This is a genomic window from Flavivirga spongiicola (assembly GCF_030540825.1).
Classification (GTDB): domain Bacteria; phylum Bacteroidota; class Bacteroidia; order Flavobacteriales; family Flavobacteriaceae; genus Flavivirga; species Flavivirga spongiicola.
In genome coordinates this window covers 4,789,799-5,020,484 of the sequence record NZ_JAUOEO010000001.1, presented here as the reverse complement: position 1 = coordinate 5,020,484, position 230,686 = coordinate 4,789,799, and the positions used below count along the sequence as shown (strand labels likewise).

The window sequence follows — 230,686 nt, the reverse complement described above, 5'->3', positions numbered from 1 at the left end:
TTATTAGAGTTCTTTCCGTAATCATATCCTAAATGTGATAAGCAAATTATTAAATCGCAATGTTCTTCTGTTCTCAAAATTCTGGACATATCTTGAGAAATCTCAATCGGGTCTAAATATTTGGTCTCTTTAAACATGGACGGATCAACCAAACCATTTAATTCTATTCCAAGTCCAAAAACGCCTATTTTGAGGCCATCCTTTTTAAATACTTTGTAAGGCTTGGTATGTGTATTCATTATGGTATTAGAGAAGTCGTAGTTGGCAGAAACAAATTGGAATTCAGCATGTTCTAGTTGTGCATACAAACCATCAATGCCATTATCAAAATCATGATTACCTATAGTGGCAGCATCGTATTTTAATTTGCTCATTAATTTAAATTCCAATTCACCTCCATAATAATTAAAATAGGGTGTGCCTTGAAAAATATCCCCAGCATCTAATAAAAGCGTATTCGGATTTTCATTTCTAATGGATTCAATGAGACTGGCTCTTCTGGCAACACCTCCTTTATTTGCATTCCTGCCATCTTCAGGCCCAAAAGCATCAATGTGACTATGTACATCGTTAGTATGTACAATCGTTATTTTTTTAGTCGTAGTATTAGTTGTAAAAGATTGTAAGCCTAAACTACCGAGTGCTGCTAATGCGGTTCCTGCTGATGCTTGTTGTATAAAATCTCTACGCTTCATTTACTTCTTATTTTATTTGAATAAATCTGTCATCAATTACAGGGTTGATGGTATCAACCTTTCTAAAATTATCAATTAAAGCATTTCTAATTTTATAATTTAAAACATAAAGACTGTCATTTGTTTTAAAAAATGTCATGCTGTCTCCTCCATTATATAAATAGTCATTAGTGGCAACATAATATATTTTGTTAGATTTAATGTCTTTATCTTTTATTTTAGCTTCAACTATTTCATCATTTTCATTTATTACTAATTTGAGTTTAGATATAGGATGGGCTCTTTTTTTTTTAATTAAATAATTCACTAAACGGTCTACCTGGTTGCTTTTTAAAGCGACTACTACAATGCTATTTTCAAAAGGCATCAACTGATAAGCGGTTCTTTTTGTTACATTTCCTTTAGATAAAACAGACCGGATGCCTCCATAGTTAAGGAGTACCATATCAATATTTTTACCCGTTCTTTTCTTAAAAATAGGATTGGCTTCACTATAAATTGCATCAGCCATAAAATTCCCAATAGCCGTATTAAGTTTTCCGTCAGATTTAGAAAAGGTGTTAGCGGAATAAGCTAAAATACTATCTAAATCTTTTTGAATATGATCTCTATAGGGTTTTATGTAGGATTCAATTTTAGAATCAACCGGCAGTGTGTCAGTAATTTGAATTTGCTTTCCTTCAATTTTTGTTAACTCTAATTTGGGGTGTTTGCAACCCAAAAGATTAAAAAAATATAACAAAAAAATTAAATGTGTTAACCTCATGTATAAACGAATATTTTGAATGTACTTTTGCTACCTTTGCGCAAAGCATAAAGATAAATGATTTTAAAAGGTTTTAAAGAAAAATCTAACAAAAAGCACTTGAACAAATTGTTATCAGAAAGAGAAGTAAACATTACTGATAAGAAGATTGAGAGCTTAGGGGTTATCTTAAATATTGATGAAATTGATGACTTTAAACTATTTAGAGTATTTGCCGATTTTTTAAAAATTCGCGATAATAAATTAAAGATCATTGCTTTTTCTGAAAATGATAAAGATACTTTAACAACATGGGATGTTTGTTTTAACCCTAAAGATTTTGGTTGGAAAGGCATCATTAAGAATGTAGAATTGCAGACATTTTTAGATACTAAATATGATGCTTTAGTTAGTTATTATACAAAAGATGTTTTAGAACTAAAGATGATGACTGCAAAATCTAAAGCACAATTTAAAATCGGTATCGTGCAAAGTGATGAGCGCTTAAACGATTTAATTATTAAAACTAAGATGAAAGAATTCGACGTATTTAAAGAAGAGACTATTAAATACCTAACCATATTAAATAAAATTTAGAATGAATAGTAAGTTTTTAGGAACTGGAGTTGCTTTGGTTACACCTTTTAAATCAGATTTAAGTGTAGACCATAATGCCCTGGCAAATATTGTTAACTTTAATATTGATAATGGCACCGATTACCTTGTGATTTGTGGTACAACAGGAGAGAGTGTAACACTTACCAAGCAAGAAAAAAAGGAAGTAATAAAAACCATTTCCGATACTAATAATGGTCGTGTGCCAATGGTTTTGGGAATAGGTGGAAGTAATACTGCAGCAGTTATTGAAGAAATAAAAACAACAGACTTAAGTCAGATGGATGCCGTTTTGTCTGTGTCTCCTTATTATAGTAAACCAACTCAAGAAGGTGTATATCAGCATTTTAAAGCCATTTCGGAAGCATCACCAGTAGATATCATTTTGTATAATGTTCCTGGCAGAACTTCAAAAAACATGGAGCCAGAGACGACTATAAGACTAGCTAACGATTTCGAAAATATTGTAGGTATTAAAGAAGCAGGAAACAATGTATCTCAATATTTAGAGTTATTAAAGAACAAGCCGGAAGATTTTTTAATTATTTCGGGTGATGATGATTTGGCCTTAGGAATTGTTTTGGCAGGTGGAGCAGGAGTGGTTTCCGTTATTGGGCAGGCATTTCCTAAAGAGTTTTCAGAGATGATACGCTTGGGGTTAAAAGACGAAGGAAAAGAAGCATATAAAATTCATTATAAATTAATGGATGTTGTTGGTTATATTTTTGAGGAGAATAATCCAGCTGGAATTAAAGCCGTTTTTGAAGCATTAAATTTATGTCAAGATAGCGTAAGATTACCTCTAGTTATGGCATCTAATGAGTTAAAAGAAAAGATAAAAGCTTTTGTAAATAAGTTTTAATATCAATGAGGAAAGGTATATGATTGTTAAATAATACTTAAACCTTATGATTACTGACTTTAAGCAGTTATTTTAGCTTTGAAATAATATTTTTTAAATCCATATTAATAACTTAATTTTGCATTCTGTTTAAAAATTTTTTTGAAAAAAGCATAACTAAAATTTTGATATTGTTCGAGATACAAACAATGCTAATAACATTCGATCTTTTTAAACAGAGAAAAATAACAAATGAAAAAGCTTTTTTACATATTAATAATAGTTACTGTTTTTAGCAGTTGTAGTGAATATCAAAAGACACTAAAATCTGAAAGTATTGCTGATAAATTTAAAGTAGGTGAAGCACTTTATAATGAAGGTAAGTTTTCAAAGGCCAATAGGCTTTTTGCACAAATAGTCCCAAGTTATAGAGGAAAACCGCAAGCTGAAAAACTAATGTATTTGTATTCTAATTCATTTTACAAAATGAAAGATTACTACGTTGCTGGTTATCAATTTGAGCGTTTTGCATCTAGCTACCCAAAAAGTGAGAAGTTAGAAGAGGCCTCTTTTTTAAGTGCAAAAAGTTATTATATGTTGTCCCCTGTTTATAGTAAAGACCAAACAGAAACAAAAGAAGCTATTGAGAAACTTCAAGAGTTTATAAATTTATTCACAGAGTCTGAATATCTTCCTGAAGCTAATAAATTAGTTAAAGAACTAGATTTTAAACTAGAAAAGAAAGCATACAGTATAGCAAAACAATATAATCGTATATCTGATTATCCGGCATCTATAAAATCCTTTGATAATTTTATTTTTGATTTCCCGGGATCTACACTTCGTGAGGAGGCATTATTTTATAGATTAGATTCTGCTTACAGGTTGGCTATTAATAGTAGAGAATACAAAAAGACCATTGAGGGAATAATAGTCCCTTTAAAAAAGAATCGTCTTAATACAGCAAAAGAATATTATATTTCATTTAAAAAACTATATGTTAACTCTAAACATATAGAAGAAGCTAATGTTATGGCAACGGCTTTAGATGAAGAATTAAAAAATTATAGCACTAAAAGTTAAATAACAATGACAATGGATTTAAAAAAAACCAATGCTCCAGTTAATACAGTAACGTACGACAGAAATCAAATTGACGAACCAACAGAGAATATCTATGAGTCGATTTCTATAATCTCTAGACGTGCAGAACAAATTAACACAGAGATTAAAAAAGAACTTATTGATAAGTTGGAAGAATTTGCAACTTATAATGATAGTCTTGAAGAAATCTTTGAAAATAAAGAGCAAATTGAGGTTTCTAAATTTTACGAAAAGCTACCAAAACCTCATGCATTAGCTGTTCAAGAATGGTTAACTGATAAAATTTATTTTAGAAATACTGAGGAAGATTCTCAGTAATAATTTTTAAAATGTAATGTCAATACTAAGCGGCAAAAATATACTATTAGGCATCAGTGCTGGTATTGCCGCTTATAAAACAGCTTCATTAGTAAGGTTATTTATAAAGGCAGGTGCTAACGTAAAAGTAGTTATGACACCAGCTTCTAAAGATTTTATAACACCTTTAACCTTATCAACACTTTCAAAACATCCTGTATACTCATCTTTTACAAATGAAGAAGATGATAATGCTGTGTGGAATAACCATGTAGACTTAGGATTATGGGCAGATGTTTTTGTAATTGCCCCGGCAACAGCTAATACACTTTCTAAAATGGTAAATGGCACAAGTGATAACTTGTTGCTAGCAACATATTTGTCGGCAAAATGCGCTGTGTATTTTGCACCGGCTATGGACTTAGATATGTATAAGCACCCAAGTACCGTTAGCTCTTTCAATACTTTAAAAGATTTTGGAAATATCATGATACCAGCTACAAGTGGGGAATTAGCGAGTGGTTTAGTAGGTGAAGGTAGAATGGCAGAACCTGAAGATATTGTTGCTTTTATTGAAAATGATATTTTAGATAAACTCCCTTTAAAAGGAAAAAAAATCCTGATAACTGCTGGACCAACTCACGAAGCTATTGACCCAGTTCGTTTCATAGGAAATCATTCAAGTGGAAAAATGGGGTTTGAAATAGCTAAAGCAGCAGCAAACCTCGGAGCTGAAGTTATTTTAGTTACAGGGCCAACGCATCAAGAGGTTATACATACTTTGATACAGACAATTCCTGTTACTAGCGCACAAGATATGTATGAATCGGTGCATATGTATTTTAAAGATGTAGATGTCGCTATACTTTCTGCGGCTGTAGCCGATTTTAAACCAAAAGAAGTTGCTTCTCAAAAAATAAAAAAGAAAGAACCGACGTTAACTTTAGAATTAGAGAAAACTAAAGATATTTTAGCATCTTTGGGTGCCATTAAAAATAATCAATATTTAGTTGGATTTGCATTGGAAACGAATAATGAACTTGAAAATGCAAAAGGAAAATTAAAAAGAAAGAATTTAAATTTAATTGTCTTAAATTCGTTAAAAGATAAAGGCGCTGGTTTTAAAAATGATACCAATAAAGTTACTTTTATTGATGATAAAGAAGCTGTTACTGAGTTTAAGTTAAAACCTAAAGCAGCCGTCGCTAAAGACTTATTAAGTAAAATTATAGAACAGATACATGCGTAATATTTTCGTTGTTTTAATATTTTGTCTGGGAATTAAAGGATTTTCGCAAGAACTAAATTGTAGTGTTGTTGTTAATGCACAACAAACGGGAAACGAAAATTTTCCAATTTTTAAAACTCTGGAAAAACAACTAAATGAGTTTATAAACAATACTAAATGGACTAAAAAAACATTTAAAGCTCAAGAGCGTATAGACTGTAGCTTGATTATTAATATTACTAATTATAGCGGTGAATCATTTCAAGCGACTATTCAGGCACAATCATCACGTCCAATTTTTGGTTCGTCGTTTAGCACACCAATCTATAATTTTAATGATAAAGATTTTAATTTTAGATATTTAGAATTTCAAAATCTAATTTTCAACCCCAATCAATTTGAATCTAATTTAGTATCCGTATTAGCATACCATGTTTATATGATTTTAGCTCTAGATGCAGATTCTTTTTCTAGAAAAGGGGGAGACCCTTATTATACCCAAGCACGGATGATCACAAATTATTCACAACAAGGTAATTTTAAAGGCTGGAAATTAGAAGATGGTTTACAAAGTAGATTTGCGCTTATAGATAATGTTCTGTCTCCGACTTTTAAAGAATACAGAGAGGTTTTATATACGTATCACAGAGATGGTCTAGATGTTATGAGTGAGAATGCGAAAGAAGGAAAAGAAAAGGTTGCTGCTTCTTTGAAACTATTTCAGGCTATGAATAGCCGTAGACCAAACTCTTTTGTACTACGTACTTTTTTCGATGCTAAAGCTGATGAGATTGGACAGATCTTTAGCGGTGGCCCCAATGTAAATATAGCCAGTATAAAGGAAGTGCTTCAAAAAGTAGCACCTATGCATAATAGTAAATGGCAAAATATTAAGTTTTAAGTGACTCTATATTTAAAACGCTTTCATTATATTTATTTTCAGAAATTAAACACAAAAATACGGCATTGTTAACATCACTTTCAATAAAAAATTACGCTTTAATAGATACGCTTCATGTTGATTTCAATGATGGTTTATCCATAATTACGGGAGAAACTGGAGCAGGTAAATCTATACTTCTTGGAGGGTTATCATTAATCCTGGGAAAACGCGCCGATTTAAATAGTTTAAAGCATACCAATCAGAAATGTGTTATTGAAGCCGTTTTTGATATTTCTGCTTATAATTTAAAATCACTTTTTAAGACTGAAGATTTTGATTACGAATCACAAACTATTATTCGTAGAGAGATACTGCCTTCAGGAAAATCAAGAGCATTTGTGAATGATTCTCCTGTTAACTTAAGCAGTTTGCAATTATTAGGAGAGCGTTTAATAGATATCCATTCACAGCATCAAACATTAGAACTTACGAGTAATGAATTTCAGTTTCAAGTCATCGATGCGATTGCAAATCATGATGGCGTATTACAGAATTATAAAGACCTATTAAAGACCTATAAAATGCTTCAAAAAGAACTAAAAGAACTTTTAGTTTTTCAAGCAGAAGCGATTAAAGAACATGATTATAATTCGTTTTTGTTAAATGAATTAGTTGAAGCTAAATTAGTAGATGGTGAATTAGAAACTTTAGAAGAAGAATACGAAACTCTTAATAACATTGAAGGGATAAAAGAAAAACTGGATGAAGCACATCATTTATTAAGCGAAGAAGAGGTAGGAGCCCTGTCTACGCTAACAGCATTAAAGAATACATTTCAAAAACTATCAGGGTTTTCATCTAAATATGAAGATTTATTTAATAGAATTAATAGTAGTTTAATAGAAATGGATGATGTGTTTAGCGAAGTTAATGCTTTACAAGATACTTTAGAAGTAGATCCCAGTAGGTTAGAAACGGTTGATTTAAAGTTGAAAATGCTTCATAATTTGATGCAAAAGCATGTAGCTGCTAATATTTCAGAATTAATTAATATAAAGAATGAGCTTGAAGAAAAAGTATCAATAACAGAAAATTTAGATGATACCATTCAGAGAAAACAACTAGAAATTGACTCTAAAACAACTGAATTAAATACTATTTCTAAAACACTCCATAAAAAACGAACAGAAGTAATCCCTCAATTAAAAAAACAATTGGAAAGTGTTTTAGTTAGTTTGGGGATGCCAAATGCTCAATTTAAAATAGAAGCTTTTTATAGTGATACTTTTTTTACTAACGGAAAAGATGAATTGTCATTTTTGTTTTCGGCAAATAAGGGAGGCGATTTTAACGCCCTTAAAAAAGCAGCTTCAGGTGGTGAATTGTCAAGAATTATGCTGGCAATAAAATCAGTTTTATCAAAATATATAAAGCTACCTACTATTATGTTTGATGAAATTGATACCGGAGTTTCTGGTGAAATATCAAACAAGATGGGGGATATCATGTTACAGATGAGTAAAACAATGCAAGTATTTTCTATTACTCATTTACCTCAAGTTGCAGCAAAAGGACATTCTCATTTTAAAGTCTATAAAGAAGATGTTAATGATACCACGCAAACGAATCTTGTAAAACTCAACCACGATGAGCGAATTGTAGAAATAGCTCAAATGTTAGGAGGATTAGAGATGTCTTCATCTGCTATTGCACATGCTAAAGAATTGCTGAATTAATTAGTATCTTTGACGCCATAAATTAAAGTAAAGTATGAGTTATAATAATGCCGAAGACTTATTCTTTGAAGCTGATAGATTAATTGATGAGCAAAAGATTGTAGAGGCAAAGCATTTATTAAATGAAATTCTAGAGGATCATCCTGATTATGCTAAAGCTCATAATCATTTAGGGTGGATTTATCATTATAAAATGTCTGATTATGCTAAAGCAGAAATGCATTATAAATTGGCATTAAAATACGCAAAAAACTACCATGCCCCTTATGGCAATTATTCTTATTTTTTAATAGATAAGTCAGATTTCCAAGGAATGATTGAGTTTGGATTTAAGGCGTTAAAAGTAGACATAGTAGATAAAGGGATCATTTATAACCAATTAGCTAAGGCTTATGAATTGACCTCAAGGTTGGAGTTAGCTTATACTTATTATAAAAAAGCAAAAATGAGTTCAACAGCTGCGAATTATATTCAAGAAATGAATGCATCATTGCATAGAGTAAAAGAAAAGATGAATATATTTCAGAAAATTAAATTTGTTTTTAAATAAAATATTAAATAATCAACAAAAATATAAACCAAAAACTATGTCATATAATTTATTAAAAGGAAAAAGAGGAATCATTTTTGGAGCACTGGATTCTAATTCAATTGCTTGGAAAACTGCTGAGCGTGTACATGAAGAAGGTGGAACATTTGTACTAACAAATGCACCAGTTGCTATGCGTATGGGACAAATAAATGAATTAGCAGAAAAAACGGGTTCTCAAATTATTCCTGCCGATGCGACTTCTGAAGAAGATTTACAAAACTTGGTTGAAAAATCAATGGAGATTCTAGGCGGTAAAATAGATTTTGTATTGCATTCAATTGGTATGTCTATTAATGTTAGAAAAGGAAAACATTATACAGATCAGAACTATGCATGGACGCAAAAAGGAACGGATGTTTCTGCGATGTCTTTTCATAAAGTCATGCAAACACTTTATAAAGCAGATGCTATGAACGAATGGGGAAGTATAGTGGCTTTAACTTATATGGCAGCACAACGTGTTTTTCCAGATTATAATGATATGGCTGATAATAAAGCCTATTTAGAAAGTATTGCTCGTAGTTTTGGGTATTTCTTTGGACGTGATAAAAATGTACGTGTCAATACAATTTCTCAATCACCTACACCAACCACAGCAGGAAGTGGCGTTAAAGGTTTTGATGGGTTTATAGCCTATGCCGATAAAATGTCTCCTTTGGGTAATGCGACAGCATTAGATTGTGCAAATTATACGGTTTCTTTATTCAGCGATTTAACGAAACGTGTTACGCTACAAAACCTATTCCATGATGGCGGTTTTAGTAATATGGGAGTTAGTGATGCAGTCATGGACACATTTATGAAAGAAGACTAAAAATATTTAAATATTGAAAACAAGCCACCCATAAAACGGTGGCTTTTTTGTTACATTTGTTTTATGCAATTACAGTTTTCTTTTATCATTCCCGTTTATAATCGTCCAGACGAAACTCAAGAGCTTTTACAGAGTTTTGAGGTTTTACAAGGAAATACGCCTTTCGAAATTGTTATAGTAGAAGATGGCTCAACAATATCGTCTAAAAAGGTCGTTGATGCTTTTAGGGATAAACTAGAGATATCTTATTTTTTTAAGGAAAATTCGGGTCCGGGAGACTCTAGAAATTTTGGAATGCAAAAGGCAAAAGGAAACTATTTTATCATTTTAGATTCCGATTGTATTTTACCAAAAAACTATTTATTAGAAGTTGAAAAAAGTTTAGAAAAGAACTATGTAGATTGTTTTGGGGGACCAGATGCTGCACATAACTCGTTTACAAATCTTCAAAAAGCCATTAATTTTTCAATGACATCGTTTATTACTACTGGTGGTATTAGAGGGCATAAAAATAGTGTTGATACATTTCAACCACGTAGCTTTAATATGGGGCTTTCAAAAGAAGCCTTTATAGCTTCAAAGGGATTTGGACGTATACACCCGGGAGAAGATCCTGATTTATCTATCAGACTTTGGAATTTAGGCTATAAAACCAAGCTGATTCCTGAAGCTTTTGTTTATCATAAGCGCCGTATTTCTTGGAGTAAGTTTTATAAACAAGTACATAAATTTGGACTGGTACGTCCCATTCTAAATAAGTGGCATCCATCTACAAAAAAAATCACTTATTGGTTTCCTACAATTTTTTGTATGGGGTTTATAATGTCACTAATACTTACTTTTTTTAATTTTAAGTGGGGCTTAGTAGGCTATATGTTGTATTTTGTAGTAGCATTTATATTTGCCTTACTAAACACAAAAAGCATAGGGGTCTCAATGCTTTCTTTAATGGCCATTATGATTCAGTTTTTTGGATATGGTTACGGGTTTTTAAAGTCAACGTTTGCTGTTTCAATACTTAATAAAAAACCAGAAATTTATTTTCCCAAATTATTTTTTAAATCGAAATGATAAAAAAGATAAAATCTGAAATACTAACTTCAATAAAAAACAAAAGAATAAATGTGTTTGTTTTATTTTTATTGTTTGCATTTATAATTTTAATATTTACTAAGCTGTCAAAAGAGTATACAAATACTATGGCTTTTGATATTGAAAAAATAAATATACCTGAAGAGAATGTGATTTTAAATGATTCTGTAATGCTAAATATTACTTTGAAAACGCATGGATTTAAATGGCTTAGGTATTATATTTCTAAACCAAAGATTAAGATAGATTTCAGGAATGATGTTGATAAAAAAGAAGGGGGCTTTTTGTGGAATAAATCTAAAGCGTATTTAAATAATACGCAGTTTGATGAGCAGGTAGAATTACTTAATATTTCTCCAGACAGATTAACTTTTAGATATGGTGTCAATTTGGTGAAAAAAGTACCAGTTAAATTAAATGCTACTATTAATTTTGAACCAGGTTATGATATCTCAGATAAATTAGTTTCAGACCCTGATTCTATTGTAGTTATTGGTCCAGATATTTTGGTATCTAAAATCAACCTTTTAGAAACTGAAGAAACTATTTTTAATGATGTAAAATCTAATCTAAAAGAAAGGACTAATCTAAAGTTCCCCGAAAATGTTTCTGATTTAAAGTTTTCTGATGATAACGTTGTTATAAAAGCTCATGTAGAAAAATTTACTGAGGGAACATTAAAAATACCAGTAAGCATTATTAATGTTCCTAAGGGCGTGAGGTTAAAATACTTTCCAAAAGAAGTGAATGTCTCTTATTATATTAGTTTGAGTAATTTTAATTCGGTCACCAACAAAGATTTTAAAGTCGTTTGTGATTATACTAAAGCTATAGAGAATCAATCTCTTTTAGTCCCGGAATTCATGAAATTTCCGAAGACGGCTAAAAACATTAAAATTAATCAACAGCGTATAGAATTTATAATTACAAAATGATTATTGTAGGACTTACAGGGGGTATAGGAAGCGGAAAAACAACAGTTGCTAAGGAGTTTGAGGCGTTGGGGATACCTGTTTATATAGCAGATGTCGAAGCTAAAAACCTTATGCATAAGTCCAAAATTATTAAAAGGAAACTTACTCAATTATTTGGAAATAAAGCTTATATTAATGGTGCATTAAACAAACGTTATATTGCAGATATTATCTTTACTAATAAAGCATATTTGCAAAAAATGAATGACATTATTCATCCTAGAGTAGCGAGGCACTTTGAAAAATGGGTGTTAAAACAAGATACCCCATATGTTATAAAAGAAGTTGCTATTTTATTTGAAAATAATGGGCATAAAGCCTGTGATTATGTTATTACAGTTATTGCACCTAAGGACTTACGAATAAAGCGCCTTCTAATCCGTGATAATACAACTAAAGACAAAATTCAGGCCATCATGAAAAATCAATGGACGGATGAAGAAAAAGTAAAACATTCAGATTATGTTATCGATAATATAGATCTTAAAATTACTAAAAATCTGGTTGCTGATATTCATAAAGACATTCTTAAAAGAGCTTAAAAAAGAAGCCATTTTAACATTTTTGTTAATGTAAGGTTAAAAGGGGAGTGTCATAAATGTTAAAATGTTAATTTTGAACAGTGAGCAAAAGAATATTCATCCTACTAACAATACTAATGAGTTTATCTCTTATTGGTATTATATCTATTCAAGCTTATTATATTAATAATTCTGTAGAAAACGAAAAAGAAAGATTTAAGTTTATTGTTAAAGGCGCGCTTAGTTACGTTTCTAATACTATAGAAGACAATGAATCGGAAAAATATTTTTCGAAATATTTAAGCTTAGATAAAGAGAAAAAAGTTGATGAAGATGCTGTTTCTCAGTTGTTAATTTATCAGAAAAATAACAGCACAAAAGAAATGCTCATTTATAGTAGTAATATTTTTGAAGAAAATTATAAATTATCTTCTTCGCTCCTTGACATTGGCTTAAATTTGGATAGTATTAGTGCTAAGAATATAATAAGCAGTTCGAGTACAGAAATTTATAGTAATATAGATTTATCTGAAAAAGACATTTTACAAAGTCCTATTTCTAAAATTGTTAGAAGCGGGAGTATGGATGAAGCACAAAGATTAAGTTTTGAAAAGAGCTTTAAGGAAATTTCAAAAAGAACTCCAGTGCATAAAAGGGTTTCTGAAGAAGAGATTCGAGAGTTATTATCTAATAAGCTTGGAAAAGAAGGTGTTGAAATAGACTTTGAATTTGCCATTTATGATAATGATTTAGCAACAAAAGTACGCAGTGATGGTTTTGAAAATGATATCATGTCTACTTATAAAGTGCCCATTTTTTATGATGAGAACAATCAAAGTCTCTATAAGCTTTTAGTCAATTTTCCTGATGATAAAAAGTATATTTTATCATCAATAATAGGAATGATATTGTTGTCAATAGTTTTTACATCTATTATAATAATAGCATATTCCAGTGCATTGTATCAACTTTTAAAACAGCGAAAGATATCTGAAATAAAGACGGATTTCATTAATAATATGACTCATGAGTTTAAAACACCAATAGCAACTATAAATCTAGCTTTAGATGCTATTAAAAACCCAAAGGTTATAGATGATAAAGACAGGGTAATACGTTATCTTTCAATGATCAAGGAAGAAAATAAACGTATGCATGCGCAAGTTGAAAATGTATTAAGAATATCTAAATTAGAAAAAAACGAACTCAATATTAGTAAAGATAGGGTCAATTTACATGAGTTGATTGATGATGCAATTACCCATGTAAAACTTTTAGTTGAAGATAGGCAAGGTTATATTAAAACATTTTTTGAAGCAGATAAATCTTCTATTTTAGCTAACGAAACTCATTTTACAAATGTTATTGTTAATATTCTGGATAATGCGATGAAATATTCTCCAGAAGCACCAAAGATTGAAGTATATACTGAAAATGTAGGTACAAATATTTTAGTAAAGATAAAAGATTATGGTAGTGGTATGAGTAAAGCTGCCGCTAAAAGAGTATTCGAAAAATTTTACAGAGAACACACAGGAAATATTCATAATGTTAAAGGTCACGGTTTAGGTTTAGCTTATGTTAAACGTATTGTAGAAGATCATCAAGGTTATGTATCTGTAGAAAGTGAAAAAGGAAAAGGAAGCACATTCACTATAAAGCTTCCACTAATATCATAAATTATGGAAGAGCAAAAAAAGAGAATTTTATTAGTAGAAGACGATCCTAATTTCGGAACCGTTCTTAAAGATTATTTAATGATGAATGATTACGAGGTAACTCATGCTAAAAACGGCATGGAAGGGTTTGAAAAATTCAAAAAAGATGATTTCGATTTATGCATTCTGGATGTTATGATGCCTTATAAAGATGGATTTACATTAGCTAAAGAAATAAGGGAGAAAAATACGGATGTTCCAATTATTTTCTTAACAGCAAAAACAATGAAGGAGGATGTCTTAAGAGGTTATAAAGTTGGAGCTGACGATTACTTAAACAAGCCTTTTGATAGTGAAGTGCTATTAATGAAAATTAAGGCTATAATACAACGTAAAGCAACCGAAACCATTTCTGATAGTAAACAATTTGAATTTAAAATTGGTAGTTTTGATTTGAATTCCAAGTTGCGTTTCTTACGTTTTAATGGTGGCGAACCTGTAAAATTATCACCTAAAGAAAATGAATTACTACGCTTATTAGCATTACATGAAAACGATTTAATGCCACGAGAATTGGCACTTACTAAAATCTGGCGTGACGACAATTATTTTACATCTCGTAGTATGGATGTTTATATAGCAAAGTTGCGTAAATATCTAAAACTAGATGAAAAAGTAGAAATATTAAACATACATGGAGAAGGTTTTAGGTTAGTAATTAATACTTAGTAAAATACGCTTTATCATGATATTAAATCCAGCTCAATGCTGGATTTTTTGTTTAATACTTATATAACTAACCTTAATCTGGTTACTGTTATATTATTTAAGTATGTGTCTTTGTTGAAAATAGTTTTTTATTATTGAAATAAATGTTCAACTATTATTTTCGCGGCAATTTGACTACCTTTTATAGAAGGATGAAATCCATCAGAACTGTAATATTCATTATCTCTAGAGGAATCAATATAATTTTTCCATACCTTACCTACAGGTAGCAATATTGAGCTGTAGATTGATGCTGCGTCTTTATGGTTTTTTATAACATCGTCAAACGTATGATAGTAATTTAAAGAAGGCCAAACCATAAAGTAGCATAATTTGGCTTCATTTAATTTACATAAACTGCTATATTTCCCCCCGTATTCAATCAGCATTTTTCTACCATCACTTTGAGATGAGGGTCCTTGTTGGAGAATTACAAAATCATATTTTTTACTTGAAATTAGTTTTTGTACTTGTCCATCATTCCAATGGTCTTGAATGGCATAGTTAGGAAATGCAATCATTTTAGTATTAATTTCTATTCCTTTTTGCTTGGCATATTTCTTAACAAGTAGGGGCAAATTATTAGTATAAGTAAGACTGTTACCAATAAATAAAATATTATTATTATGGGTTTCTTGTTGACTATATAAGCTAGAAAAAGTAATTATTAAAGCGAAAAACAAGAAAAATAATTTTTGCATATTTTTGGATTTAAATTTCAGATGACGTGTTCCTCTTATAACGTCAACAACTATATAAAAGAAAACAAACCAGAGAGGAATCCACAGCGTTTTCCGAATAGATAGATAGTAAATAAGTTATATATACATGCCTTAAGTTTGTAATCTACTGTTCCTATTTCAGAGAGTCATAAATCATAGTGAAAAATGGCCTTAATATTATAATTAAACTCATTTTAAGCCGGTTTTTTATTTAATATTTTTCAAAGTCGTCTAATGCAAACGCATTATTGTAGTGTGTTTCATTAATTGATTCATTTTCTGTAGAGTCATAATCAATCAATATTTTCCAAAGGTTTTCTTCCTTTTTTAGAATGACATGGAATTTTCCGTAATATGATTTTTCGTTTTCAGTATTCAGATCTCTAGTAAACTTATAAATACCTCGTTCTGAGGACATACCGTCTTTAGAAAATCGTTCTAAAAATCTAAAAGAGATGGTTTGTTTTAAGGAAGTATTTTCCCAACGATTTTTGTAACCGTTTAAATAAGCTTCTTTAGTTTTAATAGATTTAATGTCTTTATTAACCCGAATTAGATCGTTACTGTGTAAACTTTCAAATAATTGATAATCTAAGGATTCAAAAGATTTGGTAAAATTGCTCCAAACCTGGGAATTAATAGCTTCTAAATCATTAATATTTTGAGCAATAGTCTTGCTGCCTAAAAGCAAGAATAAGCTTATAATATAGGTTGTTAATAGTTTCATTTTTGCCTTTTTTGATAGTTAAAAGATACAAAAACTATTAAATATTGTCTATTAACCAGCTTTTAAATTCGTAAAAATTTTGAGGAGCTACCCCATGTCCAACAGGAAATTCGGAATATTGGTGTTTAATATTAAGGCTGTTTAAAAATGGTGCGGTTTGCCGTGCCCAATCAACAGGAATCACTTGATCTACACTTCCATGGGAACAATAAAAATTAAGGTGCGAGTAGTCCTTAATTTCATCTTTAGGCAAGATATCTTTATTAACATAACCACTTAAGGCAATGATATTTTTAACTTTCTCAGGATAGGTTAAAGCGACAGCATAGCTTAAAATACTCCCTTGGCTAAACCCTAAAAGAGATACATTGTTTTTATTTACAGGGTACGTTTTGATGACTTCATCAATAAACTTTGAAATTAAATCTCGCGATTCTATGGCTTGTTCATTATCATTCCATTTGCCTTTATCAGCATCGAAGTTAATGGTATACCAGGCATTTCCATAGGGTTGCATAGGATAAGGTGCTTTTACCGAAATAATAAAGAGTTCTTCTGGTAATTCGCTGGCAAATGAAAACAAATCGTTTTCATCACTACCATAACCATGCATCATGATTAATAATGGTGCATTTTCGGTTAATGTAGATTCACGAATTATGTGGTGTAATGAGAGTGTATTGTTAATCATTTATTTCCCAAGATTTGCAAATATTTTTTGGTATAAGTTCCCAAGAAGTGGAACCGCTTGTGCTTTTCGCCCTAAAGCATTTGTAAAACCATAAATAAAGAGTACTGCAAAAAACAGATAAAAACCTAAGGATATAGTCCAACTATCAAAGCTTCCAATAATATATCCAAGAGCGAAAAATGTAAGCCATAAACCTAAGGCTTGCCTTATGTGAAAACTAGCAAATTTATTTTTGTTTTCATTATTTAAATAAAAGGCAATTATGGTTCCAAATATAGTTAGGTAACTAATTATAGCATTATTTCTTCCTGCTTCAATATCTTTCTCTGTCATTATTTATTGATTTAATGAAATTTTGTTATTTGAGATAATACCATACACACTTCCTTTTAAAGTTTCACCTTCAAAAATGGTGTTTTTTGATTTTGAAATAATATCACTTTTAGAAAAGGAATATTTAGTGTCTGGATTAAAAAGTGTCATATTAACTCTATTACCAATATTAATTGGTGTTTGTTCTAAAGCAAAACGAGCTTTCCCTTTGGTTAAAATATCTATGGTTTTCTTAGTTGTGAAAATAGTTTGCAAAGCTCCAAAGGTACTTTCTAGCCCTATAGTTCCATATTCGGCATGATCAAATTCTACCTTTTTTTGTTCAATATCAATAGGATTATGATCGCTTGTTACCATATCTATGGTACCATCTTTAACCCCTTCAATTAAAGCCTCTACATCCTCTTGGGTACGCAGTGGCGGTAACACTTTAAAATGCGTATTAAAATCTGTTAATGCCGCATCCGTGAAATATAAATTATGTATGGTCACACTACAGGTAACATCTAACTTTTTTTTCTTTGCTTCTCTTATAAGTGCTACGGAAGTTGCTGTAGAAATAGTCGGGATATGCAATTTTCCGCCTGTATATTCTAATAAAAATAAGTCGCGCGCTACTTGTAGATCTTCTGCTAAAGCGGGGTTGCCCTTTAGACCAAGTGTGGTGCTCGTAATGTTTTCATTCATAACACCATGTCCGGAAATTTTATTTTCTTGTGGAAAAGAACATACTAATCCACCAAAATTACTCGCATATTGCAAAGCAATTTTCATAAGATTAGGGTTGGAAATAGGTTTTTTATAATCGTAAAAAGCTACAGCTCCTGCAGAGTTCATATCGTAAAGTTCTGCTAAATCTTCACCTTTGCTACCTATAGTGAGTGATCCAATAGGTAATAGTGTAACGGCATTATTGTGTGATTTCGCATTAACAAAAGTAATATCAGAATTAGAATCTAAAACAGGATTGGTATTTGCATTTAACGCTACCGCAGTAAAACCAGCAGCAGCAGCAGTTTTAAGCCCATTTTTTATGGTTTCACGTTCTTCAAATCCAGGCTCTCCAAAACATACACTACTATCAAACCAACCTTGAGAAATATACAGATTGTCTAACTTGATTTCTTGATAATTATTCTTGTTTTTAATGCTATTAGCAATCTTTGAAATCGTACCATTTTCTATTAATATATCTTGAGTTGTGTTATGAAACTCACTTTTAGGATCTATTATGGTGGCAGATTTTATAAGTATGTTCATTTAAAGTATTTTAAGATGCCCATTTCAATAATCAATAATGCTAGTGCAAAAATAACAAACCATTTCCATAAGGCATTAACTTTTGTATCACTTTTTAGGGTGTTGAAAATTTCGGTAATTGAATCGCTAATCGTTATGTTTTTTGATGGTGAAAGGTCTCTATAAGTTAAATTACTTTCATTTCTATTATAATTATAGCTTATATTTTTAATGCTTTCATTTTTATTCTTTATCGTATAAATGTTAGCTATTGACGGGTTTTTAGCAGTATTTATAACCACTTTATTGTTAAAGTATTGCTGCCTTGGGATGATATTAATATTGTCATTAACTAGCGATAAAATGTCATCTTGTTGCAATTGTGTATCAACATCAAAAGTATTTTCTTGTCCAATAGTATAATACAGATTAGGCGTTTTAAGACTCTGTTTTCCTATGTTATAAAGTGTAGGGACGATTAACGGTGAATTTATAAAATTTGAATTCTCGCCGTTCAAAGCAGCTGTAAATATAAAGGCATTATTTTTTTGATATAAAAATGGTTTGCTGTCTTCAAATTGTAAAACGGCAGTATTATTTAATGAAACACTGTAAAAGCTTTTCACTTTTGGATATTGAAAATTACTTACTTGTTTTTCAAATACGCCATTATTATACAAAGGATGTGCATAATTAATGGTCGTGATACGTTTTTCGGCTGAAAGTAAGTCGTTAAAATTAGAACCGTAATTGGCTAACAACTGATTATAAGATTGTTTATTTATTTTTTTTGAAGGAATTACAATTAATGTCCCTCCTTGTTTGGTGAATTGTTTTAACGTTGCTATTAAAGCATTAGGGATAACATCTAACTCATTTAAAATGATGAGATGCTGTTGATCTACAATATTATAATCTAATTGATTTTCTAAAGTGGCTGTATAATTGAATTCGTAATCAGTATAAATACGCTTTAAAAAAGAATCATTTACGGCATTTATGGAAAGTATATTGGCTTTTGATCCATTGTTAATATTGAAAAATAAACTATTATCAAACTGTAAATTACTGTCGTCAATCGATACTTTTCCATTAATGACTTCATTCACAGAAAGCGAAAATGTGGTTTCGGCATCATTTTCAATAGCTACCGAAGTTTTAGCAATTAGGTTGTCATCACTGAATAGTGAAACTGGTAGATTTTCAATAGTGTTTCCGCTATTTTTTATAAGTACTTTTAATTCTATAGCCGATGCTGTTCTTTTAGAAATATAAACACTATCAATAGTAATATTACTCGTATTTATAGGCTGTAGCTTTACTAAATGAAGGTTAGTAAGCGAGTCTATTTTTGGATTAAAAGGAGAGGTGTCTTGCTGAAAGTCTGAAATAAAAACCAGATTTTTTGAAGTACTATTTTGTTTACTGAACATGGTGTTGCTTTTTAATAAAGCAGCCTCGGATGTTAGTTTGTTAGATGAATAGCCTAATTGTAATAAATCGTTTTTAATAGCTTTTATAGAAGTATTTTTATAAGTATTATCATTAGTAATTAATGAAATGTTCTCACTTTCAGGTACGTTGCTAATAATATCCTGAACAGCACGCTTTAAAAGGACTCCTTGATTTCCTTTTGCTTGTAAACTAAACGAGTTATCTAAATAAATAACCGTTTCTTTTTTAGCTTTAAATACATCAGATTTGGACGTAAAAGGTTGCGAAAATGCAAAAACAATGGCAGCAAGAAGTAATAACCTTGTACAAAGAACCAACCATTTTTTTATTTGTGAACTTTTACGGGTTTGTAGCGTCGCTTCTTTTAAAAATGCCACATTAGTAAATGCCACTTTTTGGAATTTGCGTAATTGAAATAGGTGAACAATTATGGGGATAAGCAGTAAAAATAAAGCGTAAAGAAGTTCTGGGTGTTTAAACTGCATTCATTTTAGATTTGTCAAAGCTACATTTTTTTTTTCATTATTTATAAAAGATTAAAGTGAAATCCTTTTTTATGCTCTAGGTTTACCATTATTTTATTAGTCTAATTATATTAGGATAAAACTTTCCTGTTTTTCCTTTTTTTATTTTAATAGCAAATATTATAGGTAAAATAATATTTAAGGGGTAAAGAACAGCAAATATATATATAGAAAGTATAAAATTTCCTGGTCCAATTTCTAAATGTATGACTTTAAGAAATGCGGCAATAATTAATATTGTAAAAGCTATAAAAGTCCAAATAATTTGAAAGTTTAAGAGGTTAGCACCTGCATTTTTTAATCCAATTATTTTATCTTTTTTAGTCATCCATAAAATAAATGGGATGATTATATTTCCAGTAGGTATAATTAGAAATGATAAAACTGATAATTGAAAATACATCATATAATGTTTGTCACTTTTTTTTCCATAATCTAAAATACCTTCTGCATTTATGTCTAAGACTTCACAAATTAAGAGAAGTGTTTTTCCTCTTGGTTCATTGTCATTATTTTCAATACGCTGAATAGTTCTCAGATTTACTTTTGCGAGATCTGCTAACTCTTCTTGAGACAGCCCTTTTCTTTTTCTAACCTCTTTAATTTTTATTCCTATTTCGTTCATAATTAATTTAGTTTATTTGTTGCCAAAATTACTTATGAAACTTACCTTTTGATAACGGTTTATTTGCGACATTTTTACGACATTTTTGCCTATTAGTTGATTTTATTAATCTTAACAAAAGAAAACAAAATCGTAAATGTTTTTCATATTTAATGTATTCATATAATTTTTAATCTCTATTTGCGCTTCTTTATTAGCAACGGTAATAATACTTTGAGGGTTCTTAATGTCTTTTAAAAAATTAAAAGGCTTTAATATTTTGCCATAAATATCCCTTCCAATTTTTTTTGGGTTATCACAAATCCACTCAAAAGGAATATCTTTTTTAATAAGTGTTTTGGCAATTATTTTTCCTTTGTTTCCAGCACCCCAAATAACAAGTGATTTATTAGGATTACGATCCAATTCTAAAAAGTAGTGTAGTTTTATATCAATAAAATGATTCTCGGCATAGTGTTCATGTGTTCTTGACGTTCGTGAACTATAATCTCTCCAATCATGGATAATAGTGTCACAGGGAATACATTTGAAATGGTGCTTATAAAACCTAAATGCTAAATCGTAATCTTCAGGATATCTATTAGGATTAAAGGCATCGCATGTTATTAAATCGTTTCTGTGAATCATCCAACTAGGAGAAGGAATCACACATTCTTTATAAATCTCAGAATAATTATGTCCGGTTTTGGTTAAATTATTCAACCAAATTTCATAGTTTTTATAACCTTCTTTAATACCATCTTTAGAAAAATAATTAACTAACCCAATGGCTATATGTTGTTTTCCGTGTTTCAACAAATTATTTATTAATACTTCTAATTTGTTAGTATGCATAATATCATCACTATCCATTCTTGTAATAAATATACCTTTACTATGTTTAAAAGCTAATTGTAAAGCATCAATAATACCCACTCCTTGATTTTTTAGAAGAATGATTCTCTCATCATTTTTGGCGAATTTTTTAACGATATTGAAACTAGAATCCGATGACCTATCATCAACTATAATCAATTCCCAATTGGTATAAGTTTGATTTAATATAGATACCAGGCAAGCCTCTATATAGGCTTCGGTATTTTTAAAAGGTATGAGTATACTAACTAATGGGGTTTGCATGGAGCGAATATAATTTATCTTTTTAACATAACCTTAAGAAAAGAGACCGTAACATATTGGTATTTTGCGCGTCAATTTAAAAACTAAACGTTAATTAAATGAATACCAAAACATTTGCTGCATTATTTGCAGGCATTTTACTAGCAAGTTGTAGCGCTACAAAGAATACAAAAAATGATTTAGCAACCAGTTTGCCAATAGCAATATCGATAAACTTAGCAGGTATCGATAATGATAAAGCGCCAGTAACTATTAATCCGGGACGTTTTACAGTGGAAACTGTAACATATCGTTTACCAAAAGTAGTACAAGGTACCTATTCGGTAAGTGATTTTGGTAAGTATATTGATGATTTTAAGGCGATTGATTATGCAGGAAATGTGATGCAGATAAATAAGGTAGATACTAACACATGGTCTATTAGTAATGCAAAAAAATTGGATAAAATTACTTATTTAGTTAATGACACTTATGACATTGAAGCTAATGGAGGTATAGGGAAGGATACACCTTTTTCACCTTCTGGGACTAATATAGAGGCCAATAATTATGTGTTAAACTTACATGGCTTTATAGGGTATTTCGATTCCTTAAAAAACAATCAATATAAATTAGATGTTACTGCTTCGGCAGATTTTATACGTACTTCTGCATTACAAAATGTAGGCTCTAAAACTAGTGAAGATGGAAAAAATATAACGACTAGTTATTTTGCTTCAAGGTATTTTGATATTACAGATAACCCTATGATGTATGGTAATTTGGACGTTGAAGAATTTCAAGTAGGTGATATAAAAATTGTATTAAGTGTTTATTCACCTAATAAAGTGCACTCTGCTAAATCTTTAAAGGAGACTATATTTAAAATGATGCAGGCTCAAAAAGCGTATTTAGGAGATGTAAATACGACACCGCGCTATGACATTTATTTGTATTTATCTGAAGGTAAAGAAGATTCTCCAAAAGGTTTTGGTGCATTAGAGCACCATACATCAACAGTCGTTGTGATGCCTGAATCCATGCCAAAGGAAGCACTGGAAGAAAGTATGATAGATGTGGTGTCTCATGAGTTTTTTCATATTGTAACCCCTTTAAGTGTGCATTCTGAAGATGTGCATTATTTTGATTATAACAATCCAACGTTCTCTAAACACTTATGGATGTATGAAGGGGTCACCGAGTATTTTGCAACTTTATTCCAGGTAAATCAAGGGCTTGTTGATAAAACTGAGTTTTATAATAAAGTTATGAGTAAAATTCAACAATCGAAGCAATTGAATGATGCTATGAGTTTTACTATCATGAGTGAGAACGTTTTAAAGGCTCCTTACAAGGATCAATATTTAAACGTATATCAAAAAGGCGCGTTAATAGGTATGTGCGTTGATATTTTAATGCGTGAAGCAAGCAATGGAAATAGAGGTATTTTATCTTTAATGAAAGAGCTATCAAATAAATATGGAAAAAATAAACCATTTGAAGATGATAAACTTATAGATGAGATTGTAGCCATGACATATCCTTCATTACGAACGTTTTTTGATACTCACGTTATTGGAGATATACCAATAAATTATAATGAGTTTTTCAAAAAAGTTGGTTTAGAAGTTGGAGAAGGCAAGGTAGAAGTCGGTTACATATTAATGGATGGCGTGCCTATAGTGAGTGGAGACCCGCAAAAAGGCACTATATTTTTTACAGATAAGGCATTAAAAAATAGTTTTTGGAAGGAACAAGGTGTTCAGGTGAATGATGTTATTAAATCTGTTGATGGAGAAACTTTAACACTGCAAAATGCCAACCAAGTGTTACAGCAGGTTTTTATGTGGAAACCAGGAAAGGATATCGAAGTAAAATTAGATAGAAGTGGAGAAGAAGTCGTTATAAAAACAACAACTACACAAGGATATACTAGCGGTGAGGCTATTAGAGAAAAAGCAGATGCTACAGATGCTCAAAAGGCATTGCGAAAAGCTTGGTTAAAAGGGTAAATTGATTTAGGATTTACGATTTTAGATTAACGATTGATGAACTTGTAGTTTGTCAATCGTTTTTTATGTTGAAGGATTACAATCTTAAGACGCTTAATACTTTGCCGATTTCCCTTTAGATAGGGAGTTGTTTATAAACGTTCGCAGATCGTCATTGGCAGAAATTAAGTCGTCATGACGTAAGTACATCATATGTCCACTTCTGTAACCCTTAAAGGTAAAGCGGTCTTTCATTTTACCACTTGGGTCTATCTGCCACATGGTGTATTTAGCTCCAAAATAAGTTGTAGCACCATCATAATATCCAGATTGAATTAGTACTTTTAAATAAGGGTTTTGAGCCATAGCTTGTCTTAATCCATCACGTGTCTTATTATTTCTTCTATCCCAAGGGTGAACATCACCAAACATATTGTATTTAACATCAGTTTTAAAGTTAAGATGCTCTTTTATATAATAGTTTATTGCCGGTGTAAACGAATGTAACCACGATGCTATTTCAGGATTAAAATCGGGACTATCTCCTGCCTCAGTTTTATCAATTCCTAAATATCTGGAATCCAATCTTCCTATGGTTTGCCCAGTTTTCCCTCTCAATAGTTCTTTCCAGAAAAAAGGAGTTGGGATGTCTAAGTTATTTTGTAAAATGACAGTTTCACTCAACCCTGAATAGTATGCCATTTTTTTTGCAACTTTCAGTTTTTCATTTTCAGAAAGAAAACCACCTTTGGCCAATGCAGGCATTAAAGTTTGAATAGCATAGGTTTCAGATTCTGGTAAAATATCTAATAAGTCTTTTTGTTGCAAGGTTGGAGGCAATACTTTATGATACCATGCAGCAGCAGTAAAATATGGCAAGTTTAAAGCAGAATATATAGGTTGCGATGTATTATAAAGCTTATAATCTGCTGGCGATACTAAAATAACACCGTTTAAATACATCCATTGTTTGTTTTGTAACTCGTTTGCTAAGCCCATAACACGTGTACCTCCATAACTTTCGCCAATAATATATTTAGGCGATTTCCAACGGTTTTTTCTAGTAACAAATGTATTTACCCATTCTGCTAAATATTTTATATCGGCATTAATACCAAAAAAAATATCTTTTTCCGGTAGTACCCCTTCTTTATTCTCTATCATTCTTGAGTAACCTGTATTAACAGGATTTACGTATACAATATCTGCAATATCTAAAATGGAATTGGGATTATTTTTTATACCATAGGGTTGCACAGGGTGACCTTCGTCATCAATATTTAATACTTTAGGACCTGTATAAGCAATATGCATCCATACCGAGGCAGACCCTGGCCCTCCATTAAAAGATATAACTAATGGTCTATGGGCTCTGTTTTTAACGTTGTTACGCTCATAGTAAGTGTAATAAAGTGTCGCAATAGGTTCTTCCTTTTTATTCCAAACAGGCTGCGTACCTGTGGTTGCCGTATATGAAAAACTAAGTCCTTTAATGGTTGTGTTATGTGACGTTACAACCATAGTATCTACTGGAATCTTTCTGTTTTGAGAAAAAGCTATTAATGTAGAAATTGAAAATAAAAGAAGGACATGATTTTTCATTGAAATGGTATTAAATAGTGATTGGCGAATTCATCGTTTAAAGATACAGAAAACAAATGTTAAAACCCTTCAAAAACACCTAATCCAAATAATGCAAAATCATATTTAACGGGGTCATTTATATCTAATTTTCTTAAAGAGGTATCTAATTCTAATAAAGCTTTCGCGTCATTTTGTTTACGTAGTAATAGCCCTAATTTTCTAGCAACATTACCTGAATGTACATCTAAAGGGCAAGACAATTTAGAAGGGGAGAGGCTTTTCCAAATACCAAAATCAACTCCTGCATTGTCATTTCGAACCATCCAACGTAAAAACATGTTAATTCGTTTTGCTGCAGAATTCTTTAGAGGATCACTTATGTGTTTTTGTGTTCTTTGCAAATGATCAATTTCAAAGAATATTGATTTCAATTTAGAGATAGATACTTGGAGTGATTCAGTGTCGCTATACTTTGAAAAAATAGCCTCTAACCCGCCATGATTTTTATAAACATGTCTAAGTGATTTTATAAATTGTATACTATCATGGCCATTAAAAGTTCTATGAACAAAGGGAATTAGTTTTTCTAAATCGGTTTCTGAATGATTTACAACAAAGTCAAATGGTGAATTGTCTAACAAGCCCATCAAACGTTTTGCATTATTAATAATACTTTTTCTATTTCCCCAAGCAATAGTAGCCGTTAAAAATCCAGAAATTTCAATGTCTTCTTTTTTATTGAATTGATGCGGAATTTGAATGGGGTCACTTTCAATAAACTTAGGGTTATTATATTGGATGACTTTAGCATCAAGAAAGTCTTTGAGATCGGTTGTATTCAAGTTTACTTTTTAATGTAAAAGTAAGAATTCTTAAAAAATAGTTAGCAGTTTACAGTTTTTACTCAAACTTTTAAACATAGTTGGCAGTATTCTGGTAGTTTGCAGTTGTTTACTCGAATGCTGAGGACAAAATTGATTAATCGTTATTTTGAAGACTATCGAAAATAAAATATATTTTATTTGAAGGTATTAAATAAAGTTTACAAGGAATTTCATCAAAAAATTGCCACGTCATACTTCCTCGCAAGGACAAAAAAAGAATGAAGGTAATTAATCAACAATCTTTCCGTCTACCATAGTTAATTTTCTATCGGCTAGATTAGCTAATTCTTTATTATGAGTAACAATCACAAAGGTTTGGCCGAATTCATCGCGTAATTTAAAAAATAGACTGTGTAGCATTTCAGCAGATTCGCTATCTAAGTTACCTGAGGGTTCGTCAGCAAAAATTAGATCAGGATTATTTATTAATGCTCTCGCAACAGCAACACGTTGTTGTTCTCCACCAGATAATTCATTTGGTTTATGATCATGTCTATCTGATAAACCTAAAAAATCTAAAAGCTCGATGGCTCGCTTTTCAGCATCAGCTTTTTTAGTGCCTTTTATAAAAGCAGGTAAGCATACGTTTTCTACAGCTGTAAATTCCGGAAGTAATTGATGAAACTGAAAAATAAAACCGATATGTTCATTTCTAAACTTAGCCAATTTCTTGTCATTAAGACCACTAATACTGGTATTGTTGATGTTTAGCTCAAACTTACCATTTGAAGAGGCAGTGTCTAAAGTACCTAAAATTTGTAATAAAGTCGTTTTTCCAGCTCCAGATGCCCCAACAATAGAAACAACTTCTCCTTTTTTAATGTTAATGTCCACACCTTTTAATACGTGTAAATCATTGTAATATTTATGAATATTTTTTGCTTGAATCATTTTTAATAATTGGAACGCTGAAAATACTACTTTAAAGATTTATTAGCAACGATTTAGCTATTACTTTTATTATTAAAAATGTTTTTTAGGTTATTATAGTCTATAAAATAAATAAAACGAAGCGAAAAAGTATGTTCAATATGCTGATTAAATAACGTATTAAGGCTTTTAAGGTAAGAATCTTTTGAAGCTGTATCCTCATTAAATAATTGATTTCGATAAAGTGCAATAATCTGACTTCCAGGAGCAAACTGCCATGAGTAACGAAGGTCTAAATTCCAAGTGCTAAAGTTAATGTTTGGATTAAAACTAATATTATCTAGATTATAACCGGAATCTGTAGTGAGTTTTCCATTCTCTAACAAAGAAAATAAATCATAGTCATAAGTCACTGTTGTCCAATAATTTCTAAAAGTTAAAGTAAGTGCATTAAGCGGATTAAAATTGTAGCTGGCTGATATACTGTTTTCAACTTCTAATTGATTACGTTCGCCATAAATAATATCGAAGTCATTAGTTTCTACCCAGCCTCTTGAGCCTTTTCTGTTTGAATATTCATACTCATAATTTATTCTGAATTTGTTACTAAGACGCCAGATAGGTTCTAGTTCAAACCAATGACTAAAAAGATCACGCTCTTTATCAAACAAAGTGCCTGCTCCTAATTCAGCTTGTATAGAAAATGTTTTGTTCCTGTTGGTTTCAACCCATATTGTGCTGTCAAAAAAGTTTTTATAAGTGAAAAATCGATTGTTTTCAATATCTCTTGGTCCAAAGTAATCATGTTGTTTACCTATACGTGCATTAACATTGGCACCAAACCACATTAATTTTTTAGTTTGCGCATTTACCCTGAGACGTATTCTGTTCCCAGTATATTTTTCTGGATTAAAAAGCCTATTATATTCAGTTGATAGGAATACTTTAAAGTCGTTTAACTTTTCTGTTGGTTCAAAAATGCGATATGATACTTCAGTATAAAAGTTATTATAATTATTTCTTAATAGTAATCCTAAATCGTTAATGTCATATTTCCTATCTGCCAATTCGTGTCCAAAATTATAGCGATAATTGCCACTAACTTTTGCAAATTCAATTTTGGTACTATACCCAGTTTCAATACCGCTTCCTAAGTTTAGATTACTCATTTTAATTTCACCACTATAATTATATTTATTAGCCTTGTTAGTGATATCAAATAAAGCGCCTGTTACATTAGCATCCCTGAAATGACCATCTCTAGTTACATTGGTGTTAATTAAACTTACTGAAGAATTTGTTCCAAATTGTTGGTCTACGATTAAAATATTATAATTAGTTAAAGATTCAGTTATTCTATTTCTATATGTAATAATACTATCTGTTATCTCTTGAGAAGATTCATTTCGTATATATTCAGTTCTTTTAATGTTCGCTTGCGTTTTTTCGGTAATAGCATTGAAAAAACCAATCCCTAATCCTTTTTTAGTGCGCCCAGAGACTTTAAGAGCGTTTAGTGTTTTTACATGATCTGGATTATCAATGATTTCTTCTACCGTGCTGTCATTATTTACTAGTTGATCTTCTACATCCTCATGTTCAATTGGAGCATTACCAATGCGTCTCGAAAAAAATAGCTCCCCTTTATTAAATAGATCGACCCCTTCTTTAAAAAATTGACGTTGTTCTGAAAATGTTTGTTCAAAAGGACCAAGGTTTAAGCTTCTATTATCAAATGCGGCTTGACTAAAATCAGGTATAAGTGTTGCATCTAAAGTAAAATTTTCCGTTAATCCATATTTTACATCAAGTCCGATATTAAAATCTTTTTCTGTTTCACCATCTGAAGTTGCAGATATTCCTGAAATAAAAGGATAAAAACTTAATCGAGTAGGCGGTTTAATATTTTGAATACCTATAAGTTCACCATGATAAATTCCAAAAGAGCCTTTCGTTCTGTCTATAGGATTCCAAGAATATTGTGAATTATCTACTCTAAATCGTCTATGAAATTGTATCCCCCAAGTTTGTATGTCATCATTAGAGAATCGTAGTGCTCTGTATGGAATTCTCATTTCTACAATCCAACCATCGTCAACTATTTTTACAGCACTCTCCCATACAGCGTTCCATCCAAAATCTTCACCATCAGGAATACTTGGAGATGCTAAAGCGTCTGCTTGTGTTCCAGAACTAAAAACAAAAAATTCTGTGTCATTTTGGGAATCATTATTTGGGTTTAGCACGATTCCGAAAAAGTCTGATTGTCCAAAATTATCGCGACTTGTAAACTGTTTTTGAATGTCTTTAGGCGTATCTTTAAGATAAGCTCCCACGTAAATGGCATGATCATCATATGCCATTTTTACAATAGTTTTTTGATGACTTTTTTCAGCGATTCCCATTTCTGGTCTAAATTGAGTGAAATCGGTAGCCGCTTCAAGTGTGTTTTTCCATACTAAGTCGTTTAATATACCATCTATTTTTGGAGCTTTGACTGTTTTTGAAATATTTAAACTTTTTTTACTTTGTGCATTCGCTTGAACAATAGTTAAGCTAAAAAAAATAATTAAGGTATAAAAGTATCTCATTGGGTAGTCATACTAATGATTGATGCGAAAGAAAGAGTAACAAACTACATATTTGTTACTCTTTTGTTTAGCAAAATTACTTTTGAGAACTTTTAATTTTACTAATTAAAAGTTAAAATTTGCTTAACTTTAAAAATTAAGAAAAGATTAATACCACTTTAACTTTGAAATTGTGCATGAGTAAAATTGAATTGTTTTTTGCTTAATCAAGGCAAAAAATCTAAGTATAGCCTTAGCTATGGTTTTATACCCAGTCAAGCTGAGCACGTGTTTTTTAACGCAGAGTAAGCAAAAAAGAAACGATTTGTATGTGCTATTTTAAAGTTAAAGTGGTATAACCACTTGAGATCAAGAATTATATAGAACGGATATGCCTTATAAGAAGTTTGAAGAGTACAACATACAAGTAACAGATGATGTTAAGAATAGATATGAAAATATTATTAAAGATTTAGGAGAAGATACTAAACGTGACGGACTTTTAAAGACTCCGGAACGTGCAGCGAAAGCTATGCAGTTTTTAACACAGGGATACCATCAAGACCCTGTCGAGATACTTAAAAGTGCTATGTTTAAGGAATCTTATAATGAAATGGTCATTGTAAAAGATATTGAGTTGTATTCTCTCTGTGAACACCACATCTTACCTTTTTTTGGAAAAGTACACATGGCCTATATCCCTAACGGGCATATTGTTGGTTTAAGCAAAATACCAAGGGTTGTTGATGTTTTTGCTAGACGCTTACAGGTACAAGAACGTTTAACAGAACAGATTTTAGATTGTATTAACGATACTTTAAAACCACAAGGCGTTGCTGTGGTTATAGAAGCGTCTCATATGTGCATGATGATGCGTGGGGTGCAAAAACAAAACTCTATTACAACAACTTCAGGATTTAGAGGCCAGTTTGAAAAAATTGAAACTAGAAACGAGTTTTTAAAGTTGATAGGGAAGTAGCCTTTATCATGGGCTTTGGTATGCTTCTTGCTTATCTCATTGTAATTAATATGATTTAATGAATAAATACAAAAAATTAGTATTGGGTATTATTTTAGATGCTATAGGGTATGTATCTTTTATAATCCCAGGGATTGGCGAATTTTCAGATATTATTTGGGCGCCTCTATCCGGTTATATAATGACTAAATTATATAAAGGGAAACCTGGTAAAATAGCGGGTGTTGTCACATTTGTAGAGGAGGCTTTACCTGGTCTGGATGTCATACCAACTTTTACGCTTATGTGGTTATACACCTATGTTTTTAAGAAAAAGGAGGATATTATAGAGATTTAAGAAAGAGGTATTTTTATAGCTAATATGGTTCCTTTTTTAATTTCAGACTTCATATTAAATGTTCCTTTAAGTTTCGATACTCTGGATGCTATGTTCAATAAACCAATGCCTTCATGCTTTTGATTAGAATTAAACCCGATACCATTATCTCTAATATCTAAATGTAATTCATTTGAATTCAAAGAGAAATCAACAGTCAAGGTTGTCGCTTTTGCATGTTTAATGACATTTTGAATAGCTTCCTGAATAACCCTGTATAGATTAACCTTTATATAATCAGTAATAGCTTCCCAAAAGATGGTGCCCTTTTGGTTAATTTTATATTGAAAAGGGTGAAGACTACTTTGATTCCCTATATAGTCTTTCACGATAGTCATGAAATCTTTATCAGCATCTAATTGTGTGTTTTTTAATTCATGGGAAAGATCCCTTATCTCTCTTTCAATGGACTGAATTTCATGAATGTAGAAACTGTATTTTTCTTTACTTTCAGTATCTTCATCCATAGATAAAAACTCTAGCCCTAACCGGGAACCTAAAAGTTTATTTAAAATACCATCGTGTAACTCTTCTGAAATACGATGACGTTCCAAAAGACGTCCTTCCTCAACTTTAGCCTGTTGTCTTAGCATTAGCGTATAAATCTCTTCATTGGCTTTTTGTTGTTCACTTTCAAAGCGTAATATTTTGTTTTTAGCAATTTGAGCTCTTATAATAAAAATAAGGGCAAGAATTAAAAAGAGGATAAGCCCAATAACAACAATTAAAATGTTTTGTGTACCTAAACGTTTGGTTTCATCAATATAGGTGTCTGTTTCATATTGTATTCTGGCGAATTTGTTTCTGGAGGCCCGTTCAACATCAAGGAGGCTATCATTAAGTTTTATATGTTCATATAAATACTGTTTACCTGCTTGGCCTTCCTCTATTTTTGAAAGTGTTAATAAAGATCTGGAGACTTCTTGGTAATTTTTAATGTTTTTACCAATTTTATAGGATCTTTTAGAAAGTATTAGTGCAGAATCCTTTTTGTTAATAGCGTAGTAAAACTCAGCCATGTCATTTCCAACAGAAGCTATTTCATATAAAGCATTTAGGCTGTCACTAATTTTATAAGCCTTGTTAAAAAGAGAATAAATATATTTTGTATTCTTACCCTTAGATAAGAATAAATTATACGCTTTATTATTTATCACAGCTGCATAAGATAAAGGGTCTTTTTTTAGTAAACCTTTGTCTTTAAGTAATTCCTTATATATAGACAAGGCTTTTTTATAATCTCCCTTTTCTTTATAAGCTTCAGCTATATTGATTTTAGCATATAAATAATTTTCTGATTTATTTAGGTCATTCACATTTTCATGTTCATCAGATATTTTATCATTAATTATTAAAGATTTTTGATGATATTCAATAGCTTTATCATATAATTTTAGGTGTTTTGAACTAAGCCCAATTTCATTATATAAACTAAATAAATGATAATAGTTTTCATTGTTATTTGGAAGTGATTTTAATAAGTTAATAGCCTTAATTACTGTTACTTCACTACCAGTATAATTGCGTTCATCATTTTGAAGGGATGCTATATTGTTTAATTCCCAAACAGCATTTTTTGTTTTGTTTAATTTTTTATAAAAACTAAATGATTTATAATAATAATAGAAAGCACTATCTTTTTGTTTACCCAAGAGCGAATAACAGTATGCAAGTTGGGAATTTATATGAGCTTTATTTAAAGAATCATTTATTTTATGTGCAAGTCTTAAATTTTTATGATTTAGCTTAATTGAAAAACTATAATTCTTTTTCAATAAATGGATGAAAGCGATCCTTAGATTAGACAAAAGTATGGTAGAATCTATCTTAGTTTTATGAGATAATTTACTTGCTGTTTTTGCATATTTGAGCCTAGTATCTAAGTCTATAGCTTCATTTTTGTAAAGTTTTCTTAATCTTTGGATGCTATCTAACATCAAATCAAAACTATCGTTTTGAGCATTTATGTTAAGCGTAATAAGAAGACATGCTATAAAAAAACAATATTTATTCAATAGAAATATGCTTTATACCAGTTCTGTTATAAAATGCAACATATAATTCGTTTATTTTTCGCTATTTCTGCATTATAAAAATGAACCGTAGCTATGGCTATGATTAATTTTTATGCTTTGAACTAACAAAAACTAATTCAAATTATTTATATCGTATTTTATAACAGAACTGGTATTATTTAGATAGCACCCAAGATAAGTTTTTTCTACTTCATAGAGTAAGTAAGGCCTAAACTAATATTTCTACCCATATTAAAGATCCCATCAGGTTTTAAACGTGACAAGTGATTAATATAGGTTTTGTTAGTAAGATTGGTGCCGGATACGGAAACCTCTAAATCATTATTAAACAATCTAAAATGACCACCAAACCCAGCACTTAATAGATTATAACCATTTGTGTTGGTTTCAAATGTGCTAATATTACTTTGGCTAAAAGTGGTTCTTAGTTTAATAAAGGTATACCCTTTTTTTAACCAGGGCTTTTCAAACTCAACACGTATTATATTGTTTAAGGTATTTGCTGGAATTAATGGTAGATAACTATCATTATCCTGTTTTCCTGTAACCATTTCAAAGCTTGATTCAAAATGTAACCAATCTAAGGGGTGAGGGTGTAAATGAAATCCAAATTCACCACCGTATAATTTTGCATCATCTTGTAAATAAAGAAACACAGGGTCTTCATCTATAAATGCGCCATTTGGAGATAGAAAAATGTAATTATTGATTTTATTATAAAACCCGTTGGCAAATAATTCTAAATGTTCATTTTTAAACTCTAAAGCAACATCGGTCTGAAAGTTCTGCTCGCTTTTTAAGTTACTATTTCCAATTTCGTAACGGTTGGTTCCTTCATGTGTGCCATCGGATGTTAACTCAGATAAATTAGGAGCTCTAAACCCTGTAGCTAAATTTACCCTAACCGTTATATTTTTTGCAATATCTGTTTTAATGCCTAAAGCACCATTAAAGCTATTAAAATCCTTTTTTATTCCTGAGTTCACATCAATATGTCTAATATCGTAACGAGCTCCAAGCTGTACATCAGCTTTTTCAAAATGGATATGAGACATTGCTAAAACACCAAAATCGTTGGTCGTAGCATCAGGAATTAATGTTTCTTCACCATAATTGGTATTTACCTGATTCATGCCTTGAATGCCGACGATGGTTTCAAATTTACCCAATTCCGGTAAGTGGTATTTAAGATCATAGTTTGCCGTCTTTAGCTTCATATGGAGTGCAGCTTCTAAATCCTCATCATCTTCATGTTCATCTTCGTGTTCCTCTTCCTCTTCATGCTCTTCTTCCTCTTCATCATGATGATGCTCTTCAAATTCCTTTCTGTCGTTATAAGTGAATCCTAAGTTGATATCTAATCTAGACTTATTGAAAAATATAGTAGATTTAGAACTGAAAATGTGATTCGTTATATTCTGGTAAGGAAGTAGTGGTGTTCTGTTTGTAGACTGTTCTCCTATTTCCTCAGGAATGCCAAGTTTGGAATTGTTGACATTGTAACGAAACTCTGTTTTAAACTTATTTTGTTGATATCCAACTCCAGCTTTAAAATCTTGTTCTCGAAAACGAGTGTTTGTTGCACGGTAATTTTTAGTCTTATAATCTGAATGCTCAGTAAGACTTCCTCTAAATAAAAATTTAAAGTTGCTTGTAGAAGATTTAAATCCGGCATTCGTATTGAAGCCTTGGGTATTGCTATAATAAGTGCCGCTAAAATCCCCCGAAGCGCGATTACTATTAGCGAATCGTTCAGGGTTTAAGTACAATACCCCTCCAAGCGCATCGCTACCATAGAGTAGGGAAGCAGGCCCTTTTATAACTTCTACACTTTCAATGCCCGCACTATTAATACCTAAACCGTGTTCGTCACCAAACTGTTGATTTTCTAAGCGAATACCTTGAGTATATACTAAGACCCTATTAGAACTTAGCCCTCTAATAACGGGTTTACCTATACTTAAACCTGTTGTAACACTTTCTACGCCTGCAATGTTTGTGATCCCATCTGCTAAGGTAACAGCGCCATTTACTTTTAAATCTTTGACACTTTTTTGTTCTACCTTCATCACATTATCACTTTGTAATTTATGAAAAGGCGTAGAGATAATGATACTTTCCATTTCTATAGCAGACGGTATTAAACGAATGTTAATGGTATTGGTTGTTGGAATGCTTAGGTTTAGTAATTGGGTTTCATACCCTATGCTTGAGAAAAGTACTTTATAGTTACCTGTGGGTAAATGATCTATTATAAAATAACCATCCTCGTTGGAGCTGGTGCCTTTTTCAAGATCTGCTAAATAGATATTTACAAAGGCTAAATTTTCATTTGTATTTGCATCTGTAACGATACCTTGTATTGTGTTTTGAGCATATATACTAGTAAATGCCAAAAAGCACAATGAACTTATAAATAATTTCATATGTATATTTTAGTTTAATAATAATTAAAGCTGAAAAGTTTCAGCTTGGCAGTGTGTGTATTACTAAACTAAAGCCGGTGGACCTCGAAGCGAGACATGTAAACGTTGAAATTTACTTAAGAAACTATATTGAGATAGAATTTCTAGTTGTTCTTCCTGAGATGAAAAAAGGTCAACATTAAAAAAAGAAAAAGTAACGTTGTTATTTAATTTGAATTTATAAAAGCTACAATCTAAATCTATTTCGTGTAAGTGTGTCTTTTTTTCTCCTAAACAAACTTCATGTTCATGGTGGGAGAAAATATGAGCAAATTTAACAACAGTAGGTATTAGCAAAGTAACAACCAGCAATAGGGTTATTATCTTAAATATAATATGTTGTTTAATTTGATTCACTAATCTAAAAGACGTTTAAAACCTATCCTACGCAACATTTTCTTTTCAAAATTCCAAAAAAACTTGTATTGCCCAAAAAGCCATCCGAAGAAAACAAGCATAAATTGGTACATGATAAATAATAAAACAATTCGGATGGTCCAATATCCAAAACTTCCAAATATTTCAGTTGTAATATTTAAATAGTTTAAAATAGGTTTACCTATGTAGGAAGCTGTAGATCCCGTAATAGCAAATACACATAAAATGATGATAATTTGCCAATTGTGTTCAATACCCCAACGCTCTTTTAATTTTTTCACGAATACAATTTAATTGCAAAAATAAATAAAAGACTTTAAATTCTAGGGACAAATCCAGCTAATCGTTGTTTATAATTCAATTGAAAATAGATAAAGTAATTAAAGAGCTTGTAATTAACCTCATAACCATAATCTATACCAGGTTGGTAATCGATTTGCATTTCGTATAAATTAGGATTGAAACGCTGTGGCTGAAGTACTCTTTGATTCCATTCTATGACGTAAATATTGTTTCTGTTTTCTAGATATTGTTGCGAATAAAAACCTTCAGGTCTGGCTGTGGTTAATAGCCAAGTATTAAAACCAGGTTCTATAATGATTATTTCGTACTCTAACTCGTCATTCGCAATCGTTACGGTATCATTGACAACTTGCGCAAGTTCTTTTTCAGATTTGCTTTTATCGGATGCTATAGTTTTAGACGTATTACAATTAAAAACAAATGCACACAATAGTAAAATATAAATAACTTTTTTCATAGCTTTTAATGGATTTCGATTTATTCTTCAAAAGTGTTCTATAATATTATGTTATAAAAACAAGAATGAGTTAACTAATAGTCTCATTGAGGAACCTGTACTTTTAAAGATCTTTATTATACCTTTTCTACCTTAAAATGGTATTATTTCTAAATAAATTTACAAAAATCATACCTTAAATGGTTGTTTTTGAATGATTTTAACAAATAAACGCCAAACATGACTGTTTGGCGTTTATTGTTTTGTATCAATTAATGTCTTATTTCCCCCCAAAAAGGCCACCAAGTAGTCCTCCAAGGCCACTTTTCTTTTTGCCACCTCCTAGTACCATGCCCGCTACATCATCAATAACACTTCCATCACCATCAGCATCAAGAATAGACTCTAAAAAGCTTTGTTCTTGCTGAGGAGAATTACCACCAAGTAAACCGCCTAATAACCCTTCAATGCCACTAGAATTGTTTACGTTTTGTTGTCTGCTTTGTTTACCTAAAACGCCCATTAATATGGGAGCTGCCACTTTTAATATTTGAGCTACAGACCCTGCGTCCATACCAGACTTCTGACTTAAAGCATTTTCAACATGTTGTTGTTTGCCTCCTAAAACATGACCTAGTATTTTTCCGCCATCATCTATAACATTAGAATCCACACCACCATTAAATAAACCGCCCAGGTTATCTAAAATGCTTCCGTCGTGTTTACCATTCAATGCACTAAGTAAACCTTCAGCTCCTTGTGGAGTTGCTGTATTACGTTTCATGGCCTGCATTAACACCGGTAGCGCCATCGTTAGAACGCTTCCTGTTTTATTCTTGTCTTGTCCTGTTTGACCTGCTACACCACTAATGATTGTTTTTCCAAGGTCGCTGTTTAATAAGTCTAAAATTCCTGCCATAATATTATATTGTTAATTGAAAATTGGTTAGTAAAATTGATTGTTCAATGTACAAAAAAAGTCCTAACATATATGTTAGGACTCAATTATAACGTTTAGGTCACATGTAATACCAAATGAACTCCAAAATAATTAATTAAATCTGTTTCTATTTCCCTTATATTTCAATATAAAATAGAACCGTAACTAAGGCTATGATTATATTTTCTATTTCATATAAAGAAAATATAATTCAAATTTATAATCAATCATTTTGAAATTCAATCGGTATAACCTAAAATTATTTTAAGATACTGATAATTTGTTCTGCTAATTCTGTACCAATTCTATCTTGGGCTTCATTTGTTGCAGCACCAGTATGAGGTGTCAACGACAAAGCAGGGTTCATTAACAATTGAACTTCTGGTTTTGGTTCTTTTTCAAAGACATCTAAAGCAGCTCTTGCAATTTTTCCGCTGGTAAGTGCTTCAACTAGTGCAACTTCATCAACCACGCCACCACGTGCAGCATTAACAAGAATAGCACCATCTTTCATGATTTCTAATTCCGATTTTCCGATAACGTAATCGTTTTGTGCAGGAACATGAAGCGTTAAGAAATCTGCTTGCTTTAAAACGTCTTCTTTAGAAATGGTTTTAATATTAAAGTTCAATTTTTGACCATCAAAAAAGTCCAGTTCTAAATTTGCTTCATCGATAAATGGGTCAAAAGCAACAACTTTCATACCTGCCCCGATAGCAACCTTTGCAGTAGCTTGACCAATACGACCAAATCCTAAAACGCCTAAGGTTTTTCCTTTTAACTCAGTGCCTTTTGCGTAAGCTTTCTTTAAACCTTTAAAGTTAGAATCGCCTTCTAAAGGCATCTCTCTATTCGAGTTATGTAAAAAACGAGCCAGTCCAAATAAGTGACCAAATACTAACTCTGCAACCGAGTGAGAAGAGGCAGCAGGTGTGTTAATAACACTGCGTCCTTGTTCTCTCGCATATTCAACATCAATATTATCCATACCAACGCCACCACGACCAATAATTTTTAAGTTTGGACAAGCATCGATTAAGTCTTTACGTACTGTAGTAGCACTACGTACCAATAAAACAGTAATGTCTTTTTCATTAATGTAATTAATTAGTTGCTCTTGAGCTACAGTTGTTGTGATGACTTCAAAACCACCTTTCTCTAGTGCGGCAATTCCGCTTTGCGAAATACCATCGTTTGCTAATACTTTCATTGAACTTTATTTTTATCATTCCCACGAAGGTGGGAATCTTTTAATAATTTATTTTATTTTTTCATTTCCGTGAAGACGGAAATCTTTTTATAATTAAGTTTTAATTTATGAGATTCCCTCCTAAGAGGGAATGACAAAATTTTCTATTTAAGCTTTACTTTCTAATTCACTCATGATTTCAACCAATGCTTTTACACTATCTAGAGGTAATGCATTGTACATAGATGCTCTATAACCACCAACGCTTCTATGACCGTTTAAACCATTAATTCCGCCTTCTTTAAGCATGGTTTCAAAAGTTTCCTTTAAGTTCTCGTTTTCTAAAGTAAAAGTAGCATTCATGTCAGAACGATCTTCTTTAGCAGCAAATCCTTTAAATAATGGATTTAGGTCAATTTCTGAATACATTAATCGTGCTTTCTTTTCGTTTTCTTTTTCAATGGCTGCAATACCACCAAGGTTTTTCAACCATTCTAAATTTAACATGGATGTATATACTGCAAATACAGGAGGTGTATTAAACATACTGCCTTTGCTTATATGTGTTTTGTAATCCATCATTGATGGAATTTTACGTGATACTTTTCCAAGAATATCTTCTTTAATGACCACAAGAGTTGTTCCTGCTGGCCCCATATTTTTCTGTGCACCGGCATAGATTAAATCGAATTTAGAAAAATCCAGTGTGCGAGAAAAAATATCACTACTCATATCGCAAACTAACGGAATATCACATTTTGGAAATGCTTTCATTTGTGTTCCAAAAATAGTATTGTTTGAAGTACAGTGAAAATAATCGTAATCTGAAGGGATTTCGTAACCTTTAGGAACGTAATTATAATTGGCATCTTTTGAAGAACCTAGTTCGTAAATGTCATCATAAATTTTTGCTTCTTTAAGGGCTTTATCTGCCCAAGTACCAGAATTTAAATAACCAGCTCTTTTTTCCAAAAGGTTTAAAGCGACCATTAAAAATTGTGTACTAGCTCCTCCTTGTAAAAACAAAGCTTTATAACCTTTACCCTCTAATCCCAGTAATTCTAAAGCTAATGCTCTAGCTTTTTCCATAATGTCTACAAAAGCTTTACTTCTGTGTGAGATTTCAATTAAAGATAAACCGCTGTTATCTAAGTCAATGACTGCCTCTGAAGCTTTAAGTAATACTTCTTGAGGTAAAATACATGGGCCTGCACTAAAGTTATGTTTCTTCATTTTCCTATCCCTAACCCTTTCCAAAAGAAAGGGGATTTTATGGGCGAATTTTTAGTTAATATTTATTTTTAACTCCAACCTTCCTTCCCTTTTGGGAAGGATTGAGGATGGGATAAAATTTAAGATGCAAAGTTCCTAATTAATTGGGTATTTAGTATTAAAAATTTAATAATTTTTTGATTAAATTGCTAACAAAAATTCAATAGAATCAATGCTATCTGCATAATCCCAAAGTTGAGGTTTTTGAGTCTCTCCGAAAGCGATTTCATTTTCTGTAAATCCATTAGCGACAATACATTGAATTTGTTGCTTATCTATATTTAATTTTTCTTTTAATTTTTTAGAGGAATCATAATATTCATAAAAAATAGTGGCGATAGGGGACGCATAATTGTTATCTTCCTTTATCATTAAGAAACCATTCTCCAACATATCAAATTCACTCATTAAGTACACCGCCTTATTATAGTCATAATTGTTAGCATATTTTGCTTTGTCTATAATAGAATGCCAATGATACATAGCTTCAAAAAATGTATCAAAATTATAATCTTTTGGAACAAATAATTTAGATACATTTCTACAGCCTAAACCATAATATCTAAAAATATCTTCAGAAAGCGCTTCGAGATCTTCTTTAGTTTCTTTGCCGTTTAAAACAGCCACCGAATTTCTGTTATTTCTTATAATAGATGGTTTGTCTTTAAAATAATACTCAAAATAACGTGCTGTATTATTACTTCCTGTTGCTATTACGGCATCAAAACCTTCTATTTTGTCTTCGGTAAAAGATATAGTTCCTTTAAACTCTGGTTGAACAAATTCTAAGTATTTTGCCAAATAAGGTAATAGATGTTTATCGTTTGATGATTGTTTTACTAAAACATGATGTCCGGAAATAAGTACTGACAAAAAATCATGAAAACCTACCAACGGGATATTTCCGGCCATAATAATGGCAACTTGTTTAGGTTGAGTAATGTTAATTTGATACGATGCTAGCCATTTATTTAGATGATCAGCTGTTAAAGATTCCGCCCAGCCATTAAGTGAAAATCGAATATTTTCCTGTGTAAACCAACCATTGTTTTCTTCAGCTAATTTTAATTGATGTTTAAAACCATCGAAGAATATATCGTTATGTTCAACATTATCTTTTTTTAGAATAACTTCATTAGAAAATTGACCTAAAAAATCTCCTAATTTTACAAAAGCGTTAATTCTTTGTTGTAAATTCATTCTGTATTTGGTTATGAATGGTTTTGGCGTTATTTTTGCGTCTGCAAATTTAAGCAAACTCAAGAGAAAAAACGCTATGGCTATTATAATAACAGATGAATGTATAAATTGCGGTGCTTGCGAACCTGAGTGCCCAAATACAGCAATATATGAAGGTGCCGATGATTGGCGCTATAAAGATGGTACTAGTCTGGAAGGTACCGTTGTATTAACTAATGGAAGTGAAGTAGATGCCGATGAAGCACAAGAACCTGTAAGTGACGAGATTTATTACATAGTTCCGGACAAGTGTACAGAATGTAAAGGATTTCATGATGAACCACAATGTGCTGCAGTTTGTCCTGTAGATTGTTGTGTTCCTGATGAGGATGTGGTAGAAACAGAAGAAGAATTGTTAGCTAAGCAGAAATTTATGCATCCTGAAGGATAAGTCTATAGACTATATTAATTTATAAAATGAATCCTGAGCTTTTGGCTTGGGATTTTTTTATTAAAATATTTAAATATACCTTAAGCTAATATGAATGTACGCAACCATTAACTAGAAATAGTATCTATATAGAGAACAAAACCCTATATTTTGTATAAGATAATAGTATTTCGTTAAATTTACAGGATACTTATTTATGGTATAATCGAACTTCTAACTTCAAATTTTGACACATATCAACACATGACTTTTTTAGAGTTTTATAACGAGATTTTAAATACTTCGGTTGCATCATACGAAGATTTCCCTTTTCCTGTAAAAAAAAGTCATTTTAAAAAAGGAGAGGTCGTTACTGTGTATGGGCAGATTGAGGATTCTTTATATTTTATGAACAGTGGTATTGTTGAAATGACCATTAAAAGTTACATGTCTGAAAAAATAGTAGATTTCTTTTTCAAAAAAGAAATGTTTTGCGGATTTACTTCTTTTTTAGATCAGCAACCTACTGATGTGCAAATTGTAGCATTAATAGATTGCGAAATGGAAGTGATCGAGCGTGAGGTTTTGATGCAAGCTTATGATTTTTCATTAGATGTAAATAAGTTTGGAAGAATTATGACTGAATATGGTTATATAAGAAAATCTAATAGAGAAAAGGATCTTTTAACAAAAACAGCTGAAGAACGTTATGCTGAAATGTTTCATACGCATTCCCAATATATATCTAACATTCCAGTTAATAAAATAGCTAAATATTTAGGAATTCATCCAGAAAGCTTAAGCAGAATTAGAAAGAAATTACATTCCTGAGAATGAACTCATATTGACTTTTTCTATTTCCTAAAAACGGCTAAAATTTGCCCATATTTTGTTGCTTTTTTTATGCTTAGCGATGCTATGCCTTTCAAAAAGTATCTCATCTAAACAAATTTTATCTCATTTTCGGTTAAAAATAAAAGTCAAGATGAGTTCAATTATTAATTGGGTTTTTTAATTTCGATAGCATCACAAGTGCCTACAAAAGGAACACCTGTGGTATAGAAAGCATAGGTAATCAATCCAACATAGACATTATCACCATAAGTTGGAGCCGTTCCAGGTAGGTTTCCGGTTCCATTATAAGCCGTCCAATTATCAGATGCACTATGACCTGTTAGGTTAGGGAGTTGCCAGTAAACCGTAATTGTTTTGTTTTTATTCCCCACAATTCTTATATCGGCTCTTCCTTCTGGTACTGTATTTTCTCCTATATCGTTCACAGAAGAATCTCCATTTAAAGTGTTTTTTCCTTCAATAGTAAAACCAGTTGCTCCTCTGTGTCCTACAACGACATGAGAAGAATTTATAGAGTTGAAATCTTCTACATGAACTTGAACTCCTGCAAAATTATAAGGATTGTTTTCTGATGTTGGAGCTATTTGCGAATTTTCTATAGTGCCAATACCAATATTTCTTGCTATAAATTCGAAAGGAAAAGCTACTAATTTTGCGTCTAATCGGCCTTGTTCTTGATTGAAATGCAAGGTCTTATTATCTGAGTTATCTGTTAGAGCTGCACGATACCTTCCAGATAGTCTCGAAACATCGGGTAATGATGAAGCATTATTAGTTACAAAGTCAATTAAAGCACCGGAGCCATCAAAACTATCAGTGATATCTGTGTTGTCTTGATTGTCTTCATTTTGTAGTGGTGTTTCATCCTCTTTTTTAGAACATGACAGCGCAATGAATAATACGAATAATAATGAATAGTATTTCATAATAGTAGATTATAATTAAGAGGGAGATAAAGAGGGGGGTGAACTGTAAATTTATAAAAAAAATAAATATACCCTGAAAATGACTTGATAATGCTATAGTTAGTGAATTCCTAACATAGATCAAGTACAATTTTTAGTTCGTTTTTTTAGTTGTCTATAGTTTTGTAAAAAAATTTTAAAACTATGAATTTAGAAACTATCATTTCACAATTACCAACGCCTATAGAAATTTTAATCGATCCCGTTTCATTAATCGTTTACGCTATTTTTGGAGGCTTATTTATTTGGGAATCATTATTTCCAGCGAGACAGTTACCCAAAATAAAATTTTGGAAGCTTCGTGGATTACTTTTCTTTATGGTGTTTATGTTGGTAACGACATATATTCCATTATTATGGGACGACTTTTTTGCTAGGTTTCAGTTAATTGATTTAAGCTACTTAAGTTTGACGGTACAAATAATTTTAGGTATATTTTTATTTGAGCTTGTACAATATGGTTGGCATATAAGTATGCATAAATCTAACTTTTTGTTTAGGCTATCTCATCAAATGCATCATAGTTCAGAACGCTTAGATGTTCCCAGTACGTTTGTCTTTAGTATTAATGATATGATTGGCTTATCATTAGTCGGTTCTATCAGTTTTGCTGTTATTATAGGATTATCTCCACAAGCTATTACTGCGATTATTCTATTTACTACTTTCTTAGGCGTATTTCAACATGCTAATATTAATACACCAAGATGGATTGGGTATATTATTCAACGACCAGAAAGCCACACGTTACACCATGCTAAGGGAGTTCATAAATATAATTATACCGACTTACCTATTATAGATATGTTGTTTGGCACCTTTAAAAATCCCGAGACCTATGAGTGCGAAACAGGTTATTATTTAGGGGCTTCTAATAGAATATTGGATATGCTTATGTTTAAAGATATCACCAAACAAAAATGATGGACTTGAAAACTATTAAAAATATCATATTCGTAATAAGCTTATTATTGAGCTCGTGTTCAAAAGATAACGATCAAGCAACCTCTAATCCAAAAGAAGATATATTCTATTTACCAGTGGTAGTCCATATTATACATAATGGTAAACCCATTGGAGAGGGTACAAACCTTTCAAATGTACGTATTGAAAGGCAAATCGAAATATTAAATGAAGATTTTCGTAAAAAAGAAGGAACTAGAGGTTATAATCATCATCCCGATGGAGGCGATGCTAAAATTGAGTTTGTTTTAGCAAAACAAGACCCTGATGGGAAACCTTTTAGCGGTATCAATAGAATAGATTCAACCAAGGTCATCGTACCTGATCTGGGACACAATCAAAATCATTATGCTCAATATGCTTATTGGAATCCAAAAGATTATATTAATATTTGGACGACACCCTTACCAGAACCTTCAGAATGCCTTGTATTAGGTTTAGCGACAGGACCAGAAACAGATTTACCAGGAACAGAGTTTTTTTCATTACCACAACCAGGTGACGCGGAAGGTATTTTAATTAATTGGATGCATTTTGGAGAATCAGATATTGCATGTTATGCACGATTTGGTAGAACACTAACTCACGAAATGGGGCATTATTTAGGAGTATTACATACTTGGGGAGGGGGTGATTGCGAAAACAATGATTACTGCGATGATACTCCTGCAGTTGACAAACCTGTTTATAATAATCCTTTTATAGGATGTGAAGGAGAGCCTGTAATGCTTAACAATTATATGACTTGGTCTCATGATGAGACAATGAACATGTTTACCAACGATCAGATTGCTCGAATGCATTATGTGTTGGAACATCATGAAGGACGTAAAGCTTTATTATCGAGTCATGCGCTTAAACCCTAATATATAAGTATGGCTAATAAATTTCAAACTAATGCTATTCGTGGTCCCATAAATGCGTTTATTTTTAAAATGCTTTCTGGGTATATGGATAGACTTTTCGGAAATTCAAAACGAGAACTTTTTAAAAACCATCCGGAAACTGTTGTTGAAATTGGTTCAGGTGCTGGTGCTAATATGCGTTATCTAAAAAAAGGAACAAGGCTTATAGCTATTGAGCCTAATATTTATATGCATAATAATTTAAAAAAAAGCGCAGAGAAATATGGTATCGATTTAGAGATCAAGTCACTTATGGGGGAAGCTATTGATTTACCCGATGCGTCTTATGATTTTGTGGTTTGTACATTAGTTTTATGCACAGTTCATGATCCTTTACAATGTCTTCAGCAAATTAAACGCATCTTAAAGCCTTCTGGCATTTTTATATTCATTGAACATGTGGAGGCTAGAGAAAATACGATGCTGTCATTTATTCAAAGTTTGATTCATAAGCCATGGCATTGGTTTTTTGAAGGATGCCACACCAATAGAAATACCAAGCAATTATTAGAATCTGTTGGATTTAGTAAGTTGGAGTTAGAAACATATAATTTATACTCACCATTTATTCCTATTATTCCTCAAGTTCATGGGAGTGCTATTAAATGATAATTTATTTAGTTTATATATTGAATCCTAGGCTTTTGGATTAGGATTTTTGTTTTTATTGTTAATATAAATTGTATAAACTAATTTAATTTGTATTTATTTTCTTGCGTAAAAATTATAACTTCGCTTATCATTAGATATAAAACATTAAAATGGTTTTATATCAAGTCGTTATGCATAATTAATCAAAATGAAGTCTCAAGATAATTTCAGTATGGAAAATAATAGCTTTATAACCATTTCAAACATAAATAAGTATCAACGGCTAGTGTTAAGTTTGATTTTTGCCCTCTTCATTACTTCAGTATCAACAAATCAATTGCATGCGACAACGATTGTAATTATTGTTACTTCAGATTACGTGTTGCTTGGGGTTGATAGTAAAATGGGGATAGAAGACGGAATTACAGGTGAATTAAAGTTCCAAGAAATCGTTAAGATATTTGAAGTGGGAAAATATTATTTCTCTGCTTCGGGAGTCATCGGAAAAATGTCAAATCTAAACGTATTACCATATATCATAGGAAATCAAATTAAAGATGGTGACAATTTTAATTCGGCTATTGCAATGGCAAATACAAAACTCAAAGAATCTTTACTTATACAAGCGGAGGATATAAGAAAAGGAATGCCTGATTATTACAATAGTGTTTATCTTAAACATAACCCTGTTTTCACCTATGTTATTATTGGACTTGAAGAAGGAATACCTTTTGCTTATATGTGTCGATTTTCATTAACTGATTCTAAAACTTATCAGCTTGAAACTGTAGAAAAGGTTTTCCCTTTACCGAGTTCAAAAAAAACTGATGCGAAAGCTTTTTATATAGGTTCTCATTCTGCTATTGATGAGTATGTAAAAGATCCGACCGTTTTTTCCAAACACCCTGATCAGGTAATTAAAGATTTATTAATGACTGAGGTCAAAGCTAATCCTGACAAGACAGGTTTACCATTGAACATAGTTAAAATTTATAAGAACGGAAAAATTGAATGGATTAAAAGAAGTGAAAAATGCCCAATAAAAATTTAAGGGAAAATGAATAGAATACAATTAACTATGCATAACAAAGGCTATAAACAATACAGGCTTTGGGCTTAATCGAAAGGTTTATGTATTTTTATGAAGTCCGCAAAATCTTTGGGATTTTGCTTTAAACAAGAAAAGAAAAAACAAAACAAAAAGATTTTGCTATGTGCGTGGCGGAAAGTAAACGCTAGTTTGCTCCCGTACTGTTCATAGCCGAACCGATAAGCGTAATCCAAACTATTCCCCACTCCCAAACCGTTTCATTTCTTCCAAAGGCTCTAAGGTTTCTTCATTTTGCCACATCGTTTTTTCAAAAGCTTTTAACATGGTGAACGGTGCTACTTTTTCTTGTTTTATTGAAGCGAAATCTTCTAAAGTAATATGATTAATATCTGTAAAAAGTATTTCTTCTTTATTACGGTTATCACCTTCAATTTTAAAGCTAAAGCCAACTTTGTTTTTTTCGTGGCTATTTTCAATAAGTTTTAAATCTCTATTCACATAAAAATAAGCTCCTTTTATTCTTTTAATATATTTTGGTTGGTATTTATTGGCACTGTTTTTTTCATAGATATAAGTGCCCTCACTAACATTTTCTATAAACTTGATGCCAAGAAGAAATTTTAAATTTACCTTTTTTCCGTGGCGTGATCCGTAATATTTATAATCAACTTTAGTAATGGCATAATTTTCGTCCGATATAAATAATTTACCTGTAAATTTTGCTTTTCCTTTTCTTGGTTTAAAACTTATAATATAGGTGAGGTCACCATTGTTATAGCCTACATCTTCAAAAGTGTAATCGTATAATTTAGAGTCTAAAATGGTTTTTAAAAAAGAATTATCTACAAACATAGATTTGCGTAATAACGAACCTGTCGTACTTTTTAAATGAGACACTTCATATTCATTTTTTTCATCGTCTTTAAAATCTTCATCTTTTAAAGACAGTGAATCTTCAACTTTAAATAATCCCGTTTTTACTTTATAGGTTTTCGTAGTATCCAGGTATTTTAATACCAATGTTTGTGCTTTTTCTTGTACAGCGTCAATAGAGAAGTCATTCTTATGGTCAATAAGTTTGGTAGCTTTATTAACAACCAGTTTGGTACTATCTTTATTTAGACTTGACAATTCACCCTTAAAATCTGAAAAATGGATAATGTTACTGGATATAATATGTTTTGATAGAGAGTCTAAACTTTTATTCGCCTTCTCTAAATTTTTTGACTTAACATGCGACGCTTTTTCAATTTCAAAATCTAAACTTTTAAAATTGGCATATTCTGTACCTCTATAAAATATGTTGTATTTGTTAAGATTAATATCATAATTCTCGCCAAGTTTTGCTTTTGTTCTAGCAATAATGGAATCTGCATTTGGTCTTTTATTACTAATATAAACCTCATTAAGTTGATTAATAGCTGCTTCCAGAGGAACCACAAAGTTAAACCCCTTGATAGCTTTGATACTAAGTGTTTTGTTTTGATACCCCATACAAGAAATAGTAATGGTTTTAGTTTGAAGATCTTCTAAACTCAAACTAAAATAACCTTCTTCGTTAGAAATAACACCACTAAATTCACCTGTTTTAATAGTGGCATAGGGTATGGGAGCATCATTACTTTTGTCTACTAGTTTGGCTGTGATATTTTGAGAATGGATGTTTATTCCAATAAGTAAAAGGACGGTAAGTAAGGCTAATTTTTTCATAATCGATGGTTTCATAAATATTGACGAATCAATTAGAAAAATGTTACGTAGAGAGCTATTGAAACCTTATAATTAAGAAAGAAAAAGAGGCTATCTGATTCAGATAACCTCTTTTAGAATTAGTCACTCAGTAATTATTATAATTTAAAATTAAGTCTTCCAAAAACATAGGTGCCATCAGACCCCATCTGAACAGAATCGGCTAAACCACCTTGATCCGTCCATCCATCAAATTGAGGTGTCGGATATTTATTAAACAGGTTGTTAGCTCCCAAGCTAAATTTAACCTTTTCAGATAATTGATACCCTATGCTAAGATCTACAACTAAAGCGGCTTCATAAATATCTGTTGCTACGGGGAAAAGGGCATCTGCTTCTGCTTGAGTTGTAGCAGGGGAGTCCACCCACTGAAAATCCTGAAGAGTTACTTCACTAAATTGTGTTAATGACACTGTAGTATCAAACTTTTTGCATGAGTATCCCAGATTAAGTCCAAATTTATAATCGGGAGCGGCAGCTTCAAGATAGGCTTGAGAGAATGGACCAAAAAAGGTAAATTCGTTTAAGTTACCATTATTAATACTCTTAATCTCCAGATCATTAAAATTACCAATCAATCCAATTCTTGCCTTACCATGCTCGCCAACATTAGTTTCATAACCTAAAACAATATCAAGACCACTGGTTTTAGTGTCTACACCATTAGCAAAAAATTGTGCAGCATCCACATTCAAGGGACCTAAAATGGTTTGATCTGTAAAGTTGTCAGTTAAAATAATTCTATCATCTACGGTAATAGAATAGGCATCAACAGTTGCCGTAAATCCACCATTTTTATAAGTAAATCCAATACTAGCATTAAAGGCCTTTTCCTCATTTAATTGTCCGATACCAAAAGCTTTAGTAACGGTACTGTTGTTTGCAGATAATAAAGAAGGCACTGACGCACCGGCAACAATATTATTAAAGATCAAGTTATAGTATAATTGTGCAAGGGAAGGTGCTCTAAATCCTGTAGAGATAGAACCTCTTAGTGTAAAGTCATCACTAATTTTTAATCTACTGGCTAGTTTTCCGTTAATGGTGCTCCCAAAATCACTATAATTTTCATATCTAACAGCAGCAGCTAGCATAAAAGTTTCGCTTACATTAAGTTCTGAATCGAAGTAAATACCATAATTAGATCTGCTTCTGTCAACCTCATTGTCAGGGCTATATCCAGGAAAGCCTTGAGAACCTCCAGGTAAATCATTCCCTAACGGAGATGTAGCAACACTCTGGGCAGCAGGGTTGGTGATTACGGCTCCATTCTCATCATAAAGCCCATAAGAAGAAACTTCGCCAGCAAAAATCCCAAAATTCTCTGTCCTATATTCCATACCAAAAGCAATATTCATCCCAGAAGCAATATCTTCAAAATATTTACTAAAGTCTATCCCTGTAGTGTTTTGTGATAAAAAATGACCGCCAGCATCAAAATCGGTAGGAGATGCGTCTTTCATAGAAGCATTATTACTTCCTTTTATGTAATAATGAAAGTTATTTTTTCCAAAAGTATTATTAAAATCTAAATTCCAACCATTATCCATTTTATGCTTTATACCAGCTGAGATAGATACATCTGTAATTAACGATGTAATTCTTGGTGTAAAACCATTTGGGTATAAACTTGAAACTGTACGAAGTTCTCCATTAGGAGCATCATCGAACGCTCCACGAGAAAATGCATACGCATTTGTATCTCTAAAGTTTCTGCCACCAAAGGCATACACTTCAGTGTTATCATTTATGGGTAAAGCAGCGTTAATCATAAAGTTAAAACCATCAATTCCTGCACTACCATAACCTTTTCTCCATGAAAAACCAGGTCTTAAGGTATTTTGTCTTGATAAGAATTCTGTTGTGAAATTTATAAAACCGCCTTTATCATTTAATGAAACACCATAGTTGGCATCTATTTTAACAGTCTCACCATCCCAACTTTTATCATCACCGTCTAATCGGTTTTTACCTTCCACGTTACTAAGTGTTTCACCAGTTGCATCTTCCCAACCATCACCGATAGCTGTACTGTAAGCACCATAGGTAATACCCCCAGAAAAACCATCGGTATTATCTTTTAAAACAATATTAATAACGCCAGCAATAGCATCAGAACCATACTGAGCAGAAGCGCCATCTCTTAGTACTTCTATTCTTTTAATAGCGTTTGCAGGAATGGCATTAAGGTCAGTTCCTGAATTTCCACGACCTCTAGTTCCAAAAACGTTTACTAAAGAGGATTGGTGTCTTCGTTTACCATTTATTAAAACAAGGGTTTGGTCTGGTCCCAGACCACGTAAAGAAGCAGGTACAATATGGTCAGCTCCATCTGAACCTGATTGCTTACTGGCATTAAATGAGGGGGCAGCATATTGCAATATTTCATTCACTTCAACCTTACCTGTGGTTGATGCAATATCTGCAACATCTAAGACATCTACGGGAACTGGAGTGTCTGTAGCTGTTCTTCTAGGGCTACGAGAACCGACTAAAATGACTTCATCAAGATTAACACCGTCTTCTAAAGTAACATTAATTATGGGTCGATTATTAACAGGAACTTCTAACGAATTGTAACCTATGTAGCTAAAAACCAAGGTTGAATTTCCATCGACGGAGATGGTGAATTTCCCATCGAAATTTGAAACAACACCGTTAGTTGTTCCTTTTTCTACGACATTCACACCTGCAATTGGTATTCCGGAAGAATCAGAGATAAGACCTGAGACATTTTGCTGTGCAAAAGTAAATGAGACACTAAAAATTAATAAAAATAAAAGGGTTGTTTTTTTCATAAATGATTTATTAAGTTATTATTATAAAGAATTAGTCACTTATAACTTATAAGCACATAAACTTTATAATATACTCGTTGAGGATTAACTATTTTTTAACTTAACAATATTTTTGATGTTAAAAATCTGTAAATCAATTAGTTATCTTTCTAGAATTTGTAAGAAATATTTGAATATAAAAAAGAGCCACTAGTTCCCATTTGTACAGAATCCCAGTAGCCACCACTATCGGTCCAGTTGTTTTGTTGTACGCTAGGGTATATGTTAAATAGATTATTTGCACCAAGCCTAAGTGCCATTTTCTTGGTTAAAGCATAACCAATATTTATGTCTGTAGTTAATTTGGGGGTATAGGTATCTGTGGCTTTTTGTAATCTGTCAGCTTCATCAATATATTCTGAATTGGGATCTTCTGTAATGAGAGGCATATCGATTTGCCAATCTATAAGGGTTACTTTGTTAAAACTGGTAAGTGTTAAGTTGGTATTAAATTTTTTATTTGAGTAATTAAGGTTTAAATTAAATTTGCTTTTTGGAGCGGATGCTAATAAAAAATGTTGGTCGCGTTTACTAAAGAAGGTTTCTTCATGTAGCGCTCTGTTTTTTATTTTGTCAATAGTCATGTTATTGATATTACCAGCAAAAGACATTGAAAAAAAATTGTTTGCAATGCTTTTTTTCCAAGTTAGTATAACATCTAAACCCATTGTACTTGTATCCACACCATTAGCGAAAAATTGAACATCGTTTACATTCAAATTAAGATTTGAGGCATCAAAGTTTCCTGTTAAAATAATTCTATCTTTAATATTTACATAATAGGCATCCAAACTTACTTTAAAATTCTTCATTTTTGCTGTAAAACCAAGGCTACCATTAAGAGCCTTTTCTTCAATTAAATTGCTAATACCAAAGCTTCGGGTTACGGGGCTATCATTTAACTCTAATAAGGATTCTGATGGTTCACCACCTATAAAATTTGTAAATTTTAAGTTGTAATAAAATTGTGCTAAAGAAGGCGCTCTAAATCCTGAGCTAAAAGCACTTCGCATATTAAAGTTGTCGCTAGCTTTATATCTTGAGGAGAGTTTAATATTGAATGTATTACCAAAGTCGCTATATTTTTCATAGCGCCCCGCAATGCCAAACATAAACTTATTGGTAAAATCAAATTCTGTATCAATATATAAAGCTAAGTTAGACCTGGTTTGATCTACTTTATTTTCAGGAGCATATCCAGGAAATCCTTGAGACCCCCTTGGGCGTAGAGAACCATTTAACATGACCAAATCCTCTGGTGCTGTGTTTTGGTCGACCATGTTTTTATTAATATCAAAGGCTGCATAGGAGCCCGGCTCTCCCGCAAATATTTTGAAATTCTCTATTCTATATTCCGTGCCAAAAGCGATATTTACACCGTTAAAAATGGTTTTATAAAACCTTGTAAAGTCAGCATCTGTAGTATTTTGATTTAAGATGTGGCCGCCGGCATTAAAACTTGTTGGCGAATTAAATAATAAGGTGGCATTTAATGTTTCTTTAATGAAATACTGAAAGTTATTTCTACCAAAGGTGTTGTTGATATCAATATTCCAGCCATTAAATTTGGTTTTAAAACCAGCAGAAATAGAGTTGTCCTTTATTTTTGCGGTTATTAAAGGATTGAATCCGTTTGGATAAATTTCAAGAACATTTCTGGGGCTATCTGCAAATCTGGTAAAAGCATAAGATTCTGAATTTCTGCAACTATAACCACCAAAAGCATAGAAATTGGAATGATCGTTTATGGGGATTTCAGTATTTATAAAAATACTATACTCATTTAACCCTGCTTCACCATATTTTTCTCTAAAATCTGCTCCCGGTCTTAGGGTTTTATCTTTTGACAGATATTCGGTAGTGATATTTACAAATCCGTCGTCTAAAATTTTCATGCCATAATTACCGGATAGTTTCATGGTATTGCCATCGATTCCAGATGTAGAGTTTCTAAAATCTCCTTTTACATTGGCATTATTAAAGCCATAGGTTATATTTCCGTTAAAGGTGTCTATATCATCTTTCAGAACAATATTTATCACGCCTGCAATGGCATCGGATCCATATTGAGCGGAAGCACCATCACGGAGAACCTCGATTTTTTCTATGGCTGATGCTGGTATAGCATTTAGATCTGTTCCCGAATTGCCTCGTCCTCGCGTTCCATATAAATTAATTAAGGACGATTGATGTCTCCTTTTTCCATTGATTAGAATTAATGTTTGATCGGGACCCAAGCCTCTCAATGTGGCTGGAACAATATGATCTGAACCATCTGCACCAGATTGTTTTGAAGCATTAAAAGAAGGAATAACAAACTGAAGTATTTGGTTTATTTCTATTTGCCCGGTTCTTTTGATTGCCTCTTCTAGCTGGACAACATCTATTACTGAAGGGGTGTCTAATACCGATCTATTTGCATTTCTTGAACCAACTATCTGAACTTCTTTTAAAGATTCCTCAGGCTCTAATACAATCGTTATATCATTTTCATTTTGAACAGCAATGACTTTCGAAGCATAACCAACATAGCTAACGGTAATAAATAGGTTGTTTATTGAATTTGTTTGTAGTGTGAAATTTCCATGTATGTCCGTTGTTGTTCCGTTAATAGATCCATTTTCAATAATGTTAGCTTCGGCTAGGGGCTCATTAAATATATTAACAACTTTGCCTTTCATTGTAAAGTTTGTAAAACCATTAGAATTAGAAAGTGTAGCAATAGTCTCATTTAATCGCTTCTTTGCATTTTCTAAAGAGGCTTTCCCTTTTTCGCTGTCATTATAAATTACGTAGTAATTATTGCCCAAATTATCGAAATGAAGATTGGTTTTTGCTCTTAAAGAATCAATTATTAGTTGTAAATCTGTGTTATTTAATTGATTTGCATCTATATTAATATTATTAAGCAAATCAACATCATAAGTGAAAAATACCTGATGTTCTTCACTTAATTTAGATAAAAAGTGAGTTAATTTTATTTTTTGATTTTCAGTATTCTGTGCATTTAACCCAAGACTATAATTTATAATCAAAATGAAAATCAAGATTACTTTTAAAAGTCTACGAGAATACATTTTACGTAAATTAGAATCTAATTTTTGTTAATGTATAACTTATTATTCTGATTTACAATAGCTACCTGTGCAGATTTCTCAATTGTTTTAATGCAAATTTCTAGATTTTGAGTCGGTACGGCTCCAGTTATTAGTATGTTTTTACTGTCATCGTCTTCAAAAATAGCAGTAATACCGTACGTATCTTCAATTTTACTCATAGCAGATTCTAAGGTAGATCTATCAAAAATTAAGGATCCATTTTTCCAAGAAGTTTGTAATTCGGGTCTTAAAATTCTTTTTTCTTCAATAATTTTATCCGTTTTATAAGAGTATGAAACTAAATCTCCTGGAATCATCTTCTTTTGTATACCATTTTTTAATTTAAGGGCAATGCTCCCTTCCTCTAAAAACACTTGTGTTCTTGTGTTGCGCTTATTAACATTAAATGAAGTACCATAAACTTCAACCTTTAAATCGTCAGTTGTAACTAAAAATTTAGCATTTGTTACAGGTTTCTTTTCTACGTTAAAAAAAGCTTCGCCTTCTAAAACAACTTCTCTAAGGTCATGATCATTATAGGATAGAACAGAATTTGAATTTAATTTAACTTTCGTTCCATCAGGTAATTTAATATCAAGTATTTCTCCGTATGCCGTTTTGTGTACAATAGTTGCAGGTTTACTCGTGAAATAAAACGCAGAGACAGCAATAAACAATAAAATAGCGGCAGCAATGCCTTGATATTTTTTGTTTTTGTAAAAAGGAATTTTATAAACTTTATCTGTAGAAGTTGCATGTTTCTCAAACTTTTCCCATGCATCAAACGTTTTTTGTTCAGAAACAAAAGATTTATTAAACTTAACACCAATAAGAATATCCTTTGCATCAAATACAAGTTGTTTTTTATCTGGATTTTCAAGAAGCCAATTATCCCAAAAGTCTATATCTGCCATTTGCTTTTTATGAACCCAATTAACAAATGATGCATCATTTATTAAATCTTCTATGTTTGTGTATGCTCTATTTTTCATAAACCGAATTACTTATTCAGCAATTTTATTTTCTATACTTATTATAAGAGTTGTTTGTATTTTATATACTCTCTTACTCTAAAGTATTTATTTATAATTTATATAATATCTTTTAAAAGCTCATTAAGTGATGTGTTTTGCCGTAATTTTTTAATGCCTTTGTGTATTAAATTTAATACACTTTGATAATTTATTTCCAAAACTTTAGCTATCTCATCAATATTTAAATCGCTGTAATATTTTAGGTATAAGACTTCTTTTTGTCTACTTGGTAGTTCATTTAAAAATTTAACTAAGTTTCCATGTTTTAAAGCATCAATTTCTTGTTGAATAATAAGGTCTTCAGTAGAAAAGTTAATTTCAACAAAGAAGTTTTCATTTTTGTCATAGTTGACCATTTTCGAAGCCTTTTTTATTTCACGAAATAAATGTCGCCTAAATGAAACATACAAATATGGTTTTATCGAATTTAGATTAGCTAAATTTTCTTTATGTTCATAAACGTAAAGAAAAAATTCTTGTAAACAATCTTCTGTTAATTGCTCATTATAATTAGAAAGTTTTAAGCCATAATTATGCAAAAGCGGATAATAAATTTTAAATAGTGTAGAGAATGCTTTTAAGTCACCACTTTTAAGTGATGCCCATAAATCATAATCTGTTAAATTATTCATAATCAGTTATTAATAAGCCTGATCAACCAGTAGAGTTTAATTTCAACTTAAACAAATATAGATTATTTTTTAATAGAAGATTATAAATGTAATAGCATGTTATACCAGTTCTGATTTAAAATCACTTAAATAAAACACAGCGATTTTTTACATAAGCGAAAAAGAAAATGCAAGCATAGCTTTAGCTATGGTCAATTTTTATTTTGAAGCATAGGTGAAAAAGGGCAAATTTTAGTGAGTAATTTTAAGTTAGAAATGGTATTAATTGAAAACTGAGAAATAGCTAATAGGTTTATTAATACAAACGACTATATTTGCACTCTTAAAATATTACGCCATAATGAAAGCAGGAATTGTAGGATTGCCTAATGTAGGAAAGTCAACTTTATTTAATTGTTTATCGAATGCCAAAGCGCAAAGTGCAAACTTTCCCTTTTGTACTATAGAGCCTAATATAGGTGTGGTTAATGTGCCAGACCCGAGATTAGAAAAATTAGAAGAGTTGGTAAACCCGGAGCGTGTACAACCAGCAACCGTTGAGATTGTAGATATTGCCGGATTGGTTAAAGGGGCAAGTAAAGGAGAAGGTTTAGGGAATCAGTTTTTAGCAAACATTAGGGAAACTGATGCAATTCTGCATGTGCTGCGTTGTTTTGATAATGATAATATTGTGCATGTTGATGGCAATGTAGATCCGATACGAGATAAGGAAACTATCGATATGGAATTACAACTTAAAGACTTGGAGACTGCCGATAAAAAGCTTGATAAGGTTAAGCGAGCTGCAAAAACAGGAAATAAAGATGCTCAAAAAGAAGAAGCTGTATTGTTAACAATAAAGGCTGGCTTAGAGGCTGGGACATCGGTTCGTGCTTTGGAATTTAGTGAAGATGATTATACCGATTTTGTGAAACCATCCCAATTTATTACAGATAAACCGGTTATGTATGTTTGTAATGTTGATGAAGGGGCAGCGGTTTCTGGCAATGCTTATGTTGAACAAGTAAAAGAAACTGTTAAAGATGAAAATGCTGAGGTTTTAGTATTAGCTATTGGCACAGAAGCAGATATTAACGAATTAGATGATTACGAAGAGCGCCAAATGTTTTTACAGGATATTGGATTAGACGAGCCTGGTTCTGCTAAATTAATTCGTTCTGCATACAAATTATTAAATCAACAAACCTATTTTACTGCAGGTGTAAAAGAAGTACGAGCCTGGACTGTTGATATAGGGGCTAGTGCTCCGCAAGCTGCAGGCGTTATACATACCGATTTTGAAAAAGGCTTTATTCGTGCTGAAGTTATTGGCTATGAAGATTATGTGTCTTTTGGTAGTGAAGCCAAAGTAAAAGAAGCAGGGAAAATGCGTGTTGAAGGTAAAAATTATGTCGTTAAAGACGGGGATGTCATGCATTTCTTGTTTAATGTGTAGTTTTGTTAGTTGTTAGTTGTTAGTTGTTAGTTGGTTGTTTTTTTGACCATAGATTACTGAACATGATTAACTTACTAACGAGAAGTTTTAAAAACAAAAAACAGAGATTTTAATAAATTGATAATATTCTTATTTATTCAAAGTAAAATAAGAGATATTAATTATTCATACCACTTGAAATCAATGTGTAACATTGAAATTCAAGGCGAAGAATAGATGAAGAAAAGCTCCGAAGGCAGGAGAACGAAGTTCGACACGGAGTTTTCAAGTCGGTTTCTCAGTTTTGAAAAACTGAGAAAATTCCTTGACTTGAAGGTCTTTTTTTGATTCGTTTTTTGGACAAGCAAAAAATGAATGATTCAAAATAACCCCCTCATCTTTTAGTTTCGATTGCACTCTCAGTAAAAGATTATACCCAGTCCTCGCAGTTGACAGGCAGGAAACGAAGTAATTATTCATATAAAGAAAAAATCATCCCAGTTCTGCAACGGACGGGGACGATTTTTTTCTTTTGAGACAAATTAAAATATAAAATGACTTTTTCTATAATATTAGTTTAAATTCTTGAGTTGCGTTATCATCTGTTGATATTGAAAAAGAGTGTTCTATATTGTTTTTTGTATTACTAACCATGACGGTATAATTGGTGTTCTTTTTTAGTTTTAATTTTAAAAACTTGTTCATATCATCTGTAGCACTTGGTGAGTACCCAAAATCTATTTTTTCGTCTTCCATAAAAATATCAACACGACAGTCTAATCTCGAATCACTTTTTGCAATGTCTTTATCTTTAAATATTATAAAACTTGCTATTAATTCATCTTCTTCAAGTTTTTTGCCTTTCAAGGACTTTTCATATAAATCAATATAGCGTTGTGTTACATTTACACCATAAATATAGGGACCTTCGCTTATACTATCATGTTTTTTTGAGTTTTCATAACCTTTACGCATTTGAGCGGGCATGTCGTTCACATCCATTTTATTTATCAAATGTTTTACTGCTCTTCCAGCATAATAGTATTGGTTGGTTGGTTTATATGATACGGCATAAATCCAATGTAATGGATTGTTTGGGTCTGCTTTTCCAGCATCGGCTAAAAACCATGATTTATTAAGGTCTTCAGGATAATATTCTATAAATTTCCATTCGTTATCTATAAAAACCTCAGACCAGGTATGGTTACCTTTCATGTTAGTCCACATGGGAGTTCCTGCTAACCTTGATGGAATTCCTACTGAGCGAAAAGCATCCGTTAATATAATAGATAAGCCTGTACAGGTTGCCATATTTTCTGCCATAGCTTCTTTAGGGCTTGAATCCACTTTAGAGCGTTTAACATTATATTCAACTTTAACTTCGTCTTTAATAGGGTTGGCAATAGCAAAAATGGCGTCCTTTAAATTCGTTTTATCTTCCACATACTTTGAAAAGCGTTCGTAAAAATCTTTTCGCCAAGGGTCTCGAGTTTCGGCAACGTTTGTATATGGAAGGACTTCATTAAAAAAAATGGAATCGGGTAAGGCTTTGCTCCATGGGTATTTTTCTCTTGTTTTATAGGCATATGCTGCATTTTCTAAAAGAAATGAGGCAGATAGAGTGGTTAAATCTCTTTTTGGCATATAGCTTATAAGAAATGCCATACCTTCTTTTTGATTTTTAGGAGCATCTGTTAATGCTTTTAAAATTTGTGGCGCATTAGAATTAGCCTTTATAAGAGCAGAATCTAAAAGTGTATGATAAGTGTCAGGAACATCATTATATTTTGATTGACAGGCTGTAAATACATAAAGAGTAATAAGAAGGAAAAATAGTTTTTTCATTTGTTTGGGTTCACTGTGATTCATTTGACAAGTAAAAAGTTTTTGGTTTATGCTAATTTGTAGATAGCATTTTTGTAATGATTTAGTATCCTTTTTATAGTGAACTCATTTAAACTTTTAAAATTGGCTAAAAAATTATCTTTTTGCACCCACTTTTCTCCTTTTTTTTATTCCATAGCGGTGCTATGCAACTCTAAAAAGCTTTCAATTGGATACAAAATGACTAATTTTCGCTTCAACCCAAAAAGTTTAAATGAGTTCAGTTTAAAAAAGGAATTTGGTATTGCAAGATATAAAAAGTCGCAGTAATTAATGATATGATTAATTTAAAGTTTATGTCTGGACATCGTATTTTTTTAGGAATATAAATACTATTTAAATAAGCTTCATATATATTCGTTTCATGCAAACAACAAAAGAATTTATTTACGGTGTCCTATTGGGAATTCTAGGAATTGTACTATTTTCATCGAAAGCAGTTATGGTAAAATTAGCTTATCAATATAAAGTAGATACTATTAGCATTTTACTAATTAGAATGCTGTTTTCTTTTCCTTTTTACATCATCATTGCTTATTTATATCGAAAACAAAATAGAGAGATTGCAATAAAAAACAAAGATTATGCCTGGGTTATTTTCTTTGGATTTGTTGGGTATTATTTGGCTAGTTATTTCGACTTTGTAGGGCTTACTTACATAAAAGCGAGTTTAGAGCGGATCATTTTGTTTTTGTATCCTACTATCGTACTTCTCTTAAATAGATTCTTTTTAAAACAACCCATAAACAAAATTCAAGGAGGCGCTATTGCTTTAACCTATTTAGGAATTGTTATTGCTTTTTGGGATGAGGTCGCTATTTCTGGAAATGACACTTATATTGGAGGTTTTTTTATTTTGCTTAGTGCTATAACATATGCCTCATATTTGGTTGGCAGTGGCTGGCTAATTCCTAAATTCGGTGTTATGAAATTTACGGCTTATGCTATGATTGTTTCATGTATTTGTGTGTTTATTCATTATAGTATTATAAGTAAAGTTGATTTGTTTAGTTTTTCATGGGAAGTTTATTTTCTTGGTTTTTTAATCGCTGTTTTTGCGACTGTGATTCCGTCATTTTTAGTATCAGCTTCTATAAAAATGATCAGTTCGTCGAATTTTGCAATTGTTGCGGGGATTGGACCAATTTCTACAATTATTTTAGCCGCTATTTTCTTAAATGAAAGGCTTACATTTTTACAACTTTTTGGTGCTCTGGCTGTTATAATAGGTATTTTATTAGTGTCTTTAAAGAAGCCGAAAACCAAAGAATAAGGTTCTCAACAAAAACAATTTTATATTGTTAATTACTTTGTGCGTAGGGGGTTTTATTTTTTATAGCGTTGTCTTATATTAGCGTTCTATCGTAAAATTTTGCTCTATTCTATGGCCGAACAATCCAATTATACCGAAGATAATATACGCTCACTCGACTGGAAAGAACATATTCGCATGCGTCCTGGGATGTATATTGGTAAACTAGGTGATGGATCGTCTCCAGATGATGGTATTTATATTTTACTAAAAGAAGTTTTAGACAATTCTATTGATGAGTATGTCATGGGTGCTGGAAAAACCATTGAAATAGCTATTCAAGGTACTAAGGTTACAGTTCGTGATTATGGTCGTGGTATTCCTTTAGGTAAGGTGGTTGATGTGGTCTCTAAAATGAACACTGGTGGTAAGTATGATTCTAAGGCTTTCAAAAAATCTGTGGGATTAAATGGTGTTGGTACCAAAGCAGTAAATGCACTTTCATCATTTTTTAGAGTAGAATCTACCCGTGATAGTAAGTCTGCTTCCGCAGAATTTGAGCAGGGTAATCTAATTAATAAAGAATTATTAGAAGATACCTCGCGAAGAAAAGGAACCAAGGTATCTTTTGTTCCAGATGATCTCATTTTCAAAAATTACAAATATAGAAATGAGTACATCGTTAAGATGCTTAAAAACTATGTGTATCTAAATCCAGGTTTAACCATCGTTTTTAATGGTGAAAAATATTACAGCGAAAACGGATTAAAAGATTTATTAAGTGAAAATATTAATGAATCAGATAGATTATATCCTATAATTCATTTACGTGGTGATGATATTGAAATAGCATTAACCCATAGTAAAACGCAGTATAGTGAGGAGTATCATTCGTTTGTAAATGGACAGAATACGACTCAAGGAGGAACGCATTTAAACGCATTTAGAGAATCATTAGTAAAAACCATACGTGAATTTTATGGTAAAAATTATGATGCGTCCGATGTTAGAAAATCAGTAGTTAGTGCTATAGCTATTAAGGTTATGGAGCCTGTTTTTGAAAGTCAGACTAAAACAAAACTAGGTTCTACAGATATGGGAGGTGATTTGCCTACAGTGAGGACGTATATAAACGATTTTGTAAAGAGGCAATTAGATAATTTTCTACATAAAAATCAGGATACAGCAGAAGCCATTCAGCGTAAAATATTACAAGCAGAAAGGGAACGTAAAGAACTTTCAGGTATCCGAAAACTAGCAAAGGACCGAGCTAAAAAAGCGAGTCTTCATAATAAGAAATTGCGAGATTGTAGAGTTCATTTTGGCGACACTAAAAACGAACGTAATTTAGAAACAACACTTTTTATTACCGAGGGAGATTCAGCTTCTGGAAGTATAACAAAATCTCGGGATGTTAATACTCAGGCCGTTTTTAGTTTAAAAGGAAAACCTTTAAACTGTTATGGATTGAGCAAGAAAATTGTTTACGAAAATGAAGAATTTAATCTGCTGCAAGCAGCTTTAAACATAGAAGAATCCTTAGAAGATTTACGTTATAATAATGTTGTTATTGCAACTGATGCTGATGTCGATGGGATGCACATACGATTACTATTAATAACATTTTTTCTTCAATTTTTCCCCGAAGTAATCAAAGAAGGGCATTTGTATATATTGCAAACACCTTTGTTTCGTGTGAGAAATAAAAAAGAAACTATTTATTGTTATTCAGAAGAAGAACGACGGGATGCTATTGAGAAATTAAAACCAAAACCAGAAATAACCCGATTTAAAGGACTGGGGGAAATTTCGCCAGATGAATTTAAACATTTTATTGGTGATGATATTCGATTAGATCCCATTATGCTGGATGATAATATGTCTATTGAAGAATTGTTATCTTTCTATATGGGTAAAAACACGCCAACACGACAAGAGTTTATTATTGATAATCTAAAAGTTGAATTAGATTTAATTGAAGAAACGACATAGTTATGCGTAAAACACATAATGAAGCATACAAAATAAAATTCTCCTACTCAGAACTGAATAAAATATGACTGAAGACCCAAATGACGATTTAATTAACGATCAAGAGGAGCCGCAAGAAACTATTACCCGAATAACGGGGATGTATAAAGATTGGTTTCTAGATTATGCTTCTTATGTTATTTTAGAGAGAGCTGTACCTGCTATTGAAGATGGTTTTAAGCCAGTTCAACGTCGAATCATGCATTCTATGAAAGATTTAGATGATGGACGTTATAATAAAGTAGCGAATATTGTTGGTCACACAATGCAGTATCATCCGCATGGGGATATGAGTATTGCAGATGCGATGGTACAAATTGGTCAGAAAGATTTATTAATAGATACACAGGGAAACTGGGGAAATATATTAACAGGAGACCGTGCTGCCGCATCACGTTATATAGAAGCTCGTATTTCTAAATTTGGGCTAGATGTTGTATATAACCCTAAAATAACCGAATGGCAAGCTAGTTATGACGGTAGACGTAAAGAGCCTGTTAACTTACCAGTTATGTTTCCTTTACTTTTGGCACAAGGTGGCGAAGGTATTGCGGTAGGATTGTCAACAAAAATATTACCACATAATTTTATTGAACTTATTGATGCTTCTATTAAGCATTTACAAGGGAAACGATTTACAATATTACCAGATTTTCCAACGGCAGGAATTGCTGATTTTTCTAATTATAATGATGGGTTACGAGGTGGTAAAGCAAGAGTACGTGCTAAAATTTCGCAGCTTGATAAAAATACGCTTGTCATCTCAGAAATTCCATATGGAACGACTACATCATCACTTATAGATTCTATTTTAAAAGCAAATGATAAAGGGAAGATAAGGGTTAAGAAGATAGAAGATAATACAGCGGCAGAAGTTGAGATTTTAGTGCACTTGCCTTCGGGATTATCACCAGATAAAACTATTGATGCACTGTATGCATTTACTAGTTGCGAATCGTCTATTTCACCCTTAGGTTGTGTTATTGAAGACAATAAACCTTTATTTATAGGTGTTTCTGAAATGCTACGCCGCTCCACAGATAATACCGTGCAACTTCTTAAAAGTGAACTTGAAATTAAATTAGAAGAGTTTGAAGAGCAATGGCATTTTGCAAGTTTAGAACGAATTTTTATTGAAAATAGAATTTATCGCGATATAGAAGAGGAAGAAACGTGGGAAGGTGTTATAAGCGCTATTGATAAAGGTTTGCAACCACATATAAAACATTTAAAGCGAGCTGTTACGGAAGATGACATTGTTAGGTTAACAGAAATTCGAATTAAACGTATATCAAAATTTGATATTGATAAGGCGCAGCAAAAAATTGATGCTTTAGAGGATCAGATTGCTGAAATAAAACATCATTTAGAGCATCTTATTGATTACTCTATAGCTTATTTTACAAGATTGAAGAAGGATTATGGGAAAGGCAGAGAACGTAAAACTGAGATTCGTGCTTTTGATGATGTAGATGCGACTAAAGTGGTTATAAGAAACACGAAGCTTTATGTAAATAGAGCAGAAGGTTTTATAGGAACATCACTTCGTCGTGACGAATATGTAGGTGATTGTAGTGATATAGATGATATTATAGTATTTACCAAAGAAGGGAAGATGATGATTACTAAAGTAGGTACAAAAACCTTTATTGGTAAAGATATCATACACGTTGCTGTCTTTAAAAAGAAAGATAAACGTACTATTTATAATTTGATTTATCGTGATGGCAAGAGTGGACCTTCATATATTAAGAGGTTTGCCGTTACAGGTATAACAAGAGATAAAGATTACGATTTAACGAATGGGAATAAAGGTTCTACGGTGCTTTATTTTTCTGCAAATCCAAATGGAGAGGCAGAAGTTGTTACCATATTGTTACGACAAGCTGGTAGCATAAAGAAATTAAAATGGGATATTGATTTTGCAGATATACTTATTAAAGGTAGGGTTTCCAAGGGAAATTTGGTTACTAAATATTCTATAAAACGTGTTGAACTAAAAGAAAAAGGTGTTTCTACATTAAAGCCACGTAAGATTTGGTTTGATGATGCTGTACAGCGTTTAAATGTTGATGGCAGAGGTGAATTAATTGGAGAATTTAGAGGTGAAGACAAACTCCTTATTATCAATCAATCTGGAATGATTAAAACAGTTACGCCAGAAGTTACCATGCATTTTGATAATGATATGATTGTTATGGAAAAATGGATTCCTAAAAAGCCAATATCTGCTATTTATTATAATGGTGAAAAAGAAATCTATTATGTAAAACGTTTTTTAATAGAAAATGAAGGAAGGGAAGAATCCTTTATTTCAGAACATCCTAATTCGCAATTAGAAATTGTATCTACAGATTGGAAACCCATGGCAGAAATAGTATTTGCTAAAGAACGAGGTAAAGACAGAAAAGCCAATTTAGAAATAGATCTTGAAGCATTTATTTCGATTAAAGGTATAAACGCTTTAGGAAATCAGTTAACAAGGGATAAAGTGAATCAAGTTAATTTGTTGGATCCATTACCTTATGAAGCTCCAAAGGAAGTACACGCAGACGATATAGAAGTCATTGATGAAACAGAAGTTACAGCAGAAATTTCTGAAAAGGCTGGTGATGGAAATTCAAACTCGGATAATAAAAAATCACCCAAGGATGATGATTCTGATGATGAAGGACAAAAAACGTTGTTCTAACACCTAATACCTAAAAAACACCTAACCCCCAGTTTCCTATTCTATTGTCGAATTCGTTACTGCTATCGGTGTATCGGCATGCATAGAAATACTAGGGTAAGCTGGATACCAGGAGCCACCAATGTTATTTTGTATTATGGAATTATCTATAATAATATTTCCTGAATGATCATTACTAACAAAAAAAACAGATGAGCCATAAGCGTTTACTTCGTTTTCTTCAATACGCGTACCAAATATTTTTAAAGTCATGGTGTTCCCATCATTATAAATAGCGCCTCCGCTTCCGCCTCCGGGAGTTCCTGACTCTGCAGGATTTCCGCCATTGCCAATAGCTTTATTATGAGAAAAGAGACTGTTTATAATGGTCCAGGACACTCCAATACTACTTATACCACCACCATTAGACCCTACATTGCCATAACCATCAGCTCCTCCAAAAGTAGTATTTACAACATAGACAGGTTGATTATTATATTGACTAAAAACACGAATAGCTGCGCCTCCAACATCTGGACCATTACTTTCACAAAAATTATTAAAAAAACGTGAATTTATGACTTTAAATCGCCCACCACGAACCCAAATAGCACCACCGCCAGTGTATTCGGTTTCAGAAGTAGAGTTACCGTCTGCAAAAGTGATATTTTGTACTGTAAGTTTTGGGTGGTCTTGGTTTTGACAATGATCTGTTGTCCATACTTGATCTGAATCGCAGGTATTCATATATAATATACGTGTGTTTCCACCACCACTTAAAGTAATTAATCCACCACCATCAATAATAACATCAGGATTGGCATTATTAAATACCTTGGCCGGCCTATCCATAACGATGGTGTGTGGGGTCGGACCACAATTGAATACTATTTTCCCTCCCTGAGCCACTGCATTTACAACAGCCTCGCAAGTACAACTTTCAGGAGTTCCGTCACCAACAATAACATCAGGATTTGAAACATCTTCTAAGTTAGCTTCAATAGGAATTGATGAGTTCCCTTCAGGATTTCCAGCCGCAGGACCATTTTCTGGGTTTTCAAGAGGGTTGTGGATCGAATTTAAAGTATTATCATTCTCTTTAGAACAATTAGCAAAAGTAAAAACAAGAATTATAATAAATATACTCTTGATGATTTTGTAGGTTAAGTTTTTCATCTGCGATATATGTTAAAAACATATATACGTTAGCTATGATATTTTTAGATTTTTATTTTTTACTGCAATAAAATATTTATACCCAAGAGCCAAAACAACTTGTAAATTCAATCTATTTTTTTAAAGAGAAGAGATTTGGACAACAGAAATAACACATCTAAGTAAATGGTTTTTATATTTTTCTTACATTTTGTATCTTTAAACAAATTAAAAAATAATGGCTAAACAAGACAACAATAACAATGGTGGCAATAATAAACCAATTCCTAGGAATAATCCTAGTGTAAAGCCTAAAGGTGATGATTTTAGCGGATCAGGAACGGGAACTAGACCAAAAACTGATAAAGATTAAAAAGGATTTTATTTATGCCAAGTGGTAAAAAACGAAAAAGACATAAGGTAGCCACACACAACCGGAAGAAACGAAGAAGAGCAAATAGACACAAGAAAAAAGGAGGTGGAGATTTTAAAGGACAAGGTTCTGGTAATAGACCTGATTAAAACAGTTTAAAATTAAATATAGTAAGTAATAATAAGCCTATAAACATAAGTACCATTGAAGCCGAATTAAATATACTAGTTAATAGGTTAAATAGTTTTATCTTTTTATCATGTTGAGTTTGTATACATTCATCTATATCTTTTCCTTGTATTTTCCTTAATTCTAAGTTTATATACTTTTCTTCAAAATTATTAGCATGATATCCAGATAGTTGAGATAGAAAATTAATCGCAATAGCAAATAAGAATGACAACCCTGTAAATAACAAAAGATTTGAGTTATTAATAGCTATTTCACCTGCTTTAAATTCACGTAAGGTTTCAAAAATAATATAAATACCTGCCCCACTGATAGAAATTATTAATAGGTCCATTCTTCGTATAGAATAATTGGTCCTTTCCTTAGTGTTATTTAAATGCTCATTCCAAGCATTATATTTGAGTTCTTTGCTTTTTTTCATTGCTTTACCATAAAAATAAAAAAAACTTTAATAAGAACAAAAAGATTTAATTGAACCATAACTTATTGCTTAATATTAGTCTGGTTTCCTAAATTATGATCATGGGTTAATTATTTTGAGCATGTTGTATTTTTTGTAAAATTTACAATTTTTGATTTGCTGTTAGCCTGATTTTATTAATGAGTAATTTGCAGTCAAATGGCATAATACTATAATACGTGTCTCTTCGAGCTCTTTTGCTTTATCAAGTACAAGTTTTATAGAAAAGTTATAAAAATTGAAAGTTTCATAGGGCTTCAAAAGAGTCAACTTCACATTATGCCTTTTCCGCTTTAGCCTGATTCGCTTTAGCTTTTTTTAATTGTCTTTGTATTTTCTTTATAGCAGATTCTATTGATTTTTCAGGTTCTATAATGTTGTACAAGCCCCAGAATTTGGGATCAGAAAAACCTGAGGTCGCATCAGCTAAAATGGTAGTTGGACGCATCATTTTATTTCTGGGTTTTTCGATAACCGCGTCTTTAATCCGCCAATCGGTAACAGCCATTTCGCTATTTAGCGTGTAAACATTGTTAAATAATTTTCTTTTCCAATTAACTTTAAAGGTTAATGAAATATTACTATATGCATAATGCCATTTACCATTTTTAGTTCTGTAATTAACCCTATATGTGGCTTGGGTTGGATAAACAATAGCCGAGCCAGGTTTTTTGCGGACATACATTTGACTGGTTAGTTTTTTGTTCTCAACATTTAAACTATAAACAGCATTGGTAAGTGCTAACGTTTTTGCATCAATATAAAGCTTACCATAGTATAGGGGCGTGGTAACGTTAGGCTTTTGTTTAAAATTAACAACATAAACTAAATTTTCATTTATTCGAGTAGATGCATCGAAGCTAAAATCATAAAGAGAGATATCTTCACTTGTGAAAATATACTCCGGATATTTTATAATATCAGTGTACAAATTACTAAAAGGGCCTCCTTGTAATTTTACGGCAAGGGTATCAAGTCTTGTATAATCTGTTTTTTTTCTTGATTTAATAAGCTCTATCGCATCTTTTTTATGACTATCGTAAGGGCGTTTATGTATTTGCACAACCGCTTCAGACAGTGATGCATTTTTCCTTCTCTTTTTGATAGTTTCTCTATAAAAAGCTGTCATTAAGGTATTGCTATTGTTGTATAACAAGCTTCTATTCTTAAGTGTGGCTTCTAAAAGAGATTTAGCATCTTTGTATGTGTCAATTTCAACAGCAGTTAACTCAGTAACTGCAGGAGTTAGTGCTATTTTTAATTTGTTTTCTAAAGTTGAAATTTTAATTTCTTTTTTCTCATAACCTAAATGAGAAATAATTAAAGTACCATTTAATAAGTTTTGAGGTATTTTTAATAGAAATTTGCCGTCGGTGTTAGTTACAGTACTAATATTTGAACTAGCAATGACTATGTCCGAAAAAACTAACGCGTCTTTAGTCTTTTGGTCAATAACTTCTCCTTTAATCTCTTTTACGAATTGCTTATCTTGTGCTGTTAAAGAGGAAAAGCTAAAAATTAAAAATAGAGTTAAAACTCTTAATGTTAAGGATGTAGGACTTTTCATTGTGTTAGGAATTTAGTCCAAATAAGATACGAAAAAAAAGTGAATATTAACTAATTTAATGATTTTTAACGTTTTAGAGGAGTAGATAGATAGTATAATAACTCTACCGAAACAGTTATTTATCTTAAGTGTTCTTTTGGAAATTTTTAAATCATTTAGACATTCTTGAAGAAAAAATGACACACATAATAAATAAAGAAAACAGATAACCAAACAGTTAAAACATAACTGTCTATCAATATTTAATAAATAGTTATAACAAGATTTTTAATTAAGAAATGGTATCAGAAAGCAATTCAACATAAAGTTCCTTCTCTAATATATGATTTCTAGACATAAAAGAATTGATTCCAAAAAGGATCTTTTTCGAAAACGCTTTATTCGTTTTAGGATTCAAAATAAAATCATCTAAGCTCAGTTTCTTTACCTTGTTCATAGATATCATTTTGAAGAAGTCTAATATGGATCGGTTAAGAATATTTCTTCCTTTAAAACTATTAGTAGTACTCACAGTACTTCTAAATCCCATAACTTCATAGTTGCCCTTCATTTCAATTATTATCACATCACCTTTAACCTTCTTTTTTTATTAGGAAACATGATTTAAATCATATTTCTTTTATAGAAAAGGAAATACATTTGGTGCACAATACTATTTGAAACAGAGATTCATATATGAAACAAGGAAAAGATTTAATTGAAGACGTAGAGAAATCGTATTCCGTTCCGAACCTAGATAGAGCATTATCTATCGTCGAACTTTTACAAGATTCTCCACAAGGTTTTAGTTTAACCGAATTACAGGAACGTTTAGGCTTTCCTAAAAGTTCAATATTTCGAATTACTCAAACGTTGGTCAATCGTGGGTATCTTATAAAGTCAGGTCAGCCTTCACTTTTTTCCTTGTCTAAACGGTTTTTACATATTGGGTTATCAACACTTTCAGAGCCAAATCTACTAGAAAAATGTCTGCCAGTCATGCGTTTATTGCGTGATGAATTAAAAGAAACCATTTTGGTTGGGGCTCTGGTAGAAAAAAAAGGTGTTTTGTTAGAACAGGTTTTAGGTTCGCATCCATTTACATTTATGTTGAATGCTGGTCAGGGGTTTCATTTGCATCCATCTGCACCAGGTAAATCTATTATTGCTTTTTTACCCCAATCTGAAAGAGAAGCCATCATAGAGAGTATGTCTTTTGAAAAGTTTAATGACCGTACCATTACTAATATTCATGATTTTAAAGAAGCATTAAATAAAGTTCGTTCCTGTGGTTACAGTATAGATTATGCAGAGGAGTTAGAAGGAGTTCATTGTGTTGGGGCTCCTATATTTAATCAGTATGGTTGCCCTATTTCAGCAATATGGGTCACTGGACCTTCTGCTCGTTTGCCTTTAGAAAAATTTGAAGAAGTAGGAGATATGATTCGGGACATGTGTCTCGGTATTTCACGTCAGTTAGGCTATAACCAATAATATTGAGGTTATGAAATCGATTTTCCGTTTAATATGTTTAGTTCTTTTAATCAGTTTTTCAATAGATGCGGAGACTCAGGATCAAAATGTATTTAGGACAAGTGCCATAACACTTTCCAGTAATGGTGACCTTGTTTTTATGGCGCATCAAAAGACTAAGAAAGTATTAATGTACGATCGTGAAAGTATGAAGCCCATACATGAGTGGGCTTTCCGCGAACCACCTACAGGTCTTGTATGTAAAAACGATAAACTTTATGTAACGAGTACGTATGCAAAGGGTTATGTGACTTGCATTGATTTAGAGACAAAGAAGGTTGATTGGAATGTGTCTGTTGGTATGGGAGCCATTTCACCTGTTGTTACTAAAGATGGTACCAAATTATATGTTTGTAATCAGTTTAGCAATACGGTAAGCGAGGTAGATTTGCTCACTAAAAGGGTTCGCCGAGAGGCGAAACTATTGCGGGAACCCCGAACCATGGTTTTAAGTCAAGATGAAAAGTCCTTATATGTTGCTAATTTTTTACCTGAGCAAAGAGCAGATAAAGAAGTGGTTACCGCAAAACTAAGTGTTATTTCAACGCAAACGTTTAAAATTTCTAAACATATAGCATTAACGAACGGTAGTAATGCCCTAAGGGATATCTGTCTTTCACCTATGGGAAACTATGTATTTGTTTCTCATAATTTAGGACGATTTCAAGTGCCTACATCACAATTGCAACAAGGGTGGATGAATACGAGTGCCATAAGTGTTATTCGTACAAGTAACCATAGTTTGCTTGGATCTTTTTTGGTAGATGAGCCAGAGGCGGGTGCTGCAGGTGTTTGGGGACTTGCTTGTGATAACAAAAGTTTAGTGGTTAGCCAATCGGGGACACACGATCTTAGTGTAATAAACTATGCTAAACTAAAAGAGCGAATGGAGCAAACAGTAGATAAGTCAACATTATCTTATGATCTTCGTTTTTTAAATGGTATTCGAGATAGGTTCAATATTAAAGGAAATGGCCCTAGGTCTTTGGTAATGGACGAAAAAGAGATTCTCATACCGACCTATTTTTCAGATACACTTAATATTGTTAAACGATCGACGCTTTCGGTTTCAGCGATTGCTTACAACCCTAACTTTAAGGAAAGTATTTCACAAAAAGGGGAGAAGTATTTTAACGATGCCAGCCATTGTTTTCAAGGCTGGCAATCATGTAATGGCTGTCATCCCGGAGATGCTCGTACCGATGGCCTGAATTGGGATTTATTAAATGATGGTATTGGTAATCCTAAGAACTGTAAGAGCATGCTTTATGCTTACCAGACGCCTCCTTCTATGATTTCAGGTATTCGAGCAGATGCAGCGACGGCTGTAAACGCAGGGTTCCTCCATATTCAGTTTGCGGAGATAGATCCGGAAATAAAGCTTGGAGTCATCGAATATATAAAGTCTTTAGAACCACTACCAAGTCCTTATCTAAAGGATGGGGGATTAAGTGAAAATGCTAAAAAAGGTGAAGGCATATTTAAACGGGCGAAGTGTTCTTTCTGTCACAGTGGCCCCTTGTATACAGATATGAAAATGCATAAAGTAGGTGAAGTCGAATTTGAAGATGGTTGGGACACGCCAACACTTAGGGAAGTTTGGCGAACAGCACCCTATCTGCACGATGGATCAGCCCAGACCATCGATGCACTGTTTCGAAAGAAAAGACATGGTTTAAGAAATGTGAATCTGAGTAAAAAAGAAATGAAATATTTAATTGAGTTTGTGAACTCCTTATAATATAAGTTAGAGATATGTTGGATTTGAAATTTGAATATGCTTACTCCTCCGTTACAGGCAGTTTTAAAACAGCATTTATGGATGCTTTCTCTAAAATTGAACAGGAAGAGTGTTTGTTGAAGATGAGTGTTTTTTTTGCTTCAAATTCAGAAGAAAATTATTTTGAGAATTTAGACTTCATCCGTGAAAAGGGACAGGCCAAGTTTGGTTCCAATATGATGGGGATTTCTTATGTATCTCAAAAACCTCTAAACTCAGAACTTATTATAGAACTTATTCTGGCCAAAAAAGAAAGCGAAGTTTTATATACTTCTTATAACGATGTTTCTTATGCAAAAGTTGGTGTTGGTGATGAAAAAATGCTATTTATTTCTGGGATACACGGCAAAAAAGATCAAACTATTCCACAACAATCTAGAGCCATTTTCCGAGTGATTAGAGCGGTGTTGGAATTTGAAAATATGCCTATTTCATCTATTGTTCGTCAATGGAATTATATTCCTGATATTACTCGGTTTGAAAAAGATTTTCAACATTACCAGCAATTTAACGATGCAAGAACGCTGTTTTATGAGGGCGTAAATTGGAAGAAAGGGTTTCCTGCGGCTACAGGTATTGGAACACGTTATGCTCCTTTATTAATTGATGTCATTGCTATGAAGGGACATTTGGGAGAGTTTCCATTAATGAACTCGAAACAAGTTAATGCACATATCTATTCAAATGACGTTTTGTTGGGAGCAGGAGATAGCGTCTTGAAGCAAAGATCTACCCCCAAATTTGAAAGAGCAAAGCTAATCGAAGAAAAGCAATCTGTTTCTGTTTTTGTATCTGGTACAGCTGCTATTGTTGGTGAAGAAAGTTTGGCATTGAATAATGCTTCTGAGCAAACCAATATTACCATTGATAATATTAAAAACCTGATTTCTAAAGAGGCATTAAGTTTCTGTGAACCCAAGTTGGAATTTATACGTGTTTATGTGAAGAATCCTCCTGATTATGGGGCTGTGAAACGAGTTTGTGAGAGTCGTTTATCTGATGTACCAGCTGTTTATGTAGAAGCAGATATTTGCAGAGAAGAACTACTGGTAGAGATCGAGGCATTTGCAAAAGTTACAGTATAAAATGAATTCTATATATAGTATATAAATAATTATAAATCAAGCTAAGATTATTAGTATCATTTTGTTAGGTACAGACTTATACTAACAGTTAGGGCAATTAAAAATTTAAAAAATGAAAAGAAGAGACGCATTAAAAGCTACAGCAATCGGCTCCTTAGGACTTGTGTCGAGTTCGTCATGTTCCTTTGGTTCAGGTGAAAAAAAATTAGATTTTAAAAAAACAGAAATGAAGAAGTATACTAATGAGTATTTCTATGACGATGGGATATTAAACCCAGAAAAGGCTTTAAATGCTTATAAGGAATTGATGGCATTTTATCATGTTCCTTTTGATGCGTTTTTGGAGAAAAATATGTTTATCACAGATTTTGGATTAGGTGATTTTGCTAATGTTGGTATGGCAGGTGTGTTTTGGCATAATAGTAAGGAGTATACCTATTTTGCTCATGAAATTTTTCTATTGCCTGGACAGATGATTGCAGAACACAAACATGTAAAAACTGATGATATAACCAAAATGGAAACGTGGCATGTACGTGGTGGTTCCATTTACAATTTTGGAGAAGGTGAAACTACGGCCAATAACCCTAAAACGCCTGAAAGTCAGAAAGGTTTTATCACTGTGTCTAATGTGAATGAACTAAAATTAAATGGCTTACAGACTTTAGGTCGATTGGAAGCCCCACACTTTATGTTGGCTGGAGATCAAGGAGCTGTGGTCTCGGAGTATGCGAATTATCATGATGGTGCAGCGCTTCGTTTTACCAATCCAAATGTATCCTTTACTGATATTATGGGTAATATGTAAGAAGTTGTTTTAGTTAAAAAGAGCAGGACTTAACAGTTGTAGAAATCACTTTTTCTGTTCTTAATCAATAATGTTATTAATTATTTAAATGGTTTAAAAATGAGAAAATTAGATCACATTGGGATTCCAACGAAAGTCGTTCAGCCTGAAGAAAATTATATGGAGGGCGCCAAATTATTTATTACAGACTATACCAATAGCGCAAACAAAATTGAGTGGTTACGATTTGAATCAGGTTCTGAATTTCCAGAATTGATTCAGACGACAGCACATATTGCTTATCAGGTTGAAGATTTGCAAGTCGAAATGGAAGGCAAAACAATTTTAATTGAGCCTTTCTCTCCAAAAGATGGTTTAACCATTGCTTTTGTAGAAGAAGAAGGCGCTCCTATCGAGCTTATGCAATTTGACAAATAATAAAACTTAGTTAAAACAAAAAATATAAAATGATGTCTGAAATAGCAAACACTTCTCAAATCAAAAAATTTATTAATGACCCTAATAATATTACTAAAGAGTTATTAGAGGGATATACGATGGCATATAGGGATAAAGTGACACTTTTAGATGAGTATACGGTTGTTCGTACCCATCCAAAGCCTCAAGATAAGGTTGCCATTGTTACTTTAGGTGGTGCTGGTCATGAGCCTGCTCTAAGTGGTTTCGTGGGAGAGGGCATGCTTGATTGCTCAGTAGTTGGTGATATTTTCGCTGCTCCTGGTGCACCTCGTCTCCTTCAAGCGCTTAAAGAATTTAATCGTGAAGCTGGTGTACTCCTAATTGTTTTAAATCATGCTGGTGATGTTATGAGTGCTAATATGGCTATGCAAATGGCTGAACGCCATAACATCAATGTAAAAAGCATTCTTACTCATGATGATATAAGTGCAGGTAATTCTACACCTGATGAGGATCGTCGTGGATTAGCAGGTTGCGTGCCTTTATATAAAATTTTAGGTGCAGCAGCAGAGGAAGGTAAATCGCTAGATGAGTTATGTGAAATAGGCGAGCGTTTCAATAATCAGGTTGCAACGCTTGCTGTGGCAATGAAGTCATGTACACATCCACAAAATGGTGGCATTATAGCTGAGCTTCCAGAAGGTGTTATGGAAATTGGTATGGGACAGCATGGTGAAGGCGGTGGCGGTCGTATGGAACTTCTTAGTGCAGATGAAACAGCCACATATATGATAACCCAACTTATGGAAAAGTTAGAGGCAAAGACAGATGACAGAATGCTTCTTTATATCAATGGTGTTGGAGCTACCACACATATGGAAATGAATATTATTTTCCGAAAATCTTGTCAAATCCTTGAAGCAGCAGGATGTCAATTAGTGGAAGGTAAAATAACAGAAATATTAACTGTACAAGAGCAATCTGGTTTTCAGATGATTTTAGGTAAATGTGATGATGATCATGCTATTTACTTGAAAGATTGCACTTCTGATGCTCCATATTGGACAGTAATAGGCAAAAATTAAGTTATGGAGAAGTTGACTATAGATGCTTTTAAAAGTATGATGAGGTTTGCGTTAACAAATATTACCGAACGTGCCGAAGAACTCTCAAACTTAGATGCTGTAGCTGGAGATGGAGATCATGGAACAGCCATTGTTGCTGCTCTTAATGCTGTAATGAAAGCAGGTGAAAGTGGTGTCGAATTTAACGAAATGTTAGGTAACATGGCCTTTGGCACTATGGAAGAATCATGTGGTTCTACAAGTACACTTATGGGCGCTTTTTTTATGGGAATGGCAGATGCTTCAAAAGGTGATGCATTAGATGTCAAGGAAGTAAAGAACATGTTTAGATCTGGTTTAAACATGCTTCAAACACAAACAAAGGCAAAGATAGGAGATAAAACTATGATGGACGCTTTAGTTCCAGCAGTCGAGGCTATTGAGAGTGCTGAAGGCGATATAGTTGAAATCTTAAATAAAGGAGCAAAGGCAGCTTTGGTTGGAGCAGAAAAAACCATTGCTATGAAGGCAAATTTTGGCAGAGCACGTCATTTAGGAGAACGATCAATTGGAACAGCAGATCCAGGAGCTACTTCTTGGGCTTGCATGTTTGAGTCATTTTCCAAGGCAATTGAACAATACGTATAAATGTAAATAATTAAAGAGTATTATATAATTTAAAAAAATATTATGGCTGATTTAGATGATTTAAGAGAAGGGAATAATTTTTCAAATGAACCTGTTAGTAACCAAGCTTTTTATTTAAAAGGGAGTGATAACATGGACTGGGGAATGAAAGATCGTCTTTCCCGTATTTTCCGGCCATCTACAGGACGAACAGTCATGTTGGCTTTCGATCATGGTTTTATTATGGGACCTACTTCTGGTCTAGAACGAATTGATTTAACTATTACACCATTAATTAAATATGCAGATTGTTTAATGGGGGCTCGCGGTATGATCCGTTCAAATATTCCTGCTAATTCGAATAAACCAATCTGTTTACGATCTGATGCTGGAACATCCATATTGACTGAGTTGAATCACAACGTATTAATTGATATTCAAGATGCTGTTCGTATGAATGCTTCGGCCATAGCTGTTATGGCTTCAGTAGGAGATACATCCACCGAGGCTATTACGATGGCTAATATATGTAAAGCTGTTGATGCTGGTCAAAAAGCGGGTATTCCTGTAATGGGGGTAACGGCTGTTGGTAAAGATATGGTTAGAGATGCCCGTTATTTTAGTCTGGCATCACGTATGTGTGCCGAGAATGGAGCGAACATTGTTAAAACGTATTATACTGAAGGCTTTTCAAAGGTGACCTCATCTTGTCCAGTACCTATTGTAGTTGCTGGAGGAAAAAAACTGCCAGAGTTAGATGCGTTAAAACTTAGTTATATGGCAATTAATGAGGGAGCTGCCGGGGTTGATATGGGACGTAATGTTTTTCAGTCAGAAAACCCTGGGGCTATGATTCAGGCTGTTAGCGCTGTGGTTCATGAGAATTTGATCCCTAAAGATGCATTTGAAATGTTTAATGATTTAAAATCACATGAAGTTACTAGCATATAATTTAATGTATTTAGTTATTCTCGTTATGAAAATACTTATTATTCATGGGCTTCTATGATACATAATATAAAGGTTTCCGTAGTTGTATGTATAGTCTATTCGTTTTTGATATGTTCATGTTCAACAACTAAATCCAACTATTATATTGGAGGTTCTGGTTGGAAGGAAATTGCCCTTGTTGATAACCAGGGAACGAAGTTATGGAGCCATCAATTAGAAGAAGGACAAGAATGCAATTCGGTTAACCAATTTTCTAAAGGAAAGGTATTGTACTCTTTTAGACAAGGCGCTAAACTGATTGATCAAAATCATCAGGTACTTTGGGAGTATCTATGTGATGAGAGTTCTGAGGTTCAATCAGCCTCATTAACAGATGAAGGTAATATTTTACTCGGAATTTGTGGCAATCCGGCTAAACTATTAGAATTTTCGTCTGATGGAGAAAAGATAGTAGATATTTCCTTTGAAACAGGTATTAAAAACCCTCATGGTCAATTTAGAAAAATTAGTAAAACGGCCAACGGAAACTATTTAGTCCCACTTTTAGGAAAGAAGTTAGTTTTTGAAATTGACGCAAGAGGTAAAGTTGTTAGACAGGTCAAAACAGGCATATTTGTTTTTTCTCTGGTCGTATTAAAATCCGGAAATTGGTTGTTAAGCTGTGGCGACACTCATAAAATGAGGGAAATAAACCCTAATACCGGGGCAGTCGTTTGGGAACTTAAAGAACATGATCTTGCTGGTGTTCCGCTTCGATTTGTAGCAGAAGCTATTCGGCTTAAAAATGGGAATACCATTATTTGTAATTGGGGAGGGCATGCCGGAGATGAGAAAAAAGTAGCACAGGTTTTTGAAATTGATGCCGATAAAAACCTGATTTGGAAAATTGAAGATTATAAGAATTTTGGAAATGTATCCACTCTCGATATGGAATCATTTCCAAAATATAAAAGGTAAACTGTTTTTTTAATTTATAAACAAAAGAGATGTTGAAATCTATAAACTTATTATTGGTGTTTTTAATGTTAGCAGCCAGTGGCTGGGCACAAACTCCAACTGCTAAAAAGAATTGGAGTCAAAGTGTAATTGAATTGAAGAAGGAACTCCGAAAGGAGTTAGGGGATCGTTTCCCGGTTAATTCAAAAGTATTAAGAAAAGGAGATACACCAGAGAAATTATCTGTAGACATAACTGGGGTTGAGAATTTAGTTATGATCTCAGATGGTACTGAAGATGGAAATGGTTGGGATCATGCTGTATGGGCAGACGTAAAATTATTTAAAGCTGATGGTAGTTTTGATTACGTGGATGCGCTAGAGATACAATCCGGGCATGCTGGATATTGGGAACCATTAAAAAATATTAATGGTCATGGTAAAAAGCTTACAATACAATCAAAAGTGTATGATCATGGAATTTTTCTTCATGCAGATGGAGAAGTTGTTTTTAATCTAAATGAAAAATACGTTCGGTTTGAAGCACTTGTTGGTATTGATGACGGCTCTAATGCACAAGCTTCTGTTAGGTTTGTAGTCCAAAACGTTTCTGCAAACATTATTAAGAAACAATTAGTTTCGAAGTTTCCCAAAATAGGTCCTTTGTTTTTTAATATGTTGAATATAAGTTCTTTATCATGGTTGATGTCTGACGATTGTTTGGCTGAAAGGACAGTAGTTAACAATCTTGTTAATTTGTTAGATAAGCCAGAGCATTTTGAAAATTTACTTAAGGAAGCAGCAGAATTGCCGAAGTCAGAACAATTAGGTAAATATCTAGAGTTATTCAAAAGAGCGAGCGAAATTTACAACCTTCAAAATAAATTGAAATGGATTAATCCTGTAGCGATACGTTTGGCTTTTGATAATATGAAATTGAATACCAAATTTAAAGCTTTTGAATACCAGGAAAAACTTGATTTTATAGAAAAAGTATATGCTACTTCTGTTAACGGCATGTACAGAGAAGATTTGGAGTCTATTAAAAACTTGAATAAGATTAGTGAGTACAAAGATGAACTTTTACTTGCTAATCCGCTTTTAGATTTTGATAAAATTATTGCTGTTCGTTACAAATTAGGTAATCGTGCGCGTAAGGCTATGGCTCCTGAAATTGGGACACAAAGTAATAATTGGAGTTCTCATATGTCCGCAAGGAAGAGTAATTTTGATTGTGAATTAAGTGTTTTGAGTAATTTAAGAGGAGATGTTCAATCTAAAACAATTTACAAGCCTATTAATAGTGCTCCTTTAAATAGTTTAAAACTACATTGGGATGCTGATAGATTGATGTTTACGAGCGTAAATAAAGATAATCTATGGCAGATTTTCGAGATGGATTTAAATTCTAACAAAGTTCGTCAATTAACGCAGGTAGATGAAGAAGATTTAGAATTCTTCGATGGCGCTTATCTTCCAAGCGGAAAAATAGTAGCAGCGTCTAATATTGCTTATCAGGGTGTACCTTGTGTTAATAGTGCTGATATTGTTGGAAGTTTTTGTGTTTATGACCCAAAAAGTAAAGATTTAAGAAGGATTAGCTTTGGACAGGATAATGATTGGTGTCCAGAAGTAATGAACAACGGAAGATTAATGCAATTGCGTTGGGAATATAGTGATATTACTCACTATTTCTCAAGAATCATGCTGCATATGAATCCTGATGGAACCAATAAGAAAGAATTATACGGTAGTGGTTCTTATTGGCCTAATTCTTTGTTTGATGCAAAACCTTTACCTGGTAAAAATAATAGTCAATTTATTGGAGTTGTCTCAGGTCACCACGGCATTGCTCGTTCCGGGCGATTAGTTATGTTCGATCCAGCTAAAGGACGAAGAGAAGCTGATGGTGTTATGCAAGAGATACCTTATAGATATAAGTCAGTAATTCCAGAAATTAAAGATGGGCTAGTTGATGATGTTTGGCCTCAGTTTTTGAAACCTCAAGTATTATCAAAAGATTACTTTCTAGTTACGGCCAAATTAAATCCAGAATCTTTATGGGGTTTGTATTTGGTTGATGTTTTTGATAATGTAACACTTATTGCAGAATTTGAAGGTGAAGGTTTAGCAGAAACAATCCCTGTATTTAAAAAAGAAACGCCTCCTATTATTCCAGATAAAGTGAATCTGGATAATATGGAGTCTACGGTATATATTCAAGATATCTATACAGGCCAAGGTACAGAAGGAATTGAACGAGGAACCATTAAGGAACTAAGAGTGTTTGCTTATGAGTTTGCTTATGCAAAATCGCCATCTGGACATATGGTGCAAGGCATTCAGGCAGGTTGGGATATGAAAAGAATATTAGGGACTGTTCCTGTGGAAGAAGATGGTTCCGTTATTTTCAAAATACCATCTAATATTCCAATTTCTATGCAGCCATTGGACGAAAATGGAGCTGCTGTACAATTAATGAGATCATGGGTTACCGGTATGCCTGGAGAAGTTATTTCATGTACGGGGTGTCATGAAGACCAAAATACAATTGCACAACCTAAATTTACACTAGCATCACGAAAAACCCCAATTAAAATTACGCCTCCGGAAGCTGGAGTCAGAGCATTTACTTTTGATCTAGAAATTCAACCAATTCTAGATCGTCATTGTATTTCATGTCATGATGGGAATGAATCAGAACTCAACTTTAAAGATCGTTCTATAGATAAGGTTACAGGTTTTGGTAAGAGTTATTTGGCTTTACACCCATTCGTTAATCGTCAAGGTCCTGAAGGCGAAATGCCTGTAACCAATCCAATGGAATACCACGTAAGCACTTCTGATTTAATACAACATCTAGAAAAAGGACATAAAAATGTTAAATTAACTGATAGGGAATTAAGAACAGTATATGAGTGGATTGATTTAAATGTCCCTTATCACGGTACCTTTAAAATTCAGGATGTATTTGGTATAAATCCAGAAATTCGCCGTAATGAGTTAATGGTAAAATATGCCAATACAAAAGTAGATTGGATAAAAGAGATTGATGAATATATTAACCATTTAGATAGCAAAGGAAAAATTGAGCCAGTTATTCCGGAAGAGGTGAAGCCACTAAAGGAAAAGAAAATTAAACTTAAAAATTGGCCATTTGATACCACAACGGCAACAAAAATGCAATCTCAAACAAGGAAAAAGGAGATCGTGGTCGATTTAAATGAGACTATCAAAATTAAACTCAAATACATTCCTGCGGGATCATTTGTAATGGGGGCTAATCATGGAGATGTTGATGCCTACCCTCCAAGCAAACAAGTTTTGAAAAAGGGATTTTGGATGTCGGAGTACGAGATAAGTAATGAGCAATTAAGAGCATTATTCCCAACCCACGATAGTAGATATCAAGTACAGTTTTGGAAAGATCATACCACACCAGGTTATCCTGCCAATAACCCTAATCAACCAGCGGTTCGTGTAAGTTGGGAAGAAGCCATGACCTTTTGTGAAATCTTGTCGGATAAAACAGGGTTGAAAATTTCTTTGCCAACAGAATCTCAGTGGGAATGGGCAGCAAGGGCAGGTAGTGATAGTGAATTTTGGTATGGGGACGAATCAATTGATTTTTCAGAATATGCTAATTTGGCCGATATGCAATTAGCTGACATGGCCGTAACAGGTGTTGATCCAAAACCAATGTCAAAAAACAATCCGTTACGCCCTTATTTTGATTACATACCACGTTCAAAAGTTGTAGATGATGGTAGTATGTTGGCGGTTAGTGTTGGTTCTTACAAACCTAATCCATGGGGGTTATACGATATGATTGGAAATGTTTCGGAATGGACTCGTTCTGATTATAAGCCATATCCTTACAAAAATGATGATGGAAGAAATTCTGGAAATCTAAAAGTTCAAAAAGCCGTTCGTGGTGGCTCGTGGAAGGATAGGTCGGAAAAGGCCAGTTCGTTTTATCGAAAAAAATATGCATCTAATCAAAAAGTATTTAATGTAGGGTTTCGAATTATTGTTGAAGAATAAGCATCTATTAAAAGGATAATAAAAATTAATTTACAGGTTGCCTGGTAAGAAGTCTATTAGATCTTCTTACCGGACGGCTTTTAATAAAAGAACTCATTTAAACTTTTTTCATTTGCTAAAAAACGATCCTTTTTCACCCATTTTTTGTCTTTTTCTTCTTCCGTAGCTCTGCTATGCAACTCAAAAAAGGCTTCAAATGGTCAAAAAATGTCTCATTTTCGCTTAAACGGAAAAAGTTTAAATGAGTTCAAAGTTACTTGGTAAAAAAAATATCTAATAACCACTAAAATTTAAATATTATGAGTTTACGTAAATTTATTGCAATTCCAATTTTAATTGCTTTATTGGCTGGATCAATTCAAATTGTAGATCAACTTCTTCACCTTCATGTAGAGCCGGTAGGAAATGTAGGTTTTGGCTGGATAGCTTTTCAGGCATGGGCCATGTATTTTCTAGCAGGATGTGATATTAAGGGAGGGGTTCGAACCCTTTTAGGCTATGTGATGGGAATTATTGCTTCTATTTTAATTATGGTCTTAGGAAGTGGTCAGTTTGCTGGATTAGGATTTTTTGCTTTCCCTCTTGCCGTTTTTTTAGTGGTAATACCTGTTATTTTTCTTGAAAAAGTTAAATGGTTAGATTTTATACCAGCCATTTTTGTTGGAGCTGGAGCATTTTTTGCATTCATGTCTTATGTCCCTAATGCAAGCTTTGTAATTGCTGCAAAAACGGAACTAATTTATTGTGTTCTTGGATTGATATATGGATATGTTACTGTTAGTTTAAGAGGTGCTTATGAGAAAAAAATAAGTAAATCATAATATTCTTTACATATATAGATTTTTTCTTTTTAGAGCTTGAAAAAAAAATATCGATATTATTATATCAGTGTGTATGGCTAAATCATAATAATTTAACATAATCGGCATTTATGTTTTAAAGAGACCTGACAGGTTTTTAAAACCTGTCAGGTCTACTCACTCTATGATATTTTATCTTGATTCAACTATAATTAATACCACTTCAATGAATTTTAGATAAAATAGAGCTTTAAGTCTGTTAGCAAATTAGTAAAAGTTTATACTGTTTAATTTATACTGTAATCGGTGAGTGTTTTCATAAAAGCAATGATATCTTGTATGTCTTCTTCAGAAAGATCTAAATTGTCAAATGGTAATGTTTGATGAGGTACATCGAAACCTAATCCGGAGCCACCACCTTTGTTATAAAAATCCATGACTTGTTCTAAACTTTCATAAACACCGTTATGCATATATGGAGCAGTCAGTTCCACATTCCGAATAGAAGGCGTTTTAAAAGCGCCTTTTCGTTCTTCCGTTTTAAAAAGGTTATAACGGCCTAGATCATCATCTAGCTTTTTGTTTTCTTCTGTTTCCGGAACGCCAATAATTTCAAGCTCTGACTCATTAAAGTTTGGAGGTACTGTACCATTGAATAATGGAGGAAAATGACAGGTAGCGCATGCAGCTTTGCCTATAAATATGTTAAACCCCCTTTTTTCTGCATGTGTAAGCGTATTTTCTTTTCCATTAATGTTATTATCAAATTTTGAATTAAATTCATTTAGCGATCTAACATATGAAGCAATAGAATGTCTGATGTTCATATCGTTTGCTCCTCTTGAATATAGCGTATCGAATGCCTTTGCGTAGTTTTTATCACTTTTTACGACCTTGACGATATGTTTTAGGTCAGCATTAAATTCATCATGGTTAGTAACAACTCCTGCTATTTGTCCTTCTAAACTACCTGATCTATTATCTAAAAAAAAGGCTTTCTGTAAACCTGAATATGTAAGGGTAGGTGAGTTTCTTTTTAAATTTTTATTAAAAGTTACTTTTCCATCTGTAAAGGCTTTTTCCTTAATATGGCAAGTAGCACAAGACATATCATTTTTTACAGAAAACCTTTTGTCATTAAATAGTTGTTTCCCTAGCTCTATTTTTGTGTTTAAATATATGGTATCACTTTTATAATCTGAGAAGTATTCTAAGTTAAAAGTGTTTTTACTGAATAAACTGGTTAAATTGTTTTTTAAAGCTAACTCGAAAGGAAATTCTATATTCCAATCTTTTTGAGTGGCTTTTAAAAGTTCTAATTGTTTATTGGTATGATTTTTAATAAACCCATATCTATCTAAGCTATCAAAATCTGTATTTAGTATTTTCTGGGAATTTATTAGCTCCGTTTTCCATTTTTGAAAGAGATCTTTATTTTTAAAATTGCTTTGATAAATGTTAAAGATGTCATTTAACGTACCTAAAACGTAACCTGATTCGCTTAATGAAGCTTCTAACACTGGAGAATCGAAATTAGATAAACCCGTTGTAGCCATTCTAACTATAGCATCTCTAATAAGCCATAATATATGATAGTCTTTAAAATTTAGATCAATATTATGTTCTATTAATTTTAACCTCCCACTTGTTACTTTTAGAGCCCTGGATAAAACTAAAGTATCCATGGATTCAGAAAATAAATTTTCTTCTATGACTTGATATCCTATGGGTTGGTTTATTTTAATATCTGTAGGATCTTCTTCTTGGATTCGCAGTAAGTTTGGAGCGTTTAAAGACTTGTAATTTTCTTTTTCTATGTACGCTAGTATAGGTTCGCTCTTTTTAAAGCATGTTCTTGAGTTTATATAGTGTTTCTTGTTGGTGTCATTATTGTTTGTAATATCAATGCTATCCAAATGTTTATAAGCCATAACAAGATGGTTACTATATAGCTTTTCTAATTTATCTGTTTTTGTAATCTGTTCTTCTGTATTGTTTTTTTCTTTATCAATACAAGAAACGCTTAAAAGCAAAAGACATACACTCATAGTGTATGTCTTAGCTTTGAATATAAAATTCAAATATATGTTCATAAGATTATCTTTCTAAACCTTTGATTATGTAAAGCATAGAGCCTTCTTTTCTGTTTGCTAAGTCTGGATTAGCTTTTGGATCTGTAAACGAAGTTCCGTCTGCAGGCTCCCACCCATGATTTTGAGTTATTAATAAGAATGTGTTATCTCCATTATTAACGACATCAGTAACATCTATCATACCAGTAATTTCCCAGTTTCTATCAATGGTACCATAGCCTAAACCGGCAGCTCTATTCTGGTCACACTCTAAAACAGTTTTTATAGCGCCTGTGCTTAAGTTATATTGATATAATTTGGCAAAACCGTTAGCAGTAGTATCTAAATACCCGTTTGGATCTTCTTGTATATATGCATAGTTCTCAGTGACTAAAATATTATCAGGTGAGTGGAAGCCTTCAGCTTTACCACCAACTTTATCACCATCTAGGACACAAGTAATTTTACAAGCCCCAGTGGGGTCTGTATCATTTAATACAACTTTGTAAACCCTACCTAAAATAGTTCCTTTTCCAACTAAATCTGCTTTATCTCTACCAGTAACAGCTAAATAAACTTCTTTTTGGTTTGCAGCAGAACCTCTTCTCCAATCGATATCCTCTAATCTAGAGAATCCCATCACACCTTTAGATTTAGCTTCTGCATCTAGAGCTGCAATTTCTCTTTCGGTTAATTCAACAAATTCAGCATCATACTCTGTACCCTCAACCATATCTACTTCAAAATCAATACCAGCAGAAGTTACTTTTAAACCATATAATTTACCGCCTTCTAAATCTCCTCTGTTTCCAACATACATGCCTAATTGACCAGAAGGTACGCTGTTATCAGAATGATCATCTCCAATAAAGGCAACAGTTTTATCTTCATAAGCATCTTTACCAATAACAACAGCATTTTCGGTAGACCACTGTCCAAAAGCAGTTAATAATTTTCCAGTACTAGCATCGGCAGCATCTTTTGCCGGGTCTGTTAAAAACACACCTTTAGAAGCACCTCCCCATTCTCCTCCAGATAGGTATAAGGGACCAAACCCATGTTCTTCAGGGCTAATCAAAGATCCAGAACATTGAGCTGTTTCAGCAGTAGCAGCAGCATTTAGAATATATTCACCATGATATGGTCTTAGATTTTTGTTTAATAAAATACGGGCAATAGAATAATCCGCTTCTATATTGTTAATTAAGGTAAACGTTTCATTTCCATTGTTAATTAACCCAGCTCCGTCGGCCATAGAACCATATACAAAGTCAGGAGTGTTTGGAATGACATCTTCGGAAGATAAAATAGGTGTGATTTTTAAACCTACAAAATCGCTTGTTACTTTTAATAGGCTTGGAGATTTTGATGCTGCTAGATAAACAGAGGCATCGCTACCATTTGCGCCATCTGTTCCATCACTACCATCTACACCATCCAGACCGTCTTTTCCATCTTTTCCATCCTCAATATCACAGCTTGTTACTGTTAAACCGGTAGTAATTGTAACTACTAGTAGTAAAAAAAGTTTAAATAAATTTTTCATAATTTAATTAGAATATTATTTTGGTTATAATTTGTTTTCAAAATTATTGTGAGACAATTTAAAGTCTGTTAAGTCATTAATATTGCTATATTAATTTAGGGTTATTGTAAGGTTAATAAGGTTAGAGAAATATTAATAGTAAGCAGTTAATGTTATCGGTTAATTAAGCTCCCGTTTATTACAAGGCTTTTTTAAGTTGAAATGCGTTCATTATAAAGACTCATAAAATAGTCAGGATTATGAGGAAACTCTTAACGAATTTTTTAGATTTTCGAAATTGAATATCTGTATCTTTGCATTTCTAATTTCCAACATTATCTATGTCGTCAGAGAGGATCTCATTCAAAAAAACAGGCTATTTTTCATCACTAATCTGTGATTATCTAGAAGAGAAATCAGAATTGAAGGCGTTTTATCATCATTTCCCTAAAATTGAAAATTTTGAAAATCAGATAAAAGAAAAACAAATATCTGTTCAAGAGCAATCAAGGATCGTTCTGGTTGATAGTTTAAAGCAACAATATAAAGATATTGACGCATCAGATTTAACACATCAAAATATTGATGCTTTAAAACAAGAAAACACATTCACGATTACAACGGGACATCAGCTTAATTTATTTACTGGTCCCTTATACTTTTTATATAAAATAGTTTCTGCGATCAATCTTTCAAAAGAATTAAACGAAACATATCCATCATATAATTTTGTACCAGTTTATTGGATGGCAACAGAGGATCATGATTTTGATGAAATTAATTATTTCAATTTTAAAGGAAAGAAAGTACAATGGAATAGGGAATCCCAAGGTGCAGCGGGAGAATTATCGTTAGAAGGTTTAGAAGATATATTTAAATTATATTCAAAAGAGCTAGGGGTTAGTAAAAATGCTGATTATTTAAGAGATTTATTTAGTAGAGCTTACTTAAATCATACTAATTTAGCAGATGCTACACGGTATCTTGCAAACGAATTATTTAAAGATTATGGCTTAGTTATTATTGATGCTAATGATACCAATTTAAAAAAACAATTTGCTCCTTTTATAGAAGATGAATTACTGCATCAAAAATCTTTTAAATCTGTTTTAGAAACAAATAAAGATCTTTCTAAAGCATATGATATTCAGGTAAATCCACGCGAGATTAATTTGTTTTATTTAAAAGAAAATCTAAGAGAACGTATACTTTTTGAAGATGACATATTCAAGGTGAACAACACCAATATCTCATGGAGCAAGAGTGAGATACTAAAACATCTCCGTGAGGTGCCGGAAAGGTTTTCGCCAAATGTGATTATGCGTCCATTGTATCAAGAAGTGATATTACCTAATCTATGTTATATTGGAGGTGGCGGAGAATTAGCCTACTGGTTTCAATTAAAACAGTTTTTTAATACGGTTCATGTCCCATTCCCAATATTGTTGTTACGTAACTCTGCTTTAATTAAGACCAAGCAGCAATCTGATAAATTAAAAAAACTGAATATTTCGAATGCCGATATCTTTTTAAAACGAGATGCTTTTATTAATAAGAAAGTAAGAGAGATATCGAATATAAATATAGACTTTTCATCCCAAAAAGAGCATTTGGAAGTACAATTTAAAACGCTGTTCAAGTTAGCAGAGCAAACAGATAAATCCTTTTTGGGAGCTGTGAAAGCTCAAGAAGTAAAACAGCTAAAAGGAATAGAAAACTTAGAAAAAAGACTACTTAAAGCTCAAAAAAAAACGCTGGCAGATCAGGTTTCCAGAATCACCGAGTTGCAGGAACAATTATTCCCTGGTCAAAGTTTACAAGAACGAAATACCAATTTCTCTGAGTTTTATTTAGAATATGGTGAGCGACTCATTCCTAACCTTATTAAAAACCTAGAGCCTTTAAAAGGTGAATTCTTAATACTAAATCTTTAACAAATGCACAAAATTGATATTGAATTGGTCGAAATGACTATGGATGTCATGAAATATGCCATAGATAGACTTTCTGCAACACAAAGTAAAATAGGGAAACCTAAAAGTGAAGCCAGACTAAAGGAGTTGGTAGGTGAAACTATTACTGATAAAGGTATTGGGGGCGAGTATGCTTTTAATTTATGGAAGAAATATTTAATGAAGGCCACGGTGCCAGTAGATCACCCAAGAAATTTGGCTTTTGTACCTGCATCACCAACAAGAGCCTCCATTATGTTCGATTTAGTAACATCTGCTTCTAGTATTCATGGAGCCTATTGGATGGAAGGTGCTGGCGGTATTTTCTGTGAAAATGAAGCCATGAAGTGGATTGTTTCATTAACAGGTTTACCAGAAGGAGCATTTGGTGTGTTTACAAGTGGTGGTACGGCAGCCAACCTTTCTGCTATGGTAACTGCTCGAGAACATTGGAGAAAAAATGATGATTTTAAAGGAGAAAAAGGGCTTATTATTACTTCTATTGGTGCCCATTCTTCAATTAAAGCTATGGCAAAGGTTATAGATGTGGATGTGTTGCTGGTGGATTCTGAAGACAGGTTGTTTGGAAAAGAATTACAGGATACTATTAATGGTCTAACCGAGCACCAGCGTAAACGCTTATTTTCTGTGGTAGCAACAGGAGGAACAACAAATGCAGGTATTATTGATGATTTAGATGGCATAGCCAATATTTGTAAAATAGAAAACTTATGGTTTCATGTAGATGCTGCTTATGGTGGAGGTGCCTTGGCTGCAGATTCTGTTAGGCATTTGTTTAACGGTATTGAAAAAGCTGATAGCATTACTATAGACCCTCATAAATGGATGTTCTCTCCTTATGATTGTGGAGCAGTTATTTATAAAAACCCCGAGTTAGCTAAACAAGCGCATTCACAGGAAGGATCGTATCTCGATATTTTTAAGGATGAAGGGGCTCATGGTTTTAACCCAACCGATTATCAAATACAATTAACACGTCGGGTAAGAGGTTTGCCTTTATGGTTTTCGTTAGCGACTCACGGAACAGATCAATATAAAAAAGCTGTAGAGCGAGGTATTGAACTCGCTCAAATGGCAGGGAAGATGATCACCGAGAATCCTTATGTGGAACTTGTTCGAGAACCAAGTTTGTCTTGTGTATTGTATAGAAGAATAGGATGGAAGCCAGAAGATTACACCAATTGGACTTATGAAAACCATAGAAAAGGTTTCGCATTAGTAACTCCAACCAAATGGAAAACAGGAGATACTTATGAGACCGTTTCAAGATTCTGTTTTATTAACCCTGATACTACCGGGAAGGACATTGAGATGATTTTAGATACTATGAAATAAAAATTTTAAAAAATCGATAGTCATATATTCGTCATTCTAAAATCAATTATTACTTTTGCGCATGCAACATGACAAGGTACTAATTTTAGACTTCGGATCGCAATACACACAACTTATTGCCCGTCGAGTTAGGGAACTCAACATTTACTCCGAAATACATCCATTTAATAAGATTCCAACAAATATAGAAAGCTATAAAGCCGTTATACTTTCTGGTAGCCCATTTTCTGTAAGAGGCAAGGAAGCGTTACATCCGGATTTATCTCAAATACGTGGTAAAAAGCCGCTTTTAGGGGTATGCTATGGAGCACAGTATTTGGCGCATTTCTCAGGTGGTGAAGTCGCACCTTCCAATACCAGAGAATATGGTCGAGCCAATTTATCATTCATAAAAACGGACGACCCTTTCTTCGAAAATGTTAGTGAAGGGAGTCAAGTTTGGATGAGTCATAGTGATACTATTAAAGAATTACCAACTGGTAGTGTTTTAATAGCAAGTACACATGATGTAAAAAATGCGGCATATAAAATTGAAGGAGAGCAAACGTACGCCATTCAATTTCACCCTGAAGTATATCATTCAACAGATGGGAAACAAATATTAGAAAACTTTTTAGTGAGTATAGCTGGACTTCATCAAGATTGGACACCAGACTCTTTTGTAGAAGAAACCGTTGAAGCCATTCAAGAAAAGGTAGGAAATGATAAAGTCGTACTGGGACTTTCTGGAGGCGTAGACTCCACAGTCGCAGCAGTCTTACTTAACAAAGCGATTGGTAAAAACCTGTACTGCATATTTGTAAACAACGGGTTACTTCGTAAAAACGAATTCCAAAATGTTTTAAATCAATATGAAGGGATGGGACTCAATGTAAAAGGTGTTGACGCTTCACAACGTTTTCTAGATGCTTTGGCTGGCATAGAAGATCCTGAGAAAAAACGTAAAGCCATAGGAAATGCATTTATTGAAGTCTTTGATGATGAAGCACATAAGCTAGAAGATGTAAAATGGTTAGCACAGGGGACTATTTATCCAGATGTTATTGAAAGTGTTTCTGCAACAGGAGGCCCTTCTGCAACTATAAAAAGTCATCATAATGTAGGAGGTTTACCGGATTTTATGAAACTCGAAATAGTAGAACCTCTAAGAGCCATTTTTAAGGATGAAGTTAGGCGTGTAGGAGCTACTTTGGGAATTGATCCAGAACTTTTAGGACGTCACCCATTTCCCGGACCAGGATTAGGGATTCGTATTTTAGGAGATATAACTGCAGAAAAAGTACGTATTCTACAAGAAGTTGATGCCATTTTTATAAATGGTTTAAAAGAATGGAATCTATATGACAATGTTTGGCAAGCAGGAGCCATGCTACTTCCGGTTAATAGTGTTGGTGTTATGGGAGATGAGCGTACCTATGAAAAATGTGTAGCGCTTAGAGCAGTAGAAAGTACGGATGGTATGACAGCCGATTGGGTGAATTTACCATATGAATTTCTACAAAAAACATCAAACGATATAATAAATAAAGTAAAAGGCGTTAATAGGGTAGTTTATGATATTAGTTCAAAGCCACCAGCTACTATTGAGTGGGAGTAATGTTATTTTGGTTTATTTATATCATTATAAATTATGATATAAATAAACCAAAATAACATTATTAAGTTGGACGTTATAATATTTATAAACTATATTTATTTTTTGAAATCATCTTAGTTATTATAAACAACCGTATATAAATAAGTGAACTCAAAAATATTGTCAGGTTGCACGCCGTATTTTTTTTGGCATACTATATGTATCATTAAAAAAAGAAAGGATCGTTTACCCTGAATAAAATCGCGGGAATGCCCCTTAAACGCCATTTAAAAACAGATTACATGAATAAATTCTTTTTCGTTTTATGTTTAGTACTATTATTTAGTTTTGGTACTGCTCAAGCTCAAAATTATAGCACTCATAAGGTTAAACAAGGAGAAACCATTGAAAGTATTGCAAAAAAATACTTAGTAACCCCTTCAGATATTTACAGTTTAAACCCGGATGCCCAAAAGGAGTTAAGAATTAATTCGGTTTTAATTATCCCAAAATCTAAAGTTTCACCCCCTAAAATAACTATAACTAAAGAATTAGAGGGCTTTAAAAAACATAGAACCAAAAAAAGGCAAACACTTTATAGCTTATCGCAACAGTATAATGTGACTGTTGAAGAAATTAAAAAGCATAATAAATTTTTATATGCTGAACCTTTACGAAAAGGAGATAAACTTCAAATCCCAATATTTAAAGTTACAGAGGTTGAGGAAGTTAATGAACTTACTAAAACTTACACAGTACTTCCTAAAGAAGGCAAATGGCGTATTGCTTATAAATTTGGGATAACAGTTAAAGAGCTTGAAGAACTTAACCCTGAGATGGGTGAGGTATTGCAAGAAGGACAAATCTTAAATGTACCAAATATAGGCGATGAAGAAGAAAAAGAAGTAGACGAACAGTATAGCTATTATAAAGTATTACCAAAAGAAGGGTTTTATAGACTAAAAATTAAATTAGGTTTGGAGCAGACAGAACTAGAAGCTTTAAATCCAATTTTAAAAGAAGGTGGATTAAAAGTAGGAATGATCTTAAAAATACCATATTCTAATTTAGCCAATGGTATTATAGGGTTAGATTCTTACAAGATTAATTTAGTAGATAGTATTACCGATTTTAATACAAAGCATATAGCTATTATGCTGCCTTTTAAACTAAATCGGGTAGATTTCGATTCTGCATCAGATACCAAGAAAAGTATTCAAAAAGATCCATATTTAAATGCCTCACTAGATTTTCATTCAGGTGTTTTAATGGCGTTGGATTCTCTTAAAGCTTTAGGGGTTTCTCTTAAAGTAGATGTGTACGATACTAAACATGAAATAGGTGAAGTAAAGCATATTATTGATAAAAATGACTTTGAAAATGTTGATGCTGTTATAGGTCCATTAACTCCTGATAATTTTGAAGAAGTTGCTTCGGAATTAAGGAAGTATAATACACCGGTTATATCACCAATAGGAATCAACTTAAAGTTATATGATAATGTATTTCAGTCAAGACCATCTAATGATCTATTAAAAAAGAAGATTGTAAATTTTGTAAGAGCTGATACTTTAACCAGTAATATTATAATTATCTCGGACACTAAAAATAAACCGGTTTCTGATGATCTTAAGCGGGAGTTTAATTATGCCAAACAAATTCTTTCTAGGAAGGATAAAAAAGGTGAAGACAAGTACTTTGTGAGTAAGGATGATATTCAGGATGAGTTAAAACCAGGAAAAAATATCGTGTTTTTAGAAACTCAGGATTCTGGATTTGTTTCCAATGTAACAAGTATTTTGGCATCATTAATTCAAGAAGAGAATAAACAAGAAAGAAAAGAAGCTATAGAGATTGTATTGGTTACTACCAATATCAATTCCGCTTTTGAAGATGATGCGGTGGATAACATCCATTTATCAGATTTACAATTTCATTTTGCAACGATGTCAAGAGCGTATAATGAAAATGATAATAATGCCTTTGTTAAAAAGTATAAACAAATGTATAATACAACACCTAATAATAGAGCTGTTAAAGGTTTCGATTTAACCATGGATGTTGTATTGCGTTTAGTATCTTCAGAAGATCTGTATATGTCAGTTAATGAGGCATCGCTTACCGAATATGTAGAAAATAAATTTGCATACAAAAAGAAACTTTTTGGTGGCTATTATAACAATACGGTGTATTTGGTAATGTATGATGATTTAACCATTGTTGAGGTAAAATAATAAGCTTATAGGTTATACGTTTTGTATATGCCATTGCGAAGGAAGTGCGACTGCGACAATCTGTTGAATGACTAACAGAAATAGATGTTTTATAAAAATTCCTAGCAACAAATTTAATTTTAATAAACCTTGTGATTAGACTATTCTTTATTATATGCTGTTTTCTTTGTATTCAACAAGACGAGTCAGCCATGTCCTGGAACGAGTCTTATAAATTATCCTGGTCAGATTTTAAAGACGCACCCAATAAACATGTGAGTGCCGTAGCCGTAACGGCATCGGGTATTACGTTTGGTTTTTCGGTAAGCACAACAGATGACCAAGTGGTAGGTTTTACTTCCGAAGTGCATGCGCATTTTTATCCGGAAAAATCATGGTATAAAAAAGAACAAGCAGATAGTCATGTTTTAGATCATGAACAGTTACATTTTGATATTACGGAGTTGCATGCACGTAAATTTAGACAACGAATAGATCAGGTAAAAATATCTAATAGTGTTAGAGACCAATTAAAAAGTATTCATAATACCATTAATAAAGAGCTTTCACAACTGCAAAATAGATATGATTCTGAAACCAATTATTCCAGAAATGTTGATGCTCAAACAAAATGGAAAATATATATAACTAACGAATTAAAAAAACTCGCGAAATATAAATCGGTAGATTAAATACATGCTTCCAGACAAACAATTTCTTATAGATTTGGCACATACCAAAATGCCTTTTGGTAAATATAAAGACCGTTACTTAATTGATTTGCCGGAATATTACATAGTATGGTATCATAACAAAGGGTTTCCAAAAGGAAAGCTAGGGGATATGCTTACACAAGTTTATGATTTAAAAATGAATGGGTTGGAGGATTTGATTCGGAACATTCAGAGACAGTACCCTAAATAGTGTGAATAATGTTTGAGCAACTTTGAGTGCCATGCCAAGGCGTGGTGTATTGAGGAACATTAAGGTTAGAATTATAAATATGACAATTAAAAATTAATCTGTCAATAGGGAGCAATAAAACCCTTGAGTTTTTATTTGACTAATAATATCGTTTTTACTTAAGTTATTTCTAGCTTCAATCTTCAATACATTATCTGTATGTTCAACGTCTATAGACCATTTTATAATATAAGGATGGCTATCAAGGAATGATTTAATTGTTTTTACCTTGTTTTTTGTTTCAATATCTGTTTTGAATATGAATAGTTTTGTACGCGACTTATAATTATAATAAAAAAAGCTAAGCATTTAAGTTGTTTCTTTGTTTATACTTGATTCTTAATTTGTTTGAAAGCTTTTTTGAATAGCCTTCAATTAGATAGACGAATCTTTTTAAATGTATTGCATTTTTTTAAGTATATTCTATTTCTATAAGGAAGATGATTAATACCAATTTGAATGTGAAATGCATTATGAGTGTCTTTTGGTAAATGTAAGGACTGGTACCTAATTGATTTACCAGAATATTATGTGTATGGTACCATAACAATGGGTTTTCAAAAGGAAAGCTTGGAGATATGTTTACATAGGTCTATGATTTAAAAATAAATGGCTGGCGGATTTGATTAGAAATATTTAAAGACAGTATTTGAAGTAAGCTCAGTTTATCCATTCTTTAATCTTAAATTGTATTTCGCCAAATGTGTTTTTCGAAGGCATATGTTTTGAGTTTTCTAAAAGATATACTTCTTTGAGGTTGTTGAATAGAGATTTGCTTTTTTTTGCAATCTTTTTACTAGGAAAGTAAATATCATTTGATGCTGACATTATATAAACAGGCTTGTTAAAATGCTTAATATGCTTTCTTTTTAGTAAAGCTGGTATTCTAGTATCAAGTTTTACCCCCTCCATTATTAGTTTGAGCATTTTAAACATGAATTTATCACCTTCTGGAACGAAAGCATTTAAAAAAGCTTTAAGATGGCGCTCTTTTTTTGTGATCTTAAAACGTATCAATGGAATTGTGAGTTTAGTCATTGATTCCCATATATTACCATTTACAATACCGCTGGGAACAACAAAAACACATTTTTTAACTCTTTGAGGCCTATATGTAATGAGTTTTTGAACAATAAATGCACCATATGAAATACCTATAATGTTCCCTTTATTAATATTTAATTTTTCAAGAACTTCATCAGACCAAATAGCAAAAGAATCATCTTTTATGTTCATTTTCGTTTCAGCACTTTTTGTTGCTTGCCCGATGGTATCAATAGCATAAAAACAATAAATGTTTCTTAATTCTTTAACAGCTTCTAATGTTACTGGCGCTCCGGCATTATATCCATGAAATAATACAACCTTTTTGCCTTTCGGATTCCCGGTCTTAATTATTCTTGTTCTGCCAAATTGAGTGTCAATATCGATTTCAGTATATTCGATATCCAAACCCTCTAGTTTTTCTTCGTATAGTTTCATTAAAGCTTTTTTGACTTGTTTATTCTTGTATATTGCAGACATCACTTAGTTTATTTAATTTCTAAAATTAGTCCATTTGGACTATTTTTGCAAATAATATGAAAACAAAAGAGAAAATAAAGAATAAAGCCAGAGAGTTATTTAATAAAAAAGGGTTTAAAAATGTCACTTTAAGAGAGGTCGCAAAGAGTCTTGAAAAGAGTTACGGGAATATAACCTATCATTTTAAAACAAAAAATGAGCTTATTTTTGAATTATATGAAGATATGGTTGCAGAAACGAGTGAAATCATGTTATCGTTTAATTTTCAAAATTTATTTCACGGGATTTTGGCTGCTCCTCAAAAAACATTTGAGATTTCAATGAAATACTTATTCTTCTATGTAGATTATGTAGAGGTTAGAAGGAGTTATAAAGATATTTATTTGAAAGCAGAAAAAGATAATGCCTTTAGGAAAGAGAATTATATGAGACTATTGAAACAGCTACAAGCCCAAAAGCTATTAAGGGAAGAGTTATCTACAGATGACTTAAATTATTTAATGGATTTAAGTGGGGCTATGAGAACTTTCTTTTTTCTTAACCTTCATCCAGAAAGCTTTGATAACATAGAATTAAAGAATAAATACGTAAAATATATAAATAACTTAGTTTTCCCATATCTTACTAAAAAAGGAATAGAGGAATATAACCTTTACTTAAATTAAATTTATATTTAATTAGTTAAATCATTTATGTCTTTATTTTTTTATAATTTTTTTGGTAACTATATTACCGTTATAATTTATTTTCAAAAAATAAACTCCTTTTTTTAACTCAGTAATGTCAATTTTGCCATTATTCAATTCTTGGTTTTCGAAAATTAGCCTACTATTTATATCGTAAATACTAATGTTTTTAATTTTATTGGATGTATTTAAATAAAGAAAACCTGAAGATGGATTTGGATGAATAGAAGTTGATAAATTATATGCTTGCGCCTTATTACTTAGGCTATTTTGGTCATATTTCCATACTTGATTTTCTTTTGAATAATATAATTCCTGATTATAAATAATACCATAACTTGTGAAATTAGGTATATTCATATATAAAGAACTTAAGGCTTCAGGATCATTTATTGTGTTTGAAGATGAATTGTATATTCTCCCTTTTTTTCGAGTTCCACTTGTATTAGTAGTGAGGATGTAATCGGTACCATTAATTTTATCAATGGAGCAAGCATTGAATGGATCGAAGAAAGTAGTGGGCTGTGCAAGGTTTTTATCTAATTCTACTAAATCTGATACTTCATGGTTATTTGTATTTAATGATTTTAGAGATGTTCCTTTGGTATTGTTTACAGTCGTGAACAATAAATCATCATTTTTTTTGGATAAGTATGAGGGGTAAAAATACTGATCGCTAATATCGGTATAAATTTCATTAGTTCCACTGCTCGTTCCATCCGATTCATATATTGATAATTTTAATAAATCCATAGAATAAAACAAAAAGTACAATTTATTGTTTACCTCTATGACATCACTAAAATCTACTAAGTTTGTTGTTGCATTCCATAAATTAGCAATGACCTTTGTGTTTTCAAGTGTTCCGTCGGTTTCATGTAAAAAATATCTGCTAACAAAATATAATTTATTATTATATTCAATGTATTGGCTTAATGTACCGTTTGAAGAACCATTTCCATCTAAATCATCAGTGATTGGGTAAGTGCCATTTGTAGTACCATCACTTCTCCATACCTTGTTTTTATAGCCCGATTCATCAATTACTGCATAGAATATAAAAGTATTATTTATCTTTCCTTGAAATGATGGTGGACTTAAAGCTTTAATGCCTCCTTTTACCATGGTTGTCCCAAGTGCAGTTCCATCTGTTTTCCATATTTCTAAGGAGGTTTCATCGGTCAATACTATAAAATAAATTTGATTCCCTACAGTAGTAAGGCCATAAGTTCTTCCGGTATAACTTATTACTTTAGTCGTTCCTTGTTCCGTTCCATCAGTTTTCCATATTTCACCACCTATGTAAGGGTGGACACTTTTTGCCACAAAATATAATTCGTTATTAAGAGTTGCGGATAGAAGAGTGAGGTTTATTGCATCGCTTTCACCTGGATTTATGTCTTTAAGAATTTTTGTATTTATATTAGTTCCATCACTTTGCCATATTTCACTACCAAAACCATCCGTTCTACCTATAAAATATATTTTATCATTATATTCAACAAAACCATAAGGTGAGCCCGAGCTTACACTGTTATATGTGAAATTAGAGATTTGTATTTGAGCATTAATACCAATAGATATAAATAAGCTCATGATTAGGGGGAGGTTTTTCATTTTTTTGTAAAAAAGTATTTAAATTGAACTAGACATGAAGTCGTTTTAATCTCTAAAATGTTAAGCAAAAATATGTTTTCTTTCTTACAAACTTAATATTTCAATAATAAAATTGAGGTTTTTTCATACCCTCATATTGTTTAAAACTCTCATTAAATAACCCAAAACTAATTCTGAAATAACTATTTTAATTTTGTAAATTTGCCTGCGTTTATAAGCGCAACATGACAACTACAACAAAATACATATTTGTAACCGGAGGAGTTACATCGTCTTTAGGAAAAGGCATCATAGCAGCATCGCTAGCTAAATTATTACAAGCTCAAGGTTATCGAGTTACTATCCAAAAATTAGATCCATATATAAACGTAGATCCAGGAACATTAAACCCATATGAACATGGGGAATGTTATGTGACTGAAGATGGCGCTGAAACTGATTTAGATTTAGGACATTACGAACGTTTTTTAAACGTACCAACAAGTCAAGCTAATAATGTCACTACGGGACGCATTTATCAAAGCGTTATTCAAAAAGAACGTCGTGGTGAATTTTTAGGGAAAACAGTACAAGTCGTTCCTCATATTACTGATGAAATAAAACACCGTGTACAACTTTTAGGAAAGTCGGGTGATTTCGATATTGTTATTACTGAAATAGGAGGAACAGTTGGTGATATAGAATCGTTACCATATATAGAAGCCGTACGTCAATTACGTTGGGATTTAGGAGAAAATAATGGTATTGTTATTCATTTAACTTTAGTTCCTTATTTATCTGCAGCCGGTGAATTAAAAACGAAACCAACACAACATAGTGTTAAAACACTCATGGAAAGTGGAGTACAGGCAGATATACTGGTTTGTAGAACAGAACATGATTTACCAAAAGACTTACGTCGTAAACTGGCCCTATTTTGTAATGTTAAAGAGGAAGCAGTCATTCAATCTATAGATGCTTCTACGATTTACGATGTTCCAAATTTAATGTTAGAAGAAGGCTTGGATAAGGTTGTTTTAAAACGATTAAATTTAAAAAGCTCTACACCAGATATAACAAGATGGAATAGTTTTGTACACCGTCATAAAAACCCAAAAACAGAAGTTACTATTGGGTTAATTGGAAAATATGTAGAATTACAAGATTCATATAAATCTATCTTAGAAGCCTTTATTCATGCAGGCGCAGAGAACGAGGTTAAAGTAAAGGTAGAATCAATTCATTCAGAATACTTAAATAGTGACAATATTAAACTAAAACTGGGACATTTAGATGGTGTTTTAGTGGCTCCGGGTTTTGGAGAACGCGGTATAGAAGGAAAAATTGAAGCGGTAAAATTTGTTAGAGAAAATAATATACCATTTTTAGGAATTTGTTTAGGGATGCAAATGGCAGTTATTGAATTTGCACGAAATGTTTTAGGCTTTGCTGATGCAAATTCAACAGAAATGGACGCAGCGTCTAAAAATCCTGTGATTGATTTGATGGAAGAACAAAAAACCATCACAGATAAAGGCGGTACGATGCGTTTAGGCGCATGGTCTTGCGAATTGAAAAAAGGAAGTATTGTTCATGAAACTTATAAGAATGATACGATAAAAGAGCGTCACAGACACCGCTACGAATTTAACAGTATCTACAAGGAGCAGATGGAAGCAGCTGGCATGTTTGCTACAGGCTTAAACCCAGATACTGGTTTAGTTGAAATTATTGAAATTGCTGAACATCCTTGGTTTGTAGGAGTACAGTACCACCCAGAATATAAAAGTACAGTTGCCAATCCACATCCATTGTTTGTGGCTTTTGTAAAAGCAGCCTTAAACCATAAAAAAGATAAAAAAGGTGTCAGTATGGCACAAAGTTAAAATTTGGATAACTTATTGATTAGCTATTAATTCCTGTGTAGGCAGGAATCTTTTTAATATATACGGAAAGAATAAATGGAAGAAAAAAAATTAGATATTAATTCGATTATAGGGTTTTTACTTATTTTCGGAATATTAATGTACATGCTTTGGCAAAATCAACCGACTCCCGAGGAGTTAGAGGCCCAAGAAAAAGCAAAACAAGAACAGGTTGAGGCTGAGAAAAAAGCCGAAGAGCAAAATCAAACCAAAATTACTACAACAGAAGATTATACAACAGAGGGAGTTTCAGATTCTCTTCAATTAATCCATCTTAAAAATAAACTAGGAGCTTTTGCATATTCAGAAACCTTGGCTTCTGGGGAAAAAGAAACGCTTGTTGAAACAGATCTATTTGCTTTAAAGTTTAATAATAGAGGAGGTTATTTATCTGAGGTGAAATTAAAGGAGTTTGTAGATTTTAATGATGAACCCATTTATATTGTAAAAGATAATAATGCTTCTTTTAATATTAATTTTGGAACTACTGAAAGTAGAATTGTTAATACGAAGGATAGATATTTTACACCTACTGTAACTAAAAATGGAGACAATACGATTGTTTCGATGAAACTTAAGGTGTCTGAAAGTCAATTTTTAGAATATCGCTACGAGTTGAAAAAAGACGATTATATGATCGATTTTACCATTCGTTCACAAGGATTCGGTGATGTTATAAACAGCTCACAAGCAGTTAATTTAGATTGGAATTTAAAAACTTATCGTCATGCAAAAAGTATTTCTTATGAAAATAGATACACAGAAGTGGTTTTTGAATATGAAGATGGTAAAGATGATTATTTAGGTCAACAAGAACAAACAGAGGATACTGCTGCAGATGTTAGTTATGTTGCGTTTAAACAACACTTTTTTACATCTATATTATTAGCAGACGCACCATTTAAAACGGCAGCTTTTGAATCTAAAAATTTAGTTCAGGATGAAGAAGTAGATACCGTTTATACTAAAGCTTTTGTAGCTAAGCTACCTTTAGAATTAGCTGGAGGAGAGATTAATAAAACAATGGATTGGTACTATGGACCAAGTGATTTTAAAATATTAAATGCATACGATAGAAATTTAGATGAAGTTGTACCGCTTGGATGGGGTATTTTCGGATGGATTAATAAGTATCTTTTTATTCCGTTATTTGGTTTCTTAGGAGGGTTTTTATCTTACGGGATTGCTATTATTGTTATGACGATATTAATCAAATTAGTAATGTCTTTTGTGCAGTATAAGCAATTTTTATCGCAGGCAAAGATGAAAATTCTAAAACCGGAATTGGACGCTATTCGAGCGAAGCATAAGGATAACAAAATGAAAGCACAGCAAGAAACTATGGCGCTGCAAACCAAAGCAGGGGCAAGCCCTATGGCGGGCTGTTTACCAGCCTTAGTACAGTTACCTGTATTCTATGCTTTGTTTCAATTTTTCCCGTCTGCATTTGATTTAAGACAGAAAAGTTTCTTGTGGGTAAAAGATTTATCATCATATGATACCGTGGCAAATCTTCCATTTAATATTCCATTCTATGGAGACCACGTAAGTTTGTTTCCAATATTAGCATCCATTGCTATTTTCTTTTACATGCGTTTAACGACAGGACAGCAAGTAGCATCGCAACCACAGCAAGAAGGTATGCCAGATATGGGGAAAATGATGAAGTATATGATGTACTTCTCACCAATAATGATGTTGTTTTTCTTTAATAATTATGCATCCGGATTAAGTTTATATTACTTTATTTCTAACTTAATTAGTATTGGAATCATCTTAGTTATTAAAAACTACATTCTTGATGAAGATAAAATTCATGCACAAATGCAAGAAAATAAAAAGAAGCCTAAGAAGCAAAGTAAATTTCAGGCACGTATGCAGGATATGATGGAGCAAGCTGAAAAACAAAAACAAGCACAAAAGAAGCGTAAATAATACAATATTAGATTCCTTCCCTTATTTTATCAAAAGGCGGAAGCGTAAAAAAGAGCTGTCAAAGAAATATTGATAGCTCTTTTGTTATATACAATTTGGCATTACTTTTGTCGTTTCTATATTGTTATTCCTGCGTAGGCTGGAATTTACTATTAATCTACATTAAAAATGATACCTTTTGAAATGAAAAAAATAATAATAACTCTATTTGTTTTATTAGTTTATAGTTTAAGCTTCTCTCAAAACGTTAATCAATTTGATGAAAATGGCAAGCGTCATGGCATTTGGAAAAAGACATTTAAAAATACAAATGTTCTTAGGTATGAAGGTGAATTTTTGCATGGTAAAGAAGTAGGGGTTTTTAAGTTTTATAAGAATATTAGAAAGAAAGCTGTTTTAACGGCTACAAGGACTTTCAACGAAAATGATAATAAAACCTATGTTAAATTTTTCACATCCAGAGGAAAAGTCATTAGCGAAGGCCCTATGGATGGCAAGCTTTATATCGGAGCATGGAAATATTATCAAAAAACTTCCGATGAACTATTGACTTTAGAGCATTATGATAATAAAGGGAATTTGCATGGTGAACGTTTTGTTTATTATCCTAACGGACAAATAGCAGAAGAACAAAATTATAATAATGGAAAACTGAATGGCGTTTCAACTTGGTATGCTGCTAATAATGTTGTTTTAAAAGCTTTTATTTATGTTAATGGAGAACTGCACGGGGATTCAAAATATTATAACTCCAAAGGGGAGTTGATAACGGAAGGACGCTATAAACAAGGAAAGAAACACGGTATTTGGAAATACTATGAAAATGGAAAATTAATAAACGAGAAAGATTTTTCGCCAAAAGGAAAGTACAAGAAGAAATAATAAAGTGTTTTGAACTTTTTATAATTGACTATAAAAAGTTCAAAACACTTCAATAAATTAAAAAAAGCTCCTTAATAAAAAGGAGCTTTCTTTTTCATAGACAATTTTAATCCAAAATTTGCATGTCTACAATCAACAAACCAAACTAATAACTTGTAATTATGGAATATTTGGTATGGCCACTTTGTTTATAACATGTATAACACCGTTTCCGGCTTGTACATCTACAGCAATTATCCCAATATCAGATACTCCAGATCCATCAGTTATATTGGCAATGTTATTTCCAGTTCCAGGTAGAGTAATAGTTAAATTGTCACCTTGTAAGCTAGGAGCAACTGTATCACCGTTAGGTGTTAAATCCCCGGATTGTACATTTAAACCACCTACAACATGATGCAATAATACCTGAGTTAAAATAGATTCTTCAGGAACGGTTATAGCTGCAAAGGCATCATTAGTAGGAGCGAATATGGTAAAGGGAGGATTAATACCATCACCATTTCCATCGGCAGTTCTACTTAAAATACTAACAAAATCTGTTGCTGGTGTTAATGTAGTCAAAGCATCTACAAGAGTTGAAAAAAGAGGATCTGCGGTTGCAAATGTTACAACCGTTGGTATGCCTATTACAGTGTCAATGGCATGAATAATACCATTTAAACATACAACATCTGCGGTCGTAACACTAGATATACCATTAAAAGTAACACCATCAGAAGTGTCAAAATATAGGCTTAAATTATTCATTCCAGGGCCAGTAGCAAGTGTATTCGTATAGCCTGAACCACCATCAACTAAATTTGTAGAGGTTACTACGCCGCTAACAACATGGTTTAATAAAATATTAGCTAAAGTATCTGTTGGTACATTAGCTAGAGGTGTTCCATCTAAAAAGTCAGTAAAAGCATTAACATCTGGCGCTAATACTGTAAAAGGCCCAGTACCATTTAACACATCTACTAAGCCTCCATCTGCAGCACCCAAAGCAGCAACTAGACTTGTGAAGCTTGAATTAGCCAAAGCATGAGTTACAACAGTAGGCAACCCAATAACGGCATCTACAATGTGAATAATACCATTAGTAGCATCAATATTTGGTGTATCAACATTAGAAACTCCGTTTAATGTTACACCAGAAGACGTATCAACTAACATGCTTAAGTTTAAACCTGTATCCACTTGAGTAGCTGAGGTACTTATATAACCTGTGGATAAATCTGTAGAAGCAAATTCGCCAGCTATGACGTGGTTTAAAAGCACCTGGGTTAATACATCAACAGGAATATCTTCTAGTGAGGCAAAATTATTTGCAGCCAAAAAGGCTGTAAAAGCATCATTTGTTGGAGCAAAGACAGTAAATTGTTGTGAGCCATTTAATGTATTAACTAAGCCAGCACGTTGTAAAGCTGAAACCAAACTACTTAAGCTTGGTGTAGCTTGTGCTAATTCAACAATAGTTTCCGGAACAAATTCTACGGTGTTGTCATCATCATTACTACATGACCCTAATAATATCAGTGCTAAGAATAAAAATAGTAATTTTTTAAGAGCATTTAATCGTTTCATAATTTCTATAATTTTATTTTGTTTAACAAAAATAACAAATAATTAAACAAAAAATGAAATTTTGTTCAATTATTTTTTAAAATAGTTAAACAAAAATATTTTTAAAACATTTATCCATCCCTTTTGAGGTGTATCATTTTCTCCAATTATATGTATCTTTGCAGCCTAATTTGTGTAAAATGAAAAGAGTCATTATTGGACTTTCTGGAGGTGTAGATTCCAGTGTTGCTGCTTATTTATTAAAAGAGCAGGGGTACGAGGTTATTGGCTTGTTTATGAAAAACTGGCATGATGATTCTGTGACTATATCTAACGAATGCCCTTGGTTAGATGATAGTAATGATGCCATGTTAGTTGCCGAAAAATTAGGAATACCATTTCAAACGGTAGATTTAAGTGAGCAGTATAAAGAACGTATAGTTGATTATATGTTTCATGAATATGAAAAAGGTAGAACACCAAACCCAGATGTACTTTGTAATAGAGAGATTAAGTTTGATGTTTTTATGAAAATTGCTCTAGATCTTGGAGCAGATTATGTCGCTACGGGTCATTATTGTAGAAAAGGAGCACTTCAAAAAGGAGACAAAGAAATATATCAATTACTTGCTGGAGTTGATGCTAATAAAGATCAGTCTTATTTTTTATGTCAGTTATCTCAGGATCAACTAGCGAAGTCCTTATTTCCAATTGGAGAGTTAACAAAACCAGAAGTACGGGAAATAGCGACTAAATTGGATCTGGTAACTGCCGAAAAGAAAGATTCTCAAGGCTTATGCTTTATAGGGAAAGTAAAATTACCAGATTTCCTTCAGCAACAGCTAAAACCAAAAGAAGGTGTTATTGTAGAAATACCCAAAGAGCAAGATGTTTTTGGTCATGTTGAGACTCAATTTAATTCAGAAGAAGAGAAATTAAAATATTTATCTCGTAAGATCGATTATAAGATTGACTATGGAAAAATAGTGGGCAAACATCAAGGTGCTCATTATTTCACCAAAGGGCAGCGTAAAGGATTGGCTGTAGGTGGTACTTTAGAACCGTTATTCGTAATTGACACCGATGTAGATAAGAATGTTATTTATACTGGACAAGGAAAAGAGCACCCTGGTTTATTCAAAAAGGCATTGTTTGTAACTAATCAAGAACTACATTGGATTCGTGAAGATTTAAAACTTGGTTTAAATGAAACTATGGAAGTTATGGCTAGGATTCGTTATAGACAATCATTACAAAAAGCTGTGTTATATAAAGTAGAAAGTGGCTTATATGTTGAATTTGAAGCATTTCAATCTGCAATCACCGAAGGGCAATTTGTAGCATGGTATTTAGAAGATGAACTTATAGGTTCTGGAGTTATTTCCTAATAGATAAAATTATATGAATAACAGAATTACTGAATTATTTGATATTAAATACCCGATTGTTCAAGCGGGTATGATTTGGAATAGTGGTTGGCGATTAGCATCGGCAGCAAGTAATTCTGGTATTTTAGGGCTCATTGGAGCCGGATCAATGTATCCTGATGTTCTAAGAGAGCACATCCAAAAATGTAAAAAAGCTACTGATAAACCTTTTGGGGTTAATGTACCTATGTTGTATCCTAATATTGAGGAAATCATGGATATTATTGTAGAAGAAGGTGTGAAAATTGTATTTACATCTGCGGGGAACCCTAAAACATGGACGCATTGGTTAAAGGAAAGAGGGATTACAGTAGTACATGTTGTTAGTAGCGTGAAATTTGCTTTAAAAGCACAAGAAGCTGGAGTCGATGCAGTGGTTGCGGAAGGCTTTGAAGCAGGTGGACACAATGGTAGAGATGAAACGACTACGTTGACACTTATCCCTATGGTTAAAGAACAGGTTCGTATTCCAGTAATAGCTGCTGGAGGTATAGCCACAGGAAAAGCGATGTTAGCAACCATGATTTTGGGAGCAGATGGCGTACAGGTAGGGAGTCGGTTTGTTGCCAGTGTTGAAAGCTCAGCGCATGAAGCATTTAAAAAAGTAGTTGTTGATGCTAAAGAAGGGGATACTCAATTAACTTTAAAAGAACTAGCCCCTGTACGTTTAATAAAGAATAAATTTTATAACGATATACAAGCTTTATACAAAACAGGACCAACAGTTGAGGAACTTAAAAATTTATTAGGTCGTGCCAGGGCAAAAAAAGGCATGTTTGAAGGCCAATTGGAGGAAGGAGAATTAGAAATCGGACAAATTGCAGGCTTGATTCACGATGTTAAACCAGTATCAAAAATTGTTGAAGATATGGTGCAAGAGTATGAAGAAGCTAAAAAAAGAATACCTAGTTTATAAATGTTTAGTCGAAAAGAATTCCCAGAGGCTCAGCCTCGGGTTTCCATTGAAATTCTTTATTTTTTAGGTAATTCACTCAGAGGGATTTGATATAATCGACTTGATCCATTGTCATATTTATTAAACTCTATTATTAACTCATTTATAGGTAATGGGCTTTTAAAATCTATTTTGGTATTATCTTGTTTACTTGTAAAGTATAAAGTATTTGTTTTATTATCAACAAAAGGACAATAATCCATTTTACTCGTGTTAATGCTTTCTCCTAAGTTTTTAGCTTCTAACCACTCATTATTAATATGATAACTAATGTATAAGTCACCACTACCATAACCTCCTTGTTTGTTATAACAACCGTAAATTAAATACGATTCGTCAGGTGAAATAAAAGCATTGTATTCATAACCTGCAGAGTTTACTGTATTAGGTAAGGTTTTGGGCTCTGAGTATGTTCCATTAGTAAAGACACTTACGTAAATATCATCTTTACGTTTTAAATTTGGATTATCTCTAGTAAAATAAAAATTACCATTGTTAGCTATTGAAGGATAAAATTCGCCATGCTCTGTATTAATGGGCGCCCCTATATTTATAGGTTGTGACCAATCGCTATTTAGTGTTGCTCGTTCTGCATACCATATATCAAAATCTTTGGGTTTATTTGATGAAGCATCTAAAGGTCTGGTAGAAACAAAATAAATCTTTAAACCATCATTAGAGAAGAAAGGTTCTAGATCAAAATGTTGCCCAGAAAACGAAGCTACTTGCGGAGTGCTCCATGTATCTCCTTCATTTTTTATAGTTATTATGGCTGATAGAGTACCCATAACGCTTTGTGCAGAAAACATAATTTCTTTTCCGTTTGGAGAGATAGCTATGTCACGAACATTTGGAAACTGTTTTACAATTTCAGGTATAAAGGGTTTAGCTGTTTGTTGTGAAAAGCCTAAAAATATATTAGATATAAAGATTAATAAGTATAGATGCCTCATAAGAAATGTATTTTTTACAAGATACTAAAAGAGAAGATTTAGAATTCTAAAAGGAATGTTAATCTTAAAAAATAAAAAAAGGAGGAATTTTAAATTCCTCCTTGAAATACTGAAACTTCTAAGCTAATATAATTTTTAATCCCTTTAAATTAAAAAGCTAAATGTTTAAAGTACTGTTTCTTATTTAGTTTGCTTTTTACAGCGCAACGAATGTATGAAAATACTACAGTAAATAGTTTAAAAGTCATATAGAGTTATTAACAATTATTAATTTTTTAAAAAAAACTAAAAGAAGATTACAAAAGCCACAAAAATATAAGGCTAAAGTTTACTTTTGCCTAATGCAATTAAAAGACTATACCAAAGAATTTAAGTATAATTGGAAATTAGCTTCTCCTGTTATGTTAGGTATGTTGGGGCATACCTTTGTTAGTTTTGTTGATAATATCATGGTAGGACAATTAGGAACTGCCGAGTTAGCTGCGGTGTCCTTGGGTAATAGTTTTATGTTTATTGCCATGTCTTTAGGTATTGGTTTTTCTACGGCTATAACACCTTTAATAGCTGAAGCTGATGCTGCAAAAGATTTTATAAAAGGAAAATCATCCTTTAAACATGGCTTGTTTTTGTGTACAGTTTTGGGAGTATTATTATTCTTAATGGTATTTTTTGCAAAACCCCTCATGTATTTTATGAAACAGCCGGTAGAGGTTGTAGAGTTAGCAATTCCGTATCTGGATTTAGTTGCCTTTTCTTTAATTCCTTTGATTATTTTTCAAGGTTTTAAACAGTTTAGTGATGGATTGTCCATGACTAAATATCCTATGTATTCAACTTTATTAGGTAATATTATAAATGTCGTTTTAAACTATTTATTAATTTTTGGAAAGTTTGGATTTCCAGAGCTCGGCATTGTAGGAGCAGCTTATGGCACTTTGGTCTCACGTATTATTATGGTTTGGCATTTATGGTTTTTACTTAAAGGAAAAGAGAAATCGAAAGCATTTGTAACAAATATTAAGTTTTTTGTTTTAGATAAATTAATGCTTAATAAAATTATCAATTTAGGAGCACCAAGTGCTATGCAAATGTTTTTTGAGGTAGCCATTTTCACTGCTGCTATATGGTTAAGTGGTTTACTGGGGAAAAATCCGCAAGCAGCAAATCAGATAGCGCTTAATTTATCGTCTATGACATTTATGGTAGCTATGGGATTAAGTGTAGCTTCTATGATTCGGGTTGGTAATCAAAAAGGACTAAAAGCATATTATGAATTACGTCGTATTGCATTTTCTTTATTTTTAATGGGAACCATGTTGGCTATTGGTTTTGCTTTGCTATTCTTTATATTTCATAATCAATTACCAAAGCTATATGTAGATTTTAACGATGCTAAGAACTTAATTGATAATACAGAAGTGGTAGGTATTGCATCTAAATTATTAATAGCGGCAGCTATATTTCAAATAAGTGATAGTATTCAAGTTTTAGTTTTAGGAGCTTTACGCGGCTTACAAGATGTTAAAATACCAACCATTATTACATTTGTATCTTATTGGTTGGTTGGATTTCCTGTGAGTTGGTTTTTTGGCAAAGAAGATGCTTATGGTAGTTTTGGCATCTGGCTGGGATTACTGGCAGGTTTGACTACAGCGGCTATATTGTTGTATATTAGATTTAATTATTTGACTAAAAAGTTAATAAAATTAAGTTAATAATACCTTAAATATTTAAAGTTTAAAAGTTGCGTAATGATGAATAAGAAGTTTGCTAAAAACTAAAAAAAAACAATTAAGTTTGCTAACGAAATTATAAAACTTTAAATACTTAAGGCACTTCTAACTCAAAACTAAGAGAGATGACACTTCCAAAATTTATACTTGGCGATAATACGGATTACCCAAATGCTATTTTTGTAATTCATACCGAATTCCCTAGATTTATTATAAATCTTGAAGATGACGACGTAGAATGGTTTGAAGACTTTGATGTTGAAGACCAAAAGGAACTGGGAAAGGAAACAGAAAATGCTATTAAATTAGCTACAGAGTTTTACGATAGCGAAGTGGCAAAATATGAAGATTAGTATATATAATAAATGATAAATCAACTTTTAGAATACGACACCGAGTTATTTTTGTTTTTAAACAATTTAGGTTCCGAACCTTGGGATAATTTGTGGTTAATAATAACAAACAAGCTTACGTTCATTCCGTTATATGCTATCTTGTTGTATTTACTTTATAAAAAATATGGGCTAAGATCATTGCTTGTTTTTGTAGTTGTTGTGGCCTTAATGATAACTTTTACAGATCAAATCACCAATGTGTTTAAGCGAGGATTTCAACGTCCAAGACCTTGCGGAGAGGCTGATTTAATTGATCAAATGCGGTTTATAGCAGTACGGTGTGGAAAATACGGATTCTTTTCAGGACATTCATCTAATTCTATGGCAGCAGCTGTCTTTGCCGGTTTAATGCTTAAACAATATTATAAGTACCTTATTTTTATTTTGTTATTTTGGAGTGCAGTAGTAGCTTATAGCAGGATTTATGTAGGTGTACATTATCCGTTAGACATTGTTTGCGGATTAACATTTGGTGCGATAGCTGGATTCCTATTTTACAAATTGGGTAAGTATTTTTTAAAAAGATATATAGTGAACTCATTTTGACTTTTTCTATTTCGTAAAAAAAAGACACGAATTACACGAATTTTCAGGAATGATACCTGTTGACAGGCTATAATTCCTGAAAATTCGTGTAATCCGTGTCTAACTTTTATATTCATTACATGTGTCAATATTTGTGTAACACGGTAGTTCTTTTCAAAGGGAGGATAATTTCGATTTTATCGAAATTTAGGAGGGTTAAATTCAAACTGTAAATGGTATAAGTCTTCAAAGTACTATTTATTTAGAATTAAGAAATCTTTTTTATAATATTCCTATTTGTTTTCGATACATCAAATCATGGATATGACACTCAAATTGGTCTTAGGCTTTTATTTGGAACAAACTTCATATTTATTAAGATGAGTTCAGTATAGAAACCTCAAATCGAGTTATACGAGTTGAGAAGAATTAAAAATATCAAAAAAGGATCATTTAATACATCGTTCAAAGTTTGTTTACCCCTTTTTTCTGATTACTCACCAAGAATACCATCATGCTTACCATATTAATTTTATTAATCTTATTGAGCAAAGTATTTTTGTTCCTATATCTTAAAAAAAGAGTCCTACTTAAAAAAAAAACATGAAAAAATTATTTAAAGCAAGTGTATTTTTATTAATTATTTTACTTATTGGATGTAGTTCCGATGATGATAATACTCCCTCTATTCCAGTACAGGTAGATTTAACAGCCGCAAAATTAAACGATTTTCAATTCTCAGAAGTTACATATACAAATATTGAGATGCGTCAGCCAGAAATTGTTGAAGGGAAAGAAAAAACATCAGGTCAGATTACCGTTACTATCCCAGCAACAGCAGATAATCTTAGTTTGAGTTTAGCTTCTGTTAATTTTGACGAATCTAAATTTACAATATCTCCTGAAGTTGGGGCTATACAGTCATTTGAAGGAGGAACTGTTATTGTCTATACTATTACATCTAAGGAAAATCCGGAACAAAGTATTCGGTATCTCGTTTCTGTAATGAAAGAAAATGTGCAACCTGAAGAAAAATTCGAGATTACAGGTTTTAGATTCGAGCAGTCCAAAAACCAAACGTTGTCCTCAACTGTTGAAGCTGTTAAAATAGTCGAGTATCCAGGTATCAATTGGAATGCTATATTTATCTTGGTTCCTGTAGGAACAGATTTAACTAATCTGATTCCATCTATAGATTTTGAAGGAGGATCTCTGGAATATAAACAAGGTAGCGGTAGCTTTACAGCATATCCAACAACAGATCTCAATGTTGATTTTACAAGTGACTATGATTATTTAAGTTTTAGAGATAAAAACGAATTTGTTTTGTCAATTAATAGTCAAGACTTACAAAAGAACTATCGTGTTATTGTAGATGTAGAAACCCCAATTGTGTTAAACAAAAATTCTGTAACAACTACTGATGTAGAAGAAGGAGACACTCGGAATTTTTTGCTTAAATGGGTTAATAAAGGTAATCATCCGATAGAAAGAAATCTCAAGGCAAGTAATTATATAGATAAAACATCGGATAATAAGGGTAATATATTTGCTTCTTTTTTAGAAGTATCCGATCCATTGCAAGGTGCATATATAAAACCAGGAGAGGAAGGAAATGCACTTGTTAAAGTAAATGCTAATGGTGTTGCCATTGGAAGCTATGATGTCGATATTGTATTTTCTCCAAAATATGATGTAAATCGGGCAAGAATTAATGATATAATTGATGACCTAAATCCAATAGAAGACATATTTAGAGCATTAACATTGAATGTTAAAACAACAGTAATTGCAAAAAACAATTAAGGAGGTATTGAAAAAATATAATATCAGATAAATCCTAATAATTATAAACTAGAGGTTAAACCTTATTTAAGGTTTAACCTCTAGTTATGTAAAATACGTTATTAGGATTGATTTCTTAATAATTTTAGGATTAAATCATTTCTTAATAGATTTTATTTTGCAACACAATATTAGTGTTTTTTTGTAGTTTTCAGGATAGCTATTTAAATAGCAGTTTTGTGCTCAAATCTAAAATGTGTTTATGGTAATTGGTAATAAAAAAGTACTCATAGTTGAAGATGAATTTTCTATTGCATTAGATATTAAAACCAGTTTAAAAAAAATAGGATATAATATTGTAGGGATAGCGAGTAATTATAAAGAAGCAATGAGGTATGCAGAGGAAGAGATGCCTGATGCTGTCATTATGGATATTAATATTTCTGGAGAAAAAAATGGCGTTGAAGCAGCAAAAGATATTTATGATAAATATAAAATCCCAATTGTTTTTTTAACTGCTTATGGTGACGACAATACATTTAAAGAAGCTTTGAAATCTAGGCCTTTTGGGTTTTTACTAAAACCTTTTAATATAAAGGAACTGTCTTTTTCAATTCAAATAGCATTACAGCAAAGGGTTGAAAACGAAGCCCCTAAATCTACAATGTCTAATAATACAGTTCCTAATAATAAAATATCAGAAACCTTATTTATTAAAGATAAATCACAACTTATAAGTGTTAAGATAAAAGATATTTTATGGGTAGAAGCTATGGATAATTATACTCAAATCATTACCAAGGATAAAAAGATTTTGGCAAATATGTTTTTAAAAGAGTTCTATGAAAAAGTACCACAAGATAAATTTTTAAGAATTCACAGATCGTATATGGTTGCTTTAGATAAAATCGATAAAATAGAAAACAGGTTTGTTTTTATAGAGGCACACCGAATACCTATAAGTAAAGCATATAAAAGTCAATTATTAGAACGATTAGATATTTTATAATATGAAGAAAATATTACCTTTTTTTAAGAGATTTTTTTATTTCTTTTCCTTATTTTTTTATGTTTTATTAACTGCTCAAACAGACAGTTTAGAACAAAAAATAGTTAAAGCTTCCAAGGAAGAAAAGATCGAAATTTATATGCAATTGGCTAATAAATACAGTAAAATAAAAGTAGATAAAGCCATAGATTATGCGAAACAAGGGTTAGAACTGGTAAAAACTGAAAATAGTAAATACACAGGTTTTTTCTATTTGAGGCTTGGATACTTCCATAATGATAAATCTGAACATGTAAAAGCACTGTTTTATTATAAAAAGGCATTAGAAGTATCAGAGGCACTAAACTACGAATTAGGAATCGGGAAGTGCTATCAAAATATAGCGGTAACTCATGTAAAAATGGGAAATTATGACAAGGCCCTTGATTATGACCTGAAAGCTCTCAAGATTTATGAAAAAAATAACGATGAAAACCTTATTACAGGATTAGTAGGTAATATAGGTTCCCTCTATTCTTGTCGATTAAAAGATGACGAGAATGGTTTATTATATTATAATAGAGCATTGGAAATGTCGAAAAAAACAGGGAATAATGAGTTTAGATCGCATATTCTTGGAGCTGTTGCTGAGATGTATATCCGGCAAAAAGAGTTTGCAAAGGCAAAAAAAGTGTTAAAAGAATCTCTTGATATTGCAGAAAAAGCTAATTACCCAAGAGTTGTTATATCTGTATTGAGTAATCTATCTCTAATTAGTATAGAGGAAAAAAAATATAAAGAAGCATTAATGTATTCTAAAAGAGTATTGAAAATGCGTTTAGAATCTGGGTATACTGAAGATAATACATTAACATATTTAACACTAGCAGATATATACGAAAAACTTGACGATATAAAGGCTACAGAATTCCATTATAATAAAGCATTGTCGGAAGCTAAAACATCAAAAGCTTTGCCTCAACTTTCAAGAGTATATGAAGCACTTCATGAGTATGCTAATAGAAGAAAGGATTACAAGAAAAGCTACGAATATGTACTGAAATATAATAAGGCTAAAGATTCTTTGTTTACCATAAAAAAAGATAAACAACTAAAGGAAGTGCAGGCGAAATTTGGTTTGGAAAACAAAGAAAAAGAGATTCTATTGTTAACTAATGAAAACAAAATTAAAGCATTAGAAAATCAAAACCAAAGTACAACACAAGTCTTGTTAATAATGGGGTTGATGACATTAACAATCATTTTGTTAACCCTATTCGGTGCCTATAAAAATAAGCAAGGAAACAATAAAATTCTTGCAGAAAAGAATGAGGTTATATCACAAACCCTAAAGGATCGTGAAATACTATTGAAAGAAGTACATCATAGGGTTAAAAATAATTTGCAGATAGTATCAAGTTTATTAAGGCTTCAGTATAAATTTGGGAACCATAAAAGTTCTACCGAAATCTTGCAGGAAATTCAGGATAAAATACATGCCATGTCTATTATACATGAAAGATTATATAAATCCAATAATTTATCATTGATTAATTTACAAACGTACCTTGATAATTTATTAAGTCATTTTAATACTAGTTATGATCTTCCAGAACAAAACATAACAATAACTACAGCCATAGATAATATAAATCTTGGTATGGATCGTCTGGTGCCTTGTGGTTTAATAGTTAATGAAATAATAGCTAACAGTATCAAATATGCATTTCAGGATAATACCAATGGTCATATTAGTATAAAGGCTTCAAAAAATAAGGATACATGTACACTTACAATACAAGATACAGGAATTGGTTTTCCAGAGAATTTCGAGATGGAGAGTAGCCAGTCTTTAGGAATGCAACTCATACAGGGGTTGACAAAGCAAATTAAAGGCACTGTAGAAATTATTTCTAACCCCGGTGCATGTTATACCATTACGTTCAGTATGGCTGGATAAATAAAGTAGCTGTATTAACTCACCCATTGTTTCAGCACGTTTACCACTTAAATGAATAGGCTCACCATATTAATTTAGTAGTAGATTAATAATTCTATAAGTTTATTCCCCAAATGAAATAAAGAATTAAAAAGAAATGACAAAAATTTTAAAACTACAAAATATCGGAATCATATTGTTTTCTGTATTTTTTATGATGAGTTGTGATTCTGATGAAGAAAACAACCAAACACCAACAGAGGTTAATATAGAAGAGGCTAAACTTTCCGGTTTCCCATTATTTGGAATACAACATACAGGAATAGAAATTGTCCAACCTGTGATTACAGATAATAAAGAAGTAACCTATGGAGAGATAAAAATTACAGTACCTAGTACAACTTCTTTGGATAATGTAAATGTATTAATCACTTCTGAAGAACTTAATTTGAGTAAGTTTAGTATTTCTCCAGGTAATAATGATGCTGGCTTATCTTTTGAAGATGAAAAAATACATGTATATACGATTAGTACTGCCACAGGTAGTAAAGAAGTATTACTACATTACAATGTTAGTATCATTAAGGAGGTTCCGGAAGTTCCTGAAACTCTAAAAATAACAGGTTTTACTTTCGAGAAAAGTAAAAACCCAAGCCTGTCTGCTGATGTTACGATTGCAAGAATAATTGAAGAGGTAGGCAGAGATAAAATATATGTTTTTGTACCATTAGGTACAGATTTCACAGATTTAGTACCAACGATAACTTATGACGGAACAAAGTTATATTATACACAAGATTCGTCGTCGACATCAACTACAGAATACCCAGCAGCAGATACCAGTTTTGATTTTGCATATCCGAAATCTTTTATATTGTCTGTTAAAGATAAAAATAACGATAAGTTTAGAAGCGCTTCAGTAATTGTAGATGTGATCAATCCTGTTAAAATAGAAACGACTTCCATTACAACGCCAGATACGAAAGAAGGCGATTCAGGGAGCTTTATTGTAACAAAATGGATTAATCAAGGAAATCATATACTTGAATATCAAAAAGCAACCACTTATGAAGATATAAGCCCGGTTATTACCCCTCCGACAAATGTAATTACTGCGTTGAGGTTTTTGCCTGGCGGTGGTTTAATACCTGGGGCAAGCGCAGATGTTAAAGTGCACGTAAATTTAGGTCTTAATAATTTTCCAGAAGGAACCTATAAATCAACGGCCGTATTTTATTCCAAAATAAAATATAATGCAGATGTTAGTGATCTGTTAGAACCGGCAAAACTAACTATAACTTCAAAGATTGTTAAGTAATAAAGTAACTGATTAATAGCAAATAAATAGTTCATAAAACTAATTAATCTTGTACTTGTTTTAAGCCTGAATAGTGATACCTCTATTCAGGCTTTTTATTAGTGAAACTCTGTTTTGAAAAGTTGCGAAGCAAAGCATTCAAAATAGATAGTTGAACTAATCCCGCTGAAAATCGGAATCCTAGGTTTAATACCTCGGTCCTATGGGTGATTTTCAAGGTCAAGAGCTTGCTTGCCCTAGAGTTTAATCCCTTTTATTAAATAAAAAAATAGTATAAAACTGTTTAAAGAAGTTTAATCCATTAAATCTTTCTAGAGCTAAACAAATATTTAGGTTTTTAATCCCATTAAATAATCAGCAGCTGCAAACGGAGTGGTTTTATTAGTTTCAATAAGGAGCAATTGTTTTGAAAGTTCTTTTTTGATTTTCGGACGATTAAAAAACGCAGATTTTAATTGTTCTTCAATGGTTTGAATGAGCCAAAATTTATTTTGTTCGTTTCGTTTTTTATTAAAGTATCCATTCTTTGTTGTCGTTTCTGCATAGTCTAAAATAATACGCCAAATCGAATCAATACCTTCATCGTTTAAGGCACTACAAATCGTAACTTTTGGTTGCCAGCTAGAAGATTTTTCAGGGTAGAGATGAAGTGCCCTGTTAAATTCTACCTTAGCAAGTTTAGCAGGTTTTAAATTATCACCATCCGCTTTATTAATAGCAATCGCATCTGCCATTTCTATAATGCCTCGTTTTATACCTTGCAGTTCATCACCTGCACCGGCTAATTTTAATAATAAAAAGAAATCGACCATACTATGTACAGTGGTTTCACTTTGGCCAACACCGACGGTTTCAATAATAATAACATCAAACCCGGCGGCTTCACATAAAATTATAGTTTCTCTGGTTTTTCTGGCGACACCGCCTAATGAATCTCCTGAAGCAGATGGACGTATATAAGCATTAGCATCTTTTACTAAATCTTCCATTCTGGTTTTATCACCTAAAATACTGCCTTTTGTAAGTGAACTACTAGGGTCTATTGCCAGAACAGCAATGCGTTTTCCTTTAGAAGTTATATGTTTGCCAAAGGTTTCTATAAAAGTACTTTTTCCAACCCCGGGAACCCCAGTAATACCAATACGAACAGATTTATTTGCATGCGGTAAACATGCTTTTATTATGGTATTTGCCTTTTCTAAATGTGTGGGATTTTTACTTTCAACTAAAGTAATGGCCCTACTTAAAGCTGTAATGTCTCCATTTAAAATAGAGGTCACTAAAGCATCTGTATTAATTTCAGATCTACGCTTCTTTTTAATAGCTTTGATGGTAGATTTATTAGTGATTTCAGAAATTGAAACACCTTTTTTTTCTTTAAGTGCAGATTTTTTTTCTTTTGCCACGAATAAACAAATGTTTGTCTAATTTACTATTTTATTTGAGAAAACGTATTACTGCAGCTGAACATTGATTACAGAATATTTATTTAAGAGGCACAGCAACTTTTACATCATCCCATGCCATTGTTAAAAATAAATTATCAGTAGAATTATCGAAAGCTATAGTAAATTGTTCTACTGTAGCTGGTAATTTCTGCACAGGAATCTCAATATTTAAAACATCATAATTAGGGTTCCACATTGGTTTCATGTCAGAATCGACACCCCAGGCATATTGTTTAGAATTAAATATAACGGTCCAGGTTGTATCTTTAGGAACCGTCCAAAGGGTATATTTACCCATAGGTAAAGGCATGCCTTGTACTTCAAGGGTTTGGTTCGTTTCAAAAGTAGTAGCTTCATTAGCTCCTGTGCGCCAAACTTTATTAAAAGGTACTAAAGCACCAAAAATCGCTCTATTTTTTTTAGAAGGTCTATTATAAAACACTTCAAGTTTTAGATCATTAAGTTTAAATTCTACAGTATCTTTAGGACTTAGCCGTGAAGAAAAGATATTTTCAACAAAAAAAGAGTATAGAAATAGCCCTAATGCTATTATGGATAAAAGAATTAATATACGCTTCAAAAAGGTATTCATATTGGGTGTTTTAAGAGGTTATAAATATACTTTAAAAAGAAATGATTATTAATAATGTTAACACAGATTTTTGAATTTTCTTATTTGAGAAGTGCATTAAATTTTTGATTGAATTGAAAAACAGCTGATTTTTGTTCATTTTGCAGTTTTTTAAGGCTTATAGCTTTACTACAAAGTAATTAAAAGACAAAAAAGGGATGAAAGCGCGCATTTTGTAACCGTTTTTAAAAACATGTGGTAAGCTTGACAGGACAGTTTAAGCCACTTCCATAATTAAAAAAAACATTTTTTTTGCAACACTTCATTTTTTTTATCGTCTTTTAAAATGAACTAACTTATAACCAAAAGTAGAATTAGCATGTTTCAAGTTGACATTATTGAAAAATGTAAACAAAACAATCGCAAAGCACAATTACAGTTGTACAACCAGTACTGTGATGGTATGTATATTGTTGCTAAACGATTTTTAAAAGATGCTACCGAAGCTGAAGATGTAGTACAAGAAGCTTTTGTTAAGGCTTTTACTAAACTGGATCAATATAAAGCAGAAGTGACTTTTGGAGCTTGGTTAAAACGTATTGTCGTTAATAAAAGTATTGACTTTTTAAAATCTAAAAAACAACAACTTGTTGAATTAGATGAGGTGCACCTAAAAGTGGTCGATACAACACATGATGACAAATGGTTAGTAGATGATGCAATTACATTAAACGATGTGAAAATTGCAATTAATAAATTACCTGAGAAGTATCAATATGTTGTGATGCTTTATTTAATTGAAGGATATGATCATCAAGAAATTTCAGAGATTTTGAATATTTCTGAAGTCGCATCCAGAACACAATTATCAAGAGGTAAAAGTAAATTACAGGAACTGTTAATACTTAAAAAAAATGGCACGAGATATTAGAGAATTGTTCAAAGATGATAAAGTAACGGATGTAAAGATGTCTGAAAACCATCAAGAAAGATTTCTTAAAAAGCTAGATGAAGCCATGCCAGCAGCGAACAAATCTAAATTTAATTGGATGCGCATAGCTGCAAGTGTTCTGCTGTTTATAGGTTTAGGGTTTAGTGCTTTCAAGTTTTTTCAACCACAGGTTGAGAATCCAATAGAGGTGGTAAAGACTAAAACTGTTGAAACAAAAACCTTGGGAGATGTGTCTCCCGGACTTAAAAAAGTTGAAGATTATTATTTGGCGAGTATTAATTTAGAGCTATCTAAAATGAAATATACTCCAGAAACCAAAGATCTTTTTGATGGGTATTTGTTGCAATTGGATGAACTTGATAAGGAATATAAACGTTTATCGACGGAATTAAACGAGTCAGGACCGAGTGAGTTAACAGTGAATGCATTAATTGATAATTTAAAGTTTCGTTTAAATCTTTTATACCGTTTAAGAGATCAATTAAAAAAAATAAATGCTTCAGATAGTATTACAGAAGAAGTAGGATAATCAATTTAAAAATCAAAAAATGAACAAGACAATTATAAAAATCAAACTATTAGTTTTAAGCTTTTTTATTACTGGCGGGCTAATGGCACAACAAAAATTAAACAAAGTATCGCAATCTATAAAAGTAGATAAAGATGTTACTATTGATTTAAATACGAGCCATTGCAATATTGTATTTGATACATGGAATAAAGATATTATTGAAATAGAAGCTTATATTGAGGGTGATGATTTAAGCAAAGAAGCGTTAGAGAATGCTTTAGAGGACTGGGATGTCGATGTTGATGCTTCAATGGGTGAAGTGGAGATTAGAACGAAAGGAACAAGAGCAAATACTTGGGTTTACAACTCAGGTTATGGAGATAATGAGGCTGTACATGCTGTATTAGAAGAGTTAAAGTTTGAATTAGCGGATTTACCAGAAGTTATAGTTGACGGGGTAGAATTAGATATAGACTTTGAAATGCCAGAACTTCCCGAAATGCCAGAGGTACCAGAATTGCCTGAATTGCCAGAATTGCCAGAAGGTGTAGATGGAATTCAGTTTGATTACAAAGCATATAAAAAGGATGGTGAAAAGTATTTAGAAGAATATTCAAAAAAATTCGAATCGCAGTATGGTAAAGATTATGCTAAAAAAATGGAAGCATGGGGTGACAAATTTGGAAAAGAATGGGAAGATAAGTATGGCAAGCAAATGGAAGAGTGGGCTGCTAAATTTGATGAAAAATGGGAAGAAAAATATGGAAAGCGAATGGAAGAATGGGGGAAGCGCTTTGCTGAAAAAATGGAAAGACAAGCTACCCGTATTGAAGCTCAGGCGAGACATTTAGAAAAACAGCATGCACAACACGAAAAAATGCGAGAAAGACACGAAAAAGTACGAGAAAGACATGCCAAAGAACGAGAAAAGCATGCACAAAAGAGAGAGGAGCTAGCAAAAAACAGAAAAGTTCTAATTGAAAGATTGGTTAATAAAGAATCTAATTCTAAGGTTAAAAAAACTATTAAAATAAAAATGCCTAAAAAGGCTAAATTAAAGGTTAATGTTAGACATGGTGAAATAGAGTTTGCCGCTAATGTTGATAATTTAAAAGCAGAGTTGTCACATACAAAGTTTACAGCACATAGCATTAATGGAAGTTCTACTTCCGTTAATGCTTCATACTCGCCTGTTTATGTAAACTATTGGAATTTAGGAGAACTAAACCTTCGTTATACAGAAAATGTTGAATTAGCTCATGTTAAGCATATGGTTCTAAATTCAAATTCATCTAATACTACTATAAAGCATTTATTAGGAAGTGCTATCATTGATGGTAATATCGGTGATTTAAAAATTTTAGATATAGATGATGCTTTTTCTAACTTAAATGTTATCATTCAAAATAGCAATGTGGTTATTTCATTACCTAAAGTAGCGTATAATTTACAGTATAAAGGAAATCGTTCGCATGTAAGCCACCCCAAAGAAAAACTTAGCCATAATGCTTCTAATTTTTCTACGGGGAGCCTAGCAAGTGGAAAAAGTATTCTTGTAAATGCTAAGTACAGTAATGTGACTATGCAGTGAGATCAAAAAAGTGATATATTTTGTCATTTAGAGCACTTCGACTGGACTCAGTATAGGCTATAGCGAACCTGCTACCGGTCAGAAAATCTTACTTTACTATAAAATTCAGAATGACACTCTTTAGACCTTTTCTTAATTAAAATGATAAAGGCTGTTTATATATAATACATTAAGTTGAATTGTTAATTTCCATAAGCCCAAGTGATAGATGTTCTATCGTCACTCGACCATCCGGACGGTGTACTGAATCTCCAGTTACAAGTATATACTGCACTTTTCATGACTGAACCACAATTATTATTTTGATGATACGATGGACCATTAGTACCTGGTATCTGACCTCCACCATACTGATCAGAATGTAAATAACCAAGGTTATGCCCAAATTCGTGTATCAACAAAGCCATTGTAGACTCTCCGCCTGCATGGTTTTTAGCTGTATTTACTCTCATCCAGGAGCCAACATTCCCTCCACCGTCTGGTAATGCGGCCCTTGCCCATGCAACTTCATTGGAATTATACCAAGTCCCTATTAGTATATCTGCACTCGATCTATTATATGTTCTACTGAAATTAATATTAGCACTTGATATGCTCCAATGATAAGCAGCCCAAGAAAGTGCGTATTCCAAGTTTGTGGGAAAGCTACTTTCAATATAATACCTAATATTTCTAGAATTATTATAATATACCCCATTTCCATTATAATACCATTGGTTTTTCTCCTGAACATTTCCTTTTTTAGGTGAGTTTTTATCTATATTCCCTTTTAATGCAAAGGGAATCACGATGTCGCCGTGCATAAAACCCTCATCCTTAAAATCTGGTAAAAGATCTACCTCAAAAAAACCTTTTTCAATTAAGTAATTTAAAGTGGCTGTAGCTTCTTTAGATAATGATTGCTTTTCTTGATTTAAACCTTCCTGATCTAAACCATCATTTTGACAACTAACGCATAATAAAATAGTAGCCAAAAAAATACTGAGTTTGAATTTGTGTGTTAACATAATTTTTTAGTTTAAAATTGATATTTAAAATTATGTAATTGTTTAGCATAAAGTTTGAGCTATATTATCATATAGTAATACTTTACTTGCCAATATGTTGTTTTTTTGTGTTAAATAGAAATAAAACTATATTTCTAACTATACGTGCGGTAGGGAGAAAGAGGCGAACTTCTGCCGTGCTCAGTACAGTGTGGCACAAAATAAATAGGCGTTATTAAAAATATTGAAATACTATTGTTTTATAGAGCTTAAGGAGGCTATCTAAAAAAAACTTAATTTTACTAATAATAGAAATAAAATATAGCAGACCTTTTATGAGTGCACCTTCAATAAATAAAGCAAATACACCGGAAGAATTTACGAGCTTAAAAGTAACCACACCAGCGAAAAACAGTGGCGGTTTTAAAGCATTGAAATCAGCGGTTACCCATGCTTCAAAATATATGAAACCTGCAGATGCCATTAAAATTTCGACTAAAATAAATCAAAAAGGAGGGTTTGATTGTCCGGGATGTGCATGGCCAGACCCTGACGATGAGCGCTCATTATTAGGTGAATACTGTGAGAATGGTATGAAAGCGATGTCGGAAGAGATGCAAAAGAAAACAATTGATTATGAGTTTTTTGCAAATCATTCGGTTGAAGAACTTGCCAATTTATCAGATTTTGAAATCGGTAAATCTGGACGTCTTTCAGAACCTATGTTTTTGGCAGAAGGAGCGTCTCATTATCAACCTATATCCTGGGAATCTGCTTTTGAAAAGGTCGGTAACCATTTGAATGCTTTAAATAATCCAGACGAAGCAGTTTTTTATACATCTGGCAGAACTACAAACGAAGCTGCCTTTTTATATCAGTTGTTTGTTCGTGAATTCGGAACTGCTAATCTGCCAGATTGCTCTAATATGTGCCATGAAGCAAGTGGTAGTGCACTTTCTGAAACTTTAGGTATTGGAAAAGGCTCAGTAACCTTAGATGATTTATATAAAGCAGAATTGGTTCTGGTTATTGGTCAGAACCCGGGAACCAACCATCCGAGAATGCTAACAGCTTTAGAAAAATGTAAAAAGAATGGTGGAAAAATTATTGCCATTAACCCGCTACCGGAAGCGGGGCTTATTAAGTTTACAAATCCACAAAGTCCTATTAAATTATTGACTGGAGGGACTAAACTTGCCGATGTGTTTGTGCCTATAACTATTAATGGAGACGTGGCCTTTGTAAAAGCTTTATTACTTAAATTATTAGAGATAGAGGAATTAGAAGGCAACGTGTTTGATAAAGACTTTATTAATGGGCATACGCATGGCTATGATACTTTTATTGCAGATTTAAAACGATTTAATTTTAACGATTGTTTAGAATTGTCTGGTGTAACCAGATCTACTTTTGATGCCGTTTTTGATTTAGTTCTAAACAAGAAGAAGATTATTATTTGTTGGGCCATGGGGCTTACCCAGCATGAGAACGCTGTTGATAATATACGTGAATTAGTAAATCTATTATTATTAAAAGGAAGTATAGGAAAGGAAGGAGCAGGTACGTGTCCAGTTCGTGGACATTCTAATGTGCAAGGGGATAGAACCGTTGGAATATTCGAAGCTGCACCACAAGCCTTTTTAGATAAAATTGAAAATAAATATGGTTTTAAACCCACTGCTAAACATGGGTACTCGGTAATTGACGCGATTAAAGCCATGAACGAGAAAAAAGCCAAAGTGTTTTTTGGTCTGGGAGGTAATTTTATCTCAGCAGTTCCAGATACTAATTATTCTGCACAAGGTTTGTCTAATTGTAATTTAACAGTACATGTAAGTACGAAGTTAAATCGCTCACATTTAGTTACTGGTAAAGAAGCTTTAATATTCCCTTGCTTAGGTCGTGCAGAAAAAGATTATCAAAAAACTGGGATTCAAATCCAAAGCGTAGAAAACTCTATGGGGGTTGTGTCCTCTACCAAAGGTATTTTAGAACCTTGCTCCGATAAACTATTAAGTGAAGTTGCGGTGGTTTGTAATATTGCGCATGCTACTTTAAAAGAGCGACCTAAAATCAATTGGCTTCAATATAAGGATGATTATAATTTAGTTCGTGAAGATATCCAAGAAGTTGTAGAAGGGTTTCAGCATTATAATAAAAGAATTAAACAGCCATCTGGTTTTTACTTACCCAATGGAGCCAGGGAAAGAAAATTTAAAACAGCTACAGGAAAAGCTAATTTCTCTATAAATAAATTGCCAGAATGGAAACTTAAGGATTCAGAATTAATAATGATGACGATACGTAGTCACGATCAATTTAATACCACCATTTATGGTTTAGATGATCGTTATCGTGGTATTTTTAACGAACGACGTATTATTTTCATGAATCGGGAAGATATGAAAATTAGAAATCTTGAAGAAAAACAAGTTGTAAATCTGACTTCAGAGTTCAATGGTAAAATTAGAAAGGCCAATAATTTTAAAGTGGTTGGTTATGATATTCCTAAGAATTGTTGTGCCACTTATTTCCCGGAAACTAATGTATTAGTACCTATAGATAGTTATGCGCATACAGCCAAAACACCAGCATCTAAGAGTATTATTATTAATGTACATGTAGTTTAATAGTATCATGCATTAACCATAATATTTTGTAATATAAGTATTAGGTATGATAGCAATTCGAGAAATCATTAATAATCAATAGTGAATCGTAAAATATTTAAAACGGAAATGTGTATATTGTCTTTTCAGATTAATGAACTAATCTTAACCTTTGTGTGTAAAACAAAATAGAGAATAGTTCAAAATACTTAATAAAATGAAGCCCACAAGATTTGAAACAACTATAGCATTAATAGATAAAAAAAACTCTGAAGATATTAATACGTATCAGGTTTTTGGTTTAAACTATCCAAAGGAGTTATTATATTCGCTGCGCATGTCTCGAAAATTATTGCAGTTTAATCCAAATGCATCACGAGCCCTTCAAATAGCTGCGCGTGCACAACATATTTGCCGTTGGAAGATAGCAAGAGATGAATACCCCATGGATAGGATTGGATATTTAAAATGGCGAGAAACTCTAAAAAAAATGCATGCAGAATTAACTACCGAAATTCTTAATCAGGTAGGATATGATACCTCATTTATTGATAGAGTATCTTCATTGATAAATAAAAAATTTATTAAGAAAAATGAAGAATCTCAAGTTTTAGAAGATACTATTTGTTTGGTTTTTTTAGATTATTATTTTGAAGAGTTTGTTGCAAAGCATGACGATGAAAAAATTATAAATATCCTAAAAAAAACCTGGATTAAAATGTCAGACAAAGGGCATGAAGCAGCCTTACAACTTAACTTTTCAGATAAAAGTTTGTCTTTAATAAAACAGGCGATCGATTAAAAAGTATAAAGCATTTATTATAAAATAGTAATAGCTATCAATCAAATAAGATTGATAGCTATTACTAATAAGCTTACAACAATGCTGATAATAAGAAGGTTAAAACTTATTTTTGCTTTTTGCTGAGATAAAATAGCTCCGTTATAAAAGAGACAGCATATGGTAACCAAAAAGAGTTGAAAGGATTGGAGACCAGACATGTCATTCATAAATAAAAACATGACAGCTATAGAACCTAAACAACTTTGTCCTATAATTGCTATAGTTGAATAACCCATGAGTCCTTTTTCGTATTCGTTTAAATAATTTTTATAGAGTTTCATAAGTATTATGTTTATACTAAATAAACTTCAAAATAATCGATTAAATTCGTTTCTATTTCGTTTCTATTTCAATATAAAATAAAACCGTAACTAAGGCTATGCTTATGTTTTCTATATCATCTAAAGAAAATATAATTCAAATTTATTATCAATCATTTTAAAATTCATTTGGTATTAATTTATTTTTTCTAGATGCTTTTAATACGTTCTACGCCATCAAGTACAGAGATTGATAAACGAATGATACAATTAGAAATACAGGTTAAATCATGCGGTACGTTAGCATCAAGTGCTATCATATCTCCTTTTTTTAGATCTTGGTTTTTACCGTTGACACCAAAGTCTATAGAACCGTCAAATAGTTCTATAATGATTGGGAAGGGGGCTGTATGTTCTTTCATGAATTGCCCTGTTTTCATAACAATTCTAACTTCCTTTGTACTGCTTGTTTTTAATAAAACAGTTACAGTTGGTTTGCCGTTTTCTTGATAAGTAATGTTATCTAATAAAGATGCTGTGTTCATAATTTTATAAGTTTATATTATCTTCAGTTTTAATTTTAAAAGTCATGTTATTTATTTTCTCATCTAAAATGATTTGACAAGCCAATCGACTGTTTTTGTTTGAACTATTTATTTTAGAAAGGGTTTCTTTTTCACTTGGATGTATGGGTACATTCATTGATCCGGAAACCAATTCTACATGACAAGTACCACATAAACCTCTACCTAAGCACCCTCCTATATCATCATACAAATTGTCTATGATTAACTCCATGAGGTTTGGGTATTCAAATTGTCGATAAGGGATTTTGTATATTTCGTTGTAAGAATCTATGATATTAATTTGATTCATGCTCATATTGTTTTTTCTTTAAAATTTTAATCCCAAAAATGTTTAATCCCACAATTTTGCTAATTTCCAGGATGACAAACAGTACATGAATATTACTTTCAGGTACTTGCAACCCATTAATTATATGATCAGCACGTTCATCTAAATATGGCAAGAACCATATAGATTGTAATAACAGTATGACCACAACTATAATGAAGGAAGTAGGAGGTAAGTAATTCTTTAATAAAAACATAACAGAAATAATTATAGCACATACTATTTCCACCTTATTTAAAGCAGCAAATACAAGTTGCCTAATGCCCAGACCTAGTTTTGTATCAATACCTGGAGCTAGAAATTTTAACCAAGCTTCCATAAAGCTTATGGCACATACAAAACCAATCCATATATATGTCGTTGCTATGTTTATATTTATATGTTTTTGTTTCATAACAGATAAAAGGATCTTTTTATCCTTTATTAGTTTAAATTTTTTCTCTTACCGCTTCAGCCAAACCATGTCGTTATCATTCATCTCATTAACTAGTATTTCAAGTGTTGTTTTCTCTAACATGGTTTTCAGATCATTACGAATTTCAATAAATTTATGATGTAATGGGCAAGGAGAGTTGGCGTCACATTGTTTTAAACCTAGTCCACAACCATTATAAATACTATCACCATCAAATAAGAAAACGACCTCACTAATTTTAGTTTGCATTTTTTCTGGTTCAATTACAAATCCACCATGTGGTCCTTTAATAGATCTTACAATATTATTTCGAGTTAATTGTTGTAAAATCTTCGCTGTAAAAGCTTGAGGAGAATTGATTTCTTCTGATATGGTCATCAAACTCACCTTATTGTTTAGGTTAGTTTGTTGAGCAATATAAATGATTGCTCTAAGCCCATATTCACAAGATTTTGAAAACATATTGTCTATTATTATAATACAAATGTAATTCTAAATTTTATAACGGACAAATTTATCCTTTATAAAAAAGTATTTTCAAAACCTATACAAAATCCCATTCGTCGACACTTCGTTTTATTTTACCTTAGTAATACTTTCGTTTGAAGAATTTTTATAAATCCAATTCATTTCAAATCTAAATTTACCTTAATTAATTCACTGAAATATTAACTTGAATTATTTACAAATGAAAAATTCTCTCTATTCCAAATTGGACAAAATAATTAAGACCTTTACTTATAATTCAAAAAATAACAAGCCTGAGTTTATAGAAAGAAAACCTGATTCTCAGAGATTTCAAGCTCATTCTAAAATAAAACAACAAGAAGAAGTTGTTTTGAATAAGCGATTAAAGCAATTAGAATTTATAAATCATTTAGAATTAAATTTAAATGATAAGCAGTTGCGTTTCTTTTCACTCTCTTTCTTAAGAGGTTTAGAACACAATAAGCTTAGTGCTCAGAGAAATACTATTAGCTTGACAAGCACTCTAAGGCTAGATGCAGCCTGATCTTTGAAATACAAAAAACCATTCGTCGACACTTAATTGCGATTCACCTACACTTAAATTGAATCTAACGAAGTAAAGCTATCATTTTACCCTATTAGATTATTTTTACATGCAACTAAATTGTAAGTAATGAAAAATAATTTGAAAATTCTCCTTATTGAAGATGATATGATTGAAGTTATGAAATTAAATAGGGTCGTAGCGTCTCTAAACCTTGATCATAATATTATAGAAGCCCATAATGGAGAAGAAGCTTTAAATATTTTAGAAAAAAAATACGAATTACCTCACATAATTTTATTAGATTTAAACATGCCAAAAATTAATGGTATAGAATTTTTGTCTATTTTAAAAAAGGATGAAAATTTAAGACATATCCCTGCTATTGTATTAACAACCTCTAATAATCAAAAGGATTTATTAGAATGTTATAAGTTAGGTATTGCAGGTTATGTTTTAAAGCCTTTAAAATATGAAGATTACGTTACCAAAATAAAAAACCTACTTGCTTATTGGAGTATTAATGAATTAATAAAAATTTAATCAAAAAAATTCTCCGAGGCTTGCCTCGGGGATAGCCGGTTTCAAAAAAATCTTTATTAAATTTTAAAAAAACATTCATAAAAAGGAATGTTTAAAAAGATAGGTTTAGTGAGAGATTGCTGGGCTACATACATTCTTAATATTTAATTAACGATTATTTCAATTATAAAATTTAAACGTATGAAAGGTATTGTATTTACAGAGTTTTTAGATCTTGTTGAAGAAAAATTTGGCTTAGAAATGGTCGATACTATTATATCGCAATCTGAGTTAGAGTCCGAAGGCGTTTATACTGCCGTCGGCACCTATAAATTCTCTGAAATGCTCCAATTACTTCAACATTTAAGTGCCCGTACAAATATTAAAATTGACGATTTATTATTAGTCTATGCGGAACACTTTTTTGGTGTTTTAAAAGATAGCTACCCAGGGCTTTTAGTTACTTACAAAGATCCCATAGAGATGTTAGCATCTATTGAGAATCATATTCATGTGGAGGTTAGGAAAATTTATCCAGATGCAGAATTACCAACTTTTGAAGTTCTTGAAAAATCAGATAATTCACTCGTAATGATTTATAAATCGAGTAGAGCTATGCACCATTTTGGTTTAGGGTTAATGAACAAAACGTTCGAACATTTTAACTCGACTGCCACTATTGAGTTAGAAAAAATAAAAGAAGACGGAACCGAGGTTAAGTTTTTAATTAATAAAAACTAATGAGTCAAGATAACATTGACATGCTAAAACGTGCACTTGCACGTGAAAAAGCTGCCAGAAAACAAGCAGAAAAAATTCTTGAAGATAAGGCGGCGGAATTATATGATGCCAAACAAAAGTTAGAAAAATCTTATTCGGAGTTAGAAGCACTACTAGATAAAACAGATTCTCAGCTACAAGGTGTTTTTGAAAATATTGTTGATGCTTATGTTATTATAGATCTTCAAGGATATATTCTTAAAATGAATGATGCTGCTGTAGATTTGTTAGGGTTTGATAATGCCAAGGAAAATTTTAATCTAATGAAAATGGCAGCTCCTACAGAGGTACAACGCGTCACAGACTCATTTAAATCTTTACTGAAAAAAGGTTCAATTACAGATTTTTTTCTAAATATAGTTACGAAGAAGAATGAATCTAAATTGGTTCATGTTAATGCCAGTGTTATTTATGATAAAGGAGTGCCAGTCGCTGCACAAGGTATTGTTAGAGATATAACTATAGCGAAACAAAATGAAGAGCAATTGATAGAATCTGAAAACAGGTTATCAACGCTTATTCTCAATTTAGATAGTGGTGTTTTACTTGAAGATGAGAATAGAAAAATAGTACTGACAAACAAGAAATTCTGTGAATTGTTTAATATTCCTATATCTCCGGAATTAATGATAGGGCAAGATTGTTCGAATGCAGCAGAACAAAGCAAAAATCTATTTGTAGATGCAGAAAACTTTATATCAAAAATTAATGATACTCTAAATAAAAGAACCACTGTTTTAGGTGATGAAATTAAAATGGTTGACGGTAAAATTTTAGAACGCGACTATATTCCTATTTTTAAAAATCATGAATATAAAGGCCATTTATGGAGTTATAGAGATGTGACTTTAAAACGAAAGTATAGCGAAAGTTTAGAAGCTCAAAAACAAAAATATAGTAGCATTATTGCTAATATGAATTTAGGCTTGGTTGAAGCTGATAATAAGGGTAAAATATTAATGATTAATCAGAGTTTTTCTGAAATGTCTGGATATTCAGAAAAAGAAATTATTGGAAAAACTGGTAAAGAATTATTTTTAACAAAAGAAAATACAGAAGTCATAGAAACTAAAGATTTAAAGCGTCGTAAAGGGGAATCACACTCGTACGAAATAAAAGTTAAAAATAAATTAGGAGATGATAGACATTGGTTAATAAGTGGAGCCCCAAATTATAATTTAAATGGAGAATTAGTAGGTTCAATAGGGGTACATTTAGATATTACCGATATTAAAAAATTAGAACTTCAAAAAGAAAAATTACTATTAAAACTTGAAAAAAGTAATGATGAGTTACAAGAATATGCACATATAGTGTCGCATGATTTAAAGTCACCATTACGAAGTATAGACGCTCTGGTTAACTGGATAAAAGAAGATAATAAAGGGAAGTTGGATGCTGTGAGTATTCAGAATTTTGAACTTATAGAAACGACATTAGAGAAGATGGAACAACTTATTTCTGATGTTTTGTTGTATTCTAGTATTGGTTCTGAGATGCCCGAAAAAGAACCTGTAGATTTAAATGTCATAGTCAGTGAGCTCAAAAAAATACTATTTGTACCAGAACATATTTCTATAAATGTGCTTAACAAGCTACCGATAATAGAAGGAGATAAAACGAAGTTTAAGCAGCTATTTCAAAATTTAATAAGCAACGGTGTCAAGTTTAATGATAAAGAGAAAGGTCTTATTGAAATTGATGTATTAGAACAAAAATCATTTTATCAATTTTCAATAAAAGATAATGGCGTTGGTATTAAAAAGGAATATCATGATAAGATTTTTAAAATATTCCATTCTCTTAATACAAGTAAAAAATCAACAGGTGTTGGACTTTCTATAGTTAAGAAAATCATTGATTTATACCAAGGAGAAATTTGGATTGATTCCGAAGCAGGAAAAGGCACGACATTTTATTTTACACTTAAGAAGAAATGATAGAACAGCCTAATTTATCATATATAAATACCCTTTCAGGTGGAGATGAAGCTTTTAAAGAGAAGTTGATAACTATTATTAAAAGGGAGTTTCCAGATGAAAAAGAAGTTTATTTTAAAAACATTGAAGCTAAAAACTTTAAAGAATCAGCAGAAAATGTACACAAACTTAAGCATAAAATTAGTATTTTAGGACTTGAAAAAAGTTATGCTATAGCTGCAGATTTTGAAAATAATTTAAAAGACCATAGTGTCGTTGGTAAAGCCGAATTTGATACCATTTTGCAGCTTATAACGGACTTTTTAGAGACCATATAACCACTTTTATGAATTGTATTATTATTGATGACGAAGCTACAGCCAGAGCTATTATCTCTCAACTCTGTACAAATATTCCAAGTTTAAACATTCTTGAAGAATTTCCAAATGCGATTGAAGCTATTAAATATTTAAATCAGAATAATGTAGATCTTATCTTTTTAGATATACATATGCCAGATTTTACGGGGTTTGACTTTATTCAAACCTTAAAAAATCCACCAAAAATAATTTTAACGACTTCGGATGCCAATTTTGCGATTGAAGCTTTTGAATATGATTGTATTGTAGATTATTTGGTAAAACCCATAACCTTACCAAGGTTTGAAAAGGCTATACAAAAAGCAAAAGCAACAACGTCAGAAACTGTTAAAAATACAGAACCAGCAGATGCTGTAGAAACTGCTTCTGGTAATGATTTGTATATAAATATAGACAGGCGTTTAATAAAGCTGGATATTCCCAGTATTTACCTTATTGAAGCCAAAGGGGATTATATCAATGTGAAAACTGAAGAGAAAAATTATACGGTGCATTCTACCTTAAAAAAGATTGAGGAGAAATTACCAGATTCATTATTCCTTAAAGTACATCGTTCATACATTATCAATATTAAAAAAATTATTGATATTGAAGATAACAGTGTACTCATAAAAAAAGACGTCATTCCTGTAAGTCGTTCCAATAGACCTGAGTTAATGAAGCGTTTGAATTTGCTTTAACAACTTAGCCTTTCCATTCGTCTACACTTAATTTCCATCCACCGAAAATTAAAATTTAAGCACTTTTAGTCATATAGTTTTGTAATATTAAATACAACTATTATGAAAAAAATATTACTATTACTTGTGCTTATTTACACGAGTGTATATACACAAGACATACCATTTAATTGTGATTATAATGCTTACTTATTCCAATACAACGATGTGTATGCTATTGACTTGGCCTCTGGGAATTCATATACAGTAGCAACCGATGTAACAGAAGGAACTATTAACGCTGCTGCGTACAACCCTACAGATGGATTTATCTGGGGTTCGTTAAGTTATCCAGCAAAATCTATAGTTAGAATAGGTAAAGACTTCTCGACCCTTACGTTTTATGTAGATGAGTTGCCAACTAATGGCAGATATATTGGAGATGTCAGTGCAGAAGGGGTTTATTATTTAAAAGGTGGAGGAACACCTTATTATGCGATAGACCTAAACCCAGATTCTGATAATTATGGAAGTTATATAACAACAAAAGATTTATCAAAAAGTATAAGCATTCATGACTGGGCATTCAATGCCGTGGATGGTAAATTATATACCGTAGAAAAGAAAACCAATATACTATATCGTATAGAAGCAGAAAGCGGCACTGTGGAAAGTTTAGGTGAAGTCCCAATCTTATCAGGCTTAAATTACACTTATGGTGCCGTTTATTTTGATGCGTCTGGTCGTTTTTATGTATCTGCTAATCAAACTGGAACTATTTATGTTATACAAAACGTACAAGATTTAGACGGCACCAATAATATGGACTCAAATCTGTTCGCTTTTGGTCCTTCAAGTTCTCAAAATGATGGTGCTCGTTGTCCAACGGCTCCCGTACCACAAGAAGATTGTACGAATGGTATTGATGATGATGGTGACGGCTTAGTAGATTGTGAAGATCCTTCATGTTCTGGTTATGCAGCTTGTCCTGTTATTGAAGCACCAACATCGAGTGGTAATTCAGGAGGATTGGAAAGTAATAATAGATTGTCTGAGCAGATTAATAAGAGAAACTTTGACCGTGCTAAGAACAATTACAAATTTGATAAAGTGTCTGCAAAGCGATTTACAAAATCTGCTAAGTATGGTAAAAAAACTAGTAAAACCGGATTACAATTATCAGATTTTGTACCATTGGAAATTTTAAATGAAGACCATGTCATAGAATCATCTCCAATAGATTTATTAAGCATTACCAATGCTACCGAGATATATTCTGTAGATTATATGAAAGCAGACGAAGCTGTAGCATCAATACTTGTTCTTAAAACTGACAAAGGTGTATACGAACACACTAAATATATTTGCGATAGGCTATTGGGAGCTGAGCTAATTTCGGTATCAACCATAGAAATCAAAGAACAAAAATTTATAAAAGCATTGATTAGAAATATCGATGGTTCTCTGGAATTCGTACTGAGTTTATCAGCAAAACCAATAAACAGTGGTACTAACTTCGAAGTTGAAAGCCATTGGAATTTAGATAAATATGAAAACAATGTACCATTCTATAATTTCCAAATCTGGTCCAATTCTTTAGATGATTTATTACGTCTTGGAGAAGAAGTGGTACGACTATTAGATGTTCAAAAGCCAGTAACGAGTTATAATAACTCAACACCACCAACGGTTTTTGTTAGAAAAGGTAAATATCATCATGGAAAGCTGGAATTACAAATTGTGAATACGAATAGGAGTGAAGCTGTTAAATTTGATGGTGGATTAAGGGCTACAGAAACCAATACTGTAGAGTATGTATCGTCAACTTTAGATTTAGATGGCAACTACATTACGAATATAGAAGTAGATGCAGGTAACCTATTTGATATTGGTTTTAGAATAGGTGATGGTATCGCTACACCAGATGATTTGTTTATGTCTGACGGCCCTTGGGGATATGATGATGCAGCACCAAGTACAATGGTTAACGTATACAAAGTAGAGCCTAATAAAGAAGAATTTAATGACGATGAGTTTCCTATTGAACGTAATATAGAATTAGCAGCCAATACCAGTGAGTATATTGCAGCTTATAGAGCCTTAACACCAAAGTTTAACCCTATAGATTTATCAGATTATAATAGCTTGCAGTTTAAAGCGAAAGGAACAGGAGCATTAATTGTTAGATTGGTTAAGGAAGGTGTGAGCAACTGGAAAGAACAGTATAAAACCAGTATTTCATTAACTAATGAATTACAAGACTATAGTATTCCATTTTCTGAATTTAAATCCATTAACGGTAATGATTTTGAAGTGAATGACGTAACCTCTATAGTGTTTACCATGCTAGCTGAAACCGGTGATATAGAAACTAAAGAAATGACTTTGCAACAGTTACGTTTTTCAACTAGTAGTACACTTTCGGTGGACTCATTTAAAACAGAGGATGAGTTGAATAAAACATTTGCGTCACCAAACCCTATGGAGTCTAGTACAACCATACATTTTTCAAGCCAGAATTCTGAAAGGGTTGAGTTGGTGGTTTACAGTCAATTAGGTGGATTGGTTAAAACGATGACGCATGAAGCTGTTAAAGGTAAAAATGAAATGAAACTTGAAAGAACAGGCTTAAGTTCAGGATTGTATTTCTGTAAAATAAAAAGTAAGAGAAAAACTTATAAAACGATAAAACTACTCATAGAATAATTGATAGCTACTCTGATTTCTATTTAAGAGGTAAAAGACATGAAGTTTTTTGCCTCTTTTTGTTTTATGTAGTAATTTAGTTTTGTTGTAACAATAACTATGATTGGCTATGTTTCTTCTTAATACTCTACAATATTACCAATGAACCAAGACAGAGATTCGTTAACAAATTTTATTCTGCGGATTGTTCCTATTCCGCTAATAGAAGCACAGGAAATAGCCCGTAGCTTTGACTCCGTTCAATTTAAGAAAGGTGATTTTCTATTGCGAGAGAAGACTATAAGCGATGATTATGTTTATTTAGAAAAAGGGCTCATGCGTACTTTTCTTTTTGATCTAGAGGGTAATGAAATAACAACAGATTTTTTCCTTGAAAATAATATGGTTTTCGAAGTGACCTCCTTTTTTAATGGAGTTACATCAGAAGCTAATATTCAGGCTATAACAGATTGTGTCGGATTCAAGATTTCTTATCAGGAACTGAACACGCTTTTTCACCAAAAACCTGCTTTTCGCGATTTTGGACGCGCCATTTTAGTCAAAGAGTTTATGGCTTCTAAAAAACGAAACTATGGTATGATCAACCGCACAGCAGAACAACGTTATCAGGAATTATTAACGACTAAGCCACAAATTATGAAACATTCTCCCTTAAAATATATAGCCTCTTATTTAGGTATTACAGATAGTACGCTAAGCAGGTTGAGAAGAAAAGCATAAATGGTGCATTTCTTGCCTTTTGTCAAGTGGAATTTATTGATTTCTACAGAATTTTGTGTCATAAAAAATTAATTTATGGCAGAAATATCAAATTTAGTAACAGTAGGTTTTATCCTTACAACATTGACTACCCTATGGTTTTTTTACAAAGCTTCCATGAGCAAGATAGTCCTTTTTGGCATCATTATTTGGATGATTGTTGTAAGTTTACTCGGCTTATCAGGTTTTTACAGAAATACGGAAGTTTATCCTCCTAGGTTTATTTTTCTCATTAGTCCGGGAATTCTTTTTGTGTTATTCATTTTTTTTACTAGTAGTGGTCGTAAGTTTTCAGATAGCCTGAATTTAAAATGGTTGACATTGCTCCACGTGGTTAGAATCCCTGTTGAGATTATCCTCTTTTATGTTTTTTTAGAAGGACTTTTACCAGATCTTATGACTTTTGAAGGCTATAATTTCGATATCCTTTCTGGGCTTTCGGCACCAATAATTTATTACTTAGTATTTGTTAAAAAATGGGTAGGTTTCAAAGGACTTTTGCTTTGGAATAGTATTTGTTTAGGGCTACTTCTGAATATCTTGATAATAGCGATCTTAAGTGCTCAAACCCCTTTTCAAAAATTAGCATTAAATCAACCCAATATTGGTGTGGCTTATTTTCCATTTGTATGGCTTCCGACTGTAATTGTTCCTATTGTTTTGTTTTCGCATTTGGTTAGTATAAGAGCATTTTATAAGTCAAAATTTTAAATAGTTAAATTCATTATTTAAGCATTTTCACAAAAAAAGAGTGTAAAGCGGAGGGTATTTTTTATTTGAAACGTTTAAAGACTATCATAAGAACCCCAAGTCTTAAAAATATGCCCAATAAATTTATCAGAATTATATTTATAGTACTAATCAGTAATATAAAAATCAACGCTCAAACTACGAATTGGGCTGCTGCATATGGTTCTTCAGAAGGAGAAACCCATGTTTTTTCAAAAGTTGATGCTACTGGGAATGTTTATACCGCTGGCGTGTATACAAGTATTTTAACTAATGAAGGTCATGCTATCCCCAATGAGGGGTTACAAGATGTTTTTATAGAAAAAAGAGATCATAATGGAAGTCTTTTGTGGGTTAAAAACATTGGTAGCTCTGGGAATGAATATTTATCTTCTATCTCTATTGCAAATGATGGTGGTGTCTTTATTAGTGGCACTTTTGAAGGCGTATTAGATGCAGATCCTAGCGGAAATCTGTATAATTTAGTTTCTAGTGGTAGCATCGACATTTATCTAATAAAACTTAATAAGGATGGTGATTTTGTCTGGGCCAAAAATTTTGGTAATACAGGAAATGATTTTGTACATGATATGGAGGTCGATAAAATGGGAGCTATTCTCCTGAGTATCCAATTTATGGATCCTCTAACATTATCTCCGGGTATTACTATTCAATCAGCTGATCCTACTTTGCCATTATCAGGAGGATTGGTGAAAATCAATAACAATGCAAATGTTATTTGGGCTTACTCTACAGGTACAGCTTTTACTAAAGATATTGCCTTTGATAATAGCAATAATATTTTTTTAACGGGCTATTTCCTTTTAGAAAATGATTTTGATTATGGTACTAACGTTTTCCTTATGAAGGAAACAGGGTCTATTTCAGGTTTTCCTATAAACTATGATGCTTATATTCAAAAACTTGATTCTGATGGCCATTTTGTTTGGGCAAAACAATTAAAAAATCCATATAATATAGTTGGCCATTCTATAGCGGTAGATACTCATGGCAATGTTTACACAAGTGGTGTATGGCAAGGATCTCCAAATGATATTGATTTTGATCCAGGTATAAGTATATTTTCCATCCCTGCTCCAAATACAGTTGATAGTAAACAATTTATTCATAAACTGGATGGTAGTGGTCATTTTGAATGGGTGAAAACCTTTGGTATTTGGTCATTAACTTCTGATTATTTAGATCCTGAACAAGGTGGTTTTGTTTCTATTGATAGTAATAACAATTTGTATTTTGTTGGAGATATAAGAGATACAAGCTCTACTAATACTTTTAATTTTGGAAGTGACACTTATACTATTAATAAGCAAGATTTAATATTTGCTAAATTAAGTACTACTAGCGGTTCCATAGTATGGAGTACAATGATTGGTGGTTCTGGTAATGATAATGTATATGATGCTAATCTGGATTTAAATAACAATTTGATTATTTCCGGAATCTTTGAGGGTATCGTTGATTTTAGTATGGGAAGCAGCAATACTCTGGAACTTCAATCTGGTGGTAGAAGTGATGCTTTTGTAATGAAAATGACCCTATCTGTTTTGGGAGTAAATAATGTTGCAGTTCACTCAACTCCATTTAGTATAACTTCTAATCCAGTAACAGATGAGATTAGTATTAAAAATAATACCAGTCTGAAATTAAAAACTATCACCTTACATGACTTAAATGGAAAACAACTTTTAAGTAAAAAGAATACGGATATCAATTTAGAATCTATTAATGTTAATAATATATCAAAAGGGACCTATTTATTAAGCTTACAAACCATGAAAGGAATTCAAAGAATAAAAGTAATTAAGAAATAATGTATACTATTAGTTATAAATTATCAGTAGCTTAAGATAGCCTGTTTGGTAGTTTATAGTAAAAAATAACACAACACTAGCTATGGATTAGATTAATGGCGACTAATTCTTTCCAAAAGGTAAAAAGCAATTGCTTTTTACCTTTTTTTATTTTGTACAAGCTCTATTATAGAATTAAATAATAACCAAAAATACCAATGTTTAATTTTTAAAAACTGGCTTTTCAAACAAATACCATTTAAATCGTAATCCAATCTCCGTAAAAGTAAACCCAGCAGCAGTAGCTGAGGCAATATTACTTCGGGTACCATAGATATTTAATAAAGCGCGTTCACAAAACCTATAGCCTAATTTTCCTTGAATACGATACGTACTTTGTTTTGTATTGTTTTCAATAAACTGATAGCCTGTAGCTGCAGTTAACTCATAAAACCACTCCTTTGGTTTTGTGATGGCTTCATCTTTAATTAAGTTTATAAAAACCTCGGTGGCATTAAATTTTTCAGGACTAAAGTAGATAGTAGGTACCTGATTTTTAAAGGTGATGTATTGGTAGTTTAGACCTGCTTTTAGAGACGGTTTACTAAGTATGTTATAATATAACGAAGTAAACAATAAGTTTCTGGTGTTATCATCGTTTTGAGACGTATAATAATACTGCATAAACCAACCTAAATTGAAGTTAGTGCTAAGATTGTAATTGGCGTAAAAGTTATTCATCACTATTTCACGGTCTAATAGATCCGCATTAAAATTCTGAATCTCCCGTTTATAGCCAATATCTAAAACCTGTAATTTAAAGGGTTTAACGTTAAACGATACATCGGTTAACAATTGGGTATAATCATTGGTATTGGCTTTTGCTGTAGTGATACCAGCAGTTCCTTTAAAGGTAATATTTGGTAATAACTGATAAGTTAACCCCAAAGAAAAATCATTTGATGTGGCTTTGTTATTTGTTACCGAATTACTAGTGGTTCTATATCCATAATTCGCTAACCATTTAAATTTTGTAGATGTTAGAAATTCCACATTAGTTTGAAATGCATAGGCTTCGTTATCTCCATTGTCAAAGGAGTAGGAGCCCTTGGTTTCTAAAAAAGGAGTAAAACGGGTGTTTAAGTCTTTAATAAAATTTATTGCATCTTTTTGATTCTCGTAAAAACTAAGGGTACTATTGGCCGATTGGTAGGCTTTATCATAAAAGCCTAAAGCTTTTAATACATTGGCTTTTCCTAAGTTTCCATCAAAAGAGCTGCTGTCGTTTTCCAGAATACGATTGTAATCCGTTAAACTCTTTTTGAAATCACTTTTATAGATGTTTAAGGTTGCTCGTAAGGCTAAAACCCAATTGGTGTTAGGCTTCGTTTCTATTAATTCATCTATTAAAACTTGGGCGTCTTTATACTTTTTATTCCAAATTAAGGCTTGTATATAACGTTCTTGAGTTTGTTGTATTAGCTTAACATCGTTTAAGTTAGGTATGGTGTTATATGCTTTTGTACTAAAGTTTAAGGCGTCTTTGTCTTTGTTTTTTAAGTGTTTTACTAGGGAAAGTCCATTTAATGCTATTGTTTTATTGGCTTTGCTTTTACTAATAGTATTATAGATGGTTTCAGCCTTGTCGAACGCTTCAGAAATTAAATACAGATTGGCTAAGTTGATTAAGGTTTCTTTATCATTTTCAAAAAGGGATAGGTTTTCTTTTAAAAGTCGTTCAGCCTCCACATAGTTTTGTTGCTGTTGATTTTGGTAAGCATAACCCAAATAGATATATTTTTTCGAGGTTAGGGCATTTTGATTTCCAGGAGAGATTTTCAAAGCTTTATTAACATACACTAAGGCGGCATCATATATTTTAAGATTAGATAGGGTATTGGCATATCCTAAAAGAGCAGGGAAGCTTTGATCATTTTCTTTAATAAGTTCTTCGTAATAGCCTTTCGCAGTATGATAGTTTTTATTCCAAAGGAGCGATTCGGCGTAATTCAGTTTAATTTCAAAGTCCTTAGGATAGGTTTTTAGTAAGTCGGTAAATATAGAAACCGCTTCTTTGGAATTTCCATTTAGACCTACGGCTCGTCCATAACATAGCTTAGCAGTTTTGTTATCTGGATAGGTTTTTAAAACAGTTTTAAAATATGTTTTGGCAGCTTCATATTTACCAGTTTCTAAGTAAGTAAACCCTTCTTGCATGTTTTGAGATACCCCAAGTGTACTAATAAACAGGAGTGTTACGACTACGTATGATTTTAAATTCATGAGCGATTTTTAGTACTTGCAAGTTAATCAATAGATTTCAATCATTCGTCTACAGCAAACTGCAACTCACCGAACTTGGATAATAAAATTAAGGATTCCAATGCATCTTTACATCAGAAATCAAAATAGTATTAATAAAAGAATAGAAATTATGGCACTTAAAATAACAAAACAAAATAGAACATTTTTAGTAGAAGGAACTCTTAACGCTACTACAGCAATGAGCTTTCAAAATCATTTAGAGGCTGTTTTAAATACTTACGAAACTTTAACTATAGATATTGAAATGGTAACAGAAATTGACACTAATGGTATGAAAGCTTTAAGAGCTCTTTACAGCAATGCATTGATTTATAATAGACCATTTTATATTGTTGGTACTGGTTGTAAAGAAATCTATGATGATTTGACCTTTACAAATGTAGCATAAATCATAATTAGTATAAACCTAAATCCAAATACTATGAACTTCGAGATAATAAATAACAAAGGCATTTTTGAAATACGGGGTCATTTTACAAATGCATATACCAATCAGGTAGCAGATTTCTTTAATAACCTGTTGGATAGATATTATGAAATTACAATATGTCTTAAACAAGTTAAGCGTATGGATGCTAAAGCTTTAAATGTCATGCAGTTTATTGATGCTAAAGCAAAAAGAAGAAGTAAAGTTCTATTCGTTCTAGGGAAAGATAATAAACGTATTAAGAAGCAATTTGAAGCTGCTAATCTAATAAACATATTTAGAAATGATTACGATAGCAAATAATTTAAAGAAAAGAGTGACGCCAGAGCAGTTATTTATGATAAGTGTTCTGGCAGTTAATGGAGGGAATTATTTATATAATCTAATTCTTGGTCGCTTATTAGGTCCGGCACAATTTGCAGATGCAGCAGTACTAATAACATTTTTATTGGTGTTATCTTTTGTAGCAATGACCTTTCAATTGGTTACTGCAAAGTTTTCGGTGCTTTTTGAAAATCAATTGTTTAAAAGTTTTATCTCAAAAGTTTATAAGAATGCTTTCACTATAGGCTTAGTATTAGGTGTTTTAGTTATTGGTTTTGCGTCTCAATTACAACAACTTTTTAATACGGCATCTTCAAGCATGTTCATTATTTTTGGATGCGGTGTGCCTTTATACTTTTTAATGAGTGTTAACAGAGGTATTTTTCAAGGAAAGAAAGCCTATAAATCACTATCGATTACATATCAATTAGAAATGTTGAGTCGATTACTGATTACTTTAGGATTAATCTTCTTATTCAATATTCAATCTTCAGTCGTTATAGCTATTGGTATCCTTATGTCGTTTGGATTTGGATTAGTGCCTTTTAAATTTAAGCAGGTCAGTTTGAAAAAAGCAGTTAAAATGCCTGTTCTACAATCTAAACAAGTGAAACAGTTTTTTATATTAACTGCCTTTTATGAGTTAACACAGATCATCATTAATAACAGTGATATTCTTTTAGTAAAACATTACTTTGAATCTTATGAAGCTGGTTTATATGCTTCTTTAGCTTTAATAGGACGTATCGTTTATTTTATAGCCTGGATGTTTGTGATGTTATTATTGCCAACAGTAGTTCAACTTAAAAAAGAAGGAAAGGAAACCGCATCAACATTATTTAAGTATGTTGGGTACATAGTAGTTATTTCAATGACCATTGTTTTAGCATGCTTAAGCTTCCCTGAAACGATCATTAAGCTATTATTTGGTGAAAGTTATATAGCCATGGCGCCTCTTTTATGGAAATATGCCATAGCAACAAGCATGTTTGCCATTTCTAACATATTCGCTTATTACTATTTGTCTTTAGATAAATATGTGCCGGTAATTATATCAGGAGTGTTCGGGATGCTTCAAATGGTATTGGTTGTTTTCTATCACGATAGTTTAGAGCAAGTTGTTTATATGCAGATTGTAGCCATGATTTTATTATTGATCATTCAACTTGTATTCTTTAGATTGGATCAAAAAAAGGTTTAACTTGTCATTCAGAAGGAGGTACGACTGAAGAATCTAAAAATGCTCTCGCTTTACCAGTTTACCCAAATCCTCAAGATAAACTATAGCAGGAATCTATAAAGAAAGTAATGGGGTCAATGTATAAGATTCCCGCCTCCGCGGGAATTAGAGCTTAATCTAAAGCAAGTTACCATTCGTCTACAGTAAAAGTTGACTCATCTAAAACCACCCCTTTTTTGGTGAGTAAAACCCCAAATTTGTACTATAAATATTAAACTAGATTATTATGAAACTAGCAATCGTAACAGCATATCCACCAAGTAAAGTCACTTTAAATGAATATGCATATCATTTGGTAAAACACTTTAGACAAAAAGAAAGGATAACAGAATTAATATTGTTAACTGATAAAACAGAAGGAAAAAAAGATATTGAATTTATCGAAGCTGGATGCAAAGTAACAATAAAAGAATGTTGGAAATTTAATAGCTATACTACCATTTTTAGTGTGACTAAGGCTATTGATGCAACTAAACCAGATGCCGTTTTGTTCAATTTACAGTTTATGAAGTTTGGTGATAAAAAAGTGGCCGCTGCTTTAGGTTTAATGTTACCATTGGTTTGTAAGCTTAAAAAAATCCCAAATATTGTTTTATTGCATAACATACTGGAAGAAGTAGATTTGGGAAATGCAGGATTTACAAATAATAAAATCATGCAGAAAATCTATGGATTTATAGGGAGCACATTAACACGATTAATTCTTCAAGCCGATGTCGTTGCTTTAACCATGCAAAAGTATGTTGACATTTTAGAGGAAAAATACCATGCTAAAAATGTAAAACTTATACCACATGGTACGTTTGAAATCCTTGAAGAACCAACCTACGACGTACCACTGCAACCTTTTAAAGTTATGACTTTTGGAAAGTTTGGAACTTATAAAAAAGTAGAATCGTTAATTGAAGCTGTTGAGCGTATCAGAAAATATTCAAATTTAAATCTAGAAGTCGTTATAGCAGGGACGGATAATCCTAATACACCAGGGTATTTAGAGTCTGTAAAAAAGGCTTATAGCCATGTTGAAGGATTAACTTTTACGGGTTATGTTGAAGAGCAGGATGTACCAAAATTGTTCAAAGAGAGTGCGCTTGTGGTATTTCCTTATACATCTACAACAGGGAGCTCTGGTGTATTACATCAAGCAGGAAGTTATGGTAAAGCTGTTGTTATGCCAGATATAGGAGACTTGGCTCTTTTAGTAAAGGATGAAGGTTATAAAGGCGAGTTTTTTGAACCTACAAGTGTGAGCAGCTTGGCTTTAGCTATTCAAAAAATTCTTGAAGATAATGCCTATAGAGTTGAGCTGGAAAGAGCTAATTATAAAGCGGCAACTGCTTATCCTATGTTAAGAATAATTAACATTTATTTAAATACATTTGAAGCTATTATTTTAAAAAAGAAAAGAGAAAAATTACAACAACAACAACAGGTTACTGTTTAGATATAAATTTAAAAGCGGGTTTAGTCTCTCCGTTTTGGTTTATAAACCCAAAATGTTCTTGAGCCCGTTTATGCCAAGGAAGTCGTCCAACGACTTCCTTTGGTATTTTTGTAAAATCATAGAGTGTCCAGGACATAGAGGATATCTCGTAGTTATGAAAAATGTTTTGTGCTTGTTTATGATATGCCATTTGATTCTTTTCTGAATTACCAAAAGGGTTCCAAAGCCCTTTATACGATGACATTCCAAATTCGGTAATAGCGATAGATTTATTAGGTGTTTTTTGCTTTAAATCTTGATACGTTTTTTCTAAATCATTCAGATCTTCATAATAATGAAAGGTGATAAGGTCTAGTTTATCTTTTAGAATGGTAGCACTTTTGGCATTGGACCAGCCGATAGTAATGGGGTGTTCTTGATCAATAGATTTTACCAAATCAATCATATGGTTCAACCAGGCAATCACATGCTCTTGTCCACGAGATTCAAAATCTAAATTAGGTTCATTTTTAATATCCCAAGCCAACAAAGCGTTGTGGTTTTTTAAAGTAGTGACGATAGTTTCTGCGTGACGCTGATTTAACGTCCAATCCAATACCGAATAATCACCATAAAAATCAAATAATGTCACTAGGACTTTCAATTCTTGTATTTCGGCCAAGTCTAATACTTGAGTAAGCTTTTTTAATTTTTCCGTATTTACATTTGCCTTGCCGAAATCTACGTAAGGCACAAAAAGCCGAATACTATTGAGTCCAACTTCTTTAATGAGTTTGAAATCTTTCGAAATAATATCTAAATTAAATGTATCACCAAACATATCCCAAGGAGCATCTTGTGGATAATAATTAATGCCTTTTAATGGTGTTATTTGATTTGAAGATGGTATTTCCTTTTTATTGTAAATTTCACTGTGAACCTTCATCATATGTCGAATACGCCAAAAACCATCTTCTAATAGTAAAATAATTTTGTAAGTCGATTTCTCTGTGGTCTCTAAGATGATATTTTTATTTTCATAAATACACTTGTATTCAACTACATCTTTATCAGTTATAACAGCCAGTTGCCCATCTTCACTAAAAAACTCCAGAGTAGGGTGGTGCTCTAAGGTCGTACCTTCAACAGCAATGTTTTCAGTGGTATTATGTTCAATAATATTAAAAATGTTTTCACGTGCGCTATCAGTATAATAGTCGTCAATACCTTTAGCTTTATTGGTTTTGTAAGCTATATGTTTAACATACCAGGCATCCAGGTAATCATTTTCAATAGTATTTAGGGTTTGCATATCCATAGGTCGACCTTCATTGTTCAAAGGCGCCCATACTATTTTAGGTAGATACTGATCTATTTTTTTAATTTCTGTATGTAGTATGCTGCTTCTGTCTGCACCTGTATTAAGATAACTATATAAACTACTAATCCCAAAGACAACCAAAGCAATGATAGCAATGTATGAGAGTATTAAAGTGACACGTAATATGTTCTTGTTAATACCTATCATAGTTTAATATTTTGATATGTTTTTTCAATACCAGCAGTTTCTAGTTTAAAAGTGTACATGTTTTCAGGGAAAATATCAGAATTCAGTTTAAAGCTAGTATAACCTTCAAACGAACTTTTATTAAGTGTTTTGATTTTTGTGTCGTTTTGATACATATGTAGTTTTACCTCTAAACCATCCGGAATCATTTGATTCATAAAACTTTTTAAAGGCCCGATAGTAACCGTTCGGTTGTCTTCAGAAAAAATAACCTGAAAATCTAAAACAGCCTGTTTGTAAATTAATGCTATACTATTGCTTTCTGCCATACCTTCTATAAAAGCTTTTACTGTCCAGCTATCTTGATGGTCTGGGTGAATCATTTTAGCCGTCGCAATACCATTAATTGTACTACCAGACGTTTTAAGCACATGGTTTGAGGTATTAGTAATAAAAAAATCGACATAGGTACCATCACTAACTACATTGTTGTTTTTGTCTTTTATAATAGAAGTTGAAAAGTTAGTTATTTGATTACCGTCGGCATACTCATGATTACGATTATAAGCTATAGTAAAATCAGTTGGAATAGCTGGTAACACATTAACATCATATTCTTTTGAGTTTTTGCTTAAAGATTCTGAACCGATAAGCATGCGTCCTGTTTTTAGTTCTGAAAATATATTTTTATAACTGATGCCATTTTTCATGTAAATAACATCATGACTTTCATTTGCTAAAAACTGGTGTTTTACTAAAACTTGGGTGCTATCTTTTAAAGGGTTATCATAAGAATCTGTTGGAATAACAACTAACATGGTGTAATCTGTCCCCCCTGCTTCAATGCTCGGTGGTCCTAAATAGGTTTCCATTGTTGCTACTTCTTGTTTTGAGTGCATATTGAATTTACCGGATAATGGTGTATTGTTACTTAATAATTTCCAGTTAATTACTCCTTTTTTATTACTGAATGATTTGGGGAGTAGGTAATTCAAAACACCGCTTTCAAGAACAGGTTTAAGGATTATAGAGCCATAGCTGTTACTTAAATATAAGTTTGGTTTAGAACTATTACTGGTTGAAAACTTTAAAACAATAGTGCTTCCTACTTCAAATTCGGTTTCATTAGTTAGTAAATGGAATGTCTCATTAATTGCTACTTGTTCCACAGAAGATCTGAATGATAATGATAGCATTACTATTATGAGCAGGTATGTAAACTTTGATGTCATCAATTTGGGTTTCCTATATAACTGTTAATTTCAATTTTAATAAACTTATAGTTTGGATTATTTACGGTTTGCAGTTTTGTATGCGTTTGATTTATAATTCTATCCGGGACTATTTTATTTGAAATGGCTTCATTTGGTAAACCATTTACATAACAATCTTTCATATCATCGCTTATTATGAGTATGTTGTGATCTTTTAAAAGTGAATATTTAAAAGTTTGTTGTCGTTGCTGCCTGATGCCTTCTTCTAAAAACAAATGATCTACCCAAATCAGACTTTTATGGTCATCATAATAAGTAATCAATAGTTGCGGAATGGTAATTTCTTCTAATCCAGAATTAAATAATTTTCCGCTAATAACATTTGATGAGATATCTAAATCACTTAAAGTTGCCTTTTTGTATAAATCTGAACCAGAAACATTACCGGCTACTTGTAAGTTAAACTTAGTAGGTTGTTCATTAAACTCAACAGGTGTAAATTCGTCAGGATTAAAAGTTTTCGGGATAGAATCCTGAGTTTTAGACCAGGCAATGCCTTCAAAATTGATTTTAAAAGAGCTCACTTCCTTTGGCATTAATTTATGCTTTACATGATATTTGGCATTAAAAGTTGCTAATTCTTTATCGTTATCATTATACAAGGTACCTTTTAAAACAACATCAGCAGGAACATTGTCTATATTCTGAACTTCGCCTATTAAAGCATAACTACTATGATATTTTATCAATTTAGCAGAAAGGACTTCTAAAACTGGTTGTTTTAAAACATCTTCATGATGGGTTTGTTCTGTCGTAATACGTCTGCGACCCTGATTAAAATAACTCGTGGTATTATCGGAATACAACTGATCTGGAGGTAAATCTAAATCAATATCATCAGGTTGAATAAACCACTTGCCATGTAATTTAATCAATGATTTATAATCTGTTTTATTTATTTTCTCTAAAGGAGTTATCCAATTAGTATTGACTTTAACTGTAGCTAAACTATCAGTTTCATTTATTATGATGGTCTCTATGGCATCTAATTTAGCATACGAACTTAATAAGCCATCGGTTACCGAGATTTCCAACATATATTGTGCAATTTGTATATTACTTTCTGGATTAATAAGACTATGTGCTTTTTCAAATTCTTTAAAGTCCAAAGCGTCATAATAGGCTATGATAGCGTTTTCTGGCGAATGATGTGCGTCATTTTTAATATAGAATTTATAGATACCAAAACAAACAACTATAACTAGAATGACAGACCAAATATGCGTTGTTTTAAGAAGTCTTTTTGAAAATTGATTATAATTAGTCTCAAATTTCAAGTATTCAGGAATTATTTTCACCTTCGTTTTTAAAGCACGAATCCATAGTAATTGAATGTTCAATATAAACGCTATAATAACCGTTAAAAAAGGAATAATACCCCAAAGTATTTTTTGCCACATAGCGACATCGTCTTTTGGTAAAATGGATGATATTGGTGGTACATTTAGCTTTTCCCATACCTGAATGCCATTTTCTAATTGTCTTAGGCGTTGCCAACCACAGAAATACAAGATGGGATCGTAAAACTTATCATTAGAAAAAATATATTTAAGATGATACTTTTCCGGTGTGGTTAAAAACTGTTGTAAAGACCCAATCCCTTCAATGCCTTTGAACTTAGAATTTTCTAAACGCTCAATAGGCCTTGTTGTAAGCTCTGGTAGTCGTCTGGCAGAATGGTAGTTACCGTCAACACTCATTGCATTGGTTTGCGCAGATAACCACGCCATTTGGTCTCCAAAGCCTAAAGTCATATAACGCCATTGGTCATGTTGGTCTTGATTAAGAAAATTAACAATGGGTAACATCTTTATTTGCTGAGGTTGAGAAGGTCTAAAATACCCTAAGCTCATGGTGAAAATGGTCATGAATATAAATAGACCAGCGAGTAGTCCACCAATAATACGATGGTAGATAGCTCCAAATTTATTCTGTATTAAGGTTTTTAAATCGCCTTCTATAAAACGATAAGCAAATTCACCAAAAAGAGGGAGAGACATGATGGAAGCCCATAATGTAAATCGATCAAGTGTTAAAATATTAAAAGCGGTTTCACCTAATACAAATCTAGGGATAAAGGTGGTGCCTCCTGTTCCTAAAATAAATAATATAGTTATTGATAAACCAAAGAACAAATAGCGTTTACTATAATATCTATAAAATATATAGGGGAGAAGTATAAGTAATATACCCCAAGGGATTAAAAAGAAAACCAAACCGGATGAAGTGATTTCTAAAAAGTTATCACGTGATCCGTGTGGAATAGGAACTTGTGTAATGGGGTTGCTTTTAGAATTGATCCAATAAGGTAGAATGCATCCAATGATGGTGACCAGTGATAACATTCCAAAACTTACAATCCGTTTAAAAAGTTTAAAAAAACTACTTAAAAAAACTTTGAACGTTATGGCTTTGATGGAATCGACCTGTTCTCTTGAAACATCCATGATAACCATACCTATTAAAGGAAAAATGAAGAACACCATACCGAATATAGGTGTGACATGGTGTGATGTTACTGTAACTGCTATTAATGATAAAGATGTCAATAAATAGCAATACTTACCTGTTTTTATCCATAAATAGATTTCTGGTAGGGCATGCATTAAAATAGAGATTCCAATAATACTAGGTAATTGTCCAAATAAGTGTAGAGTTTCGACAAACGACGACGATAGTACAGCTAATATGGCGGCGTAACCTGCAGCAGTTTTATTTGAAGTCATTAATAAAGCAAATCGGTAAGCCCCGGTTATAAATAATATAACACTAATGATGGCTACTATGAATAGCCCAAATTTTAATCCACCAATAAAAGAAAATGCTGCAATAGCCTGATGCACTAATGGCGGGTAACTCATTACTGTAAAGCCTGTGTACCATTTATAGTTCCATGGTTCAAACCAACTATTCGCATAATGGTCTGCAAAAAACAAATGTATTAGCGCATCATAGGTGGTTTCTAAAGTAAAGAATATAGAAGTCCCGTGAAACGCTAACCCCAAGAGCAAAGCAACCATTAAATATTTATTTGACTTTTCCTTCATTAAAATGTAAGCTGTTTTCTACGAATTAAAGATATAACAAAGTTTTGTTTCGACGAGTGGTATTTATCGAAGTAAAATTTTCATTCGTCTATACAACGTTTCCAACCAACGAATTACACCCAAAAAAGACGTCAGTCACGGCTACTTTTGAAGTAGAAATCAAAACAAACTTATTATGAAAACAGGAATTATTATACCGTGCTACAATGAAGAAAAAAGATTAGATGTTAATGCTTTTGTCGAATTTATTCAATCGCATAATGAATTTCATTTATGTTTTGTAAATGACGGTAGTAAAGACAATACACTACAGGTATTACAGGATGTTCAAAAACAAGCTCAAACAAGAGTAAGTATTGTAGATGTGAAAAAGAACGCTGGTAAAGCGGCGGCAGTAAGATCTGGTGCACGTTACTTATTTAATAGACAAGATATAGATTATATTGGTTTTATTGATGCAGATTTATCTACCAACTTTAACGACTTTAAAAAGTTGGTAGATACTTTACATAATAATGATAATTTATCATTGGTTTATGGTTCAAGAGGAAAAGGAGAAGGACAAATAGAAAGAAATCTGTTTAGAAATATATTTTCAAAAATGGTAAAAATGATTGTATTTCTAATTTTAGGTTTACCAATTGAAGATACACAGTGTGGTGCTAAAGTTTTTAGACGTAATATTATTCCTGTAGCATATAATCGATCATTTTTAACAAGATGGTTATTTGATGTTGAAATATTTTTAAGACTTAAAAAGCATTTTGGTTCGAAAGCTATTATGAATAAAATGTACGAACAGCCATTAGATAGATGGGTACATGTAGATGATTCTAAATTAGGAATGAAAGATGCGTTGCAAATACCATTAATGCTAATTAACATTTGGTTTTCTTATACCGTTTTATCAATTTTTTCTAATACACTAGAAGCTGGTAAAGTAATAACTCTAGATAAGATTAATGTAATTAACAGTTCGAATATTGAGATAGCAGCTTAACTTAGCCTCATACACTTTGTTTGATTTGAAAGCAGTGCTTAATGATTTTAAGCACTGCTTTTTTTATCCCCCAATGGTTGTCATACTCCTATTCTTAGAATGTAATTTAGGTTCTTGTAATTTTTTTAAAGTATCCATCCCGCCACGAACTTTAAGCTTAGCTTGTACTGCTTTTTGAATGATTGGTTCAATAGAATTTCCAGATCTTAGTGTGGTTAATAAATCTGATTCTGTTGAAGAAAACAAACAGTTTTTTAATTGTCCGTTGGCAGTTAATCGCAGTCTATTACAGGAATCGCAAAACGGATTGGTAACTGAGCTTATAATAGCAAAAGACCCTTGGTAACCTTTTATTTTATAGTTTTTTGAAGTGTCATTCGGAGCATCTTGTAAACGTTCTATTTGTGTTTCAGGAAATGTATCATTTACATAATTCATTACCTGATTATAAGATATCATCTTACTCATATCCCATTTATTACCATCAAAAGGCATGAATTCAATAAAGCGAACAGAAATTGGTAAATCTTTGGTGAAATTTATAAAATCTATAATTTCATTATCGTTAAAATCTTTCATTAAAACAGCATTCACCTTAACAGTAAAACCTTCCTTTACTAATAATAAAATATTGTTATAAACCTTTTTAAATTCGTGCCTTCTGGTAATGTGTTTAAACTTGTCTTCATCCAAAGAGTCCAAACTTACATTGATTTTATTGACACCATTTGCCTTTAAAACGGCAATAAACTTATCAATAATAACAGCGTTAGACGTAATAGATAACTCTACAGGAAGTGTGGCTAATTTTTCTAAAATAGTTGGAATATCTTTTCTAATCAAAGGTTCTCCACCAGTTAGTCTAATTTTAGTAACGCCATGATCTACAAAAGTTTTTGCTATTTCGTAAATTTCCTCGTAAGTCATTAAATGACTTTTAGGAGATAGTGGCACGCCTTCTTCCGGCATACAGTAAGTGCAACGTAAATTACATCGCTCTATTAAAGAGATACGTAAATACGCATGGTCTCTACCATGTAAATCTTGTAATATATTTTTATTTCTATTCATTTTAAATCCTAGATTATACCTACCCTTTGGGGAGGTCGGAATTGCTTTTTCGCAATTTCGGGAGGGGCTTAATCATGTCTTGCACCTTTTAATATTCTAAAAATATGTAATACCGATGGAAATATAGCATCCATCGATTCTTTTGCACCATTGGTTGAACCAGGAAGCGCTAATACCAATGTGTTATTTATAGTTCCTGCAACACTTCTGGATAACATGGAGAAAGGTGTTCTGTCTTGTCCGTAGTTGCGAATAGCCTCCTCAATACCAGGAATTCTTCTATCTAAAAGCGGTAAAAGCGCCTCTGGAGTGATATCCCTAACAGAAAGCCCAGTTCCACCTGTATAGATAATTAAATCAACACCTTCTTTTTCATAGTTTTTTGCCTTCTCTTGGATGATCTCTTTTTCGTCAGGAATAATAATGTAATCTTCAATTTTTACATCGCTTTCCTCTAATTTCTTTATGATCGCTTTTCCTGCTTTGTCTTCTTTATGTCCTGCTGAAATAGTATCGGAACATACAATCACAGCTGCTTTCAGGTCTTTTCTAAAACGATCTCTAAAATCAGATTTCCCGCCTTTTTTATTAAGTAGTTTTATCGCATGGATCTCAATACCTTTATCTATAGGCTTCAACATATCATACATGTTTAGGGCGATAACACTCGCTCCGTGCATAGCTTCAACTTCAACACCCGTTTTATAAATAGTTTTTACCGTAAATAAAACAGTGATTTCCAGTCCGTTTATTTCATATTCAACCCCAGTGAATTCAATAGGTAAGGGGTGGCAGTCTGGAAGAATATCAGGTGTTCTTTTTACGCCTAATAATCCAGCAGCTTTACTCATGGCAAATACATTGCCTTTCGGAACCTTATCGTTTTCGATTGCTTGTATTGTTTCTGATTTACTAACTTTTACAACAGCTTGTGCTATCGCGGTTCGTAATGTGGTGCTTTTATGTGTAATATCGACCATTTTTTGAATTGAATATTTTTTATTGATTATTTATTATTAGTGCTTGCTGTTTTTCTTGAAGCCATAAAGATTGCTGTTAATTCGCTAGATTCTTTTAATAAAAATTCAATCTTGTCTTTTTGAATAAGGTTTTCGTCCAGAGCAAATTCCAGCCAAAAATTTGATTCATCTACTTCTTCTATAACAATACTAATTTTCGCAACAAAACTGGGTTTTGATTGAGCAACACAGGTCGCTCTATAATTTGCAGCTACAGACGTTGAACACCTGATAAGCTGCATTTTTATATGATTAGTGAGGTAAGTCTTTGGAAAAAACTCTGTAACCTTAATGCAATTATGTGCAAAAATTTTAGTTCTTTTTTTTAACGCTTCTTTCATAATAATCAATAATAATTAGTCAATATTCAATTATTAACTTTCCATTGATGTGATTCGTCTTCAAAAATCTCCTTTCCAAAAACAGGAACATCTGCTTTTATAGCTTCTACAATAAATTCTAAAGCTTTGAAAACGACTTTACGTCTTGGTGATGATACGAATACAAATAAGCATATTTCACCAGCCTTTACAGTTCCTAAACTGTGATAGATATGCATACATGTTAATTCGAATTTTTCAAAAGCTGCTTCTCGAATGTCATGGAATTTAGCATTAGCCATATCCTCATAAGCGGTATATTCTATTGCTGATACTGTTTTGTTGTCTATAACATCAGCACGTACTTGCCCTAAGAAAATATTATGAGCACCAATGCTTGTTTTTGTTTGGTGTTTAGCAATGGAATCTCCTATGAATTCTGAAGAAATGGCTCCTTGTCTAAATACGTTTTTTATTTTTTTATCTGTCATTTGATACTTCTTTATGTTGTTCTTTTAAATATGATTTAATTTCTAAAGCGCTTTCAATAATGCTATAACAATTATTGATTTCATATGATTTTAATATAGATACAGCTTTTTTGCTCCTTATTCCAGATTGACAAAAAATGGCTTTTTTCTTTTCAGAATCAACTTTTTCTAGTTGAGATTCTAATATACCCAAAGGAATGTACGTAATGTCTAAACTTTCAATTTTAGGTATTTCATGAGTTTCACGAACATCAATAATTTGAATGTTTGTTTGATTGATAGCTTCGGTTATTGAAATAGTATCGATTTCTATTTCACAAATTTCTTCAACATTTTGGGTATGAAAACTATCTTTTTTACTTAAAATAGCCTCAATTTCAGATGAGGATCTGTTTATGTTTAATGTAATTGTTTGGCTATTTAGCGCATTGTAACAAAGTAGTTTTCCAGAAAGCGGTTGACCAAGACCTAAAATGATCTTTAAAACTTCATTGGTTTGCATCGTTCCAATAATACCAGGTAAAACACCTAAAACACCTATTTCGGAGCAATTAGGAACAGCTCCTTTTTCTGGAGGGGTAGGGAATAGGCAGCGATAACTTGGTCCGTTGTTATAATTAAAGACAGAAACCTGACCTTCAAACTTGTAAATAGCTCCAAAAACCAACGGTTTGTTGGTTATAACAGAGGCATCATTAACCAGATAACGCGTTGCGAAATTATCGGTTCCATCAACAATAATATCATATTGATTAAATAAATCTATAGCGTTTTTATGAGTGAGTTTTTTAGGGTAAGCAATTATTGAAATACTATCGTTTAAATCTTCTAAACGTTTTTTTGCTGCTACCGCTTTATTTTCTCCTAATGATGATGTGCCAAACAGTACTTGTCGTTGCAAATTAGATATTTCGACAACATCAAAATCTACAATACCAATATGACCAATACCAGCGGCAGTAAGATATTGTAAAATGGGACAACCTAAACCACCGGCACCAATAACCAATACTTTAGCATTTGAAAGTTTATCTTGACCTTCTTGTCCGATTTCTGATAATATTATATGTCTGCTATATCTATTCATTCCTAAATTCCTGCGAAGGCAGGAATCCCATCCTACCATTTCTAATTACTTTAATATTTCATTTTTTGTCATATCGAATGAGGTACAACTGAGACATCCCATAACAGTAAGTTATGCAATTTCCCCCTCTAGGTCGAAATGACTACCCGCCTGCAAAAGGTGGTAAAAGCGCAATGTCGCTTCCAGAGACCTGCGTTTCTAATGTTACTAATTCCTGATTTTGTGCAACTTTAAAATCCTTATTCTTTAATGGGACATACTTTTCATAAAGCTGTTCTATAAGTTCAGAAATAAAAACCCCTGAGAATTCCAAAGACTCTTCTTCTTGTTGAGTTACCTCTGCTATTTGACCAAAATATTTAATCGTTATAAGCATCTTCTAATTGTTTTAATTCTTCTTTAGTGTTCACGTTCATTGTGGTGTTATAATCATTATTATCCAAAGGGATATTTTTAACACGACATTGACTAACAGCCATTCTTAAACGTTTTTCGTCTGTTTTCAATAAATTATTAAAAATGATACTACATTGCTTTTTATACAAAGCAATTAAAGGCATTGCTTTTCCATTGCTTTCTATCTGAATGATATCTGAATTGGTATCAATATTCATTATTAGTTTTTCCAGTATCTCAGTTTTAATTAGGGGTATATCGCAGCTTAAAACTAAATTGTAATTCGTTTGGGATGCATCAAGACCAGAACAGATTCCAGCAATTGGCCCGGCATCCTTTATGGTATCAGTTACCCTTTCGTAACTTAAGATATCATAATCCGGATTATCAGAAACAATAATGATATTAGATACCAAGGGTTTTATGGCATCAATACTTCGTTGAATAAAAGATTTTTCGTTCAACACTAAAAAACCTTTATCCGTTCCCATACGGGAACTTTTACCTCCTGCCAAAATTATACCTGTTATGTCTTTTTTATCGATCATTTTAAGTAAAGAATAATTTTAAACATGCAGTTATTAATACAAAAGATAGAATGTATCTGAGCTTTTGATTATTTATTTTTTTACTTCCTAAGTAGCCTCCAAAAATACCACCAACTATTGCAATGGCCACTAAAACGAAAGATTCCATTTTAATATGAACACCACTACTTACTTGTCCAATTAAACCGGCGGCAGAATTCACCCAGATAAATAGGGCAGAAACTGCTGCGGCCTCTTTCATTTTACCCCAGTGCAACAACAAAATAACCGGTGTTAGTATAATTCCACCACCAATACCTATAAGCCCTGAGAAGAATCCAATAATACCACCGACCAATAATCCTTGCCAAAGTGTTACATCTTTAATTGATTTACTTTCATTTCCGAAAACGTTTAACATTTTTAATATGGCAAAAACCAACAGAACAGCTAATATCTTTTTATATATAGAAGCGTCTATCTCAATTGTACCGCCTAAAAAGGCTAGTGGTACTGAGATGATTGCAAAGGATATAAATAATTTCTTGTTAAAGAAACCTTCTTTGTAATAATAATAAAATGAAATACCAGCGACAAAAAGATTGAGTAATAGGGCAGTGGGTTTCATAATTTCCGGTGCGAATGAAAATAATGCCATTAATGCTAAATAGCCACTTGCACCACCATGTCCTACACTGGAATACAGAAAAGATACTACTGGGAGTATGATTAAAAATATGTATATGTTTTCTGTTTGTAACATTTATATTTTTTCTTTGTTAGTTTCTAGTTTCTAGTTTCTGGTTTCTGGTTTCTGGTTTCTGGTTTCTGGTTTCTAGCTGTTAACCTTAACTTTTAGACTTCAGGTATTTATAGCATTTCTATTTTTTCCAACTGTTTGTCTAAAAACGCCCAACAATTTTTATTAATTTCATCAAAGGCTTTAACCAACGATTTTCCGTAGTCGGTTAGTTCGGCACCTCCGCCACCTTTACCACCAATACTATTAATGGTTACTGGCTTTTTTGCTGATTTATTTACGGAGTCCAAAAGCTGCCATGCTTTTTTATAGGATATATTTAAAGATTTGGCTGCTTTTGAGAGCGACCCTGTTTGTTGAATTGCCTTTAATAAATGTACACGGCCTTCACCTAGAAGTACATTGTTTTCAGATTCAATCCAAATTCTACTTTTAATTTTATATCCCATAATCATCACTTATATTGGTAATAAAATAACTTCTATTTCGTCATTTATATTAATACTTGAAACATCTCCTGGAACAAAAACTAATGCGTTTGAAAGCGCAAATGTTTGCAGCATGGATGAATTTTGCCCTTCTAATATTTTAACTTCACCTTCGCTATATATCGCTTTTAAAAACTGAGGTCTATCTCCTTTTTTTTCGAATGTAGAAATAGACTTAGCTTTTATTCTTGGTAATTCAATCGTATTTTTATTCATCATTTTTTGCAGTGCGATATATACATAAACATAAAAGCATGATAGGGCAGCAGCAGGGTTACCAGGCAAAGCAAATATGACAGTATTCTCTTTTTTTCCAAAGAATAAAGGTTTTCCTGGTTTTTGCTTTACTTTATAGAATACTTCTTCTACTTGTAATTCTTTAAGAGCCTTCCCAACAAAATCATAATCACCAACGGAGATTCCGCCTGTCGCAATGACCAAATCGTTGTCGTTGATAACAGTTTCAAGCTTGTTTTTGGTTTGCGTATAATCGTCCTCTATTTTGTGAATAGTCACATCATAAAATTTAAGACTATATAAAGCGTTTAAAAGCATTTTAGAATTACTTTCATATATTTTCCCATACACTAACGGTTCACCGGCTTCAACAAGTTCATTACCAGTAGTAATTAAAGCTATTGAGGGTTTTTTGTAAACTAAAACTTCAGTTATTCCTAGGGATGTTAAAAAACCAATAGCTGCAGGTGTTAATTTTGTTCCTTTTTTTAGAGCGACATCACCTATTTTGACTTGTTCTCCTAACGGGCGAATGTTGTGTTCTAAACCTATTTGATGCTCAACGCTAATGGAATTTCCGTTTCTAACAACTTTTTCTTGCATCATAACAGCATTAGCTGAATCTGGAACTGCCGCTCCTGTAAAAATACGAACTGCTTCTCCTTGTTTTAAAATAGGTTGATGTTGGTCGCCTGCTTTAATTTCTCCAATAAGATTATATTCTAAACTTTCGTGTAAACATAATGCATAACCATCCATGGCCGATTGTCTGAAAGGTGGCATGTTTATTGGAGAAGTAACATTTTGAGAAAGCTTATATCCACCAGATTTTTCAATAGATTTAGACGCTTCTTTTAAAAGAGGTTTAATATTTGATTTGACTGTATTTATAGCTTTTTCTATGGTAATCATTTACATATCGTTATGTCTTTGCAAATATAACGATTCGTTTTAATATGATTAAAATAATTAGAAACTTTTATGTGATAAAACATAAAAACAATTTTGCTTTTTATGTTTCATTTTAAAATATAATTGGTATTATTCAAAAAATTCTAAGACTCTAATTTTGTTCCTTGTAGAATAGATTTTATTTTCATCATGTAATTGTTTTAATAGTCTTGTAATCACAACTCTAGATGTATTTAAATCATTAGCAATTTCTTGATGCGTTATTTTTAGCTCAGCATCTTTGCTTATTTTAACTTTATTGGTTAAGTATTTTAGTAATCGTTGATGCATTTTCATAAATGCTAAACCATCAATTGAATCTACCATTTCTATTAATCTAAAATGGTAACTGTCAATAATAAAATGACGCCAAGATTTATATTTGGATAGCCATTCATCAATATGGTCAACAGGTAAAAAAATAGCTTCCATATTAGTTTCTACAACACCTTTGAATATACTTTTTTTATGGTTGATACAGTTTGCAAATGAAATGGCACAGGTATTACCTCGTTCTAAAAAATGAAGAACTATTTCCTCCCCATTTTTTTTTCTTCTTATAATTTTCACGATACCATCTAGAATTAGGGGAATATGGGTTAACTCACTTCCTATGTCAATTAGTAGCCCACCGCTTTTAATTTTATTAAAATGACCTGCTTTAATAATTTCATCCATTAATTTTTTTTCAAAAATTTCAGAATAACAATCATCAAGTTTTTGCCTTAATGTTAATTCTTGATTATTCACTTTTATAAGGTGTATTGGTTTGATTTAGTGTTTGATAGTAAAGATAATCAATTATAAAGGAAAACCCCCTAACAAAAGCTAGAGGGTTTAAAGTACTAAACTAGAGCTTAATTACTGAAAAAGAATTAATTATAAACTAAAATTTTATTTGTAATTGCCCTATTAGTGCATCATCGTCTACATTTACTACAGTTTGAATATTTGCTTGATAATTTAATTGAAATCGAACTTTTTCGTTATGGAAGTAGTTAATTCCTATAGTCATTCTTTCTTGATAACCAATATTATCTTTAAGGTCAATATCTGGATCAAAATATTCATATTTAAATACTGGTTGGAAATGCTCTTTTATTAAATATGATGCCATGATGTAAGCACCATCTCTTTTTTCAGCTAAAGCAACAGGCGTTGCGCCACAACCACCTGCGGCTCCACTAAAGTAAGCACCTTCATCGTAAATATACTCTCCCTGAAGTTCAAATGCCTCCCAGTTTAATAAAAATTCACCTCCGTAAGATGTGCGTGAATCATCGTCGTTGTTTGGAATTGGATACCCATATCTAAAACTACCGCCAACTGTTAAAAAGTTAGTTATTTTATAAGTAAGCCGTCCGATAATATCTTTTTTGGTATTATCATCTTTTACTCTTAAGCCCCTGCCATTCATTAAGGCAATAGCATAATTAAATTTGGTGTACTTATTTCCTCCTAAAAGCATAATTCCAAAATCTCTTTGCGGCGCCACTAATTGGTCTGCCACAATAGATCTATCGATAGTTGTAAGCGCATTACATGGTGTGCTTACATCTAAACTAAAAGGTTGCTTAAACGAACCTACTGATGCTCTTGCCCAATTGTACTTATCATATGTGATAAAAGCATCCATTAAATAAGCATCTCCAGAGCTGCCAATAAATGGGCTAGCTTCTAACATAAAATAGTATGAAAAATCACCTTTTATGTTGCCTCTAACACCTATTCTGGCTCTTTTAAACCGGAATGTATTTTCACCACCATCGGTAAAATTATAATCGTATTGCGGTTGTATATATCCAAATATTTTAATATTGTTAATACTTAGAGAATCACTAGCAACAGGATCATCATCATCACAACCTTGCGAAAACGTATTATTTACTTGAAATATTAATAGAGCAAATAATATATATATATTAATTTTCATTGTTTATGTGTTTAAATCTATTAATTAGAAACTGTTGGAAAGTCTTTAGAAACTGAAGCGCTCCATTTGTTAGATGTCCAAACAGGATTGGAATTGTATAATCCGTTCATCCCAAATTTTAAGCTATAAGCATCATATCCTAAAACTCTTAAACAAGCTGTAATTACTGCAGATGTTTGTCCAGTATAGCAGTATGTTACTACTTTAGCATTGTTGGCAGGATTAAGGCCTAAATAGCTATCGTCTGAAAGTTTAAGTGGATTGATTCTATAAGCGCCATTGATATGTCCAAAGCCTAGATAGTCAGTTTCACTGAAATAATTATTTATAAAATAGTTACCTGGATTAGCTATCACATCTGTGCCATTAACGCCTTGGAAGCCTAATGTTACAATTGCTTCAACACGTTCTTTAAGAATGGTTTCACCATTTGTAGAGAGACTAGTTATTGTTGGAGCTTCATATACAATATTTGTAGGTGCACCTGTGTTGGTCCAATTGGCATGACCTTGTGCTGGATTTCCTATAGAATTATTCCATGGTGTTGCGTTATTTGAATTCCAGCCAGACATTCCCCATTTTAAAGCAAAAGTATGAGCGTACCCATACATGCGTAAAAGTCCAGTAGCATAGCATGCAGTTTGTCCTGTATAACACACAACAAGTATTGGTTTTGTGGCATTAGCGGCATCAGTTAAAATATCGGCAAAAGCAACATTTTTGGCACCATTAACATGAGCCGCTAAAAAGTCTGTACTGTTTCTAATATCCATAATGTAATACTTGCTTAGAAAACCGTCTACCAAATCCGCTGTTGCCGGTGGAGCCTTAACAAATTTTTCTCCATCAGTATTAGTAAGTATATTATTTATGTCTAAATTATTTTGTACCATATAATCTGCCATAAGTGTGAAGGCAGGTGTAGAAATTGCTGTTGGGTCTGAAGGGTCATCTCCTCTATCACAGGAAGTTAGGAATAGAGCAGGGACTACTAATAATCCTATTAATAATGCTAATTTTTTCATGATTGTATTGTTTTAAGTTGTTAGGTTTTTATTCAATTACAGGAAACATGTTAATTTCCTTTTTAGAAAAGGCGTCTAAACCTTTTTCCTTTAAAAGTTCATTCATAAAACTATTGGCACCATAGGCTAAATTGCCAACGTTATATCCTAATACGTTTAAGTATGCTACTACATAAGCTGCTTTTTGGCCTGTCATATCGTATACCAATACTTTTTGATCTGTTGGTAGGGTTAATAAATCTTTGGATAATGATGCATTAGGTTGAAAGTGAAGCGTTCCTGGAATATGCCCCACACATTTGTCTTGATCCCAATATTTTATTATATAGTAGTTAGCAGGATTTTCAAAAACGTCCATCGATTTTACAATAAACTTTTTGTAAGGTATTGCGAATAAGGTTTCCAATCTGGCCTTTAGAATTTCTTTGGCTTCCGTTTTACCAGTATTTAATGCGGGTTGTGAGCCTTTTTTTGGTTTTTCTTTTTCTGTGGTTTCCAGTTTTGCAGCATAATCATTTTTAGTGTTTTTAATCCATGAGTTATCTGCAAAATCTTCTCTCCAGGAACTCATTCCCCATTTCATACTATACACATTATTGTATCCTGCTATTCTTAATAAACTAGTATAATATGCCGCCGATTGTCCTGAATAACAGACTAAAACAATTTTTTCATAATCTGCAGGATTAATGGTGTTTTCAAAATAGGTAAGCAAGTTTGCAGGCTTTACATTATTTGCATTTTTTATGTGACCATATTCAAACCAACTTGCGGTTCTAATATCAATAACATGAAATTTTGGATTTTTCATGTTTTTTTTAACAACTTCTGACATTATTATTGGCAATGATTCACCATTAATAAAGAGGTTATTAGTTTCAAGATAATTTAGCAATATTTCAAATTCATTTGATGGATTGCTGTTGGTTCTGTTAACGGCATTTTCTAAACTTGTAAAACTGCTAAATAATGCAGTTGCAGAAATAGATAATACCATTATAAATAAAGATATTTTTTTCATGACATAATTGTTTAATATTCAGTTGTTTAATTGGTTTTATTATGTTTGAAGTTATACTATGTTACCAACTATTTTTATGACTTTTGTCAATTTTTACTTATAAATAATCGGTAAACTTAGTAACATTTGTTACAAATTAATTATCTGAAAATCAGTCTATTAGTGATTGGCAGTGATATACACTAAGAAGTGTTTTTTAATGAGAAGTTTTATTTTTTGAAATGTAACTTTTTTGAAGTCTAATTATATAGGTTTACAGGCTATTTCTAATAAAAAAAGCTACTTTATTGTAAAGCAGCTTTTCAAATTTAAAACGTTAACAACCTCCCTCGGGAACCTTTTTTTTCTTTTTTCGAACAGGAATAATCTTTTTAACGGGTCGAGTTATTCTTTTTGGAATCTCTTTTACTTTTGAGTTTTTAACAGATTGATTTATAAAAGCGCTAATATCTGCTTCAAGCTTTTCAATGTCACAGGTTTTAGTAATTAGTTTATTTTGCGAGTAGTTATTTTTAATTGTGAGTAGTTTTAGGTTATCATAACCCAATTGATATAAAAACATAAAAGGAACATTAGCTTCTTGTGGGGTATAACCATACAATACACCTATTTTATTTGATTCTTTTAATTCCTTAAATAAAGCTGAATTTGCTTTATTTAAAATATCGGGAGTATGAACATTTATAGCATTTTCTAGGTGACCTTTATCAAACTCATTTTGGCTTCTAATATCTATTAGGACATAATCAGGGGTGTTAATACTTTCTAATGTCACAAAAAAATGATCATTTGTTATTTTTTCAAGTGTTTGATTAACATTTATGGCATACGTATCCTTTGGACGTTTATATGTTAAAAGACCTATTAGTATAGCCAATATAAAGAGGGTAGAAGCTATAGATATTCTTTTTGTTTTCTCTAATTCTTTCATAAAGCATGTTTTATAAAGTTTCAAAAATTAACAACCACCTTCAACTGGCATTTTCTTTTTCTTTTTGACAGGGATTACTTTTTTAGGAGCTGTTTGTATTGGTTTTGGTGTATTAGTTTTAACTTGATCAGGATAAACAACACCGAAATACATGCTCGCTGCTTTTCTAAACGAGTATAACTCAAAAGCCTTATTTTGCATATGTTCTTTTGGCTTAGGTGGATTAATAATGGTTTTAAACCATGTGTTAATCCCTCCTTTCAAAACTCGCAAATTCTTATATCCCAGTCGGTTGCATAAAATCCAAGCTTGATCTGCATCAAAATTATCATTTGAATAGAATATAACATCAAATTCATCTTGATTTATAAATGCAGCAGAATCTTCATTAAATAAATTTTTAAGAGGTATGTTTATAGCATTTGGAAGCGTGTACTTTTTAAAAGTCTTTTCATCTCTCAAATCTATTAGTAATAATGATGGGTCTTGGTTTATAATTCTTTCGGCAAGTTCATCAGTAGTCATATACCTTTCTGGACTAATAATATTGCTTAACAACTCTTCAGGGGTAATTCCTTCCTGTTTTTCAAATTTGGGTATCAAAACCAAACCTCCTGCAAGTATTATAAATATTAATGCAAGAATAACATATCTAAATGATAAGAATTTAACTAATTTTCTATTTATCATTTTCTGTAATTTATATTATTAGTAAAATACTTTTTTTACGCGTTTACGAATTATATCTGCTAATACGAAAATAATAATAGCAGCTATTGTAAATAGGAAAACAAACCAATAGGGGTCTACACCCAATGAATCTACTAAAGTAATATTTCCATAAAAGTAGCTTGTGTAAATAGGTTCAAATATTGAATATAGCTCGGAAAAGATAAAAACACCAACCATAATACCAATAACATAGATTATAGCGTCAATTTTACCTATAGCTACAGCACATAAACTTGTGCCCGGACAAAATCCGCCAGCTACAAAACCTATTCCCATAATAGCGCCTCCAATTATTGCTGCCCATGTATAGGTTGGATGTACGTATAAACTACTCATATCTAAATATCCAAGATAATCCATGTATAAAAGCCCAATAAGGGATACTAATGCTGCTGTAAAAAACACTTTTAAAACAGCGAAATCATAGCCATAAAAAACACCGGCCAATTTTCGGGATGATGAAAACCCGGATGCTTCTAATATAAACCCGAAAAAGATTCCGATTATTATAGCAATTATACTACTCCATTCAAAAGGAATTATATCGTTAGGAATTAATGGTCCCATATTATTATTATTTAGTTAAATCCAATTTTTTCTAAAGAAATATGCAAATAAATACGCCGTACCAAAAATGGCTAGCATGGTAATAAACCCACCAGAAGAGAGCACAGCCATACCACTTAAAGCAGCGCCACTTGTACAACCTCTAGCAATTTGAGCTCCTAGGCCAAATAAAATACCTCCCCCAAAAGCAAAAATTAAACGACGTCTTCGTGTAATTTTTGGTGAGTGTTGTGTTCTCCATCCAATCCTACCAGATATGCCACCAGAAATGAATGCACCGATTAAAACACCTAATGTTTCAAATACAAGCCAGTTATTCATTGGAGATTTTGTTTCATCTAAAAACTTACTATAATAAGCACTGTTCTCCGCATGTTCATGAGCAGCTGTATTTACTATTGCAACTACACTACTTTTCATAGCTCCGCTTGCACCTAAACCTCTACCTGTAATATAGAATGTGAAAATAATTAGTAATCCAAGAAGGAATCCACCGAAATACGGATTCCAATATAGATGCTTGTTTTGTTTTTTATTTTTCATTGTGTCAATTTTAATATAGATATCTTGTTAACTGTCCTGCTTCAACCATTACAAATCTGAATATCAATCCACCTATCAAGATTAATATGGCAGGAATTGCAACTGGTATTTTGTATCCTTTAATTTCTAAAAGCTCTAGAATACCAGGAACTATTAACCCTAGTATAATAACAAAGCCAAAAAACATAAGAGTGAATTCGCCACCAATAAATAAATTCATGGCATCTAGTTGGACTTGAGATCCTGCATACATGCCCATAATCATATGAACTATTAATCCTAATTCTATAATTATAAGTGCTAAATCAATTTTGCTAAACAAATGTTTTTCTTTTGCAGTTTTTGATAATAAGATGATTGTTGCTGCTCCTGTCGATAATCCAGATATTAAGAATAGAGGCCCTAAAATGGCATTGTTCCATAATGGTCTGGCGTTGAAAGCGGATAACAAAATTCCTGTATAGACGCCCAAAATAATAGACAACGGTACTAAGATATATGCCATATTTTTTCTATGCTTTTGAAGCCATTTTTCAAAGTTTTTTAGGACATTAAATTTTAAATTCCTTTTTGGAAATATTTCGGAGAAGTAGCTAAAAACCCATAAATATGACAATGGCGTTGTTACCAATAAAACCCATGCTCCCCAAGACATTGGAGATTCTAATCTAATAGTCGTATACAATTGCCAAGTGTATAATGGATGCGTTAAATCGTAAACCAGTGCTAATAGACCTAATGAAAGTGCTATTGGAGTAATAATAGATGCATATTTTACTGTAGTTGGGTATTCTTTTTCTTTACCTAATATGGTAATAATGGCAGCAAACAAAAGTAAACCAGCAGATAAACCTCCTAAAAATAGATATACGGCAATTGGCCAGTGCCATACTTCTAATGATGGATCTATATTTGGAATATTTCTACCACTTGTAAATAGTTCTTCTTGCATAATTATATTTTTATATTAAATAATATACATTGGGCTTAGTTCCTGCTTCCGGAGCTAACGTTTTCCATTTTCTGTTTTTTAATAATTTAGAAACTTCACTATTCGGATTATCTAAATCTCCAAAATACATGCACTTGGTTGGACAAACAGATACACATGCAGGTAGTTGCCCTTTCTCTAATCTATGATGACAGAAGGTACATTTATCTACATAGCCTTCCGGATGTTGGTAACGTGCATCATAGGGGCAAGATTCTATACAGGCTCCACAGCCAATACATTCATTATGTGTTACAAGAACAATCCCTCCGTCTACTATATGGCTCGCTCCAGTTGGACAACATCTTACGCAAGGGGCATTATCACAATGATTACATCGTTCAGATTTTAATTCTAAAACAATGTTAGGGTAGGTACCACTTACAGTTTCAGTAATCCAATCCCTGCAATATCCAATGGGTACATCGTTTTCAGTTTGACAGGCGACCACACAATCACTACATCCAACACATTTTAAGGTGTCTATTACCATTGCGTATCTCATATCTTAATATTTTTATGTGGATCTTCAGTTAATATTTCTACAAAGTTGCCTCTCATGCCTGTTCCTCCCATTATAGGATCTACAGCAACATTTGATATCATTTGAGTATCGTTAATACCCTTACCAAAGGCTCTGGTTAGCTTTTTGTTATCATGACCAAAACCATGAACCATGTAAACAGAATCCCATCTAATTCGTTCTGTAACTCTAACTTTAATTGAAAATGTTGATGTTATTTTGTCCTGATTTCTTAACCATACAGATTGCCCGGTTTTTAACCCTATAATTCGTGCTACTTTAGGGTTTACCCAAAGATTGTTTTCACTTTTTAGGTCATTAAGATTCGGGTTATTAGCGGTTCTACTAAAAGTATGCATGGGTGATCTTCCATAATTTAATCTATAAAAACCTTGTGGTGGTTCGGGATGTTTAGTAAAAACTGGTAATGGATCGAAACCTAAGTCTCTTAACTCTTTTGAGTACAATTCTATTTTTCCACTTTGTGTATTGAACTCATGCTTTTTCCCTTCAACTAAATAGAGTGGTCCAGATTTTCGAGGAAAATTTTTCACTCCTATTTTTTTCATTTCATCTAAAGAAGTCCCCATTTTAGTTAATTGCCACTTTATAACTTCTTCAAAATCGTTATAATTAAAATAGCTGCTCAACCCTAAGCGCTCTCCAATTTGTTTTGCAACCCACCAACCTGGTTTAGAATCATACTTTGGTTTTACAGCAGGAATTCTAACAGCGATAGAGGGTTCTCTGTTTGGTGAAGAACGGATACCATCATAACGCTCTAAATAGGTGCATTCTGGCAATACAACATCGGCATAACCCGTAACGTCCATAGGCATGGTATCCATTACTACCATAAATTCAAGGTTATCAATAGCTTCTTCCAATAGCTTTTTGTTTGGAATTGATTTAGTAATGTTGGTTCCTGCTACCATCAAAGCTTTTACCGGGTACTTATTATTTTCACTTGGAATGGCGCATTTCATAACTTCGGTAGTAATGCCCATTTGTGCTAAAGGAAATTTTTCTCCAATATCTTTCCAGCCCCATTTAGGATGCGGGTATTCTGGATGTGGGAATTTAGGAACACTTATTTTTTCTTTGAAATAGAAGCCACCTCGTCGTCCCCAAGAGCCTAATAGGGTATTTAATATAGCCATCGCTCTTGCTCGTTGCGTATCATCGCCATACCATGTAACATGTCGGCCGGGATGTATAATTACTGCTGGTGCTGCATGAGCCATCGCTCTTGCTGTTTTTCTAATCTCTTCCGGTTTAATAGTTGTAATACCATATGCCCATTCTGGAGTGAAATTTAGGACATGGTCTTTTAACTCATTAAAGCCAGAAGTATACTTTTTAATGTATTCTTTATCGTATAAGTCTTCTTCAATTATAACATGCATCCAAGCCAGCATTAATGCAATGTCTGTAGCTGGTTTTATAGCTAACCAATGTTGTGATTTACTGGCAGCTGTAGAAAATCTTGGATCTACAGTAATAATAGTGGCATTATTATCTATAGCATCAGACATTTCTTGTACTTGTGTATTATGCATATTTTCCCCGATGTGAGAACCTATTAAGACTAAGCATTTTGTGTCTCTAATATCTGTAGGTTCAGGTGAACCAACCCAAGAACCGAATGTTAAACTGAACCCAGCTTCTCTTGGGCCACGACATTGAGCGTAAGCAGGTTCTGCAATAGTATCAGATCCGTAAGCTTTGAATAAATGTTCTAAATGACTACCAGGGGAACCATGCTTAAGTAAAGCAAAAGATTCTGCGCCATATGTATCTTTTATATGCTTAAATTTTGATGCAATTAAGTCTAGTGCTTCTTCCCAACTGGCTTCTCTAAAAGTTTCTTCACCATTAATAGTAGTTCTGATTAACGGTGTTTTTAATCTATCTTCATCAGAGTACATGCCTACGCCTCCAGTACCCCTTGGGCAAAGTCTGCCATAACAATGTGGATCTTCATTATTACCAATAATCTTTTTGATTTTTCCTTCTTCATTACTAAAAGCCCAGGCAGCACATTTCCAAAAACAGACTTCACAATAGGTTGCAGATTTTTTAAACTTATTCGAAATATTTTGTTTAAATGCAGCATCTAAATATGAATTAGAACCAAACAGTTGAAATGCACTTGAAGCGGTTGCCAAACCTCCAAAACCTAAGGCTGAAATTTTTATAAATTTTCTTCTTGAAGTAGCCATGAATCTAATTGTTTATCTGGGATAAAATTATTTATAATTAAAATTTTAAATCATGATAAATATCATGTAATCAGCGATTTATGTGTAACAAATGTTACATAAACTTTAATTAATTGATTATGATAAGGGGATGATTTTTAAATTGTAGTAAATTTGATTAACAGTTCTACCGATGGAAAATAAAAAATATTTGAATGGAATTTTAGCATTAGTTTTAATACTATTTGCAGTATTATTCTATGTTAGAAATAAACATTCTTTTAATGCAAATATTAGTTATGAAAATGGGTCAACTAACATTAACGTTTCAAACTCAGAGTCATGTCTTCAATGCCATCAAAATACCAAAGGGTATTCTAATTACCATAATCCAGAGCTTATAGGTTGTGCAAGTTGTCATTTAGGAAATATATTATCATTTAATAAAGACGAAGCACATAGAGGCATGATTTTAATTCCTGGTAATTTATCTGATGCGAAAGAAACTTGTGGTAAATGTCATCCCAATGAATTAGATAAGATTAATACCTCTTTGATGACTACTAATAGTGGTATAGTAGCTGTAGATAAGTTTATTTTTGGTGAGGCAAATCATCAAAATTATCATTACCATATAAAGGATATAAAAAATTCGGCTGCAGATAAACACTTAAGAGATTTATGTGCAAACTGTCATTTAGGAGCTAAAAAGACTACCTATGGAGAAATTAATCAATTAAGTAGAGGAGGAGGCTGTAATGCATGTCATTTAAATTATTCACAAGAAGCAAAAGAGGAGTTAAATAAATATTTAGCTTCAAATAAAAAAATACTGCCAAGTTTTCATCCATCTACCGATATTTTTGTTAATGATACACATTGCTTTGGTTGTCACAGTCGTTCAAGTAGAATTTCAACAAATTATATGGGATTGCAAGAAACCTTGTTAAATGAGGATGAAATCAAAGATAAAAGCAATCATATAGTTTTAGAAGATAAAAGAGTTTATAAATATCTTGAAGAAGATGTACATCATACAAAAGGGTTGCTTTGTATAGATTGTCATTCGTCTCATGAAGTTATGGGGGATGGAAAACAATATCAGCATGCTGAACAAGCGGTAAAAATACAGTGTGTAGATTGTCATTATAAAGAAACTCCGAATACCATTCCTTACGACTCTTTAGACACTGAAAGTCGATTGGTGTTTTTACATCGTGATTATAAGCATACTGATAAACAAATTTTAGTAGCTAAGAAAGATAATCATCCTTTAGTAAATACTTATGTTGATTCTTTGGGAAAAGCATTTTTAATAGGTAAAAAAGATGGAACAAGACACACTTTAAGAAAACAATCTGTAGTGTGTTCAAGAGATCATGCTCATAAAAATGTGAGTTGTGCTAGTTGTCATTCATCTTGGACCTCAAAATGTATTGGTTGCCATAACCAGTTTGATAAAGATGAGCCTAAAGGTTTTGATTTATTGGATAAAATGGATGTGAAAGGCCAATGGAAAGAATATGTTGCTGAATTTTCATCATCACAACCAGCAATGGGGGTGCGTGAGAATGACGATGGAAGAACTGTTGAGCCAGCAATACCTGGGATGATTTTAACCATTGATGAGGGAAGTTACTCAAATAAAAAAATTGGTGAAGATGTGTCTTTCCATAGGCTGTATGCTCCAAATTCTCCGCATACAACTACAAAAAATGTGCGAGATTGTAAATCCTGTCATTCTAGTGCTGTATCTTTAGGCTATGGAAGCGGTGATTTAGTTTATGATATTAAAAATAATATAGGAACATGGGTTTTTACTCCTGAATATGCATTGAATAATCATGATAACCTACCAGAAGATGCCTGGATTCCTTTTTTGAAAGACGTTAATAAAAATGTTGTGAACTCTACTAGATCAGATTTTAGGCCTTTCACCCTAAAGGAGCAAAAAAGACTCCTTTTGGTAGGAGCTTGTTTGCAGTGCCACAAAGATAATTCTAAAGTGATGAGTCAATCTTTAGAATTTGGATTAAATGCGGTGCTAAAAAATATAAGTAACGATTGTATTTTACCAAATGATTATTAAGTAAAAAAAGAAGCAATTATTTCTTTTTTATATTAAATTTCGCTTGCTTTATGGGTTGATATTGAGCTCTTCAAGCAGAGGTTATTTCCATCGCTTATTTTGTATTATCTCCGCTTGCTTTTACCTATATCATTAATTATAACAATTTTGGTTTTCATTTTAACATGGTATTTATCAGTTTATTTATCTTATATTTAAGACGATTTAATAACATGGCATTTATCATTTTTATATAATTATTAAGAGCAAGATTATTTAGATTAAATTTAAATTAGATCAAGGTTACGCTCATATGATATTTGTCAGTTTTTGTACATTTTAATTAAGATAATTTTATCCTTTTAAAAATCAAATATGGAGTTCTTATGCCTATAAAAAGTTATTTAGCTCACCCTCAAGAAGGTAAGAAAGAAGCGCTTATTGAAGCCTTATCTAAGATAGATCATTGCGAAGTGATTCCTGCTGAAAACAAAGACTTACTTATTGTGGTAACTGATACAGAAAGTAAAATTGACGACGAAAAAATAAAAGAATCTATTGAAGCTATTAAGAGTTTAAAATTGCTAGCAATGGTTTCTGGCTTTAATACACCCAAAAACAATTAAATATGCAAAACTCTTTAACAACCAGAAGAAATTTTATAAAAAAAATGGCTGCAGCTGCGGCAATGACAGCTGCAGCATCAATGTTCCCAGGAATTATATTTGCTTCAGAACAAAATGCCAATCTACCAAAAGGAGCTAATTTGGATTGGAAAAAAGGACCTTGTCGTTTTTGTGGCGTAGGATGTGGCATCTTGGTAGGAGTTGACCAAGGAAAAGCAGTAGCCGTAAAAGGAGATCCGAATTCCTCAGTCAACAAAGGATTACTTTGTGTAAAAGGCTATCACCAAATCATGTGTACGCAAGCTAAAGATAGACTAACACATGCTTTGGTTAAGAAAAATGGAAGATACGTTCAAACACCTATTAATGAGGCCTTAGACATTGTTGCTAATAAAATGAAAGAGACCATTGAAAAACATGGTAAAGATTCAGTCGCGATGTATACGTCAGGACAATCTACAATTCCTGAGGGTTATGTAGCTTCAAAATTAATGAAGGGTGCCATTGGAACTAATAATTTAGATTGTAATGCCCGTTTATGTATGGCAAGTGCAGTGGCAGGATTTTTAACCACTTTTGGTGCTGATGAACCGATGGGGTGTTATGAAGATATTGACCATGCAGATTATTTTATTACCTGGGGAAATAATATGGCAGAAATGCATCCCGTATTATTCTCAAGAATGTTGGAACAAAAAAATAGGAGAGGCGCAAAAATTATAGATTTTGCTACGAGAACAACACGTTCCAGTACAGCATCTAATAAATCAATTTTATTCGAGCCCCAAACAGATTTAGCTGTTGCCAATGCCATTTGTTATGAAATTATTAATAATGGTTGGGTAAATAAAGCATTTGTAGAAAACCATGTGAATTTCAATAAAGGCTTAACAAATATGGGTTATGGTTTAGAAGATAATTATAAGTTTAAAGATAAGCCAACCAAAATTGATTTTGAAGCTTATAAAAAATTCTTAGAAGATTATACTCCAGAAAAAGTAGCAAAATACTCTAAAGTATCTGTAAAAGATATTAAATATTTAGCTGCTATTTATGGAGATCCTAATAAAAAAGTAGTTTCTTATTGGTGTATGGGAATGAACCAGCATACAAGAGGAACCTGGATTAACAACTTAGTGTATAACATTCACTTATTAACTGGTAAAATTTCACAGCCTGGAAATGGTCCATTTTCATTAACAGGTCAGCCTTCTGCTTGCGGTACAGCCAGAGAGGTAGGTACGTTTACACATAAATTACCAAAAGGTGTGGTAATGAATGAAAAACACAGACGTTTGGCAGCTAAAATATGGAAAGTGCCTTATGAAAGGATTCCAGCAAAGCCTACCTACCATGCCACAGAAATGTTTAGGGCAGTAGATCGTGGTGATATTAAATTTATCTGGACACAAGTTACTAACCCTTTAGTGTCATTACCAAAAACAAGTCGTTACCGTCCAGGCATGGAAAAAGAATCTTGCTTTGTTGTGGTTTCTGATGTGTTTCCAACACCAACATCTGATGTTGCTGATGTTATTTTACCTGCGTCCTGGCATATAGAAAAAAGTGGCTTGTACGGAAACTCAGAGCGTAGAACACAGCATTGGGATAAAATGGTGGAAGGACCAGGAGAAACAACTCCCGATGCATGGATGACTATTGAAATTGCAAAACGAATGGGGTATGGTGATTTGTTCCCATATAGTGAAGAAAATCACGTAGAAGAAATATATAACGAATACAGACAGTTTCATGAAGGGGCAAAACACGGCATGGCACCTTTAGAAGTTCTTAAAAAAGAATCTGGGGCTATTTGGCCTTATGTAGACGGAAAATCTACACAATGGCGTTTTAATGCAAAATATGATCCTGCATGTAGTAATGATAAAGACTTTCATTTTTATGGAAAACCAGACGGTAAAGCTGTTATTTGGCAACGCCCTTATGAACCAGCACCAGAGGTTCCCGATGCGGAATACCCTTTTTGGTTAAATACAGGACGTGTTATAGAGCATTGGCATACAGGTTCTATGACTCGTAGAATTCCGGTATTACACAAAGCGATGCCATCGGCTTATGTAGAGTTTCATCCGGATGACGCTAAAAATCTGGGGATTAGGAATGGTGAGAAGATAAAAATAAGTTCAAGAAGAGGCTCATGTATATTGCCAGCTTCAATAAATGAAAGGGGCTTACCTACTAAAGGACAGGTTTTTGTGCCTTTCTTTGACGAAAACATGTTGATTAATGATGTAACATTAGATGCTTTTTGTCCTATTTCTAAAGAGCCCGACTATAAAAAATGCGCTGTTAAAGTTGAAAAAGCATAGCAATGAAAAAAAGACTAGGTATCATATCGTTATTTGTAATTCTTTTTATAGCATTTATTACTATTTGGAATTACAGTTATCAAATAGGATTGGAGGAAGCCTATATCCCAATTGAAGATAGCAAGTATATCTCTGCAATTCCTTCCGAATCAGGTGTTTTTAAACGATCTAAACATGCTTTAGATTATAAAAATATGCCTATAGATAAGAATCATCAAAGGTCACTCACAACATATTATAAAAATAGGGCCTACCACGGTGCGCCTCCCAGTATTCCACATCCTGTAAATGAACAGCAAAATATGGGCGGGAAAAGTTGCTTAAAATGCCATGAAAATGGTGGATTTACTGAGAAATTTCAAGCGTATGCACCTGTAACACCACACCCGGAATTGGTAAATTGTAAGCAATGTCATGTAGAACAAAACACCCAAACTTTGTTTAAAGGCGGAAATTATGCAAGTGTCATTGCTCCAAAAGCTGGAGTTAATAATGCGTTGCTTGGAAGCCCTCCAATGATTCCACATCAAATTCAATTGCGAGAGAACTGTTTATCCTGTCATGCAGGGCCTAGTGCACCTAAGGAAATAAGAGTTTCACATCCCGAGCGTGTTAATTGTAGACAATGCCACGTGCCTAATAATAAAGAGATGACTGAGGTAGGAACATTTAAAAGAGCTGGTAATGGAGAGTAATATAAATATTATGAGTAAAATAGTTTGTTTTTCTTTTTTCTTACTTGCATTTTTTTCTTGTAAACATCATGAAGATGAATATCATAGTATTACTGATAAGATTGAAGCTGAAAGCAAAAACTATCATGGGACTTCAATATCTTCTGAAGAACATATAGGTGATATAGAAACAATTGAGATTACTGAGGGAGAACATACCTTTTTAATTCCGGAACGAAAAAGTCAAATTAAGTCTTACGCTTGTACGGAGTGTCACTCGAAACCTTTGGCACAGATGAAGAGTAAGGACCTTAAAAAAGCCCACTGGGATATTAAAATAGATCATGCCAATGCGAACACCATGAATTGTGTGACCTGTCATAACCCAGATAATATGGATAATTTAAGAAGTCTGACAGGAAATACTATTGATTTTAATAACAGTTACAATCTGTGTAATCAATGCCATACCAAACAATTTGAAGATTGGAAAGGTGGTGCGCATGGTAAACGTATTGGAGGTTGGGCACCACCAAGAGCGTCTATGACTTGTGTAAACTGTCATGACCCACACAAACCTCATTTTGAATCGAGATGGCCAGCACGTTTTAATACCCAAAAAGTAAAAGAAAGAGAATAACTAACACCATTTATGGAATTAATAATATTTAGGTATGAGTAATAATAACAAAAAATGGTTTTCATTAAATCTTGGTAGGAAGGAGAAAGAATCTTCCGGTTCTTGTGGTTGTGGAAAAACCTCTGGAGGTTGTGGTTCCTCATCTGATTCTCATCAGATGACTGATGAAGCATTTGCTACAGCTGCAATAAATGCTTCTATTGGAGAAGAAAGAACCAAAGATGGATTTGAGCAAGTCTTTGATGTAAAAATGGATAGACGAACTGCTTTTAAGAAGTTAACAGCAAGTTTGTTAATTGGAGCAGGTGCGGTGAGCACATCCTGTAGCGTAATTAGTGGCGATGAAACTAAAGAAAAATCACAAATAGATTGGGAGGAGCAATTTAAAGGAAACTATAAATTGATGACCGATGAAGAAAAAGGAGCAACTGTCGATAGGTTGGTAAGATCATACCAATTAAGAACCGGTAAAAATATAAGCATGTCTTCCAAAAATGCTGAAGAAGATGTGTTGTTTGGATACGCTTTCAATATTTCAAAGTGCCAGGGATATATGGATTGTGTAAATGCTTGTGTAGAGGAAAATAATCAAGACCGAAACTCACAGATGCAATACATAAGAATTCATGAAATGAAGGATGGTAAAGGTTTCAATTTTAATGAAGCTGATGATAATTATTATCATGAAGTGCCTGCAGAAGGTCATTTTTACATGGGAACACAGTGTTTTCATTGTGATAATCCACCATGTGTAGAGGTATGTCCAGTGCAAGCAACCTGGAGAGAAGATGATGGCTTGGTGGTTGTAGATTACGATTGGTGTGTAGGTTGTAGATATTGTATGGCAGCTTGTCCTTACGATGGTAGACGCTTTAATTGGAGTAAGCCCGAAGTTCCGGAGGCTGAGATTAACAAGAATCAGCATTATTTAGGAAACCGTATGCGTAAGAAAGGTGTTATGGAGAAATGTACATTCTGTGTGCAACGATCCAGAGCTGGTAAAAATCCAGCTTGTGTTGAAGCTTGCCCTACAGGTGCCAGAATTTTTGGAAACTTATTAGACCCAAATAGTACCATTAGATGGGTTTTAGAAAATAAGAAAGTATTTAGATTAAAAGAAGATTTAGGAACAGAACCTAAGTTCTGGTATTTTATGGATTAGCCTGTGTTAGACCTGCCGTTGGCAAGCAAGCGCCCAAAATATAAAAACTAAGAGTTATAATATAAAGTTTATATGAAATGAGCTACGACAAATATTTTGTACCAAACGATATGTCTATGAGCGAATTACATCTGACCAAAAAATAAAATAAAAAGAAACAGATGAAACGATTAAAAGTTTTTGGAAGTTTAGTTAAGGACAGTTTAGATACTATAACGCATGGTTCTAAAAAATATCATTTATGGATGGCACTTTTAACCTTTGTCATGTTGGTTGGAATGTATTGTTATTCTATTCAATTAGAACAAGGACTTAGTGTCACCGGTATGACGGATAGAGTAAGTTGGGGTTTGTATATTTCTAATTTTACTTTTTTAGTTGGAGTTGCCGCTGCTGCTGTGATGCTTGTGATGCCAACTTATGTTTTAAAGGATATAGATTTTAAACAAGCCGTGCTTATTGGTGAAGGATTAGCCGTAGCGGCACTTATTATGTGTTTAGCTTTTGTAATTGCAGATATGGGAGGCCCTTCGGTTTTATGGCATATGATACCTGGGATTGGAGTATTTAATTTTCCAAACTCCATGTTAACGTGGGATGTTTTGGTTTTAAATGGATATCTATTTTTAAATATTAGTATTCCGTTTTATATTCTATTTAGACGTTATCAAGGTAAAACACCTAATCCAAAAGTATATATTCCCGGAGCTTTATTATCTGTTTTTTGGGCAGTAGGGATCCATTTAGTTACAGCATTTTTATATCAAGGCTTACAAGCCAGACCATTTTGGAATAATGCTTTGTTAGGACCTCGTTTTTTAGCTTCTGCGTTTGCAGCAGGCCCTGCATTAATTATATTGGTATTAGCTATTATAAGAACGTTTACCGCGTTTAAAATTGAAGATAAAACCATAAAGAAAATAGCTATGGTGGTTACTGTGGCAGCTCAGATAAATTTAATCATGCTAATTTCAGAATTATTTAAAGAGTTTTATGCGCCTACCCACCATAGTGAAAGCGCTTATTACTTGTTTTTTGGACTGGAAGGTAAAACAGCACTTTTACCATGGATTTGGACTTCTATTTCTATGAATGTGGTAGCCACCGTTATTCTAACATTCCATAAATTACGTAATAACTTCAAAATATTATTTTTTGTCTGTATCCTTTTGTTTGCTGCCATTTGGATAGAAAAAGGTTTCGGACTTATTGTTCCCGGTTTTATTCCAGGACCTTATGGAAAAATAGCAGAATATACACCTACCGGTATTGAAATAGGTGTTACACTGGGGATCTGGGCACTTGGAGCCTTTGTATTTACAATACTTGCAAAAACTGCTATTGGTATAGAATTAGGGAAATTAAGATATAAAAAGAAAAACGTAAATTAGTAGGTTATGCTTCTGTAAATTTAAATTTAAAATATCGTTAAATATGATATATATCAGGTTATTTATTCTTAAAATATGAGAAATTTATACCTAAGTTTAGATGTACTTTTTATGTTTCAAAAAATGACTTAAGATATTATCACAATGTTCTAAAAACGATTTTTACAGGAACTTTAATCAAGATAGAAATTTAATATAGTGAATCTTAAAAAAAACATATTACCGGACAAAAAATCGAGATGGAGACCCACCGCGATTTTTTTAATTGCAGTCATTACCGGACTAGGTCTTTTTATGGCAAAGGAAGCTGAGGTGGTTTCTTATATGTCAGACAATCCACTAGCTTGTGTAAACTGTCATGTTATGACACCAGTTTATAATAGTTGGATGCATAGCTCGCATAGGGAATGGGCAAACTGTAACGATTGTCATGTGCCTCATAATAATGTATTTAATAAGTATTATTTTAAGGCGAAAGATGGTTTATTCCATGCTTCTGTTTTTACTCTAAGAGCGGAACCAGAAGTGATGTTTATGCGTGAAGAATCGCAGGAAGTTGTACAAAACAATTGTATTCGTTGCCATGTACAGCAGGTGACTCAAACCAAATACGATGGTTGGATAGATGATCATGCTAAAAACAGAACAGATAGAAAATGTTGGAGTTGTCACCAAGAAGTACCTCACGGGACAGTACATGGAATATCGACTATAAGAAATAATATAGCGCCAATTCCAACAGACACAGAAGAAACCGTTATTCCGGATTGGTTAGAAAAACAAATAGCAGACAAATAATTATAACAAAAATGAAAAATAAAGTATTATTTATTGTTACCGCAGTAGTAGTATTTCTACTAGGATTGTTAGCATCTAGTATTGTTAACAGAAAAAAAGAAGCCAAATATCAATATGTTCCAAAAGTTGAAATAAGCGAAAACGAACCACGAAATGAAGAATGGGGTAAAAATTTCCCAGCAGAATATCAATCGTTTTTGCAAACGGCAGAAACAGATTTCGCATCACAACAAGGTGGGTCTGCTATGAGAGATGTATTGCACGAAGATTCACGTTTAGTAGTTCTTTTTGCTGGATATGGATTTGCAAAAGATTACAATCAGGGTAGAGGTCATCAATATGCCATTGAAGACTTAACAAACTCCCTAAGAACTGGAGGGCCTAAAGGAAAAGGGGACGGCCCTATGCCAGCTACATGTTGGACCTGTAAAAGTCCTGATGTGCCTCGTTTAATGAACGAAAATGGCATTGCTGAATTTTATTCAGGAAAATGGGCAGATAAAGGGGCAGAAGTAGTGAACCCAATAGGTTGTGCAGATTGTCACGATTCTAAAACTATGAAACTGACTATTTCAAGACCAGCATTAGTTGAAGCTTTTCAAGAAATGGGAAAAGATATTAATCAGGCAACCCATCAAGAAATGCGTTCTTTAGTTTGTGCTCAATGTCATGTTGAATACTATTTTGATAAGAAAACCCCAGGTAACGAAGGTGTTCCTTATTTAAAATTCCCATGGAAAAATGGGATGTCTGTTGAAGCTATGGAGAAATATTATGATGATATTAATTTTAAAGACTGGACTCATAAATTAAGTCGTACGCCTATGCTTAAGGCACAACATCCGGGGTACGAAACTTATTTAACAGGTGTGCATGCAGACAGAGGCGTATCTTGTGCAGATTGTCACATGCCTTATAAGAGTGAGGGTGGTCAAAAATTCACAGACCATCACATCCAATCACCTTTAAACAATGTTGCTAATGCATGTCAAGTGTGCCATAGAGAAGATGCAGATAAATTAAAACAAAATGTTTATGAGCGTCAACGTAAAGCAACAGAAAACAGACTAAAATTAGAAGATTTTATAGTGAAGGCTCATATAGAAGCTAAAAAAGCATGGGACTTAGGAGCGACTGAGGAGCAAATGAAAGACATTTTGATGGACATTCGTCATGCACAATGGCGTTGGGACTATTCTGCTGCTGCTCACGGAGCATCATTCCACTCACCAGTTGAAACTGCAAGAGTTATGGGAAGTGCATTTACTGTTATTCAAGAAGGTCGTTTAAAATTAGCTCGTTTGTTGTCAGATTTAGGACATAACAAACCAGTTGAGATGCCAGACATTTCTACAAAAGAAAAAGCACAAGAATATATAGGGTTAAATGTTGAAAAAATGAAACAAGATAAAGAAGCGTTTAAACAAAACTTAGTTCCGAAATGGTTGGAAGAAGCAAAAGCCCGTGAAGCCAACTACGGTACTAAAAAAGTATCAATGAATAAATAAGGTTATACAAAACCTTGTTGTTATAATTAATTAAAAAGATAACATTTGAGGGTTAAAACCACAAATGTTATCTTTCTTCTTTTAAAACACCCTCATGCAAAAATTATATAAATTCTTTTCATCCTCAAGTTTAGCATTGTTATTGCTTTTAATTTTTGCAATTGCTATGGCTAGTGCCACTTTTGTGGAAAACGATTTTGGTACAGCAACCGCATGGGTAGTTATTTACGATGCCTGGTGGTTTGAAGTCGTTTTGCTGGGATTAGCTATTTCTTTTTTTGCTAATATTTTTAAATATAAGCTATTCCAAAAGGAAAAGTGGGCGACCTTATTATTTCATGTTGCATTTATTATCATAATATTAGGAGCGGCTATTACAAGATATGCTTCTTACGGAGGAATTATGAGAATTAGAGAAGGTACATCTTCTAATATTATTATCTCAGATACTAATTTTTTAACCACAACAATAACTGATGGTACAAATACTAAAACGATAAAAGAAAAGCTATCATTTTCACCCATACACGATAATGATTTTACTTTAAAAACAAACTTTAACGATAAACCAATTATTGTTTCATACAATAATTTTATTGCAGATGCTGTTCCGGAGGTTGTTCATGATGAAACTTTAGGTGAACCGCTTTTAGAAATGGTTGTAACAGTTGGTAATGGTAGAAATACTGTATATCTTAAAAAAGGAGAAATTGAAAAAATTGGAGAACACCAACATGAAATTGGGTTTAACTCCAATAAAAAAGATATTATTAATATTTTAGAAAAAGATGGTGTATTTAGTATTAAAACACCACACGATCTGGATTTTTTTATTATGTCGTCACAACAAGCAGGAAAAGTTGTTAAAGACAGTTTACAAGCTATTACTTTAAGAACATTGTATAGAGATGGCGATATTTCTTTTGTACCATTAGTTTATCATAAAAAAGGAAAATTTCAACTAAAAAGTGTTTCAGAGAAACTTAAAGACAATGATAAAGCTAAAGATGACGCTTTAATTGTAAATGTATCTGTTAACGGAGAAGAACAACCTGTAAATATTTTATACAGAGAAGGCTTTTTACCAACACATCATGATATAGAAATCAATGACACGAGAGTTATTCTATCCTATGGAGCAGGTGCCATTCAAACCCCTTTTTCTATCCAATTAAATGATTTTCAATTAGAAAGATATCCGGGGTCATCAAGTCCTTCAGCCTATGCCAGTGAAGTCACTATTATAGATAACGATACAAAAACACCATTTAGAATTTTTATGAACAACGTACTGGATTATAAAGGATATCGTTTTTTTCAGGCTAGTTATGATACTGATGAAAAAGGAACAGTACTTTCTGTAAACCACGACAGATTAGGGACTTTCATTACTTATTTAGGCTATTTGTTAATGATGTTAGGTATGTTTTTTACGCTTTTCGGAAAAACATCACGTTTTAAATTCATCAATAAAAAACTAAAACAGCTAAAGAAAAAAACTGTTATAACTGCATGTTTCCTCCTTTTTGGTTTGACCAGTATAATAGCGCAAACACCAACAGATTCATTAACTACAGTCGTTGAAAGAGCTATTGAAAATCAGGAAATAGATAAAGATCATGCAGCTTTTTTTGGAAGACTCTTAGTTCAGGATTTAGACGGACGTATAAAGCCTATAAATACATTAGCATCGGAGTTTCTTAGAAAAATTTCCAGAAAATCTAAATTCACATATCCTCTAGCTCATAAAAAAATAGTGTTTGATGCCAATCAAACTTTTTTAGCGATGCATATGTTGCCCCAAATATGGCAACGTGTCCCAATTATAAAAGCAGATTTTACAAAAACAGGAACTTTGTTAGAAAGTGTTCCCAAAGGAAAAAATAATTTAATAGCATTCACTAATTTGTTAGATAAGAAAGGAGATTATCTTTTAACCAATCAAGTGGAAGAAGCTAATAAAAAAAAGCCTTCAGAACGTAATGAGTTTGATAAAGAGGTTTTAAAAATAGATGAACGTTTTAATATCCTTTACAATGTTTTTATAGGTAATTACCTGAAAATTTTCCCAAATAAAAATGACTCAAATAACACATGGTTTAGTTATACGCATCATTTTAGAGATTTTCCAGATGAAGATGCGCAATTTGCAAAAACAATTGTTTCAACATATTTTAAAGATATAACTACAAAAAACTATGGAAGGGCACATGAAAAACTCTTGTATATAAAAAAGTATCAGGAAGTTCTTGGAGCCGAAGTTATTCCAACACCAGAGCGTATTGAGGCAGAATTATGGTATAATAAGGCTAATATTAATTTTTGGTTGTTTCAGGTGTTTTTTACACTTGGTTTTGTCTTGTTAATTTTGGCTATTGTTAAAATGTTTTCAAAGAAAAAATGGATAGAAATTTTAAATAATACATTCATTATTTTGGCATTAATTTCCTTTTTATGTTTTACAGGAAATATTCTTTTACGTTGGTATGTTGCACAACACGCACCATGGAGTAATGGTTATGAAATGCTGATTTTTGTAGCTTGGGTATTAGTGTTGTGTGGGTTGATTACATTTAGAAAATCAGATTTTTCACTTCCTTTATCCACCTTGTTTTCTGGTGCTTTATTATTTGTAAGTTATTTAGATTGGCTAAGCCCGGAAATCACCAATTTAATGCCTGTATTAAAATCGTATTGGTTAAAAATTCATGTAGCTACCATCGTAAGTAGTTATGCGCCTTTAGCCTTATCGGCTATTCTAGGACTTATGGCTTTGTTATTGTCAATTTTTAAAACGCTTAAGACAAAGGACATCATAGAAATTAAAATTAAAGAGCTTACATATATTAATGAAATAGCCATGACTATTGGTTTGTTTGTTTTAGCTGTGGGTACTTTTTTAGGTGGTGTTTGGGCAAACGAATCCTGGGGTCGTTATTGGGCGTGGGATCCTAAAGAGACTTGGGCGCTCATTAGTATTATTGTGTATGCCATTGTTTTACATTTACGTTTTATTCCAAAATTAAATAACAGATATGTACTTAACGTAGCCAGTATGTTTGCTTTTTGGTCCATTATAATGACTTCTTTTGGGGTTAATTATTATCTGTCCGGTTTGCATAGTTATGCAGCAGGAGATCCCCTACCTATTCCAACGTTTGTCTATGTACTAGCTATATTTATGATAGTTGTAGCAGTTATAGCTGCTATTAGAAATAAAGGTTGGCAAACTGTTTAGATAAAATACGGGAATAAAATTGCCTGCACGTCACAGAATGAGATGATTTTGTAACAAATTGTAAACTCGTAAGGCAGTTTTATAACTATAAATACAGAAAACATTTAATGGCTTTTTTTAGAATATTAATCAACGAAATGACTCGAAAACATGAGATTTATCATAAATAAGATGTTTTTGTCTTTTTAAATTTGACAAGTATAATTTAACAATAAAATTAAACTCAAAACAATCAAATATAAAAATAATAAAAGATGAGAAAACAGTATGTAATATTAGGATTATTGTTGGTAGGTTGCTTACAATTTATTCAAGCACAGTTTACATTGGATGGCGAATTTAGGCCACGTACAGAATACCGTAATGGATTTGGAAGCTTAATAGCTGATGATGCAGATGCAGGTTTTGGTATATCAACGAGAGTCCGTTTAAATGCAGGATATAAAACAGATACTTACAAAGTGTTTGTGAGCTTGCAAGATATTATGGTTTGGGGAGAAAACAGACAGATCTTACCTTATGATCAGAATAATTCATTTGCAGTTTTTCAAGCTTGGGCAGAAATTAATTTAGGAGAAGGGTTTTCAACTAAATTAGGACGTCAAGTACTCTCTTATGATGACCAAAGAATTATGGGAGGATTAGATTGGGCACAACAAGGACGTAATCATGATGCTGCATTGTTGAAATACAAAAAAGAAAAGTTTATTTTGGATTTTGGATTGGCATTCAATCAAGATTATTCGCACCCAACAGGTTTCGTATCAACAGGAACTGGATATAATACAACGGGGTTCTTTTCATATAAAACCATGCAATACTTATACTTAAAACAAGCTTGGGAAAACTTTACAGGTAGCTTATTATTAATGAACAACGGTTTCCAGGATTTTGATACCAGTAATGACCCTGATGGCGTAAGTAACCTCCAAACTTTAGGAACTCATTTAGACTATAAAGAAGGAAGCTTTGGTATAGCAGCTAATGCATTTGTACAAACAGGCAAAAGACAAGGAGATGTAGATGTAAAAGGAGCGTATCTTTTAGGTTTAGATGTATCATATAAAGCTTCTGATAAAGTTGGTTTGGGAGCAGGTGTTGAAATAATTAGCGGAAATGATGGTGACCCTGGAGAAACAGGAGCGTTTTTCCCATTATATGGTACCAATCATAAATTTAATGGATTTATGGACTACTTCTATGTGGGGAATCACGCAAATTCAATCGGTTTATTTGATGTTCACGTGAGTGCAAACTTTAAATTAAATGACACTTCTAGTCTTATGGTAAAAGCTCTAAACTTTAGTGGCGAGCAAGAGTTAGCTAGTGGAGAAAAGTCGTTAGGAACAGAGATCGATTTAGTATTCAAAAAGAAATTTAAAGGCTATGCTTTAGTTGCTGGATATTCACACTTATTTCCATCTGATGGGATGTATGAGTTAAAAGGTATTGCTGAAGGTGTAGCATCAGATACACAAAATTGGGGATGGGTCATGTTAGTGCTAAAACCTAAATTTTTAAATGGAACTAAGTAAATAAAGAGATTAACTACTTTTTAAGAACCCTCTTTTAGAGGGTTCTTTTTTGTTTAAGATAATTTTAATAATAAATAAATCATTATTGAAAGATAAAATTTTTTTACCTGTTCAAATTTGTTTAAAATTGTAGGATAATATGGACTGCCGGCGTGCTCTGTCGCGTGCCGGCAATCCATGTTCGGGTACGGGTCCTTTAGACCTCCCCGAAGTTATGGAGGCGTCCCTTGTTTAGAAAGGCCCCGTCCTTTAGAACCTATTCTTTAAACGAACCGATGCGAAAAAACAAGCCCCCCGAGCTGGCGCTCTACGAATTTGACGGGATCTTCGAGCGCCTGTACCATCCGCTGTGCCTCTATGCCCATGGTTACGTCCGCGACCTGGGCCTTTGCGAGGACATCGTCCAGGGCGTCTTTCTGAAGGTATGGGAGGAGAGGTCCTCCTTCCGTGGCAAAGAGATGACGGACGGCCTGTTCTATACCGCTGTAAGGAACAGGTCCCTCGACCACCTGCGGAGCAAGCGTGCCAGGGACGTTAGGGCCTATCCGTTGGAGGACCTGGAGGCCCTGCAGGGGGAGAGCGACTTTATATCGGAAACGATCATGACCAACACATCGGAGATCGTGGAAAGAGCGATCGGGTCGCTGCCCGATAAGTGCGCGGAGGTCATAAGGTCTGGCATGGGAGGCCTCACGAACAGGGAAATAGCCGGGGAGATGGGCATATCCGTGCATACGGTCAAGGAATACAAGAAGATCGCCTATGGGAAGCTCCGGAAAATCTTAGTCCACTTAAAAATTAAATAAAACTTTTTTGATCTTTCACCCCCCCCATTTCCCCTCCTCTACGTTATAGTAATATAGAACCCTTATTATTCCTTGATTTATGGAGAGCCCAGGTAAGACCAGATCACTTTCGGAGAAGATAGCCGCTTCGTTGCTAATGGGCGAGGCCCCCGTTGACCTGGAAGGACTCGACGGGCTTACCGAAGAGGAGAAAAAGCGCATACTCTTTAATATTACCGATAGGGACAAGAGGGAAGAACGCGTAGGACTTATAAACAGACTGGATAAGCAGAAAGCCCGAAATATTATCCTGGGCCGCGAAAGGCAAAGATATGCCAAACGGAAAAAGGCCTACCTGTACGGAGCGATGGCAGCATCCGTGGCCCTGTTTCTGGTCATGGCGCTCCTTTTGGACGAGAACGGCGGACCGCAGAAGGGTACGCCGGCCATTTCGGCCAACCATATAGAAGCGGGCACGGACAGGGCGATCCTGACCTTGGGCGACGGTTCCCGGGTGAGCCTGGAAAAAGGGCGGACCTACCGATCGGGCAATGCCTCGAGCAACGGCGAAGAGATAGAATACCGTGCAGGCGGAAGATCGACGCCGCCAAGAGAGACCGCCTACAATACGCTGAGCGTCCCCCGAGGGGCCGAATTCCAGATAAGGTTATCGGACGGCACCAGGATATGGCTGAACTCCGAGACCCGGCTGAAGTACCCCGTGGCGTTTGGCGAAGGAGAAACGAGGCAGGTAGAGCTTGTCCATGGCGAGGCCTATTTCGATGTGTCGCCAAGTAGATTGCACGGCGGCGCGAAGTTCAAGGTGGTCCATGAGTTCCAGGACGTCGAAGTCCTGGGGACCGAGTTCAATATCAAGGCCTATAAGGAGGAGGGAAACATCTATACCACCCTGGTGGAGGGCAAAGTATCCGTCAACCAGCAGGATAAAAAACAACTTCTTGCACCCAACGAACAATTAAACCTGAATACCCAAGATAAAAAAATGACCATGGCAAGAGTCGATACGGACAAAGAAGTCTCCTGGAAAGAAGGCGTGTTCAGCTTCCGGAACAAAAGCTTAAAGGATATCATGAAGACCCTTTCCCGTTGGTACGATATGGAAGTGGTATTCGAAAACAAGGTGATAGAAAACGAAATGTTCATGGGGTCGTTCAACAAGGGCCTATCGATAGAGGACGTTATGACATCAATTAAAAACACCAATATCATCAATGGCTACCACATAAAGGAAAAGACATTGACCATCAAGTAGCGGACAGAGGGCAAGGATGGCCCGGGGCACTCAAAGGACGTGCCGACGGCTTGCATAATAATCAAACAAAAAAGAACAAGACCATGGGCCAGCAATAGATCAGCCCCGACCATGAAAGCAGATATAATCCCATTTACACTATAAACCCCGTTTTTAAACTAAATGAGCAGCCAAGCACTATTTGAATTCGATACGAGTACGACCGATAACGGCCACGGTACCGCAGAAGCGATCGATGGCATGACCGTAACCTTGTCAGGAGGCTCCGGGCTCGAACCGTCCCCGGGCCCAGTAGGAGGAAAAGCCCCAAATCTAGCCTCCGCTGGCCCAGACCGCACCGATGCCATTTCCTTTACGGTAAGGGCACCGGCGACCGGACCCGGTGACCGGCCATTGGATTCTTTTCAAAGACTGCCCAATGAAGGCGGCAGGTCCCAAAAAGCCTCGGCATGTCCAGATGAAGTAGAGTATATGGTGCACATCAAGGACGTTCCAGGATCAAAGCTCATAAGGATATACAATAATTCAGGAGAAAAGATCTTACAGGGTAAAAATAAAAGCGAAGAAGCAGCCCATCTAACAAAAGGCCTGTATTTTTTCAAGTACCTACGGGTGAGCAGGCCCCGGAAACTAAAAAAGATATGAAGCAGCAGAACAGGAACGCATAAAAATAATTGGGCGGGCCATTATGGCGAACCGGCCGGCCAACGCGAGAGGGCACATTAAAAAGCAAATAAAATATAGAAGTCATTTCAAAAAGGGAACAAGAATGTTTTTAGATTTATTAAGTTAGAGAGATTAAGGAATCCGAACCATCTTTTCCCTTTTGATTATACCAATGGAATTTCTAGATGAAATAAAATAAGGCAGATCCAAAAAAGCAAAAGAGGAACGTGGTTTACACTTGAACGGTACAAGACTACATCCCTCTTTTTTTAATATTAGTTACCCGATTGAGAGTTTCAACCAGGCAACAAACAACCAAATTTATGGAAATTAAACTAACTATTAAGAAAAAACACTCTCAAAATTTATTATGCGTCCATTTATACTGTTGTTCTGTACCACATTGTTCAGTTTCATACCAAAGCACACAAGCTCTCAAAATGCCAGGGTCGACATAGGTTCGACCATGGAGGTAACCGTAGATAGGGTATTCGATATAATCAATACACAGACCGGTTACTCGTTCATTTATCATCAAGACCTGTTCAAGGACCATCCCAAGGTAGTCCTTGAAAAAGGGGTTTTCCGCGTTAAAAAGCTACTAAAGTTGATCCTTCCGACCGAAGACCTGAATATCACCGTAACAAAGAACACCATCAGTATCAGCGGCAAAGAGAGCGGTCCCGAAAACCAAGGGCGAAGCCTCACCGGTACCGTCCTGGACCATGAAGGCCTGCCCTTATCCGGCGCCACCGTTTTAATAAAAGGCTCGAACAAGGGGACCCCCACCGATTCGAACGGTCGGTTTACCATCGCTGCGGCCCATCCGGAGGACGTTCTGGTATTCTCGTCACTAGGGTTTGAAACGCAGGAAACCACCATAGGCAACCAGGGCAGCATCCATGTATCGCTAAAAGAAGCCGTTGAGGAATTGAAAGCCGTAGAGATCGTGGGGCACTACTACAAAAGATCCCAAGAGGAGAACCCGGGGAGCGTTTACAGGCTGGATGCCAAAACCATAGAAAGACAACCGGTAACCAATCCTTTGGCAGCCATGAACGGCTATATTCCCGGGGTCAATATTGTCCAAAGCACCGGGCTTTCCGGTGGCGGTTTTAAAATAGAGATACGGGGCAAGAACTTTATAGATGCAGGTACAGAGCCTCTATATGTCCTGGACGGCGTACCCTATAGTTCCGAATCACTGTCATTTCCCCTTGTCAACCCAGTCCTGCCAGAAGAGAACCCGCTGAGCTTGATCAACCCTGCCGATGTTGAGGGCATAGAGGTCCTCAAGGATGCGGATGCCACGGCTATCTATGGTTCACGCGGAGCCAATGGCGTGGTCCTTATCACGACCAAAAGGGGGCGGGCGGGGAAAACCCAGATCAAGGTCAATACCACCACGGGGCTGGCAAGCGTGTCCCGTTTTGTAGACCTGTTGAATACGGATCAATATTTAGAAATGCGATTGGAGGCGCTTACCAATGGCGGGTTCACACCTGGAACAACGCCCCCCAGCCTGCAACTTGCCATGCCGGACCTGTTCGGATGGGACCCAAGCCGCTATACGGATTGGCAGAAGGAGCTTATAGGAGGCACAGCTTACCGAAACACGGGACAGCTGTCTTTTTCGGGAGGCAACGAACAGACCCAGTTTTTATTCAGTGGCAGCTATCTGAACGAGACTACGGTATTTCCGGGAAACTCAAAATACGGAAAGGCCTCGGTACAGAGCAATATCAACCACCGATCGCAGGATGGGCGCTTTCGGGTAAATGTCCTGACAAACTATGTCGTTGACGATAACCGCCTCCCACTTGGCCGGCTTACGCAAGAAGCCTATAGGCTGGCACCAAATGCCCCGGCACTCTACAATGGCCGCGGCGGTCTGAACTGGAACGGTTGGGGTATAGTAGATAATCCATTAAGGCTGTTGGAGGGAGAGTACCGGGCAAAGAGCAAAAACTTTCTGTTGAGTACGGCGATCTCTTACCGTCCCGTACCGGGTCTGGAACTTACGGCCAATCTGGGCTATACGGATTACCACAAGGACGAGTACAAGGCATCCCGACATACAATGTTTAACCCGGTTTTTAAATATACAAGTGCTACCGGGTCTTCACTCTTTACCAATAGGGCCTCGCGCCAATCCTGGAATATGGAACCACAGGTCGAGTGGCAAAAGAAGTGGGGCAATGCAGATCTTAATATCCTGGTCGGGACCACGTTCCAGCAACGCCTAACAAAGCAGGTCAGTATATTGGGAGAAGGCTTCGAGAACAACAACCAGATTTTGGATATATCCGCAGCCAATAGAATCACGGGAGGGACAGACCGGGAATCCAAATATAATTACCAGGCCGTATTTGGAAGACTGAACCTTAAATGGGCCGGGAAATATATTGTGAACCTCACGGGACGACAGGATGGCTCCAGCCGGTTTGGACCGGGCAAGCAATTTGGCGATTTCGGAGCAGTTGGAGCAGCCTGGATCTTTTCAAGGGAAGCTTTCTTGGAGGACCAGGAGCTTTTGAGCTATGGGAAGCTCCGTACCAGTTATGGAGTTACGGGCAGTGATAATATAGGAGATTACGGCTTTTATAATTCCTATGGGATTTCGAGTACCGGAAACTATAACGGATCGGTACTCCTGCCTTCCAGGCTGTTCAATCCGGCCTTTGGCTGGGAAGAGACCAAAAAGTTCGAAGTAGGCCTGGAACTGGGTCTTTTGGGCGATCGCGTACAGCTTACAACGGCATGGTATAAGAACCGTTCCACAAACCAATTGTTGGGGGTCCCTTTGCCCGGCACCACGGGTTTCAATTCCGTAAATGCCAATTTTGACGCTACGGTGGAAAATACGGGCCTAGAAATAGACTTTCGGTCCGTAAACCTTAAAAGCGCCCATTTTAAATGGACTACGACCTTCAATATCTCGGTGCCCAAAAATAAGCTGGTAAAATTTGATGGCCTGGAACACTCGACCTTTGCAGACCAGTACGTGGTAGGGCAGCCCCTGAGCATCCGAAAGCTGTACCATATGACCGGTGTCGATCCGGACACGGGCGTATACCGGTTTGAGGACTATAACAAAGACGGTGCGATCGATCCGGGCGCTTCCTCGGAAGACCGTCAATGGATCGAGGATACGGCCCCAAGGTTCCATGGGGGGCTGGGCAATAATTTTAATTACAAAGCACTGAGCCTGAAGGTCTTTTTCCAGTTCAAGAAACAAAGAGGGCCCAATATATCCCATGATTCAAATTATCCCGGCGATCTTTCCAACCAGCACGCGTCCGTATTGGACCGTTGGCAGCAAGCAGGGGACGAGGTTCCGGTACAGCGCTATACCACAGGTCTTAGTGCCCAGGGCGCCGAGGCAATCACTGTTTTCCCCAATTACCTCAATAGTAGTGCACGGTATACCGATACCTCCTTTATCCGGTTGAGAAATGTGTCTTTGATCTACAGCATCCCAAAAGGGTCTATTTCCGGACTGGATGCCAGGATCTATCTGCAAGGACAGAACCTCTTGACCATTACAAGGTCCCTGAGTGCAGACCCGGAACATTTTAGCGCGACGGAGCTCCCCATATTGCGGCGCTTTACCCTGGGACTGGAACTGGGCTTTTAACGTTAAAAACAGATGCTTATGAAATTTACATACAGAAGAACGATACCATATCAAGGGCCCCTTAGGTCAACTTTCCGGGGACGGCGCCTATTGCTCCTGAGTATCTTAACGGGGTGCTTGGCAGCCTGTACGGATTTTGTGGAGGTAGATCTGCCAAAAAGCCAATTGCCGGCAGAATCGATTTTCGAGGATGCATCCATGACGGCATCCGCGGTCCGCGGTGTCTATTACCAAATGCGCACCAGCGGCCTGGTATCCGGTGACGGCTTGAATACCTCTATGGGGCTGTATGCCGACGAGCTGGACTATTACCGGCTCGGCCAGGGAAAAGCACTGGAAAATTACCAAAACCATACCCTGGGGCCTAACGACCCCATTGTAGCGGACTTTTGGAACAGTGCCTATACCCAGATCTATACGGTCAATGCGATTATGGAGGGCGTTGGGGGCTCGGCAAGCCTGGCCCCTGAGGACAAGGACCGGTTCAGGGGAGAGGCCCTGTTCGTAAGATCCTACCTGCACCTGTTGCTCGCAGAGCTTTTCGGGGACATACCCTATATTACGGGCACAAGCTATGTGGCCAACAAAGCCGTGGGGCGCATGCCCAAGGCATTGGTCTACGATCAGATAACAACAGACCTGGGCTCGGCCGTGGAGCTGCTGCCCGGTGAGGATGCCAGCGGGGAACGTGTGCGCCCCTATGCCGCCGTGGCAGAAGCGGTGCTCGCGCGTGCCTACTTATATACCGGGGAATGGACCATGGCGGAAGCGATGGCCGATAGGGTCATTGCTAAATTCGGGGCCCTGGAACCTGACCTGGGCAAGGTCTTCCTGAAAGATGCCCCCGGAACGATCTGGCAATTAAAACCGAACGGCGAAGGCGATAATACCAGCGAGGGGGGCCAGTTTATATTCACCGTTGCACCTCCGGTGAACATAGCTATGAGCGATCTCCTGTTCGAGGCATTCGAGCCCGGCGACCAGCGGCGTTCCACCTGGGTGAAAGCGGTCGGGAATGCTACAGGTACGGAAACCTGGCACCATGCCTTTAAATATAGGGAACAGGGCCGTACCGATGGTTCCGTAGAGTATTCGGTGCAGCTGCGCCTGGCGGAACAGTACTTGATCCGTGCCGAGTCGCGGGCACGCCTGGGCGACCTCCCCGGGGCACGGTCCGATATAAACGCGGTCAGGAACCGGGCAGGCCTGGGGGGCACGGCCGCCGTTACCCCGGATGGACTGCTGGGCGCCGTTCTGCAGGAGCGCCGCGTCGAACTGTTCACCGAACAGGGGCACCGCTGGTTCGACCTGAAGCGCACGGGAAGAGCGGCCGGGGTACTGGGGCCCGTCAAGCCCAACTGGAAGGACGCCCATGTACTGCTGCCTATCCCGGGCACGGAGCTGGCGCTCAATCCGAACCTGCTGCCGCAGAACGACGGCTACTAGGCCCCGGTAAGGGCAGGGCTCCCATCAAAAGAACCCTGGCAACAGCTTGCAAGCGCAATTTTTAAATGGATGAAAGTAAATAAAAGAAGGGATCATATTAGGTATAAGATTCTGTCTTGAGGTTTTCGTTAATTCGTAAGATTCATGAATTCTTTATTAAAAACCATCTGTAAGTGCTATTATTTTGGAATCTACGTCCTCTTTTGAATGGGGTAATAGATTCTTAAATAGATTCGTGTCGAGTTGATATGTCACTATATGATTGCCAATGAGCCCGATAAATTTATCATGGAGCACACGAAATGATCTTAGTTTGTCCTTTTTGATACCATAAATGTAAAAGCTAAATTCGTAAGTGTTTTCCACAAGGTTATAGACATCAATAATAGAAGCCCGTTCCCATATATGTATAGGTTCGTATTTCCCTATCAGTTTGGAGTTTACGAAAAGATAGTCACCATAGGTTGTACTGTTTTTATTTACCGTTAGGGGAGGCGCAGCCATTTTTAATTGATTTTTGGATGCTATGGTTCCCACTTCTATTTGAGCACGGCTTATGGTGTCTATGGTTTTTCCAAGATGACTTAATTGGAGATTGGTATCGGCAACAATAAATTGGTTCCGATACCGATAGGTATATACTAACTTTTGTAATTGTCGGTTGTATTGGAGCACTCCATCGGTATCAAAAATACCATCGATCTGTTTTTGTAACAGTTCGTGCGAGAGGTCTACCTTAGTAATTTCTGAAAGGCTTATTTTGCCCAAGACATTTTCTCTGGTCTTGCCACTTAAGCCTCTAATAACCAAACTAACAGAATCTATGGGTTCAACTTGTGAAAAATAGGCAGGTTTATCCATGACGGACCGGGCTTTCCAATCGGTCGTATTGCCCCTAAAAATATAAGGCATAACCCCATCCGTAAGAAAGAAATAGGGTGGGATGACCCGAAGCTGTATAGATTTATAAGGAAGACTGTCCTGGTCTAAGGTCAAACGAATGGTCTCTTTGTTTTGAAGTACCGTATCTAAAATTATCAAATGAAATGGCGAGATACTATTCCCCAAATAGATCTTTCCTTGATCGGCGCCGGCAATATAATACGAATTGTAGGCCAGATCCAATTGTTTAGCTTTTATTGCGGGATGGCCGGCAAACCGGCGTGTAAAACTATTGTCTCGGTGGAGTTTATGCTCAGAAAGCAAAAATAATAAAGATACCACTCCTATACCACATATCATGCAAGTAAAGAGGATGGTATATGTTTTTTTATGTGTCATATGCATATTTTGAAGTATCGTCATTCTTTTGTGGGCTCAATATCATAACCCCAATAAAGGCAAGAATAACAAAGATGATATTAAATATTAAATGCTCGGTCCAACTCAATTTTTCCAAAACACCCCCACAGGCACAGGGAATAAAATCACTAAAATTCAAAATGATAAAAATATAGGTAGTAAACATGACCATAAGTGTAAAGGCAGCATATAAGGCAGGTAACCTAAATCTTGGAACGACCAACATCAATGAAATTAGGATCTCTATAAAAGGTACTCCCCAGGCGACCCAAGTTGTGTAAGCAGTAAGAACGGGGGATTGCCCTATTTGAATCTTAAATTCGTCAAAAATTAAAAATTTGCTAACAGCTGCATATACAAACAACAGTATAAACAGCATACAAATAATTTCCAACAAAATATTTTTATGCTTATTGTAGATTTTCATAAGATTTGTAATGAAAATAACTTATTAACGACATGATATACGGGTTGAAATTTGTTTTTAAGGGGTAAATGGTTATATAGTAAAGGTTTAAGAGGGTGGTGGTTTAAGAGGGTGGTGGTTTAATAGTTCTTGGTAATTTTACCAGCAAACTTAGTCAATCTTTTTAGGATATCATGATGTACTATTACATACAGGTATCATATATTCAGACCATGTCTAATAGTAGATACGTATATAATACAAATAAAAGAGGTTGCTTTTTCAACAACCTCTTATGATTAAACTTTACAAAGGTAATCTGTATACATCCTGACATAGAAGTCCCCAGGCTCTGGAATATAAATCATAATTAATGAAGTTAATCTGAGTAGTGCATTCCGCTCCCCAGTTGTTGATCGAACAATCAGTGGGCGGTGGGCCCGATAAGAGGGTACAATATGCTGGAGGAAACATCTGGATATATACATCGTTTACTGCTTCATTTGGAGCAGGTTTAAAGGAAAAAGAGGCTACAATGGCCAGCATAAAGACAAAAGCAGGCAAAACTGTTTTTAAAAAATGACGTTTCATAATATAGATATTTAAAAATTAAAAATTATTGACCTACTCTTTTTTTCAGGTTTTCGGTCTCACTCCTGACTGTACAGTAAATTATTATCTCGAATTGTTATTCGTGAGTCTAATCCAAGGATACTTTTGAAGCTAATAATGATTTTTAAAACAATTCCTACTTAATTGATACCAATAAACCATGTATGTAAATTTACCTAGAGTGCTCGAACTATACTGATTTTTTCTTATAGGTCGGCACAAAAGTTAAATAACGCGATTTTGATATTATTAAACACCAATGGAGATTATGGTTTTGATGGTAGTACAATTCTGTATGGTCAGCTCGTCTATTTGAATATGTTTACCCCAAGGTTTATCACCATTTGACGCAAACGTAAAGAATAAAACTTACTTCTAAAGGATAAAAACTTATCTGAGAGGGATTATTTACTTTATCTGAGAGATATTGTTTATTTGATATGAGAGTAATTATTTATTTGAAAGGATTCGGTTTTGATGAAGATACGGTACCCAAAATGAAGATCTTATCAATTTTTAAATGTATGAAGAGAAAAAATTATTGATTATTCGCAATTGGTCATGAAGTGCTTGTCACCCTGAATTTCTGCACTGAGCGCAGTCGGAAGACTCAAGATAAACTTGAGAAATTTCATAGCTATTGATGTTAATCCAAATAGTTGTTTTATTATATAATATAATTTATAGTTTTTAATCAAATAAATTGCTACGTCTAGTAGTTAAGCATAATCTAGCTCCAGTATATCATTAGATTATAATAGAACTAAACCAATGCGATATCATAGAGAGTAGATAGGATATTTCATTAATAACTGGAATATCATAACTCACCCCTTTGCCAACAGAATAAGCGACAAACAGAACATATAGTAGTAGTAATAATCTGGCATGAAGTTTTTTGATGCCATTTTTCGAAAAAACAAATATCAGAAAAACTATTATGGTTGAAATTAAAAGTAGCACACGTAATTGTCCAACATTTTCGATAGTGTTGCTGCTCATTTCTATAGGGCCATAAATAAGTGTAAACAGAAATAAAGGAAAACCGAGTGCGAAACAAACGTCAAATATGTTACTTCCCAGAGCATTAGCAACCGCATCATCATAGTTACCCTTCATAGCGTCTTTGTATGAAATAATAGTATCAGGTACACTCGTGGCAGCTGAGGCTAGTACTACAGAAACAAAGTAAATAGGCATCCCAATAGCAGTTCCAAATTGTTCACAAGCCTCAACGAGCCAAAAGCAAGCAATGGCTATAAAAAAAACAGAAAGCACTAATAATAAAATCGCTTTCGTTTTATTGATTTTGGAGTCACCCAAAACCACAGTAGACAAATCACCTTTAAATAATGCAATGGTTTTATTACCGCCATCTGCTGTGTCTTCATAATCATTTTCTATATCACCAACTCCTTGACTCATTAACATATAAGCGACATAAATAAAATATAGTACCATTAAAATAAGTCCGTGAATCCAGTTTAAAGAAGTGCCGGTAATTACAAAAATCAATGCCAGTTCAGCAATGATTAATGAAATACCATCACGCATGATGACCTTTCTGGAAATTTCAATTTTAGAAGAAATGCCCTTTCCTATAACCACTAAAATAACAACAGCAGGAATAATCATAGCATTAAAAACGGCACTTCCAGCTGTGGTACCAATACCACCAGAAAAACCATCTTTATCTTTTAATATAAATAAGAAAAAAAGCGTGGTAAATAATTCAGGTAAACTACTTCCAATAGCATTGATAGTAGCACCTTTAATCCCTTCTTTCATATTCCTTCCTAAATAGTTCGAAGCCATTTCAAAACCATCGCAAGCTCTCCAAATTATGATACAAGTAATTAATATAAGTCCCAAGGAAGAAATAATAGCCATAAGTAGTATTTGTATTTGGCAAATCTAAAAATTTAAAAGAAGAAAATAGACTACTATAACTCATTTTAAATTTTCAAAATCTAAAGTCTGTAATTTATTAAAACAATGTTAAAACAGATGTAATAGCTCAAAGTGACTTTTATTTTTTTTACATTTAAACGAATACATCTAATTTAATACTTAATATATGTCAACCTTCAATTTAAAAATTAATAATAAAAAGCATACTGTAGAGGCAGATGCAGACACGCCTTTACTTTGGGTTTTAAGAGATCAAATAGATTTAGTAGGAACTAAATATGGTTGTGGCATTGGTCAATGTGGTGCCTGTACAGTACATGTTGATGGCAACGCTATGAGGAGTTGTTTACTTCCAATTTCACAGGCAGAAGGTATGAGTATTACAACTATTGAAGGGCTTTCAGAAGACGGAAGTCATCCTGTACAGCAAGCCTGGAAAGCCATTGATGTACCACAATGTGGTTATTGTCAATCTGGACAAATAATGACGGCTTCAGCATTTCTGAATCAAAATTCAAATCCAAGTAATTCAGAAATAAGAAGTGCTATGCATGGAAATATATGTCGCTGTGCGTCATATAATAGTATAGAAAAAGCAGTAAAAGTAGCTGCAGAAAAAATAAGTTAAACCTCAATAAATAAGAAACAAAATGAATCTTTCAAGACAACAAACATTTAGTAGAAGATCATTCTTAAAAACTTCAGCGTTAGCAAGTGGAGGCATGCTTATTAGCTTTAACTTGTTTACGGCTTGTAAATCGGATGTAAAGCCACCAATCGATATTAGTCAGTTAAATTTTAATGACTTTAATGCCTTTATAAAAATTTCGAATGAAGGCAAAGTCACGATATTTTCACCTAACCCAGAAATTGGCCAAGGCGTAAAAACATCGATGCCGATGCTTATTGCAGAAGAATTAGATGTGCCTTGGGATGATGTGTATGTAAAGCAGGGAGAGCTTGATACAGAAAACTATACACGCCAAGTAGCCGGTGGTAGTCAATCAATAAGAAGTAGTTGGGAACCTTTAAGGCAAACAGGAGCTACAGCAAAACAAATGTTAGTAAATGCCGCCGCCGCAAAGTGGGGTGTTTCAGCATCAGATTGCAAGGCATCACAAGGTATTATTACAAATGCAAATGGTGAGAAATTAGGTTATGGAGATGTTGTAAAAGAAGCCGCTTTGTTGGAAGTTCCAGAAGATGTTAAGTTAAAAGAATCTAAAGATTTTACCGTTATTGGTAAGGGTAAAAGCAATGTTGATATTGATGAAATTATTACAGGAAAACCATTGTTTGGTCTAGATTATAAAGAAGAAGGTATGGTATATGCATCGGTTTTAAGACCTCCAGCTTTTGGACAAGTTTTAGAGTCTTTTGATGATACAGATGCAAGACATGTTAGTGGTGTTGTTGATGTTATTAAGTTTGGAGATAAAATAGCGGTTTTAGCAATCAATACATGGACAGCTATGAAAGGGAAGAAAGCTTTGAAAGCAAAATGGAAACAAGATTCTAAAGCTGAAAGTACAGAATTTCATAATGCAGAATTGCTTAAGATATTAAATGGGAATAAGTTTGATACGCGTAGAAAAGATGGTGATGTAAAAAAGGCCTTTGCAGAGGCTGATAAGGTTTTAGAACGCATTTACGAGTCACCATTTTTACCTCATAACTGTATGGAACCCATGAATTTCTTTGCTCATGTTACTGAGGAGAAAATAAATCTGGTTGGGCCTATCCAAACTCCAAAATGGACTGCAGATAGGGTAGCAAAACTTTTGGAACGAGAGGTTAGTGAAGTGTCTTTAAAAATGACCAGAATGGGTGGTGGCTTTGGTAGACGATTATATGGCGACTTTGCTTTAGAAGCTGCAGAAGTTTCAAATTTGGCAAAAAAACCTGTAAAAGTAGTTTTCTCCCGAGAAGATGATATGTGTGCAGGAACGTATAGACCAGCAACAAAATATAAAATAGCAGCATCAATTAAAGATGGGAAATTAACGGGTTATTATTTAAAAGAAGCAGCTATTAATGGTAATATGTATGGACTGATTCCAAATTTCTTTCCAGCAGCAGCATTAGAAAATTATCAAGTAGACACTGCTAATTATAAAAGTAATATAACGACAGGTGCTTGGAGAGCCCCATATACTAACTTTTTAGCAAGTGCGGAACAAAGCTTTTTTGATGAACTAGCAGAGGTTTTAGAAGTTGATCGTGTTCAGTTACATTTAGATTTATTAGAAAACGTAAAAAATAATCCTGAACCCAATATAGAATATAGTCCTGAGCGTTTACAAGGTGTTATAAAAATGGTGGTTGATAAATCCAATTGGGGAAAAACAGAAGCGGGCGTTTATCAAGGGTTTTCGGTGTATTATTGCCATAATACCCATGTTGCTGAAATAGCAGATATTGTTATGGAAAAAGGAAATCCTATAGTTAAAAAGGTAACCTGTGCCGTAGATTGTGGTATTGTTGTAAATCCATTAGGAGCTATAAACCAAATAAAAGGAGGCGTTATAGATGGCATAGGTCATGCCCTGTATAGTGAGTTAGCATTTAAAGATGGAGCTCCTCAATCTAATAATTTCAATAGTTATCAACTAATAAGAATGGGACAGACACCCCAAGTAGATGTTCATTTTATTGAAAATAACATAGCTCCAACTGGTTTAGGTGAGCCAACGTTACCTCCTGTAGGTGCTGCAGTAGCAAATGCTATATATAAAGCCACAGGAAAAAGATTAACCAAACAACCATATATTAATAATTTGGATTTAGAAAAGGTGGTTGGGTAAATCTTCGTTTATGACACATGAATTTAAAGACATAGTTAATCAAGCTGAAATAGCTGCTAGAAAAGGAATTAAATCGGTTTTGGCATCTGTCGTAGCACTTGATGGTTCTTCCTATAGAAAACCAGGTGTGAGAATGCTTATTTTGGAAGATGGTAAAATGATTGGTGCTGTGAGTGGGGGGTGCGTAGAAAAAGAGATCTTGTTACAATCTGAATCTGTTTTTAAGACAGGGGAATCTAAAATAATGACGTATGATGGCAGATATAGATTGGGCTGTGAAGGTGTTTTATATATTTTAATAGAATTGTTTGAACCAAATCTTGCTTTTAAAGAGGCTTTTTCTCGTACTCTGGAAGAAAGAAATTCATTCGAAATTTGGTCATATTTCGATAAGAAAGAAGGCACCATTTGTGGAACAGGCACTTGGGTAAAAGTTAAAGATTCTCTTTTTTCATTACAAAGTAACAAGCAAAAAGTGGATGACTCTTTATCAATTTTTAAACAAAGTATGCCACCATGCTTTAAACTTGTTATTATAGGAGCAGAACATGATGCCGTACAATTATGCAAATATGCAGTTTTAACAGGCTGGGAGGTTGTTATTATTTCTGGCTCATCAGAGTCTAAATCAATTATGAATTTTCCGGGTGCCATTAGTTTTCAGGCTGTATCGGCAGAAAATATGGAAACGTCATCTATTGATAATCAAACAGCTATTGTATTGATGACCCATAATTTCGCCAATGATTTAAGGTATTTAGTTCAATTAAAAGAAACCAATCCTGTTTATATTGGACTGTTAGGCCCCTCAAAACGAAGGGATGATTTATTGTCTCAATTTATAGAATATTGTCCAGATGCAGATGATGCCTTTTTAGATGGTATTCATGGCCCTGCTGGCATTAATATTGGTTCTGAAACCCCTCAAGAAATTGCAGTTTCAATTGTATCTGAAATATTAGCAGTGTCCAGAAAACGAGACCCTATATCGTTAAATAAAAAAACGGGGAAGATTCATTCATAATATTCTCAATAGTGTCTAAGCATTCTTTACATATTCCTATTGTTATTTTAGCTGCAGGTGCTTCAGAACGCATGGGAACTGCAAAGCAGTTGCTAGCTTGGGGGAACAATACGCTTTTAGGGCATACTATTGAAACAACATTAAAAACTACAGATGATGTCTATGTGGTTTTAGGAGCAAATTACGCTGTAATAAAAAATAAAACAATCAAGTTTCCAGTTACTATTATTAGGAATAAAGATTGGAAATCAGGTTTGGGTAAATCCATAGCTTGTGCTGCTGACCATTTTCTGAATTTAAAACCAAAGGTTGATGGGGTGCTTATTTGCCTGGCAGATCAACCATTTATAGATTCTGATTTTTTAAATACTTTAATTCATAACTTCACCCCAAATACAGATCAAATTATAGCAACTTCTTATAAAAAAGGCATTTCTGGTGTTCCGGTAATTTTTGATAAGGTGTACTTATCAGAACTGTCAAAATTAAGTGATGATAAAGGAGCTAAAGTACTTCTGAAAAAATATGCTTCTTTGGTAAAAGCTTTTAAGCCTAAATTAGAAAACATCGATTTAGATCATAAAGAAGATTATGAAAATCTTTATAGAAATCAGTTTTAAACATTTATTAGTAAATCGGCCAAAGTTTAATCAAAAAGCGGAAAAGAGACTGTATAATAAGTAGTATATTTTGTCATCCTATGTTTGCAAAAGGGAATAATAAAGAATTAATTTAACATGAGTTTAATACGGGCATAGCTAAATTGATTGCCAGGTGTTTTGCCGTTATCAAAAGACAAGAGCTTTTCGTTAAACTTGATTTTTAACAGAAAGGCCTTTTGTTTTTAGGTGAATTCTTTGGATTTTAACTTAGAATACAACCTCATATTCTTCATTGTTTTTTACTACTGATCTTCCAAAAACTAAATTTTCTTCGTGTGGTAAACCCTAGCTTTTTATATAATTGTATAGGACCAAGGTTCGTTTGATCTACATGTAAAAAAGGAATTTTTCCTTTTTTTAAAATACTCTCTACAGTGTGTGAAATAAGTTGTTTTGCATAACCATTACCAGTATGATCCGGATGCGTTATTACAGCGCTAATTTCAATAAAATCATTAGTTTGCATACGTTCTCCTGTTACAGCAACAAGTTTTTTATCTTTATAGATGCCATAATACTGTCCTAACTCATTTGTTTTCGATTTAAAATACTCTGGATAAACTAGTTTAACTAAATCGATTAAATCATCATAATTTGATTTTGTTAATTCTATAATGTTTTCCGTTACAGGGTAATTTATTTTATTATATATAATCATTTGTAAACCTATATATTCAATAGGTTCTTTAAAATGCAATGGCATTTTAGGTTTATTGCCAACAATAAAAAAATCTGTAATTAATTTGGCATATTTTTCTATAGCAAGACTCGTGTCCTCATTATTTATAAAAGCTCCAAAAGGACCATAATCCGGATGAAAAAATTTTACATTCCCATAATCTATTGCCTGATTAAAATGGCAATCGGTTAAAGAGAACCAAACAGGATTGTCCAAAGCATTTTCAGGTATTGCCATTATTAAGAAATATTTTGATTTATATGATTAATAATATCTTCCATTGGTGTTGTAAAATCAAACCACAAAGTTTCCTCGTTCTTTTTAAACCAGGTAAGTTGACGTTTTGCAAAACGCCGCGTATTCTTTTTAATTTCAGAAATAGCAAAATCGAGTGTCCATTCACCATCTAAATAATTAAATAATTCTTTATAACCAACAGTATTTAAAGCATTTAAATTTTTAAAAGAAACTAAACTTTTAACTTCCTCCAATAAGCCTTCTTGCATCATAATATCAACCCGTTTATTAATTCGGTTGTATATGGCCTCTCTTTCGGCAGTTAGTCCAATGGCGATCGTTTTAAAATGGCGTTTTATTTTTTCCTTATTTAAAAATGATGAATAGGGTTTGCCTGTGCCAATACAAATTTCTAAAGCACGAATAACACGGTGTGGATTATCAATAGCAATCGTGTTGTAAGCAACAGAGTCGAGCTGCTCTAATTGTTTTTGTAAATGAGACAACCCTTTTGTTTCTAGATCATTATTAAGCGCTTCACGAATACTGCTTTCAACTTCTGGAAAATCATCTAAGCCTTTATTAACGGCATCAACATATAATCCGGAACCACCAACCATTATGACAGTGTCGTGAGTTTTAAAAAGCGTATTTAAAGTATTTATAGCATCTTTTTCAAAGGCGCCAACATTATAATTATCTTTTATAGATTTATGATGAATAAAATGATGTTTAGCTGCCGCTAATTCTTCAGGTGTTGGAGCAGCTGTACCAATTTGCATTTCTTTAAAAAACTGCCGCGAATCTGCCGATAGTATTTCTGTATCGAAATGATTCGCTAATTTTATGCTTAAGGCTGTTTTGCCTATGGCAGTAGGACCAATTAAGGAAATAAGATATTTGTTTTTTGAGTTGATACGTTTAAGTGTTTGTTTGTTAGAACAAATTTAATGAGAAAATACAAGAATATTGTTGTGCGTTGAGGATATAGTGTATAGCCTAACTATTCCTCAATTTAACTACACCATAATGATGTTTATGGATGAAGTTTTTCTCCACAATTATAACAAAATTCAGCACCATCTCTATGTTTTTCGGATAAGCAGTTAGAACAAGATTGGGAATTTAATTGTACATTTTCATCTTTGCCTTTACTTGCTCTAGTTTGAGTAGCATATTCTGCAGATACAATACCAGTAGGCACAGCTATGATACCATAACCTAAAATCATAACAATAGAGGCTATGAATTGCCCAAATGGAGTTGCAGGAGAAATGTCACCATAACCAACAGTGGTTAAAGTAACAATACACCAATATACACTTGCAGGAATGCTTGTGAAACCAGCTTCATCCCCTTCAATAAGATACATAATAGTACCTAAAATAATGGCGATAATAATAACGGTAAATAGAAATACAGATATTTTTACACGACTCGCTTTTAATGCTTTTAGTAAGGTGTTTGACGCGCCTAAATAACGTACTAATTTTAATATTCTGAAGATTCTAAGTAACCTTAAAGCACGTAAAGCTGCAAGGGCATGAATACCTCCAAAAACTAAAGAAATATATTTTGGAATGGTCGATAATAAATCAATAATACCATAAAAACTAGTAACATATTTATAAGGTTTTTTTACGGTAATCAGTCTAGCTATATATTCTAAGGTAAATAGTATGGTAATTACCCATTCTGAGATATTAAGGAAATCGTGATATTTAGTATCGAAAGTTTTAACACTCTCTAGCATTACTAAGATAATACTTGCTATAATTGTGACAAGTAAAATAATATCAAATAATTTCCCGACAGGCGTATCTGCTTCATAAATAATTTCATGAAGTCTTGCTTTCCAATACCTTTTTTTTGGTTTGTCCATGTATTCAAAAATAAGAAAGATAGATTACTTTTTCTTTAAAAGGATAAGCGAATTCGTTTGAATATTAACAATTTCACTCATAAACGCTTTTAGATACGGGTAATATTCTGGCTCATAAATGGCTTTGTTGAAGGTTATCTTTAGCATAATAAAAATAGTATTACCAAGGGCCCTAGTAGAGAAAAGGACTCTCCCTGAATTATTTGGTAAAGCTATGTTTTTTTCTTCTGGGAGTTCAATAATGGTATATTTATTATCATCGAAACTAAGTTTAAATGAATAATGGTAGGTGTCTTTATAACCAAAATCTATAGGGTATGTTCTTTCTTGAAGTTTAAACGGATTTTCATTAAAAAATTTAACAAAAAATGGATTTAAATAAATGTTATCTCCAGTATCTTCATAATTATAGTCTATGTGATAAGATTCTTTAAAATCTTCACTTGTTTTACCATTACTTGTTACTTCAAAATCTGAAATATCTAAATAAGGAAACTTGTTTTCTAACGTTTGAACATAAGATTCACTGTTTTGATAGTATGATTTTTTATAATTTAAGGCATGATACCCAGTCCGTTTTGAGATTATGTTTCCAGAAATAGTTTCTTTTTCGTTAATATTCACTTCTGCATTATAATAAACGTTTGAAGCCTTGCTTGGTTTTAAATCAACCCATTTGCTACCATTTTTAAAATCCATAAGCCTACCATAACTATTTAGACATCTAAAAGGAATATCACCAAAGCATAAGTAATTGTCTGTAGCATCTAAATAGTAGATTTTATCATTTATGTTTGCCTGAACAATTAAGTAGTTAAAATCTGAAATAACAGGATAAACTTTTGTGGCAAACCCATTATTTCTAGTCGATAATAATACGGGTTTCACATTTATACCCGATTCTTTTAATAAATTATGGAGCAAAATATTTATAGCCGAGACATTTCCAGATTTATTTTTAATCAAATTTTTAATAGAAACGTCTTCAAATATTTTATAGTCCCCATTCCATGTATAGTTTTCTTGAACATATCTATAAATAGTATTTGCCTTTTTTAATAAATCCTTTTCATTAATAATTTCAAGATTCAATAAATTTTCTAAATCTATAGATTTTGTTAACTGTCTTCCAATATCTTTATCTGTTCTAAATTCTCTATCAACGGTTTTCCATGTTTTGGTATAATTATTTACTCTACCGTCAAAACCTTTGAATGTTTGTAATTCATACTCTACTCTTGCCAAATAATTGTATTTGGAAGTCATGTAGTCTTCTTCTATAAAAGCGGGCATATCTCTCATAGCATAAACACTATTACCACAATCTGCACTGGCACCTCTTGAATTTTCCAGACAATTCTTTTTTATCTCTGATGTATTTGTTATTAGTTTTTTACCACCTACTAATTTAATATTGTAATACCAGTTTCCAGGAATACTTGTTCTGTATTCGTTGTATAAAGTTGGTATATCGCTTTGGAAATTCCATCCTTTATAGTTAAACATAAAAGGGGAAATACGTGTATAGCTATAGGTTATTACTGAACCTTCTTTAATATTTGGCAGGGTAAATTTAACAAGGGTGTGGTTTTCATCGTATTTTTCTCTAAAAATATCCTTTTCAAGTAATTGAGTTTTAATAACGTTTCCATCTTCTAGATTATAAGTGGTGGCAACAATTTTTTTTACTTTTTGTTTACTATCACCTTTGTTATATAAATGAATAGAAATGTTGGCTTTATTAAAGCCTTCCTTGTTTAATATTTTTATTTTTTGTTTTATCTCGGTTCTTAACTTATAATCATCTTTATCTACAAAACTATTTCCAAATTTATATACCATTAGAGCGTTGGCAGTTGAGTCTTTTTCAAAAGTATTTGTTTCCAGATCTCCTAGAGTGACTCTGTATGATTCAGAATGAAAATTTGATTGTGAAAAAAGAGTTAAGTTTGAGAGCAATAAATAACACAAGACAATTTGCTTCATGCTTAATCAAATATAATTTGTTTTAGTTTTTTATTTTTACGGAGATAACTTTGAATAATATGCTGCGTATCTCGATTATTATTCATTGGGGTGATAATAGATTCTAAAACTTCAATATTATTTATATGATAGTTAAGATTGAAGAACCCTAAGCCTTTAAATACACCATTTTCAATGAGGATGGCACTGCGTTCATCAACATCTCGTCCCTTGTCAATAATAACCATGTTTTTGTTATAATAACTGTTTTTAGACAATAGTAACTCTACTCTTTGGTTATAAGATTCGGTGGTTTCTTTTTGAATGCAAGCACCTTCACAGGTTTTTATATCGTAATTAAAACAGTTTGTATTTGTTTTATAGATGCCTGTTAACTTTTGACATAAACTGTATTCTTCAATAGCTTTAATTATAAAACTTTTACCACTTTGTTTATTACTAAAAGTAGTCACCGGTTTTTTGCGTCCGTCAGCAATATCAATTTTTAAATTAATATAATCGTTTTCATCTCTAAAACTATATAAAGCATGTGTAAAACTCGTTCTACGCAATGCTCTATTAAATATAGGTCTAACACGTTTTATTTCTTCGCTTTCTTTTAAAAGTGCTACTAATTCACTGCCAGTAGCCTCGTAAGTTACCGCGGTAACCAAAGCTTGTATTTTTTTTGATTTTTGATTCGTGTTTGTAAAATGCTGATTGATACGTTTTTTTATATTGTTACTTTTTCCAATATAAATAATATCTCCATTAGCTTTATGAATGTAATAAACACCAGTAATTGCGGGTAATTCTTTTATAATATCAACATGTTTTGGTTCTAATTGGTGCTTCGGATTTAACCGCACAGATTGTTGAATAATACTTTTAGAGCTGTCCTTATCTAAAAGTATTTTAAACAGTTTTATTGTCGCTAAAGCATCACCAGAAGCACGATGCCTATCTGTAACCGGAATACCAAGAGATCTAACCAATTTACCTAGACTATATGAAGTTTGATCAGGAATTAAATTTTTTGAGAGCTCGACAGTGCAAAGTGATTTTCTTTCAAAATCAAAGCCTAAGCGACTAAACTCCGTTTGTAATATTCGATAATCAAACTGGGCGTTGTGAGCCACCAAAATACAATCATTTGTAATCTCAACAATACGTTTGGCAACCTCATAAAACTTAGGCGCATTCCGGAGCATGTTGCTATTTATACCAGTTAAGTTTACTACGAAGGGTTGTATCTCACGTTCAGGGTTAACAAGACTTATAAATTGATCAACTATTTGATGGCCATCATATTTATAGATTGCAATTTCTGTAATGCCTTCTTCATTATACTTGCCTCCAGTCGTTTCTATGTCTAATATTGCGTACAAAAAATGTTTATGCGTTTATTTGTTTTTTATTAAACGTTATTGCAGAAGCCAGTCTCGAGTCTTTCGTCTTTGCTCAAGACAGGCTAAAGTCGAGGGATGGTAATCTGTTTGCTCTAAGTTTTAATCAAAAGATGGCTTGTTTCAATGTCTTTAATGATAACTTCTTGCTCCAAATATACTACTTCCAACTCTAACCATCGTACTACCACAATTAATAGCTAATTGGTAATCGCCACTCATTCCCATACTAATGGTGTTTAATTGATAGTTATCAGCTTTTATGAGTTTTAAATTTTCAAAAGCATCTTTTAAATAATTGAATTCTTTTTTTACCTGATTTTCGTCATCAGTAAACGTTGCCATTCCCATGAGCCCAACAATCCTTATATTTTTTAACTCAGAAAACGTTTCTGATTTTACAATTTCTGAAGCTTCTTTTGATGTCATTCCAAATTTAGAATCTTCTGAGGCTATCTTTATTTGAAACAGACAATCTATAACTCTACTGTGCTTTAAAGCTTGTTTATTTATTTCTTTTAAAAGTTTTAAATTGTCTACACCGTGGATTAGCTGCACAAATGATGCCATATATTTTACCTTATTACTTTGAACGTGACCAATCATATGCCATTCAATATCTTTAGGCATGGTATCATACTTGTTTACCATTTCCTGAATCTTATTTTCTCCGAAGATACGTTGACCAGCATTATAAGCCTCCATTAAATCGTTAACAGGCTTCGTTTTTGAAACAGCAACAAGTGCGACATGTTTTGGTAATAATGTTTTTATATTTTGAAGGTTTTGTTTTATACTCATTATTAAATAAAATTATACCAATTGAATTTCAAAATTATATGCGTCATTTTGAGATTTAATTGGTGTCAATCCCAAATTTTGGGTCTTTCAATATCAATAGTCCTTAAGTAGCTTAGCATTTGTCCTGTATGTACAGATTCGTGATAAGCTATGCGATTGAGGTAGTCACCAAGTGTTTTGCTTTGCCCAACTTCGCTACGCTCAATTCTAATTTGCTCTAAATGTAATGAATCAAAATTTCTAATCATACTAATAAAATCGTCTCGGTAAGTTTCTGCAAACTTAAGCTCAGCATCTATACTTTCGTATGGAAGATCTTTCCAAGGTGATTTATAAGTTCCTAAGTTGCCTCTTTTCTCAATGATCATGTGAAATAAATGTTCACCCTCAAGTACATGCCTTATCATTTCTATTATTGTAAAGGCTTGGTTATCTGGTTTCCAATGTAAATGCTCTTTTGGAATGCCTTGCCAAAGTTTTATACTACGCCTTCTAATCTCAGAGAAGTTTAAAAGGATAATTTCAGTTGCGTTCATTTAAAATGGTTTAATAATGTAGTGGTTTGAACTTTTTTGATTGCTGCGAAAAATAGTGATTTTATTCGCAAATGAAGTTTTTTTTAGCTGTGTAGCATCCCTACGGAGTAATAAAAAGACAAAATGTGGGGGCGAAAGGGCATTTTTCAGTCAATTATAAAAAGTCTTCATCTGGAAACACCTACCTATCCGGCAGGAAAGCACGCCTTTTCGCTTAAATAAAAAAAGTCAAGATGAGTTCGTCATTATTTTATAGTTTCTTTTAATGAGATTCCTGCCTTCGCAGGAATTAGAATTCATAAATGGTAACACCACTTCGTAATTTTGGTTCGATAAAAGTACTTTTAGGAGGCATGGTTAAACCAGCATTGGCAATAGCTTTCATTTCTTCAACAGTAATGGGAACTAAACCAAAACCTACTTTAAATTCGCCATGATCTACTTTACTTTTTATCGCTACTAGATCATTTTTACCGTAAGAGTAATCAATACGTGTATCGTTACGCACATCTGAGATTCCCAAGATAGGGTCTAAAATAGTTTTGTAAAGAATATGGGTATCTAAAGCTTCTAGAGCGTTACTAAATTTATGATTACTTTTTCTTAAATATAAAGAATAGAACTCACCATCAAGATACATACTAAAATGATGTTTGCCACTTGGTTTATATAATTCGTTACCTCTATTTTCAATGCGATACATCGTATCCAATTGTATTAAAAAAGCTTCTTTGGTTAATCCATTTAAATCTTTAACGAGCCTATTAAATTCATGAATTCTTAAGTCCGATTCAGGAATTAAATAACTCATAAAAAAATTATAAGGTTCGTTTCCCGTATGTGTATCGTTTTCAGATTGTAAATCTTTAGAAAGTAAATATGAAGAAGCAGACCTATGGTGTCCATCTGCAATATATAAAGTGCCAATTTTTTCAAACTCATTACCAATGGTATTGATTAATTCTAAATCATCAAGTTTCCATAAATAATGTGTATCTCTATATGTGGTTGTAAACTCAAATTCTGCCCTGTCCTTTTGTACATCAGAAATGATGTTGGCAATTACGGTGTTATTAGGATAGGTTAAAAGTACTGGCTCGGCATTAAAACCAACTGTTTTTAAATAATCTTTAAACACGTTTTCTCTATATTCAATAGTATCTTCATGCTTTTTGATAATATCTTTTTCGTAATCTTCTGAACTTGCAGCAGCAATAATTCCAGAAAAGGCATGACCTTCTCTATTTACAATTTTATATACATAATAACTTGGTGTTTTATCTTGAATAAAAATAGCATCTTCCTTAAATTCTGAATAACGGTTTCTTACTAAGGTATATCTATCTTTTCCTGAAATATCTTTCTGATATCTATATCCTGGATTTATAATATGCAAAAATGAAAAAGGGTTGTAACCCATTCTGGATTCACGTTCTTCTTGTGTATATGTTTGATACGAACGGGCTGCAACCAGACTTACTTTGTCTCGTGTTGGTCTAACTGCTTTAAATGGAATTATTTTGGCCATAATTCATCACTCTGTTTTAATTAAAGCTAAAAATGTTCTATAATCCTCTTTTGAATTAAATATGTTTTTTGGAATATAAATAAATTGCCCTTTGGAAATATATAATAGCCAATATTCAGTATTTGAAATTACTTTTTGAATACTTTTTGGATTCAATTTAGTTTCATTACCATTTCTTTTGAAGTATAGGTGTTCATTGTCAAAGGATAAATTAGTTTCAGAAAAAAGGGGTTTATGTCCTTTGGAATTGGTCCAAAAATAGATAGATATAAATATTAAAAAGGGGTAGCTAAAAGCAAAAATTGTAAAAAATGTACTAAAACTATCCTCTCCGAATTTTTGAGAATAAAATATACCTAGCGAAAACATTAATAAGTATAGCCACCATGATTTTTTTAACCTCTTGTACAATACGATTTTTGTATACTCTTTTTTTGATATTGAATAATCTTTTGTTTGAATCATTATAATAAAAATTGTTTTGATACATTCTCAGCTTTTCTGCTTTCTGAGTAATCGTAAAAGCCTTCACCAGATTTTACACCTAGTTTGCCTGCTCTAACCATATTTACTAATAATGGACAAGGCGCGTATTTAGGGTTTTTAAATCCATCATACATCACATTAAGAATAGATAAACAAACGTCCAACCCTATAAAATCGGCCAATTGTAAGGGCCCCATCGGGTGTGCCATACCTAATTTCATAACCGTATCTATTTCATTAACACCAGCAACACCATTGTAAAGCGTTTCTATAGATTCGTTAATCATAGGCATTAAAATACGATTTGCTACAAAGCCAGGATAGTCATTAACTTCAACGGGGACTTTCCCTAAAGTTTTAGACATATCCATGATCTCTTTAGTAACTTGGTCACTCGTATTATAACCACGAATAATCTCGACTAATTTCATTATAGGCACCGGATTCATAAAATGCATGCCTATAACCTTGTCTGGTCTGGATGTTACCGCAGCTATTTGCGTAATTGATATGGAGGAAGTATTTGTAGCTAAAATGGTTTCTTTTGAACAAGTTTCATCTAACCGCTTAAAAATATTTAGTTTTAAATCTACATTTTCAGTAGCAGCCTCAACTACTAAGTCCACAGATTTAACACCTTCTGAAATACTCGTGAACGTACTAATGTTTGATAAGGTTTCGGTTTTATCTGCTTCAGAAATTTTTTCTTTAACCACCATTCTGTCTAAATTCCTAGTGATGGTTTCTATGCCTTTTTTTAGTGAAGTTTCGCTTATATCTATGAGCTGAACTATAAAACCACTTTGTGCAAAAGTGTGAGCGATACCATTACCCATAGTACCAGCTCCTATAACTGCAATGTTTTTCATACGTTTAAATCCTTGTAATTATTTGATAATAAATTAATTAAAAAATTGAGAACGTATGCAACCGCTTCGCTCTCTCATTAAAAATTTTAAACATATTCTTTTTTGAATATATTTTTAAAATTTATTAACGCTCGTTTCATGTGTTTATATTTATTGACTTTAAATGGTCACATGCGACCTTTGATAAATTAAAATAATCATTCCCTAGAGGGTTTAATAATTATTTTAATCATGTCGGTTTCATGTAAATATTTGTTAAAAACAATTTATTATTTGAGTTGCTACTCTTAGTGCCTCTGTACCGTCGTGAAGCGTTACGATAGGAGAGATGTTATTATTAATAGCATCAGCAAACGTTTCTAATTCATCTAGAATCGCGTTGTTTTCTGATATATCTGGATTATCAAAGTAAATCTGTTTTTTTATACCTTCAGCATTTTGAAGTATCATATCGAAATCTCCGGGTTGTTCCGGTGCATCTTTCATTTTAACTACTTCACATTTTTTTTCTAAGAAATCTACAGAAATATAGGCATCCTTTTGAAAGAAACGAGCTTTACGCATTTTCTTTAGCGATATTCTACTTGCGGTTAGATTGGCAACACAGCCGTTTTCAAATTCAATTCGGGCATTTGCAATATCGGGCGTATCACTTATTACCGAAACACCACTTGCTGAGACATTTTTAACTTTCGAATCTACAAGACTTAGAATAATATCGATATCATGAATCATCAAATCTAATACCACAGGGACATCGGTTCCTCTGGGATTAAATTCTGCTAAACGGTGTGATTCAATAAACATAGGAGATTTAATATCATCTTTTACAGCAATAAAAGCAGGATTAAAACGCTCTACATGTCCTACTTGTCCTCGAAGGTTATGTTCAGACAGAAGTTCTCTAATATGTTCAGCCTCTTCTACGGTGTTTGTTATAGGCTTTTCAATGAATATGTGCTTACCTTTTGCAATGGCTTGTTTTGCACACTCGTAATGAGAAAGTGTCGGTGTGACTATATCTACGACATCAACAGCATCAATGAGCGCTTCAATAGAATTAAAAAATTTATAACCAAACTCTGTTTCTACTTTATTACCATTAGTTTCATCAGCGTCATAAAAACCTACAAGGTTATATTTTTCGGATTGATTAAGGAGTCTTAAATGAATTTTTCCTAAGTGACCAGCACCAAGTACACCAACTTTGAGCATATATTTACATTTTCCACAAAAATAAGATATTTAGAACATGAATTTGATTATTTACAGCTAATTTTTTGCTTATTTGATGTCAAAAATAAATTTTGCTTATTTGTTTTCATCTTACAAATGTTTAACTAATTTTAGCATGACCAAAACCTCCCTAATATTGAAAGACACTTTTAAACATAAAGGATTACGCCAACAGTTGGTTAATATTTTAAAGGCCAAAGGAATAACAGATGTAAATGTTTTAAATGCCATAGCTAAAATACCCAGACATTTATTTATGGATTCTGGTTTTTTAGACCATGCTTATCAAGATAAAGCGTTTCCTATTGGCGCAGACCAAACTATTTCACAACCTTATACGGTAGCATTTCAAAGTGAATTATTACAAGTTAAAAAAGACGATAAAATTTTAGAAATTGGTACAGGAAGCGGCTACCAGACGGCAGTTTTGTGTGAATTGGGTGCTAAAGTTTTTAGTATTGAGCGTCAACAAGAATTATTTAAGAAGACGAGTAAGTTTTTACCTAAATTAGGGTATCGCGCTAAAAAACTCATTTTTGGTGATGGTTATAAAGGCTTAGTTGATGAAGCCCCTTTTGAGGGCATTATTGTTACTGCAGGCGCGCCTTTTGTACCAAAACCTTTGTTGAGTCAATTAAAAATAGGAGGTAGGCTAGTTATTCCTGTAGGTGATGATGTGCAAATCATGACCATGTTTACTAGAAAGGGGCAAAAAGAATTTGAGCAAGAAGAATTTGGCGAGTTTCGTTTTGTGCCTTTGTTAGAGGATAAGAATTAATTGAACTGAAGACAAGGCAGTCCAAAATGTGTCGTTCTGTGAATATTACCGAGAAACAAAATATATTTTGTTTCTAAGGTAGCAGCAAAGTTATGAAGAACCTCTTGAGGTTTTAAATATTAAATGAGATTCTTCGCTATGCTCTGAATGACAAAAAGAACAACTTTTTTAGATAGCTTCTTTTGTTGAAATTGTCATTTCTATTTTTTCGTCGTAACTTGTCTTAGTGCTACTTATAATTTTCTAACGCTTTTTTTGCTTGTTCTACATGTCTTTCGTTATGATAAATAACAACTCTAAAAGTATCGCCGAGTTTAAGTTTTATCAGTTTTGAGATACTAATGCCTGTTTTTGTTTTATTTAAACTCACGCTTCTAGCTCTGTCTAAGAGCTCAAGCATTTTTTCTTGTTGTATTAAAAAACGCTCTAAAGTGGTTTTATCCAAATGACTTCCATTAGGATTTTTATCCTTAAGAGTTTTCATTTTGTTTAGCTTTTCTTTAGGCGACAAGATTTTAGCAAAATAATCTCCTAAAATACCAGCTTTGAAATGAGTTTCTGTTTTAGATGTGCTTTTAGTGATTCTTTGTTCTATTTCTGGTAGATAATAATCTCCGTATAAGTTTAAATGTTCAATACATTCTAAAACACTCCAAATGTCTTCGTTGGCTTTCCAATTAAGTTTGTTAATTGGTTTTTGGTTTAATACTTCAACCTGATTAATATTCTGTCTTGTTTTTTCTATTAATGCTGCGATTAATGCTTCAGATGTTACCTTCATGATATTTTTTTACAAAGGTTTTAATTAAAACCAATATAAATATTGATTCAAATTAAGATTTTTTTATTCTTGAAAGCGTTTCAGGGGTCATTCTTAGGTATGAAGCAATATATTTATTAGGGATTTCCTGAAAAAGCTGAGGACTACGTTTTAAAACGCGATGATATCTTTCTATAGGTGACGTTGTTAGAATATCTCTTTCTCTTTCCATTTGTTGGAGTGCAAAGTTTTCTAATATTAGCTGCCACATTTTTGTATTTTCGGTGGATTCTGACACAAAATTCATGTAGGTACTTTTGTCCATAACTTTTAGAGAAGTATGTTTTAAAGCCTGAATGTATAAATCGGAGGGTTTTTCACTTAAAAAGGAGTCGAGTGCAGCAATTAAATTATTTTGGTAACCAAACCTAATGGTGTGTTCTTCAAAATCATCTAAAACAAAAATTCTTAGCGCCCCTTTTTCTACCAGATATAAGTTGGTATCGATACTTCCTTTTACTTTTAAGTATTCGTTCCTTTTTAATTCTAATGTTTTATACCATAAATTTTGGCTGTTTAGTTTTTCTATTAAGGTTGAAATGGGGTTCATTTTAAGAACAAATTTTAATTTGGAGGCTAAGTTTTGTTGAGTTTTACAATTATTCGCAGGTTCTTTATTTTACTTTAGTTAGTGCCATTTTTACTGCAAGACCAGTCAATACAGAAGCCATAAACCATTTCTGTATTCTTAACCAAATTGGTTTTTTTGAGAACCAACTTGCCATTTTCGCTGCAGATATAACAATCAAAAAATTAATCGAAAAGCTAATCATTATTTGAACAATTCCGAGTTGAAAACTTTGGTTTAGAATGGAACCATATTCTGGTCTTATAAATTGTGGAAAAAACGAAAGATAAAAAATAGCCATTTTTGGATTTAGAACGTTGGTTAGTAATCCAATATTGAAAAGTTTAAAAGGTTTGTCTGGTTTGAGGCCTTTGTCGGCATCGAATACCCTGTTTTTCGATGTAATGGTACTATAAGCTAAGTAAAGTAAGTATCCTACACCTAAAAACTTAACCGTTACATATGCATAAGGAACAGCAAAGAAAATAGCTGATAAACCGAAAGAAACCATAAGGATATGGAATAAGAATCCGCACATGACACCGAAAAGAGATATAATTCCTGCTTTCTTTCCTTGTGATAATGATCTGGAAATCAAATAAATCATATTGGGGCCGGGTGAAACCACCATAACCAATGATGCCAATGCAAATAAAAGTAAATCATTAATTGGTATCATATTTCTTTTTTAAGGTTTGTTTAGCTAAAAATATTACAGATGTCTTTTATTCTCTTACAGCAACATTAAAAGCATCAATCCCGCCAACTATAGGTAACGTTAGACTTGTTCCATCCAAATCAACAGTCAACTCAGTTCCTGCTTTTGGGTGTAATGTGAATTCTTTATCACTAGAAAAAATCATAAGCCCTATTTGCTGTCCTGCTTTAATAATCTGATCATCAGGCATTAAATCAAAAGATACCTCGTAAAATTTTCCAGGTTTTAAGGGTGTACTCTTAGTTAAAGATTTGTGATTTTGAGGATCTGCCCAACCACGGGTAATAATATTATCTGTAATTCTTGTACCCTCTTGTTCATTCCACGGAAGTGATACTAACCAAACCGATAAGTTGGCAGCAGGTTTACTACTTGCTAATTTTACAGTGACTTTAGGCGTTCCGGAAATATGAATATCCTTTGTCAATTTAGAAGTTACGTAAAGCAAACGATGCTTAGAACTTTCCGCCTTTGCCAGGTCTTTACCCGAAAACGAGTGGTCGTCAACTAAAGTTTCCTTGCCTTGTTTCTTTATCTTAGAAGTACGCAGTCCACCTGCTTTATGAGCACCAGTTGTTAGGTGTAATGTTATATTAGAGGCTTCAGGGTTTGGGTAATCTTTATAAGGTGTTGGTTCGTTCACTTTATCATATTCTCTAACGATCCAAGCTTTCGCATCATTTTCAACACCATTATCTATACCATGTAAATAACGTGTAAACCAACGATTCATCATTTTGATTGGTGGCGGACCACCATGCCCAAATTGATGATAAAATGTTTGAGTTGGTAAGCCCATTTCTTGAGCTTTTTTGTAAATTCTATAGCTGTGTTCCGGCATCACATTCCAATCATTAAAACCATGAGACATGAGCAACGCCGCTTTCATAGGTTTCATATGATTTAAATAATCGCGACCTGCCCAAAAATCATTATAGTCTCCAGTAATTCTATCCATACCATTTTTCATTTCGGTATCTCTTATTTTGGCATTATTATGTGCCCTTTTTGATTCATCGCCACTATGAATAAAATCATATAAAACATCAATATCTTCACCTAAATAACCGCCAGGAGAACGCACTAACCCGTTAGACCTGTAATAGTGATAATATGATGTGTTAGGAGCGATAGGAATAATAGCTTCTAGACCTTCGACACCAGTAGTCGCAGCTGCTAATGGAATGGTTCCGTTATATGATGTACCTGTCATCCCCACTTTTCCTGTACTCCAAAAAGCTTCAACAGTTTCATCTCCATAGGGTTCTGTATAACCTTTTACTCTTCCACACAACCAATCTATTACAGCCTTAGGTGCTAATGATTCATTATCACCACCAACGGTTGGAGATCCTTGAGATAAACCTGTACCAGGTGATGATGAATGTACTACAATATAACCTCTTGGAATCCATTTTTTTATATGAGAATTGGATATAATAGGGCGTTTACCAAGTCGTTTAACCTCTGGATGCACAGGACCTTCGACTTGCTCTCCAAGTTCATGTTTTACATTCCAGAATAATTCTTTTCCACCCTGTGCAACACCTGCAAAATAAGGACTGGAAACATAAATTATTGGAAGTTTTAAACCTTCTGTTTCGGTTTGATGAGGTCTTGTTACTGAAACATGCATACGATCTAATTTGCCATCGCCATCAGTATCAAATGTGGTTTCAACAAATAAGTCATGCCGAATCCATTTTTCGGGTGTGTTAAATGCTTCTACTATTTGTGCTTCGCCATCTTTAAAAACGGGTATCGCTTTTGTTATGGGTTGTTGTCCTAAACTTAAAAAGACACCTGAAATAAGTAAGGTGCTTGTCAATATTATTGACCTTAGTCTTGCAGAGTTATTCATGTTTTTAATTGATTTATTAATTTGGAAGATAGTTTTCAGGGATCATATTGTCTTTAGTTTCCTGAGCCCAGTAAATATTGATTACCCACCAACGTTTACCATCATTTAAAAGTTGAATACTGTTGATACCTCTCATAAAAGGTTTTGTATCAGATTCACTATGAAAAGATTCATACGTACTAAATACCTGAGTGATATTACCAAAAGTATCTACTTTTCTATGTATTTCTTTTTCAAAAAAACCATTTTCGACCAGCCATTTTCCAGAACCTTTAACATAATCATCAGGAGACATATATCTTACTTTATATGCACCTTCTTTATTTTTACCAGACGGAATTAGTTTAGCATTAGGTTTAAATAAAAATTTGAATAAGGCCCAATCTCTCTCAACGCCTTTTTCTCCCGAAATAACGGCGTATAGTGTTTTAATTGTGCTATCTAATGTTTGAACTTTTTCTGAATAGTCTTTCGCTTTTTCTTGTGATTGCACAGATAGTGTTACAATACACAATAGCATAACTGATATCGTTTTTTTCATCTTCAGATATGATAAATTTATTTAGATTAACAAAGTAAAGATTTTGTTAGTCTTGAAACGTTAAGGCTTTCTTAAATTTAAAAATATTTCATCGATCTAGGCATCGAAGGGCTACTAAACCTGTTATATAGCTAAATCAATTGAATTTCAAAATGATGGATAAACAATTTGAATTATCTGAAGTTTTTTTTGATTCTATCTAAATCACGTTTATTATCACGATCCTTAATAGTTTCTCTTTTATCATATAGTTTTTTACCTTTCGCTAAAGCAATGTCCATTTTGGCAAACCCTTTATCATTTATGAATAATCGCAAGGGAATAATAGTAAGTCCTGTATTCTGAACCTCTTTTAGTAGTTTTTTTAGTTCTTTTTTGTTTAGTAAAAGCTTCCTTTCTGCTTTAGGGCGATGATTATAATAATTGCCAAAGGCATATTCTTCAATAGTCATATTAATAACAAAAAGTTCCCCTTGTACATTGAACTCACAAAAACTTTCGGCTATAGATGCTCTACTACTGCGTATGGATTTAATTTCTGTTCCAGTTAGCACAATGCCGGCCGTATACTTATCTAATATTTCATATAGAAAGCGCGCCTTTTTGTTTTGTATGTTAATGTTTTTTTGCATGGAGCACAAAACTACATAATTTTATGAAGTTATTGGCGGGTGATTCTATTGAAAAATCAAATAAATGGAGTTAAAGAATTACTAATTGATTATACTTTTAAGTAAATAAAATTACTTTAGCAGATAGAATTTATTTAGATATATGCAAAAAGCAATTTTATTAATTTTAGTTTTAGTGGTTTTAATGTCATGTAGAAGTGTTAAAAACCATAATGAGCAAGTAACGAAATTGCATGATGTAGCCCATTTACATGAAGATATAGATAGGATATATGTTCAATTAAAAAGACATCATCCTAAATTATATCAATATACACCAAAAGAAGTTTTAGATTTCAAGTTTGATAGTTTAAAAAAGATAATTACAACACCTATTGATTCTCGGGAATTCTACAAAAAATTAGCACCAGTGGTGTCTCAAGTTAAACAAGGTCATATTTCTCTAAGCTCTGCAAATAAGTGGTATACCAAGAAAGCTCGTAAACAATTGCTTAAGAATAAGTTTGAATTTTACGCTTTAGATTTTGAATATTTAGAAAATAAACTCTGGATTAAAGATACCAGAGGTAAAGATTCTACAATTATAGGATGTGAAATAGTTAAAATTGAAGACGACTTTATTTCTGATTTAATTGATGTCTACAAAACACGTTTTTCTTCAGATGGTTATAATACCACATTGCATAACAGATATGTGGGGCAACACTTTTCTAATTTTTATTATAAAGATAAAGGGGTTGTAGATAGTTTAAGGGTTACTTTTAAAAACAAGGATTCTTTATTTGTCAAGACTTTTAGAAGGTTACAAAAGAAAGAAAAGCCTAAAAAACAAGATACTACCAAAACAGCAAAACGTATAAAATTAACTTCGGCGGAGAAAAAAGCAAATCGATTAGCTTCAAAAAAGAGACGAAAGTTTAACAAAAAGCATGGTTTTATAAAAAAATATAAAACGTACACTCGAAATTTTCGTTTTATGGAAGAAGTAAAAGATGTGGCTTATATGAAATTAAGAAGTTTTACTAATGGTAATTATAAAAGATTCTATAAGCAGAGTTTTACAAAATTAGATTCAGCAAAGACGAAACATTTAATTTTAGACTTAAGGGATAATGGCGGTGGAAGAATTGCCGAAATAGATTATCTGTATTCGTATTTAACTAATAAGGCATATAAGTTTATTGAAGATAGTGAGGTAAATAGCCGTGTACCATTCTTAAAATTTTTAATGAGCAATACAACACCGAATAGTATAAAGGTATTATCGGGTATGATGTCACCGATAATCGTTGTTCAGAATTTAATAAGAACAAGAAAGCGAGATGGTAAATTGTATTACAGGTTTAGGCAAACTAAGGTTAAAGAACCAAAACCGTTACATTTTACTGGTAAGATTTATGTGTTGATTAATGGAAATTCATTTTCGGCTTCTTCTTTAATATCTACGCATTTAAAAGCGACCAAAAGAGCCCTTTTTGTTGGGGAAGAAACAGGAGGCGCCTATAATGGCACGGTTGCAGGTATTTATAAAGTCTATGAGCTGCCAAATACCAAGTTAAAAATAAGAATGGGAATGATGCAGGTAGAAGCGCCTCAAAAACAAAATCCAGATGGCTATGGTGTAAAACCAGATGTTGAAATTTTACCTACGATTAGTGATAGGGAACTAAAAAAAGATACAGAGTTAGATTGGGTATTAAAGGATATTAAAAATAAAGGATAATTGGGGCTTGTCACAATACCGTGTTAAACTTCTAGATTTGTTGACTATTCTTTTTTAGTTTTATTGAAAATCAACCAAACCATGAATCGCAATCAGTTTATTAAATCGGCAGGAATAGCCTCTTTAGTTGTTCCTTTAACACCTCTATTCTCTTTTTCAAAACCACAGGAAGACCCAAAACTAAACAAGGCTTTGGTTGAGGAATTTGTACGAGTCTCACATGGAAAATTAGACATGGTCAAAGAGCTTTTAAATGAACATCCAAACCTATTAAATGCTGCTCATGATTGGAAATTTGGTGATTTTGAAACAGGTTTAGGAGCTGCAAGTCATGTAGGAAATAAAGAGATCGTAAAATATTTAATTAGTAAAGGGGCACAGGGAAATATTTTCACTTTGGCCTTGTTTGGTAAAACAGATATTTTAAAAGCGATGATAGAATTTTCCCCAAGTTTACTTTATGCTAAAGGCCCTCATGGTCTTACATTGCTGCATCATGTAAATAAAGGAGGAGATGACGCTCTGGAAGCTAAAGAATATATACTTTCTTTGGGTTTAAAAGAAACACAATTCCCTTTATATTAAGCTTATATTTTTTATTGCCTTCCCGTAAAACATTCGTATTTTTGTGATTCGATTTTAAAATAAAAACATCAAAAATACTTTATGAATTCATACGATGTAGCCGTAATAGGTTCAGGCCCTGGAGGATATGTAGCAGCAATACGTTGTGCACAATTAGGAATGAAAACTGCCATTATAGAAAAGTATTCTACACTAGGAGGTACTTGTTTAAATGTTGGTTGTATACCAAGTAAGGCCCTTTTAGATTCTTCTCATCATTATGAAGATGCAGTGAAGCATTTTGAAGAACATGGCATAGAAATACCTGGAGACGTTAAGGTGAATTTAGAAAAAATGATTGCCCGCAAACAAGCAGTTGTTGATCAAACTACCGGTGGTATTGATTTCTTGATGAAGAAAAATAATATTGATGTTTATCAAGGTTTAGGAAGTTTTAAAGATGGGACTCATATCATTATTTCCGGAGAAGAAACCACTGAAATAGAAGCAAAAAACACCATTATTGCCACTGGAAGTAAACCTTCAAGTTTGCCGTTTATAAATATTGATAAAGAGCGAGTTATAACATCTACCGAAGCTTTAAAACTTAAAGAAATACCAAAACACTTAATCGTCATTGGTGGAGGCGTTATCGGTTTAGAACTTGGACAAGTTTATAAAAGATTAGGAGCCGAAGTTTCTGTAGTTGAGTTTATGGATCGTATTATTCCAACTATGGATGCAGGTCTATCTAAAGAGCTCAATAAAGTTTTAAAGAAACAGAAATTTAAAATGAATGCCTCTCACAAAGTTAAGTCTGTTGAACGTGTAGGAGATGAAGTTATTGTAAAAGCAGATAACAAAAAAGGAGTAGAAGTAGAATTTAAAGGAGATTACTGCTTAGTATCTGTTGGCCGTCGTCCATATACAGATGGCTTAAATGCTGAAGCTGCTGGTGTAAAATTAAATGATAGAGGGCAGGTTGAAGTCAATGAGCATTTACAAACGAGTGCTTCTAATATTTATGCGATTGGAGATGTGATTAAAGGTGCTATGTTAGCACATAAAGCTGAAGAGGAAGGTGTGTTTGTTGCAGAAACATTAGCAGGACAAAAACCGCATATAGATTATAATCTCATACCAGGTGTTGTTTATACGTGGCCAGAAGTTGCTGCGGTTGGTAAAACAGAAGAACAACTTAAAGAAGCTGGTGTAGCGTATAAATCAGGACAATTCCCAATGCGTGCTTTGGGTAGAAGTAGAGCTAGTATGGATTTAGATGGGTTTGTAAAAATTCTTGCAGATAAAACGACTGATGAAATTTTGGGAGTACATATGGTTGGTGCTCGAGCTGCAGATATGATTGCAGAGGCTGTCGTAGCTATGGAATATAGAGCATCTGCAGAAGATATATCACGTATGTCTCATGCGCACCCTACATTTACAGAGGCTATCAAAGAAGCGGCGTTGGCGGCTACTGATGATAGAGCATTACATATATAGTTCATTAAGATATTTTAAAAATAAAAGAAAAGCGAACTTATTGAGTTCGCTTTTTTTATTGCTATTTTTGGAATATGCAGAGCGTTCCTATTCATATAAATATTTTAGGCTTACTAATTTTTGTAGGCATTTGTTTTGGTCTTTTTATATCTTATTTTTTAATTAGAAAATCAATACATAATAAATCTCCTAATTTGTATATGGGGATTTTAATTTTGGTTTTATCACTTATCATGTTCGAAGGTTGGCTTAATTATACGGGCTATATCTTTAAAACATTGTGGCTCACTAATTTTTCAGAGCCTTTAAATTTTGTAATCGCTCCACTTATTTACTTGTTCAAGATGTCTCAATTAGGCAATAAAAGAAGTAAAAAAGATGGGTTTCATTTTATTCCTTTTGTGTTATGGTTTGGGTACTGTCTTTTGTTCTTTTTTCAAGAAGATGTATTTAAATATAATGACAGTATTGGTGTTATGAATTTAGACATACCATATATTGAAACAGCAAAAGTATATACGGGAGATCCTTTGGGAATTCGTAACTATGTTAATCTAGCCACTATCATTCACATTCTTATTTATATTACTGTTGTAATGTACCATTTAATTAAATCGGCAAAGAAAAGAGGAGAATCCATTTTTATGACTACAGATAAAACATTGAAATCTCTTAGAAATTCATTTTATCATTTTTTAATAATTACACTTATTTTAATTTTTGTGAAAATCACTTTTAAAAGTGATGTTGGAGACTACCTGATCTTTTTATATATCTGTTTTATGATTTTTTTGACTGGGTTTCAAATGATGAATACCTCTCTATATTATACAGAAGTATCTTCATTTTTAGAAGGGCCAGTTTTGAAATATAAAAAATCATCATTGTTAGAAGATCAAAAGGATGTTATATTAAAAAGAGTCATGAACCAAATGACACATGAGAAGTTTTATGTTAGTAGTTCAGCTTCTCTTTCAGATTTATCTAAAGCTATAAAAGAAAGTTCACATCATGTCTCTCAGGTTATAAATGAAAGGTTAAACCAAACTTTTTTCGAACTGTTGGCAACCTATAGAATAGATGAAGCTAAAGCTATTTTGAAAACAGATTTAGGTAAAAAATTAACTATTGAAGAAGTAGCCGAAAGCGTAGGGTACAACTCTAAATCTGCATTTAACTCAGCATTTAAAAAAATAACTTCACAAACGCCTTCACAATTTAGAGATTTGTAACTATCTCATTATTAGTGTTTATTTGTGCGTCCTTATAAGCCAGTACACCTTGCTTATAGGCTAATTCATTAAAACTAGTCGGCTGTTGGTACTTTTGGGTCAAATCAAAAAACGAACAGTTATGAGTGAGCAACCAGAAGCAACAAAACAAAGACAGTATTTTATCGATTGGTTAAGAATAGGACTTATTATAAGTGTATTCTTTTTTCATGTGGGTATGATTTTTAGACCAGAACAATGGCATGTTAATAGTAATGAATCATTCGAGTTTTTAGATCCCATTATGTGGTGGTTGCATTTATGGAGAATGCCATTATTATTTTTAGTATCAGGTATTGGTACTTTTTATGCGATTGGACATAGAACAAGTTTGCAATATGTAAAAGAACGTCTTAGAAGGCTTTACATTCCATTTACATTTGGTTTTTTTACATTAGTACCATTAATGGTGTATGTTGAGCGTATAGATAAATATGCCTCATTTTTAGATTTTATTCCACATATGTTTGATGGGGGGGCTTATCCTGTAGGTAATATTTCATGGCACCATCTATGGTTTATTCTGTATTTATTAATTATTTCTTTATTGATAGCCCCGTTTTTAAATTATACAAAAAGTGCGCATTATAACATGTTACGAGGTAAATTAATAGACATTACTTCTAAACACATGGGATTAAATAAGTTACTTCCAGTTATTATAATATCCCAAATGATTTTAAGACAATATTTTCCTAAGAGTACCCATGCTTTGTATAATGATTGGGCTTATTTCACTTATTATCTATTATTCTTTTTAAGTGGTTTTATGTTATTCACAAGTCATAAAGTAATCAGTAGATTGTCAAAAGATAGAAGACTATATTTATATCAGACAATTATTTTTACAGTGTTGCTATTTTCGTTGCCTTCCATTTTTGGAAAGCCTTCAATAGTTCAGGATTATTCTCGTGGTATTATCGAAATGGTCATTTCATTATCTTGTGGATTAGCTGCTATAGGTTATTTTAAAAGATATTTTAATAAAGAGCACAAATACAGAAAAGTACTAAATGAAGCTATTTATCCTTTTTATTTATTGCATCAACCTGCATTTATTTTTATTGGATATTTTGTTTTAGAATGGCATATTTCATTTGGGCTTCAAGCGCTATTAATTATTCTCTTTTCTCTAATCTCAATAATTGGTACTTATTGGTTTTTAATTAAGCCATTCAATGCTTTTAGAGTTGTGTTTGGTATGAAAACAAAACCAAAGAAAACGTCACTTAAAATAAAAACACAATTTGCATTAGATAAGTTGAGATAATATAATAATTGAAAATAACCAATTAAAAGAACTCCATCTAAGTAAATTGTTCAAACTTTCTCTATAGTTTTATGCTAATTTACTTAGATGGTTTTTAGTTTTTATTTACCCAAAAATAACTAGATTTGAGAAAAATAATTTCCAATAATATAGTTTACAATTATTTGGTCAATAAGTATTTGGGCTTAATTTAGGCAATGTTATTGTGATAGTTAAAATAAGATTATTTAAGTGATTGTATTTATCTTTATTATTAGTTTTCTTCAAGGAGCAATTTTTGGCTTAATTGTATTGTTTTCAAAATTTTACCGAAGTGATATTAATAAATATTTAGCCTACACGATCTTAACGGTTAGTAGTATCGGCTTAATGAATGGTGTGGAAGACTATTTTGATAATTCTAATCTGTTTTTTTATGCATTACTGGATAATATTCCTTTAGAAGTTTTATTTCCTGCTACCTTTCTCACATTTGTATCTTTAAAAACTAGCATAAAACGCCTTAAAGGAAAACATGTATTCTTGTATATACCGTTCTATTTGTTTTCAATTATAAATATTATGATTGTTACATTAGATGCAGTTGGTTTGATATATGATTCTAATATCCGCTCTTTTATTTATATTTTATTTGATATTGAATATTATTTCATTCTAATTTATTCCATCTTTGGAGGTGCTTTTTGTTTAGTTTTTATTAGTAATGCTAAGCATTTAGAAGAAAAAAGTAGAAAATGGCTTAAGTATTTGACCATTGTTTATTTTGCTCTTATTTTAATGTGGGTATTCATGGAACTATATAGTATACTTACTGATAAGGATTCTCTTTATACAGAATATGTTCTTTGGATAGGAGTCACCACATTTTTTTATTGGATGAGTTATAAGGGACTCATTCGGTTTAAATTATTAGATGATAGATATGAAATAACTCAAATCATCCAATCAAGTTTACCAAAAGAAAAAAAAGAAACAAAAAAAGATATTTCTAATATTCATTTTCAAAAACTGGAAACATTGATGCTAGATAATCATGCTTATTTAGATGCTGATTTAAGCCGAGAATATATGGCTAATCAAATAGGAATAAGCCCGGGTTATTTGTCAAAAATTATAAATGATATTACAAATGATAATTTTTCAGGATATGTAAACGCCTATAGAGTAGACGTAGTAAAAAGTATGATGGCAAACCCAGAGTTTGATAAATACAGTTTATTAGCTATTGGGTACGAGTCTGGATTTATTTCTAAAACAGGATTTTACAATGCTTTTAAAAAGTATACAGGAATGACTCCAAATGCATATAAGACTAAAATTAATAAGTCTTAATTTCTCCACTTATTCACATTTGAAGACTTTCATTTTTTTTACTGCGGGTATATTTGCAGAAAATTTTAAAAAAATGAAAAGGAAAATAAGTATATCGAAAAAACTAGCATTCTATACGTGTTTAATAAGCGCATTTACCATGTCTTGTAACAATGATGATGATTCTGTTTTAACGCTATCAAATATGGTCGATACTGGAGACTATAAATTATTTACTCAAACAGCTGGAAATGGAAATCATACCATTGTTTTCGAATCTGGTTTGGGAGACAATTACGAAAGTTGGTACAAATTATTAGGTCTTGCAGAAACTCATCAGGTGATTGCTTACAATAGAGCAGGATATGAGCCTTCAGAAATGGCTAATAATGACAGAAACATTGTTCAATTAGCAGAAGATCTGCATCAAGTTATTTTAAGTAAATCAGAAAATAATAAAGTAATATTAGTTGGTCACTCTTTAGGAGGTGCTATAACTAGGTATTATGCTGTGCAACACCCAGAAATGGTTGAAGCCATATTATTTGTTGATCCTAGCCATGAAGGTTTTGAAGAAATGACACAAGGACAAGAAGATAACATGGTAGAATATTTTAGAGGAGAAGGTCTTACACAAATAGCAAATGAAGCAGAGCAATTTATCGAAAACTTTCAAACTCTGGATGCACTATCTACGTTGCCAAATGTACCAATAATTGTGCTTACAAGCATCCGAGATCGTGAAGGCGAAAATGAAACACGATGGATAAACGCACATGCCACACTTGGAGAAAATGTTACAAATTTCACTCATATTACTACTGAAAACAGTGGGCACTATATTCAGGTTGAAGAACCTCAATTAGTGTTAGATGCTATTACAGCTTTGTTAGATTAAGTATTAAAAAATTAAAAATAATAAGATGAAAAATTTAGTTAGTAGTACAATCGTTGCATTCATACTATTTACAGTATTTAATTGTTCAAATGATGATTTGCCAGATGCCTATGCCAGCGATTATTTAAACTACGAGACAAAAACAGCATTAGAGCTTCCTTTTGAAGACACATGGTGGGTTTTTTGGGGAGGACGAGGTGTTAAAGAAAATTATCATGCTGCACATAGAGAGCAAAGATTTGCTTTAGATCTTGTACAAAGAATCAATGGAAGCACACATATGGGTAATGGTTCTAAAAATGAAGACTATTATTGTTTTGGGAAACGTTTAAATGCTCCGGGGGATGGAAAAATAATTACTGTAGTTAATGATGTTTATGATAATATTCCTGGAGAGTTTAATGCTAGCATACCAACAGGAAACCTTGTTGTTATCGACCATGAAAATGGTGAGTTTTCATTCTTAGCACATTTTAAAGAAGGATCAATAGTTGTATCTGTTGGAGACAAGGTCCTTAAAGGGCAAGAATTAGGGAAAACCGGTAATAGTGGCAATTCAAGTGAACCACATTTGCATTATCATTTACAAACAACAGAAGATCCATTTAATGGAGAAGGTTTGCCTGCTCAATTTCAGAATTATTATGCAAATGACATTTTTGTGGAAAGGGGCGAACCAATGCAAAATGAAAGTATTGTCAATGATAATTAGTATCTCAAATAATTACATGATTTAATCGAAAAGAATTCTCCGAGACTCTAACTCGGAGTTTTTGTTGAACCTGCCTGCCAGCAGGCGGGATTGTCATTCTTGTGAAATCGAAAGATTCATTATTATAAAATAAAAACAGTGAATAAAACGGGAGTCTAAATAAAGGAATTAGTTTTTATAAGTAATATTAATAATTACACATATAGTCTTATCTTTGCGCGGTGAAAAGTAACCCTTCTATAGCAGTTCTACCGTTTAAAAATATGAGTTCTAGTAAAGAGAATGACTATTTTTGTGAAGGACTCACTGAAGAAATTATAAATGCTTTAGCCAAGATAGATGCCTTAAAAGTGACATCGCGTACATCTTCATTTTTTTTTAAAAATAAAGATATTTCTATTAGAAAAATAGGTGCAGATTTAAATGTATCTACCATTTTAGAAGGAAGTGTTAGACTGTCAAAAAATACTATTAGAATTACGGCACAGTTAATAGAAGTTCAAAATGATTTTCATTTTTGGTCTGAAACCTGGGATAGAAACCTTGAAAATATTTTTGCTGTCCAAGACGAAATAAGCTTATTAATTGCCGATAAGATTAGAGAGAATTTTGGGCATTTTGATATCAAAGATAAGCTGGTTAATAAGCAAACGGATTATATTGAAGCCTATCGTTTATATTTAAAAGGGAATTACCATTTTCAAAAATGGAATCCGAAAGATATTGAGCTATCAAAAACATACTTTACCAAAGCTCTAGAAATAGACCCTAATCATGCACAGTCTCTTTTTGGATTAATGCAATATTATGCCATGATGGCCGGTCTTGGTTTTTTGCCTAGAGATGAGGCTTTTAAAAGTGCTGGAGAATATGCCGCAAAAGCATTGGAATCCAACTCTCAGCTTCCCGAAGCTTATTATGGATTAGCCGGATATACATTTTGGCATCAATGGGATTTAAAAAAAACAGTCAAATATTTAAATAGTGCTTTAAAAGTAAACCCCAATTTTTCACCTGCATATCTGCATTTTGGGTTTCTCTATATTGCCATAGGAAGACATGAAAAAGCATTAGAAAGTATTGAAACTGCTGCTAGTTTAGACCCTTTGTCTTCTGAAGTTTATTTTGCAAAAGGCTATCTATACTATACTAGTGAAAATTATGAACTTGCTATTGAGAATTTTAATATAAGTTTGGAATTAAACCCTGCTAACTTGTTGGCTATTGAGATGAAAGCTTTTAGTTGGGCTATGCAAAATAAAACAAACCTTATAATCGATTATTTTACATCTGATTTACCGGCAACTATAGATGATCCAACA

Annotated in this window: 202 protein-coding genes (2 of these 202 cut by a window edge); 108 read left to right on the top strand and 94 right to left on the bottom strand. The window is 33.0% G+C overall.

The window, feature by feature from the left end:
• Together Q4Q47_RS19970 and Q4Q47_RS19965 are read right to left on the bottom strand one after the other, a co-directional pair.
• Positions 1–695, bottom strand: the 5' portion of a protein-coding gene (locus Q4Q47_RS19970; RefSeq protein WP_303308414.1) for a bifunctional metallophosphatase/5'-nucleotidase. Its footprint begins 223 nt before the window's first position; only the first 695 of its 918 coding nucleotides appear in the window; the start codon lies at positions 693–695; its stop codon lies beyond the left edge, outside the window.
• A gap of 7 nt (positions 696–702) precedes the next feature.
• Positions 703–1,461 (bottom strand): 5'-nucleotidase C-terminal domain-containing protein, encoded by a 759-nt coding sequence (locus tag Q4Q47_RS19965; RefSeq protein WP_303308413.1) that lies wholly within the window; start codon positions 1,459–1,461, stop codon positions 703–705.
• A gap of 57 nt (positions 1,462–1,518) precedes the next feature.
• Between Q4Q47_RS19965 and Q4Q47_RS19960 the strand changes: the two genes are divergently transcribed.
• The 14 genes from Q4Q47_RS19960 (at position 1,519) to Q4Q47_RS19895 (ending at position 14,524) form a co-directional block, all read left to right on the top strand.
• Positions 1,519–2,037, top strand: coding sequence for a DUF6913 domain-containing protein (locus tag Q4Q47_RS19960; protein ID WP_303308412.1), 519 nt, complete (start codon positions 1,519–1,521; stop codon positions 2,035–2,037).
• A 1-nt stretch (position 2,038) separates the two neighbouring features.
• Positions 2,039–2,917, top strand: coding sequence for a 4-hydroxy-tetrahydrodipicolinate synthase (dapA, locus tag Q4Q47_RS19955; RefSeq protein ID WP_303308411.1), 879 nt, complete (start codon positions 2,039–2,041; stop codon positions 2,915–2,917).
• A 231-nt stretch (positions 2,918–3,148) separates the two neighbouring features.
• Positions 3,149–3,979, top strand: a complete 831-nt coding sequence (locus Q4Q47_RS19950; protein WP_303308410.1) for an outer membrane protein assembly factor BamD — start codon at positions 3,149–3,151, stop codon at positions 3,977–3,979.
• A 12-nt stretch (positions 3,980–3,991) separates the two neighbouring features.
• A complete protein-coding gene (locus tag Q4Q47_RS19945; protein ID WP_303308500.1) occupies positions 3,992–4,318 on the top strand; it encodes a DNA-directed RNA polymerase subunit omega in 327 nt (108 codons plus the stop codon).
• A 16-nt stretch (positions 4,319–4,334) separates the two neighbouring features.
• Positions 4,335–5,546, top strand: a complete 1,212-nt coding sequence (gene coaBC, locus Q4Q47_RS19940) for a bifunctional phosphopantothenoylcysteine decarboxylase/phosphopantothenate--cysteine ligase CoaBC (protein ID WP_303308408.1) — start codon at positions 4,335–4,337, stop codon at positions 5,544–5,546.
• Positions 5,539–6,426 carry a type IX secretion system protein PorD gene (porD, locus tag Q4Q47_RS19935; protein ID WP_303308407.1) on the top strand — a complete coding sequence of 296 codons (888 nt, stop codon included), beginning with the start codon at positions 5,539–5,541 and terminating at the stop codon, positions 6,424–6,426. Before coaBC ends, porD begins: the two co-directional genes overlap by 8 nt.
• A 65-nt stretch (positions 6,427–6,491) precedes the next feature.
• Positions 6,492–8,144, top strand: a complete 1,653-nt coding sequence (gene recN / locus Q4Q47_RS19930; RefSeq protein WP_303308406.1) for a DNA repair protein RecN — start codon at positions 6,492–6,494, stop codon at positions 8,142–8,144.
• A gap of 34 nt (positions 8,145–8,178) precedes the next feature.
• Complete coding sequence (locus Q4Q47_RS19925) at positions 8,179–8,694, top strand: tetratricopeptide repeat protein (RefSeq protein ID WP_303308405.1); 516 nt, start codon at positions 8,179–8,181, stop codon at positions 8,692–8,694.
• Positions 8,695–8,731: 37 nt separating this feature from the next.
• On the top strand, positions 8,732–9,550 hold the full coding sequence (locus Q4Q47_RS19920) for an enoyl-ACP reductase FabI (protein ID WP_303308404.1): 819 nt from the start codon (positions 8,732–8,734) through the stop codon (positions 9,548–9,550).
• Between the two features lie 63 nt (positions 9,551–9,613).
• Complete coding sequence (locus Q4Q47_RS19915; RefSeq protein ID WP_303308403.1) at positions 9,614–10,621, top strand: glycosyltransferase; 1,008 nt, start codon at positions 9,614–9,616, stop codon at positions 10,619–10,621.
• Entirely contained in the window at positions 10,618–11,577 is a 960-nt protein-coding gene (locus Q4Q47_RS19910) for a YbbR-like domain-containing protein (protein WP_303308402.1), read from the top strand. Before Q4Q47_RS19915 ends, Q4Q47_RS19910 begins: the two co-directional genes overlap by 4 nt.
• Positions 11,574–12,158, top strand: coding sequence for a dephospho-CoA kinase (gene coaE, locus Q4Q47_RS19905; RefSeq protein WP_303308401.1), 585 nt, complete (start codon positions 11,574–11,576; stop codon positions 12,156–12,158). Before Q4Q47_RS19910 ends, coaE begins: the two co-directional genes overlap by 4 nt.
• A 116-nt stretch (positions 12,159–12,274) precedes the next feature.
• Entirely contained in the window at positions 12,275–13,816 is a 1,542-nt protein-coding gene (locus Q4Q47_RS19900; RefSeq protein ID WP_303308400.1) for a sensor histidine kinase, read from the top strand.
• 3 nt (positions 13,817–13,819) lie between these two features.
• Complete coding sequence (locus Q4Q47_RS19895) at positions 13,820–14,524, top strand: response regulator transcription factor (protein ID WP_303308399.1); 705 nt, start codon at positions 13,820–13,822, stop codon at positions 14,522–14,524.
• Positions 14,525–14,655: 131 nt separating this feature from the next.
• On the opposite strand, the gene Q4Q47_RS19890 is transcribed toward Q4Q47_RS19895, so the two are convergent.
• The 8 genes from Q4Q47_RS19890 to Q4Q47_RS19855 form a co-directional block, all read right to left on the bottom strand.
• Positions 14,656–15,264 carry an SGNH/GDSL hydrolase family protein gene (locus Q4Q47_RS19890; protein WP_303308398.1) on the bottom strand — a complete coding sequence of 203 codons (609 nt, stop codon included), beginning with the start codon at positions 15,262–15,264 and terminating at the stop codon, positions 14,656–14,658.
• A gap of 232 nt (positions 15,265–15,496) precedes the next feature.
• On the bottom strand, positions 15,497–16,012 hold the full coding sequence (locus tag Q4Q47_RS19885) for a DUF4440 domain-containing protein (protein ID WP_303308397.1): 516 nt from the start codon (positions 16,010–16,012) through the stop codon (positions 15,497–15,499).
• 37 nt (positions 16,013–16,049) lie between these two features.
• Entirely contained in the window at positions 16,050–16,703 is a 654-nt protein-coding gene (locus Q4Q47_RS19880; RefSeq protein ID WP_303308396.1) for an alpha/beta hydrolase, read from the bottom strand.
• A complete protein-coding gene (locus Q4Q47_RS19875; RefSeq protein WP_303308395.1) occupies positions 16,704–17,036 on the bottom strand; it encodes a hypothetical protein in 333 nt (110 codons plus the stop codon).
• A gap of 3 nt (positions 17,037–17,039) precedes the next feature.
• On the bottom strand, positions 17,040–18,296 hold the full coding sequence (locus Q4Q47_RS19870) for a dihydroorotase (protein WP_303308394.1): 1,257 nt from the start codon (positions 18,294–18,296) through the stop codon (positions 17,040–17,042).
• The gene (locus Q4Q47_RS19865) at positions 18,293–20,215 is read right to left on the bottom strand and encodes a BatA domain-containing protein (RefSeq protein WP_303308393.1); all 1,923 of its coding nucleotides are present in this window, start codon (positions 20,213–20,215) and stop codon (positions 18,293–18,295) included. The genes Q4Q47_RS19870 and Q4Q47_RS19865 overlap by 4 nt, the downstream gene beginning before the upstream one ends.
• 88 nt (positions 20,216–20,303) lie before the next feature.
• Positions 20,304–20,879 carry a helix-turn-helix domain-containing protein gene (locus Q4Q47_RS19860; protein WP_303308392.1) on the bottom strand — a complete coding sequence of 192 codons (576 nt, stop codon included), beginning with the start codon at positions 20,877–20,879 and terminating at the stop codon, positions 20,304–20,306.
• Positions 20,880–20,990: 111 nt separating this feature from the next.
• A complete protein-coding gene (locus tag Q4Q47_RS19855; protein ID WP_303308391.1) occupies positions 20,991–21,998 on the bottom strand; it encodes a glycosyltransferase family 2 protein in 1,008 nt (335 codons plus the stop codon).
• A 98-nt stretch (positions 21,999–22,096) separates the two neighbouring features.
• Between Q4Q47_RS19855 and Q4Q47_RS19850 the strand changes: the two genes are divergently transcribed.
• The gene (locus Q4Q47_RS19850) at positions 22,097–23,989 is read left to right on the top strand and encodes a M61 family metallopeptidase (RefSeq protein WP_303308390.1); all 1,893 of its coding nucleotides are present in this window, start codon (positions 22,097–22,099) and stop codon (positions 23,987–23,989) included.
• 93 nt (positions 23,990–24,082) lie between these two features.
• Here the strand turns inward: Q4Q47_RS19850 and Q4Q47_RS19845 are convergent, their stop codons facing one another.
• The 4 genes from Q4Q47_RS19845 to Q4Q47_RS19830 all read right to left on the bottom strand — a co-directional run bounded on the left by Q4Q47_RS19845 (position 24,083) and on the right by Q4Q47_RS19830 (position 29,897).
• A complete protein-coding gene (locus tag Q4Q47_RS19845; protein ID WP_303308389.1) occupies positions 24,083–25,570 on the bottom strand; it encodes a S10 family peptidase in 1,488 nt (495 codons plus the stop codon).
• 59 nt (positions 25,571–25,629) lie between these two features.
• Positions 25,630–26,394 (bottom strand): TIGR02757 family protein, encoded by a 765-nt coding sequence (locus tag Q4Q47_RS19840; RefSeq protein WP_303308388.1) that lies wholly within the window; start codon positions 26,392–26,394, stop codon positions 25,630–25,632.
• Positions 26,395–26,664: 270 nt separating this feature from the next.
• Positions 26,665–27,327 (bottom strand): ABC transporter ATP-binding protein, encoded by a 663-nt coding sequence (locus Q4Q47_RS19835; RefSeq protein ID WP_303308387.1) that lies wholly within the window; start codon positions 27,325–27,327, stop codon positions 26,665–26,667.
• A 53-nt stretch (positions 27,328–27,380) separates the two neighbouring features.
• A complete protein-coding gene (locus Q4Q47_RS19830; protein ID WP_303308386.1) occupies positions 27,381–29,897 on the bottom strand; it encodes a DUF5916 domain-containing protein in 2,517 nt (838 codons plus the stop codon).
• A gap of 370 nt (positions 29,898–30,267) precedes the next feature.
• On the opposite strand from Q4Q47_RS19830, the gene folE reads away from it, so the two are divergent.
• Complete coding sequence (gene folE, locus Q4Q47_RS19825; protein ID WP_303308385.1) at positions 30,268–30,855, top strand: GTP cyclohydrolase I FolE; 588 nt, start codon at positions 30,268–30,270, stop codon at positions 30,853–30,855.
• A gap of 58 nt (positions 30,856–30,913) precedes the next feature.
• Positions 30,914–31,192, top strand: coding sequence for a hypothetical protein (locus tag Q4Q47_RS19820; protein WP_303308384.1), 279 nt, complete (start codon positions 30,914–30,916; stop codon positions 31,190–31,192).
• Here the strand turns inward: Q4Q47_RS19820 and Q4Q47_RS19815 are convergent.
• The 8 genes from Q4Q47_RS19815 to Q4Q47_RS19780 all read right to left on the bottom strand — a co-directional run bounded on the left by Q4Q47_RS19815 (position 31,189) and on the right by Q4Q47_RS19780 (position 41,450).
• Positions 31,189–33,246 carry a tetratricopeptide repeat-containing sensor histidine kinase gene (locus Q4Q47_RS19815; RefSeq protein ID WP_303308383.1) on the bottom strand — a complete coding sequence of 686 codons (2,058 nt, stop codon included), beginning with the start codon at positions 33,244–33,246 and terminating at the stop codon, positions 31,189–31,191. The genes Q4Q47_RS19820 and Q4Q47_RS19815 overlap by 4 nt on opposite strands.
• 206 nt (positions 33,247–33,452) lie before the next feature.
• A complete protein-coding gene (locus Q4Q47_RS19810; protein ID WP_303308382.1) occupies positions 33,453–35,693 on the bottom strand; it encodes a TonB-dependent receptor in 2,241 nt (746 codons plus the stop codon).
• A 395-nt stretch (positions 35,694–36,088) separates the two neighbouring features.
• Positions 36,089–36,391, bottom strand: coding sequence for a DUF6787 family protein (locus Q4Q47_RS19805; protein WP_303308381.1), 303 nt, complete (start codon positions 36,389–36,391; stop codon positions 36,089–36,091).
• A 35-nt stretch (positions 36,392–36,426) separates the two neighbouring features.
• A complete protein-coding gene (locus Q4Q47_RS19800) occupies positions 36,427–36,870 on the bottom strand; it encodes a DUF6146 family protein (protein ID WP_303308380.1) in 444 nt (147 codons plus the stop codon).
• 259 nt (positions 36,871–37,129) lie between these two features.
• The gene (locus Q4Q47_RS19795; RefSeq protein ID WP_303308379.1) at positions 37,130–37,768 is read right to left on the bottom strand and encodes a DUF937 domain-containing protein; all 639 of its coding nucleotides are present in this window, start codon (positions 37,766–37,768) and stop codon (positions 37,130–37,132) included.
• Positions 37,769–38,048: 280 nt separating this feature from the next.
• Positions 38,049–38,999: a D-2-hydroxyacid dehydrogenase gene (locus tag Q4Q47_RS19790; RefSeq protein WP_303308378.1), complete on the bottom strand. Its 951-nt coding sequence runs from the start codon at positions 38,997–38,999 to the stop codon at positions 38,049–38,051.
• Positions 39,000–39,146: 147 nt separating this feature from the next.
• A complete protein-coding gene (gene serC / locus Q4Q47_RS19785; RefSeq protein ID WP_303308377.1) occupies positions 39,147–40,211 on the bottom strand; it encodes a 3-phosphoserine/phosphohydroxythreonine transaminase in 1,065 nt (354 codons plus the stop codon).
• A gap of 180 nt (positions 40,212–40,391) precedes the next feature.
• Entirely contained in the window at positions 40,392–41,450 is a 1,059-nt protein-coding gene (locus tag Q4Q47_RS19780; RefSeq protein WP_303308376.1) for an acyl-CoA reductase, read from the bottom strand.
• 76 nt (positions 41,451–41,526) lie between these two features.
• Here Q4Q47_RS19780 and Q4Q47_RS19775 point away from each other — a divergent pair, with 76 nt between their 5' ends.
• On the top strand, positions 41,527–41,880 hold the full coding sequence (locus Q4Q47_RS19775; RefSeq protein WP_303308375.1) for a 4Fe-4S dicluster domain-containing protein: 354 nt from the start codon (positions 41,527–41,529) through the stop codon (positions 41,878–41,880).
• Between the two features lie 243 nt (positions 41,881–42,123).
• Positions 42,124–42,690, top strand: coding sequence for a Crp/Fnr family transcriptional regulator (locus Q4Q47_RS19770; RefSeq protein ID WP_303308374.1), 567 nt, complete (start codon positions 42,124–42,126; stop codon positions 42,688–42,690).
• A gap of 167 nt (positions 42,691–42,857) precedes the next feature.
• On the opposite strand, the gene Q4Q47_RS19765 is transcribed toward Q4Q47_RS19770, so the two are convergent.
• A complete protein-coding gene (locus Q4Q47_RS19765; RefSeq protein WP_303308373.1) occupies positions 42,858–43,640 on the bottom strand; it encodes a hypothetical protein in 783 nt (260 codons plus the stop codon).
• 183 nt (positions 43,641–43,823) lie between these two features.
• On the opposite strand from Q4Q47_RS19765, the gene Q4Q47_RS19760 reads away from it, so the two are divergent.
• From Q4Q47_RS19760 to Q4Q47_RS19745, 4 genes are all read left to right on the top strand, one after another.
• Positions 43,824–44,603, top strand: coding sequence for a sterol desaturase family protein (locus Q4Q47_RS19760; protein ID WP_303308372.1), 780 nt, complete (start codon positions 43,824–43,826; stop codon positions 44,601–44,603).
• 5 nt (positions 44,604–44,608) lie between these two features.
• Positions 44,609–45,508 carry a M43 family zinc metalloprotease gene (locus Q4Q47_RS19755; RefSeq protein ID WP_303308371.1) on the top strand — a complete coding sequence of 300 codons (900 nt, stop codon included), beginning with the start codon at positions 44,609–44,611 and terminating at the stop codon, positions 45,506–45,508.
• Between the two features lie 9 nt (positions 45,509–45,517).
• Positions 45,518–46,156 (top strand): class I SAM-dependent methyltransferase, encoded by a 639-nt coding sequence (locus tag Q4Q47_RS19750; RefSeq protein WP_303308370.1) that lies wholly within the window; start codon positions 45,518–45,520, stop codon positions 46,154–46,156.
• Between the two features lie 190 nt (positions 46,157–46,346).
• On the top strand, positions 46,347–47,189 hold the full coding sequence (locus tag Q4Q47_RS19745) for a hypothetical protein (RefSeq protein WP_303308369.1): 843 nt from the start codon (positions 46,347–46,349) through the stop codon (positions 47,187–47,189).
• Between the two features lie 234 nt (positions 47,190–47,423).
• Here the strand turns inward: Q4Q47_RS19745 and Q4Q47_RS19740 are convergent, their stop codons facing one another.
• The 5 genes from Q4Q47_RS19740 to Q4Q47_RS19720 form a co-directional block, all read right to left on the bottom strand.
• Positions 47,424–48,899, bottom strand: a complete 1,476-nt coding sequence (locus Q4Q47_RS19740; protein ID WP_303308368.1) for a carboxypeptidase-like regulatory domain-containing protein — start codon at positions 48,897–48,899, stop codon at positions 47,424–47,426.
• 137 nt (positions 48,900–49,036) lie between these two features.
• Positions 49,037–51,736, bottom strand: a complete 2,700-nt coding sequence (locus Q4Q47_RS19735; protein ID WP_303308367.1) for a TonB-dependent receptor — start codon at positions 51,734–51,736, stop codon at positions 49,037–49,039.
• Between the two features lie 149 nt (positions 51,737–51,885).
• Entirely contained in the window at positions 51,886–54,822 is a 2,937-nt protein-coding gene (locus Q4Q47_RS19730) for a TonB-dependent receptor (RefSeq protein WP_303308366.1), read from the bottom strand.
• 47 nt (positions 54,823–54,869) lie between these two features.
• On the bottom strand, positions 54,870–55,865 hold the full coding sequence (locus tag Q4Q47_RS19725; protein ID WP_303308365.1) for a FecR family protein: 996 nt from the start codon (positions 55,863–55,865) through the stop codon (positions 54,870–54,872).
• 98 nt (positions 55,866–55,963) lie between these two features.
• Entirely contained in the window at positions 55,964–56,539 is a 576-nt protein-coding gene (locus tag Q4Q47_RS19720) for an RNA polymerase sigma factor (RefSeq protein ID WP_303308364.1), read from the bottom strand.
• A 340-nt stretch (positions 56,540–56,879) separates the two neighbouring features.
• Here Q4Q47_RS19720 and ychF point away from each other — a divergent pair, with 340 nt between their 5' ends.
• Complete coding sequence (gene ychF / locus Q4Q47_RS19715; protein ID WP_303308363.1) at positions 56,880–57,974, top strand: redox-regulated ATPase YchF; 1,095 nt, start codon at positions 56,880–56,882, stop codon at positions 57,972–57,974.
• A 543-nt stretch (positions 57,975–58,517) separates the two neighbouring features.
• Here ychF and Q4Q47_RS19710 read toward each other — a convergent pair.
• Positions 58,518–59,798 (bottom strand): transglutaminase domain-containing protein, encoded by a 1,281-nt coding sequence (locus tag Q4Q47_RS19710; RefSeq protein WP_303308362.1) that lies wholly within the window; start codon positions 59,796–59,798, stop codon positions 58,518–58,520.
• Between the two features lie 403 nt (positions 59,799–60,201).
• Here Q4Q47_RS19710 and Q4Q47_RS19705 point away from each other — a divergent pair, with 403 nt between their 5' ends.
• The 3 genes from Q4Q47_RS19705 to Q4Q47_RS19695 all read left to right on the top strand — a co-directional run bounded on the left by Q4Q47_RS19705 (position 60,202) and on the right by Q4Q47_RS19695 (position 65,812).
• On the top strand, positions 60,202–61,110 hold the full coding sequence (locus Q4Q47_RS19705; protein ID WP_303308361.1) for a DMT family transporter: 909 nt from the start codon (positions 60,202–60,204) through the stop codon (positions 61,108–61,110).
• Positions 61,111–61,221: 111 nt separating this feature from the next.
• Entirely contained in the window at positions 61,222–63,081 is a 1,860-nt protein-coding gene (locus Q4Q47_RS19700) for a DNA topoisomerase IV subunit B (protein ID WP_303308360.1), read from the top strand.
• A 64-nt stretch (positions 63,082–63,145) separates the two neighbouring features.
• Positions 63,146–65,812, top strand: coding sequence for a DNA gyrase/topoisomerase IV subunit A (locus Q4Q47_RS19695; RefSeq protein WP_303308359.1), 2,667 nt, complete (start codon positions 63,146–63,148; stop codon positions 65,810–65,812).
• Between the two features lie 36 nt (positions 65,813–65,848).
• Here the strand turns inward: Q4Q47_RS19695 and Q4Q47_RS19690 are convergent, their stop codons facing one another.
• Positions 65,849–66,967 carry a hypothetical protein gene (locus Q4Q47_RS19690; protein ID WP_303308358.1) on the bottom strand — a complete coding sequence of 373 codons (1,119 nt, stop codon included), beginning with the start codon at positions 66,965–66,967 and terminating at the stop codon, positions 65,849–65,851.
• A 217-nt stretch (positions 66,968–67,184) separates the two neighbouring features.
• Here Q4Q47_RS19690 and Q4Q47_RS19685 point away from each other — a divergent pair, with 217 nt between their 5' ends.
• On the top strand, positions 67,185–67,319 hold the full coding sequence (locus Q4Q47_RS19685; RefSeq protein ID WP_303308357.1) for a hypothetical protein: 135 nt from the start codon (positions 67,185–67,187) through the stop codon (positions 67,317–67,319).
• A 14-nt stretch (positions 67,320–67,333) separates the two neighbouring features.
• Complete coding sequence (locus Q4Q47_RS19680; protein WP_303308355.1) at positions 67,334–67,468, top strand: hypothetical protein; 135 nt, start codon at positions 67,334–67,336, stop codon at positions 67,466–67,468.
• Here Q4Q47_RS19680 and Q4Q47_RS19675 read toward each other — a convergent pair.
• From Q4Q47_RS19675 to Q4Q47_RS19665, 3 genes are all read right to left on the bottom strand, one after another.
• Positions 67,465–67,929 (bottom strand): hypothetical protein, encoded by a 465-nt coding sequence (locus Q4Q47_RS19675; protein WP_303308354.1) that lies wholly within the window; start codon positions 67,927–67,929, stop codon positions 67,465–67,467. The two genes, Q4Q47_RS19680 and Q4Q47_RS19675, sit on opposite strands and share 4 nt — an antisense overlap.
• A 316-nt stretch (positions 67,930–68,245) precedes the next feature.
• Entirely contained in the window at positions 68,246–69,535 is a 1,290-nt protein-coding gene (locus Q4Q47_RS19670; RefSeq protein ID WP_303308353.1) for a carboxypeptidase-like regulatory domain-containing protein, read from the bottom strand.
• 271 nt (positions 69,536–69,806) lie between these two features.
• Positions 69,807–70,085 carry a hypothetical protein gene (locus Q4Q47_RS19665; RefSeq protein ID WP_303308352.1) on the bottom strand — a complete coding sequence of 93 codons (279 nt, stop codon included), beginning with the start codon at positions 70,083–70,085 and terminating at the stop codon, positions 69,807–69,809.
• Positions 70,086–70,210: 125 nt separating this feature from the next.
• Between Q4Q47_RS19665 and Q4Q47_RS19660 the strand changes: the two genes are divergently transcribed.
• The 11 genes from Q4Q47_RS19660 (at position 70,211) to Q4Q47_RS19610 (ending at position 83,561) form a co-directional block, all read left to right on the top strand.
• Complete coding sequence (locus Q4Q47_RS19660; RefSeq protein ID WP_303308351.1) at positions 70,211–71,008, top strand: IclR family transcriptional regulator; 798 nt, start codon at positions 70,211–70,213, stop codon at positions 71,006–71,008.
• Positions 71,009–71,018: 10 nt separating this feature from the next.
• A complete protein-coding gene (locus Q4Q47_RS19655; protein ID WP_303308350.1) occupies positions 71,019–72,788 on the top strand; it encodes a hypothetical protein in 1,770 nt (589 codons plus the stop codon).
• Between the two features lie 14 nt (positions 72,789–72,802).
• Complete coding sequence (locus Q4Q47_RS19650) at positions 72,803–73,912, top strand: chorismate transformation enzyme, FkbO/Hyg5 family (RefSeq protein ID WP_303308349.1); 1,110 nt, start codon at positions 72,803–72,805, stop codon at positions 73,910–73,912.
• Between the two features lie 112 nt (positions 73,913–74,024).
• The gene (locus Q4Q47_RS19645; RefSeq protein WP_303308348.1) at positions 74,025–74,720 is read left to right on the top strand and encodes a cupin domain-containing protein; all 696 of its coding nucleotides are present in this window, start codon (positions 74,025–74,027) and stop codon (positions 74,718–74,720) included.
• A gap of 99 nt (positions 74,721–74,819) precedes the next feature.
• The gene (locus Q4Q47_RS19640) at positions 74,820–75,137 is read left to right on the top strand and encodes a VOC family protein (RefSeq protein WP_303308347.1); all 318 of its coding nucleotides are present in this window, start codon (positions 74,820–74,822) and stop codon (positions 75,135–75,137) included.
• Positions 75,138–75,166: 29 nt separating this feature from the next.
• Positions 75,167–76,204 carry a dihydroxyacetone kinase subunit DhaK gene (locus tag Q4Q47_RS19635; protein WP_303308346.1) on the top strand — a complete coding sequence of 346 codons (1,038 nt, stop codon included), beginning with the start codon at positions 75,167–75,169 and terminating at the stop codon, positions 76,202–76,204.
• Positions 76,205–76,207: 3 nt separating this feature from the next.
• Positions 76,208–76,831 (top strand): DAK2 domain-containing protein, encoded by a 624-nt coding sequence (locus Q4Q47_RS19630; RefSeq protein WP_303308345.1) that lies wholly within the window; start codon positions 76,208–76,210, stop codon positions 76,829–76,831.
• A 42-nt stretch (positions 76,832–76,873) separates the two neighbouring features.
• Positions 76,874–77,761: a 3-hydroxy-5-phosphonooxypentane-2,4-dione thiolase gene (lsrF, locus tag Q4Q47_RS19625; protein WP_303308344.1), complete on the top strand. Its 888-nt coding sequence runs from the start codon at positions 76,874–76,876 to the stop codon at positions 77,759–77,761.
• A 54-nt stretch (positions 77,762–77,815) separates the two neighbouring features.
• Positions 77,816–78,718: a beta-propeller domain-containing protein gene (locus Q4Q47_RS19620; RefSeq protein ID WP_303308343.1), complete on the top strand. Its 903-nt coding sequence runs from the start codon at positions 77,816–77,818 to the stop codon at positions 78,716–78,718.
• 29 nt (positions 78,719–78,747) lie between these two features.
• The gene (locus Q4Q47_RS19615) at positions 78,748–82,740 is read left to right on the top strand and encodes an SUMF1/EgtB/PvdO family nonheme iron enzyme (RefSeq protein ID WP_303308341.1); all 3,993 of its coding nucleotides are present in this window, start codon (positions 78,748–78,750) and stop codon (positions 82,738–82,740) included.
• Positions 82,741–83,039: 299 nt separating this feature from the next.
• Complete coding sequence (locus tag Q4Q47_RS19610; RefSeq protein ID WP_303308340.1) at positions 83,040–83,561, top strand: DUF1097 domain-containing protein; 522 nt, start codon at positions 83,040–83,042, stop codon at positions 83,559–83,561.
• A gap of 266 nt (positions 83,562–83,827) precedes the next feature.
• Here the strand turns inward: Q4Q47_RS19610 and Q4Q47_RS19605 are convergent, their stop codons facing one another.
• Both Q4Q47_RS19605 and Q4Q47_RS19600 read right to left on the bottom strand, forming a co-directional pair.
• Positions 83,828–85,588 carry a cytochrome-c peroxidase gene (locus Q4Q47_RS19605; protein ID WP_303308339.1) on the bottom strand — a complete coding sequence of 587 codons (1,761 nt, stop codon included), beginning with the start codon at positions 85,586–85,588 and terminating at the stop codon, positions 83,828–83,830.
• Positions 85,589–85,637: 49 nt separating this feature from the next.
• The gene (locus Q4Q47_RS19600) at positions 85,638–87,158 is read right to left on the bottom strand and encodes an alkaline phosphatase PhoX (RefSeq protein WP_303308338.1); all 1,521 of its coding nucleotides are present in this window, start codon (positions 87,156–87,158) and stop codon (positions 85,638–85,640) included.
• Between the two features lie 320 nt (positions 87,159–87,478).
• Between Q4Q47_RS19600 and bshC the strand changes: the two genes are divergently transcribed.
• From bshC to Q4Q47_RS19570, 6 genes are all read left to right on the top strand, one after another.
• The gene (bshC, locus tag Q4Q47_RS19595) at positions 87,479–89,071 is read left to right on the top strand and encodes a bacillithiol biosynthesis cysteine-adding enzyme BshC (RefSeq protein ID WP_303308337.1); all 1,593 of its coding nucleotides are present in this window, start codon (positions 87,479–87,481) and stop codon (positions 89,069–89,071) included.
• Positions 89,072–89,074: 3 nt separating this feature from the next.
• The gene (locus Q4Q47_RS19590; protein WP_303308336.1) at positions 89,075–90,445 is read left to right on the top strand and encodes a pyridoxal phosphate-dependent decarboxylase family protein; all 1,371 of its coding nucleotides are present in this window, start codon (positions 89,075–89,077) and stop codon (positions 90,443–90,445) included.
• A gap of 61 nt (positions 90,446–90,506) precedes the next feature.
• Positions 90,507–92,042 carry a glutamine-hydrolyzing GMP synthase gene (guaA, locus tag Q4Q47_RS19585; RefSeq protein WP_303308335.1) on the top strand — a complete coding sequence of 512 codons (1,536 nt, stop codon included), beginning with the start codon at positions 90,507–90,509 and terminating at the stop codon, positions 92,040–92,042.
• 281 nt (positions 92,043–92,323) lie between these two features.
• Positions 92,324–94,255 carry a PBP1 and LysM peptidoglycan-binding domain-containing protein gene (locus tag Q4Q47_RS19580; RefSeq protein WP_303308334.1) on the top strand — a complete coding sequence of 644 codons (1,932 nt, stop codon included), beginning with the start codon at positions 92,324–92,326 and terminating at the stop codon, positions 94,253–94,255.
• Positions 94,256–94,446: 191 nt separating this feature from the next.
• Positions 94,447–94,926: a DUF922 domain-containing protein gene (locus Q4Q47_RS19575; RefSeq protein WP_303308333.1), complete on the top strand. Its 480-nt coding sequence runs from the start codon at positions 94,447–94,449 to the stop codon at positions 94,924–94,926.
• 4 nt (positions 94,927–94,930) lie between these two features.
• Complete coding sequence (locus Q4Q47_RS19570; RefSeq protein WP_303308332.1) at positions 94,931–95,158, top strand: DUF3820 family protein; 228 nt, start codon at positions 94,931–94,933, stop codon at positions 95,156–95,158.
• 93 nt (positions 95,159–95,251) lie between these two features.
• On the opposite strand, the gene Q4Q47_RS19565 is transcribed toward Q4Q47_RS19570, so the two are convergent.
• Positions 95,252–95,506 carry a hypothetical protein gene (locus Q4Q47_RS19565; RefSeq protein WP_303308331.1) on the bottom strand — a complete coding sequence of 85 codons (255 nt, stop codon included), beginning with the start codon at positions 95,504–95,506 and terminating at the stop codon, positions 95,252–95,254.
• A gap of 351 nt (positions 95,507–95,857) precedes the next feature.
• Positions 95,858–96,679 carry an alpha/beta fold hydrolase gene (locus tag Q4Q47_RS19555; RefSeq protein ID WP_303308330.1) on the bottom strand — a complete coding sequence of 274 codons (822 nt, stop codon included), beginning with the start codon at positions 96,677–96,679 and terminating at the stop codon, positions 95,858–95,860.
• A 98-nt stretch (positions 96,680–96,777) separates the two neighbouring features.
• Between Q4Q47_RS19555 and Q4Q47_RS19550 the strand changes: the two genes are divergently transcribed.
• Positions 96,778–97,386, top strand: coding sequence for a TetR/AcrR family transcriptional regulator (locus tag Q4Q47_RS19550; protein WP_303308329.1), 609 nt, complete (start codon positions 96,778–96,780; stop codon positions 97,384–97,386).
• A gap of 33 nt (positions 97,387–97,419) precedes the next feature.
• Here Q4Q47_RS19550 and Q4Q47_RS19545 read toward each other — a convergent pair whose 3' ends face one another.
• Complete coding sequence (locus tag Q4Q47_RS19545) at positions 97,420–99,024, bottom strand: T9SS type A sorting domain-containing protein (RefSeq protein WP_303308328.1); 1,605 nt, start codon at positions 99,022–99,024, stop codon at positions 97,420–97,422.
• A gap of 224 nt (positions 99,025–99,248) precedes the next feature.
• Here Q4Q47_RS19545 and Q4Q47_RS19540 point away from each other — a divergent pair, with 224 nt between their 5' ends.
• The 3 genes from Q4Q47_RS19540 to Q4Q47_RS19530 all read left to right on the top strand — a co-directional run bounded on the left by Q4Q47_RS19540 (position 99,249) and on the right by Q4Q47_RS19530 (position 103,745).
• On the top strand, positions 99,249–100,889 hold the full coding sequence (locus Q4Q47_RS19540) for a CTP synthase (RefSeq protein ID WP_303308327.1): 1,641 nt from the start codon (positions 99,249–99,251) through the stop codon (positions 100,887–100,889).
• Between the two features lie 75 nt (positions 100,890–100,964).
• Entirely contained in the window at positions 100,965–102,863 is a 1,899-nt protein-coding gene (yidC, locus tag Q4Q47_RS19535; protein WP_303308326.1) for a membrane protein insertase YidC, read from the top strand.
• 183 nt (positions 102,864–103,046) lie between these two features.
• A complete protein-coding gene (locus tag Q4Q47_RS19530; RefSeq protein WP_303308325.1) occupies positions 103,047–103,745 on the top strand; it encodes a toxin-antitoxin system YwqK family antitoxin in 699 nt (232 codons plus the stop codon).
• A gap of 159 nt (positions 103,746–103,904) precedes the next feature.
• On the opposite strand, the gene Q4Q47_RS19525 is transcribed toward Q4Q47_RS19530, so the two are convergent.
• Positions 103,905–105,314 (bottom strand): fasciclin domain-containing protein, encoded by a 1,410-nt coding sequence (locus tag Q4Q47_RS19525; protein WP_303308324.1) that lies wholly within the window; start codon positions 105,312–105,314, stop codon positions 103,905–103,907.
• A 179-nt stretch (positions 105,315–105,493) separates the two neighbouring features.
• Here Q4Q47_RS19525 and mnmA point away from each other — a divergent pair, with 179 nt between their 5' ends.
• On the top strand, positions 105,494–106,681 hold the full coding sequence (gene mnmA / locus Q4Q47_RS19520; RefSeq protein WP_303308323.1) for a tRNA 2-thiouridine(34) synthase MnmA: 1,188 nt from the start codon (positions 105,494–105,496) through the stop codon (positions 106,679–106,681).
• 13 nt (positions 106,682–106,694) lie between these two features.
• Positions 106,695–107,636 (top strand): NAD(P)H-dependent flavin oxidoreductase, encoded by a 942-nt coding sequence (locus Q4Q47_RS19515; protein WP_303308322.1) that lies wholly within the window; start codon positions 106,695–106,697, stop codon positions 107,634–107,636.
• Between the two features lie 56 nt (positions 107,637–107,692).
• Here the strand turns inward: Q4Q47_RS19515 and Q4Q47_RS19510 are convergent, their stop codons facing one another.
• Complete coding sequence (locus Q4Q47_RS19510) at positions 107,693–108,628, bottom strand: TolB-like translocation protein (RefSeq protein ID WP_303308321.1); 936 nt, start codon at positions 108,626–108,628, stop codon at positions 107,693–107,695.
• Positions 108,629–108,969: 341 nt separating this feature from the next.
• Here Q4Q47_RS19510 and Q4Q47_RS19505 point away from each other — a divergent pair, with 341 nt between their 5' ends.
• The 7 genes from Q4Q47_RS19505 (at position 108,970) to Q4Q47_RS19475 (ending at position 117,311) form a co-directional block, all read left to right on the top strand.
• Positions 108,970–110,343 (top strand): MATE family efflux transporter, encoded by a 1,374-nt coding sequence (locus Q4Q47_RS19505; protein WP_303308320.1) that lies wholly within the window; start codon positions 108,970–108,972, stop codon positions 110,341–110,343.
• Positions 110,344–110,486: 143 nt separating this feature from the next.
• Positions 110,487–110,714: a hypothetical protein gene (locus Q4Q47_RS19500; RefSeq protein ID WP_303308319.1), complete on the top strand. Its 228-nt coding sequence runs from the start codon at positions 110,487–110,489 to the stop codon at positions 110,712–110,714.
• Positions 110,715–110,726: 12 nt separating this feature from the next.
• The gene (locus Q4Q47_RS19495) at positions 110,727–111,302 is read left to right on the top strand and encodes a phosphatase PAP2 family protein (protein ID WP_303308318.1); all 576 of its coding nucleotides are present in this window, start codon (positions 110,727–110,729) and stop codon (positions 111,300–111,302) included.
• A 582-nt stretch (positions 111,303–111,884) separates the two neighbouring features.
• The gene (locus Q4Q47_RS19490; protein ID WP_303308317.1) at positions 111,885–113,087 is read left to right on the top strand and encodes a hypothetical protein; all 1,203 of its coding nucleotides are present in this window, start codon (positions 111,885–111,887) and stop codon (positions 113,085–113,087) included.
• Positions 113,088–113,328: 241 nt separating this feature from the next.
• Entirely contained in the window at positions 113,329–114,075 is a 747-nt protein-coding gene (locus Q4Q47_RS19485) for a LytR/AlgR family response regulator transcription factor (protein WP_303308316.1), read from the top strand.
• Between the two features lies 1 nt (position 114,076).
• On the top strand, positions 114,077–116,014 hold the full coding sequence (locus Q4Q47_RS19480; RefSeq protein ID WP_303308315.1) for a tetratricopeptide repeat-containing sensor histidine kinase: 1,938 nt from the start codon (positions 114,077–114,079) through the stop codon (positions 116,012–116,014).
• 136 nt (positions 116,015–116,150) lie between these two features.
• Complete coding sequence (locus Q4Q47_RS19475; RefSeq protein WP_303308314.1) at positions 116,151–117,311, top strand: hypothetical protein; 1,161 nt, start codon at positions 116,151–116,153, stop codon at positions 117,309–117,311.
• A 329-nt stretch (positions 117,312–117,640) separates the two neighbouring features.
• On the opposite strand, the gene meaB is transcribed toward Q4Q47_RS19475, so the two are convergent.
• Together meaB and Q4Q47_RS19465 are read right to left on the bottom strand one after the other, a co-directional pair.
• Positions 117,641–118,717: a methylmalonyl Co-A mutase-associated GTPase MeaB gene (meaB, locus tag Q4Q47_RS19470; RefSeq protein ID WP_303308313.1), complete on the bottom strand. Its 1,077-nt coding sequence runs from the start codon at positions 118,715–118,717 to the stop codon at positions 117,641–117,643.
• A 79-nt stretch (positions 118,718–118,796) separates the two neighbouring features.
• Entirely contained in the window at positions 118,797–119,351 is a 555-nt protein-coding gene (locus Q4Q47_RS19465; protein WP_303308312.1) for a DUF2911 domain-containing protein, read from the bottom strand.
• 358 nt (positions 119,352–119,709) lie between these two features.
• Between Q4Q47_RS19465 and Q4Q47_RS19460 the strand changes: the two genes are divergently transcribed.
• From Q4Q47_RS19460 to Q4Q47_RS19450, 3 genes are read left to right on the top strand one after another with little or no spacing between them, the layout of a single operon-like run.
• Complete coding sequence (locus Q4Q47_RS19460; RefSeq protein ID WP_303308311.1) at positions 119,710–120,261, top strand: RNA polymerase sigma factor; 552 nt, start codon at positions 119,710–119,712, stop codon at positions 120,259–120,261.
• On the top strand, positions 120,245–120,811 hold the full coding sequence (locus Q4Q47_RS19455) for a hypothetical protein (protein WP_303308310.1): 567 nt from the start codon (positions 120,245–120,247) through the stop codon (positions 120,809–120,811). Before Q4Q47_RS19460 ends, Q4Q47_RS19455 begins: the two co-directional genes overlap by 17 nt.
• Positions 120,812–120,830: 19 nt before the next feature.
• A complete protein-coding gene (locus tag Q4Q47_RS19450) occupies positions 120,831–122,384 on the top strand; it encodes a hypothetical protein (protein WP_303308309.1) in 1,554 nt (517 codons plus the stop codon).
• A 182-nt stretch (positions 122,385–122,566) separates the two neighbouring features.
• Here the strand turns inward: Q4Q47_RS19450 and Q4Q47_RS19445 are convergent, their stop codons facing one another.
• Positions 122,567–123,391 carry a zinc metalloprotease gene (locus Q4Q47_RS19445; RefSeq protein ID WP_303308308.1) on the bottom strand — a complete coding sequence of 275 codons (825 nt, stop codon included), beginning with the start codon at positions 123,389–123,391 and terminating at the stop codon, positions 122,567–122,569.
• 314 nt (positions 123,392–123,705) lie between these two features.
• On the opposite strand from Q4Q47_RS19445, the gene Q4Q47_RS19440 reads away from it, so the two are divergent.
• A complete protein-coding gene (locus Q4Q47_RS19440; RefSeq protein ID WP_303308307.1) occupies positions 123,706–126,000 on the top strand; it encodes an FdhF/YdeP family oxidoreductase in 2,295 nt (764 codons plus the stop codon).
• A gap of 196 nt (positions 126,001–126,196) precedes the next feature.
• A complete protein-coding gene (locus Q4Q47_RS19435) occupies positions 126,197–126,781 on the top strand; it encodes a DUF4202 domain-containing protein (protein WP_303308306.1) in 585 nt (194 codons plus the stop codon).
• A 41-nt stretch (positions 126,782–126,822) separates the two neighbouring features.
• Here the strand turns inward: Q4Q47_RS19435 and Q4Q47_RS19430 are convergent, their stop codons facing one another.
• From Q4Q47_RS19430 to Q4Q47_RS19410, 5 genes are all read right to left on the bottom strand, one after another.
• Entirely contained in the window at positions 126,823–127,104 is a 282-nt protein-coding gene (locus Q4Q47_RS19430) for a hypothetical protein (RefSeq protein WP_303308305.1), read from the bottom strand.
• A gap of 188 nt (positions 127,105–127,292) precedes the next feature.
• Positions 127,293–127,628 (bottom strand): cupin domain-containing protein, encoded by a 336-nt coding sequence (locus tag Q4Q47_RS19425; protein ID WP_303308304.1) that lies wholly within the window; start codon positions 127,626–127,628, stop codon positions 127,293–127,295.
• Between the two features lie 4 nt (positions 127,629–127,632).
• Positions 127,633–127,959 carry a 2Fe-2S iron-sulfur cluster-binding protein gene (locus Q4Q47_RS19420; RefSeq protein ID WP_303308303.1) on the bottom strand — a complete coding sequence of 109 codons (327 nt, stop codon included), beginning with the start codon at positions 127,957–127,959 and terminating at the stop codon, positions 127,633–127,635.
• Complete coding sequence (locus Q4Q47_RS19415) at positions 127,946–128,392, bottom strand: hypothetical protein (protein ID WP_303308302.1); 447 nt, start codon at positions 128,390–128,392, stop codon at positions 127,946–127,948. The genes Q4Q47_RS19420 and Q4Q47_RS19415 overlap by 14 nt, the downstream gene beginning before the upstream one ends.
• 48 nt (positions 128,393–128,440) lie before the next feature.
• On the bottom strand, positions 128,441–128,875 hold the full coding sequence (locus tag Q4Q47_RS19410) for an RrF2 family transcriptional regulator (RefSeq protein WP_303308301.1): 435 nt from the start codon (positions 128,873–128,875) through the stop codon (positions 128,441–128,443).
• Positions 128,876–129,101: 226 nt separating this feature from the next.
• Here Q4Q47_RS19410 and Q4Q47_RS19405 point away from each other — a divergent pair, with 226 nt between their 5' ends.
• The 10 genes from Q4Q47_RS19405 (at position 129,102) to Q4Q47_RS19360 (ending at position 139,711) form a co-directional block, all read left to right on the top strand.
• Positions 129,102–129,425, top strand: a complete 324-nt coding sequence (locus Q4Q47_RS19405) for a hypothetical protein (RefSeq protein WP_303308300.1) — start codon at positions 129,102–129,104, stop codon at positions 129,423–129,425.
• Positions 129,426–129,554: 129 nt separating this feature from the next.
• A complete protein-coding gene (locus tag Q4Q47_RS19400) occupies positions 129,555–129,968 on the top strand; it encodes a response regulator (protein WP_303308299.1) in 414 nt (137 codons plus the stop codon).
• Positions 129,969–130,148: 180 nt separating this feature from the next.
• The gene (locus Q4Q47_RS19395) at positions 130,149–130,688 is read left to right on the top strand and encodes a heme NO-binding domain-containing protein (RefSeq protein WP_303308298.1); all 540 of its coding nucleotides are present in this window, start codon (positions 130,149–130,151) and stop codon (positions 130,686–130,688) included.
• The gene (locus tag Q4Q47_RS19390; protein ID WP_303308297.1) at positions 130,688–132,667 is read left to right on the top strand and encodes a PAS domain-containing sensor histidine kinase; all 1,980 of its coding nucleotides are present in this window, start codon (positions 130,688–130,690) and stop codon (positions 132,665–132,667) included. Before Q4Q47_RS19395 ends, Q4Q47_RS19390 begins: the two co-directional genes overlap by 1 nt.
• Positions 132,664–132,984, top strand: a complete 321-nt coding sequence (locus Q4Q47_RS19385) for an Hpt domain-containing protein (protein WP_303308296.1) — start codon at positions 132,664–132,666, stop codon at positions 132,982–132,984. Before Q4Q47_RS19390 ends, Q4Q47_RS19385 begins: the two co-directional genes overlap by 4 nt.
• An 8-nt stretch (positions 132,985–132,992) precedes the next feature.
• Positions 132,993–133,706 carry a LytR/AlgR family response regulator transcription factor gene (locus tag Q4Q47_RS19380; protein WP_303308295.1) on the top strand — a complete coding sequence of 238 codons (714 nt, stop codon included), beginning with the start codon at positions 132,993–132,995 and terminating at the stop codon, positions 133,704–133,706.
• A gap of 102 nt (positions 133,707–133,808) precedes the next feature.
• Positions 133,809–136,391, top strand: a complete 2,583-nt coding sequence (locus Q4Q47_RS19375; RefSeq protein WP_303308294.1) for a DUF6923 family protein — start codon at positions 133,809–133,811, stop codon at positions 136,389–136,391.
• 141 nt (positions 136,392–136,532) lie between these two features.
• A complete protein-coding gene (locus tag Q4Q47_RS19370) occupies positions 136,533–137,111 on the top strand; it encodes a Crp/Fnr family transcriptional regulator (RefSeq protein WP_303308293.1) in 579 nt (192 codons plus the stop codon).
• A 75-nt stretch (positions 137,112–137,186) separates the two neighbouring features.
• A complete protein-coding gene (locus Q4Q47_RS19365; RefSeq protein ID WP_303308292.1) occupies positions 137,187–137,861 on the top strand; it encodes a hypothetical protein in 675 nt (224 codons plus the stop codon).
• 110 nt (positions 137,862–137,971) lie between these two features.
• Complete coding sequence (locus Q4Q47_RS19360) at positions 137,972–139,711, top strand: T9SS type A sorting domain-containing protein (protein ID WP_303308291.1); 1,740 nt, start codon at positions 137,972–137,974, stop codon at positions 139,709–139,711.
• 201 nt (positions 139,712–139,912) lie between these two features.
• On the opposite strand, the gene Q4Q47_RS19355 is transcribed toward Q4Q47_RS19360, so the two are convergent.
• Complete coding sequence (locus Q4Q47_RS19355) at positions 139,913–141,973, bottom strand: tetratricopeptide repeat protein (protein ID WP_303308290.1); 2,061 nt, start codon at positions 141,971–141,973, stop codon at positions 139,913–139,915.
• A 100-nt stretch (positions 141,974–142,073) separates the two neighbouring features.
• Between Q4Q47_RS19355 and Q4Q47_RS19350 the strand changes: the two genes are divergently transcribed.
• The 4 genes from Q4Q47_RS19350 to Q4Q47_RS19335 all read left to right on the top strand — a co-directional run bounded on the left by Q4Q47_RS19350 (position 142,074) and on the right by Q4Q47_RS19335 (position 145,450).
• On the top strand, positions 142,074–142,403 hold the full coding sequence (locus Q4Q47_RS19350; protein WP_331497758.1) for an STAS domain-containing protein: 330 nt from the start codon (positions 142,074–142,076) through the stop codon (positions 142,401–142,403).
• A gap of 33 nt (positions 142,404–142,436) precedes the next feature.
• A complete protein-coding gene (locus tag Q4Q47_RS19345) occupies positions 142,437–142,745 on the top strand; it encodes a hypothetical protein (RefSeq protein WP_303308289.1) in 309 nt (102 codons plus the stop codon).
• A complete protein-coding gene (locus Q4Q47_RS19340) occupies positions 142,726–143,967 on the top strand; it encodes an oligosaccharide flippase family protein (protein WP_303308288.1) in 1,242 nt (413 codons plus the stop codon). Before Q4Q47_RS19345 ends, Q4Q47_RS19340 begins: the two co-directional genes overlap by 20 nt.
• A gap of 265 nt (positions 143,968–144,232) precedes the next feature.
• Entirely contained in the window at positions 144,233–145,450 is a 1,218-nt protein-coding gene (locus Q4Q47_RS19335; protein ID WP_303308287.1) for a glycosyltransferase, read from the top strand.
• On the opposite strand, the gene Q4Q47_RS19330 is transcribed toward Q4Q47_RS19335, so the two are convergent.
• Genes Q4Q47_RS19330 through Q4Q47_RS19320 form a run of 3 tightly spaced genes read right to left on the bottom strand, consistent with a single transcriptional unit; the run spans position 145,440 to position 151,257 of the window.
• The gene (locus tag Q4Q47_RS19330; RefSeq protein WP_303308286.1) at positions 145,440–146,957 is read right to left on the bottom strand and encodes a glycoside hydrolase family 2 TIM barrel-domain containing protein; all 1,518 of its coding nucleotides are present in this window, start codon (positions 146,955–146,957) and stop codon (positions 145,440–145,442) included. The genes Q4Q47_RS19335 and Q4Q47_RS19330 overlap by 11 nt on opposite strands.
• Positions 146,954–148,132, bottom strand: coding sequence for a hypothetical protein (locus Q4Q47_RS19325; protein ID WP_303308285.1), 1,179 nt, complete (start codon positions 148,130–148,132; stop codon positions 146,954–146,956). Before Q4Q47_RS19325 ends, Q4Q47_RS19330 begins: the two co-directional genes overlap by 4 nt.
• 35 nt (positions 148,133–148,167) lie before the next feature.
• On the bottom strand, positions 148,168–151,257 hold the full coding sequence (locus tag Q4Q47_RS19320) for a hypothetical protein (protein WP_303308284.1): 3,090 nt from the start codon (positions 151,255–151,257) through the stop codon (positions 148,168–148,170).
• A 175-nt stretch (positions 151,258–151,432) separates the two neighbouring features.
• On the opposite strand from Q4Q47_RS19320, the gene Q4Q47_RS19315 reads away from it, so the two are divergent.
• Complete coding sequence (locus tag Q4Q47_RS19315; protein ID WP_303308283.1) at positions 151,433–152,257, top strand: dolichyl-phosphate beta-glucosyltransferase; 825 nt, start codon at positions 151,433–151,435, stop codon at positions 152,255–152,257.
• Between the two features lie 63 nt (positions 152,258–152,320).
• Here Q4Q47_RS19315 and moaA read toward each other — a convergent pair whose 3' ends face one another.
• The 21 genes from moaA to Q4Q47_RS19210 all read right to left on the bottom strand — a co-directional run bounded on the left by moaA (position 152,321) and on the right by Q4Q47_RS19210 (position 170,092).
• Positions 152,321–153,328 carry a GTP 3',8-cyclase MoaA gene (gene moaA / locus Q4Q47_RS19310; protein ID WP_303308282.1) on the bottom strand — a complete coding sequence of 336 codons (1,008 nt, stop codon included), beginning with the start codon at positions 153,326–153,328 and terminating at the stop codon, positions 152,321–152,323.
• Positions 153,329–153,396: 68 nt separating this feature from the next.
• Positions 153,397–154,308 (bottom strand): bifunctional molybdenum cofactor biosynthesis protein MoaC/MoaB, encoded by a 912-nt coding sequence (moaCB, locus tag Q4Q47_RS19305; protein WP_303308281.1) that lies wholly within the window; start codon positions 154,306–154,308, stop codon positions 153,397–153,399.
• Positions 154,309–154,334: 26 nt separating this feature from the next.
• Complete coding sequence (locus tag Q4Q47_RS19300; RefSeq protein ID WP_303308280.1) at positions 154,335–154,688, bottom strand: four helix bundle protein; 354 nt, start codon at positions 154,686–154,688, stop codon at positions 154,335–154,337.
• 26 nt (positions 154,689–154,714) lie between these two features.
• On the bottom strand, positions 154,715–155,158 hold the full coding sequence (locus Q4Q47_RS19295) for a molybdenum cofactor biosynthesis protein MoaE (protein WP_303308279.1): 444 nt from the start codon (positions 155,156–155,158) through the stop codon (positions 154,715–154,717).
• A complete protein-coding gene (gene moeB, locus Q4Q47_RS19290; protein WP_303308278.1) occupies positions 155,148–156,284 on the bottom strand; it encodes a HesA/MoeB/ThiF family protein in 1,137 nt (378 codons plus the stop codon). Before moeB ends, Q4Q47_RS19295 begins: the two co-directional genes overlap by 11 nt.
• 103 nt (positions 156,285–156,387) lie before the next feature.
• Positions 156,388–156,621 carry a MoaD/ThiS family protein gene (locus Q4Q47_RS19285; RefSeq protein ID WP_303308276.1) on the bottom strand — a complete coding sequence of 78 codons (234 nt, stop codon included), beginning with the start codon at positions 156,619–156,621 and terminating at the stop codon, positions 156,388–156,390.
• A complete protein-coding gene (gene mobA / locus Q4Q47_RS19280) occupies positions 156,605–157,189 on the bottom strand; it encodes a molybdenum cofactor guanylyltransferase (RefSeq protein WP_303308275.1) in 585 nt (194 codons plus the stop codon). The genes Q4Q47_RS19285 and mobA overlap by 17 nt, the downstream gene beginning before the upstream one ends.
• Before the next feature lies 1 nt (position 157,190).
• Positions 157,191–157,931, bottom strand: a complete 741-nt coding sequence (locus tag Q4Q47_RS19275; RefSeq protein ID WP_303308274.1) for a sulfite exporter TauE/SafE family protein — start codon at positions 157,929–157,931, stop codon at positions 157,191–157,193.
• Positions 157,932–158,038: 107 nt separating this feature from the next.
• Positions 158,039–158,377, bottom strand: a complete 339-nt coding sequence (locus tag Q4Q47_RS19270) for a winged helix-turn-helix domain-containing protein (protein WP_303308273.1) — start codon at positions 158,375–158,377, stop codon at positions 158,039–158,041.
• Positions 158,378–158,386: 9 nt separating this feature from the next.
• Entirely contained in the window at positions 158,387–159,565 is a 1,179-nt protein-coding gene (locus Q4Q47_RS19265; RefSeq protein WP_303308272.1) for a molybdopterin molybdotransferase MoeA, read from the bottom strand.
• A gap of 129 nt (positions 159,566–159,694) precedes the next feature.
• The gene (locus Q4Q47_RS19260) at positions 159,695–160,354 is read right to left on the bottom strand and encodes a Crp/Fnr family transcriptional regulator (RefSeq protein ID WP_303308271.1); all 660 of its coding nucleotides are present in this window, start codon (positions 160,352–160,354) and stop codon (positions 159,695–159,697) included.
• Positions 160,355–160,490: 136 nt separating this feature from the next.
• Positions 160,491–161,537, bottom strand: coding sequence for a porin (locus Q4Q47_RS19255; RefSeq protein WP_303308270.1), 1,047 nt, complete (start codon positions 161,535–161,537; stop codon positions 160,491–160,493).
• A 20-nt stretch (positions 161,538–161,557) separates the two neighbouring features.
• Positions 161,558–162,562 (bottom strand): rhodanese-like domain-containing protein, encoded by a 1,005-nt coding sequence (locus Q4Q47_RS19250; RefSeq protein WP_303308269.1) that lies wholly within the window; start codon positions 162,560–162,562, stop codon positions 161,558–161,560.
• Positions 162,563–162,590: 28 nt separating this feature from the next.
• The gene (locus tag Q4Q47_RS19245) at positions 162,591–163,583 is read right to left on the bottom strand and encodes a rhodanese-like domain-containing protein (RefSeq protein ID WP_303308268.1); all 993 of its coding nucleotides are present in this window, start codon (positions 163,581–163,583) and stop codon (positions 162,591–162,593) included.
• A gap of 316 nt (positions 163,584–163,899) precedes the next feature.
• Positions 163,900–164,514 carry a rhodanese-like domain-containing protein gene (locus Q4Q47_RS19240; RefSeq protein WP_303308267.1) on the bottom strand — a complete coding sequence of 205 codons (615 nt, stop codon included), beginning with the start codon at positions 164,512–164,514 and terminating at the stop codon, positions 163,900–163,902.
• A 27-nt stretch (positions 164,515–164,541) separates the two neighbouring features.
• Positions 164,542–165,204: a rhodanese-like domain-containing protein gene (locus Q4Q47_RS19235; protein ID WP_303308266.1), complete on the bottom strand. Its 663-nt coding sequence runs from the start codon at positions 165,202–165,204 to the stop codon at positions 164,542–164,544.
• A gap of 18 nt (positions 165,205–165,222) precedes the next feature.
• Positions 165,223–165,813: a YeeE/YedE thiosulfate transporter family protein gene (locus Q4Q47_RS19230; protein ID WP_303308265.1), complete on the bottom strand. Its 591-nt coding sequence runs from the start codon at positions 165,811–165,813 to the stop codon at positions 165,223–165,225.
• Between the two features lie 15 nt (positions 165,814–165,828).
• Entirely contained in the window at positions 165,829–166,356 is a 528-nt protein-coding gene (locus Q4Q47_RS19225; protein ID WP_303308264.1) for a YeeE/YedE thiosulfate transporter family protein, read from the bottom strand.
• 10 nt (positions 166,357–166,366) lie between these two features.
• On the bottom strand, positions 166,367–167,308 hold the full coding sequence (gene nrfD, locus Q4Q47_RS19220; RefSeq protein ID WP_303308263.1) for an NrfD/PsrC family molybdoenzyme membrane anchor subunit: 942 nt from the start codon (positions 167,306–167,308) through the stop codon (positions 166,367–166,369).
• Positions 167,309–167,318: 10 nt separating this feature from the next.
• Entirely contained in the window at positions 167,319–167,852 is a 534-nt protein-coding gene (locus tag Q4Q47_RS19215; protein WP_303308262.1) for a 4Fe-4S dicluster domain-containing protein, read from the bottom strand.
• Positions 167,849–170,092, bottom strand: a complete 2,244-nt coding sequence (locus Q4Q47_RS19210) for a molybdopterin-containing oxidoreductase family protein (RefSeq protein WP_303308261.1) — start codon at positions 170,090–170,092, stop codon at positions 167,849–167,851. Before Q4Q47_RS19210 ends, Q4Q47_RS19215 begins: the two co-directional genes overlap by 4 nt.
• Before the next feature lie 172 nt (positions 170,093–170,264).
• On the opposite strand from Q4Q47_RS19210, the gene Q4Q47_RS19205 reads away from it, so the two are divergent.
• The 15 genes from Q4Q47_RS19205 to Q4Q47_RS19135 all read left to right on the top strand — a co-directional run bounded on the left by Q4Q47_RS19205 (position 170,265) and on the right by Q4Q47_RS19135 (position 193,848).
• Positions 170,265–172,160, top strand: a complete 1,896-nt coding sequence (locus Q4Q47_RS19205; protein WP_303308260.1) for a hypothetical protein — start codon at positions 170,265–170,267, stop codon at positions 172,158–172,160.
• Positions 172,161–172,525: 365 nt separating this feature from the next.
• Entirely contained in the window at positions 172,526–172,765 is a 240-nt protein-coding gene (locus tag Q4Q47_RS19200) for a hypothetical protein (RefSeq protein WP_303308259.1), read from the top strand.
• A gap of 2 nt (positions 172,766–172,767) precedes the next feature.
• Positions 172,768–175,095: a molybdopterin-dependent oxidoreductase gene (locus tag Q4Q47_RS19195; RefSeq protein WP_303308258.1), complete on the top strand. Its 2,328-nt coding sequence runs from the start codon at positions 172,768–172,770 to the stop codon at positions 175,093–175,095.
• 2 nt (positions 175,096–175,097) lie between these two features.
• On the top strand, positions 175,098–175,790 hold the full coding sequence (locus tag Q4Q47_RS19190) for a multiheme c-type cytochrome (RefSeq protein ID WP_303308257.1): 693 nt from the start codon (positions 175,098–175,100) through the stop codon (positions 175,788–175,790).
• Positions 175,780–176,409: a cytochrome c3 family protein gene (locus Q4Q47_RS19185; RefSeq protein ID WP_303308256.1), complete on the top strand. Its 630-nt coding sequence runs from the start codon at positions 175,780–175,782 to the stop codon at positions 176,407–176,409. Before Q4Q47_RS19190 ends, Q4Q47_RS19185 begins: the two co-directional genes overlap by 11 nt.
• Before the next feature lie 34 nt (positions 176,410–176,443).
• Positions 176,444–177,571 carry a 4Fe-4S dicluster domain-containing protein gene (locus Q4Q47_RS19180; protein ID WP_303308255.1) on the top strand — a complete coding sequence of 376 codons (1,128 nt, stop codon included), beginning with the start codon at positions 176,444–176,446 and terminating at the stop codon, positions 177,569–177,571.
• A 161-nt stretch (positions 177,572–177,732) separates the two neighbouring features.
• Complete coding sequence (gene dsrP, locus Q4Q47_RS19175; RefSeq protein ID WP_303308254.1) at positions 177,733–178,962, top strand: sulfate reduction electron transfer complex DsrMKJOP subunit DsrP; 1,230 nt, start codon at positions 177,733–177,735, stop codon at positions 178,960–178,962.
• Between the two features lie 198 nt (positions 178,963–179,160).
• Complete coding sequence (nrfH, locus tag Q4Q47_RS19170) at positions 179,161–179,760, top strand: cytochrome c nitrite reductase small subunit (RefSeq protein ID WP_303308253.1); 600 nt, start codon at positions 179,161–179,163, stop codon at positions 179,758–179,760.
• Between the two features lie 11 nt (positions 179,761–179,771).
• Positions 179,772–181,268, top strand: coding sequence for an ammonia-forming cytochrome c nitrite reductase (gene nrfA / locus Q4Q47_RS19165; protein ID WP_303308252.1), 1,497 nt, complete (start codon positions 179,772–179,774; stop codon positions 181,266–181,268).
• A 94-nt stretch (positions 181,269–181,362) separates the two neighbouring features.
• Positions 181,363–184,506 (top strand): cytochrome c biogenesis protein, encoded by a 3,144-nt coding sequence (gene ccsA / locus Q4Q47_RS19160; protein WP_303308251.1) that lies wholly within the window; start codon positions 181,363–181,365, stop codon positions 184,504–184,506.
• 254 nt (positions 184,507–184,760) lie between these two features.
• The gene (locus Q4Q47_RS19155; RefSeq protein ID WP_303308250.1) at positions 184,761–186,041 is read left to right on the top strand and encodes an alginate export family protein; all 1,281 of its coding nucleotides are present in this window, start codon (positions 184,761–184,763) and stop codon (positions 186,039–186,041) included.
• Positions 186,042–186,316: 275 nt separating this feature from the next.
• Positions 186,317–186,847 carry a sigma-70 family RNA polymerase sigma factor gene (locus Q4Q47_RS19150; protein WP_303308249.1) on the top strand — a complete coding sequence of 177 codons (531 nt, stop codon included), beginning with the start codon at positions 186,317–186,319 and terminating at the stop codon, positions 186,845–186,847.
• A gap of 79 nt (positions 186,848–186,926) precedes the next feature.
• Entirely contained in the window at positions 186,927–188,099 is a 1,173-nt protein-coding gene (locus Q4Q47_RS19145) for a FecR family protein (RefSeq protein ID WP_303308248.1), read from the top strand.
• A gap of 1,132 nt (positions 188,100–189,231) precedes the next feature.
• Complete coding sequence (locus Q4Q47_RS19140; RefSeq protein WP_303308247.1) at positions 189,232–192,402, top strand: SusC/RagA family TonB-linked outer membrane protein; 3,171 nt, start codon at positions 189,232–189,234, stop codon at positions 192,400–192,402.
• 117 nt (positions 192,403–192,519) lie between these two features.
• Positions 192,520–193,848, top strand: coding sequence for a RagB/SusD family nutrient uptake outer membrane protein (locus Q4Q47_RS19135; RefSeq protein ID WP_303308246.1), 1,329 nt, complete (start codon positions 192,520–192,522; stop codon positions 193,846–193,848).
• 156 nt (positions 193,849–194,004) lie between these two features.
• Here the strand turns inward: Q4Q47_RS19135 and Q4Q47_RS19130 are convergent, their stop codons facing one another.
• The 4 genes from Q4Q47_RS19130 to Q4Q47_RS19120 form a co-directional block, all read right to left on the bottom strand.
• A complete protein-coding gene (locus Q4Q47_RS19130) occupies positions 194,005–195,129 on the bottom strand; it encodes a hypothetical protein (RefSeq protein ID WP_303308245.1) in 1,125 nt (374 codons plus the stop codon).
• Positions 195,119–195,577 (bottom strand): MauE/DoxX family redox-associated membrane protein, encoded by a 459-nt coding sequence (locus Q4Q47_RS19125; RefSeq protein WP_303308244.1) that lies wholly within the window; start codon positions 195,575–195,577, stop codon positions 195,119–195,121. The genes Q4Q47_RS19130 and Q4Q47_RS19125 overlap by 11 nt, the downstream gene beginning before the upstream one ends.
• A gap of 285 nt (positions 195,578–195,862) precedes the next feature.
• Positions 195,863–196,147, bottom strand: a complete 285-nt coding sequence (locus tag Q4Q47_RS23880) for a DUF6520 family protein (RefSeq protein WP_408612147.1) — start codon at positions 196,145–196,147, stop codon at positions 195,863–195,865.
• A gap of 768 nt (positions 196,148–196,915) precedes the next feature.
• The gene (locus tag Q4Q47_RS19120) at positions 196,916–198,058 is read right to left on the bottom strand and encodes a sodium:calcium antiporter (protein ID WP_303308243.1); all 1,143 of its coding nucleotides are present in this window, start codon (positions 198,056–198,058) and stop codon (positions 196,916–196,918) included.
• Between the two features lie 187 nt (positions 198,059–198,245).
• Here Q4Q47_RS19120 and Q4Q47_RS19115 point away from each other — a divergent pair, with 187 nt between their 5' ends.
• From Q4Q47_RS19115 to Q4Q47_RS19100, 4 genes are read left to right on the top strand one after another with little or no spacing between them, the layout of a single operon-like run.
• Positions 198,246–198,707 (top strand): (2Fe-2S)-binding protein, encoded by a 462-nt coding sequence (locus Q4Q47_RS19115; RefSeq protein ID WP_303308242.1) that lies wholly within the window; start codon positions 198,246–198,248, stop codon positions 198,705–198,707.
• Between the two features lie 22 nt (positions 198,708–198,729).
• Positions 198,730–200,883 carry a xanthine dehydrogenase family protein molybdopterin-binding subunit gene (locus tag Q4Q47_RS19110; RefSeq protein ID WP_303308241.1) on the top strand — a complete coding sequence of 718 codons (2,154 nt, stop codon included), beginning with the start codon at positions 198,730–198,732 and terminating at the stop codon, positions 200,881–200,883.
• Positions 200,884–200,893: 10 nt separating this feature from the next.
• Positions 200,894–201,907 (top strand): XdhC family protein, encoded by a 1,014-nt coding sequence (locus Q4Q47_RS19105; RefSeq protein WP_303308240.1) that lies wholly within the window; start codon positions 200,894–200,896, stop codon positions 201,905–201,907.
• 11 nt (positions 201,908–201,918) lie between these two features.
• Positions 201,919–202,527 (top strand): nucleotidyltransferase family protein, encoded by a 609-nt coding sequence (locus Q4Q47_RS19100; protein ID WP_303308239.1) that lies wholly within the window; start codon positions 201,919–201,921, stop codon positions 202,525–202,527.
• A 271-nt stretch (positions 202,528–202,798) separates the two neighbouring features.
• Here Q4Q47_RS19100 and Q4Q47_RS19095 read toward each other — a convergent pair whose 3' ends face one another.
• The 11 genes from Q4Q47_RS19095 to Q4Q47_RS19045 form a co-directional block, all read right to left on the bottom strand.
• Positions 202,799–203,485, bottom strand: coding sequence for a GNAT family N-acetyltransferase (locus tag Q4Q47_RS19095; RefSeq protein ID WP_303308238.1), 687 nt, complete (start codon positions 203,483–203,485; stop codon positions 202,799–202,801).
• Between the two features lie 2 nt (positions 203,486–203,487).
• Positions 203,488–204,402: a tRNA (adenosine(37)-N6)-dimethylallyltransferase MiaA gene (miaA, locus tag Q4Q47_RS19090; protein WP_303308497.1), complete on the bottom strand. Its 915-nt coding sequence runs from the start codon at positions 204,400–204,402 to the stop codon at positions 203,488–203,490.
• A 119-nt stretch (positions 204,403–204,521) separates the two neighbouring features.
• Positions 204,522–205,367 (bottom strand): ion transporter, encoded by an 846-nt coding sequence (locus Q4Q47_RS19085; RefSeq protein WP_303308237.1) that lies wholly within the window; start codon positions 205,365–205,367, stop codon positions 204,522–204,524.
• A gap of 24 nt (positions 205,368–205,391) precedes the next feature.
• Positions 205,392–207,353 (bottom strand): transglutaminase domain-containing protein, encoded by a 1,962-nt coding sequence (locus Q4Q47_RS19080; protein WP_303308236.1) that lies wholly within the window; start codon positions 207,351–207,353, stop codon positions 205,392–205,394.
• Between the two features lie 2 nt (positions 207,354–207,355).
• Entirely contained in the window at positions 207,356–208,720 is a 1,365-nt protein-coding gene (locus tag Q4Q47_RS19075; protein ID WP_303308235.1) for an exonuclease domain-containing protein, read from the bottom strand.
• A gap of 150 nt (positions 208,721–208,870) precedes the next feature.
• Complete coding sequence (locus Q4Q47_RS19070) at positions 208,871–209,539, bottom strand: YggS family pyridoxal phosphate-dependent enzyme (RefSeq protein ID WP_303308234.1); 669 nt, start codon at positions 209,537–209,539, stop codon at positions 208,871–208,873.
• 65 nt (positions 209,540–209,604) lie between these two features.
• Positions 209,605–210,075, bottom strand: a complete 471-nt coding sequence (locus tag Q4Q47_RS19065; RefSeq protein WP_303308233.1) for a DinB family protein — start codon at positions 210,073–210,075, stop codon at positions 209,605–209,607.
• A gap of 289 nt (positions 210,076–210,364) precedes the next feature.
• Complete coding sequence (locus Q4Q47_RS19060) at positions 210,365–211,603, bottom strand: DUF1015 domain-containing protein (protein ID WP_303308232.1); 1,239 nt, start codon at positions 211,601–211,603, stop codon at positions 210,365–210,367.
• Between the two features lie 6 nt (positions 211,604–211,609).
• On the bottom strand, positions 211,610–212,068 hold the full coding sequence (locus Q4Q47_RS19055) for a YcxB family protein (protein WP_303308231.1): 459 nt from the start codon (positions 212,066–212,068) through the stop codon (positions 211,610–211,612).
• Positions 212,068–212,958 carry a 3-hydroxybutyryl-CoA dehydrogenase gene (locus tag Q4Q47_RS19050; protein ID WP_303308230.1) on the bottom strand — a complete coding sequence of 297 codons (891 nt, stop codon included), beginning with the start codon at positions 212,956–212,958 and terminating at the stop codon, positions 212,068–212,070. The genes Q4Q47_RS19055 and Q4Q47_RS19050 overlap by 1 nt, the downstream gene beginning before the upstream one ends.
• A gap of 255 nt (positions 212,959–213,213) precedes the next feature.
• On the bottom strand, positions 213,214–214,173 hold the full coding sequence (locus tag Q4Q47_RS19045; RefSeq protein ID WP_303308229.1) for a Gfo/Idh/MocA family protein: 960 nt from the start codon (positions 214,171–214,173) through the stop codon (positions 213,214–213,216).
• A gap of 157 nt (positions 214,174–214,330) precedes the next feature.
• On the opposite strand from Q4Q47_RS19045, the gene Q4Q47_RS19040 reads away from it, so the two are divergent.
• A complete protein-coding gene (locus tag Q4Q47_RS19040; protein WP_303308496.1) occupies positions 214,331–214,972 on the top strand; it encodes a protein-L-isoaspartate(D-aspartate) O-methyltransferase in 642 nt (213 codons plus the stop codon).
• A 229-nt stretch (positions 214,973–215,201) separates the two neighbouring features.
• On the opposite strand, the gene Q4Q47_RS19035 is transcribed toward Q4Q47_RS19040, so the two are convergent.
• From Q4Q47_RS19035 to smpB, 6 genes are all read right to left on the bottom strand, one after another.
• A complete protein-coding gene (locus Q4Q47_RS19035) occupies positions 215,202–215,753 on the bottom strand; it encodes a DinB family protein (RefSeq protein ID WP_303308228.1) in 552 nt (183 codons plus the stop codon).
• Between the two features lie 52 nt (positions 215,754–215,805).
• On the bottom strand, positions 215,806–216,342 hold the full coding sequence (locus Q4Q47_RS19030; protein WP_303308227.1) for a Crp/Fnr family transcriptional regulator: 537 nt from the start codon (positions 216,340–216,342) through the stop codon (positions 215,806–215,808).
• Positions 216,343–216,406: 64 nt separating this feature from the next.
• Positions 216,407–217,039 carry a LysE family translocator gene (locus Q4Q47_RS19025; RefSeq protein WP_303308226.1) on the bottom strand — a complete coding sequence of 211 codons (633 nt, stop codon included), beginning with the start codon at positions 217,037–217,039 and terminating at the stop codon, positions 216,407–216,409.
• 46 nt (positions 217,040–217,085) lie between these two features.
• The gene (locus Q4Q47_RS19020; protein ID WP_303308225.1) at positions 217,086–218,939 is read right to left on the bottom strand and encodes a Xaa-Pro dipeptidyl-peptidase; all 1,854 of its coding nucleotides are present in this window, start codon (positions 218,937–218,939) and stop codon (positions 217,086–217,088) included.
• A gap of 16 nt (positions 218,940–218,955) precedes the next feature.
• Positions 218,956–219,480: a hypothetical protein gene (locus Q4Q47_RS19015; protein ID WP_303308224.1), complete on the bottom strand. Its 525-nt coding sequence runs from the start codon at positions 219,478–219,480 to the stop codon at positions 218,956–218,958.
• 173 nt (positions 219,481–219,653) lie between these two features.
• Positions 219,654–220,112, bottom strand: coding sequence for an SsrA-binding protein SmpB (smpB, locus tag Q4Q47_RS19010; protein WP_303308223.1), 459 nt, complete (start codon positions 220,110–220,112; stop codon positions 219,654–219,656).
• Between the two features lie 142 nt (positions 220,113–220,254).
• Between smpB and Q4Q47_RS19005 the strand changes: the two genes are divergently transcribed.
• The 9 genes from Q4Q47_RS19005 to Q4Q47_RS18965 all read left to right on the top strand — a co-directional run.
• Positions 220,255–221,835 carry a S41 family peptidase gene (locus Q4Q47_RS19005; protein WP_303308222.1) on the top strand — a complete coding sequence of 527 codons (1,581 nt, stop codon included), beginning with the start codon at positions 220,255–220,257 and terminating at the stop codon, positions 221,833–221,835.
• An 81-nt stretch (positions 221,836–221,916) separates the two neighbouring features.
• Positions 221,917–222,420 carry an ankyrin repeat domain-containing protein gene (locus Q4Q47_RS19000; protein ID WP_303308221.1) on the top strand — a complete coding sequence of 168 codons (504 nt, stop codon included), beginning with the start codon at positions 221,917–221,919 and terminating at the stop codon, positions 222,418–222,420.
• An 81-nt stretch (positions 222,421–222,501) separates the two neighbouring features.
• Positions 222,502–223,902 carry a dihydrolipoyl dehydrogenase gene (lpdA, locus tag Q4Q47_RS18995; RefSeq protein ID WP_303308220.1) on the top strand — a complete coding sequence of 467 codons (1,401 nt, stop codon included), beginning with the start codon at positions 222,502–222,504 and terminating at the stop codon, positions 223,900–223,902.
• Between the two features lie 200 nt (positions 223,903–224,102).
• Entirely contained in the window at positions 224,103–225,134 is a 1,032-nt protein-coding gene (locus tag Q4Q47_RS18990; protein WP_303308219.1) for a helix-turn-helix domain-containing protein, read from the top strand.
• A 121-nt stretch (positions 225,135–225,255) separates the two neighbouring features.
• Entirely contained in the window at positions 225,256–226,443 is a 1,188-nt protein-coding gene (locus Q4Q47_RS18985) for an acyltransferase family protein (protein WP_303308218.1), read from the top strand.
• A 231-nt stretch (positions 226,444–226,674) separates the two neighbouring features.
• Positions 226,675–227,775: a helix-turn-helix domain-containing protein gene (locus Q4Q47_RS18980; protein WP_303308217.1), complete on the top strand. Its 1,101-nt coding sequence runs from the start codon at positions 226,675–226,677 to the stop codon at positions 227,773–227,775.
• A gap of 73 nt (positions 227,776–227,848) precedes the next feature.
• Positions 227,849–228,652, top strand: coding sequence for an alpha/beta fold hydrolase (locus Q4Q47_RS18975; RefSeq protein ID WP_303308216.1), 804 nt, complete (start codon positions 227,849–227,851; stop codon positions 228,650–228,652).
• Between the two features lie 25 nt (positions 228,653–228,677).
• Entirely contained in the window at positions 228,678–229,364 is a 687-nt protein-coding gene (locus Q4Q47_RS18970; RefSeq protein ID WP_303308215.1) for a M23 family metallopeptidase, read from the top strand.
• 263 nt (positions 229,365–229,627) lie between these two features.
• Positions 229,628–230,686: the 5' portion of a helix-turn-helix domain-containing protein gene (locus Q4Q47_RS18965; protein WP_303308214.1), read on the top strand. It continues 681 nt past the right edge of the window; the window shows 1,059 of its 1,740 coding nt (coding positions 1–1,059); it begins with the start codon at positions 229,628–229,630; its stop codon lies beyond the right edge, outside the window.

Bases quoted from the DNA above. Each gene is read 5' to 3' on its own strand.
- Q4Q47_RS19965 (WP_303308413.1), bottom strand. From the start codon at position 1,461: ATGAGGTTAACACATTTAATTTTTTTGTTATATTTTTTTAATCTTTTG.
- Q4Q47_RS19960 (WP_303308412.1), top strand. From the start codon at position 1,519: ATGATTTTAAAAGGTTTTAAAGAAAAATCTAACAAAAAGCACTTGAAC.
- dapA (WP_303308411.1), top strand. From the start codon at position 2,039: ATGAATAGTAAGTTTTTAGGAACTGGAGTTGCTTTGGTTACACCTTTT.
- Q4Q47_RS19950 (WP_303308410.1), top strand. From the start codon at position 3,149: ATGAAAAAGCTTTTTTACATATTAATAATAGTTACTGTTTTTAGCAGT.
- Q4Q47_RS19945 (WP_303308500.1), top strand. From the start codon at position 3,992: ATGGATTTAAAAAAAACCAATGCTCCAGTTAATACAGTAACGTACGAC.
- coaBC (WP_303308408.1), top strand. From the start codon at position 4,335: ATGTCAATACTAAGCGGCAAAAATATACTATTAGGCATCAGTGCTGGT.
- porD (WP_303308407.1), top strand. From the start codon at position 5,539: ATGCGTAATATTTTCGTTGTTTTAATATTTTGTCTGGGAATTAAAGGA.
- Q4Q47_RS19925 (WP_303308405.1), top strand. From the start codon at position 8,179: ATGAGTTATAATAATGCCGAAGACTTATTCTTTGAAGCTGATAGATTA.
- Q4Q47_RS19920 (WP_303308404.1), top strand. From the start codon at position 8,732: ATGTCATATAATTTATTAAAAGGAAAAAGAGGAATCATTTTTGGAGCA.
- Q4Q47_RS19915 (WP_303308403.1), top strand. From the start codon at position 9,614: ATGCAATTACAGTTTTCTTTTATCATTCCCGTTTATAATCGTCCAGAC.
- Q4Q47_RS19910 (WP_303308402.1), top strand. From the start codon at position 10,618: ATGATAAAAAAGATAAAATCTGAAATACTAACTTCAATAAAAAACAAA.
- coaE (WP_303308401.1), top strand. From the start codon at position 11,574: ATGATTATTGTAGGACTTACAGGGGGTATAGGAAGCGGAAAAACAACA.
- Q4Q47_RS19900 (WP_303308400.1), top strand. From the start codon at position 12,275: ATGAGTTTATCTCTTATTGGTATTATATCTATTCAAGCTTATTATATT.
- Q4Q47_RS19895 (WP_303308399.1), top strand. From the start codon at position 13,820: ATGGAAGAGCAAAAAAAGAGAATTTTATTAGTAGAAGACGATCCTAAT.
- Q4Q47_RS19890 (WP_303308398.1), bottom strand. From the start codon at position 15,264: ATGCAAAAATTATTTTTCTTGTTTTTCGCTTTAATAATTACTTTTTCT.
- Q4Q47_RS19885 (WP_303308397.1), bottom strand. From the start codon at position 16,012: ATGAAACTATTAACAACCTATATTATAAGCTTATTCTTGCTTTTAGGC.
- Q4Q47_RS19880 (WP_303308396.1), bottom strand. From the start codon at position 16,703: ATGATTAACAATACACTCTCATTACACCACATAATTCGTGAATCTACA.
- Q4Q47_RS19875 (WP_303308395.1), bottom strand. From the start codon at position 17,036: ATGACAGAGAAAGATATTGAAGCAGGAAGAAATAATGCTATAATTAGT.
- Q4Q47_RS19870 (WP_303308394.1), bottom strand. From the start codon at position 18,296: ATGAACATACTTATAAAATCTGCCACCATAATAGATCCTAAAAGTGAG.
- Q4Q47_RS19865 (WP_303308393.1), bottom strand. From the start codon at position 20,215: ATGCAGTTTAAACACCCAGAACTTCTTTACGCTTTATTTTTACTGCTT.
- Q4Q47_RS19860 (WP_303308392.1), bottom strand. From the start codon at position 20,879: ATGAACGAAATAGGAATAAAAATTAAAGAGGTTAGAAAAAGAAAAGGG.
- Q4Q47_RS19855 (WP_303308391.1), bottom strand. From the start codon at position 21,998: ATGCAAACCCCATTAGTTAGTATACTCATACCTTTTAAAAATACCGAA.
- Q4Q47_RS19850 (WP_303308390.1), top strand. From the start codon at position 22,097: ATGAATACCAAAACATTTGCTGCATTATTTGCAGGCATTTTACTAGCA.
- Q4Q47_RS19845 (WP_303308389.1), bottom strand. From the start codon at position 25,570: ATGAAAAATCATGTCCTTCTTTTATTTTCAATTTCTACATTAATAGCT.
- Q4Q47_RS19835 (WP_303308387.1), bottom strand. From the start codon at position 27,327: ATGATTCAAGCAAAAAATATTCATAAATATTACAATGATTTACACGTA.
- Q4Q47_RS19830 (WP_303308386.1), bottom strand. From the start codon at position 29,897: ATGAGATACTTTTATACCTTAATTATTTTTTTTAGCTTAACTATTGTT.
- folE (WP_303308385.1), top strand. From the start codon at position 30,268: ATGCCTTATAAGAAGTTTGAAGAGTACAACATACAAGTAACAGATGAT.
- Q4Q47_RS19820 (WP_303308384.1), top strand. From the start codon at position 30,914: ATGAATAAATACAAAAAATTAGTATTGGGTATTATTTTAGATGCTATA.
- Q4Q47_RS19810 (WP_303308382.1), bottom strand. From the start codon at position 35,693: ATGAAATTATTTATAAGTTCATTGTGCTTTTTGGCATTTACTAGTATA.
- Q4Q47_RS19800 (WP_303308380.1), bottom strand. From the start codon at position 36,870: ATGAAAAAAGTTATTTATATTTTACTATTGTGTGCATTTGTTTTTAAT.
- Q4Q47_RS19795 (WP_303308379.1), bottom strand. From the start codon at position 37,768: ATGGCAGGAATTTTAGACTTATTAAACAGCGACCTTGGAAAAACAATC.
- Q4Q47_RS19790 (WP_303308378.1), bottom strand. From the start codon at position 38,999: ATGAAAGTATTAGCAAACGATGGTATTTCGCAAAGCGGAATTGCCGCA.
- serC (WP_303308377.1), bottom strand. From the start codon at position 40,211: ATGAAGAAACATAACTTTAGTGCAGGCCCATGTATTTTACCTCAAGAA.
- Q4Q47_RS19780 (WP_303308376.1), bottom strand. From the start codon at position 41,450: ATGAATTTACAACAAAGAATTAACGCTTTTGTAAAATTAGGAGATTTT.
- Q4Q47_RS19775 (WP_303308375.1), top strand. From the start codon at position 41,527: ATGGCTATTATAATAACAGATGAATGTATAAATTGCGGTGCTTGCGAA.
- Q4Q47_RS19770 (WP_303308374.1), top strand. From the start codon at position 42,124: ATGACTTTTTTAGAGTTTTATAACGAGATTTTAAATACTTCGGTTGCA.
- Q4Q47_RS19765 (WP_303308373.1), bottom strand. From the start codon at position 43,640: ATGAAATACTATTCATTATTATTCGTATTATTCATTGCGCTGTCATGT.
- Q4Q47_RS19760 (WP_303308372.1), top strand. From the start codon at position 43,824: ATGAATTTAGAAACTATCATTTCACAATTACCAACGCCTATAGAAATT.
- Q4Q47_RS19750 (WP_303308370.1), top strand. From the start codon at position 45,518: ATGGCTAATAAATTTCAAACTAATGCTATTCGTGGTCCCATAAATGCG.
- Q4Q47_RS19745 (WP_303308369.1), top strand. From the start codon at position 46,347: ATGAAGTCTCAAGATAATTTCAGTATGGAAAATAATAGCTTTATAACC.
- Q4Q47_RS19740 (WP_303308368.1), bottom strand. From the start codon at position 48,899: ATGAAAAAATTAGCCTTACTTACCGTCCTTTTACTTATTGGAATAAAC.
- Q4Q47_RS19735 (WP_303308367.1), bottom strand. From the start codon at position 51,736: ATGAAAAAAACAACCCTTTTATTTTTATTAATTTTTAGTGTCTCATTT.
- Q4Q47_RS19725 (WP_303308365.1), bottom strand. From the start codon at position 55,865: ATGAAAAATAGAGCATACACAAACATAGAAGATTTAATAAATGATGCA.
- Q4Q47_RS19720 (WP_303308364.1), bottom strand. From the start codon at position 56,539: ATGAATAATTTAACAGATTATGATTTATGGGCATCACTTAAAAGTGGT.
- ychF (WP_303308363.1), top strand. From the start codon at position 56,880: ATGAAAGCAGGAATTGTAGGATTGCCTAATGTAGGAAAGTCAACTTTA.
- Q4Q47_RS19710 (WP_303308362.1), bottom strand. From the start codon at position 59,798: ATGAAAAAACTATTTTTCCTTCTTATTACTCTTTATGTATTTACAGCC.
- Q4Q47_RS19705 (WP_303308361.1), top strand. From the start codon at position 60,202: ATGCAAACAACAAAAGAATTTATTTACGGTGTCCTATTGGGAATTCTA.
- Q4Q47_RS19700 (WP_303308360.1), top strand. From the start codon at position 61,222: ATGGCCGAACAATCCAATTATACCGAAGATAATATACGCTCACTCGAC.
- Q4Q47_RS19695 (WP_303308359.1), top strand. From the start codon at position 63,146: ATGACTGAAGACCCAAATGACGATTTAATTAACGATCAAGAGGAGCCG.
- Q4Q47_RS19690 (WP_303308358.1), bottom strand. From the start codon at position 66,967: ATGAAAAACTTAACCTACAAAATCATCAAGAGTATATTTATTATAATT.
- Q4Q47_RS19685 (WP_303308357.1), top strand. From the start codon at position 67,185: ATGGCTAAACAAGACAACAATAACAATGGTGGCAATAATAAACCAATT.
- Q4Q47_RS19680 (WP_303308355.1), top strand. From the start codon at position 67,334: ATGCCAAGTGGTAAAAAACGAAAAAGACATAAGGTAGCCACACACAAC.
- Q4Q47_RS19675 (WP_303308354.1), bottom strand. From the start codon at position 67,929: ATGAAAAAAAGCAAAGAACTCAAATATAATGCTTGGAATGAGCATTTA.
- Q4Q47_RS19670 (WP_303308353.1), bottom strand. From the start codon at position 69,535: ATGAAAAGTCCTACATCCTTAACATTAAGAGTTTTAACTCTATTTTTA.
- Q4Q47_RS19665 (WP_303308352.1), bottom strand. From the start codon at position 70,085: ATGAAGGGCAACTATGAAGTTATGGGATTTAGAAGTACTGTGAGTACT.
- Q4Q47_RS19660 (WP_303308351.1), top strand. From the start codon at position 70,211: ATGAAACAAGGAAAAGATTTAATTGAAGACGTAGAGAAATCGTATTCC.
- Q4Q47_RS19655 (WP_303308350.1), top strand. From the start codon at position 71,019: ATGAAATCGATTTTCCGTTTAATATGTTTAGTTCTTTTAATCAGTTTT.
- Q4Q47_RS19650 (WP_303308349.1), top strand. From the start codon at position 72,803: ATGTTGGATTTGAAATTTGAATATGCTTACTCCTCCGTTACAGGCAGT.
- Q4Q47_RS19645 (WP_303308348.1), top strand. From the start codon at position 74,025: ATGAAAAGAAGAGACGCATTAAAAGCTACAGCAATCGGCTCCTTAGGA.
- Q4Q47_RS19640 (WP_303308347.1), top strand. From the start codon at position 74,820: ATGAGAAAATTAGATCACATTGGGATTCCAACGAAAGTCGTTCAGCCT.
- Q4Q47_RS19635 (WP_303308346.1), top strand. From the start codon at position 75,167: ATGATGTCTGAAATAGCAAACACTTCTCAAATCAAAAAATTTATTAAT.
- Q4Q47_RS19630 (WP_303308345.1), top strand. From the start codon at position 76,208: ATGGAGAAGTTGACTATAGATGCTTTTAAAAGTATGATGAGGTTTGCG.
- lsrF (WP_303308344.1), top strand. From the start codon at position 76,874: ATGGCTGATTTAGATGATTTAAGAGAAGGGAATAATTTTTCAAATGAA.
- Q4Q47_RS19620 (WP_303308343.1), top strand. From the start codon at position 77,816: ATGATACATAATATAAAGGTTTCCGTAGTTGTATGTATAGTCTATTCG.
- Q4Q47_RS19615 (WP_303308341.1), top strand. From the start codon at position 78,748: ATGTTGAAATCTATAAACTTATTATTGGTGTTTTTAATGTTAGCAGCC.
- Q4Q47_RS19610 (WP_303308340.1), top strand. From the start codon at position 83,040: ATGAGTTTACGTAAATTTATTGCAATTCCAATTTTAATTGCTTTATTG.
- Q4Q47_RS19605 (WP_303308339.1), bottom strand. From the start codon at position 85,588: ATGAGTGTATGTCTTTTGCTTTTAAGCGTTTCTTGTATTGATAAAGAA.
- Q4Q47_RS19600 (WP_303308338.1), bottom strand. From the start codon at position 87,158: ATGAAAAATTTATTTAAACTTTTTTTACTACTAGTAGTTACAATTACT.
- bshC (WP_303308337.1), top strand. From the start codon at position 87,479: ATGTCGTCAGAGAGGATCTCATTCAAAAAAACAGGCTATTTTTCATCA.
- Q4Q47_RS19590 (WP_303308336.1), top strand. From the start codon at position 89,075: ATGCACAAAATTGATATTGAATTGGTCGAAATGACTATGGATGTCATG.
- guaA (WP_303308335.1), top strand. From the start codon at position 90,507: ATGCAACATGACAAGGTACTAATTTTAGACTTCGGATCGCAATACACA.
- Q4Q47_RS19580 (WP_303308334.1), top strand. From the start codon at position 92,324: ATGAATAAATTCTTTTTCGTTTTATGTTTAGTACTATTATTTAGTTTT.
- Q4Q47_RS19575 (WP_303308333.1), top strand. From the start codon at position 94,447: ATGTCCTGGAACGAGTCTTATAAATTATCCTGGTCAGATTTTAAAGAC.
- Q4Q47_RS19570 (WP_303308332.1), top strand. From the start codon at position 94,931: ATGCTTCCAGACAAACAATTTCTTATAGATTTGGCACATACCAAAATG.
- Q4Q47_RS19565 (WP_303308331.1), bottom strand. From the start codon at position 95,506: ATGCTTAGCTTTTTTTATTATAATTATAAGTCGCGTACAAAACTATTC.
- Q4Q47_RS19555 (WP_303308330.1), bottom strand. From the start codon at position 96,679: ATGAAACTATACGAAGAAAAACTAGAGGGTTTGGATATCGAATATACT.
- Q4Q47_RS19550 (WP_303308329.1), top strand. From the start codon at position 96,778: ATGAAAACAAAAGAGAAAATAAAGAATAAAGCCAGAGAGTTATTTAAT.
- Q4Q47_RS19545 (WP_303308328.1), bottom strand. From the start codon at position 99,024: ATGAAAAACCTCCCCCTAATCATGAGCTTATTTATATCTATTGGTATT.
- Q4Q47_RS19540 (WP_303308327.1), top strand. From the start codon at position 99,249: ATGACAACTACAACAAAATACATATTTGTAACCGGAGGAGTTACATCG.
- yidC (WP_303308326.1), top strand. From the start codon at position 100,965: ATGGAAGAAAAAAAATTAGATATTAATTCGATTATAGGGTTTTTACTT.
- Q4Q47_RS19530 (WP_303308325.1), top strand. From the start codon at position 103,047: ATGAAAAAAATAATAATAACTCTATTTGTTTTATTAGTTTATAGTTTA.
- Q4Q47_RS19525 (WP_303308324.1), bottom strand. From the start codon at position 105,314: ATGAAACGATTAAATGCTCTTAAAAAATTACTATTTTTATTCTTAGCA.
- mnmA (WP_303308323.1), top strand. From the start codon at position 105,494: ATGAAAAGAGTCATTATTGGACTTTCTGGAGGTGTAGATTCCAGTGTT.
- Q4Q47_RS19515 (WP_303308322.1), top strand. From the start codon at position 106,695: ATGAATAACAGAATTACTGAATTATTTGATATTAAATACCCGATTGTT.
- Q4Q47_RS19510 (WP_303308321.1), bottom strand. From the start codon at position 108,628: ATGAGGCATCTATACTTATTAATCTTTATATCTAATATATTTTTAGGC.
- Q4Q47_RS19505 (WP_303308320.1), top strand. From the start codon at position 108,970: ATGCAATTAAAAGACTATACCAAAGAATTTAAGTATAATTGGAAATTA.
- Q4Q47_RS19500 (WP_303308319.1), top strand. From the start codon at position 110,487: ATGACACTTCCAAAATTTATACTTGGCGATAATACGGATTACCCAAAT.
- Q4Q47_RS19495 (WP_303308318.1), top strand. From the start codon at position 110,727: ATGATAAATCAACTTTTAGAATACGACACCGAGTTATTTTTGTTTTTA.
- Q4Q47_RS19490 (WP_303308317.1), top strand. From the start codon at position 111,885: ATGAAAAAATTATTTAAAGCAAGTGTATTTTTATTAATTATTTTACTT.
- Q4Q47_RS19485 (WP_303308316.1), top strand. From the start codon at position 113,329: ATGGTAATTGGTAATAAAAAAGTACTCATAGTTGAAGATGAATTTTCT.
- Q4Q47_RS19480 (WP_303308315.1), top strand. From the start codon at position 114,077: ATGAAGAAAATATTACCTTTTTTTAAGAGATTTTTTTATTTCTTTTCC.
- Q4Q47_RS19475 (WP_303308314.1), top strand. From the start codon at position 116,151: ATGACAAAAATTTTAAAACTACAAAATATCGGAATCATATTGTTTTCT.
- Q4Q47_RS19465 (WP_303308312.1), bottom strand. From the start codon at position 119,351: ATGAATACCTTTTTGAAGCGTATATTAATTCTTTTATCCATAATAGCA.
- Q4Q47_RS19460 (WP_303308311.1), top strand. From the start codon at position 119,710: ATGTTTCAAGTTGACATTATTGAAAAATGTAAACAAAACAATCGCAAA.
- Q4Q47_RS19455 (WP_303308310.1), top strand. From the start codon at position 120,245: ATGGCACGAGATATTAGAGAATTGTTCAAAGATGATAAAGTAACGGAT.
- Q4Q47_RS19450 (WP_303308309.1), top strand. From the start codon at position 120,831: ATGAACAAGACAATTATAAAAATCAAACTATTAGTTTTAAGCTTTTTT.
- Q4Q47_RS19445 (WP_303308308.1), bottom strand. From the start codon at position 123,391: ATGTTAACACACAAATTCAAACTCAGTATTTTTTTGGCTACTATTTTA.
- Q4Q47_RS19440 (WP_303308307.1), top strand. From the start codon at position 123,706: ATGAGTGCACCTTCAATAAATAAAGCAAATACACCGGAAGAATTTACG.
- Q4Q47_RS19435 (WP_303308306.1), top strand. From the start codon at position 126,197: ATGAAGCCCACAAGATTTGAAACAACTATAGCATTAATAGATAAAAAA.
- Q4Q47_RS19430 (WP_303308305.1), bottom strand. From the start codon at position 127,104: ATGAAACTCTATAAAAATTATTTAAACGAATACGAAAAAGGACTCATG.
- Q4Q47_RS19425 (WP_303308304.1), bottom strand. From the start codon at position 127,628: ATGAACACAGCATCTTTATTAGATAACATTACTTATCAAGAAAACGGC.
- Q4Q47_RS19420 (WP_303308303.1), bottom strand. From the start codon at position 127,959: ATGAATCAAATTAATATCATAGATTCTTACAACGAAATATACAAAATC.
- Q4Q47_RS19415 (WP_303308302.1), bottom strand. From the start codon at position 128,392: ATGAAACAAAAACATATAAATATAAACATAGCAACGACATATATATGG.
- Q4Q47_RS19410 (WP_303308301.1), bottom strand. From the start codon at position 128,875: ATGTTTTCAAAATCTTGTGAATATGGGCTTAGAGCAATCATTTATATT.
- Q4Q47_RS19405 (WP_303308300.1), top strand. From the start codon at position 129,102: ATGAAAAATTCTCTCTATTCCAAATTGGACAAAATAATTAAGACCTTT.
- Q4Q47_RS19400 (WP_303308299.1), top strand. From the start codon at position 129,555: ATGAAAAATAATTTGAAAATTCTCCTTATTGAAGATGATATGATTGAA.
- Q4Q47_RS19395 (WP_303308298.1), top strand. From the start codon at position 130,149: ATGAAAGGTATTGTATTTACAGAGTTTTTAGATCTTGTTGAAGAAAAA.
- Q4Q47_RS19390 (WP_303308297.1), top strand. From the start codon at position 130,688: ATGAGTCAAGATAACATTGACATGCTAAAACGTGCACTTGCACGTGAA.
- Q4Q47_RS19385 (WP_303308296.1), top strand. From the start codon at position 132,664: ATGATAGAACAGCCTAATTTATCATATATAAATACCCTTTCAGGTGGA.
- Q4Q47_RS19380 (WP_303308295.1), top strand. From the start codon at position 132,993: ATGAATTGTATTATTATTGATGACGAAGCTACAGCCAGAGCTATTATC.
- Q4Q47_RS19375 (WP_303308294.1), top strand. From the start codon at position 133,809: ATGAAAAAAATATTACTATTACTTGTGCTTATTTACACGAGTGTATAT.
- Q4Q47_RS19370 (WP_303308293.1), top strand. From the start codon at position 136,533: ATGAACCAAGACAGAGATTCGTTAACAAATTTTATTCTGCGGATTGTT.
- Q4Q47_RS19365 (WP_303308292.1), top strand. From the start codon at position 137,187: ATGGCAGAAATATCAAATTTAGTAACAGTAGGTTTTATCCTTACAACA.
- Q4Q47_RS19360 (WP_303308291.1), top strand. From the start codon at position 137,972: ATGCCCAATAAATTTATCAGAATTATATTTATAGTACTAATCAGTAAT.
- Q4Q47_RS19355 (WP_303308290.1), bottom strand. From the start codon at position 141,973: ATGAATTTAAAATCATACGTAGTCGTAACACTCCTGTTTATTAGTACA.
- Q4Q47_RS19350 (WP_331497758.1), top strand. From the start codon at position 142,074: ATGCATCTTTACATCAGAAATCAAAATAGTATTAATAAAAGAATAGAA.
- Q4Q47_RS19345 (WP_303308289.1), top strand. From the start codon at position 142,437: ATGAACTTCGAGATAATAAATAACAAAGGCATTTTTGAAATACGGGGT.
- Q4Q47_RS19340 (WP_303308288.1), top strand. From the start codon at position 142,726: ATGATTACGATAGCAAATAATTTAAAGAAAAGAGTGACGCCAGAGCAG.
- Q4Q47_RS19335 (WP_303308287.1), top strand. From the start codon at position 144,233: ATGAAACTAGCAATCGTAACAGCATATCCACCAAGTAAAGTCACTTTA.
- Q4Q47_RS19330 (WP_303308286.1), bottom strand. From the start codon at position 146,957: ATGATAGGTATTAACAAGAACATATTACGTGTCACTTTAATACTCTCA.
- Q4Q47_RS19325 (WP_303308285.1), bottom strand. From the start codon at position 148,132: ATGCTATCATTATCATTCAGATCTTCTGTGGAACAAGTAGCAATTAAT.
- Q4Q47_RS19320 (WP_303308284.1), bottom strand. From the start codon at position 151,257: ATGAAGGAAAAGTCAAATAAATATTTAATGGTTGCTTTGCTCTTGGGG.
- Q4Q47_RS19315 (WP_303308283.1), top strand. From the start codon at position 151,433: ATGAAAACAGGAATTATTATACCGTGCTACAATGAAGAAAAAAGATTA.
- moaA (WP_303308282.1), bottom strand. From the start codon at position 153,328: ATGAATAGAAATAAAAATATATTACAAGATTTACATGGTAGAGACCAT.
- moaCB (WP_303308281.1), bottom strand. From the start codon at position 154,308: ATGGTCGATATTACACATAAAAGCACCACATTACGAACCGCGATAGCA.
- Q4Q47_RS19300 (WP_303308280.1), bottom strand. From the start codon at position 154,688: ATGAAAGAAGCGTTAAAAAAAAGAACTAAAATTTTTGCACATAATTGC.
- Q4Q47_RS19295 (WP_303308279.1), bottom strand. From the start codon at position 155,158: ATGACAGATAAAAAAATAAAAAACGTATTTAGACAAGGAGCCATTTCT.
- moeB (WP_303308278.1), bottom strand. From the start codon at position 156,284: ATGGTAGGATGGGATTCCTGCCTTCGCAGGAATTTAGGAATGAATAGA.
- Q4Q47_RS19285 (WP_303308276.1), bottom strand. From the start codon at position 156,621: ATGCTTATAACGATTAAATATTTTGGTCAAATAGCAGAGGTAACTCAA.
- mobA (WP_303308275.1), bottom strand. From the start codon at position 157,189: ATGATCGATAAAAAAGACATAACAGGTATAATTTTGGCAGGAGGTAAA.
- Q4Q47_RS19275 (WP_303308274.1), bottom strand. From the start codon at position 157,931: ATGTTACAAACAGAAAACATATACATATTTTTAATCATACTCCCAGTA.
- Q4Q47_RS19270 (WP_303308273.1), bottom strand. From the start codon at position 158,377: ATGGGATATAAAATTAAAAGTAGAATTTGGATTGAATCTGAAAACAAT.
- Q4Q47_RS19265 (WP_303308272.1), bottom strand. From the start codon at position 159,565: ATGATTACCATAGAAAAAGCTATAAATACAGTCAAATCAAATATTAAA.
- Q4Q47_RS19255 (WP_303308270.1), bottom strand. From the start codon at position 161,537: ATGAAAATTAATATATATATATTATTTGCTCTATTAATATTTCAAGTA.
- Q4Q47_RS19250 (WP_303308269.1), bottom strand. From the start codon at position 162,562: ATGAAAAAATTAGCATTATTAATAGGATTATTAGTAGTCCCTGCTCTA.
- Q4Q47_RS19245 (WP_303308268.1), bottom strand. From the start codon at position 163,583: ATGAAAAAAATATCTTTATTTATAATGGTATTATCTATTTCTGCAACT.
- Q4Q47_RS19240 (WP_303308267.1), bottom strand. From the start codon at position 164,514: ATGAAAGAATTAGAGAAAACAAAAAGAATATCTATAGCTTCTACCCTC.
- Q4Q47_RS19235 (WP_303308266.1), bottom strand. From the start codon at position 165,204: ATGATAAATAGAAAATTAGTTAAATTCTTATCATTTAGATATGTTATT.
- Q4Q47_RS19230 (WP_303308265.1), bottom strand. From the start codon at position 165,813: ATGGGACCATTAATTCCTAACGATATAATTCCTTTTGAATGGAGTAGT.
- Q4Q47_RS19225 (WP_303308264.1), bottom strand. From the start codon at position 166,356: ATGAAAAATAAAAAACAAAACAAGCATCTATATTGGAATCCGTATTTC.
- nrfD (WP_303308263.1), bottom strand. From the start codon at position 167,308: ATGCAAGAAGAACTATTTACAAGTGGTAGAAATATTCCAAATATAGAT.
- Q4Q47_RS19215 (WP_303308262.1), bottom strand. From the start codon at position 167,852: ATGAGATACGCAATGGTAATAGACACCTTAAAATGTGTTGGATGTAGT.
- Q4Q47_RS19210 (WP_303308261.1), bottom strand. From the start codon at position 170,092: ATGGCTACTTCAAGAAGAAAATTTATAAAAATTTCAGCCTTAGGTTTT.
- Q4Q47_RS19205 (WP_303308260.1), top strand. From the start codon at position 170,265: ATGGAAAATAAAAAATATTTGAATGGAATTTTAGCATTAGTTTTAATA.
- Q4Q47_RS19200 (WP_303308259.1), top strand. From the start codon at position 172,526: ATGCCTATAAAAAGTTATTTAGCTCACCCTCAAGAAGGTAAGAAAGAA.
- Q4Q47_RS19195 (WP_303308258.1), top strand. From the start codon at position 172,768: ATGCAAAACTCTTTAACAACCAGAAGAAATTTTATAAAAAAAATGGCT.
- Q4Q47_RS19190 (WP_303308257.1), top strand. From the start codon at position 175,098: ATGAAAAAAAGACTAGGTATCATATCGTTATTTGTAATTCTTTTTATA.
- Q4Q47_RS19185 (WP_303308256.1), top strand. From the start codon at position 175,780: ATGGAGAGTAATATAAATATTATGAGTAAAATAGTTTGTTTTTCTTTT.
- Q4Q47_RS19180 (WP_303308255.1), top strand. From the start codon at position 176,444: ATGAGTAATAATAACAAAAAATGGTTTTCATTAAATCTTGGTAGGAAG.
- dsrP (WP_303308254.1), top strand. From the start codon at position 177,733: ATGAAACGATTAAAAGTTTTTGGAAGTTTAGTTAAGGACAGTTTAGAT.
- nrfA (WP_303308252.1), top strand. From the start codon at position 179,772: ATGAAAAATAAAGTATTATTTATTGTTACCGCAGTAGTAGTATTTCTA.
- ccsA (WP_303308251.1), top strand. From the start codon at position 181,363: ATGCAAAAATTATATAAATTCTTTTCATCCTCAAGTTTAGCATTGTTA.
- Q4Q47_RS19155 (WP_303308250.1), top strand. From the start codon at position 184,761: ATGAGAAAACAGTATGTAATATTAGGATTATTGTTGGTAGGTTGCTTA.
- Q4Q47_RS19150 (WP_303308249.1), top strand. From the start codon at position 186,317: ATGCGAAAAAACAAGCCCCCCGAGCTGGCGCTCTACGAATTTGACGGG.
- Q4Q47_RS19145 (WP_303308248.1), top strand. From the start codon at position 186,927: ATGGAGAGCCCAGGTAAGACCAGATCACTTTCGGAGAAGATAGCCGCT.
- Q4Q47_RS19140 (WP_303308247.1), top strand. From the start codon at position 189,232: ATGGAGGTAACCGTAGATAGGGTATTCGATATAATCAATACACAGACC.
- Q4Q47_RS19130 (WP_303308245.1), bottom strand. From the start codon at position 195,129: ATGACACATAAAAAAACATATACCATCCTCTTTACTTGCATGATATGT.
- Q4Q47_RS19125 (WP_303308244.1), bottom strand. From the start codon at position 195,577: ATGAAAATCTACAATAAGCATAAAAATATTTTGTTGGAAATTATTTGT.
- Q4Q47_RS23880 (WP_408612147.1), bottom strand. From the start codon at position 196,147: ATGAAACGTCATTTTTTAAAAACAGTTTTGCCTGCTTTTGTCTTTATG.
- Q4Q47_RS19120 (WP_303308243.1), bottom strand. From the start codon at position 198,058: ATGGCTATTATTTCTTCCTTGGGACTTATATTAATTACTTGTATCATA.
- Q4Q47_RS19115 (WP_303308242.1), top strand. From the start codon at position 198,246: ATGTCAACCTTCAATTTAAAAATTAATAATAAAAAGCATACTGTAGAG.
- Q4Q47_RS19110 (WP_303308241.1), top strand. From the start codon at position 198,730: ATGAATCTTTCAAGACAACAAACATTTAGTAGAAGATCATTCTTAAAA.
- Q4Q47_RS19105 (WP_303308240.1), top strand. From the start codon at position 200,894: ATGACACATGAATTTAAAGACATAGTTAATCAAGCTGAAATAGCTGCT.
- Q4Q47_RS19095 (WP_303308238.1), bottom strand. From the start codon at position 203,485: ATGGCAATACCTGAAAATGCTTTGGACAATCCTGTTTGGTTCTCTTTA.
- Q4Q47_RS19085 (WP_303308237.1), bottom strand. From the start codon at position 205,367: ATGGACAAACCAAAAAAAAGGTATTGGAAAGCAAGACTTCATGAAATT.
- Q4Q47_RS19080 (WP_303308236.1), bottom strand. From the start codon at position 207,353: ATGAAGCAAATTGTCTTGTGTTATTTATTGCTCTCAAACTTAACTCTT.
- Q4Q47_RS19070 (WP_303308234.1), bottom strand. From the start codon at position 209,539: ATGAGTATAAAACAAAACCTTCAAAATATAAAAACATTATTACCAAAA.
- Q4Q47_RS19065 (WP_303308233.1), bottom strand. From the start codon at position 210,075: ATGAACGCAACTGAAATTATCCTTTTAAACTTCTCTGAGATTAGAAGG.
- Q4Q47_RS19060 (WP_303308232.1), bottom strand. From the start codon at position 211,603: ATGGCCAAAATAATTCCATTTAAAGCAGTTAGACCAACACGAGACAAA.
- Q4Q47_RS19055 (WP_303308231.1), bottom strand. From the start codon at position 212,068: ATGATTCAAACAAAAGATTATTCAATATCAAAAAAAGAGTATACAAAA.
- Q4Q47_RS19050 (WP_303308230.1), bottom strand. From the start codon at position 212,958: ATGAAAAACATTGCAGTTATAGGAGCTGGTACTATGGGTAATGGTATC.
- Q4Q47_RS19045 (WP_303308229.1), bottom strand. From the start codon at position 214,173: ATGCTCAAAGTTGGTGTACTTGGTGCTGGTCACTTAGGAAAAATTCAT.
- Q4Q47_RS19035 (WP_303308228.1), bottom strand. From the start codon at position 215,753: ATGAAGGTAACATCTGAAGCATTAATCGCAGCATTAATAGAAAAAACA.
- Q4Q47_RS19030 (WP_303308227.1), bottom strand. From the start codon at position 216,342: ATGAACCCCATTTCAACCTTAATAGAAAAACTAAACAGCCAAAATTTA.
- Q4Q47_RS19025 (WP_303308226.1), bottom strand. From the start codon at position 217,039: ATGATACCAATTAATGATTTACTTTTATTTGCATTGGCATCATTGGTT.
- Q4Q47_RS19020 (WP_303308225.1), bottom strand. From the start codon at position 218,939: ATGAATAACTCTGCAAGACTAAGGTCAATAATATTGACAAGCACCTTA.
- Q4Q47_RS19015 (WP_303308224.1), bottom strand. From the start codon at position 219,480: ATGAAAAAAACGATATCAGTTATGCTATTGTGTATTGTAACACTATCT.
- smpB (WP_303308223.1), bottom strand. From the start codon at position 220,112: ATGCAAAAAAACATTAACATACAAAACAAAAAGGCGCGCTTTCTATAT.
- Q4Q47_RS19005 (WP_303308222.1), top strand. From the start codon at position 220,255: ATGCAAAAAGCAATTTTATTAATTTTAGTTTTAGTGGTTTTAATGTCA.
- Q4Q47_RS19000 (WP_303308221.1), top strand. From the start codon at position 221,917: ATGAATCGCAATCAGTTTATTAAATCGGCAGGAATAGCCTCTTTAGTT.
- lpdA (WP_303308220.1), top strand. From the start codon at position 222,502: ATGAATTCATACGATGTAGCCGTAATAGGTTCAGGCCCTGGAGGATAT.
- Q4Q47_RS18990 (WP_303308219.1), top strand. From the start codon at position 224,103: ATGGGGATTTTAATTTTGGTTTTATCACTTATCATGTTCGAAGGTTGG.
- Q4Q47_RS18985 (WP_303308218.1), top strand. From the start codon at position 225,256: ATGAGTGAGCAACCAGAAGCAACAAAACAAAGACAGTATTTTATCGAT.
- Q4Q47_RS18975 (WP_303308216.1), top strand. From the start codon at position 227,849: ATGAAAAGGAAAATAAGTATATCGAAAAAACTAGCATTCTATACGTGT.
- Q4Q47_RS18970 (WP_303308215.1), top strand. From the start codon at position 228,678: ATGAAAAATTTAGTTAGTAGTACAATCGTTGCATTCATACTATTTACA.